Here is a 230686-nt window from a genome sequence, read left to right on the forward strand (position 1 = left end):
GAGTGGCTTGCAGATGGAGAAATGAGAAAGCATACATTTGATGCGAAGCGTGCAATCGTTGCACTGAAATGGAATGGGATAGATATGCAAGGGATTGACTTTGATCTATTAATCGCTGCTTATTTACTTGATCCAGCTGATACGGATAAAGACTTCCGTACTGTAGCGAAAATGAAAGAAACGCATGCTGTGAAATCTGATGAAGAAGTTTACGGAAAAGGTGCGAAGCGTGCTGTTCCAAAGTTAGAGGTAGTAGCGGAGCATGTGGCTCGTAAAGTGCATGTATTATATGATGTAAAGCAAACATTCGTTGAAGAGTTAAAGAAGAATGAGCAATATGAACTGTTTACAGAGTTAGAATTGCCGCTTGCACGTGTATTAGCTGATATGGAAGTAAAGGGTGTAAAAGTTGATACAGAGCGTCTTCGTAATATGGGAGAAGAACTTGCGGGTAGATTAAAGGAAATGGAACAGGAAATTTATAAGCTTGCGGGAACAGAATTTAATATTAATTCACCGAAGCAGCTTGGTGTTATTCTGTTTGAGAACTTAAACTTGCCGGTTATTAAAAAGACGAAAACAGGTTATTCTACGTCAGCTGATGTACTAGATAAGCTTATGAATCACCATGAAATTATTCCAAATATTTTACATTATCGTCAATTAGGGAAACTAAATTCAACTTACATTGAAGGTTTACTGAAAGTTGTACATGAAGATTCATCTAAAATTCATACTCGCTTTAATCAAGTGTTAACGCAAACAGGTCGATTAAGTTCAACGGATCCGAACTTGCAAAATATCCCAATTCGATTAGAAGAAGGAAGAAAGATTCGTCAGGCATTTGTTCCGTCAGAAGAAGGATGGATTATGTATGCGGCTGATTACTCACAAATCGAACTGCGTGTATTAGCTCATATTGCAAATGATAAAGGGCTAGTTGAAGCATTCCAACATGATATGGATATTCATACGAAAACAGCTATGGATGTATTTGGCGTTAAAAAAGATGAAGTAACTTCAAATATGAGACGACAAGCGAAAGCTGTTAACTTCGGAATTGTATATGGTATTAGTGATTATGGTCTTTCACAAAACTTAGGAATTACAAGAAAAGCAGCAGCGGAATTTATTGAAAAGTATTTAGAAAGTTTCCCTGGTGTACAAGAATACATGGAGGACATCGTAAAAGATGCGAAACAAAAAGGATATGTGGCTACATTATTAAATCGTCGCCGTTATATTCCAGAAATTACGAGTCGTAATTTCAATTTACGTAGCTTCGCTGAGCGTACAGCGATGAATACACCAATTCAAGGTACTGCCGCAGATATTATTAAAAAAGCGATGATTATTATGGCGGATCGTTTAGAAGAAGAAGGATTACAAGCACGTCTTCTTCTGCAAGTACACGATGAATTGATATTTGAAGCGCCAAAAGAAGAAATTGAAAAATTAGAGAAGCTTGTACCTGAAGTAATGGAGCATGCAATTGAACTTGCAGTTCCGCTGAAAGTTGATTATTCTTACGGTCCAACTTGGTACGACGCAAAATAAGGAAGTGATGAAATGCCTGAATTACCAGAGGTTGAAAACGTCAGACGGACACTTGAAAATCTTGTAACAGGAAAAACGATTGAAGATGTTATTGTTACTTATCCAAAAATAGTGAAACGACCGGATGATGCAGAAATCTTTAAAGAAATGCTAAAAGGCGAGAAGATTGAAAATATAAAGCGAAGAGGAAAGTTTTTGCTTTTATATGTAACGAATTATGTTATTGTTTCACATTTGCGTATGGAAGGTAAGTTTTTACTACATCAAGAGGATGAGCCGATTGATAAACATACGCACGTCCGTTTCTTATTTACAGATGGAACGGAATTACATTATAAAGATGTGAGAAAGTTTGGTACGATGCATCTCTTTAAGAAAGGTGAAGAAATGAACCAAATGCCTCTTGCGGACTTAGGTCCGGAGCCATTTGATGCTGAAATGACACCGCAGTATTTACAAGAAAGATTACAAAAGACAAATCGTAAAATAAAAGTTGTGCTACTGGATCAGCGTCTTTTAGTAGGGCTTGGAAATATATATGTAGATGAAGTTTTATTCCGTTCTCAAATTCATCCGGAACGAGAAGCTTCGTCTTTAACAGTAGAAGAAATTGAGCGAATTTATGAGGCTACCGTTACAACGCTAGGCGAAGCAGTAAAGCGTGGCGGAAGTACAATTCGGACGTATATCAACTCACAAGGGCAAATTGGTTCGTTCCAAGAACTCCTAAATGTATATGGGAAAAAAGGAGAGCCGTGCGTAACTTGTGGCACGATATTAGAAAAAACAGTTGTTGGCGGGCGAGGAACGCATTACTGCCCAATTTGTCAGCCTAGAATATAGAAAAGAGATAACATCGGATAGGCATTTGTCATATACATACAGCAGAGCTATGTATAAGGGAGGAGCTTACCGATGTACCTTTATTTATCTCTTATTTTATTAGCTTTTACATTAAGCTTGGATAGCTGTAGTGTAGGGCTAACATATGGTTTAAGAAGCGTAAGAATTCCACTAAGATCAATTATAATTATCGGAATGTGTTCAGCGGCTGTTATGCTTGTTTCAATGGGAATTGGACATATGATCGCGAAAGTATTTTCACCTGTTATCGCAACGCGTATCGGTGGGCTTGTTCTTATTGGAATAGGGATTTGGGTATTATATCAATTTTTTCGAAGTGAGAAAAAAGAAGAACCGAAGCAAGAGGAGAAGGTCTGGAAATTAGAGATTGCCTCGCTAGGGCTAGTGATTCAAATTTTACGGAAACCGACTGTAGCAGATTTTGATAAATCAGGAACCATTTCTGCAGGAGAAGCATTGCTTCTTGGTATCGCTCTTTCTGTAGACTCATTTGGTGCCGGAATTGGTGCATCTTTATTAGGGTATGTACCCGCTATGATGGCGATATTAGTTGCAATTATGAGTTCTTTGTTTTTATTTATTGGAATGAAACTTGGAACGGTTTTATCGAATATGAAGTGGTTACAAAAATTTACATTCCTGCCTGGAGTATTACTCATTATTATTGGAATTTGGAAAATGTAAGTATGGGCGTGGAACATTAGTTTCGCGCCTTTTATTATGAGGAGGATTATGATGACAGTAGTAATTGGATTAACAGGAGGCATTGCAAGTGGAAAAAGTACAGTGTCTCAAATGTTTCGTGAACTGAGCATACCAGTTATTGATGCAGATATTATTGCACGAGAAGTTGTAGAGCGAGGAAAACCAGCATATAACAAAATAGTAGAAGTATTTGGAACGGAAGTGTTACAAGAAGATGGAGAACTAGATCGTCCAAAACTAGGAAGTGTCGTTTTCTATAATGAAGAAAAACGATTGGAGTTAAATAAAATTGTTCATCCTGCAGTGCGTGAGGAAATGAATAGGCAAAAGGAAATGTACATAAAAGAAGGTATGCAAGCGGTTGTGTTAGATATTCCTCTCTTATTTGAAAGCAAATTAACAAGTCTCGTTGACCGAATTTTAGTTGTAGCGGTTAAGCCGCATACGCAATTAGAACGTTTAATGAAACGAAATAACTTTTCAGAAGAAGAAGCAACAGCTCGTATTCAATCTCAAATGCCGTTAGAAGAAAAAGTGAAAAATGCAGATGAAGTGATAAATAATGATGGCACAATTATGGGAACGAAAACACAATTGCAGGTAATTTTAAAGAAGTGGAACATTATTGACTAAAAAATTGTGAAATTAATGAAAATGCTTAGTGACATATCCCCTTTTTGTGTTATACTATTATTGGGATTGGAGATAAATAGTATAACGCATTCAAGGGGGATAACATATTATGACTCGTGTGGCAATTAATGGATTTGGACGTATTGGGAGAATGGTATTTCGTCAAGCAATAAAAGAAAGCGCATTCGAAATTGTAGCAATCAATGCAAGCTATCCATCTGAAACGTTAGCACACTTAATTAAATATGATACAGTTCATGGCAAGTTTGACGGAACAGTAGAAGCATTTGAAGATCACTTATTAGTTGATGGGAAAATGATTCGCCTTTTAAACAACCGCGATCCAAAGGAATTGCCTTGGACAGATTTAGGTGTTGAAGTTGTAATTGAAGCAACTGGTAAATTTAATTCAAAAGAAAAAGCAATTCTTCACGTTGAAGCTGGAGCGAAAAAAGTAATTTTAACAGCGCCTGGTAAAAATGAAGATGTAACAATTGTAGTTGGTGTGAACGAAGACCAATTAGATATTACAAAACATACTGTTATTTCAAATGCATCTTGTACAACAAACTGTTTAGCGCCTGTTGTGAAGGTGTTAGATGAGCAGTTTGGAATTGAAAACGGTTTAATGACGACAGTTCACGCTTATACAAATGACCAAAAAAATATTGATAACCCACATAAAGATTTAAGAAGAGCACGTGCTTGCGGACAATCAATCATTCCGACAACGACAGGTGCTGCGAAAGCGCTAGCAAAAGTTCTTCCACATTTAAACGGAAAACTTCATGGTATGGCACTTCGTGTACCAACACCAAACGTGTCTCTTGTTGATTTAGTAGTAGATGTAAAACGCGATGTGACAGTTGAAGCCATTAACGATGCATTCAAAACTGTTGCAAACGGTGCGTTAAAAGGTATTGTAGAATTCAGCGAAGAGCCTTTAGTATCTATCGACTTTAATACAAATACACACTCAGCTATTATTGATGGTTTATCTACAATGGTAATGGGTGATCGTAAAGTGAAAGTACTTGCTTGGTATGATAACGAGTGGGGCTACTCTCGTCGTGTTGTAGATCTTGTAACGTTAGTTGTTGAAGAGTTAGCGAAACAAGAAAATGTGCAACACATTTAAGTGAATAAGGGAGGAGAGGGCAAGGCAACATTTGCCCTCTTTTTTTAATTTTTTCTGAAAAGGAAAAAAATTATATAAGTATATTTAAAAAAGTGGACATACCACGAAGCGTTGTGATTACTGCATTTGTGAATCGTTTATTTTTTTTAGGGAAAAGTAAAGAGGAAAATATGACAGAAAATCGAAAAAACTGTTGTTGCAAAATGAAAATAAACAAAGTATACTAACACTCGTAAACTTAAGAGCTGAGGTACGTAGTCACTACTTAAAGGGTTAGGACCTCTCTGGACTAACTTTCCCCCGTGGTAGTGGAGCAAGCCAAATTGCAAATTAGTTTTCAATTCGAACAGTTAGAATAAATTTACAAGGGGGAACTGTAGAATGGATACTATGGATACGATGGGTCGTCACGTGATTGCTGAACTTTGGGATTGCGATTTCGACAAACTGAATGACATGCCGTATATTGAACAATTATTTGTGGATGCAGCACTAAAAGCTGGTGCTGAAGTGCGTGAGGTTGCTTTCCATAAATTTGCACCACAAGGTGTAAGTGGAGTAGTAATTATCTCGGAATCACATTTAACAATTCATAGCTTTCCGGAGCACGGTTACGCAAGTATTGATGTTTATACTTGTGGGGATCGTATTGATCCAAATGTTGCTGCAGAATATATTGCAGAAGGTTTAAACGCGAAAACGCGTGAGAGCATCGAGCTTCCTCGAGGAACTGGTAGCTTCGAAATTAAGCAGAGAGAAACAAAAGCTCTTTAAAAAAGAACATAATTGATTTAAAATGTAAAGAGGTGTATAATGCACCTCTTTTTTAGTTTATAAAAAAGGAAAAATATAACGTACTCGTTAGTTGAATAAATTGGATTCTTGCAAATGAGGTAGTGCTCTATATACCATCTTATTTTTAAGGATGAGATGATAAAGTGATGCGCTGAAACTTAAAGTGGTAAGAGAGTTAGAATGAGTTATATAATATTGTATATATATTTTAGGTGAAGTGAGTAGAGAAAAATAAAGAGTATAGTGTAAAGGAGTGAATGTATTGCGTTGTCCATCCTGTTCTCATAATGGTACAAGAGTGTTAGATTCGCGTCCGGTAGACGAGGGGCGCTCTATTCGAAGAAGGAGAGAGTGTGAAAGCTGCTTAAGTCGCTTTACGACCTTTGAAAGGGTAGAAGAGTCACCTCTTATCGTTGTAAAAAAAGAAGGCACACGAGAAGAGTTTAATAAAGAAAAGATTTTACGTGGTTTAATTAAAGCGTGTGAAAAAAGACCAGTATCTTTAAGACAATTAGAAGAAGTAACACAAAGCGTGGAACGTGAACTGCGTAATTTAGGTATATCAGAAGTGAAAAGTGATATGATTGGTGAAATTGTCATGGAAGAACTTCGCGATATTGATGATGTTGCTTACGTACGTTTTGCTTCTGTATATCGTCAATTTAAAGATTTAAATGTATTTATTGAAGAATTAAAAGATATACTGCAAAAAGAAAGAGAGTAGAAGTTGTATTTTATTCTCTTTACATACCGTAAGTAATAGGATAAGAGAGCTAGAAGCGCAAGCTAATAGCTCTTTTTCACTAAGAATTTATATAATGAAGATAGAACGAATGAAGTAGAGGATAGATTGGATGAGAGAAAGGAAAAGCAAGAATGGAAAAACAGTCATGGATGGAGCTATTGCCGATTGATCGTTATAAAGTAAGTGCGAAAGGGCTACTGCACAATTACGACCGAAAAGTGTTAACGATGTTGTATCAGCCGTTAATAGGTAGTAGAGCTTTTAGCTTATACATGACACTATGGGGAGAGCTAGAGCAAGATCGTGTATTTGGAAAAGAGAATACGCATCATTCCCTTATGGTGACTATGCAAATGCAACTTCCTGAAATATATGAGGAACGAGTAAAGTTAGAGGCAATTGGGCTATTGAGGGTATATATTAAGAAAGAAAAAGATATTCGAATGTTCATATATGAGTTGCAACCACCTTTATCTCCGAAGCAGTTTTTTGATGATATTGTTTTAAGTATCTTTTTATACAATCGATTGAGCCGGACAAAATATAATCAAGTAAAGCAATATTTCTTAGAAGAAGAATTTGATTTTGCTTCTTATGAAAATGTTACGCGTTCTTTCAATGATGTGTTTGGTTCGTTTAATCCAGGACAGCTTGAGCATGCGCAAGAAGACCTTCGTATTCCAAAAACGACAACTATGCCAAGTAACGAGAAGGGAGACGCTCCGAAAGTTTGGAATGATTTCTTTGATTTCTCTTTATTTGTAGATGGATTGTCCGCTCTTGTTCCTAAAAAGGCGATTACAGATCAAGTGAGAGACTGCGTTATAACACTTGCTTACGTGTATGGTGTAGATGTGTTATCGATGCAAAATATCGTTCTTGGTGCAGTGACAGAGATGCAAACAATTGATACGGAAAGGCTTAGAAAAGGAGCGCGCGATTGGTATCAATTTGAAAATGGTCAAGCATTACCGGTATTAAGTGAAAGAGTACAGCCTCATGCTGCACGTACGATGAAAGAGAAAGAGCCTTCATCGCAAGAGGAGATGTTAATAAAGCAGCTAGAGGAAATCTCGCCAAAACAACTATTGAAAGAGATTTCTGGTGGTGCAGAGGCAACGAAAGCGGACTTGCAGATCGTTGAAGATGTCATGATTAATCAAAAATTGACACCAGGAGTTGTGAATGTACTTATTTATTACGTTATGCTACGCTCAGATATGAAACTTGCGAAAACGTATGTCGAGAAGATTGCTGGGCATTGGGCACGTAAAAAGGTCGGTACAGTAGCGGACGCGATGGCGTTAGCGAAAGAAGAGAACCGTCAATATCAAGAGTGGGCTGAGACGAAGAAAAAAGGCCGTACGGCGAAGAAAACGGTGCGGAAAGAAATGGTGCCAGATTGGCTTAAGGAAGAAGAGCCGAAAGAACAAGAGAAAGAAACAGAGAAGAAAGATACAAGTGTAGAAAAAGATGCAAGTACGCTAGAAGATGAAAGAAAACGACTAGAAGAAGTGTTAAAAAAATATAAGCGTGATTAATAGAAGAGAATGAACGCTCTTTGAGGTGAGAAAATGGAGCATATTCAAAATTCATTTGCAAAATTAATGGAAAATGAAAACTTTAAAAATAGATATGAAGTACTAAAGGCAGAAGTAATGGCGCATCCGCGGGTGAAAGAATTTATAGACGAACATAAGGGTGAAGTAACGACTTCTATGATTGAGCGCAGTCTTGTGAAGTTATATGAATATATTGGACAAAGTGTAGGTTGCGTGGATTGTCCGGATTTAGGTTCATGTAAAAATATGCTACAAGGTTATGAGCCAAAGCTTGTTATTCAAGGGAAGATGATTGATATTCAATACGATCGCTGCGTTAGAAAAGTAGCGCATGACGAGAGAAAGAAATATGAAAAACTCGTTCAAAGTGTATATATGCCAACGGATATTTTGCAGGCAACTATGGAAAACTTAGACCCTTCTGATTTAAATGCACGTATCGATGCAATTGGTGCAGCGAATGAATTTTTAAGTACATATGAACCAGGTAAAAAAGCACAAGGTTTATATTTGTACGGTAAATTTGGTGTAGGAAAAACGTACCTTTTAGGAGCAATAGCGAACGAGCTTGCTCGAAAGAAAATAAGTTCGATGCTCGTATACTTCCCGGAATTTTTACGTGAAATTAAAAGTTCAATTCAAGATAATTCGATTGGTGAAAAGATTGATGCGGTTAAACGCGTACAAGTTTTAATGTTAGACGATATCGGGGCAGAAGCGATGTCAAGCTTTGTGCGTGACGATGTGCTTGGTGCAATCTTGCAATTCCGTATGTTAGAAAACTTACCGACGTTCTTTACGTCTAATTTTGATTTTAAACAACTGGAACACCATTTAACGTATACGCAGCGTGGTGAGGCTGAAGAAATGAAAGCAGCACGTATTATGGAAAGAATTAAATATTTAGCGAAACCAGTTCCAATTGGTGGGAAAAACCGTCGTCATAAGTAAAAGAGTAAGCTTCTCAGCTTGCTCTTTTTTTGTATTATAGTGATATTTTCTTTTCGAATATGAGATCGAAATATTCAGGTTGTCCAGAACTGCCAAACGTAGGGGCAACAATCTGTACGAACCTCCAGCCATCTCTAGCATGTTCTTGAATAATTTCTTGGTAGTCTTCAGCTGGTTTTGAGCGAGTGAACCCCCAATGTAATTCGACTTTTACGAATTTATATTCAAACATTCAGATACCCCCTTTTATTGATAAGTAAAGTATACAATAAAAATTCATAGTAGCTTGTATCATTTTTTTCTCCCTCCCTTAATATATATAAAATTAGCAAGCCATATTGAGTGGATTTTCTAACGATAGGAAATGTGATTCTACTAAGAGTGAAATTCACGCGGGACGGACTCTTATAGGATTTGTAACGTATAGATACAGTCCTTTAGAGCGGGGATAAAAGGGGGGACAAAAGTGATTGAAATTTGCTTCGAAGAAAAAAATGATGCTATGCACGTATATAGACAATTGCTGAAAAGAGCGGAAGTGTTATATAAGGAAACGAGTGTGTATTTACAGGAACAAAAAGTGGTGATTCACATACCAGTACGTGAATCGAATTATATTGAAAAAATCTTATTGCCAGTAATGGTGTATTTCATTGTGAATGTGAAACAAAATGAGTGGATTTATACGATTTTAAAAGAAAAGTTTTTTTATGAAGAACAAGAAGAGTGTCATCAAATATTGCACATGGCACATGAGATTTTAAAGGGAAGAAGAAAAGGTGTAGCTCAGGATTTAACGCGTAACGCATTTGAGTCATATATTAAGTCTTCTTTAAATAATTGGCTTTGTGATCCGCTCTCATTCTCGTTTTCATCATATATCCGTTTTCGTCTTCGTACATATAGGGAAATGGTGACTAAACTTGCGGAAGTGGCAATTGATGAATATAAGATGGAGCAAGAATACCAAATGTTCATTGAGACGCTTCGGCAACAAGTAAGTAGCCGTAAATCACGTTTGTCTTGCGTGCATCTTATTTTTGATGAAAGCTTTATCTTTTATGATGATAAAGGTAGACGTTTAAAACAGGAGAAGTTGGTCCAATATATAGATGAGGAATTATTAAAGCAAAATGATGTATATATTGATACGAAAGTAATTGCGCCGCTTCTTTCTATTTCGCCTAAAAAGATTTATTTATATACGAAAGAACAAGACCATAATATGATTATTACTTTGCGAAATGTGTTCCAAGAACGGGTCCAATTACATGGATTACATGATTTTGAGCGCAATGTGAAAAATTTAAAAAATAAAGGTAACGCCCTTGATTTTCTAAGTTTTTGAGCATATAATTACCTACATAAATGAAATATATTGAAATGTCATGATGAGGACATGAGTAGTTTTCTACGATTTTCAGAGAGGGAAGCCTTAGGGTGTGAGCTTCCTAGTACGGGATTATTACTTACCACCTCTAAACTTTAGCAGTGAACGGTTTTTCTAGTAATTGCTAACGGACAACACCGTTATGTTGAACTTGAGCAATTAACAATTATGTTAATTGGAACAAGGGTGGAACCACGAATTCAACACTCGTCCCTTTTTACGGGATGAGTGTTTTTTATTTTGAGAAAAAGAGGAGTGACCAGTGATGGCAGATGTAGTTAAAATTACTTTCCCTGATGGAGCTGTGAAGGAGTTTCCAAAAGGCGTAACAACTGAAGAAATCGCAGCTTCTATTAGCCCAGGCTTAAAGAAAAAAGCTGTAGCTGGAAAATTAAACGATGAGATGATCGATCTTGTTACACCAATCGAAGAAGATGGTGCAGTTTCTATCATTACATTAGATTCTGAAGATGGCCTATATATTTTACGCCATTCAACAGCCCACCTTTTAGCACAAGCGTTAAAACGTTTATATAAAGATGTTAAGGTTGAGCTTGGCATTGGTCCAGTAATTGAAAATGGCTTCTACTACGATATTGATATGGAAGAAGCAATTACAGTTGAAGACTTCAAGAAAATCGAAAAAGAAATGCAAAAAATCGTGAACGAGAACTTAGAAATCGTTCGTCATGAAGTACCACGTGCAGAAGCAATTCGTCGCTTTGAAGAAATCGGCGATGAGTTAAAATTAGATTTAATTAACGATCTTCCAGAAGATGCAGTTATTTCAATCTATGAGCAAGGCGAATTTTTCGACCTTTGTCGTGGTGTTCACCTTCCATCTACAGGGAAAATTAAAGTGTTTAAATTATTAAGCGTTGCAGGTGCTTACTGGCGCGGCGATAGCAATAATAAAATGCTACAACGTATTTACGGTACTGCATTCGTTAAGAAAGCAGAATTAGATGAGCACTTACGTATGCTTGAAGAAGCGAAAGAGCGCGATCACCGTAAATTAGGTAAAGAATTAAAACTATTTACTAATAGCCAAAAAGTAGGACAAGGTTTACCACTTTGGTTACCAAAAGGTGCAACAATCCGCCGCATTATCGAGCGTTACATCGTTGATAAAGAAGCAAGCTTAGGCTATGATCACGTATATACTCCAGTACTAGGGAGCAGAGAGCTTTATGAAACTTCTGGTCACTGGAACCACTACCGTGATGGCATGTTCCCATCAATGGAAATGGATAACGAAGAATTAGTTCTTCGTCCAATGAACTGTCCTCATCATATGATGGTTTATAAAAATGATATTCACAGCTACCGTGAATTACCAATCCGTATTGCAGAACTTGGAACAATGCACCGTTATGAAATGTCAGGTGCGTTATCTGGATTACAACGTGTACGCGGAATGACTTTAAACGATGCGCACATTTTCGTTCGTCCAGATCAAATTAAAGAAGAGTTAAAACGTGTTGTAAACTTAACTCTAGAAGTGTACAAAGATTTCGGTTTAGAGAACTACTCATTCCGTCTATCTTACCGCGACCCAGCAGATACTAAAAAGTATTATGCGGATGATGAGATGTGGGAAAAAGCACAAGGTATGTTAAAAGAAGCTATGGATGAAATGGGTCTTGATTACTATGAAGCTGAAGGTGAAGCGGCATTCTACGGTCCAAAACTTGATGTTCAAGTTCGTACTGCTCTTGGAAAAGACGAAACACTTTCAACTGTACAATTAGACTTCTTACTTCCAGAACGCTTTGAATTATCATACGTTGGTGAAGACGGTAAACAACATCGTCCAGTTGTAATTCACCGTGGTGTTGTATCAACTATGGAACGTTTTGTAGCCTTCTTAATTGAAGAATACAAAGGTGCATTCCCAACATGGTTAGCTCCAGTTCAAGTACAAGTAATTCCAGTTTCTCCGCAAGTACATTTAGACTATGCGAAGAAAGTACAAGACGAATTGCGTCGTGCTGGTATCCGTGTTGAATTAGACACTCGTGAAGAGAAGATCGGTTACAAAATCCGTGAAGCACAAATGCAAAAAATTCCGTACATGCTTGTAGTAGGTGACAATGAAGTAACTGAAAACGGCGTAAACGTACGTAAATATGGTGAACAAAAATCAGAAACAATCGCATTAGATGCTTTTGTTGACATGATTAAAGTAGAAGGAAAACGATAAGAAAAAGCCGCGGTATACCGCGGCTTTTTTATGTAATATACTCGAGAGAAATTAGAAAAAATAACCATGTGACACTTATCATAAAAAAGTATTGCAAGTATGTTAGTTGTTTGTTACAATATTTCTTGTTGTTAGTAAAACACATCGCGTCTTCTTGACAGACGTCATGTCCTATGATAAACTCATCAAGGATAATAGAATATTGTTTTGTGGAACAAGTAGAAGCACCCGCTTCTCACCTGATGGACGCATTCGCAGTTAACAGGTAAATGTATTTCTTACTTAAGATTTTACAAGTGTGGGTGTCGTATGCCCGCACTTTTTTTGTTCGGGTTCTATGACTACAAAATATGTTCTGAGAAAACCTTGGAGGTGGCTTACTATTAGCAAGGATATGATGATTAACGAGCAAATTCGTGCACGTGAAGTACGTTTAGTTGGCGCAAATGGCGATCAACTTGGAATCAAGTCTCGTAATGACGCTTTAGACTTAGCTGCAAATCTTAATCTTGATTTAGTATTAGTTGCTCCAAATGCGAAACCGCCAGTATGCCGCATTATGGACTACGGTAAATTCCGCTTTGAGCAACAGAAGAAAGAAAAAGAGCAGCGCAAAAATCAAAAAGTAATTAGCATGAAAGAAGTTCGTTTAAGTCCAACAATTGATGAACACGACTTTAACACAAAACTTCGTAATGCTATCAAGTTTTTAGAGAAAGGCGACAAGGTTAAAGCGTCAATTCGCTTTAAAGGACGTGCCATTACTCATAAAGAAATCGGTCAACGTGTTTTAGATCGCTTCTCAGAAGCTTGTGCTGAAGTTAGTACAGTTGAATCTAAGCCTAAAATGGAAGGACGCAGTATGTTCTTAGTTTTAGCACCGAAAAACGATAAGTAATAGATAGAGGAGGAAATACCTATGCCTAAACAAAAAACTCATCGCGGCGCTGCAAAGCGTTTCAAAAAGACTGGATCAGGTAAACTGAAACGTTCTCACGCTTACACAAGCCATTTATTCGCTAACAAATCTACAAAAGCTAAACGTAAACTACGTAAAGCTGGTGTAGTAAGCGCTGGTGACTTCAAACGCATTCGTCAAATGCTTGACAACTTAAAATAAGTTCGGCTGATATATAGAACAATTAGGAGGTAATATTATGCCAAGAGTAAAAGGTGGTACAGTTACTCGTCAACGTCGTAAAAAAGTAATTAAATTAGCAAAAGGTTACTACGGTTCAAAAAATACATTATTCAAGGTTGCTAACCAACAGGTTATGAAATCTCTAATGTATGCATTCCGTGACCGCCGTCAAAAGAAACGTGACTTCCGTAAATTATGGATTACACGTATCAACGCAGCAGCTCGTATGAATGGTCTTTCTTACAGCCGCTTAATGCACGGTCTTAAAAATGCTGGCATCGAAGTTAACCGCAAGATGCTTGCTGACTTAGCTGTTCATGACGAAAAAGCTTTCGCTGAATTAGCAACAGTTGCAAAAAACAACATTAACTAATTAATTAGTTGAAACCTTAGAAGAATTTTCTTCTAAGGTTTTTTATTTGTATTCAAATAGAAGTTAGAAGTGAAAGAAATTCTAAAGATTAACGACTATGTCGTTATCAATATGACAAAATCAATATAAAAGTTATAGCAGTATAGAAGAATATACATATGAAGTCAGGAGAATACTCCTGGCTTTTTTCAATTCTGCTCGTTTGGAAAGAAGAGTATCTTTCCTAGCCGAAACGACACTGCTATAATGGAAAGATGATATGGAACTTTCATCAGATGAACAATTTAAGAGCGATGACTGAAACGTATTTGTAAATTAAGGACAAGCTATTTTATAAAGAGTTAGATAGCTGACTTATTCATAAGAACTGAAACATAATAATGAACTTTGAGATGAAACAACATTGTTGCGTAAAATGCGATGTTGGAGGAGGACAATAGAATGGACTTACTACAACTATTTAAATTACAAAAAGAATTAGATGACCGTATTGCAAAAGAACATGACTTACAACCGAAAAAATTGTTAAAAGAAAAAATGTTAGCTCTTCTTGTAGAAATTGGAGAACTTGCAAATGAAACACGTTGTTTTAAATATTGGAGCAACAAACCAGCTTCGGAACGTGAAGTAATATTAGAAGAGTACGTAGATGGTTTGCATTTTATTTTATCAATCGGAATTGATTTAGGTATTGATAAAAACTTCCTATTCTATAAATGTGCACAAACGAATAAAACACAAGTGGAAATTTTCTTAGACACATATGCGAAAGTAATTCGTTTTACAGATCAACCATCTATTACAAACTATATTGAATTATTTACGAGCTATCTTCGACTTGGACAAGCACTTGAATTTGAGCAAGAAGAGATTGAAAAAGCATATTTAGATAAAAATGAAGTAAATCATCAGCGTCAAACACAAGGATACTAATTTAATTTTTGAATATTTCAATTTAATTATTGTATAATAAATTGACTGAAGAAAAAGGAGGGTGTTGGCAATGACAAAATTAGACGCGACATTGACAATGCTAAAAGAATTAACAGATGCACGTGGTATTGCCGGTAACGAGCGTGAACCACGTGAAGTAATGAAGAAATATATCGAGCCGTTTGCGGACGAACTTTCTACTGATAATTTAGGGAGTTTAGTTGCGAAAAAAGTAGGGGAAGAAAACGGTCCGAAAATTATGGTTGCAGGTCATTTAGATGAAGTTGGATTTATGATTACACAAATCGATGACAAAGGTTTCCTTCGCTTCCAAACGGTTGGTGGCTGGTGGTCACAAGTTATGCTTGCGCAGCGCGTGACGATTGTAACGCGTAAAGGAGATGTAACAGGTGTAATTGGTTCAAAACCACCGCACATTTTACCTCCAGAAGCTCGTAAAAAGCCAGTTGAAATTAAAGACATGTTCATCGATATCGGTGCTTCTAGCCAAGAAGAAGCAATGGAGTGGGGCGTACGACCAGGAGATCAAGTTGTACCTTACTTTGAATTCCAAGTGATGAAGAATGAAAAAATGTTACTTGCAAAAGCATGGGATAACCGAATCGGTTGTGCAATTGCAATTGACGTATTAAAACAATTAAAAGATGAAAAGCATCCAAACGTTGTATACGGCGTTGGAACTGTACAAGAAGAAGTTGGTCTTCGTGGCGCAAAAACATCTGCGAATTATATTAAACCAGATATCGCGTTCGCAGTAGATGTTGGTATCGCTGGAGATACACCGGGTGTAACGTCAAAAGAAGCGCAAAGTAAAATGGGCGATGGACCACAAATCATTTTATATGATGCTTCTGTTATTGGACATACAGGTTTACGTGATTTCGTAGTTGATGTTGCTGATGAATTACAAATCCCGTATCAATATGATTCAGTAGCGGGCGGAGGAACGGATGCGGGTGCGATTCACATTGCTGTAAATGGTATTCCTTCTATGGCAATTACAATTGCAACGCGCTATATCCATTCTCATGCGGCAATGTTACACCGTGATGATTATGAAAATGCAGTAAAGTTAATTGTAGAAGTTATTAAACGTCTTGATAAAGAGGCTGTACATAACATTACATTTAATTAATAGAAAAAGCGAAGGACATTCTCCTTCGCTTTTTTATGTTTTAAAAAGGCCGTTCTAATCCCGCTGCAGTATGAGCACCTAAAATAATTAAACGAGTTAATTGCATCGCCATAAAATGCGGGGTATATATCATCCCTCTTTTTAGCCATGACATAATCATCCCTAGATGGGCACCAGTAACATAACTAATGAGAATATCGCGTGGAACCATTAGTTTTTCATCGTTAGGTTGTGAAATAGAGAGGCTTAATGTTAAATGCGTTTGAATTGCTTTCATCATCTTATACGTATAGTTTCCGGCCGCTTTATCACCAAGCATGACGTTATAGAAGTTAGTGTTTTCTGCAATATGTTCGAACAAGGCCAAAAAACTTGGATGTGGCGAATCAAATGTTAGTTGGAAATCTTCTTTATTTCTATTTCTTGGTTTAATTACTTCAGTTAGCTTTTCTAACATTTCTTCAATGCTTTTGTCTAGTAAGTCATATTTATCGTGGTAATGGCTATAAAATGTAGCGCGGTTTACAGGAGCGCGTTCTGCAATATGTTGAACAGTTACATTTTCAAAACCTTTTTCGCCTACTAAAGCGACAAAAGCATCCTGTATGAGTTGTCTCGTCCGTTTTACACGTGGATCATTTGTATTTTTAATAGACATTTTTATTTCCCCTCGTTTAATTTTCTATACTTAAACAACATATTGGTATTATATTGTTGTTTAACCGACATTTCATACATAAATTGTCGGTTGTAGATTCAAAATAATTATTTATAATTATAAACGATAGTCCTTCAGAAATCAGCACCGCTCGCAGGTAGATAAATTTCGATTTACGCTGCAAATGGTGTGATTTTTTTGTTAAAAGGTTAATATAATTAACAATTAAACAATCTAAACAATAAGGACATAAATAGTTTAGAAAAAAATTATATGCGATATAAGGAGAGGAATGCAATGAATCAGTTTCGAAGAATGGTAATTATCAACATTATCACATTAATTGTACTAGTTGGCGGCGGTATTGGCGGTTATTACTATTACAATCAAACGGAAAATTACTTAAAAACAGACAATGCAAAGATTGATGGAAAGGTAATTCCGGTTGCTTCACCAGTAGCAGGTAAACTAACTGAATGGAAAGCTGAAGTAGGAAAAAATTATAATGAGAACGATAAATTAGGTACTGTTACTGTAGCGGCAGCTAATGGAGAACAAACAGTAGATGTAACAATTCCACAAAATGCAACAGTTGTACAATCAAACGCGACAACAAATGCTTTCGTTGGAGCAGGTAGCCCGATTGCTTATGCATTTGATATGAACAATTTATGGGTAACAGCAAACATTGAAGAAACAGATGTTGATGATGTTCAAAAAGGTCAAAATGTAGATGTGTATGTAGATGCATACCCAGATACAACGTTAACAGGAAAAGTAGAACAAGTTGGCTTAACAACAGCGAATACATTCTCTATGTTGCCATCAAGCAACGCAACAGCGAACTATACGAAAGTAACACAAGTAGTACCAGTTAAAATTTCTTTAGATCATAGCAAATCAGTAAATATTGTTCCTGGCATGAATGTGACAGTTCGTATTCATAAGTAAGGGGGAGATGAGATGTCCTCAATTGTAATTGCAGGATATGCACTATTTTGTATAATCGTCTTCTTCCTTGTAAATCGTCTTTTACGAAAGAAAAAAACGAAAATGGGAGAAGAACAAGTCCCAGCCGTAAGTAAAATAGAAATAAGTAAAGTTGAAACAGAAGAGAAAGAAATTGAACGAAAGCAAGAATCGGAAATTTCTAATGTAGTTGAGTTAGAAACAGGAAAGCAAGAAGAAGTAAAACAAGAAAAAGAAGTGCCGAAAAAACAAATGTCTACGCCTGTAGAGAATGTGAACGTAAAAGCAGTTGTAGCTGTATTAATTCTCGGCATGTTCGTTTCTATTTTAAACCAAACAATCATTAACGTTGCATTACCTCCGTTAATGAATGAATTTAACGTATCAACTTCAACAGCACAATGGTTAATTACAGGCTTCATGCTTGTAAATGGTATTTTAGTACCGATTAGTGCATTTTTAGTTTCACGATTTACGTATCGTAAATTATTCGTAGCAGCAATGTTATTCTTCACGGTAGGATCTATCATTTGTGCTACTTCCGGAAACTTTACGATGATGATGACGGGCCGCGTAATTCAAGCAGTTGGTGCGGGTATTTTAATGCCGGTTGGTATGAATATCTTTATGACATTGTTCCCGCCTCATAAGCGCGGAGCAGCGATGGGGTTACTAGGTGTAGCGATGATTTTAGCTCCAGCTATCGGACCGACTGTAACAGGTTGGGTAATTGAAAATTACAGCTGGAACTTAATGTTCTATGCGATGTTTATTATCGGTTTAATTATTACGTTCCTATCTTTAAAATTCTTTACACTAGCTCAGCCAGTGTCTAAAACAAAATTAGATGTATTTGGTGTTGTTAGTTCAAGTATTGGGCTAGGAAGCTTGCTGTACGGATTTAGTGAGGCTGGAAATAATAGTTGGACTAGTGCAGAAGTTGTTATTTCACTTATCATTGGTGTAATTGGTTTAGCGTTATTTATTTGGAGAGAGTTAACAACGGACAATAAAATGCTTGATTTACAAGTATTTAAATATCCAGTATTTACTTTCACTTTAGTAATTAACGCAATCGTTACGATGGCATTATTCGGAGGTATGTTATTGCTTCCAGTATATCTGCAAAACATTCGTGGCTTTACGCCAATTGAATCTGGTTTACTACTTCTTCCAGGATCATTAATTATGGGGATCATGGGACCAGTAGCGGGTAAATTATTCGATAAATATGGCATTCGTCCATTAGCGATAATTGGATTGGCAATTACGACGTATGCGACATATGAATTTACAAAATTATCGATGGATACACCGTATAGCGTTATTATGACGGATTATATTATACGTTCAATTGGTATGTCATTCATTATGATGCCAATTATGACGGCTGGTATGAACGCGCTGCCGATGAAATTAATTTCTCACGGTACAGCAACGCAAAATACGTCAAGACAAGTAGCGGGTTCAATCGGAACAGCGATTTTAATTACACTTATGACGCAACAAACGACTGCTCACGTAGCAGATTACGGCAACATGTTAACAACATCAAACCCAATTTTAGTTGATAAAATACATGGCATGGGGCAAAGTTTAGCGGCCTTAGCTGGATCAGCTCAAGCAGGAGACGCGATGAGCACACAACTATTATATGGACAAATTTCAAAGCTATCTGCAATTAACGGTATTAACGATGCCTTCTTAATCGCAACGATACTAGCAGGTATCGCTTGGGTGTTATCGTTCTTCTTACCATCAGGCAATAAACCAAATAGAAAAGCAGGGAATTAATTTCCCTGCTTTTTTTGTCTTTTTAAAGAGTAAGATATAAAAGGTAATAACCACTTACAGAGCATAATCCTGTTATAAATAAAATCGTCCCCATAGAACGAATACTCGATATGTGTCTTCCGTTTACTATAGCTAATAGTCCAGCTAAAGAGAAGAGACCCCAATATAAAGTTCCTGAAATTGGAATCATCCCCTCTAAGTCTATTCCATAACCTATACAAATGATAGGAACAACGATAAGAGATATGCTAATTAAACCAGCTATAATAGTAAATGATTTACGACATTTCATACCAGCAATAATTAAAAAAATGCCGACGATGAATTCGCATAACATTAAAGTAAAAGCTAAAATCATCCAAATTAATATTCCGAACATTTCTGTATTACCTCCGATTTGTGGGTTTCGAAAAAAGTTATATAGAATCAATCACCTACAGACATGAGTACCCAGAAGATAACCCCTAATATTCCAATGGTAAAAATAATGAACCCCATATTACGTATACTTTTAATTTTTGCTTGGAATCCACTTATCCCTGCTAATAATCCAGTTAAAGAAAATAGGGTCCAGTAAAGAGCAGTTGGAATGGGGAATATTGTATCCATATTAATTCCTATACTTAAAAAAACAAAAGGTAGTGTGACAAAGGATAGGCTAAGTAGCCCCATTAAACCAACGAGTAATTTCCGATATTTAATTCCTGTTACTATTAAAAAAATACCACCAGCAATCCCGCATAGTAAGAGAAGTGGCGTGAAAAGCATCCAAATAACACTAAACATATGTAAACTCCTTTATATGAATTAAGTTATATTTTACTACATGAAGTTTATTTTGGATAATATTAATAAATATGTATAAATTGATGGAAATGAGAAGTGATTATACGAATTAATAAAAGAGGTATCGTGAGGATACCTCTTTCTAATTCAAGAATGCCAACATATTATTCATAATATGAAATAACATAGCTGGAATAATGGATTTTGTTTTTTTACATAAAATAGCCATTAATAATCCCATGAAGAAAGTAATGACCATTACGCCAAGTGAGTATGTATGAGCGATACCGAAGAAGAAGCTTGTTATAATCGCTGCAATCCAAAATGGAAAGCGTTCTGAGAAAAAGCGAAGTATAAAGCCACGGAAAATAAGCTCTTCAAAAATTGGTGTGAGTATTGCAAAGCCGAGAAGTAATAATATTTGATACTGCTTAAAGACATCTAAGTTTAGTGCGGAAGATTGCTGCTTTGTAGCGTCTTGGAACACATAATTTAACAAGATGTAATTGAGTAAAATGTTTATAGCGAAGAAAAGAAGTAAGTATACGTATGTACGCCATTCTTTCAGTGCTTTAAAGTTAAATGATTGTAGTAGTAATTTTTTTGCGGGTTCGAATTTAAAAATGAAGAATAACAACACGGCTAGCTGTAATACAATACTTGCAGTATTTACGATAGATTCATACAGGGCAATTTGTTTTTTATCTGTAAGACTGGCTGTATAAATTGTTAAGGGCATTGCGAGGAACACAGTAATAAGTCCGGTTCCGAAAAAAGCGAATACAACGGAGCTAATAAATTGTCCCCATGACATAGAGTATTTCTGTTCATTAGAAAGTTGTGTAGCGGGTTGCATATGTAGAATCACCTCTTTATATTTGTATATTTAATTATAAGGCATTTTGTTTTCAGGCGTAATATTTAAATATTACATATAAAGGTGTATTTTCCATAAAATAATAAAAGAGGTATCACCCTGTAGTGATGCCTCTTTCTCATTGATAACTATGTTCTGTCTTGTTATTCAATTTTGCTTGCTCTATTTGCAATTCACGCTCTACCAATCGATCTAATTGCTGAATTGCTTTAAGTGCTTTTTCATAAGAAATTGTTCGATAATGATGCGCTCCGCCCGGTTCTTCATCTGCTTCGTCTGCCCATTTAATAATATTTTGAAGAGATGTTCTTTCAATTTCTTGTTCCACTAAGAAAGAATCTGTATGAAGAAGAATTGCAATAGAAATTTCTTTTGCTAGTTTTGGATGTTCTCCTAATCTAATAAGTAATTTATGTGCTCTTTCAGCGCCTTTAATTGCGTGTATATCATTCTTTTTATATAAGTCATAATCCCATTCACCGCCTGTGTACCACGTATGATGTCCGATATCATGAAGGAAGCCAGCTTTTGTGGCAGCATCGACTGAGGCGTGATGCTTTTTGGCTAGGTGAAACGCATGGTAAGCGACAGCGATCGCGTGGACCATTCCAGAACGGTTTACGTATTTTTGTGTAATGTGGTGTTTAAAAATTTGTTCAAGCGTAATACGGTGCATAAAACATTCACTCCTTTTATCTTATGGTGTATATGAAGAAAAATCGATCGGTTTAAATGTATTTTGAACATTGTACTCCATCATAGTTCGTTAGTAAAGTAGAAATGTTTAGGAGAAGAAAAAATTTTTCTGCAAAAAAATCACCTTAGCTTATGCAAAGGTGATTTTCAAATTGCTTATTTTTTTAATCCTTGCTCTAGTGTTTCTAACATTTCGTGCTTTTCATTTTCATCAGCGTTTTTCCAAATGACTTCAAATAAAACGCCAAGACCTGGAAGCATTTTTTCTTCACCGCTTTGAATTGCATCGACGATTGTTTCTTGTAATTGATCTTGTGAATTTCCAGATACATTCGCTAATACAGCACCGCGTAAATTAAAACTCATTGCTTTCACCTCTTCTTCAGAATTGAAACTGACGTTAGTTTTTGTTCTTTTTTATGTAAATATGTATGAAAAATAGGCTATAATGATAAGACAAGAAGAGAGGGAAATACATATTATGAAAAACATTGATTCAGTACAAAATCCGCGTGTAAAGCAGTGGAAAAAGCTGCAAACGAAAAAAGAACGCGATAAAAAAGGTTTATTTTTTGTAGAAGGATTCCACTTAGTCGAGGAAGCTTTGAAGGCAGGAATTGTAACAGAACTTATCGTTTCAGATCAGACAGACCTTCCGAAAGATTGGACAGTTAATGATGTGGAAATGTATATCGTACCTGAGGCGATTGTCAAAATACTTCGTGAAACAGAAACGACACAAGGTGTATTTGCTGTTTGTGAGAAGCATGAGAAAGAAGTAGCTCTTACTGATGGGAAATTCCTTTTATTAGATGGCCTGCAAGACCCAGGTAATTTAGGAACAATTATTCGTACAGCTGATGCAGCTGGTATTCACGCCGTTGTGCTTGGAGAAGGTTGTGTTGATGTTTACAATAGTAAAGTACTCCGCTCTACACAAGGCTCTATTTTCCACTTACCAATTGTAAAAGGGAACTTAGAAGAATGGGTAGACAAGTTAAAAGAAAACAACGTTCCTGTATATGGGACAGCTCTTGAAAATGGAGTTCCGTATGGTGAAGTAACGCCGGCTGGCAGTTTTGCATTAATTGTAGGAAATGAAGGAAATGGCGTACGCCAAGAAATTCTTGCAAAAACGGATCAAAACTTGTATATTCCGATTTACGGCGGGGCAGAATCATTAAATGTTGCGGTTGCAGCAGGGATTTTAACGTATTATTTGCAAAGCCCGGTTGCGAACAAATAAAAAACTTCTTATAATAAGTTGAAGTACATTATATTAAAAGTTAAATAACGAAAAACGTTGATAGAGAAGAGTAACTTACAAAATCGCCATATAGGGAGAGAGTGCCGTAGACTGAAAGCATTCTTATGGTAGACGGAAGTGAATTCACCTCTGGAGTTGACGCCAGGACCATGTATATGTAAAGGCGTTCCGGTCAGAATTGATCGTTATAACTAATGAGTGGGCAGACTTGTTCTGTCAATTTAGGGTGGTACCGCGAATTTACCTCGTCCCTTTTTGGGAGCGAGGTTTTTTTATTTTTAAAATTAGGAGGGTTCCAAAATGGAAGCACGTTTAAAAGAGCTAAAGCAAAAAGCGTTAGAGCTTATTGAAGAAGCGAAAGAGCTAAAGGGCTTAAACGACGTACGCGTAGCGTATTTAGGAAAAAAAGGCCCAATTACAGAAGTATTACGCGGCATGGGAAAATTGTCAGCAGAAGAGCGTCCACGTATGGGAGCATTAGTAAATGAAGTGCGTGAAGCGATTCAAACGCGTTTAGATGACAAAATTAGTAACTTAGAAAAAGCAGTAATCGAAGCGAAATTAGCTACTGAAACAATCGATGTTACACTGCCAGGTCGTCCTGTTGAAACAGGTTGTCACCATCCGTTAACAGCTGTTGTTGAGCAAATTGAAGATGTATTCATCGGTATGGGTTATGAAGTAGCTGAAGGAACAGAAGTAGAAAAAGACTACTACAACTTCGAAGCACTAAACTTACCGAAAGATCACCCAGCGCGTGATATGCAAGATACATTCTACATTACAGAAGAAACGTTACTACGTACACATACATCTTCTGTGCAAGCACGTACGATGGAAAATAATAAAGAAAAAGGCCCAATCAAAATTATTTGTCCTGGTAAAGTGTATCGCCGTGATGACGACGATGCGACGCATTCGCATCAGTTCATGCAAATTGAAGGTCTTGTAATTGATAAAAACATTCGTATGAGTGACTTAAAAGGTACACTGCAAGTATTCGTGAAAAAGATGTTCGGTGAAGATCGTGAAATCCGTCTTCGTCCAAGTTTCTTCCCATTCACAGAGCCATCTGTAGAGATGGATATTTCTTGTATGATGTGTCATGGCAAAGGTTGCGGCACTTGTAAAGGAACTGGCTGGATTGAAATTCTAGGCGCAGGTATGGTTCACCCGAACGTACTTGAAATGGCTGGTTATGATTCAAAAGAATATCAAGGTTTCGCATTCGGTATGGGCGCAGAGCGTATCGCAATGTTGAAATACGGAGTAGATGACATTCGTCATTTCTATACAAATGATGTACGTTTCTTACAACAATTCAAACGAGCGTAAGGGAAGGAGAGGATAAATATGTTCGTATCATATCGTTGGTTACAAGAGTATGTAGATATTAAAGATGTAACAGCACAAGAACTAGCAGACAAAATCACGAAAAGTGGTATTGAAGTAGAAGGCGTTGAAGTATTAAATAAAGGTGTAAAAGGTGTTGTAGTTGGTCACGTATTAGAATGTGAAAAACACCCAGAAGCTGATAAATTAAGCAAATGCTTAATCGATATCGGTGAAGAAGAGCCAGTTCAAATTATTTGTGGAGCTGCTAACATTGCAAAAGGTTTAAAAGTACCAGTTGCAAAAGTTGGAGCTGTACTTCCTGGTAACTTCAAAATCAAAAAAGCAAAACTACGTGGTGAAGCTTCTCACGGTATGGTTTGTGCTCTTCAAGAGCTTGGTATTGATGGAAAGTTAGTTTCAAAAGAATACGCAGATGGTATCTTCATCTTCCCAAGTGACGCTGAAGTTGGTGCAGATGCACTTGAAATTTTAAACTTACACGATGAAGTACTTGAGCTTGGCTTAACACCAAACCGTGCAGATTGCCTAAACATGTTAGGTGTTGCATATGAAGTAGCTGCTATTTATGGCCGCGAAGTAAAACTTCCAGCTATCGACTTACAAGAAACAGCAGAAAAAACTTCTGATTATATTTCTGTAAGTGTAGAAGCGAAAGAAGAAAACCCGTTATACATTGCAAAAATGGTTAAAAACGTAAAGATTGGTCCATCACCAATGTGGATGCAAACTCGTCTTATGGCAGCTGGCATTCGTCCAATTAGCAACGTAGTTGATATTACAAACTACATTTTAATGGAATACGGTCAACCGTTACATGCATTCGATTACGATAAATTAGGTTCAAAAGAAATCGTTGTTCGTCTTGCAAAAGAAGGCGAAAAAATTGAAACGTTAGATGATCAAGAGCGTACATTACAAAGCCACCATCTTGTAATTACAAACGGCACGAAAGCTTTAGCTGTTGCTGGTGTAATGGGCGGGGCGGATTCTGAAGTTACAAATGAGACAGTAAACGTTCTAATTGAGTCTGCATACTTTGCAGGTCAAACAGTACGTCGTACATCAAAAGACTTAGGTCTTCGTAGTGAATCAAGTGCACGTTTCGAAAAAGGAATCGATCCAACACGTACATTTGAAGCAATTCAACACGCAGCTGCTTTAATGGCGAAATATGCTGGCGGTGAAGCACTTGAAGGTGTAGTAGAAGCTGACAACTTACAAGTACAAGAGCGTACAGTATCTGTTACTGCTGAAAAAGTAAACCGTGTATTAGGTACAAATATTTCTGCGAGTGAAATGGGTACAATGTTCACAAACTTGAAATTCCCATTTACAGAAGTAGAAGGAACATTCCATGTAAATATACCAGCACGTCGTCCTGATATTACAATTTCAGAAGACTTAGTAGAAGAAGTGGGCCGTCTATACGGTTATGACCACATTCCAGTTACATTACCTTCTGGAACGATGACTCGTGGTAAATTAACATCAGCACAAACGAAACGTCGTAAAGTACGCCGCTTCTTAGAGGGTGCTGGTTTATATGAAGCAATTACGTATTCATTAACAAGCGCTGACAAAGCGAAACAATATATGGTTGAGCCAAACGAAAAGGCGCCTGTAGGTCTTGCACTTCCAATGAGTGAAGAACGTAGCCAACTTCGTTTAAGCTTAGTACCGCAATTACTAGAAGCAGTTTCATACAATGTCGCTCGTAAAAACGACAGCGTTGCTTTATACGAAGTAGGTTCTATCTTCTTACCGACAGAAGAAGGAGAACTTCCGAAAGAAGAACAACATCTTGCAGGTGTTATGACAGGTCTTGCTCTTCACCATGCATGGCAAGGTGAGAAGAAAGTAGTAGACTTCTTCGTTGTGAAAGGTGTACTAGAAGGACTATTCGACGTGCTTGGCGTTTCAAATCAAATCACATATGCACCGGCAAAACGTGAAGGTATGCACCCAGGCCGTACAGCTGACATCGTATTAGATGGCGAAGTAATTGGTTTCATCGGTCAATTGCACCCAGAAGCAGAAAAACAATTAGATGTGAAAAATACATTCGTATTTGAATTATCTCTTGTAAAAGTATTCGGTGCAGACGCTGAGGAAACTTACTACTCAGCAATTCCACGTTTCCCATCTATGACACGTGACATGGCTGTTGTAGTAACAAAAGAAACAAAAGCTGGTGAAATGAAGCAAGTCATTGCTGAAGCTGGCGGAGAACTTCTGAAAGACGTAACACTATTCGACTTATACGAAGGTGAAAAAATGGAAGAAGGCAAGAAATCACTTGCATTCTCTATGACTTACTTCGATGCAGAACGTACATTAACAGACGAAGAAGTAACAGAAGCACATAACCGTGTACTAACAACGGTAGAAGAGAAATTCGGTGCGGAGTTACGTAAGTAATTAGAAAATTGCCGGATTCATTCCGGCAATTTTTTTATTGGATTGGTTGTCGGACACTGTCGGTAAGTCGATATATTACAAAAATCGCTCATATATTTTCCGACACCTTGCATCTTTCTCTCGAATGTAGTACATTAATTTTAGTTTAACAAAATGAAAGACGATGATAAGGAAAAGTAGTATATACTATAATCCAAAGCGAGTCAGGGACGGTGAGAGCCTGATGAGGCGGTATATGTGAAGAACACCTTGGAGTTGCTAACCGAAATTGAATTTTGTATTCAAGAGTAGACTTAGACGGGAATCCGGCCTGTTACAAACCGGGAAGTATGTATTACATACGAGTTAAAGTTGGTCTTTATGACAAATTGGGTGGTACCGCGAAGTTTAACCTTTCGTCCCTTTATGGATGAAAGGTTTTTTTGTATTTAAATATATGAGCAAAGGAGAATTTCACTATGGAAAACACATTAGTAAAAAGTCTGTATAGAGATACAGAAAAGTATGCAGATCAAACAGTACAAGTATCAGGGTGGATTCGTAACTTACGTGATTCAAAAGCATTTGGTTTCATCGAATTAAACGACGGTAGCTTCTTTAAAAGCGTTCAAATCGTTTTCGATACAGAATTAGAGAACTTCAAAGAAATTGCAAAACTTCCACTTAGCTCTTCAGTTAAAGTAGAAGGTAAAGTAATTGCAACGCCGGGAGCGAAGCAACCATTTGAAATTAAAGCAGAAAAAATTGATATCGAGGGTTTATCAGATTCTGATTACCCACTTCAAAAGAAACGTCATACGTTTGAATACTTACGTACAATCGCTCACTTACGTCCAAGAACAAATGCATTCTCTGCAACGTTCCGCGTACGTTCTATCGCAGCATTTGCGATTCACCAATTCTTCCAAGAGCGTGGATTCGTACATGTTCACACACCAATCATCACTGGTAGTGATACAGAAGGTGCTGGCGAAATGTTCCGCGTAACAACGCAAGATTTAAATAACCTACCAAAAGGTGAAGACGGAAAAGTTGATGAGTCAAAAGACTTCTTCGGTAAAGAAACAAACTTAACAGTAAGTGGACAGCTGAACGCTGAAGCTTATGCATTAGCATTCCGTGACGTATACACATTCGGACCTACATTCCGTGCAGAAAACTCAAACACAACTCGCCACGCTGCTGAGTTCTGGATGGTTGAGCCTGAGATTGCATTCGCTGAACTAGGGGACGTAATGAACCTTACAGAAGATATGCTGAAATATGCAATGAAATACGTATTAGAGCATGCACCAGAAGAAATGGAATTCTTCAACAGCTTCGTTGATAAAACAGTTCTTGAGCGCATGAACAACGTAATTAACTCTGACTTCGGTCGCATCACTTATACAGAAGCAATTAAAGTGCTTCAAGAATCAGGTGCTGACTTCAAATACCCAGTAGAATGGGGAATTGACTTACAAACAGAGCACGAAAGATACTTATCAGAAGAAATCTTCAAACGCCCTGTATTCGTAACTGACTATCCGAAAGACATTAAAGCATTCTACATGCGTTTAAATGAAGACGGTAAAACAGTAGCTGCTACTGACCTTCTAGTTCCTGGCATCGGCGAATTAATCGGCGGAAGCCAACGTGAAGAAAGAATGGACGTTTTAGTAGACAGAATTAAAGAATTAGGTATGAACGAAGAGGACTACTGGTGGTACTTAGAACTTAGAAAATACGGCGGTACAAAACACGCTGGATTCGGTCTAGGTTTCGAGCGCTTCCTAATGTACATCACTGGTATGGCTAACATCCGTGACGTAATTCCATTCCCAAGAACTCCAGGTTCTTCTGAATTCTAAAATATGAAAAAAGGCGAGAGGATTTCCTCTCGCTTTTTATTTTACATATTGTATAGTTTATTCCCTCGTAGCAAAAAGTAACGCGAAGGGGTGAATATAAATGAGTAAAAAAGTGAAAAAAGATCATTCAAGATCGGGCCTAGGTTCTCCAGAAGTTGAAGGACAAGGAACGACGACACATGAAACAGGTTCTCATAAAGTATCTTCATCAAATAAGAAGCAGAAACGAAGCTAACATAACAAAGGAGAGTCTTAAGGGCTCTCCTTTGTTATGTGTTACATCTTATTATCGTTAATTTCTTTTGTAATCTTATTTATGTCTTTGTCTAATCGATCTAAATAGAAAAACCACAGTAAACTCATGAACACGTAATAGATGGCCATCACGCCAAGATTATCATATATATTTTCGAATGTGGATTTAGTAGTGAAAAAAGCTCCCCAAATGATAGAAATAGTGAGGTAAGAAAGTGGACCTACGAGGTGTACGAAAGCATATCGTACCTTTTTAACTTTTACAGCGTTCATATGAAAAACCTCCTTTTTCTAATCATACATTCAAGTTCTTCACAGAAGTGTTGTAGTTTTGCTGGATTATGTATTAACAAGCGTGCATCGTGTTTCCCGATAAATCTTCGAATCCGAAAGTTTAATAAGAAAGATCGACCATAACGTTCTATTAAATCGTTGAACGCTGGTTGTTCACTTAGTAGCTGAATGTTTTCTCTAATTTCGAACTGTCTTTCGTGTGGATCGCCTAGTAAAATATTTAGAATCATTTGTAGAAGTAGCAATGTAGATCTCCTCCTATGTTAGAATAATCTGTATATTATAATTATAACAAAACTATAAGGACAATAGTAGGATGAAACAAAAAACAGGAGTTTGTAGGCTCCTGTTTTTGTCGATACTATTTTAATAAGCGAAGCGCCTTCTCCGTATTAGCGAAATGCAGTTTCACAAACTCGGGTAATCGTTCTTTACCAAGCTTTTGAATTAATTTAGCAGCAGCGATATCAACTTGTTTACCAGCACCTTTCGGAAGTGGCATACCAGCTTTTTTACTTAGTTCGTCAAACTGTTTTACGAATGAGTAGCGAGCTAAAATAGAAGCAGCGGCTACTGCTAAATGGACGCTTTCACCTTTCGTAGCAAAATAAACATTTTCACGCTGTACCTGTTTTTGTTTTGCTAAATATTTGTAGTATGTATCAGGTTGTGTGAATTGGTCGATTAAGACGCCTTCAGGTTTTGTAGGTGCCATTTTCGCTAATAAGTTTGTAATAGCTTTATTATGTAGCAAGGCTTTTAACTTACCTTGGTTGTTTCCTTTATCAAATAGCTCGTTATATTTTTCATTATGAAGGACAAGAGAGCTATAAGGAACAACGTGTAGAAGTTGTTTCGCAATGGCAGTAATTTGATCGTCATTTAAGTTTTTAGAGTCTTTTACACCAAGTTCTTTTAGTAGTGGAATTTGCTTCGCCTCCACATATACAGCAACGACTGTCATCGGTCCAAAGAAATCTCCCGTACCAACTTCATCAGACCCTACAATAGACATTGTACTGATGGAAGTAGGCGGCGCATAACGATGGGAATCGACAGATTTTTTTACAGCTGTTTTCGGCGCGTGAGAGACAGTTTGCCAACGAGAAGCTTCTGCTTCAGCGCGGCCTCCTTGGAACATTACTTTTCCAGATTTATACGCTGTAATCGTGCAAGATGGCACCTTAGCCATAAAGATACCGCCTTGCGGAATTTTCGGGCTAAGTGAATGTTTATATTGTTGTTTCATGTCTTCAATTACTGTAGAATTTGTTTGAATTACGATAGAATTTGACATAATGGTCGCCCCTTTTTTTATATTGTTATTTTTATCATATCGGATTGTTCTTTCTGTTTCCATATTATGAAGGTTCATGGTATGATAAACTTTAGGATTCTGTACGTGATTGGAGGCCGGTGAGTTGTCACAACAAAAGGGAAAGAAAAGTCGAATTAATGTAGAAATCTATGGTCAGCAATATTCAGTTGTTGGCGATGAAAGTACAAGTCATATCCGCATGGTAGCAGCGATTGTGGATGATAAAATGCGCGAACTCAATGCCAAGAATCCTTCGCTTGACACGAGTAGACTAGCGGTATTGACGGCGGTAAACGTCATACACGATTACATAAAATTAAAAGAAGAACATGAGAAATTGAAAGAAAGTATGACAAAAAAAGGAATGGAATAACATGATTGATATTATTATCATTTTACTGCTTGTTATGGGATTTTTCCTCGGCTTACGCAGAGGGTTTATTCTGCAACTTGTAAAGTTAACAAGCTTTATTATCGCATACCTTGTTGCATACTGGTACTGTAAAGATTTAGCGCCAGCACTTGCGAAATTTATTCCGTATCCATTTGATAAAAACGTATCTGTTCCAGAATGGATTGATGCAAATAATATTGAGACAGTATTTTATCAAGCGCTTGCGTTTATCATATTGTTTATTATTACAAAAATAGCACTTTCATTACTTGGTAATTTGTTAAATATGTTTGCAGAAATACCGGTTTTAAAGCAAGTAAATGCGTTTGCGGGGGCAATCCTCGGATTTTTAGAAGTATATATTGTTTTGTTTGTCTTAATTATCATTGGAAACATTCTTCCGATTGAACAAGTACAAACACCATTACAAAAATCATCAATTAGCAAAATAATTGTAGACGATACACCGATTCTATCTGAAAAGGTGAAGGAACTATGGCAGACAGGTAGCAGAGTATAACTTCTCTTTTTTCGGAAAGAGAAGTTTTTTTCTATGAAAGAAAGGCGGGGTAATGATGAAAGTAAATAAAAAACAAGTTATCAAATTATTAGAGACAATCGGGCTTTTTATGGAACTAAAGGGTGCGAATCCATTTAAAATATCTGCATTTCGTAAAGCGGCAGCAGCATTAGAAAGTGACGATCGTAGTCTTTCTGAGATTGAAGATTTCACAAAGATTCCGGGCATCGGAAAAGGAACAGCAGCCGTTATTCAAGAATATATAGAATCGGGAACATCTGAAGTATTACAAGAACTTGAAAAAGAAGTACCGAGTAGCTTATTGCCGTTATTAAAACTACCAGGTCTTGGTGGTAAAAAGGTGGCTAAGTTATATAAAGAGCTAGGCGTTATTGATATGGAGACGTTAAAAGCTGCTTGTGAGGAAAATAAAGTACAAGCTTTAGCTGGTTTCGGTAAGAAGACAGAAGAGAAAATATTAGAAGCAATCGATCAAGTAGGCTCTCGTCCAGAGCGTTTACCAATTGCGATGGTATTGCCTATTGCCGGGGAAATAGAGGAGAAATTGTCGAATATTGCTGAAGTAATTCGTTTCTCTCGTGCTGGTAGTTTGCGCCGTGTTCGTGAAACAGTGAAAGATTTAGATTTTATCATTGCAACGACAGAACCAGCAACGGTACGTGAGCATTTACTACAATTCGATAATATGATTGAGGTAATCGCAAGTGGGGATACGAAAGTTTCTGTTCGTCTTCAATATGAATATGATATTTCAATCGATTTCCGCTTAGTAAAACCAGAAGAGTTTATTACAACACTTCACCATTTCACAGGATCAAAAGACCATAACGTAAAAATGCGTCAAATCGCAAAAGATAAAGGCGAGAAAATTAGTGAGTACGGTGTAGAGAACTTAGAAACAGGTGAAGTGAAAACATTTGAGACTGAAGAAGACTTCTTTGCTCATTTCGGTCTACCATTTATTCCGCCAGAAGTGCGTGAAGATGGAAAAGAAATTGAATTAATTAAAGAGTATCCGAACTTAATTCAGTTTTCCGATATACAAGGTGATTTACATATGCATACAACTTGGAGTGACGGTGCTTTTTCTATTGAAGAAATGGTACAAGCGTGCCGTGCTCGTGGATATAAGTTTATGGCGATTACTGATCACTCGCAATACTTAAAAGTAGCGAATGGTTTAACGAAAGAGCGTCTTCGTGAGCAAGCGAAAGAAATTGAACGTATGAATGAAAAGTATCCAGACATTACAATTTTACGCGGAATTGAAATGGACATTTTACCAGATGCCTCGCTTGATTTTGATGATGAAGTATTAGAAGAATTAGACTATGTTATTGGAGCGATTCACTCTAGCTTCTCACAAGACCGTGAAACGATCATGAAGCGTCTGCGTACTGCACTTGAGAATAAACATGTCACAATGATTGCTCATCCGACAGGACGTCTTCTCGGGCGCCGTGAGGGTTATGATGTAGATACAGATTTATTAATTGAACTCGCAAAAGAGACAAATACAGTTTTAGAATTAAATGCGAATCCGAACCGTCTAGATTTAAGCGCTAAATTATTAAAACAAGCACAAGATGCTGGTGTAAAAGTAGCGATTAATACAGATGCTCATACACTTGAAATGTTAGAAGATATGGAAACAGGTGTAGCAGCAGCACGTAAAGGTTGGATTCAAAAAGATAACGTGATTAACACATGGGATATTGAACGTTTATTAGACTATATTAAACGTAATAAGTAACGCAAGGGGGACCTGCAACATGTTAGAAAGAACGTTGCGTGTATTAGAATACAATAAAGTAAAAGAACAATTACTTGAACATACAGCCTCTTCACTTGGCCGTGACAAAGTGAAGCATTTAGTGCCGAGCACTGATTTTGAAGAAATTGTAGAAATGCAAGATACAACGGATGAAGCAGCGAAAGTTATTCGTTTAAAAGGTAGTGCACCATTAGGTGGTATTACGGATATTCGCTCAAATGTGAAGCGTGCAAAAATTGGGAGTATGTTAAGTCCAAATGAATTACTTGATATTGCGAATACGATGTATGGTAGTCGTAATATGAAACGTTTCATTGAAGATATGGCTGATAACGGTGTCGAGCTTCCGATTTTAGAAACTCACGTCGCTCAAATTGTATCTTTATATGATTTAGAAAAGAAAATTACAAATTGTATCGGTGACGGCGGTGAAGTAGTCGATAGCGCAAGTGATAAACTGCGTGGTATTCGTACTCAAATTCGTACTGCGGAAAGCCGTATTCGTGAAAAATTAGAAAATATGACGCGCTCTTCAAATGCGCAAAAGATGCTGTCTGACTCGATTGTAACGATTCGTAACGAACGTTACGTAATCCCAGTAAAACAAGAATACCGCGGCGTATATGGTGGTATTGTTCACGATCAATCAGCTTCTGGACAAACGTTATTTATTGAACCGCAAGTCATTGTAGAATTAAATAACGCACTGCAAGAAGCTCGTGTGAAAGAGAAACAAGAAATCGAACGCATCTTATTGATGTTAACAGAAGAAGTGGCAGTAGAAGCCGATATCGTTTTATCAAACGTAGAAGTAGTTGCGAATCTTGATTTCATTTTTGCGAAAGCTTTTTATGCAAAGCGAATTAAAGCAACGAAACCAATCGTAAATAACGAGCGTTATATGGATTTAAGACAAGCTCGCCATCCGCTAATCGATCCAGAAATTATTGTGCCAAATAACATTATGTTAGGTAAAGATTTCACGACAATTGTTATTACAGGACCGAATACAGGTGGTAAAACAGTTACGCTGAAAACAGTTGGTATTTGTGTTTTAATGGCGCAATCTGGTCTTCACATTCCAGTAATGGATGAGTCAGAGATTTGTGTGTTTAAAAATATATTTGCTGATATCGGTGATGAGCAATCGATTGAACAAAGTTTAAGTACGTTCTCCTCACATATGGTGAACATCGTTGATATTTTAGAAAAAGCTGATTTTGAAAGCTTAGTTTTATTCGATGAATTAGGTGCTGGAACAGACCCACAAGAAGGGGCTGCACTAGCAATTTCGATTTTAGATGAAGTATGTAATCGCGGTGCTCGCGTTGTTGCAACGACGCATTATCCAGAATTAAAAGCATACGGATATAACCGTGAGCAAGTTATTAATGCGAGTGTTGAGTTTGATGTAAATACATTAAGTCCAACTTATAAATTATTAATCGGTGTACCAGGCCGTAGTAATGCCTTTGAAATTTCGAAACGTCTTGGATTATCTGATCGCGTTATTGACCAAGCACGCAACCACATTAGTACAGATACGAATAAAATTGAAAATATGATTGCGAAGTTAGAAGAAAGCCAGAAGAACGCAGAGCGTGACTGGAACGAAGCAGAAGCACTTCGCAAACAATCTGAAAAACTTCATCGTGAATTACAACGTCAAATTATTGAATTTAACGAAGATCGCGATGAACGATTATTAAAAGCGCAAAAAGAAGGGGAAGAAAAAGTCGAAGCTGCAAAGAAAGAAGCAGAAGGCATTATTCAAGAACTTCGTCAATTGCGTAAAGCACAGCTTGCAAACGTGAAAGACCACGAGTTAATTGAAGCGAAGAGCCGTCTAGAAGGCGCAGCACCAGAGCTTGTTAAGAAACAAAAAGTAAACGTGAAAAACACTGCGCCGAAACAACAGTTACGTGCAGGTGATGAAGTAAAAGTATTAACGTTCGGTCAAAAAGGTCAATTACTTGAAAAAGTAAGCGATACTGAGTGGAGCGTACAAATCGGTATTCTGAAGATGAAAGTAAAAGAATCTAACATGGAATACATTAACACACCGAAGCAAACAGAGAAAAAAGCAGTTGCAACGGTAAAAGGTAGAGACTATCACGTTTCATTAGAACTTGACCTTCGTGGTGAGCGATTTGAAAATGCAATGGCGCGCGTTGAGAAATACTTAGACGATGCCCAGCTTGCAAGCTATCCTCGCGTATCAATTATTCACGGTAAAGGAACAGGAGCACTTCGCCAAGGTGTACAAGATTACTTGAAGAAGCATCGCGGTGTAAAAACCTTCCGTTACGGTGACATGGGCGAGGGAGGCCTAGGCGTAACAGTTGTCGAATTAAAATAGAAAACAACGAAACAAAGGGGAAACCATTATATGTTTATGGACAAACTTGCAAAAGTATTGTTAGCTTGTTGCGGAATATTTTTGGTGATTGGGGTTATTTATTTAGTTGTTTTTGCGAAGTGAAAAAGCGTCAATCGTGGCAGAATGATATTGCCATAGATTGACGCTTTTAATATATGTGAAAAGGAATAGAACATGAAAATCAACCAATACATAAGCGAAGCAAAATCATGCTCCAGACGTGAAACAGATCGCCTCATTAAAGCTGGACGCGTGGCTATTAATGGTGAAATATGTACGCACGGTGAACTTGTGAGCGATGGTGATGTTGTAACGATTGATGGGCAAGTTATTGTAAAAGAAGAGAAAGAAAAGGTGTACATAGCCTTTCATAAACCAGTCGGAATTACTTGTACAGCAGCTGATCATATTGAAGATAATATTATTGATTATATCAATTATCCAGAGCGAATCTTTCCAGTTGGACGATTAGATAAAGTATCGGAAGGACTTATTTTATTAACGAATGACGGCGGGATTGCGAATCAAATTTTACATGGTGATCATGAGCACGAGAAGGAATATGTTGTCACAGTCGATAAACCTTTTACGGACTGGTTTATTAATGAGATGTCCAGCGGTGTAAAGATTAAAGATGGAATGACGAAGCCGTGCAAAGTGACAAGAGTCGATCAATCAACATTTCGTATCGTTTTAACGCAAGGAATGAACAGGCAAATTCGTAGAATGAGTCGTGCTTTCGGATTTACTGTAATAAAGCTAAAGCGAGTACGCATTATGAATATAGAGCTAAATGAGCTTGAAGTTGGAAAGTGGCGGAGCGTTACAGCTGAAGAGTTAGAAATTTTAATAGGGCAGTTATAGGGAGGGAAAATTTTCTCCCTATATTTTTTTGTCAGAAAAAATAAAACTATTGATTTTTTAAAAAATAGCCCATATAATAAAAAACAACAAGTTTCGACAAGATATTTTATAAAAGTAATGATGAGGACATGAGTTGTATTTTACGATTCTCAGAGAGGGAAGCCTTAGGCTGTGAGCTTCCTAATACGAAAAGACAAGCTTACCACCTCTAAACTTCAAGAGTGAACTGCATACATGATGCATTGTAATTCTTGGCGGATAAAACCGTTATCAATTTACACGAGCTATAAAATGAGCTTATTTCGTTATGAATTCATTTTATTAGAATAAGGGTGGAACCACGATTTCAACACTCGTCCCTTTGTTAGGGACGGGTGTTTTTTGCGTTCTTTTACGGGGAAGTATGCTTGAAAGAGGATATGTGACGGATTTTAATTCAGAATATTTTGTTAATTAATTATTTTAGGAGGTTAGTAGGAATGAAATCATCTTTAAAGTTTTCGGAGATGTTTGCAATAAGTTTAATGTTATTTGCACTGTTTTTTGGTGCAGGTAATATGATTTTTCCACCAGCGTTAGGGCAAGGTGCTGGAACGGACGTATGGATCGCGCTGTTTGGTTTTATCGTAACAGGCGTTGGACTACCTTTATTAGGAGTAATTGTTATAGCTTTAAAGGGAGATATTAATGAGCTAGCAGGACGTGTACATCCTATATTCGCACTTGTTTTTATCACTGCAATTTATTTATGTTTAGGCGTATTCGTAAGTGTACCGCGTACAGGAACAGTAGCTTATGAGATGAGTGTTGCACCGTTTTTACCAAGTGAGATAGCTGGTCAGTCATATCCACTTGTTATCTTTACACTTATTTTCTTTGCAGTCACTTTCTATTTAGCTTTAAATCCTTCGAAATTAGTGGGTCGTATTGGTAAGGTGCTAACTCCAATATTATTAGCTGTTATTGCAATTATCGTAGGTAAAGCACTTATTACACCAATTGGAGAATTTGGTGCACCGACAGAAGCGTATAGTGCTCCTCTCTTTAAAGGATTTATTGATGGATATTTAACTTTAGATGGACTTGCAGCACTGGTATTCGGAAATGTTGTAATTCATGCGTTAAAAGAAAAAGGAATTACAAATAAAAACAGTATTGCAAAAGTAACAATCTTTGCAGGATTTATTGCAGCACTTGGTCTACTACTTGTGTATTTAGCACTTGCTTATCTTGGAGCTTCTAGTGTGTCACTTGGAATGGGCGCAAACGGAGGAATTATTTTAACAAATGTCGTGAATCATTTATTTGGTAGCTACGGAACTTTATTACTAGGGATCGCAATTACAGCAGCATGTTTAACAACTTCTGTAGGTATTGTTGCAGCTTGTGGTGATTACTTCTCTTCCTTATTACCAAAGCTTTCTTATCAAAAAGTCGTTTTCATTTTCTGTGTATTAGCATTTATGGTAGCAAACCTTGGGTTAACTCAGTTAAATGCATTAGCATTACCAATCTTAATCGCAATTTATCCAATTGGAATCGTACTTATCGTATTATCACTTGTTGAAAACTACGTTCGTCTTCCATTAGCGATGTATGTGGGCGGGATTGTAGGAGCATTTGCAATAAGTTTCTTTGATGGATTACACAATGCAAACCTTCAAATTGCAGCGCTAGCACCTATTTTAGATAAGATTCCATTATATAGTGTAGGAATTGGTTGGTTAGTTCCAGGCATAATCGGTATAGGATTTGGTTATATAGTTTCTAAGTTTCAAAAGTAGGAAATTGCTGTAGAAAAATAGAGAAAAGAGGCTTTCTATTATAGAAAGTCTCTTTTTTTGTAAAAAAAGCCGTATATAGAGAAATTCAGATATTAAAAATTTTATACGTAATATAGTTGACAAAAAATTTATGAGTAGGCTAAGATTGACTTAGTTGTGGAAATATTGGAAGGGAAGTGAGGGAAAAGGGGTTTCTATAACTATAGTGTTGTTGTGGGAAGAGGTGAAAGAAGAGGAGAAGAGATAGTTTATTTTTTTTGATTTACATTGAGAATGATAATCAATAAATGCGTTTTATCATTTTTTCTCAGTTTCTATGCCTTCGTATAAGGAATAGGGTGAGATATTATTTTTAATATTCAATGAGAATGATAATCAATAATACTTATGTTACATAAAAGAATGCTAATTAAATAATAGGTAGAAGAGATTATTTTTTTTCTTATAAATTGAGAATAATTATCATTTTCAAAAAGTGAAATGAAAGATAACCAAGGAGGAAACAAGAAAAATGAAAAAGGTTTCTGTATTACCCGCTTTTATTATAACGTTCGTATGTATGCTAGCTTTTCTTGTAATGCCATACGGGAATGCTTCAGCAAAACTAGCTGATGGTACTTACGATATTAATTACGTAATTCAAAAAGCGGAAAATGATTCAGCTTCAATGGCAAATGACTATTTTGAAAAGCCGGCAAAATTAATAGTGAAAAACGGTGAGATGAGAGTACAAGTTCCGATGAATCATAGTGCTTGGATTACAGAATTTAAAGCACCAGAAAATGGGGATTTTGTTGATGCGAAAGTTGTTAGTAAAGATGAATCGGCAGATAAAAGAACAGTAGAGTTTAAAGTAGATGATTTATCCAAACCGGCAGCTGTAAAAATTCATGTTGTTGTACCAAATGCAAACTATGACCACCACTACACAATTCGTTTTGCTTTTGATGCAAATGTAAAAGCTGTAGGTGGCGATAACGGCGTAGCTGCTACAACAAAAAATAATGATCAAGCGAAAACAGATACACAAGTAAAAGAAGAGAAAACAAAAGTAGAGAGTAAGGAAACAGCTAAAGAAGTGAACAAAGAAACAAAAAATGAAAATGGAAAAGCTGAAAAAACAGATAACCCAAAAACAGGCGATGAAGCACGTATTGGATTGTTTGTAGCGTTAATTCTTATTTCAGGTGCTTTCTTAATTCGTAAAGTGAAGTTGAGTAAATAAATCTTTTGAAGGGGGATGAATATATGTTTAAACAATTTAAAATGATTATTGCTGTATTTGCTGTTTTATTTACGTTTATCGCAACACTAGGTTTACAAGATGCAAAGGCTGCTACAAAACTAGCTGATGGAAAATATAATATTGCTTTTACTGTATGGAAAGGCGATAAAGATGAATCGTCTAGAATGAATAGTTATTTTGAAAGCCCAGCAACATTAACAGTTAAAAATGGAAAACAATATGTTTCATTTAAAGTGAAAGATAGTGCTTCTATTAAAAGTTTCCAAGTAGAAAAAGATGGTCAATTTGTAGAAACAAACGTGTTAAGTGAAAACAAAAAAGATAATACTAGAGTAGTAGAATTTGAAGTTGCTGACTTGTCAAAAAAACTAAATGGAAAGGTGAAAATTAATATTCCAATTATTAATTATAATGCTTCATATGATATTCGCTTTGTATTTGATGGGAGCAGTATTAAATAATTTTCAAAAGGGAGAGTCGTTCCATTGAACAGGTATACAAAAATAATTGTTGCTATGTTTTTAATGATATTTACATTCGTATCAACATTACAACCACTTGCAGTTCAAGCAGCTACCAAGTTGGCTGACGGTGAATATTCAATTGGGTTCAAAGTTTTAAAAGATACATCAGATGAAGAATCAATGATGAATCAATATTCAGTAAGTCCGGGAACTTTAAAAGTGAAGGATGGGAAAAAGAAAGTATCCTTTACATTAACGAATAGTTCATGGATTACGAAGTTTGAAACAGAAAAAGCAGGTAAGCTAGTTGCGACAAATGTAATTAGTGAAGATAAAGAAAAAGATACAAGAGTAGTAGAATTTGATGTAGAAGATATAGAGAAGGTATTAAATGCAAAAGTAAAAGTAGATATTGATTTTTTAAATTATCATCATGAGTACGACGTTCGTATTGCATTTGATCAAAATAGCATTACACCAATTCATGTAGAAAAACCAAATGAAAAAGAGGACCCAGCTAATAAGCCAGATCCAAATGAAACTACCGATCCAGGTCAGAAGCCCGACCAAAAGCCTGACCCAGATCAACAACCAAATTCTAACACAATTACAGATGGTACGTACAGCATTCCATTTAAAGTATTAAAAGATCAAACAGATGAAGAATCTAAGATGAATACTTACATGGTAAATCCAGGAGTATTAAAAGTAGAAAACGGTAAGAAAAAAGCAATTGTAACACTAAAAAGTAGCTCATTAATTAAAAATTTCCAAACGGAAAAAGATGGCGCATTTGTTGATGCAAAAGTAGTGAGTGAGGATAAGGAAAAAGATACAAGAGTAGTAGAGTTTGAAGTAAACGATTTATCTAAAAAACTAAATACAAAAGTATTTATCGAAATGGCATCAAGAAATTATAAGCAAACGCATGATGTACAACTTTTATTTGAACAAGATAAACTTGAACAAATTAAAAATGAAGAGAAACAACCAGAAGTAGAAAAACCAGAAGCAGAAAAACCAGAAGCAGAAAAACCGGAAGCAGAAAAACCGGAAGTAGAAAAACCGGAAGTAGAAAAACCGGAAGCAGAAAAACCAGAAGTAGAAAAACCGGAAGCAGAAAAACCGGAAGCAGAAAAAACAGATGAAAATAAAAAACCAGATGAAAATAAAAAACCAGATGCTGAAACAATTAAAGATGGTGAATACAGCATCAATTTCAAAGCATTAAAAGATCAAACAGACGAAATTTCAATGATGAACACATATACAAAAAGTCCAGGTGTGCTAAAAGTAAAAGATGGTAAGAAGTATGTATCATTTACGTTAACGAACAGTTCTTGGATTACAAAATTTAAATTTGAGAAAAATGGTTCGTTTGTTGATACAAATGTAATAAGTGAAGATAAAAAAGCTGATACACGCGTAGTGGAAGTAGAAGTACCAGATTTATCAAAAAAGTTAAATGCAAAAGTAAAAGTAGATATCGATTCAATGAATTATCACCATTTTTACGATATTCAATTTGCATTTGATAAAGGTAGCATTAAGCCGTTAGATAGCCAAGGCGGAAACGACAACCAAGGCGGAAACGACAACCAAGGCGGAAACGACAACCAAGGCGGAAACGACAACCAAGGCGGAAACGACAACCAAGGCGGAAACGACAACCAAGGTGGAAACAACAACCAAGATGAAAATAATAAACCGAGAGTAATAGTTGATCCGGAAAATTTAGTAGATGGCCAATATGATATTACATTTAAAGTATTAAAAGATAAAACAGATGAGATTTCAAAGATGAATGACTATGTTGTAAATCCAGCGAAATTAATCGTAAAAGATGGTAAAAAATATATTGAGATGACGCTGAAAAATAGTGCGTGGATTACGAAATTCCAAACGGAAAACAAGGAACTATTCGCTGATGCGAAAGTAGTAAGCGAAGATAAAAATGCAAATACGCGAGTAGTACAGTTTGAAGTAGAAGATCTATTTAAAAAATTAAACGCAAAAGTAAAGGTAGACATCGATGAGATGAACTACCATCATTTCTACGATGTACAAATTCAATTTGATACAAATAATATCGGCGCGTTAGGAACTATTAAAGAGGAACCGAAAAATGAACCGAAAAATCCAGTGACTACACCGAAAGTAGATAATGTAAAAACAGTAGGTACTCCTGATTTTAACCGAAATGCAGATGGTCAGAAGAAAAAAGAAGATACAAAAAATGATTCAAAAAAAGAGAAAAACTCAAAAACTGCAGATACAGCACAACTTGGTTTATACATGGTGTTACTGCTAGGTTCACTTGCTTTACTAGTTCGTAAATATAGAGCAGGTAGATTGTAATTTTTGGAGTCTTGATGCATGTTCGCGTGCATCAAGACTTGTTTCATATTGTATGGAAAGGAGTGGTGATTGAGAGTGAAGAAAATTGCAAGTGTACTAATGGCTATCATTTTGTTAATGAGTATAGCCGGGTGCTCATCACCAAAAAAAGAATCAGCAAAGCAGGTAAAGAGTGAAAGTAAAGAGCACGTCGTTGCAACAACAGTGGCTGTTACTGAAATTATGGATGCGTTAGAAGTAGATTTAGTCGGCGTTCCAACAAGTTCTAAAACTTTACCGAAGCGATATAAAGGTTTACCTGAAGTTGGGAATCCAATGAGTCCAGATATGGAAAAGGTAAAGTCATTAAAGCCTTCAGAAGTGTTATCTGTGACAACACTTGAATATGAATTAAAGCCAGTTTTTGATGGTGTGGGTATGAAAGCAAACTTTTTAGATTTAACGAGTTTGAAAAATATGCAAAGTTCTATTAGCGATTTAGGTAAGAAATATGGGCGTGAAAAACAGGCCGAAGCAGTAGTAACTAAATTAGATAAAAAGGTTGCTAGCATTCAAAAAGAAGTAAAAGGAAAGAAAGAACCGACAGTGCTTATTTTATTAGGTGTGCCGGGAAGTTATTTAGTAGCAACAGAGCATTCTTATATTGGAGATTTAGTGAAACAACTAGGTGGTAAAAATATTGTGCAAGGTGAACAAGTAGAATATTTAGCTTCTAATACAGAGTATTTAAAGAAAGCTGATCCAGATATTATTTTACGAGCAGCTCATGGTATGCCTGATGAAGTTGTAAAAATGTTTGATAAAGAATTTAAAACAAATGATATTTGGAAACACTTTGCTGCGGTTAAAAATAACCGTGTTTACGATTTAGAAGAGCGTTTATTTGGAACGACAGGTAATTTAGCAGCAATTGAAGCATTAGATGAATTGAAAAAAATGATGTATCCGTGATGCATTTTAATATAAAGGAAGAGTAGAATGAATAAAAAAACTTGGAGTTTCCTCATTGTTACTGCATTGCTTATTGTTATGACATCATTGTCAGCGATGAAAGGTAGTTTAGAAGTAGGTATTGTTGAACTTGTACAAGGGATATTTACAGGTGGAAATGAAGATGTTGAAGTCATTAAAGATTTACGTTTTCCGCGTATTATTATTGCGTTGTTCACTGGAGCGGCTCTCGCTGTTTCAGGTGTGCTTTTTCAAGCTGTTATGAAAAATCCACTCGCTGATGCTGGGGTAATCGGTATATCTTCAGGAGCAAGTTTTATGACACTCGTTATTATTACGTTGTTCCCGCAATTCTTTTTCTGGACACCCGTATTCGCCTTTTTAGGTGGTGCGCTTGCATGTTATCTCGTTTATTCGTTTTCATGGAAATCAGGATTAAGCCCGCTTCGCATTATTTTAATTGGTATTGCCATTAATGCAATGTTTACTGGGTTAAATGAATCATTCGTTACGATTTGTGGGTATTTTATTAAGAGTATTAAGCAAACGACGACTTCTAACATAACAATGAAGACGTGGGGCGATGTAGAAATAATGGTGACTTATGGAACGATTGGTCTCATTCTTGCTCTGTTCGTAGGAGCTTGGTGTAACTTATTATCGCTACAAGATAAGACTGCGAAAAACTTAGGCTTGCACGTGACGAGGGTTCGTCTTATTATTTCTGCCATTGCAGTACTCTTAGCGGCAGTATCAACAGCGATTGCAGGTGTTATTGCTTTTGTAGGATTACTAGTTCCGCATATTTCAAGACAATTAGTCGGTTCAGACCATAAAGTATTAATTCCATTTTCTGCTCTTGCAGGGGCGTTATTAATTTTGACGGCAGATACAATTGGAAGGTTAATTGTGCCACCTAACGAAATTCCAGCAGCAACAATTATGGCGGTTATTGGTGGTCCATTCTTAATATTCTTGCTTAGAAAGAGTGATAAAGTTTATGGAAATTAAAAATGTAACCTTTTCATACGATAACGTAACAAATCGATTAAAGTCTGTTAGTAGTGAAATAGAAATTGGGAAAATTACAACAATCATTGGACCGAATGGATGTGGGAAATCAACATTACTTAGTGTCATGTCTAGAAACCACGCTCCTAGCAGTGGAGAAGTAATACTTGATGGGAAAGCGATTAGTGAATATAAACCGAAAGAGTTTGCTAGAAAACTAGCGGTTGTCCATCAACAAAATGAGGCTCCAGCAGATATTACAGTGGAAAAGCTAATAAGCTTCGGGCGTATGCCATATAAAAATATATTCTCTCCGCAAACAGATGAAGATAGAGAAGCGATTGAGCGTGCGCTAGTATGTACGAATTTACAAAGTAAGCGTGATAAGCCAATTTATGCTTTATCTGGTGGAGAGAGGCAGCGAGTTTGGATCGCAATGACATTAGCTCAAAATACACCAATGCTCTTCTTAGATGAGCCGACCACATATTTAGATATTTACTATCAGCTAGAAATATTAGAGTTAGTGAAAGAGTTAAATGAAGTGCATGGACTAACGATTGTAATGGTATTACATGATATTAATCAAGCCATTCGTTATAGCGACCATATTATCGTTATGAAAGATGGAGAAATCATTACGAAAGGTAATCCTAATGATGTAATAACAGAAGAAATGGTTAAAGCAATATATGGTGTAGATGTCATTGTAAAGCAGGATGAAGATACCGGATTGTACATGGTACCTATGGGAATCTAAAGGATGAGCATAATCCGTTTTGAGGTGATAATTTGAATAGTAAGAAAGGACGGAAAAAGAATTCTTTTTTTCAACGCATACTTACAATTGTGTTTTTAGGAATCTTTTTCTATTCAATGTATGAGTTGGGCGGGATTTTCATGGATTATTATGAAAATCGTAAAGTAATGGCTGAGGCACAACATATTTATAAAAGAAGTCCAATGGAAGAAAAATCAGAAGATGGAGAGGTACGTAAACAGTTTCAGGATCTCCAGAAAATTAATCCAGAGATAGTCGGATGGATTACAATGGATGATACACAAATTAATTATCCAATCGTTCAAGCAAAAGATAATGATTACTATTTATTTCGTAATTATAAAGGTGAAGATATGAGAGCGGGAAGCATTTTTATGGACCATCGTAATGATGTGAAATCTCAAAATCGAAATATGATTTTATATGGCCATCGTATGAAAGACGGTTCTATGTTTGGTAGTTTAAAAAAGATGTTGGATGAAGACTTTTTTATGTCTCATCGTAAATTATATTACGATACATTATTTGAAGGATACGACGTGGAAGTTTTTTCAGTATACACGACAACAACGGACTTTTATTACATTGAAACGGATTTTGAAAATGATGCAGCATATACATCGTTCTTAAAGGAAATTCAAGAAAAATCACTGTACAAAACGGATACGGAATTGACGGCTAATGATGAAATCGTAACACTTTCTACTTGTGATTATGCGCTTGATCCAGAGGCTGGAAGGCTAGTTGTACACGCAAAATTAGTAAAAAGAAATTAAAGAAAAAAGTATAGAATATGAGAAGTGATAGATAACGCTTCTCATATTCTATACTTTAAAAAAGGACTGTTTTTACTGTGCTGCAGCCATTGGCATACGTACAACTTTTACATCATAGTAAGCAATTTTATTATCAAGAATATATTCTGGCATTCCGCCTTGATGTGAGTGAGCATCTTTAAATGCAGCGCTCTTTGTCCAACCTTGGAAATCTTCTTTTGCATTCCAGCGAGTGCTAATTGTTACTTCATCATAATCAACTGTATTTTGCGTTAAAAGAACTTCTAGACCTAAAAAGCCTGGCATCGTTTCAACTTTACCTACTTTATTAAAACGCTCAATTAATTTATGTCCATTTCCCTTTGTAATTTTAGCTGTATTTGTAACAATAATCATGTTTATTCCTCCTATAAATGTAGCTATATTTTCAAGAACTCATATACATTAAATGATAATGAAAATCATTATCATTGTCAATGATAAATGTGAAATATATAAGTTTTTTTCTATTATTTTGGACAGTGAGATTTTCATTTCAAAACGTAGTAAATATGTGGCGGTTAAGTGCGAGAATGAGCTAGTTGTACTAGCAAAGCAATAATATGGTATAGTGAAACGAGGCTGTTTTTTCAGTCTCGTTTTTTAAATGCTTCCTGTAGAGAAAGCATGCAAATGGAAAGGAAGTTATTATATGCGATCAGAAGTAACTGTAAAAATAAAACCGAAATTTATAAAAGAAATTAAAAGTGGATATCCGCTTATTTTAAAAGATGCGATTCAAAATTTAAATGATGTTCGTGAAGAAGGAACAATCATTAAAGTAGTAGATGAGAAGAACCAATTTATCGGAAAAGGCTATTATGGAAAACAAAATAAAGGATACGGCTGGATTTTAACGAGAAAAGAGAGTGAACAAATTAATCAATCTTTCTTTGAAAGTAAAATCAAATCTGCCTTACATAAACGAAAGCAATTTTACAAATCAAGTGATACGACAGCATTCCGTGTGGTGAATGGTGAAGGTGATGGTCTTGGAGGACTAATTATCGATTATTATGATGGCTACTACGTAGTAAGTTGGTATAGTGAAGGGATTTACACTTTCAGAGGCGAGATTATAGCCGCTCTTCAAAAAGTAGCAAACTTTAAAGGTATTTATGAGAAAAAGCGTTTTGATACGAAAGGGAAATATATTGAGGGTGATGATTTCGTAGCAGGAGAGCGCGGCGAGTTCCCACTTATCGTAAAAGAGAACGGTGTAAACTTTGCGGTTTATTTAAATGATGGGGCAATGGTTGGGGTATTTTTAGATCAACGTAACGTTCGAAAACAAATTCGTGATAAATATGCAAAAGGAAGAACAGTGTTAAATATGTTCTCTTATACAGGTGCTTTCTCTGTATTTGCAGCTCTTGGCGGAGCGAGTAAAACGACGAGTGTTGACCTTGCAAATCGTAGTTTAAGTAAAACGATTGAGCAGTTTAGTGTAAATGAAGTTGATTATGAAGCGCAAGATATTATTGTAGAAGATGTATTTCTTTACTTCAAATATGCAGCGAAGAAAAAAATGAAATTTGATATGGTCGTACTTGATCCTCCAAGCTTTGCACGCTCAAAAAAATATACATTTAGTGCAGCAAAAGATTATAAAAATTTATTAAAAGAAACAATTGCTATTACAGAAAATAACGGTATTATCGTTGCTTCTACAAATTGTAGCGCATTCGATATGAAAAAGTTTAAAGGCTTTATCGATACAGCCTTTAAAGAAATGAATGGCAAATATAAAATATTAGAAGAACATTCTTTACCAGAAGATTTCCGTACCATTGATCAATTTAAAGAAGGAGACTACTTAAAAGTAGTTTTCATCGAGAAAATTAAAGGTTAATAAAGAAAAGGAGCTCGAGTTTACTTGAGCTCCTTTTCTTATTGAACGATATTTTGTACTCTGCCGACTTGCCCGTCCTGCAATCGCACTTTAATGCCATGCGGATGGGAAGGGGAGTTTGTTAAAATATCTTTTACAATTCCACGTGTTAATTTGCCTGTTCGTTGATCTTGTTTTAATACAATATCAACTTCAAGACCGGGGGCGATATTAGAACGTTTTTGTCCGTTCATTTATACACCTGTACGTCTACGTTGGTTGTTTGTTTTCTTTGTTTGTTGGTTTTGTAATTTTTTTGTTTCTTGGCTTTGATTTTTTGCATTTTGACCATTTCCATTTCCTTGCTTTTTCTTAGCAAGTTGTTCACGCATTAAATCAGCTAAGCTTACTTTTTTGTTTTCTGACATGATAAGTCTCCTTTATATAAAGTTAATTATGAACAATCGTAGTGAATTTCATCATATCATTGTTAAGGAAGGAAGGGAAGTTGGTTTGAAAATTCATATAATTGTTTCCAGTCTGTAGTAGTTACGATACAATTGGATTGTTAACGTTTGTAAAAAGGGGATAGACATATGTCACATCATATTTTATTAGTTGAAGATGATATCTCAATTCAAGAGATGGTGGAAAAGTATTTAATAAAGGAAGGCTTTCAAGTTACGATTGCGTCTGATGGAGAAGAAGGCGTGAACACATATTTAAAAGGTTCATTTGATTTGATTATCCTTGACATTATGATGCCAAAGCTAGATGGCTTAGAGGTTGTACGAATCATTCGAGAAAAAAGTGCAGTTCCGATTTTAATGATGTCGGCAAAAGATACAGATGTTGATAAAGCTGTTGGATTAGGACTTGGAGCAGATGATTATATTTGTAAGCCGTTTTCTATGATTGAATTGGCTGCACGTGTAAAAGCAGGTATTCGGAGGTCTACGAAATACTCGGCTACAGAAACAATAGAAAAAATGATTCAAATTGGTGATTTAACAATTGATCCAATTAATTTTACTGTAGAAAAAAACGGGAAGCCTCTCAAACTTACTTTAAAAGAATTTGAGATTTTAAAGCTATTCGTAAAGAACCAAAATCGTGTATTTACGAAAGCGCAAATATATACGTTAGTTTGGAATGAAGAGTATTACGGTGACGATAACGTTATTAATGTTCATATGAGAAGATTGCGTGAGAAAATCGAAAGTGATCCATCTAATCCAGAATATATTAAAACGCTATGGGGCATCGGCTATAAGCTGGAAGTGATGTAATATGATCAATTTGTTAATAGGTATTATTTTTATATTGTTATGTGTTATTTATATGCAATATAAAATGAGAAAAAATAGTAGTAAAAATTTACGATACACATATGAAAAGTTAGAAAGTATTGTAAATGAAAAAACAGGTGAGACGTTACTCGTTATGACAGATGATCTAGAATTGCAAAAATTATTAGTGGCGATTAATCAATTATTAGATGCAAAACAGAAAACGAATGCAGATCATGCAAAAGTAGAAATTTCGATGAGAAAAATGCTTTCAAATATTTCGCATGACTTGAAAACACCACTAACAGTTATTCTTGGATATACAGAAATGTTAAATAAGGATAAAACGATAAATAAAGAAGAACAACAAATATTACTTGAGAAAGTGCATACGAAAACACTAGAAGTGATGGAATTAATTCATAAGTTTTTTGATTTAGCGAAATTAGAATCTGGTGACAAAGCAATTGAAATGACAAAAGTAAATATGAATGAAGTTTGCCGTGAGAAGATTTTATCATTTTATGATTTAGTGACGACGAAAGGTTTTCAGGTTCATATTGATATACCAGAAAGAAATATATATGCACTTGGAAATGTAGAAGTATTAGGTAGGGTATTGAATAATTTAATATCAAATGCAATTACATATGGAGACGATGGAAAGGCACTCGGTATGACGTTAAGAGATGATGACACGGGCGTGTATATAGATGTATGGGATAAAGGAAAAGGGATTGATGAATCTCATATTGATAAAGTGTTTGAGCGTATGTACACACTTGAAGATTCAAGAAATAGATTGTACCAAGGAAGCGGTCTAGGATTAACGATTACGAAACGGCTTGTGGAAGCGATGGACGGAAAAATTCATCTTTCTAGTAAACCGTATGAAAAAACAATTTTTACAATTGCATTAACAAAGATACAGTTTTAGCTTGTAGAGCAGTAGATTCTACAAGCTTTTTTTCAGCGTAAGGAATTTGTAAGAAACGGGTAAGAAAAAAGAGATTTCCGTTGTCTATTATAGAAATATAGAGTATTGCGAAAGGGGAAAGTAACATGACATATATATTAAAAACAAACCAGTTAACGAAAGTGTTTAAAGGGAAAGAAGTTATTTCCGGTGTTAACATGCATGTGAAAAAAGGAGAAATTTACGGTTTTTTAGGACCAAACGGTGCTGGTAAAACAACGATTATGAAAATGATTACAAATTTAATAAAACCGACGAGTGGTGATATTGAAATCTTCGGTGAGAAATTAACAGATACATCTTATGAAGTATTAAAAAGAATGGGGACAATTATTGAATACCCAATCTTTTATGATAAATTAACGGCGAAAGAAAACTTAGACCTACATTGTGAATACATGGGCTACTACGATAAAAATGCAATTGACCATGCTTTACATTTAGTGAAACTACAAGGGGTAGATAATAAAAAAGTAAAAGATTTTTCATTAGGAATGAAACAACGACTCGGTATTGCAAGAGCAATCGTGACAAAGCCAGAATTGCTCATTTTAGATGAACCAATTAACGGTTTAGATCCAATTGGTATTAAAGAGTTACGAGACTTATTTAAAATGCTCTGCAAAGAATATGGCATTACATTATTAGTTTCTAGTCATATTTTAGGTGAAATGGAACTAATGGCCGATACAATTGGTGTGATTCAAAATGGAAAACTAATAAAAGAAGTTTCAATGAAGAGTATTAACGGAAAACAAACAGAGTACATTGAAATCACTGTTCCTGATGTGAAACGTGCAGCTTATATTTTAGAAGATAAACTTGGTATAAAAAATCACAAAATAATGAGTGGAACCATGATTCGTGTGTATGATACGTTAGCGTCTCAGCAGGCCATTTCAAAAGCACTTATTATGAACGATGTGGAAATTGAAAGTATTAATAAGAAACATAGTTCCTTAGAAGAATATTTCTTAAATGTAATGGATGGAGAGGGCATTCATGCTTAATGGATTGTTAGTGAATCTACTAAGTGGATTGATCGTAATGTTCATAAGTGGGATTTTATATTATAGAAAACCTGAGCGGAAATGGTTGTTAATTCTAATAGTAATAGGAATGTTAAGCTTCGTTACTGCTGGAATTAGAATGTTAGCAGCATAAAGACAGTTATATAAAGAATGGAGGAGTGGCTTGTATGCTTAGATTAATGAAGCTCGAATGGAAGAAACATAAATTATCTAGTTACTTTAAAGGGGTAGCAATTTGTATTATAGCAATTTTCGCTGCAGTAAGCCTTATGGCGTTGGGAATGAAAGCCGAGGGAGACGTGCTCTTCTTTGACTTCACGCAACAAATGGTTTTAATAAACACTTTTATTAGGATAACATTCATTATTTTTAGTTCGGTCATTTTATCACGTTTAGTAATTGATGAGTATAAGAACAAAACAATGCAACTACTATTTATGTACCCATTGCAACGAAAAATGCTAATGAGAGCGAAATTAACAATTGTTTTTTGTTTTTGTTTTGTGAGCACGATTATCGCTACTTTCAGTATCAGTTTGCTTGTATATTTTGTGAGTCCAATGATGGGACTGATTGAAACACCAGCTACGATAGGTGAAATAATATCTATCGTTCCAACTACTTTTATAAGTGCATTTATGATATCTGGTATAAGTTTAATTCCTTTATTTTTTGGGATGAGAAAGAAATCGACACCCACAACAATTACTTCTGCAGTAATAATTGGAATGCTAATTAGTAGTAACTTTGGTCCTGGAAACGGTCAAGTAAGTCTGTTTAATTTTATAGCTATCCCAATAGTGCTCTGTTTATTAGGAATTTTCATCAGTTATCTTTCATATCGTAAAATCGACAAGATCGATGTGGCGTGAAGCAAGCTTAAAACAAAAACGAACTGGGGTATGAATAGTGAAAAAAATGATAGTAATTGCAATATTATTCATTACAATTGCTAGTGTAGTTTTTGGTATTAAGGTATTTCAGGGGAAAGATTTTAAGAAAGAGAAGTCTTTTGAGATAAATAATATAAAAGAAATAGAAGTAGACAATGAAAACTGGAATCTTGAATTTTAAAATACAGACGCTAATAAAATAGTAATTTCCGCTCAAGGTGAACAAGCAGATAAAGAGATAGATCCCGTCAAAATAGAAAATGATGAAAATAAAATTGTGATTAAGCAAAAACAAAAGATGAACAGATTTTTTAATGGTTTCACGTTTAGGAAGAAAAATAGTATATCTATAGCTATTCCGAAGAAAGAAATAGATAAACTTGTAGTAAATAATAAATCGGGTGATGTGAAAATAACCGATATAGTAGTAAAAAACATCGTGACAAAAGGCAAATATGGAGATGAAATGATTACAGGATTATCGGCAGAGAAGGGTGAATTCACATCCGAAAGTGGAGATTTAATGTTAAAAGATAGTTTATTACAAGAAGTAAATATAACTTCCACTACTGGCGATAATTATGTGAAAAATGTAAAAAACGAAAATATGAACATCACTTCAACATTTGGGGAAGTATTACTGAAAGATATGACAGAAGGAAAATCATTATTTATAGAAACAAAATCAGGGGATATTGGCGTACGGTATAAAGGTGTCCCGGCATCATTGAAGCTTATGGCTAAAAGTAATTCGGCTGACGTAATAGTGGATTTAAAAGGACTTAAGAAAGATAAAAATACAGAGAAAATAAAAGTGGGAACGATTGGTGATGCAAAAAACGAAGTGAAGATTTTAAGTAAAACAGGAGCGATTTATATCGATTAAATTTTAAATGAAAGGAGGACTATCATGCTACGTCTTATGAAGCTAGAACTGAAGAAATTTAAGATTGGATGGTATGTGAGGGGCGCAATTATTGCAAATATTGCTATACTGGCATTACTGATCTTTATGAGCATCGTTTCTCAAATAGAAGGAGATCCAGAAATAAGAGATCCGCAGATGATTTTGTTAATGGCTAGCACAATAGTAAGAGCAACATTTATTATTTTTGGTAGTGTATTAATCGCAAGGTTAATAATTGGCGAATATAAAAATAAGACAATACTACTCATGTTTTCTTATCCCATTAACCGAAAGAAAATGATGGCTAGTAAGTTGGCTATTACAGCGATAGTAACATTTATAACAGTTATTGTATCTAACATTTTAGTAGTAGGAATTTTCTTTGGGATAGATAGTTATTTTTCAATTCTTCCTCATTCATTTACAGTAGATCAATTGATGCAAGAAGGAATAAAACTAGTTCCTTTAGCCATTGCAACTGCGGGGATGAGTGTAATCCCATTATATTTCGGAATGCGTAAACGTTCAGTGCCAACTACAATTGTTTCATCTCTTATCGTTGTCTCAATTGCAATGAATAGCAACCCAGAGTTTCCTACAGCAACTTTACTTCCCCTTCAACTAGTACTCGCAGCAATTGGAGTTGTGATTGCATATTACGGCATTAAAAATATAGAGAGGGAAGATCTAACAGTATGACAAGAATACGTAAAAAAGAGTTGGCGTTACACCAACTCTTTTTTGTATATGTATGCTTCGTTACTACTTTGTAAATTTGGAGTGTTTGCTTAAATATGCTTGTACTCCTGGAGAAATATTAAAGTTATTAGGACTTTTATATTCGATAGTAAACTCTCCGTCTTTATTTGTTTCAAAGGCGATTGCATAGCTATTCATTTTAGCATCGTAAGAAGTATTTTTGACTTCTGCATCTAGATTAAAATATTTTGTAATATACTCTTTTGATTCCGTAATTGCTGCTTGTTTTCCCCAAGGGGTACCATAATAGGTGAAATAAAGAGATACACTAATAAATCCAATAATAGAAGTTAATAAAATAGTTCCCAGAGCTATTTTTTTATTTTTTGTATTCAATTTGGTTACTCCTCTTCGTAATATGTATTCATTTTAACCTATATATTCCATAAAACAACCATTTAAAAAAATAGTTTCACATGAAACAAGTTACAGAAAAAGACAAGATGTGTAAACAACTTGTCTTTTTGTCGTTACATTTTAGGAGCTTCCATTCCAGCCACAGCCCACTCTTCTTTTGCGGGGCCGTACACACCAGGAACTGTTAAGCCAGCTTGGCGCATTAAAACTGTCATTTGTCCGCGGTGGTGATTTTGATGATTAATGAGTGTCATTAAAAATATAGAATTCGGCATAGGGCGGCCAAAGAAGTCATTAATAGTAGCTAAGTCTTTATCAGTCCATTTACTTTGAAGTGTTTCAACAAAAGCCGCGTTCACTTTACGGTATTCATCTGCAATTGTTTTTGCAGAAGTTGGAACAGGATAATCTTTCGTTGCTCCTTCAAACTTTAGCCCTGTGCCAGATAGTATAACAGGAATTGCCGTCACGATATGCCAAGCAACTCTTCCTAAGGTCCAATGTTCAGGTGCAATTTCTTGTGATAAAGATGCATCGGTTAATGAATCAAGCATTTTCTGAGTAGACTCAGCCTCGTATGTCCATGATTGCAAGAAGCCGTCAATTGTTTGGTACATAGTTATCCCTCCTATTTTTGTTCATAGATTAAATTCGTGAGAGATAATATAATCCCTGTTCCACAAGAAATAATTAATTAAGCATTGCTACAATATGAAAACAATATTAGACCGTAAAGGGGGAAGTGAATCTCTTTATATAAAGTATAAAAATAATAAAGAATATATATTGTTAGGAAATGCTGATGATTACAGAGAGCTATTTCAAATAATAGGTGGATTGAAAATAGCAAGCGGAATAGAACTAAGGTTACAGGATAAGAAATTAAAGAGACAGTTAACTTTAAAACGAACTGTGTTCAATATAATCATGTATTCACTTGTTATATATATTATGTACAAAGCTTATATTAATTTTATGCTGTAATAGGAAAAGACGGCTTCACATATATGAAGTCGTCTTTTAATTAACTTTCTTCCCACTTTTCCTCATCAACCATAAGAAATAAGGTGTTCCAAGTATAGCAACTTTTTTCGCCGGTTTATCTAATTTTGTTTCCCCTTCAGTATGTTTAATTGTTATAGTTTGCTTTTTATCTTCTATCGTTGTTACCTTTTTCTCCTCTTTTTTGCTGTCCGCATTCAACAGCGAATAGAAGAACAACCATGAAAATACTAAGAATTTTCTTCATCTTCTTTCCCAAAATAAGTTTTTTATTCGTAATTATATTTTTAAAATTTTGCTGAAAAATAACGAATTATACGGATATCGTTATGTAAGATTAAAATCCATATGTGTATGAAGAATTTAGAAAAGGAATTTCATTTAACTAGAGAGGCGAAAGTACAAGCAAAAGGAGATAGTATCGCATGTAATAATTATTAGAATGTACGGGATAAATCTATATTTATCTCCACTGAATAAAGCTTTCGGTCTGATTTGATAAATGTTTTTTAATTTCTTACTTGTACTTATAAGATTGAATTTGAAGGAAGGAATCAACATGTCTTCATGGCTCAATAATACAAATGGATATTGTAGTTGTAATAATCAAAATGGTGTACATGTTGATTCGTGTTGTTTTAGTTGTGATGGGACAGTCCCTAAGCTTGGTCCAACAGGTCCAACGGGTTCAACAGGTCCAACGGGAGCAACCGGTTCAACAGGATCAACGGGTTCAACAGGTCCAACCGGAGCGACAGGTTCAACAGGTCCGACGGGAGCAACGGGAGCAACAGGATCAACGGGTTCAACAGGAGCAACAGGTCCGACGGGTTCAACAGGTCCGACGGGAGCAACAGGAGCAACGGGTTCAACAGGAGCAACAGGTCCGACGGGTTCAACAGGTCCGACGGGAGCAACAGGAGCAACAGGTCCAACCGGAGCAACGGGAGCAACAGGTTCAACAGGATCAACGGGAGCAACAGGTCCAACGGGAGCGACAGGAATAACGGGAGTAACAGGTCCAACGGGAGCGACAGGAATAACGGGAGTAACAGGTCCAACGGGATCAACGGGAGCAACAGGATCAACAGGTCCAACGGGATCGACGGGAGCAACAGGTCCGACGGGTTCAACAGGTCCGACGGGTTCAACAGGATCAACAGGTTCAACAGGTCCAACGGGTTCAACAGGATCAACAGGTTCAACAGGTCCAACGGGAGCGACAGGAATAACAGGATCAACGGGAGCGACAGGTTCAACAGGTCCAACAGGATCAACGGGAGCAACAGGTTCAACAGGTTCAACAGGCTCAACGGGAGCAACAGGCCCAACGGGAGCGACAGGAATAACAGGAGCAACAGGCCCAACGGGAGCGACAGGAATAACGGGAGTAACAGGTCCAACGGGAGCAACAGGCTCAACGGGAGCAACAGGTCCAACAGGTCCAACGGGAGCGACAGGTTCAACAGGTCCAACGGGAGCGACAGGTTCAACAGGTTCAACAGGTCCAACGGGAGCGACAGGCTCAACGGGAGTAACAGGTCCAACGGGATCAACGGGATCAACAGGAGCAACAGGTCCAACGGGAGCGACGGGATCAACGGGAGCAACAGGTCCGACGGGAGCAACAGGTCCAACGGGAGCAACGGGTTCAACCGGTTCAACCGGTTCAACCGGTCCAACAGGATCAACGGGAGCAACAGGTCCAACGGGTTCAACAGGTCCGACGGGTTCAACAGGTCCAATAGGAGCAACAGGTCCAACGGGTTCAACAGGTCCGACGGGTTCAACAGGTCCAACAGGAGCGACAGGATCAACAGGTCCGACGGGAGCAACAGGTCCAACAGGATCAACGGGAGCAACAGGTTCAACAGGATCGACGGGAGCAACAGGTCCAACGGGAGCGACAGGTTCAACAGGTTCAACAGGTCCAACGGGAGCGACAGGTTCAACGGGAGTAACAGGTCCAACGGGATCAACGGGATCAACAGGAGCAACAGGTCCAACGGGTTCAACAGGCTCAACAGGTCCAACGGGTTCAACAGGCTCAACAGGTCCAACGGGAGCGACGGGATCAACGGGAGCAACAGGTCCGACGGGTTCAACAGGTCCGACGGGAGCAACAGGTCCAACGGGAGCAACGGGTTCAACGGGTTCAACGGGTTCAACCGGTTCAACAGGTCCAACAGGTCCAACGGGAGCAACAGGTCCAACAGGATCAACGGGTTCAACAGGTCCGACGGGAGCAACAGGTCCAACGGGAGCGACAGGATCAACAGGTCCAACAGGATCGACGGGAGCAACAGGTCCAACGGGTTCAACAGGATCAACAGGATCAACAGGTCCGACGGGATCAACAGGTCCAACGGGATCAACGGGTTCAACAGGATCAACAGGTCCGACGGGTTCAACAGGTCCAACGGGATCAACGGGTTCAACAGGTCCAACGGGATCAACGGGTTCAACAGGTCCAACCGGAGCAACAGGTACAAGTATCACGGCGACATATGCATTTGCAAATAATACGTCGGGAACAGCGATATCTGTAGTTCTTGGTGGAACGAATGTCCCGCTTCCAAATAATCAAAACATCGGTCCAGGAATTACTGTTTCTGGTGGAAACACAGTATTTACGGTTGCAAATGCTGGTAATTATTATATTTCATATACAATTAATATAACGGCTTCATTATTAGTCAGTTCACGGATTACAATTAATGGAGGGGCACTTGCTGGGACGATTAATGCTCCTGCGGTAGCAACCACATCATTTAGTGCAACAATCATTACAACTCTTGCAGCAGGAGATGCTATTAGCTTGCAATTATTTGGTTTGTTAGCTGTCGCAACATTATCAACAACTACTCCAGGAGCAGTGTTAACGATAATAAGATTAAGTTAAACTATAACTCTCTTACTCTTTTAAGATTAAGAGAGTTTCTACATATAATAAGAAGTTAATGAAGTAAAGCATAGTTATACAAAAGTCAGAATATTATGATTGTAACGCTATGGTGACTATAATATAATGAAAATAACCATCATGAATGAACATTCATTTATTTTTATGTATTTGAAGGGGGAATGAAGATGGAAAAACCATGGTTGAAAAGTTATCCAGAGGAAATTCCGAGTACGATTTCTTATGATATTCAGCCGCTTCATAGATATGTAGAACAGATGGCTTCTCGCTACCCAGAAAAGAAAGCGCTTCACTTTTTAGGGAAGGATATTACGTTTTCGGACTTCCATGATAAGGTGAAGAGGTTTGCAAATTATCTTCAAAAGCTCGGTGTGGAAAAGGGTGATCGAGTTGCTATTATGTTGCCGAATTGTCCGCAAGCTGTAATTGGTTATTACGGCACATTACTTGCGGGAGGTATCGTAGTACAAACAAATCCACTGTATACAGAGAGAGAATTAGAATATCAGCTTCATGACTCGGGAGCAAAAGTAATTCTTTGTCTCGATTTAGTGTTTCCAAGAGTAACGAATGTTCAATCTGCTACAAAAATTGAGCATATTATCGTAACTCGTATTGCGGACTTTTTACCATTCCCTAAAAATCTATTGTATCCATTTGTGCAGAAAAAACAGTCAAATTTAGTTGTGAAAGTATCAGAGAGTGAAACGATTCATCTTTGGAATTCAGTAGAAAAAGAAGTGAATACGGATGTTGAGGAGCCTTGTGATCCTGAAAATGATCTAGCTCTTTTACAGTACACAGGAGGAACAACCGGATTTCCGAAAGGCGTTATGTTAACGCATAAAAACCTCGTCTCTAACACGTTAATGGGAGTTCAATGGTTATATAATTGCAAAGAAGGAGAAGAAGTCGTTCTTGGGGTTCTTCCATTTTTCCACGTGTACGGCATGACGGCTGTTATGAATTTGAGTGTTATGCAAGGATACAAAATGGTCCTTATTCCAAAGTTTGATATGAAAATGGTTTTTGAAGCGATTAAGAAGCATAAAGTGACACTATTTCCAGGGGCACCAACTATTTATATCGCTCTTTTAAATAGCCCACTTTTAAAAGAATACGATATTTCTTCTATTCGTGCTTGTATTAGTGGATCAGCACCACTGCCAGTAGAAGTACAGGAAAAGTTCGAAACAGTTACAGGTGGTAAACTAGTAGAGGGATATGGTTTAACAGAATCCTCTCCAGTTACACATAGTAATTTTTTATGGGAAAAGCGAGTGCCAGGTAGCATTGGAGTTCCGTGGCCAGATACAGAAGCAATCATTATGTCACTTGAGACTGGTGAGGCATTACCGCCAGGAGAAATAGGGGAAATTGTAGTGAAAGGTCCTCAAATTATGAAAGGATACTGGAATAAGCCAGAGGAAACAGCGGCTGTATTGCAAGATGGCTGGCTCCATACAGGTGATGTTGGCTACATGGATGAAGATGGATTTTTCTATGTAAAAGATCGCAAGAAAGATATGATTGTCGCGAGTGGATTTAATGTGTATCCTCGTGAAGTTGAAGAAGTATTATATGAGCATGAAAAAGTGCAAGAAGTAGTGACAATTGGAGTTCCAGATCCGTACCGAGGAGAGACAGTTAAAGCATTTGTTGTGTTAAAAGAAGGTACGGAGTGCTCTGAGGAAGAATTAAATCAGTTTGCACGTAAATATTTAGCGGCTTATAAAGTGCCGAAAGTATATGAGTTTAGAGATGAATTGCCGAAAACGACAGTAGGGAAAATTTTGCGCCGTGTTCTAATAGATGAAGAGAAGAGAAAGAATGAGGATGAGCAAACGGGCTAAGGCCCTTTCTTTTTGAAAAAATAGGATTGACACTTTTCTAAATAGTCAGTATTATAAGAATATGAATGACTATTCATTCAGTCATCTTCTTGAAGGGGACAGTAAAGTGAAGAAAAATAGACCGAAATACAATCAAATTATTGATGCGGCAGTCATTGTGATTGCGGAGAATGGGTACCACCAAGCGCAAGTTTCTAAAATCGCAAAGCAAGCTGGGGTAGCTGATGGCACGATTTATTTATATTTTAAAAATAAAGAAGATATATTAATATCCTTATTCCAAGAGAAGATGGGAGAATTTGTCGAAACAATTCGTCAAAAAACAGCAGGAATTGAAAGCGCTGTATCGAAGTTATTCATGTTGGTAGAAACGCACTTCTTGCTGTTGTCGCAAAATGATCCTCTTGCTATCGTTACGCAATTAGAGCTGAGGCAGTCCAATCAAGACTTGCGCCTTAAAATAAATGAAGTATTAAAAGGCTACTTACAAGTTATGGATGAGATTTTAGAGACTGGTATAAAACAAGGTGAATTTCAAGCAGATTTAAATGTTCGCGTGGCAAGACAAATGATCTTTGGAACAGTGGATGAAGTTGTGACCAATTGGGTAATGAGCGATCATAAGTATGATCTGGTCGCACTTTCAAAAACGGTACACGGGCTACTTATTGCAGCTTGTGGTTATCGTCAATAATGGGAGGGATCATGTTGAAATTCCTATCTGTAAGAGTTGAAGATCATATCGCGGTGGCGACGTTAAATCACGCACCAGCGAATGCGATGTCTTCACAAGTTATGCATGACGTTACTGAATTAATTGATCAAGTGGAAAAGGATGATAACATTCGTGTTGTTGTTATTCATGGTGAAGGACGTTTCTTCTCAGCGGGAGCAGATATTAAAGAATTTACATCTGTTACTGAAGCGAAGCAAGCAACAGAATTAGCACAGCTTGGACAAGTTACGTTTGAGCGTGTTGAAAAATGTTCAAAACCAGTTATTGCGGCAATTCATGGAGCGGCACTGGGCGGCGGCCTTGAGTTTGCTATGTCTTGCCACATGCGCTTTGCAACTGAAAGTGCAAAACTTGGTTTACCTGAATTAACACTTGGATTAATTCCTGGCTTTGCAGGTACACAGCGCTTACCACGTTATGTTGGGAAAGCGAAAGCTTGTGAAATGATGTTAACAAGCACACCAATTACTGGTGCAGAAGCATTAAAGTGGGGACTTGTTAACGGATTGTTCTCTGAAGAATCTCTTTTAGATGATACGCTTAAAGTTGCAAAACAAATTGCTGGAAAAAGTCCAGCAACAACTCGTGCTGTACTAGAGTTATTGCAAACGACAAAATCGTCTCATTACTATGAAGGTGTACAACGTGAATCACAGATTTTTGGTGAAGTATTTACGAGTGAAGATGGAAGAGAAGGTGTAGCTGCATTTTTAGAAAAGCGTAAACCTTCATTTAGTGGCAGGTAGTTCAATTATTTTTTTAATATAAATTAACAGAAAATTAAAATTGATAGAATCTTTCTGAAAAACAAGGGGGTAAATGGAATGAACATCTACGTACTCATGAAACGAACATTTGATACAGAAGAAAAAATCGTAATTAAAAACGGTGCAATTTACGATGGCGAAGCGGAATTCATCATCAACCCTTACGATGAATATGCAATTGAAGAAGCAATTCAAGTAAGAGACGCACAAGGTGGAGAAGTTACAGTTGTAACAGTCGGTGGCGAAGATAGTGAGAAAGAACTTCGTACTGCATTAGCAATGGGCTGTGATAAAGCTGTATTAATTAATATTGAAGATGACGTAGAAAATGGTGACCAGTTCACGACAGCAAAAGTGCTTGCTGAATATTTAAAAGATAAAGATGCAGATTTAATTTTAGGCGGAAACGTTGCAATTGATGGTGCATCTGGACAAGTAGGACCACGCGTAGCTGAAGCGTTAAATATTCCGTATGTAACGACAATTACAAAACTTGAAATTGACGGTACAAATGTGAAGATTGAGCGTGATGTTGAAGGTGATACAGAAGTGATTGCAACTTTATTACCAGTTTTAGTAACAGCACAGCAAGGTTTAAATGAACCGCGTTACCCATCGCTTCCAGGTATTATGAAAGCGAAGAAAAAGCCGCTAGAAGAATTAGAATTAGATGATTTAGATTTAGAAGAAGATGATGTGGAAGCAAAGACAAAAACAATTGAAATCTATTTGCCTCCTAAGAAAGATGCAGGAAAAGTGTTACAAGGCGAGCTGCAAGATCAAGTAAAAGAACTTGTATCGTTGCTCCATACAGAAGCGAAAGTAATCTAATAAAATACGAAATTATATATGCAGGAGGGAAAATCTATGGCTCGTAAAGTATTAGTAATGGGTGAAGTTCGTGATGGATCGCTACGTAACGTTTCTTTTGAAGCGGTAGCAGCAGCAAAAACAATTGCAGAAGGCGGTGAAGTAGTAGGTCTTCTAATTGGAGACAGCGTTGCCTCTTTTGCAAATGAATTGATTCATTACGGTGCAGATCGCGTTGTGACAGTTGAAAATGATAAATTAAAATCATATACATCTGATGGTTATGCACAAGCGTTTTTAGCTGTACATGCTGAAGAAAATCCAGAAGGTATTGTCTTTGGACATACAGCACTTGGCAAAGATTTATCACCAAAATTAGCAGCGAAGCTTGAAGCTGGTTTAATTTCTGACGTAACTGCTTTAGAGGTTGAAGGTGGAAATGTTATCTTCACTCGTCCAATTTACTCTGGTAAAGCATTCGAGAAGAAGATTGTAACAGACGGCATCTTATTTGCGACAGTGCGTCCAAATAACATTGCAACTCTGGAAAAAGATGAGTCTCGCAGCGGTGACGTATCTTCTATTACAGTTGATGTGAAAGATTTACGTACAATCATTCAAGATGTTGTCCGTAAAACGGCAGAAGGTGTGGATCTTTCTGAAGCGAAAGTTATTATCGCTGGTGGACGCGGTGTGAAGAGTGAAGAAGGCTTTAAACCATTAAAAGAGTTAGCTGACGTACTAGGCGGCGCTGTTGGGGCATCTCGTGGTGCTTGTGACGCGGAATACTGTGATTACTCATTACAAATTGGTCAAACTGGTAAAGTTGTTACCCCAGACTTATACATTGCATGTGGTATTTCTGGTGCGATTCAGCATTTAGCAGGTATGTCTAACTCAAAAATAATCGTTGCGATTAATAAAGATCCAGAAGCAAGTATCTTTAAAGTAGCTGACTACGGTATTGTCGGTGACTTATTCGAAGTTGTACCTCTTTTAACAGAAGAGTTTAAAAAGTTAAAAGTACATTCATGATTTTAGTACCCTTGAGTTCCAAGTGAAGTACCCCTATATATAGAAAAAGGTGAGAGATCCCCTGTCTCTCATCTTTTTAGTATTTAATCCGTATTTTTATATAGTATAAAGGAACATTTTTTTGTTACAATACATAACGATACATATTATTCGCCACGTATATAAGTTAATGATATACTCTTGGTAGAATATACTTGAAGGAGGAAATAAAATGGCAATTGTAAACGCAAATGACCAAAGCTTCGCAGCTGAAACTAGCGAAGGTGTTGTATTATTAGATTTCTGGGCACCTTGGTGTGGACCTTGTAAAATGATCGCTCCTGTATTAGAGGAAATCGATGCAGAACTAGGCGAAAAAGTAAAAGTAGTAAAAGTAGACGTTGATGAAAACCAAGAAACTGCTCGTCAATTCGAAGTAATGAGCATTCCAGCTCTTTTCGTATTAAAAGACGGTAAAGTAGTTGATCAAGCGTTAGGTTACAAACCGAAAGAAGCGTTAGTAGAATTAGTTTCTAAACACTTCTAAAATAAAAAAAGCTACCATTTGGTAGCTTTTTTTATTTTCTTTTTTACAGTCTTTCCGTTACAATAAAAGAACGTATGTTGGGTGTTTGGGCATAGTATGTTTTCAAGGGAAAATAAAAATGCTAAGTATGTAGAAATGGAGGGAGACGAGTGCACGAACATTTGAAAGAGAAGTTGGCTATTTTACCAGATCAACCTGGTTGTTATTTGATGAAAGATAAGCAAGGAACGGTTATATATGTCGGAAAGGCAAAAGTGCTTAAAAATCGTGTGCGCTCGTACTTTACTGGTTCACATGATGGGAAAACACTGCGGCTTGTAGGAGAAATTGTTGATTTTGAATATATTGTAACTTCTTCGAATTTAGAAGCACTTATTTTAGAGTTAAATCTAATTAAAAAATATGATCCGAAATATAATATTCAATTAAAAGATGATAAAACATATCCTTTTATTAAAATTACAGCGGAGAAGCAACCTCGCTTACTCATTACTCGAAACGTAAAAAAAGATAAAGGGAAATATTTTGGTCCTTATCCAAATGCACAATCTGCTCATGAAACGAAAAAACTGCTAGATCGTATGTATCCACTTCGGAAATGCACGAATATGCCAGATAAAGTTTGTTTGTATTATCATATGGGTCAATGTTTAGCGCCTTGTGTGAAAGAAGTGACGGAAGAACAAAATAAAGAAATTGTAGATGAAATTATTAAGTTTTTAAATGGTGGACATAAAGAAGTTCGTTCAGAACTAGAAATAAAAATGTATGAGGCCTCAGAGAAACTAGAGTTTGAACGTGCAAAAGAGTTGCGTGATCAAATTGCTCATATTGATGCGATTATGGAAAAGCAAAAGATGATTATGAGTGACTTAGTGGATCGTGATGTGTTTGGATATGCAGTGGATAAAGGATGGATGTGTGTTCAAGTTTTCTTCGTTCGAAAAGGAAAGCTAATTGAACGTGATGTTTCTATGTTTCCAATTTACGATGAACCAGAAGAGGGTTTTTTAACGTTTATCGGCCAATTTTATGAAAACAGTAGTCATTTTAAGCCGAAGGAAATTGTCGTTCCAGGAAGTATAGACTCGGAATTAGTAGAGCGCTTTTTAGAAGTGGAAGCGACGCAGCCGAAACGTGGTAAGAAAAAAGACCTTGTAGAATTGGCAAATAAAAATGCGAAGATTGCTCTTGAAGAGAAGTTTTACTTAATTGAACGTGATGAAGAACGAACGATTAAAGCGGTAGATCATTTAGGGAAGCAGCTTGGGATTGAAACGCCATATCGTATTGAAGCGTTTGATAACTCAAATATTCAAGGAACAAATCCCGTTTCTGCAATGATTGCTTTTATCGATGGGAAACCGGCGAAGAAAGAGTATCGAAAATATAAAATTAAAACGGTTCAAGGACCAGATGATTATGAGTCTATGAGAGAAGTTGTGAGGCGCCGTTATACAAGGGCGCTTAAAGAAAATTCACCTTTACCTGATTTGATTATTATTGATGGAGGAAAAGGTCATCTAGCGGCTGCAAGTGATATTTTAGAGAATGAGCTCGGATTATATATTCCGATGGCAGGTCTTGTAAAAGATGATAAACATAAAACCTCCCATTTAATTATTGGGGATCCACCGGAACCTGTGATGCTTGAGAGAAATAGCCAAGAATTTTATTTATTGCAGCGTATTCAAGATGAGGTGCATCGATTTGCGATTACATTCCATCGTCAATTACACGGGAAATCTGTCATTCAATCAGCATTGGATGATATTCCAGGAATCGGTGATAAACGGAAAAAGGTATTGTTAAAACATTTTGGTTCATTAAAGAAGATGAAAGAAGCTTCTATAGAGGAATTTGTCGAAGCGGGTATGCCGAAAAATGTCGCGGAGACGATTTATACGTATTTAACAGATAAGAAGACGTTGTAGTTTACAACGTCTTCTGTTTTTTGATATAATTTCTGAAGATTTAAAATAAATGCATCTGAATGAAAATACAAAAAAGTCAACTAAACTGATATGTCTAGTTGACTGTAGGTAATGCTTACACTTCAATGAGATCTTTTATATCCCATTTTACAAGAAATGTAATAGAGTCAGAACGTTTTTTCTTTTCTTCGTATGACTCTGCAACGACGTTCCGTTGCTTTTGGATTTGTTCAGCGATGAATCCGGCTTCTAGTTGATAAGAAGAATGTCGTTTTTGTTTTTGACGTTCTGCGATGAGTGTGCCTTTAAGTTGGAACTGCATTTCACGACGCTTATGTTCAACAATGCTTAAAGTGCCCCAGCCAGCCTTTTCAAAGAACTGAATGACTTCTTCAATTGTTTCTAGCGGATATTTTCTTGCAAGGTTTCTACCAGACCAGTATAAAATACCATCTAAATCGTTGCCGATTAAATCAGGTAGTAATTCTTCACGTAGCAATTCATAAGCGAAGGCGTTCAATGAAACATCTTCTAAAGATGTTGTATCGATTGTATTTTTACTCACAATATTCCCCTCTTTCTATAGGGATTATTATATAACATTTCACATTTATAAAAACAGATTTTTCTTTAGGAAAATCTGAATATATAAGAAGAAAAAAAGAATTGGCAAATTATATGCAAATTATGTATACGTTTTCTTGACGCTTCGACAAAAATAGGAGTAAAATGAACTTGGTATCAAATTATGCTGAAATATTTCGAATAATTTTTTCAGTTTTTCTTATGCCAATAGTGAAAAAACATTATTGTCATAAACTAATCTGAAAACAGCAGTCAAACATTCAAGGGGGGTAATGGGGACATGAAAGGCCGCGAGTATACGTTTCGTAAGTGGCACTCATTAATGGGGGTCATCCCGGTTGGTGTCTTTTTGACGCAACATTTAATTGTAAACAACTTTGCAACACGAGGAGCAGAGGCTTTTAACAAAGCTGCAGGCTTTATGGAGCTCCTTCCATTCCGGTATGCGCTAGAAATTTTCATCATCTTTTTACCGATACTGTACCATGCTATATATGGCTTATATATTGCATTTACAGCTAAGAACAATGCGGTTTCTTACGGTTATTTCCGTAACTGGATGTTCGTTTTCCAAAGAATTTCAGGTATCGTTACGCTGATCTTCATTTCTTGGCACGTCTGGGAAACTCGTATTCAAGCAATGTTAGGTAAAGAGGTAAACTATGATATGATGGCAGATATTTTAAACAATCCAGCTATGTTTGCATTCTACTTAGTTGGTGTTGTTTCAACAATTTTCCACTTTGCAAATGGACTATGGACATTCTGCATCAGCTGGGGAATTACAGTATCTCCACGTTCACAAAGAATCTCTACTTATGTAACATTAGCTATTTTCTTAGGTTTATCTTATGTAGGTGTGAGTGCATTATTAGCGTTCATCGATCCACAGCTAGCAAACCAGTAAGGAGTGGGAGAGCATGAAAGGGAAACTTATAGTAGTCGGCGGTGGCTTGGCTGGCTTAATGGCAACGATTAAAGCGGCAGAAGCAGGAGTAAATGTTGAACTGTTTTCTTTAGTACCAGTAAAACGTTCACATTCTGTATGTGCTCAGGGCGGAATTAACGGTGCCGTAAATACGAAAGGTGAAGGGGATTCTCCATGGATCCACTTTGACGATACAATTTATGGTGGGGACTTCTTAGCGAACCAACCACCAGTTAAAGCAATGTGTGAAGCAGCACCTGGTATCATTCATTTAATGGATCGTATGGGTGTTATGTTCAACCGTACGGAAGAAGGACTTCTTGATTTCCGTCGATTTGGTGGAACGCAACATCACCGTACAGCATTTGCTGGTGCAACAACTGGACAGCAATTACTTTACGCATTAGATGAGCAAGTACGTCGTCACGAAGTAGCAGGACTTGTAACGAAATATGAAGGTTGGGATTTCTTACGAGCTGTTGTTGATGATGAAGGTGTGTGCCGAGGAATCGTTGCACAAGACTTACAAACTATGGAGATTAGAAGTTTCGGAGCAGATGCCGTGATTATGGCAACAGGGGGCCCTGGTATCATTTTCGGAAAATCAACAAACTCCATTATCAATACAGGTACAGCAGCTTCTGCTGTATATCAACAAGGCGCATATTATGCAAACGGTGAGTTCATTCAAATTCACCCAACGGCAATTCCTGGAGACGATAAATTACGTCTTATGAGTGAATCTGCACGTGGTGAAGGTGGACGTGTTTGGACATATAAAGATGGTAAACCATGGTACTTCTTAGAAGAAAAATATCCGGCTTACGGAAACCTTGTACCTCGTGACATCGCAACGCGTGAAATCTTTGATGTTTGCGTAGAGCAAAAACTAGGTATTAACGGTGAAAACATGGTGTACTTAGATCTTTCTCATAAAGATCCAAAAGAACTAGATATTAAACTAGGTGGAATTATTGAAATCTATGAGAAATTTACAGGGGATGATCCTCGTAAACTACCGATGAAAATCTTCCCAGCTGTTCACTATTCAATGGGCGGACTATGGGTTGATTATAAACAGATGACAAATATTCCAGGTTTATTTGCAGCAGGTGAGTGTGATTATTCTATGCACGGTGGTAACCGTCTTGGTGCAAACTCACTATTATCAGCAATTTATGGTGGTATGGTAGCAGGACCAAACGCAATTGAGTATATGAAAGGTCTTTCTAAATCATCTGATGCTGTTTCATCTACTGTATATGAGCAAAATGAATTAATCGAAACAGAGAAATTTAACAATATTTTAACGATGGATGGTAACGAAAATGCGTATGTTCTTCATAAAGAGCTTGGAGAATGGATGACAGATAACGTTACAGTAGTTCGTGAAAATAAAAAATTATTAGAAACAGATGCGAAAATTGAAGAATTAATGGCTCGTTACAAACGTATTAACATTAACGATACAGCAAGATGGAGTAACCAAGGTGCTTCATTTACACGCCAACTTGCAAATATGTTTGAGTTAGCACGTGTTATTACAATTGGCGCATATAACCGTAATGAGAGCCGTGGGGCGCATTACAAACCTGAATTCCCAAATCGTGATGATGCAAACTTCTTAAAAACTACGATGGCAAAATTTGAGGGAGAAGGAAATGCACCAGCATTCCATTACGAGGACGTTGATATTTCGTTAATTAAACCACGTAAACGTGATTATTCTTCAAAACACGATGTAGCTGCTAAGGGTGAAGAGAAGGGGGATAAACAACATGTCTGAGAAAACAATCCGCCTCATCATTACGAGACAAGACGGGCCAGATGCGCAAGCGTTTGACCAAGAGTTTGAAATTCCATATCGTCCGAATATGAATATTATCTCAGCACTTATGGAAATCCGTCGTAATCCTGTTGATTCAAAAGGGAACCAAACAACTCCGATTGCATGGGATATGAACTGCTTAGAGGAAGTATGTGGTGCATGTTCGATGGTGATTAACGGAAAACCACGTCAATCATGTACGGCACTTATCGATCAATTAGAGCAACCAATTCGCTTAAAACCGATGAAGACATTCCCGGTTGTACGTGACTTGCAAGTTGATCGTAGTCGCATGTTTAATGCTCTAAAACGCGTTAAAGCGTGGATTCCAATTGATGGTACGTATGACCTAGGTCCAGGACCAAGAATGCCTGAGAAAAAGCGTCAATGGGCTTATGAGCTTTCAAAATGCATGACATGTGGTGTTTGCTTAGAATCATGTCCAAACGTAAACAGTAAGTCTGACTTTATTGGACCAGCACCGTTATCACAAGCTCGCTTATTCAACTCACATCCAACGGGTGAAATGCATAAAGCAGATCGCTTACGTGCAATTATGGGAGATGGAGGACTAGCAAACTGTGGTAACTCTCAAAACTGTGTGCAATCATGTCCGAAGGGTATTCCTTTAACAACTTCAATTGCGGCATTAAACCGTGATACAACAATTCAATCGTTCAAAGATTTCTTTGGTAGCGATAATAACTATTAATAAATATTGCCTCTTCATATCGAAGAGGCAATATTTATAACTTTATTTTTCTGTTTATTCTGTTTATTTAAAGGTGAAAAGGGGAGATAACAATGAAGAGGATTTCTTATATTGAAGACTTTGAGCAATGGGAAAGTGGTTTTTCGTTTTACAACCCTGTAAAGGTTCGTTTTGGTGAAGTAGATATGTTTGGACATGTAAATAATGTCGTTGCTTTTACTTATTTTGAAGAAGCTCGTATTGCGTTGTTTAAAGAACTTGGATTTATGCAAGAGTGGACACATGCATCATCAGAAACGATGATCGTTGTTGCGGATTTACAATGTAATTTTATTAAGCAAATATATTTTGATGAACAGCTGAAGGTGTATGTAAAGGCAGGATCGGTCGGGAATTCTTCTTTAGATTTACATTATATGGTGAAGAATGCAGCAGGAGAGGTTTGTTTAGTAGGTCGTGGAATGATGGTTCAAGCGTCGAAAAAAACAGGAAGAGGCGAACCATGGCCTGAAGAATGGAAGAAGAAATTACTACAATAATAGAGTGAAAGAAAAATAAGAGAGCAATTTGCTCTCTTATTTTTTGTCTTCCATCGCTTCTTCTAATGTTAAGTGATGTTTATATAGGTATGTAGCGTATGGATTACCAACGTAGCGTAAGTGCCATGGTTCATATGCATATTCTGTTGTATCTGTTTTATCTTCTAAGTAACGAATGACAAAGCCGAATTCATGAGCGTGTTCTGCGACCCATTTTCCTTCTGCTGTCTCTCCGAAGATAGGCTCTAATTGAAATTTAGCTGATTTTGAACTAATATCCATTGCTAAACCCGTTTGGTGTTCACTTGTACCAGGAATTGCGCTTACCGAATTAGCTTCGGCTTTTCCTTGGCGTCTAACGTATGTATCATGCAACGATTTTTGGCGTTTGTATGAACGATAACCAGATACAGCTGTAAGATCAAGCCCTTCTTTTTTCGCAGCTTTAAACATGTTTTCAAGTGCCTCTGCAGCATCTTTTCGCAGCAATGTTTTTTCTTTATCTTTTGGACTAATAAATGGTACATTTGGTCTCGTTAAGTCTTCAGGAATGTATCCATCTGGTAGTTTTCGATGTTTATTAATTAAGACAAGATTAGATTTTGGATTTGTTACAACTGAAAAGTCATTGTCTATTTTCTTTGCATTATGATCAGCTTTTGGAAAAGCAGGAATCTCTTCTTTTTTATGGTTATTATGCTTTTGACTTTCGACAGCTTTTGCTTCATTATGTAGTGGTGTTTTAGAACCAAAGTAAGCGAAAGATGTGATCCCGATTACAATAGTAGTGGCAGAAATAATTATTATCTTTTTCATGATGCCTTGTAATCACAGTCCCTTCTTAATAAAATGTGTAATGTTTTTTTTATTATAAATCTAGTTTGTTGGAAAAGGAATATAAGAGTCATAACGTAATAGAAATGCAAAGAAAATGTCAGAAAATGTGTGAATTTGTAGTATTTTTTTATATAATTCATTTCTTATCTTTCATGAAATGCATTTTTTATGTAATATATATACATAAGAAGATGTAGCGATTATCGAGAATAGAGAACTTCTTGTATAGACTGGGAGTGAATGGGAATGGATTTTGCAACAATTATTGGACTTATTTTAGGATTTGTAGCAGTGGTAGTAGGGATGGTCGTCAAGGGCGCTGACATAACAGCCTTATTAAATCCTGCCGCAGCATTAATTATTTTTATCGGTACATTTGCTGCAGTATGTATTGCATTTCCGATGAATCAACTAAAAAGGGTTCCAAAACTATTTAAAGTTCTTTTTGGTTCAAATAAAAAGGATTTAAGTTATGAACAGTTGCTAGAATTATTTGTTCATTGGACATCTGAAAGTAGAAAATACGGTATTTTGTCTTTAGAGCAACAATTAGACAAAATTCAAGATGAATTTCTTTTGCGCGGTATGAAATTTGTGATTGATGGCGTATCCGCAGAAGATTTGGAGCAGATTTTGGAATCTGAATTAGAGGCAATTGAAGAAAGACATGCAAAGGGAGCTGCTATTTTTTCACAAGCTGGTACGTATGCACCGACATTAGGAGTTTTAGGTGCTGTTATCGGTCTTGTAGCTGCGCTTGGTAACTTAACTGATATTGAAAAGTTAGGTCATGCTATTTCGGGTGCGTTTATTGCAACGATTTTTGGTATTTTTTCAGGTTATGTATTATGGCATCCATTTGCAAATAAGTTAAAGCAAAAATCTTCAGCTGAAATTGAGAAAAAACGTTTAATCATTGATTGTTTATTAATGTTACAAGAAGGTACATATCCGTTTATTATGAAGAACCGCATTTTAGGTGCACTTTCTGCAACTGAGCGTAAAAAGCTAGAAAAAGGAGCAGAAAAAAATGCGGAGTAAGAAAAATAGAAGAGGCAAAAAGAAAAAACATGATGAGCATATCGATGAAACGTGGTTAATCCCATATTCTGATATGTTAACGTTGTTATTTGCATTGTTTATCGTTTTATTCGCAATGAGTAGTATAGATGCTGCGAAGTTTAAACAGATGGCAGTTGCTTTTCGAAGTGAATTAGCTGGGGGAACAGGTAACAAAGAATTTTTAAGTGATCAAAAGCCAAATGATGAAAAAGAATTATCAGCAAGTAGCCTTGAGGCAGAACAAACAAAAAAACAAGAAGAAGCTAGAGCTAAAGAAAAAAAAGAGATGGATGAATTGAAAGCATTACAAAAAAAGATTGATCAATATATTAATGAAAAACAATTATCCTCTTCTTTTCAAACTAAATTAACTGAAAAGGGATTAATGGTGACAATATTAGAAAATATACTGTTTGATTCGGGGAAAGCAGATGTGAAATTAGAATCTTTAGGGATTGCAAAAGAGATGTCTAGCTTACTTGTTTCAGCGTCACCTCGTGAAATTACAGTATCGGGTCATACGGATAATGTCCCTATTGCCAATGCGCAGTTTGCGTCGAATTGGGAATTAAGTACGCAGCGGGCAGTTAATTTTATGCAAGTATTACTGCAAAATAAAGAATTACAACCAGAAAAATTTAGTGCGATTGGATACGGAGAATACCGTTCAATTGCTCCAAACGATACACAAGAAGGAAAGGCAAAGAATAGACGTGTGGAAGTATTTATCTTGCCTTTAACAGAGAAAGTAAAATAAAAGAGGATGGCGAATGCCATCCTCTTTTATTTTACTTCAAATGATTTTAAGTTGTCGCGACGGATTTTATCTTTTTCTGCATCTGATTTTTTGAAATCATAATCATATAAAGCGCCTTCCCAATCGCCATACATTGGATTCGGGAAAATAATGAATTTCTCACCAAATTGTGCTTTTGAATCTGCTACTGTTTGGTTACGATCTTTTACAGATTTTCCATCAAAACCTGTGAAATCAGATAAGTTATCACCGAAGAATAAGACAATATCATGAGTTTGAGAAACGAGTTCACGGCGTTTTTCTTTTCCTTTTTCTTTCGGATCTTGTAGTAATATATGTTCTTTCGTTGCTTGAGGAGCACCTACACGCTCAAGATTTTTAATTGTCGCATCTAGTTGATTCGTTTTACGATTTGAGATGTAGTAAATATCTACACCTTTAGACTCTGTATATTTTAAGAAATCAATTGCGCCTGGAAGGGCTTCAGCCTCAGCTTTATTAATCCAATCATCCCATTTGTAAGGATAGCCTTTGCCTGTTTTTACGCTCATTGCTTGATGAGGACTGTTATCTAAAACAGTTTCGTCTAAATCAAGCACGATAGCAGGTTTTTTCTCTGTCCCTTTTGCAAGAATTGCATCAAGCTTTAATTGACCAATGTTGTACCCTTGGTAGTAAAGTGCTTTCGTTTCACCGGCTGTTTGATACCATAAATCAGCCATTAATTGTTGTTCTGTTAATTTTACTTTCTCTTCTTTTGCCACTGTTTTCTCTGGTGTTCCTGAACATGCTACAAGTGATGTAGATAGAACCGCTACAGATAATAAAGTGGTAATGCCCCTCTTCATCTTCATATGTATCCTCCTTGATGTTAGAAAATCATTTTATATTATATATTAAAATATAATATTTTTATATGAACATTTGCATATTGTCTTTTGTATATATAGTAGTATGTCCTATATTAGAAAGATGAGCAAAATAATAATAGTTGTTTTGACAATTTTTATTGTCGTAATGACAATTATAATTGACAAAAAGAACTTTGTTATTTACAATTTTAACTAAATAGAACAAATGATGGATTAATGACGATGTTTACATATAAGAGGATGAAGCGTGGTGCTATATTTTGTCTTGAATAAACATAGTCTTTGAAAGAGAGTACGAATGATACTAAAGGGGAGGCTTTATACTTGAGTTTACAAATTCAAAACTTAACGAAACAATTTGGGGAATCAAAAGCAGTTAACGGTTTGCAAATTTCGTTACCAAAAGGTGAAGTACTAGGGTTACTTGGACGAAATGGTGCAGGGAAAACAACAACAATCAAAATGCTTCTCGGATTATTAACGCCTAATGAAGGTTCGATTACATGGGATGGAAAAGCATTTGGAAATAGTGGTGTAACAATTGGGTATTTACCAGAAGAAAGAGGTTTATATACAAAAAGTAGAGTAATAGATCAGCTGCGATATTTTGGTAGATTAGAAGGAATGTCGAAGAAAGAAGTGGATCACGCTATTGATCACTGGTTAGAGCGTTTAGCGATACCAGAATATAAATTTAAAACGGCTGGAGAGCTTTCAAAAGGGAATCAGCAAAAAATCCAATTAATTGCTGCTCTTCTTCATAATCCGGAACTTCTCATTTTAGATGAACCATTCAGCGGCCTCGATCCAGTTAATGCTGGGATGTTAGCTAGTATTATTGAAGAACAAGTACAGAGCGGAAAGACGATTATTTTATCAAGTCATCGTATGGAACAAGTAGAGGCTTTTTGCCAACATGTATGTATTTTGAAAAAAGGTGAAGCAGTCGTAAAAGGACAGCTAAGTGATATTAAGAAAGAATACGGTTTCCGTAATTTAACGATTGAAGATACAGTAGAGAATGAAAAGGGATTAGAAGCTATACATGTATCGTATGAAAAACAACAAGGCCTTCTTTATGTGAAAGTACAAGACGATGCGGAAGCTCTCAAGATTTTGCAACAGTTGCAAGAGCATGGTGTTAGCTTACGACAATTCAAAATGTTAGAGCCGACGTTAAACGAAATCTTTGTAGAGAGGGCGAAATAACGATGCGTAAATTTTCTCACGTATTTTCATTTTATTTTAGGGAAGCATTTTTATCTAAAAAATCATTAATTACGAGTGCGATTTTATTTTTAGTTGTGTTTGGGATTTTTACATTTAATCATTTTACTTCAGGCGATGATAAAAATAAGGATAAAGATAAAATTGCAGTTGTAGTAGAGAGTTCCACATATAAAGTACAAAAAGATGAGCTAAATAAGCTATTGCCATCAGCAAAAATAACAATTGGTTCAAAGGATGATTTTGATAAACTGCATAAGCAAGTAGAAGAAGGTGATTTAGATGGTCTATTCCATGTGACGGAAAAGGGTGGGGCTCCATCGATTACATATATGTATAATGGATTTCCAAGCCAAGCAACTTCTGCAATTATGGCAGGATATTTAAAGCAACAATATACGATGGTGACGATTGCCAAAAATAATGTTTCACCAGAAATTGCACAGCAATTACAAACAGAAATTCAAGTAAAGCAAGAAGCGATAAAAGATCGTACATCTTCTTTCGGAATTGCCTATTTCTTTACATTTGCTTTATATATGTTTATTGTAGCGTTCGGAAATACAATCGCAATGAATATTGCATCTGAAAAGGCGTCACGTGTAATGGAAGTAATGCTTCCGAAAGTGAAGCCTCTTACGATGATGTATGCGAAAATTTTAGCGGTTGTTTCAACGGCGTTATTGCAACTTGTCATATTGGCGTGTGGTTATCTTATTCCATATTTGTTAGGTTGGGTCGATTTAGAAAGTGCCTCACTATTTGGTATTCCAATTGACTTTACGAAATTAGATGCAAAGGTTATCAGCATGTTTCTTGTTTATTTCATTACGGGATATTTACTTTATGCGATGATGTATGCTGCTGCTGGAGCTGTCGTGTCTAAGACGGAGGATTTACAAGCTGTATCTTTCCCGGTAATGATTTTAATTATGGCTGCATTCTTTATTAGTATTAAATCATTAAGTGATCCGAATAGTACTATCGTCGTTGTAAGTTCTTACGTTCCCTTTTTTACACCGATGGTTACCTTCTCACGTATTGTAGCTGGTGAAGCAGGTATGCTAGAAATTACGATAACATTAGCAGTCTTATTGGCGACAATTGCGGTATTAAATGCTGTTACAAGCCGCATTTACGTAAACGGCGTAATGAATTACTCAGATAAAGTGAAATTTAAAGATTTAGCGAAATTTATAAAGCGTCAATAATGAGAGAAAAGCATGATTTCCTATTGAAATCATGCTTTTTCTTTATGTATAAATTAAAAATAGTATATAATGATAAGAGTCGTCTTTTAATAGAATGAATAAAAAGGAGGGTGTGCAGATGGGGATTAGTAGTCGTTTTACAGTAGGTGTTCATATGCTGACATTACTTGCGATAGATCGAAACTCTCGCTGTACCTCTGAATGGATTGCCGGTAGTGTGAATACAAATCCAGTTGTGATTCGTCGCATTACAGGAATGTTGAAGAGAGCAGGACTTGTTGATGTACAAGCTGGTAAAGGTGGTACGACACTTGCTCGAGATTTAGAAGAAATTACATTACTTGATGTATATAAAGCAGTGGAAGTTGTAGAAGAAGGACAGCTATTTTCCTTCCATGAAAATCCCAACATTGAATGTCCAGTAGGAGCTAATATTCAATCAGTATTAGAAATTATTTTAATGCAAGCGCAAGAAGCGATGGAAAACGTACTTGCAAATGTAACGGTAGATCAATTAGTTACAAATTTAAAGTCTAAAATGAAAGAATAAAAAAAAGCGAGCTTCCTCATAATGAGGGCTCGCCTTTTTTTATTCAGAAATATTGAAAATTCTATTTTTCAGTATTTAAAATGAATTTACCTACGATAGCTGCGAAGATACCACCAAGAATTGGTGCTACGATGAATACCCATAGTTGAGAAAGTGCTTCTCCACCAACAAATAAAGCTGGTGCGATACTACGAGCTGGGTTAACAGATGTTCCAGTTAACGGAATTCCTAATAAGTGAATTAAAACTAATGTGAAACCAATTACTAGTCCAGCTAAAGAAGAACTTCCTTTTTTACCTGTTACAGCAACGATAACTAAAATAAATACGAAAGTTAAAATGAACTCAACTAAAAATGCTCCAGATAAACCAAGAGTTCCGAAACCATTTTGTCCTAAATTATCTAAAGGTGTTTTAGCAGATTTTAAAATTGTTACTAACGTTGCAGTTCCTAATAAACCACCTAAAATTTGAGCTAATACATAATAACAAAGTTCCATAGCGTTCATTCGTTTGTTGATGAACATAGCTACTGATACTGCTGGGTTAATGTGACATCCAGAAATTGTTCCGATGCTATATGCCATAGCTACAATAGATAGACCGAAAGCCATAGCGATTCCTAATGTTCCAATTCCTTCAATTCCGCCGCCAGTGACGGCTACTCCAGTTCCGAATAATACAAGTACAAATGTACCAATAAATTCAGCGATTGCTTTTTTTAACATAATTTACCTCCTATTAATGCGCATGAAACGTATTATAACATAAGTTTTAGTATAAAGAGCCAATGAAATACTATTCTGATAAGGCGAAATAGGGGGACAATAAAAAAGAGTATGGTTCATCTCTATAGAACCATACTCTTTTTTTATGCTGATTTTTTCTGTTTAACGACTGGAACAGAACGGTTTAAAATACTATTTGCAACCATTCCTAACATGATAATAATCATTCCGATGAGAGAAAGTCCTCCAGGGAGTGAACCATTTAAGAAAATGATTTCACCAAGCACGGTAAAGACCATCGTTCCAGCTTGTGTTGCTTCAACAGCTCCAAGTAGAGAGAGGTTATCTTTTGCTAAGTCAGTAGCAAAGAAAAATGTCATCGTTGCAATAACACCGGAACATAATGCTAACAGAAATCCTTGAAGCATTTGGTTGGATGTTGGAATGCCAGTAGTAGAAAATCCGTATATACCAAGCAAGATTGTTATAGGAAGACTTCCAATTGCCATTCCTAATACACGTTGGAACGTATCAAGGCGTCCACCAACAAGCTCCATCATTTTTCGGTTACCGAACGGATATAAGAAAGCGGCTAATACGACAGGTAAAAAACCTGAAATGAACTGAGTCATTGTAATATGGCCTGCGGCAGTTGCTTGCATACAAATTACACCAAGTAAAATAAATAATGCAACATATAAGCTACGAAGTGGAATTTTTCCACGTACAAGTTTCGTACCTGATTTTGTTTCTATTTTCACGAAAAATAGTGGTGATAGTAGTAAACCAGCTAAAATCGTAACTTGCCAAGTTCCAGCAACGAGCCAAGCTGGAGAAAAGACAGCTGCGAAACTTAATAAAGAATAAAAACCAATCCCGGCAACAGAACCCCATCCGATCCATGCCAATGGATGTTTTTTTAACTCTTCCCATAATCCCCTAAAGTTTTTGCGAAATAAAACGATAAGGAATAAAATAGGAAGAGCAAATAAAAAACGGAAGGAAGCTGTCCAAGCCCAGCTCGTTCCAGATACATTCATTGCTCTATTAATAATAAAGGTTGCAGAAAAAAAGGCCGATGATAAAAGGCCTAATAAAATTGCGCGCATGAAATATAGCACTCCTTTCGAAAATAAATAATTATGTATAGTATGATATACTTTAATTAAATTAAAGTAAACTATTTTATACTTTAAGGTGGTTTTATATATGAAAGAAAATGAAGATATGCAAACGAAAGAAGTCATTCAACAAGTTGGACAGTTATTGAGACAAATTCGAAATGAACAGAAATTAAGTTTAGAAGAATTAGCTCATAAAACAGGAGTTAGTAAATTAACATTAGGAAAGATTGAAAGAGGGGAAACAAATCCGACGCTAGCTGTCATTTGGAAAATAACGAAAGGGTTATCAATTCCTTTATCCAGATTAATGGTTGTTGGAGAACCTGTAGCTGTTGCGCGCTGTGGAGAAGGATTTGCAGTAGATGAAGGGCAAGCGTGGCATTTAGAAACGATGTTCCGTTATACGAAAGAAACAGGGATGGAAATGCACCGTGCTTGTTTACGATCAAATAGTATATATGAACCAGAAGCTCATCATGAAGGTGCGATTGAGCTTGTAACGGTAATGAAAGGGAAAGTGTCTATTCAAGTGGAGAATGATGTATACGAATTAAATGAGTTTGATTCCATTCAATTTGAAGCGAATAAGAAGCATATTTATAAAAATGAAGAAGAAGAAGTGGCAGTATTACATTTAACGATGAAATATTCTTCATGAAAAAATCACCTATAGGATTCTATAGGTGATTTGCTCTTTTTAAGTATGTGAAATGATGCCGTTAGTACGAACGTGGCATAAGTAATAAACAAATGAAATAAACTAAAAATCCTGTCCCAAAACATAAAACAGCAATAACCCAAATGATACGAATAAGAGTAGAGCTAATATCAAAATATTCTCCTAAACCACCACATATACCAAATAGCATTTTATCAGTTTCGGATTTACATAACTTTTTTGACATATTCCAATCAACTCCTTTTTATATCAAACTGCATACTTTTATTCTATATGGAAATTTATGAGAAGACCATGGGGTTGTATTACATTTTTTTGTGAGAAGCGATTGTATTAATTGTCTTAATTTTCGGTGGATATTAAACTTGTAGTTATGAGGTGATTTTTAATAAAGGGTGGGGAAATAGAGATGACAGCATATTGGTTGAATAACGTAATGATTGAATCAGGGTATACATATGAAGAAGAGAGAATTTCAAAAACAGAAACAGAATTATGCAGTTTACTTATTGAAGATGGTCGGATTAAAAAAATTATAAAAGGGATTGTTCAAGAGGAAGATATAGTAACTTTTGATGCTAAGCACTTATTAATGTTGCCAGCTTTCAAAGAGATGCACATTCACATTGATAAAACATACTATAGTGGCCCATGGAAAGCTTGTATGTCAGCAGAAAGTATTTTTACACGTTTTAATGAAGAAGAAAAAATTTTACCAAAGCAATTAGCGACTGCCCAAAATAGAGCGGAAAATATGCTAGAGTTACTACTGCAAAATGGTGCAACGAATATTAGAACGCATTGTAATGTCGATCCGATTATTGGGCTTGGTAATCTGGAGGCGACGTTAGTGGCATTAGAAACATATAAAAATCGAGTGTCTAGTAGAATTGTTGCGTTTCCGCAACATGGATTATTGCGCAGTGATTCTGTGCAACTCGTGAAAGATGCGATGCGTATGGGTGCTCATCTAGTCGGAGGAGTAGATCCAGCTACAGTAGATAATGACATTGAAAAGTCATTACATACAATTATGGATATCGCAGTAGAATTTAATGCGGATGTTGATATTCATTTGCACGATGCGAATAATCTTGGAACGTTTACGATGAAGAGATTGGCAAGTTTAACAGAAGAAGCAGGATGGCAAGGCCGTGTAACGATTAGTCATGCACTTGGACTTGGTGGTGTTACTGATAAAGAGGCTGAAGAAGTGGCAGAAAGACTCGCAAATGTAAATATTGATATTACTTCAACAGTGCCAATTGGTAAACAAGTAATCCCAATTCCGTTATTAGATAAAAAAGGTGTTAAGGTTGCATTAGGCAATGATAGCATTACAGATCATTGGTCACCGTTTGGAACAGGTGATATGCTTCAAAAGGCGAATCGATTAGCAGAGCGTTTTGGGTGGAGTGACGAAAGGTCTTTAGGAAAAGCACTCCGCTTTATTACAGGAGGAAAAGAAACGTTAAATAATGAAGGGAAGCGAGTATGGCCGAATGTAGGGGATGAAGCAAGCTTTGTTTTGACGAATGCGACATGCGCTGCTGAAGCAGTAGCGCGTCAAACAGAAAAACGTTTAGTCGTGTATAAAGGAAATATTGTTGTTGGAAGTTTAAATGAGGTGGAATTAAATAATCTTGTGTAGAAGAATCGTTTAAATATTTTGAGGAGGGTTCTAATGGTGAGTATAGAACTCTTCTTTTTTATTCTTACAATATATTTTTATAGGAAAGCTAGAAGGGATGAAAAAATTGGACAATCAACATAACCAAAATCATATTATGGGAACTTTGCAATGGTTTATATTTTTATTAGCAAATTCAATAGCACTACCAATTGTCGTTGGCGGATTATTTCATCTTACGACGGAAGAAATATTTTATTTAATGCAGCGTACGTTTTTTGTAGTTGGGATATCTTCTTTTTTACAAGGATGGCTTGGGCATAGACTGCCAATTGCGGATGGGCCGGCTGGATCTTGGGTTGGTGTATTTACCGTACTTGCTTATGCAACGGCCGGACAAGATCAATTACATAGTACACTGCAAATTTTAGAATTAGGAATGATAATCTCCGGTGTTATTTTAATAGGATTAGGAGTAACTGGTTTTATAGGACGTATTTTATTTTTATTTACGCCGCTTGTGACAGGGACGTTTTTACTTTTATTATGTTTACAATTAAGTGGTGTATTTTTAAAAGGAATGTTAGGAATTACAGCTACTATTTCTCAAATCGACGGATTTACAGCAATGATCGCGTTTAGTATATTTCTGTTCGTTATTATACTATCTAATTTTGGAAAAGGCTTTGTCAAAAGTTATGCAGTTTTAATAGGATTAATTAGTGGGTGGATTATTTTTCTCATTGCAGGAAAAGTGACAATCCCATCTCAAGTAACTCATTTTGTGCAACTTCCACATATATTTGCTTGGGGACTTCCAAAATGGAATACAGGTATGGCTGTATCAAGTTTCGTTATGGTATGTATTTTAGTTTCGAATACGGTGGCAGCTATTATAGCAATTAATCAAGCAACTATTCATAAAGCGACTATTGAACAAAAACAGTTGAAAGATGGAACATGGGTTGGGGGGATTTCGCATCTCATCTCTTCTGTATTTTCAACTGTAGGTGTCGTTCCGTTACCAGCAACGGCAGGATTTATACGTTTAACAAAACAAAAGTATATACGATCGTTCTTAATGGCATGTGCGTTACTAGTCGTAATGTCTCTTTTTCCAAGTATTATTCGTTACTTAGCATCTTTACCATCAGCTGTTGCATCGGCTGTTTTAATGGCTTCGTTCGTACAGTTAATTGGAATTGGATTTAATAATATAAAACAAGTGCCGATGAGTGAAAGGAATGTAACGATTTTAGGCGTTGCAGTATTATTTGGCAGCGGCGTTATGTTTTTACCGTCTGGAGCACTCCAATCCTTGCCGTCTATTATGCAATATATATTCGGTAATGGTTTATTTGTAGGTACGGTTGTAAGTATATTGCTAGAACAAATATGGCGCGTTGGAAAGTAAGTGGATAAAAAGAGTGTACGCACTGTATAAAAGTCTAAAATAACATAGGAAATAAAGCCCATTTTCATTCACCACCTGCACATTTCGTTCATACAATATCTTGACTAAATAAACACCCAACTTACACATACACAGCTCTGGCTTAAGCAAGGAGGGTTATACCAGTTGAAGGAAAAAGCGTATCAATCTAAACCTTTACTCACAAAGAGAGAGAGAGAAGTATTTGAATTGCTGGTTCAAGATAAAACAACGAAGGAAATTGCAGGTGAACTTTTTATAAGTGAAAAGACAGTTCGCAACCACATCTCAAACGCAATGCAAAAGCTAGGGGTTAAAGGACGTTCACAAGCAGTTGTGGAGCTTCTTCGTATGGGAGAGCTCGAATTATAAGAAAGCAGCCGACTTTTATATAAAAGTCGGCTATTTTTCTGTTTGTTTCATGTGCTATATGAATGATAAAAACGTTTCATACATAAATAGGTAATAAGGAGGGGATATGTTGAAAAGGATACTGTTAGTTTCAACAAGTGCTCATGATATGAATGGACACCCGACTGGTTTGTGGCTGGAAGAGCTCGCAGCTCCTTATCATGTATTTAAAAAGGCTAAGTTTGATGTTGATATTGTGTCAATAAAAGGTGGGAGAGTACCTATAGATAGAGTGTCTATTCCGAATGGTATACCTCGCGAATTCAAGTATGTAGCTTCTTTATTGCAAAATACGAGGCCGATTTCAAAGGTTCATTTTTCGGATTATGATGCGGTTTTATTTGGTGGTGGGCACGGGGCGATTGTAGATTTTCCAGGTAATCCATATGTAGCAAATTTGATTGAGAATATGTATAACAATAACCGGATTGTAGCGGCCGTTTGTCACGGAGTAAGCTCGTTAGTCGGTGTGAAAAATAAGGATGGCTCGTTTTTTGTTGCGGGTAAGCGTATAACAGGTTATACAAACGATGAAGAAAGAGCTGTACATTTAGAAAAGCGCGTTCCGTTTTTGTTAGAAAGTAAGTTGAAAGAAGAAGGAGCTTTGTTTTATGTAGCCCCCAATTTTACGCCGCATGTAGTAGTAGATGGTCATTTAATTACAGGACAAAATCCACAGTCTAGCGTGGAAATAGGTAAGGCGATAAAAAGGGCTGTAAATAAATTATCGTCATTTTAATTTCTGCTCATTTCTTCTTATTAATGGGAATGTCTTTTTTCCGAAAAAAGAAGGAGCAATAAATACGCGCTTTATATAGAAGAAACCGACTTTCATATAGAAGGTCGGTTATTTTTCTGTCTTGCAAATTATGAAAAAAAGGAGCAAAATAAAAAAGTCCTAGTCTATACAGGTACAAATGAAAATTTTCATACAGAAGCAGTTTAAGTGAGCGAACTTAAAGTGTGTAAAATATAATGATAAACATAAAAGATGATGAATGAGAAAACGGGTGATGAAGTTGAATAGAGCAATCGGTGTTATCGATTCAGGAGTTGGCGGTTTAACAGTAGCGAAGGAATTAATTCGTCAGTTGCCGAAAGAGCGTATCATATATTTAGGAGATACAGCACGTTGTCCTTATGGTCCACGTTCTCGAGAAGAAGTACGTCAATTTACGTGGGAAATGACGGAGCATTTACTAGATTTAAATATTAAAATGTTAGTTATTGCGTGTAATACAGCAACTGCAGTTGTATTAGAAGAGATGCAAAAACAATTACCAATTCCAGTAGTAGGAGTTATTCACCCAGGATCACGTACAGCTTTAAAAGTGACAAACACGTATCACGTTGGGATTATTGGAACGATTGGAACGGTGAAAAGTGGTGCATACGAAGAGGCGTTAAAGTCTATTAATAACCGTGTTATGGTAGAAAGTTTAGCTTGTCCACCTTTCGTTGAACTTGTAGAGAGTGGGAATTTCGAAAGTGAAATGGCGTATGAAGTTGTAAGAGAAACGCTGCAACCACTGAAAAGTACCGATATTGATACACTTATATTAGGGTGTACACATTATCCGATTTTAGGACCTGTTATTAAAAAAGTAATGGGAGATAAAGTGCAACTAATTAGTTCTGGTGATGAAACAGCACGTGAAGTAAGTACAATCTTATATCATAGTAAAATGTTGAATGAAGGAGAAGAACAAAGCGATCATCTCTTCTTAACAACAGGAAAAATAGGCTTGTTTAAAGAAATTGCATCAAAATGGTTCGGTCAACCGATTGAAAATGTGAAGCATATTCATTTAGAAAAAGAATAATAGTAGAATTTATATAAGTGAGCTCCTGAGAAATCAGGAGTTTTTGTTTTATCTTGCTATTTGCTGGGTAGTAAGACCCCTGCTGATTAAAGTTTCAATTTATAAGAGGCACAGCTTGTTCTAAAACGTGAAACAGCTCGTATACATAATAGTACAAACTTAGATTTTAGGGGGGAATGGCATGCCTAAATCCACTTTTAAATGGGTTGTTGGTGCTACTGTGAGCGCTGTTTTACTAACAGGGTGTGGCTTTATAAATCAAGAGAAAGCAACTGAACAAATTGATCCGCCAAAACAAGTTACGTATACAGAGGGTGGGAAGAAAGAAGTAGCTAAAAAAGATAAGCAAGGGCAAATGGTAAATAGAGAACTATACCTTGTTGATAAAAATGGTTATGTTGTACCACAAACGTTAGCTATACCTACTCCGAAAGCAAATGAGACTGTGAAGCAAACGTTAGAATACCTTGTGAAAGATGGACCGGTAACGAATTTATTACCAAATGGGTTTCGTGCAGTCATTCCGGCGAATACAACGATGACCTTAGATTTGAAAAAGGACGGAACGGCAGTTATTGATTTCTCTAAAGAAATGAAAAACTATGCGAAAGAAGAAGAGCGTCAAATCGTTGAATCTATAGCTTGGACGTTGACGCAATTTACAGAGATAAAACAAGTGCAGTTCCAAATAAATGGTGAGAAATTGGCAAAAATGCCGGTTGGTGGTACACCGCTTGGTGAAGGAGTGAGCCGTGCAAATGGTATTAACTTCGATGATGAACAAGTAACAGATGTAACAAATACAAAACCAGTCACACTGTATTTTATGGCGCAAAATAATAATAAACAGCAATACTACGTACCAGTCACACGCCGCGTTGCGGAAGGTAAAGAAAATGACTATGCAGCAATTATAGATGAGCTTGTAAAAGGTCCGATCCATCAATCGCTCCTAAATGATTTTAATCCAGGCGTTAAGCTTATTACGAATCCGAAATTACAAGACGGAAACCTTACATTAAACTTTAATGAAAATATATTTGTAAACCCAGATAAAAATATGATTTCAAATTACGTATTGAAGTCGTTAGTTTTATCTTTAACAGAAAAGAAAGGTGTGAAAAATATTTCTATTGAAGTAAATGGAAAAGCAAATCTTATAGATGAAAAGGGCGGAAAGTTAATAAAACCTGTAGATCGTCCAGAAAACGTGAATACAGGTAGTTTTTAATCTTGAATAATTTGATATACTTAAGTAAGAAAGGAGAATTGCTTTTTGGGTTCTCCTTCTTTTATTGTATACATATCATACATTTAAATTTGGCTATACTAACGAGTAGTAATTAAGAGGAGGTTATTTTTATGCGAGTAGATGGTAGAGAGAAAACAGAATTACGCCATATACATATTCATACGAATTATTTAAAACATCCAGAGGGATCTGTATTAATTGAAGTTGGGGATACAAAGGTGATTTGCTCAGCAACAATTGAAGAGCGTGTACCGCCATTTATGCGTGGAGAAGGAAAAGGATGGGTAACAGCTGAATACGCGATGATTCCACGTGCAACAGAACAACGTACAATTAGGGAGTCAAGTAAAGGGAAAGTAACAGGACGTACAATGGAAATCCAGCGCTTAATTGGACGAGCATTACGTGCGGTAGTTGACTTAGAAGCGCTTGGTGAGAGAACGGTTTGGATTGATTGTGATGTTATTCAAGCGGATGGTGGAACGAGAACAGCTTCTATTACAGGTGCATATGTAGCGATGGTATTAGCGTTTGAGAAGTTATTACAAGCAGAAAAAGTATCTAAAATTCCAGTAAAAGATTATTTAGCAGCAACGTCAGTAGGGATTGTTGAAGAACAAGGTGTTGTTTTAGATTTAAACTATGCAGAAGATTCTAAAGCAGACGTTGATATGAACGTGATTATGACTGGAAAAGGCCAGTTTGTTGAAGTGCAAGGAACTGGAGAAGAAGCGACGTTTAGTAGAGCGCAGTTAAATGAACTACTTGATGCAGCAGAACAAGGCATTTTCCAACTGATTGATATGCAAAAAGAAGCTTTAGGTGACATCGTATCTCATATAGAGTAGAGGTGGAAAGTATGAAACAAGTTGTTGTAGCGACAAAAAATATGGGGAAAGTACGTGAGTTTGCTGAGTTATTTGAGCGATTTGATTTAGAAGTGAAATCATTACACGATTTTCCTCATATTGAAGAAGTCGAAGAAACTGGTGAAACATTTGAAGAAAATGCGATCTTAAAAGCGGATAGTTTGAGTAGACAGTTGAATGCAATTGTAATTGCGGATGATTCAGGTCTTATTGTAGATGCGTTAAACGGGAAACCAGGCGTGTATTCAGCTCGTTTTGCTGGAGAGCCGAAAGATGATCAAGCGAATATTGATAAAGTGTTACAAGAATTAAATGAAGTAGCGTTTGAAAAGCGTAAAGCTCGTTTCTATTGTGCATTAGCAGTTGCTTTCCCTGAAGGTGATAAAAAGCCTGTCATTGTAAACGGGACATGTGAAGGATTTATTTTAGAACAACGCCGCGGGGAAAACGGCTTTGGATATGATCCGATTTTTTATGTGGAAGAATATAAAAAAGCGATGGCGGAACTAAGTTCAGATGAGAAAAATGCTATTAGCCATCGTGGCCGTGCTCTTCGTAAATTAGAAGAAAAAATCCCGGAATGGTTTTTAGGAGAATAAGGGAGAGAGAATGATGAAAGCTTTAATCGTAAGTGATAGTCATAGCTCTGTGAAGGAATTACAGCAGTTGAAAGAGAAATATGAAGGGAAAGTAGATATCATGATTCATTGCGGTGATTCAGAGCTAACGCCTGCTCATGAAGAACTGCAAGGTTTCCGTGTTGTAAAAGGAAACTGTGATTATGCTAACTTTCAAGATGAAATTGTAACTGATGTAGATGGAATTCGCTTCTTAGTTGTGCATGGACATCGCCATAATGTGAAAATGACATTACAAACGCTAGCGTACCATGCTGAAGAAGTGGGAGCGCAAGTTGCATGCTTTGGACATTCTCACGTATTAGGTGCGGAATTAATCGAGGGCGTTTTGTTTATTAATCCAGGCAGTATTTTATTACCACGTCAGCGTGTAGAAAAGACATTTGCTTTATTAGAAATGGATGAAAATCAAATGGAAGTTCGTTTTGAAACGTTAGACGGACAACTAGTTGAACAAGCAGTTTTTAAAAGAGGATAAGAAAATTTATCCTCTTTTAAAAAAGGTGTTGACTTTATGTGTGGTTATACATATAATAAATATTGTCGATAGGGCAACGGCGCTAACGAAGAAAAGAAAATAACATATGCGGGTGTAGTTTAGTGGTAAAACAAGAGCCTTCCAAGCTCTGGTCGAGAGTTCGATTCTCTTCACCCGCTCCATGTCCCAGTAGCTCAGCCGGATAGAGCATACGCCTTCTAAGCGTACGGTCGGGAGTTCGAATCTCTCCTGGGACGCTAAAAAAACCTTGTTATCTTTTGATAACAAGGTTTTTTGTTTGTCTAAAATTTAATGTTTGGGTTATAGGTGTAGTTCATTCTTGATATTTGCGACCTTTCCTTTGATATTAAGTAGTTGCATATGTACTTCTTTTTCTTAAATAAAAAGAGCGCCATTTATGCGCCCTATTCCTCTTATTTAATTTAAAGAATCAATAGGTTTATGATGGAACTCAAATCCATATCCAGATTCTCTTAATTGTTTACTTACAATATTATAAAACTCTTTACCATTCTAGTACAATTCAGCAGCAGTTATCGGAACTTATTCCCGGTAGTGTGTTACAATTAATAGAAGCGGAAAACGAGAATCTCCAATTGACTGGACCTGTGATTGGTTAGATGGTTTAAGAAGGTCGTATAAAAAAGGGAGATGGCGCAAAGATGGCGAGATCAAATGAGAATGATTTAACGGAGAAATTGGCGGAAGGTCACCGGAAATATGGTGATGGCAATTTTACAGTACAGAACATCGGTGATGAAACTAACCCGAATTGGACTGTCGTAAAAAATGTGAGGAAAGGATCGGCAGGCATTCGCGAAGGAGAAGATATATTAAGACTGCGATCAAAATATATAAAATAGTACGGAAATGGGCGGAGCGGGAGTTCGAATCTCTCCTGGGACGCTAAGAAAACCTTGTTATCTTTTGATAACAAGGTTTTTTGTTTGTTTTAAATTAGTTGTTAATAAACTTGTCAAAGACAAAACCATAATCTTTCACATTATATTGTTTCTTCGTATCAACAAGCCAGTTAAAGGCGATCTCGTTCATCTCTTTAAATTGCTCTGCTAAGTTTACTTGTGCGTTTGAAATGCGGCTAAAGGCATTAGATGCCATATCTAAACTTTTATGTGCATATTGTAATGTAATATCGTTGTCGTATGAAATTTCTTCGATTTTAAGTAAAGCCTTATATAAATCTTTTAATTCTTCAATATGTTTTTTATGAACATCAATTGAGTAATGCTCATCGCCCATTTGGAACTTAATTTCTACATCTAAATCAATCGTTCCCGCAGTTTCAAGCGCTACGTTTTTAATTTGATATTTACTATAGCTAAAGCGGCGTAGTGTACGTTTTTTACTTGTTGCGCTTGTACCGTCTAAGTGAATTAACCCTTTGTTTGTGAAGCAATATTCATCTGATTTCGATTTGATTAGAAAGTAAATTTTCTCCCCATCTTCATGCATTACATAATCATCGGCATCGACCTTATCATAGTCTTTAGGTGTAATAACAGAACCTACATCGCTTAGTCCTAATACATCTGCGGCCATTTTTTTAAACATATATAATCCCCCTTGTAAATTAAAGTCTTAATTGTACAAAAATATATTAACATGATCTTCATCCTTTGTTTTCTTGTAATACGAAAATATCTGAAGGTAAGTTAAGAAAAGTAATGAATAATTATTTTGATCCTAAATTATTTAGTAAATCTATTAGTTTAAGAGTGGATTCTCCGAAAAATAACCAAGAGAAAAAAGTTAATTTTGCAAGTGATTATAAATAAATTCCGTGAAAGCACCTCAAGCGATATGAGGTGTTTTTCAATCTCTTTTTGAAATCTTACAATTCTGTAAGGTAACTGTAAGGTAGTTCGATGGTAAGAAATTGCTAATCTTTTATAATGAAGATAACAACGATAAAACGAGGAGGCAGAAATGATGAAAGGATTAGTTGTAACGGGCTTGACGGTTGCTTTTGGATTTGTAGCGTATGAGAAATTAACGTATGTAGTTGATGTTGTGAAACATTTGATTGCTTAGAGAAAACAGCCATGAGAGGGAAAGGGAATGAGTGAATGAATGGAATGGTTATTTGGAATTATAGGTACTTGTAGTGTAGTGTTATTGTTCTTTGTCCCAAGTGGTATACTTAGTTCGACAACAAGTTTGTTCTTCTTAAGTTTGTTTGCTTGTACGATGCTTATTATTATGTTTTTAATGAAGCGAAGTAAACCAATCTTCTATTTTAGCATGATTGTTATGGCAATTATTGTTCTCCAAATTATTACCCTTGTAATATACCCCACAATTATAAAAGCTTTCCATTAATGATGAATCCTCTGCGTTTGTTGCTGGGGATTTTTACTTGTACAATTTTAATTTTTAGTAGAGATTTATTTGTATTGGAATGTAAAAATTAAATATTTTCATATTTCAAACAAATAATTTTGGGATGTTGTGTTCTCATTACGCATTTGATATATTTACTTTGAACATAATTAAAATCAAGAAAAAGAGGCGGACGTATGGATAAAAAAGAAAATACGGTCGTATTGTTTCCACAACTATCAGAGCGCTATATTGATGAAGGTTTTTTAGCGCTGAAAGAGCGGAAGTTCGAAGATGCATTGCGCTGCTTTGAAATATTACGTCAGTATAATGCGGAAACGGAACAAACGGAATTAGCTTCAGTTATTTGTTTACTCGAATTAAAACGTATGGAAGAAGCGAAAGACAAATGTGAACAGTTGCTTAAAACAGGAGTTGTCTTATTTGGTGATATTCTTGAAACGTACGTGACTATTTTAGTTCAAACAAATGATTATGAAGGTGTTATTGAAACTGTTGAAAAGGTTTTACAAACGAAAGATATAATGCCTGATCAAAAGGAAAAATTAGCGCAGCTTGCTTTATTTGCAGAAGGTATGCTAAATGAGGGAGACGCATCGCTAGTGGATTCAAATTTTGAGTTGGATGAGTTTACTAAAGAAATTTTTGGAGAAAACTTTGGACAGAAGCTAAGAGCGATTCAGCGACTTTCATTAAAAGACTTAGATCTTGCATTACCTGTTTTAAAGAAATTTTTAATAGACGAAGAGCAACACCCCTATTTGAAAACTTCTATTTTGTATAAAATGATAGAAAGTCAGGTAGAAGAGGAAATAGAGGTAGAAAAGTTTGGGAATACGATTAAGGTAATTCCAGCATTTACAGGTCATAATGAGGAGCAATCCAATAACATTATACATAAATTATCAAGTCGATTAGAGCAAAAATATCCCGATATATTTGAAGCGATGGTTACATATTGGAAAGAATTGCAAATTAGCGTTTTCCCATTCGCTCTATTAATGGATAAAGAAGAGATTTGGTCAGCTGTTTTAGAGAGAATTGGAAGAAAGCGTTTCGGATTGGCTATTGATGAAGAAGAGCTTATGGCAGCATACAATATCGAATTGGAAGAGTTTCATATTGCCTATCAATGGTTATTACGTGTTGAAAGAGAAGGATATTTGCCCGTATAATTATGAAAAAGAATCGTTCAGTTCTTGAAACGAGCATATTCTATGTTATAATGTAAGGGTTGCAAAAGGCAGAAAACTGCCTGTTTGTAAGAGAAGAGAAGTGTAATTCTCTTACTTAATATGTTTCATATTATTCTCGAACAAAATATACCGTAGTTGTCTTCTGGGCAATTAGTAGATTGGAACATTATATCTGAAAGCTTTTGCTAGAGGATTATTTGTGTATTTGTTATTTCAAAAAAGAGATAATGAAGATCTTAATCTATAGAGGTATGTGCATACATTATTATAGTTGGAGGGAAAGAATAAATGTCTACAAAATGGGAAAAATTAGAAGGTAACGTTGGCGTTTTAACAATCGAAGTTGATGCTAAAGAAGTAAACAACTCTATCGACGCTGCGTTCAAAAAAGTAGTAAAAACAATTAACGTACCAGGTTTCCGTAAAGGAAAAATGCCTCGTCCATTATTCGAACAACGCTTTGGTATTGAATCTTTATACCAAGATGCTTTAGATATCATTTTACCAAAAGCATACGGTGAAGCGATTGAAGAAGCTGGTATCTTCCCAGTTGATCATCCTGAAATCGACATCGAGAAGTTCGAAAAAAATGCTAACCTTATCTTCACTGCAAAAGTTACAGTAAAACCTGAAGTTAAATTAGGTGAGTACAAAGGTTTAGCAGTAGAAAAAGTTGAAACAACTGTAACTGACGAAGATGTAGAGAACGAATTAAAATCTTTACAAGAGCGTCAAGCTGAACTAGTTGTTAAAGAAGAAGGAACTGTTGAAAACGGTGATACAGCTGTAATCGACTTCGAAGGTTTCGTTGATGGCGAAGCATTTGAAGGTGGAAAAGGCGAAAACTACTCTCTAGCAATCGGTTCTGGTACATTCATCCCAGGTTTCGAAGAGCAAGTAATCGGTCTTAAATCTGGTGAGTCTAAAGACGTTGAAGTATCATTCCCAGAAGAGTACCATGCTGCTGAATTAGCTGGCAAACCAGCAACATTCAAAGTAACAATTCACGAAATCAAAACAAAAGAACTTCCTGAGTTAAACGACGAGTTCGCTAAAGAAGCAGACGAAGCGGTTGCAACTCTTGATGAATTAAAAGCAAAACTTCGCACAAACTTAGAAGAAGGCAAAAAGCACGAAGCTGAGCACAAAGTACGTGACGAAGTAGTAGAATTAGCTGCTGCTAACGCTGAAATCGAAATTCCAGAAGCTATGATCAACACTGAGTTAGATCGTATGGTTCGTGAATTCGAGCAACGTTTAAGCCAACAAGGTATGAACCTTGAGCTTTACTACCAATTCACAGGTACTGATGCTGACAAATTAAAAGAGCAAATGAAAGAAGATGCACAAAAACGTGTAAGAATCAATCTTGTTCTTGAAGCTATCATTGAAGCTGAAAACATCGAAGTTACTGAAGAAGAAGTAACTGCAGAAGTTGAAAAAATGGCTGAAATGTACGGTATGCCAGTAGACGCTATCAAGCAAGCTCTTGGAAGCGTAGACGCTTTAGCTGAAGATCTTAAAGTGCGTAAAGCTGTAGACTTCTTAGTAGAAAACGCTGCATAATAAAATAACAAGGCACGATTAAAATCGTGCCTTGTTTTATAAATATAGAAATATATTTATAAAACTTTTCGATGGAGAAGGAAAAGTTCCTTTACAAGTCGAATATACATATTTCAAAAGTTTTAAAAATTTTTTATTTGTACATAACTAGTCATATTATTTGTATTTCTCGCCACGTAGTGACATAATATGTATTTACATACGATACATTTATCGTGTACATACGAAGGCAAGAGGTTAGCACTTTGTAAGGGGTGTGAAAATATGTTTAAATTTAATGATGAAAAAGGGCAATTAAAATGTTCTTTCTGTGGTAAAACACAAACGCAAGTTCGAAAGTTAGTGGCAGGTCCAGGTGTTTACATTTGTGACGAGTGTATCGAACTTTGTACTGAAATTGTACAAGAGGAGCTTGCGAAGGACGAAGAAGTAGAATTCAAAGATGTACCGAAACCGGTAGAAATTCGTGAAATCTTAGATGAGTATGTCATCGGGCAAGATAGCGCGAAAAAAGCACTAGCGGTAGCGGTATATAACCATTACAAACGCATTAATTCTAACAGCAAAATTGATGATGTAGAATTAGCGAAGAGTAATATCGCACTTATCGGGCCAACAGGTAGTGGTAAAACATTACTTGCACAAACGTTAGCGCGTATTCTAAATGTTCCATTTGCAATCGCGGACGCAACATCTTTAACAGAAGCTGGATATGTTGGAGAAGATGTAGAAAATATCTTACTAAAATTAATTCAAGCAGCTGATTATGATGTAGAGAAAGCGGAAAAAGGAATCATTTATATTGATGAGATTGATAAAGTGGCACGTAAGTCCGAAAATCCATCAATTACACGTGATGTATCTGGTGAAGGTGTGCAGCAAGCACTTCTGAAAATTTTAGAAGGTACTGTAGCAAGCGTTCCACCTCAAGGTGGTCGTAAGCATCCGCACCAAGAGTTTATTCAAATTGATACAACGAACATCTTATTCATTTGTGGTGGAGCGTTTGATGGCATTGAGCCGATTATTAAACGTCGCCTTGGTGAAAAAGTAATTGGATTTGGTTCTGAGAAGAAAAATGCTGATGTAAATGAGAAGCATGTTTTATCTCACGTATTACCAGAGGATCTTTTAAGATTTGGTTTAATTCCAGAGTTTATCGGTCGTCTTCCAGTTATTGCGAACCTAGAGCCACTTGATGAAGATGCTCTTGTTGATATTTTAACGAAACCGAAAAATGCACTTGTTAAGCAATTCCAAAAACTATTGGAGCTTGACGATGTTGAGTTAGAGTTTGAAGAAGGTGCACTAATCGAAATTGCGAAAAAAGCAATTGAACGTAAAACGGGTGCTCGTGGACTTCGTTCTATTATTGAAGGCTTAATGCTTGATGTAATGTTCGAACTTCCATCTCGTAAAGATATCGAGAAGTGTATTCTTACAAAAGAAACAGTAGCTGATAATGAGCCGCCAAAATTGGTGTTACAAGACGGTACTGTACTTGATACAAAAACATCTGCATAATGCGAAAGGGAAACAGCAATTTTTATAATTGCTGTTTTTCTTTATGTTTAGCTACGTTCCTCCGCGGAAATACTAAGAGATAAAATATTGCGGGAGGAAATAAATAATGAGCTGGACAAATATATTTTTAGTTGTTCAACTTGTTTTTGGTGTAATTGTCGGATTGTATTTCTGGCATTTACTTCGAAATCAACGAACACAAAAAGTTTCAATTGATCGAGAATCGAAAAAAGAATTAGAACAACTTCGTAAAATGCGTGAGATTTCTTTAACAGAGCCGCTAGCAGAAAAGGTGCGTCCTACAACCTTTTTAGATATTGTAGGGCAAGAGGACGGGATTAAGTCGTTAAAAGCGGCTCTTTGTGGTCCGAATCCGCAACATGTAATCATATATGGCCCACCAGGTGTTGGGAAAACAGCGGCAGCACGTCTTGTATTAGAAGAAGCGAAACGAAATCCTAAATCTCCATTTCGTACGAATGCAACATTTATTGAACTTGATGCGACAACAGCTCGGTTTGATGAACGTGGTATCGCAGACCCTTTAATTGGTTCGGTGCATGATCCGATTTATCAAGGTGCTGGGGCGATGGGGCAAGCAGGTATTCCGCAACCGAAAAAAGGTGCTGTAACAGATGCACATGGTGGTATTTTGTTTATTGATGAGATTGGCGAGCTCCATCCGATTCAAATGAACAAAATGTTAAAGGTGTTAGAAGATCGAAAAGTATTTTTAGAAAGTGCGTACTATAGTGAAGAAAATACAATGATCCCAACATATATACATGATATTTTCCAAAAAGGCTTACCGGCAGATTTTCGCTTAGTTGGAGCAACGACACGTTCGCCAGAGGAAATTCCTCCTGCTATTCGGTCACGTTGCTTAGAAGTATTTTTCCGTGAATTAGATACGGAAGAAATTCAAAAAGTAGCGAAAAATGCCGCGGAAAAAGTGGAAATGCAAATAGGTGAAAATGGTATTGAGATGATTGGGATGTATGCAAGGAATGGACGAGAAGCGATTAATCTCGTGCAAATCTCTGCGGGTATGGCGATAAATGAAGAACGTTCTTTCATTAAGGATGAAGATATAGAGTGGGTTGTTCACTCAAGTCAGCTTACACCGAAATATGAAAAGCGCATTTATCCGATTCCAAGGATTGGTCTTGTAAATGGTCTTGCTGTATACGGACCAAATACAGGTGCGTTATTAGAAATTGAAGTAACAGCAATTCCGGCGAAAGATAAAGGATCGGTAAATGTTACCGGAATTGTGGAAGAAGAAAGTATTGGTAGTCAAACGAAATCTATTCGTCGTAAAAGTATGGCGAAAGGCTCTGTTGATAATGTATTAACAGTACTTCGTTCTTTAGATGTGTTGCCAGAAGGATACGATATACATATTAATTTTCCAGGGGGTATCCCAATTGATGGCCCTTCTGCAGGAATCGCTATGGCAACAGGTGTATATTCTGCGGTGCATCGCACGTATGTAAATAATGAAGTAGCGATGACAGGTGAAATAAGTATACACGGAGAAGTAAAGCCTATTGGTGGTGTATACGCAAAAATAAAAGCTGCGAAAAAAGCGGGAGCTAAGAAAGTCATTATTCCTGCTGAAAATATGCAACCATTTTTGTATACGATCAAGGGAATTGAAATTATTCCTGTCCGTAAGTTAAAAGAAGTATTTGAGTTAACGTTTATGCAAGGAAATATGCATAGAGAGCTAGATGTACATACTAACGTAGACGAAACAGATGCACAATCTATGTAAAAATAAACAATAATAAAATTTGCCAGACTTCGTTTAAGTTTGTATGCTTAATCGGAGTCTTTTTCTTTTCGTGAGGTAGAAAAACAAGCTATTTACAATTGCGCGGAATCTCAGCAATTGCATCTAGGTGTATTGTAATATAAAATAGTTGAACAGGAGTTTAATTTATTATGGAGGTGCTATGTCTAGTATGAATACGAACGAAAGAATCGTGCCCCTCCTACCATTAAGAGGCGTTCTCGTATATCCAACGATGGTTTTGCATCTTGATGTAGGACGTGATAAATCGATACAAGCACTAGAGCAGGCGGCAATGGATGAAAATATCATCTTTTTAGCAATGCAAAAAGAAATGAATATCGATGATCCGAAAGAAGATGACATATATAGTGTAGGTACAGTGGCGAAAGTGAAGCAAATGTTAAAATTGCCGAACGGTACGCTTCGTGTCCTTGTGGAAGGTTTACATAGAGCAGAAGTAATAGAGTTTATCGAAGAAGAAAATGTAGTACAAGTGTCTATTAAAACGGTAACTGAAGAAGTAGAAGATGATTTAGAAGAGAAAGCTTTTATGCGTACGTTACTGGAGCATTTCGAACAATATATTAAAGTTTCGAAAAAAGTTTCAAATGAAACTTTTGCAACGGTAGCTGATGTGGAAGAACCAGGGAGATTAGCTGATTTAATTGCTTCTCACTTGCCGATTAAAACGAAGCAGAAACAAGAGATTTTAGAGATTGTATCTGTAAAAGAACGATTACAAACACTTATTTCAATTATTCAAGATGAACAAGAGTTACTTAGCCTAGAAAAGAAAATTGGGCAAAAAGTGAAACGTTCCATGGAGCGCACGCAAAAAGAATATTTCTTACGTGAGCAAATGAAGGCGATTCAAACTGAACTTGGCGACAAAGAAGGCAAGGGCGGAGAAGTAGAAGAACTTCGTGAGAAAATTGAACAGTCAGGAATGCCGGAAGAAACAATGAAGGCTGCCCTGAAAGAATTAGATCGTTATGAAAAGTTACCAGCAAGTTCTGCGGAGAGTGGTGTTATTCGCAATTATATTGATTGGTTATTAGCGCTTCCGTGGACAGAGGCAACAGAAGATATAATTGATCTTGCTCATTCGGAAGAGATTTTAAATAACGATCATTACGGTCTTGAAAAAGTGAAAGAGCGTGTACTTGAATATTTAGCTGTACAGAAGTTAACGAATTCATTAAAAGGACCTATCCTTTGTTTAGTAGGCCCTCCTGGGGTCGGCAAAACTTCGTTAGCGCGTTCAATTGCAACATCATTGAATCGTAACTTCGTCCGTGTATCTCTTGGTGGTGTGCGTGATGAATCTGAAATTCGTGGTCACCGTCGTACATATGTTGGAGCAATGCCAGGACGCATTATTCAAGGTATGAAAAAGGCGAAAACAGTTAATCCAGTCTTCTTATTAGATGAGATTGATAAAATGTCTAACGATTTCCGTGGAGATCCATCAGCGGCATTACTTGAAGTATTAGATCCAGAACAAAACCATAACTTCAGTGATCATTACATTGAAGAACCATATGATCTATCAAAAGTTATGTTTGTAGCAACTGCTAATACACTTTCAAGTATTCCAGGTCCATTACTTGACCGCATGGAAATCATTTCGATTGCTGGCTATACAGAACTTGAAAAAGTACACATTGCTCGTGAGCATTTATTGCCGAAACAATTAAAAGAACATGGCTTACGAAAAGGTAATTTACAAGTGCGTGATGAAGCGCTGCTTGAGATTATTCGTTATTATACACGTGAGGCTGGTGTTCGTACGCTAGAGCGCCAAATTGCAAAAGTTTGCCGTAAAGTAGCGAAGATTATCGTTACAGCAGAACGTAAACGTATCGTTGTGACAGAGAAAAAGATTGTTGATTTACTTGGTAAACACATATTCCGTTATGGGCAAGCTGAAAAAACAGACCAAGTTGGTATGGCAACAGGTCTAGCTTACACAGCAGCAGGCGGCGATACACTTGCCATTGAAGTTTCTGTAGCGCCAGGAAAAGGGAAACTAATTTTAACAGGGAAACTTGGGGATGTTATGAAAGAATCAGCACAAGCTGCGTTTAGTTATATACGTTCTCGTGCAGAAGAGCTTCAGATCGATCCGAATTTCCATGAGAAAAATGATATTCATATTCACGTTCCAGAAGGAGCAGTTCCAAAAGACGGACCGTCAGCAGGTATTACGATGGCAACGGCACTTATTTCTGCGCTAACAGGTATTCCTGTAAGTAAAGAAGTGGGTATGACAGGTGAAATTACACTTCGTGGTCGTGTATTACCAATTGGTGGTTTAAAAGAAAAAACATTAAGTGCTCACCGCGCAGGCTTAACAAAAATTATTTTGCCAGCAGAAAACGAGAAAGATTTAGATGATATTCCAGAGAGCGTAAAAGAAAACCTTACGTTTGTGCTTGCATCTCATTTAGATGAAGTATTGGAGCACGCATTAGTAGGAGTGAAACAATGAAAGTAACAAAAGCAGATATTGTAATTAGTGCTGTTAAACCAGAACAATATCCAGACAGTGATTTACCAGAAATTGCATTAGCAGGTCGTTCAAATGTGGGGAAGTCTTCCTTTATTAATAAAATTTTAAATCGTAAAAAGTTAGTGCGTATTTCTTCTAAACCAGGAAAAACGCAAACGCTGAACTTTTTCTTAATCAATGAGATGATGCACTTTGTTGACGTTCCAGGTTATGGATATGCAAAAGTATCTAAATCAGAGCGCGCTGCATGGGGGAAAATGATTGAAACGTACTTTACAACTCGTGAGCAATTAGACGCAGCTGTATTAGTAGTTGATTTACGTCACCAACCAACAAGTGATGACGTGATGATGTATGATTTCTTAAAGCATTATGAAATCCCAACAATTATTATTGCGACGAAAGCCGATAAAATTCCGAAAGGGAAATGGCAAAAGCATTTAAAAGTTGTAAAAGAAACGCTTGCTGTTGAAATTGGCGATGAAATTGTTCTATTCTCTTCTGAAACAGGACTTGGAAAAGAAGAAGCGTGGAAAGCAATTCATAAATTTACAAAAACAAAAAACGCGTGACGAATGTCGCGCGTTTTTGTTTTGCTAAATTTTTTAGCGTACGTTTAATGTAACTTCAATATTTCCTCGTGTTGCTTTCGAGTAAGGACATACACCGTGAGCCGCTTCTACAAGTTCTTGTGCTTCGCTATGTGAAACGCCAGCCACATGTACATCAAGTACAGCAGATAGACCGAAACCACCATCTGTATCTTTTCCGATAGAAACGTGAGCAGTTACTTCTGTACTTTCTACTTTCACACGTTTTGTACGAATGACAAGTTGTAATGCACTATCGAAACAAGCTGCATAACCAGCTGCAAATAGTTGTTCTGGATTTGTTGCTTCTCCGCCTGCACCACCTAGTGCTTTCGGCATTTTTACATCAAGATTTAATATGCCATCATCTGAAACTACTTTCCCATTTCTTCCACCTGTTGCTGTTACTGAAGCAGTATATAATTTATCCATATTTATTCCCCTTTTCCATCATTAATTGTTTTCATTGTGTCAATTAGTTTATTTAGTTGAATTAATAAAGAGCGATATTCTTGCTCTGTAATTCCTAAGTTTGTAGCCATCGTTGTCGGTAATGAACAAGCCTTTTCCTTTAAATCTTTGCCTTGTTCTGTTAATTCAATACAAACTTTTCGCTCGTCTTCTTTGGAACGAACACGTTTTACAAGTTTTAATGATTCCATGCGTTTTAACATAGGTGTTAAAGTACCAGAATCTAAAAATAGACGTTCTCCAATTTCTTTTACTGTTAGTCCATCTTGCTCCCATAGTACGAGTAAAGTAATGTACTGGGGATACGTAATACCCATTTCTTCTAAATAAGGTCGATAAAAACGAGTAACCTCTCTAGAGCAGGCGTAAATAGAAAAACAAAGTTGGTTATCTAGATGCAAAGAGTCCTCTGTCATAAATAACTCCCTTCTAATTAAGTTGTGTGCAATTTAATTTTGTAAAACCAATATAACGAAAAAGAAATACAATGTCAAATACATTGTATTGAGAAAGTCTTTGTTGCATTTTGGAACAATCATACATATTTTCCTTCATGATGAAAGAAGATAGGGAAGATGATGTTATAATTTATATGGAATAGTTTCCATCACTTGATTATGAGGGCTTTTTTTGGTAACGTACAAATAGAGTTATTAATTTATAATCATTATAAAGTAGAAGTTTTTTTATTAGTGTTACTGAATCTCCTTTATTACATACGGAGAATAATTAAAAAATAATCGGTTGTTCACACGATTGTCAGATTCATAAGAGGAAAGTTGTATTATGATAGTAGATAAAGTGATAAAACGGGTGAAGGGGGACATGCTGCGTGCATATTCTTGTTGTTAGTGTAAATTATCGAACAGCCCCTGTAGAATTTCGTGAGAAACTCACATTTCAGGCAGCAGAACTAGAGCGAGCGATGACTACATTACAAAATCAAAAGAGCGTGTTAGAGAATGTCATTGTATCAACTTGTAATCGCACTGAGATTTATGCTGTTGTCGATCAATTACACACGGGACGGTATTATATTAAGAAGTTTTTAGCTGATTGGTTTCAGCTTGAAATAGAAGAAGTCGCGCCATATTTAACTATTTTTGAACAAGATGGTGCAATAGATCATTTATTCCGCGTAACGTGCGGTTTAGATTCTATGGTAGTCGGAGAAACGCAGATTTTAGGTCAAATAAAAGATAGCTTTTTAGAAGCGCAACAAGTTAAAGCAACAGGCACAATTTTTAATGAATTGTTTAAGCAAGTCATTACATTAGCAAAACGTGCCCACTCAGAAACAACAATCGGGGAAAGTGCGATGTCTGTTAGTTATGCTGCTGTTGAGCTTGGAAAGAAAATATTTGGCGAGTTAACAGATTGTCATGTGCTTATTCTTGGTGCTGGTAAAATGGGCGAACTTGCACTGCAAAACTTATATGGAAGTGGTGCTCGTAAAGTAACAGTTATGAATAGGACGCTTTCGAAAGCAGAAGTAATGGCTGAGAAATATATGGGACATGCAAAATCGTTAAGCGAATTACAATGTGCATTATTAGAAGCAGATATTTTAATTAGTTCAACTGGTGCATCGGAGTATGTCATTACGAAAGAGATGATGAAGAAGGTAGAGAAAATGCGCTCTGGTCGCCCTTTGTTTATGGTTGACATTGCAGTGCCACGTGATATTGATCCAGCGATTGATGAGCTAGAAGGTTCTTTCTTGTATGATATTGATGATTTACAAGGAGTAGTGGAGGCAAACCGTGCTGAGCGTTTGAAAGAAGCAGAGAAAATTCAATTTATGATTGAAGAGGAAATTGTTCTATTTAAAACGTGGTTAAGTACACTTGGTGTTGTTCCATTAATATCAGCTCTTCGTGATAAGGCACTTGCAATCCAAAGTGAAACGATGGTAAGCCTAGAGCGAAAAATACCAAACCTTAGTGATCGTGAGAAAAAAGTCATTAGTAAGCATACGAAAAGTATTATTAATCAATTATTAAAAGACCCAATTTTAGTAGCGAAAGAAATAGCTGCTGAAGAGGGAGCGAGCGAAAAATTAGCGTTATTTGCGAAGATTTTCGATTTAGAAACGGAAGACGTAGAGAGTTGTGCGGAAGAAGTAGAACATAAAAAAGTGTGGACACCATCCGTTCCGTCTTTATAATTTGGAAGGATGATCGGATGAGTTTTTTAAATAACAGTATTATTTATCATATTGCAATTATTTTATATGCTTGTAGCATTAGTTTATATTTTATAGATTATTTCCAAAGTAACCGAAAGGCGAACCGATTTGCTTTTTGGTTACTTGCGATTGTATGGGTCCTGCAGTCTATTTTTATGTTGCTTAGGGCTACAGATTCAGAAACGAATCCTATTTTAACTTTATTATCAGGGATTTATTTTTATGTTTGGTTATTGATTACGATGTCGTTAGTCATTAATCGATTTATGAGAATCGACTTTTTAGTCTTTTTTACAAATGTTGTTGCATTTGGCGTAAGCGCTTTTTCTATTTTTACACCGCTCGGAAAGATGTCGCCAGTACTTGCGGAACAATTAGTTTCAGAACTTGTATACGTGCATGTCGGTATGGCAATTATTTCTTACGCAACGTTTACTGTATCGTTCATTTTTTCTATTATGTACTTATTACAATATCGCCTATTAAAAAAGAAAAAATGGAATGCGAGATTAAGAAGGTTAGGGAATTTACCGAAGCTAGAATCTATGTCTTACGGATTAAATTTATTTTCTGTTCCATTTTTCTTACTAGCAATTTTATTAGGATGTATATGGGGATATACAAAATTGGATAATTTCCATTGGTATGATACGAAAGTAATCGGATCTTTTGTCGTTCTATTTGTGTATTGCACAGGTTTATATTTACGAGCGGCAGATGTGTTGCAAGGTAAGAAAATTGTACAGTGGAATATCGGATCGTTTCTCGTAATGCTAGTAAACATTTTTCTATTAAGCAGTTTATCCAATTTCCACTTTTGGTATTTATAATGAGGAGAGAGAATTATGCGCAAAATTATTGTAGGATCACGAAAGAGTAAACTAGCATTAACGCAAACAAACTGGTTTATTGATCAGTTAAAAGCCCTAGGTCTACCATATGAATTTGAAGTGAAAGAAATTGTCACAAAAGGTGATGTTATTTTAGATGTTACTCTTTCAAAAGTAGGCGGCAAAGGCTTGTTTGTAAAAGAGATTGAACACGCGCTACTTACGAAAGAAATCGATATGGCTGTACATAGTATGAAAGATATGCCAGCCGTACTTCCAGAAGGTTTAATGATTGGCTGTACACCAAAGCGTGTTGACCCTCGTGATGCTTTTATCTCAAAAAATGGAGCATCGTTTAAAGAGTTAGCGGAAGGTGCTATTTTAGGTACGAGTAGTTTAAGACGTAGTGCACAGCTACTCGCTGCGAGACCAGATTTACAAGTTAAGTGGATTCGCGGGAATATCGATACACGTTTACGTAAATTAAAAGAAGAAGATTATGATGCGATTATTTTAGCGACAGCTGGATTACAAAGAATGGGCTGGGATGATGAAGTTATTACAGAACATTTAGATGAAGCGTTATGTGTACCTGCTGTAGGACAAGGTGCATTAGCGATTGAGTGTCGTGAGGATGATAAGGATTTATTGCAATTGTTAGCGCATATTAATGATACGATAACAGAAAGAACAGTGGCAGCGGAGCGAGTATTTCTTCATAAACTTGAAGGTGGATGCCAAGTTCCAATTGCTGGATATGCAACCCTTACAGAAAACGATGCAATCGAATTAACAGCTCTTGTCGGCTCTATGGATGGCTCTGTTTTATTAAAAGAGACAGTAGTGGGTACTAATCCTGAGGAAGTAGGATTAGAGGCCGCGGACCGTTTAATTAAGCAAGGCGCCAAAGAACTCATTCTTGCTGCAAATAAGGAGCAACAATAAATATGAACGCTCTCGCTGGAAAAACGGTATTGATTACACGTGCCCAGCATCAAGCGAAACAAATGAGTGTAGCAGTGAAAGAAAAGAGCGGAATTCCATTGGAAATTCCGCTTTTGCGTATGGAAGGTATGTCTCATAGGCAAATTCAACATATTGAAGAGCAGCTACATTCATACGACTGGGTTATTTTTACGAGCAGAAATGGTGTAGCTTTTTTTCTAGATAGTTTAAAAAAGAAACTACCACTAACCATTAAAATCGCTGCGGTAGGTGTGAAAACAAAATTAGATTTAGAAAAAAGGGGCTATCAAGTTCATTTTGTTCCCACTTCATTTGTTGCAGAAGCATTTGCAGAAGAGTTTCTAAAAGAATTAAGTGGAAATGAACGTATTTTATTTCCGAAAGGGAATTTAGCAAGAGAGGTAATTCCGGTTGCACTTCGGGAAATTGGTATTTCTCTAGATGAGCTAACCGTATACGGTACGAAAGTGAATATAGAAAAAAAGCAAGAGCTTATAGCGGCATTGAAGTTAGGGAAAGTAGACATTATTACATTTACGAGCCCTTCAACTGTTACTAGTTTTGTTCGTTTACTTGAGGGTACAAACTGGAGAGAATGGACAAAAAAATGTACAATTGCTTGTATAGGACCTATTACGGAAAAAGAGGCAAGTCTTTATTTTCCGTCTGTTATTGTGCCGAAAGAGTACACTGTAGAAGCATTACTACAATGTGTTTGTGAATCTATAAAATGAAAGAATGGGGATAGAAATCTATGAACTCTTTACAATTTAATCGTCATCGTCGTTTAAGACAAAGCGGGGGCATGCGTGCGCTTGTGCGTGAAACGTTTTTACATACGGAAGATTTTATTTACCCTATTTTTGTATTAGAAGGTGAAAATGTTCGTAATGAAGTTCCTTCTATGCCAGGCGTATATCAAATGTCTTTAGATTTATTGCAAGCTGAAATGCAAGAAGTTGTTGATTTAGGTATTCGTTCTGTTATTGTATTTGGTTTACCTGCTGAAAAGGATGAAGTTGGATCATCAGCATATTGTGATCATGGAATTGTACAACGTGCTATTCAGCAAATTAAAGGTGATTTCCCTGAGCTAGTAGTAGTTGCAGACACATGTTTATGTCAATTTACAAGCCATGGTCATTGCGGTGTAATTGAAGATGGTATTATTTTAAATGACGAGTCTCTTGCAGTTCTTGCGAAAGCAGCTGTAAGTCAAGCGAAAGCAGGAGCGGACATTATTGCGCCATCAAACATGATGGATGGCTTCGTAACAGCAATTCGCCATGCATTAGACGAAAATGGTTTTGGACACGTGCCAGTTATGTCGTACGCTGTGAAATATTCATCAGCATTTTATGGACCATTCCGCGATGCTGCGCACGGTGCACCGCAATTTGGTGACCGTAAAACATATCAAATGGATCCGGCAAACCGTATGGAAGCATTCCGTGAAGCAGAATCAGATGTAATGGAAGGTGCAGACTTCTTAATCGTAAAACCAGCGCTTTCTTACTTAGATATCGTTCGTGATGTGAAAAATAACTTTAATTTACCAGTTGTCGCTTATAATGTAAGTGGTGAATATTCGATGATTAAAGCGGCAGCGCAAAATGGTTGGATTAATGAAAAAGAAGTTGTTCTTGAAAAATTAATTAGTATGAAACGTGCAGGAGCAGATTTAATTATTACGTATCATGCAAAAGATGCAGCAAGATGGTTACAAGAAGGAGGCGCTAAATAATGAAAAAGTTTGATAAGTCAATTGCAGCGTTTGAAGAGGCGCAAGACTTAATGCCTGGTGGCGTAAATAGCCCGGTTCGTGCCTTTAAGTCTGTTGGGATGAATCCGTTGTTTATGGAGCGTGGAAAAGGCTCTAAAGTATATGATATCGATGGGAATGAATACATCGACTACGTATTATCATGGGGTCCTTTAATTCATGGTCATGCAAATGATCGTGTTGTAGAAGCGTTAAAATCTGTTGCTGAAAGAGGTACAAGCTTCGGTGCACCAACAGAAATTGAAAATAAATTAGCAAAACTTGTTATTGAGCGCGTGCCATCAATTGAGATTGTGCGTATGGTTAACTCTGGAACGGAAGCAACAATGAGTGCACTACGTTTAGCTCGTGGTTATACAGGTCGTAATAAAATCTTGAAATTTATCGGTTGTTACCACGGTCATGGTGATTCGTTATTAATTAAAGCTGGTTCTGGTGTGGCGACTTTAGGTTTACCAGATAGTCCTGGTGTACCAGAAGGTGTAGCGAAAAATACGATTACAGTAGCTTATAACGATTTAGAAAGTGTAAAATACGCGTTTGAACAATTCGGTGATGATATTGCTTGTGTAATTGTAGAACCAGTAGCAGGAAATATGGGGGTTGTTCCTCCGCAGCCTGGATTTTTAGAAGGTCTTCGTGAAGTAACAGAACAAAACGGTGCATTGCTTATTTTTGATGAAGTAATGACAGGGTTCCGAGTAGCTTATAATTGTGGCCAAGGTTATTATGGCGTAACGCCTGATTTAACATGCTTAGGTAAAGTAATCGGTGGTGGTTTACCAGTAGGAGCATACGGTGGTAAAGCGGAAATTATGCGCCAAGTTGCGCCAAGCGGACCGATTTACCAAGCTGGTACTTTATCAGGTAACCCACTTGCAATGGCGGCAGGTTATGAAACGTTAGTACAGTTAACGCCAGAATCATATGTAGAATTTGAGCGTAAAGCTGAAATGTTAGAAGCTGGATTACGTAAAGCAGCTGAAAAACATGGCATTCCTCACCATATTAACCGTGCAGGCTCTATGATTGGTATTTTCTTTACAGATGAACCCGTTATTAATTACGATGCAGCAAAATCTTCAAACTTAGAATTCTTTGCGGCTTACTATCGTGAAATGGTAGAACAAGGTGTATTCTTACCGCCATCTCAATTCGAAGGTTTATTCTTATCGACAGCACATAGTGATGCAGATATTGAAGCGACGATTGCAGCAGCTGAAATTGCAATGTCAAAATTAAAAGCGTAATGTATTAGAGAAAATCGCTCTCCATAAGGGGAGCGATTTTTTTTATTCATAAAGTAAGCTTTCCGCACATAAATCTGTAATGACATATAGTTTGGGAGGGGGAAAAGAAGTGGCTGCAGATCATTCATTACGATTTTCATTAAAAGAATCTGTGTGGTTCCAAAAAGGACAGGAAGTCGAAGAACTTTTGTCAATTTCGTTAGATCCAGACGTTGAGATAGAAGAGCTTGATCATGAAGTAATCGTGAGAGGACAATTAGATTTAACGGGAGAGTATGTTGCACGAAAAGATGATTCAGCGTATTCATTAAGAGAACTATCGCCAGCAAAGTCAATTGATTATGTAGAAACAAGAGAAGATGGGGTTAATGAACTTGTTCATTCCTTTCCACTTGAAATATCAATTCCGAGAAATCGAGTGAAAGTAATTGAAGAGCTATATGTATCAATCGAGGAATTTGATTATGAATTAAAGGAAAATGGTTGCTTACAATTATTAGCGGATATATCTATTACCGGTTTGTGTGATGAAGAGAGAAGCGAGGATGAAGTTGAAGAGGAAGAAACGGTGTATGCTGAGTTAGAAGAAGATTCAGCGCAAGAGGATGAAAATAGACCGGCGCCGCATGTAGAAGAACCAGCATATAAGGAATCAGATGAGTGGGAAGATTACGCATTTGAACCGTTCCAATTAGAGGAAAGAAAAGAGCAGGAATTAGAAGAAGAGAAAATAGAAGAACATGAATTTGTGGAACGTGAAGAGGAGCAAGAAACAACGCCGCAATTTGAACTGTTCGGACGAAAAGATTTCAAGAAAGAAAAAGCAAAAAAGCAGGAAGAACAAGAAGAAGAGTACTCACAGCGAGATGAAAATGCGCTTTATTTAACAAAACTATTTACGAAAGAACCGGAAGAAGAATTTACAAAGTTAAGAATGTATTTCGTGCAAGAAGGGGATACAATTGAATCTATTGCAGACCGTTATGAAACGTCTGTACAAAATTTACACCGTGTCAATCAAACAGAAGATATATTTTTAAATACGGGGCAAATTATTTATATTCCCGTTTCAAGGGTAAAGACGAAATAAGGAAGTGAGTGTTTTCACTCACTTCCTTTCTTAGAGGCTATGTTTTGAATAGAAAGGGTTATTCGTATGGATATTGAGTTGCGAAATCACTATGAACCTATCGTGAGGCAATATAGATTGGATACGCAGCATATGGAAGAGCACGGAAATGTAATGAAAATTTATACGAATCAAGGTCCATATGCACTCAAGAAAATAGAAGGCAGAAAGTTAGAGCGGAATAACTTTCTGCATCATATTCAATATTTGAAGGAGAAAGGTTTTTCAAATTATGTACCTATATATCATGCGACGGATGGAAGTTATATTTTAAGTGACGGGACGTATAATTATTATTTAATGCCTTGGTTAGAACGTGCAGAAGGAAACGGTGATGACAATGATCAATACCATAAAATGTTTCAGACACTTGGAACGTTGCATCAAAAAACTGTGAAGGAAGAAACGTATACGGAAGAAGATTTAGAAAAACATTATACAAGTATATCCGATCGTTGGGAAAATGATGGTGAGATGTTAGAAGAGTTTCTCGTAGAATCTGAATCAAAATGGTATATGTCCCCGTTTGAATTGCAATATTGTACGTACTATCATCATGTAATGAGAGCGCGTGAATTTGCAACGAAGCAATTAAATGAGTGGAACGATGCGATGAAAGAAAAAGAGAAAACGCGTATTACTTTTGTGCATGGTAATGTGTCACTTAATCATTTTTTATTTGACTATGAGCGGAATGGCTATTTTATTAGTTTAGAAAAATCGAAGTTTGCAACGCCTGTGCAAGATATAGTAGGTTTTTATTCACGGTCTTTAAACACATATCCAATCGCAAGAAGTGATCGGTTTGAATGGTTTCAAATGTATCAAAAAAATTTCCCTTTTACGAAAGAAGAGCAACTACTTATGTTTGCGTATATGACGTATCCATCGCAATTTATTCGGCAAATCCAGTCTTATAAGAAAAGAAGAGATAATCGCAACGAGGAAAATGAACTGCGCGGAGTAAAGAGTTTGCAACAATCGCATTGGCTCGTTAGCAATATAGAATATTTCCTGTCGCAATTACAAGCTGCCCAGCAAGGGAACGGATAAAGTAAAGGCATTCTCCGCTGATGATTAGCCTTCACCAATTGGGCGTTTACGGGCAGCAGGGCTCCCATCTAACTTCTTTGCTTCAGCTGAGTTTTGAGGTGGAGGTCTTACTGCCCGCAAATAGCGGGGGAAAGAAGATAAGTAGAGGATTCTACTTATCTTCTTTTTTTTGCACGAAAAGCTGTAGTTTTAAATTTATCTTGACGAATAAGGTTTCGTTTTTTACACTATTGTATATAATAATTAACAATCATATAAATGCCTTGAAGGGGAAGAGTATAACATGAAACGTCTTCAGAGAGGAGAATCATTAGCTGAGAGATTCTCTAGATAGTTATGTTAGAAGGTAGCCCTGGAGCATCTTTTCTGAACGGAATAGTTCTTATTAGGAAAAGACGGATTTGTCCGTTATCAAATTAAGAGTATAAGCAAATTATGAATTTGTTTGTAAATAAAGGTGGTACCGCGATGTCCCTCGTCCTTTTTGGATGAGGGACATTTTTTATTTTAAGGAGGGAAAATAATGTCAAACACGGAAAAGAATTTACCAACTAAATATGATCATATGTCCGTTGAAGAAGGCCTTTATCAATGGTGGCTTGAAGGCAAATATTTTGAAGCAACAGGAGACGAGAAGAAACAACCGTATACAATTGTAATTCCACCTCCGAACGTAACTGGTAAGTTACACCTAGGTCATGCTTGGGATACAACTCTTCAAGATATTTTAACTCGTACGAAGCGTATGCAAGGATACGATGTACTATGGCTTCCAGGAATGGACCATGCTGGTATCGCAACACAAGCGAAAGTAGAAGGAAAACTTCGTGAAGAAGGTATTTCACGTTACGATCTTGGCCGTGAAAAATTCCTTGAAAAAGCTTGGGAGTGGAAAGAAGAGTACGCTTCTCACATTCGTCAACAATGGGGGAAAGTTGGTTTAGGACTAGACTATTCTCGTGAACGATTCACATTAGACAAAGGTTTATCAGATGCGGTTAATAAAGTATTCGTTCAATTATACGAAAAAGGCTTAATTTACCGTGGTGAATATATCATCAACTGGGATCCAGCAACACGTACAGCTCTTTCTGATATTGAAGTAATTCATAAAGAAGTTCAAGGTGCATTCTACCATATGAACTATCCGTTAACAGATGGTTCTGGTCACATTCGTCTTGCGACAACTCGTCCAGAAACGATGCTTGGTGATACAGCAGTAGCAGTTCATCCAGAAGACGATCGTTACAAACATTTAATCGGAAAAACAGTTACACTTCCAATCGTAGGCCGTGAGATTCCGATTATTGCTGATGAGTACGTAGAAAAAGATTTCGGAACGGGCGTTGTAAAAATTACACCAGCTCATGACCCGAATGACTTTGAAGTAGGTAACCGTCATGACTTACCACGCATATTAGTAATGAACGAAGATGGAACAATGAACGAAAAAGCTGGTAAGTATAACGGCATGGATCGTTTCGAATGCCGTAAAGAATTAGTAAAAGACTTACAAGAAGCTGGCGTATTAGTAGAAATCGAGCCACATATGCATTCAGTAGGTCATAGTGAGCGTAGCGGTGCAGTTGTTGAGCCTTATTTATCAACACAGTGGTTCGTAAAAATGGCTCCACTTGCTGAAAAAGCAGTAGCGCTTCAACAAAAAGAAGAAGAAAAAGTAACGTTCGTACCAGAGCGTTTTGAAAACACATATTTACGTTGGATGGAAAATATTCATGACTGGTGTATTTCTCGTCAATTATGGTGGGGACACCGTATTCCAGCTTGGTACCATAAAGAAACTGGTGAAGTATACGTAGGTACAGAAGCACCAGCAGATATTGAAAACTGGAATCAAGATAACGACGTACTTGATACATGGTTCAGTTCAGCGTTATGGCCATTCTCAACACTTGGTTGGCCAAATGAAGATTCAGCAGATTTCAAACGTTACTATTCAACAGATGCACTAGTAACGGGTTATGATATCATCTTCTTCTGGGTATCTCGTATGATTTTCCAAGGTTTAGAGTTTACAGGAGAGCGTCCATTTAAAGATGTATTAATTCACGGTTTAGTTCGTGACGAGCAAGGTCGTAAGATGAGTAAATCTCTTGGTAACGGTATTGACCCAATGGATGTTATCGAGAAGTACGGTGCAGATGCAATGCGTTTCTTCTTATCAACAGGAAGTGCACCAGGTCAAGATTTACGTTTCAGCATGGAAAAAGTAGAATCTACTTGGAACTTCATTAATAAAATTTGGAACGCATCACGTTTCGTATTAATGAACATGGATGATATGAAGTATGAAGAAATCGATTTAACTGGTGAAAAATCAGTAGCAGATAAGTGGATCTTAACGCGCTTAAACGAAACAATCGAAAGCGTAACACGTAACATGGATAAATATGAGTTCGGTGAAGCTGGTCGTTCATTATACAACTTCATTTGGGACGATTTCTGTGATTGGTATATTGAAATGGCGAAACTTCCACTATACGGTGAAGATGAAGCAGCTAAGAAAACAACTCGTTCTATTTTAGCTTACGTATTAGATCAAACAATGCGTCTATTACACCCATTCATGCCATTCGTAACAGAGAAAATTTGGCAACATTTACCGCATGAAGGCGAGTCTATTACGGTAGCTGCGTGGCCAACAGTTCGCGAAGATTTACAAGATACGGAAGCTGCGGCAGAAATGCACCTTCTAGTTGATATCATTCGCTCTGTTCGTAACATCCGTGCAGAAGTAAATACGCCAATGAGCAAAAAAGTTCAAATGCAAATTAAAGCAAAAGATGAGGCTGTACTTGCTCAACTTACGAAAAACAGCTCTTACATTGAGCGTTTCTGTAACCCAAGCGAATTAACAATTCAAACAGACTTACAAGCGCCAGAAAAGGCAATGACTGCAATCGTATCAGGTGCAGAGTTATTCTTACCGTTAGCTGATCTTATCAATCTTGATGAAGAGAGAGCTCGTCTTGAGAAAGAACTTGAGAAGTTCGATAAAGAAGTAGAACGTGTACAGAAGAAACTTTCTAACCAAGGTTTCGTAGCGAAAGCTCCTGCAGCGGTTATTGAAGGAGAGCGTGCGAAAGAGCAAGATTACCTAGAAAAACGCGAAGCAGTTCGTCAACGTCTAGCAGATCTTGAAAAGTAAAAATGTTTTTAGAGACTCACTATATTGGTGAGTCTCTTTTCTTTGCGTATAATAGAACTATGAAAGTTGTCTATTGAAAGGGGAAAAACATACGTGATACATACATACGAAGAAGCGATAGGGTGGATCCATAGCCGATTGAAATTTGGAATTAAACCAGGATTAGAAAGAATGAGATGGATGTTAGAAGAACTTGGAAATCCAGAGCGTCATATAAAATGTGTTCATCTTGCTGGTACAAATGGAAAAGGTTCAACGTTAACATATATGCGTTACATGTTAGAAGGCGCGAAATATAAGGTAGGAACGTTTACCTCTCCTTACATCGAATCATTTAATGAACGCATTAGTGTGAATGGAACACCAATTGCAGACGAAGAGATTACTGAACTTGTAAAGATGGTAAAACCAGTCGTTGAAAAACTAGATGAAACGGATTTAGGGGAAGCGACAGAGTTTGAAATTATTACTGTTATGGCGATTTGCTATTTCGGTAAAGTCAATTTCTGTGATGTTGTTTTATTTGAAACAGGGCTTGGTGGACGTTTTGACTCTACCAATGTTATACACCCTGTCCTCACGATTATTACGAATATCGGTCACGATCATATGCATATTTTAGGAAATACACTAGGGGAAATTGCATATGAAAAGGCGGGGATTATTAAGTCTGGCGTGCCGGTAATTACTGGTGTACAAGATGAAGAAGCTTTGCAAGTCATTCAAAATGTTGCAAAGGAAAACCATGCAAACTTATACGAACTTAGCAAGCATTTTACAGCGTTACATAAACAGTCTAATGAAGATGGGGAACAGTTTGATTTTACTTGTCCTTTTTCCGCATTTGAAGATTTGCAAATCTCAATGAAAGGCATTCATCAAGTAGGAAATGCAGCGTTAGCACTTATGGCAGTAATGTATGTAAAAACATATTTATCATTTTTAATTGAAGAAGAGGAAATAAGAACGGGATTACTGGAAGCATATTGGATTGGGCGCTTTGAAAAGTTGCAAAGTAACCCGGATATTATTATAGATGGTGCTCATAATCCAGAAGGTATCGAAAGCCTTGTGAAAACAGTAGAAGCGCATTACAAAGATAAAAATGTAATAGTGTTATTTACTGCTCTTGGTGATAAACAATTACATAACATGGTAGGCCAATTAGAAACCATTGCAGATGAAATTATTTTTACAACATTCGCCTTTGATCGTGCTATTTCTGCTGATAAGCTTGCATCATATTCACAGAAAGAATCAAAATTAGTTTTTGAAAATTGGAAAGAGGCAATTGATACAAAAGTTGAAATGATAGCAGAAAATGATGTTTTTATCATAACGGGTTCTCTTTATTTCATTTCTGAAGTACGAAAATATATTCGCGAGAAAAACTAGATAGTCTTTGCTATCTAGTTTTTTTGTTCTACAAATGAAGTCAAATGCATACATATAAGATAAATATATAGGGTTATTTGGCGAATTCCTCTGACAAATATCTCGTTTTTTTATGAAATGAATATGATATGATGCGGACAACGATAAGAGGTGAGGTGTGAGTGTATGGACAAGCAATCACGAACGATCTCAGTGAAAGTGAATGGAACAGAAGCGAAGTATGAGGAAAAAAAGAAAGATGAATTTGAATGGATGGTAGTAGAAAGTGAACGACCGAAAAATGTTGTTCCGTTTCAAAAAGCGAAATCAATGTCTGTGGAAAAATACCGAAAGAAGTGGAGTAATACATTAATTGTAATCGTTGCAACTGCAATCATTATCGGTACGGCGTTTGGAATGGGGATGCTTCATTTACTTACTGGACAAGGAACGACAGGAGGAAGTGAAGTGACAGCTTCAAGGCCGACTGGAAATGGAGAATCAAGGGTGGGTGGAACGGCAGAACAAACACCAGCACCGAAAGAAGAAAAACAAAAAGCACAGGCAGGAACGTCATTGGATCCGATGAAATTATTTTTTGTTCAAGGGGGGCTTTATTCTTCTGAAGAAAAGGGACAGGCAGCTCTTGAAGAATGGAAAGGCAATGGGGGCATTGGTGCTTTGAGACCGAGCGGTGATAAGTATGCAATAGTTGTTGGTATTGCTAGCGATGAACAGTCTATAAATCAATTAATGACTAAGTATAAAAATGATGGTGTCTCCGTTTTAAAAAAGAGCTGGGATATAACAGATAAAGCATTGCTGAAAGATGATAAAGAAGTAGGGACATTTTTAACAAAAGTGCAGCCATTATACACTCATTTAGCAAAATATGCTTCTAGCGTACAAGTTGGTGGAAAAAGCAGCCCAAAAGATATAGAAGCAATTGAAAAAGAATGGAAAAAGGTTGAAAAAGAAGGGGAAAGTATGAAACGAGAAGAAGCAAAGAAACTGTATATGTATACGTCGGTAGCTGTACAAACAGTAAAAGATGGGAAGATGGATAAGGAATCTTTGGCGAAATTAAATCAAGTTATTATTGATGGTTTACTCTCGTATGAAAAAATTGTTTCGTAGAAAGTGAAATGATAGGATAATAAAATGAGTAAGAAAGAAGTACATGTACTTCTTTCTTTTCTTTTGAATTTAGAGCAAAGTGCTTTCTCTATGATGGGAATATAATCGTATGCAATAAAGAAGTGTTATTTTAGTTAGAGAAATTAATATTTCTTTCATTTGTGGGCAAACTATTCCTTTGATACGATTAATATAAATTGTTCTGCTTCATGTGAGAAAGGAAGGAGAAAATATGAGAAAAATAATTTTAGCTTCAGGATCACCTCGGAGGAAGGAATTGCTTGAGTTAGCTAGTGTGCCATTTGAAATCGTTGTAAGTGAAGTAGAGGAAACAATTGGTGCATATTCATCGCCTTCTGATATTGTAATGTCGCTTGCCTTGCAAAAAGCATCAGCGGTGGCAGAAAATAATAGTGATCACATTGTGTTAGGTGCAGATACAATTGTTACATATGAGTCGCGTATTCTTGGTAAGCCTTCTAATGAGGATGAGGCGAAAGAGATGTTACAATTACTATCAGGGAAAACACATGAAGTGTATACAGGTGTTGCGATTATAGCAAAAGAAAAAACGGTTACTTTTTATGAGCGTACAGAAGTTACATTTTGGGAGTTAACAGAAGAGGAAATTGATACATACGTCGCGTCGAAAGAACCTCTTGATAAAGCCGGTAGTTATGGGATTCAAGGTAAAGGATCTATTTTCGTTCAAAATATTCAAGGGGACTACTATAGTGTAGTTGGCTTACCAATCGCACGCCTCGTTCGGGAATTAAAACAATTTGATATTGATGTAACCCATGCGTAAAATTGCATGGGGTTTTCTTTGAGAGAACAAATAAAGGGGTGGAGAGATGAACGGTATTCGTGATGTTGTAAGAGAAGAACAGCCACGGGAGCGTTTATTGTTAGAAGGTGCTGGAAGTTTATCAAATCGAGAGCTTCTCGCAGTGTTACTCAGAACAGGTTCTAAAGAAGAAACAGTTTTAAAGTTGTCAGATAAAATTTTACACCAATTTGATGGCTTACGTATGTTGAAAGATGCAACATTAGAGGAGCTAATTAGTATACATGGTATTGGGATTTCAAAGGCATCGCAACTTATGGCAGCCTTTGAACTAGGCAGAAGAATGGTACGTTTAGAATATCAAAATAGATATAGTATTCGAAGTCCAGAAGATTGTGCGAAATACATGATGGAAGAAATGCGTTTTTTACAACAAGAGCATTTTGTTTGTTTATATTTAAATACAAAAAATCAAGTTATACATAGGCAAACGATCTTTATTGGAAGTTTAAACACGTCAATTGTACACCCGAGGGAGGTTTTTAAAGAAGCCTTCCGTCGTGCAGCAGCCTCTATCATATGTCTTCATAACCATCCCTCAGGAGATCCCACGCCGAGCCGTGAAGATATTGAAGTAACAAAACGCTTAGTAGAATGCGGCCAGATTATCGGAATTGAAGTGCTTGATCATATTATAATAGGTGACCATAAATTCGTGAGTTTAAAGGAAAAAGGTCATATTTAAGACTATGCTTTTTACTTATTTTGTTTTATAATGTGATTTATGAGTTTTTTGTAGAAATTTATCTACAAAAAGGATAAAGATATAAAAAACGTACTGTTTTTATAATATAAATTAAGAAAAAATGAGTCCGTGAAAACAAGAAAGGAAGATAAATAATATGTTTGGATTTGGTGGATTTACTCGCGATCTTGGAATAGACTTAGGAACTGCGAACACGCTTGTATATGTAAAAGGAAAAGGTGTAGTTTTACGTGAACCTTCAGTAGTGGCGTTACAAACTGATACGAAACAAATCGTTGCTGTAGGTAGCGACGCAAAACAAATGATTGGTCGTACACCAGGGAACGTTGTGGCACTTCGCCCGATGAAAGACGGTGTAATTGCTGATTACGAAACAACTGCAACAATGATGAAATATTACATTCAACAAGCTCAAAAATCAAACGGTTTCTTCTCACGTAAGCCGTATGTAATGGTATGTGTACCATCTGGTATTACAGCTGTAGAAAGACGTGCAGTAATCGATGCGACTCGTCAAGCGGGTGCTCGTGATGCTTATCCTATCGAAGAGCCATTTGCAGCAGCGATTGGTGCAAACTTACCTGTTTGGGAACCAACTGGTAGTATGGTTGTTGATATCGGTGGTGGTACAACAGAAGTTGCAATTATTTCTCTAGGTGGTATTGTAACAAGCCAGTCAGTCCGTGTTGCTGGTGATGATATGGACGATTCAATCATTCAGTACATTAAGAAAAGCTATAACTTAATGATCGGTGAAAGAACAGCTGAAGCATTAAAATTAGAAATTGGTTCTGCAGGCGAGCCAGAAGGTATCGAGCCTATGGAAATTCGCGGTCGTGATTTAGTAAGTGGTTTACCAAAAACAGTACTAATTCAGCCAGAAGAAATTGCAGATGCATTAAAAGATACAGTAGATGCGATTGTAGAATCAGTTAAAAATACGTTAGAAAAAACTCCACCTGAATTAGCGGCTGATATTATGGACCGCGGTATCGTATTAACAGGTGGCGGGGCATTACTACGTAATTTAGATAAAGTAATTAGTGAAGAAACGAAAATGCCAGTTCTTGTTGCAGAAGATCCATTAGATTGCGTAGCAATTGGAACAGGTAAAGCATTAGACAATATCGATCTTTTCAAAACTGCTGCTCGATAATATTGCAAAATAAAAATCAGTGAAATTAAGAGGGTGTGAACGTGCCACAGTTTTTCTTAAACAAAAGATTAATTGTTTTGTTGGTTAGTATTATTCTTCTCGTGGCATTGATTGGAATCTCATTGAAAGAACGGAACAGTTTAACATGGCCAGAGCAGTTTGTTAAAGATACTGTCGGTGTTGTAGAACGTGTATTCCAAAAGCCAGCGAAATACGTAGCTGGATTCTTCGAAAATGTAGAGGATGTAAAGCGCACGTATGAAGAGAATAAAGAATTAAAAGCAAAATTAGATAATTATGCAGGTCTATCAGGGAAAGTAAAACAATTAGAAGATGATAACAAGAAGCTACAAGAGCTAACTGGTAAAAAAGAGTTAAATAGCGGGTATACTGAAATTCCAGCTACTGTTGTTTCTCGTAATCCAGATAAATGGTACGATTTAATTGGAATTGATAAAGGGGCACAGCAAGGAATTAAAAAAGATATGGCTGTAGTAACTTCACAAGGGTTAGTTGGAAGAGTGAAAAGTGTATCTCAGTTTACATCATCAGTAGAATTACTAAGTTCTATGAGCCGAACAAATCGTGTTTCTGCTATTGTACAAGGGCAAGAGAAAATCTTTGGATTGATTGAAGGTTATGACAAAGAAAAGCAATTACTTCTTTTCACAAAGATTGGCTCTGATGCACCGGTAGTGAAAGATCAACTAGTTGTAACATCTGGACTGGGTGATATTTTCCCGAAAGGTCTTGTAATTGGAAAAATCGTTGAAGTTCAGCCAGATGCATATGGCTTAACAAAAACAGCTTATGTAAAACCTGCCGCTGATTTAAATGACGTAGAGCATATTACGGTTGCTAAACGTGCAACACCTTCAGCGCCATTAGAATAGGAGGAGAAGAAGAGATGATGAAGATATTAAAAAGAGCAGCTCTTCCTCTTTTGCTCCTTTTTGTGTTTCTATTTGAAAATATGTTTGCTACTGTTGTTCCAACGGATGTGTTTTGGAAAGACAGCATAGCAGCACCGCATTTCTTTATAATCGTCTTATGTTTTATTACAGTGTATTATAGTCCGGTCCAAGGGATTTATTACGGACTATTATTTGGCTTCTTATTTGATACCGTATACACAGAACTTGTCGGGATATATATTTTTGCTTATCCGATTTTAGCTTATTTAGTATATAGTGTGATGAAAGTACTACAATTGAATTTATTTATTGTTGTTTCTATCATATTAGCTAGCGTTGTAGCACTAGAGTATTATGTGTATGGATTCTTAACTTTATTAGGACGTACTCATATGCCAGCGTATGTCTTTTTCACAGATCGTCTCCTTTCTACTTTATTGTTAAATGCTATTTTCTTATTGATAGTTTGTTTCCCACTGAGACGATATATAGTGCGTCTTTCAAAAGCGATGGAAGAAAAAGAAAAAAGGATTTTCTAATTTTATGTCGAATTGAATCGGTGGGGTGAACTTTAGTGGAAGAAAAAAAGCAACAAAATGTAACGATAAAAGGGACAAAAGATGGGATAACGCTTCATTTAGATGATTGTTGTTCATTCTCAGAATTATTGGTGGAATTAGACGAAAAACTTTCTACACATTACTACGATGGTGATGGGCGCTCTTTAATTGAAGTGCATGTGAAAGTAGGAAATCGTTATTTAACAGAAGTCCAACAAGAAGAGATTCGTACGTTAATTCGTAATAAAAAGAATCTTGTTGTGGATTCAATTGAAAGTGATGTTATCACTAAAGCAGAAGCAATAGCTTGGAAAGAAGAAACAGAAATTGTCCCTATTTCCAAAATTGTTCGCTCTGGACAAGTTTTACATGTAAAAGGAAATTTGTTGTTAATTGGAGATGTTAATCCAGGCGGAACGGTTATCGCTGGGGGGAATATTTTTGTCGTAGGATCATTAAGAGGAATTGCACATGCTGGGTATTATGGGGATTCGGATGCTGTAATCGCTGCATCTGTTATGAACCCGATGCAACTTCGAATTAGTGATGTGGCAATGCGGGCTCCGGAAGAGAAAGAAGACGGAGCGGAGGCGGCAGAATGTGCGTATATTAATGAGAACAATCACATTGTTGTCGATCGCCTGCAACTTCTCACTCATCTTAGACCTAATTTAACAAAGTTAGAAAGGGGAATTGTATAGCTGTGGGAGAGGCAATAGTAATTACATCTGGAAAAGGCGGAGTAGGTAAAACTACTACATCTGCGAACATTGGTACGGCCCTAGCGTTATCTGGAAAGAAAGTGTGCTTAATTGACACAGATATCGGTCTTCGAAATTTAGACGTAGTAATGGGGCTGGAAAATCGTATTGTATTTGATCTTGTTGATGTCGTTGAAGGGCGTTGCCGTTTACCTCAGGCTCTTATTAAAGACAAACGTTTTGATGATCTTTATTTATTACCTGCAGCACAAACGAGTGATAAATCAGCGGTAACACCTGAACAAATGGATGAATTAATACAAGTATTACGTCAAGATTATGATTACATATTAATCGATTGTCCTGCGGGGATTGAGCAGGGATTTAAAAATGCGGTAGCTGGTGCGGATAAAGCAATCGTTGTTACGACTCCAGAAGTATCCTCAATGCGCGATGCGGATCGTATTATTGGGCTTTTAGAAAAAGAGGATATTGAACCACCGAAACTTGTTATTAACCGTGTACGTAGTCATATGCTTCATGAACAGGATATGTTAGATGTTGATGAAATTGTACGTACATTGTCAATCGAGCTTCTTGGTGTTGTCGAAGATGACGATGAAGTTATTCGAGCTACAAATACAGGTGAACCTGTGGCGTTGCAACCAAGCGGAAAAGCAGCGTTGGCTTATCGTAATATTGCAAGACGCTTGTTAGGTGAGAATGTACCATTACAAGCATTTGAACAAGAAAAGGTATCGGTATTTGCAAAGGTGAAAAACTTCTTTGGAATCCGTTAAGAGCACTTCGCACATATGCGAGGTGCTTTCTTTTTTCTTCACACGAATATCTTTCTTTCTTAGCTCATACATATGTACAAACTGTATACAACTGTTTCTAATGAAATTAGCTTAACGAAAGAAAGGAGACAGTATGAAGAATAGACGCGTAGAAGAAATTAAAAAGCGGATTGCAAAAAGGAAGGCCGAGCAAGAAAGGATGGAGGAAGAGCAGTATTTTAACGGAGGGAATTTCGATAGTGAAGCGGTATTTATTGAAGATGGAGAAAAGGAAATGCATCCTTTATTTCGAAAGGAAGTCTTTTTCTTCAAAGTTTTATTATCAGCAATATTAGTTCTTTCGGTTGCTATTTTATATAAGAATGCTCCTTCTTCATTCAATGGAGCTAAAGCTGTTACAGAAAAAGTGATGAAAGAGGAATTTCAGTTTGCTACTGTAGCGAAATGGTATGAAAAGCAATTTGGAAAACCGCTCGTATTCTATTCGCCGAACGAGAAAAAAGAAGGAAGTATTCAGCAAAAGGATTATGCAATTCCTGCTTCTGGAAAGGTAATGCAAGGGTTTCAAAAAAATGGCCAAGGTGTATTTGTCCAAACAGCTACAAATGCAAAAGTGGAGTCAGTAAATGAAGGGTTAGTTGTTTTTGCAGGCAAGAAAGAGGAACTTGGAAATACAGTTCAAATTCAACATGCAGATGGTACGGAGTCATGGTATGCAAACTTAAACGATATGTCAGTGAAATTATATGATTACGTTTCAAAGAAACAAAAAATTGGAACGGTGAGTAATGATACAAATGATAAAAATGGAAAGTTTTATTTCGCGATAAAAAAGAATGAAAAATTTATTGATCCGATCCAGGTGATATCATTTGATTAAATATAGGGACGTTTTAACGAAAATTTCCGTGCATCCATTATTTTGGGTTATTATTGTCATTGGTATTTTTACTGCGCGTTTTAAAGAGTTACTACTGTTATTTTGTATTGTTCTTATTCATGAACTTGGGCATGCTTTTGCAGCAGCACACTATAATTGGCGTATAAAAAGAATTCAACTTTTGCCGTTTGGTGGCGTGGCCGAGCTTGAGGAACATGGTAATAAGTCATTGAAAGAGGAACTTGTTGTCGTAATTGCAGGACCGATTCAACATGTTTGGATGATGCTGGTAGGTTATATGTTGTTCGAAGTCGGTTGGCTGAATACAGATTTATATTATTTCTTTATGTGGAATAATATAATTATTTTAGCATTTAATTTACTCCCTATTTGGCCGTTAGATGGCGGGAAAGTATTGTTTAATGTATTATCATATCGTTTCCCTTATTTACAAGCACATGAAAAGATGATGCAATTGTCATGTGTTTTTTTTGGTGTAATATTAGGATGGCAGTTACTCTGGAATAGTAACAATATTATGATGTGGATACTACTCATATTTTTAGCAGTGTCATTATATCAAGAGTGGAAACAAAGACGGTATGCATTTATGCGTTTTTTATTAGAACGTTATTATGGAAACAAAAGAGGAATCGAAAAGATTGCACCTATTGAAGTGCAAACGGAAGATCGTTTATATACGATCTTTACAAAATTTCGTAGAGGATATAAGCATTCTATTATCGTCCGTGGAAAATATAAAGAGCATTACACATTGGATGAAAATGAATTGCTCTATGCATATTTTACTGAAAAACGAACAACTTCATCAGTTGAAGAATTAATCGGTTAGTGTTGACGATAGCACTAACCTTTTATTATTGTAAAAGCAAAGAAGATTATAAAGTGAGGAAATAATTTTGAAAACGTTATATGTGAATTACGCTGGTTCGGAAAAGCGCGTTGCAATTGAAGAGAAGAAAAAAATTGTTGAGTTTTTATGGAAACGTAATGAAGAGCAAGAGATTGTTGGGCATATTTATGTTGGACGTGTCGTAAGAACAATTGCTGGAATGAATGCAGCTTTTGTAAACATCGGTTTAGAAAAACATGCTTACCTTTCATACGATGATGTACCATCTTCTTATCGTATACATGAAGGGCAAGCGATACTCGTACAAGTTGTGAAAGAGGCAATTGATACGAAAGGGCCTAAATTGACAGCGAATATAGAATTTACCGGGAAATATGTCGTTTATATGCCGTTTGATGAGATGCGCGCTGTTTCTCGAAAAATAAAAAATAATAAAAGAAGACAACAGTTACTCCAAATTGAAATAGAGGGAACGGGGGGATACATTTTCCGCTCTGCTTCTGAAAAAGGAGCAATTGAAGAAATACAAGCTGAAATGCAAGGGTTACAACAGTTGTATGAAGAGTTAAAAAGAAAAGAGGGCCAAGGAAAGGCGCCGTTATTACTTCATCGACCGGCGACCTTTTTAGATCGTGTATTTCAAGAGAATCCAATTGAAACCATTGAAAAAGTAGTTGTAGATACAAGAAGTATAGTAAAAGAATTAGAAGACAAAGTTGGAAAAGAAAAAGTATCTTTTTATAATGAAAAGTCTTCGATGTTTAACCATTTTGGAATAGAGCGTGAAATTGAGAAAGCACTCCAAAAAATTGTGTGGCTTCCAAATGGTGCTTATTTAATTGTAGAACAAATGGAGACGATGACTGTAATTGATGTGAATACGGGCAAGTTTACGGGAAAACAAAATTTACAAGATACAGTACTTCGCACAAATGAGATGGCAGCTGAAGAAATTGCACGCCAATTAAGACTTCGTGATATTGGTGGTATGATATTAATTGATTTTATTAATATGAAAAAAAGAGAAGATAAAGAAAAGGTAAGAGAATGTCTTATAGCTGCTATGCAAGATGACCGCACATATACAAGGGTGCTCGGCTTTACGGAGCTAGGGATTTTGGAAATGACACGTAAACGTAAAAAGCATTCTTTACGGGACGTATTATTAAAAGAGTGTGTACCTTGCAAAGCGACGGGTTATGTGATGTCGCATGAAACAATTGCGTATGAGTTAGAGAGAGAACTAATCACATATGGCAATATAGAAGATGAAGCGGTATTAATCGCTGCGCCTAAAGAACTGCAAAAACAGTTTTTGCAAAAAGAATTACAAAAAAATATTCCATTTGAAATTTATTTCAAAGATGATAATATCGAAAAGTATGCTATCGTTCGTTTTGGAAGTAAAAAAGAAATTGTAGAGCGGAAAAAATAGTTAGCAGAACATTTATTGACAACCGTCTATGATTCATGATAACATCTTTATGTTATAGTTTATAGCACCTAAACGGCTATATGCTACAACCGCACAAGACAGGTTCCCTAAAGGCATTTATGTCTACCTCGTTTTTGGCGAGTCTTAGTAATTAAGAGGAGGTGCAAGTATGTACGCAATTATCGAAACAGGTGGAAAACAAATTAAAGTTGAAGCTGGTCAAGCAATCTACATTGAAAAATTAGATGTTGAAGCTGGTGAAACTGTTACTTTTGACAAAGTTCTTTTCGTTGGTGGCGAAAACGTTAAAGTTGGTAGCCCAGTTGTAGAAGGTGCAACAGTTACTGCGAAAGTTGAAAAACAAGGTCGCGCTAAGAAAATTATCGTTTTCAAATACAAAGCGAAAAAGAACAATCGTAAGAAACAAGGTCATCGTCAACCTTACACTAAGCTAGTTGTTGAAGCTATCAACGCTTAATTCTGGTTAACATGATTAAAATTACGATAAGTCGCACGAAATTAGGAAGTATCCAATCATTTAAAATGACTGGACATGCCGATTCTGCGCCACATGGACAAGACCTTGTCTGTGCTGGAACTACAGCGGTTGTGTTTGGTTCTATAAATGCAGTGGAAGAACTTTGTAATGTGCAAGCAACTATTGAACTCGGAAGTGATGGCGGATTCTTAACGTATGAATTGCCTAATGATTTAGACGTTCATACAGCAGAAAAAGCACAAACGCTTTTAGAAGGATTAGTTGTTTCGCTTAAGACGATCGAACTTGATTACGGAAAGTATATCCGTTTAATAGAAAAAGTGCAGGAGGTGTAACGTATGTTAAGATTAGATCTTCAGTTTTTCGCATCTAAGAAAGGTGTAGGTAGTACAAAGAACGGTCGTGACTCTCAGTCAAAACGTCTTGGTGCTAAACGCGCAGATGGTCAAACGGTTACAGGTGGTTCAATTCTTTACCGTCAACGCGGTACAAAAATTTATCCAGGTGTTAACGTTGGTCGTGGTGGCGATGACACTTTATACGCGAAAGTTGACGGCGTAGTACGCTTTGAGCGTCTTGGTCGTGACCGCAAACAAGTGAGCGTATATCCTGTTGCTCAAGAAGCATAAGAACTCACGGAAAACTCTAACCTGAGTGCAGGTTAGAGTTTTTCTATATTAAGGGGTATCTAAATGAATGAAAAATGGACAATTATAGATGCATTGCGCCATTCAAGACATGATTGGCTCAATCGTATGCAGATGGTGAAAGGAAACCTTTCCCTTGGAAAAGTGGAAGAAATTCATAGTCTCATCGATCGTTTTGTCCAAGAAGCGAGACAAGAATCCAATCTGATGGGGCTATCAATGCCTTTATTTTCAGAGTGGATTTTAACATATAATTGGAAACAGCAGCCGTGCTTATTGGAGTACGAAGTATTAGGGAAATTACATAACTTATCTCACTTAGATGAGACTGTATGTACATGGACGAATCAATTTTTCTCGATGCTTCAGCATAGTTTAGACGTATATGTTGAAAATTATGTTTGTATCACAATTGAATGTGACGCGGATAATGCTCGTTTCTTTTTTGATTTTCGTGGTAAGCTAACGAGTGTAGAAGAACTACAGAATTGGCTTGCGACCCAAAACAATAAATGGTATTCCATTTCTTATACAGTGCGAGACGAAGAAGTCTCAGTTATATTACAACCAATTGAAAAAAGTGTGGTGAAATAATGTTTGTAGATCAGGTCAAGATATATGTAAAAGGCGGCGACGGTGGTAACGGTATGGTTGCGTATCGTCGTGAGAAGTATGTACCAAAAGGTGGCCCAGCAGGTGGCGACGGCGGTAAAGGTGCAGATGTTGTTTTCGTAGTTGAGGAAGGCTTACGTACATTAATGGACTTCCGCTACCAACGTCATTTCAAAGCTGATCGCGGTCAGCACGGAATGAGTAAAGGTCAGCACGGACGTAAATCTGAAGATTTACTTGTAAAGGTTCCACCAGGAACAGTAGTAAAAGATGAAAAAACTGGTCAAATTCTTGCCGATTTAGTAACGCATGGACAAACTGCTGTAATTGCAAAAGGTGGCCGCGGTGGCCGTGGTAACTCACGTTTTGCAACAGCTACGAACCCAGCGCCAGAAATCGCTGAGAACGGGGAACCAGGTCAAGAGCGTGATGTTATTCTAGAACTTAAAGTACTAGCAGACGTTGGACTTGTTGGATTCCCAAGTGTAGGTAAATCTACATTATTATCTGTTGTATCATCAGCGCGTCCGAAAATTGCAGAGTATCACTTCACAACAATCGTTCCAAATCTTGGTGTTGTTGAAACTGGTGATAACCGCAGCTTCGTTATGGCTGACCTTCCAGGACTAATTGAAGGCGCACATGCTGGCGTCGGACTTGGACACCAATTCTTACGTCATATTGAGCGTACACGTGTAATCGTGCATGTTATTGATATGTCTGGTTTAGAAGGCCGTGATCCATATGAAGATTACGTAACGATTAATAATGAATTAAAAGAATACAATCTTCGCTTAACTGAGCGTCCACAAGTTGTTGTTGCAAACAAAATGGATATGCCAGATGCAGAAGAAAACTTACAAGCATTTAAAGAGAAAGTGGGAGACGAAGTAAAAATCTTCCCAATCTCAGCTGTAACAAGACAAGGTGTTCGTGACTTGTTGTTTGAAGTAGCGAACTTAATAGAAACAACACCAGAATTCCCAATACATGAAGTTGCGGATGAGTCTGATACAAGTGTAATGTACAAATTTGATACTGAAGGTGTTAAATTTGAAATTACACGTGAAAGTGATGGCACGTTTGTTATCTCTGGTTACGATATTGAGAAAACATTCAAGATGACAGACTTCTCACGTGATGAATCTGTACGTCGTTTCGCTCGTCAAATGCGCGGAATGGGTATTGATGAAGCGCTTCGTGCACGTGGTGCAAAAGACGGAGATATTGTAAAAATTCTTGAATATGAATTTGAATTTATCGATTAAGACTGCCGAAATACGGCAGTCTTTTTTTATATCGTAAAAATCGGATTTATATAGGAAAAAATCCCCACTAATTAAATTTTCAATTTATAATAAAAAGGGGAGTGGTTTTAGAAGAATTTTTTTATGGGGAGAAAACGAACATGTATAAAATATTAATTGTAGAAGATGATGAGAAAATCGCGGGAATATTAGAAGAGCATTTAGAAAGGTATGGCTATCAATCATTTAGAGCAAGTGATTTACGTCAAATAAAAGATGAGTTTGTAAAAGTGAATCCTCATCTCGTGTTACTTGATATTAATTTACCGTACTTTGACGGTTTTTATTGGTGTCGTCAAATTCGTACTGTATCGAATGCACCAATTATTTTTGTTTCTGCAAGAACAGGAGAAATGGATCAAGTAATGGCGATTGAAAATGGCGGCGATGATTATATTACGAAGCCATTCCATTTAGATATCGTAATGGCAAAGGTGAAGAGTGCACTTCGCCGTGGTTACGGAGAGTATGCTTCTGCCGCTGAGAGTGATTGTTTAGGTGTAAATGGACTGTTGTTATTCCCGTCTCAGCATATTGTTGAGTGGCAAGGACAACAAACTGAACTGACAAAAAATGAGTTTTACTTATTAGAGTGTTTAATGAAACAGGTGAATCAATATGTAACGCGCGAAGAACTGTTAGAAGCTCTATGGGATGAAGTAGCATTTGTGGATGATAATACATTAACCGTAAATGTAAAACGTGTAAGGAAGAAACTAGAGGAGTTAGGCATTAAAAATGCAATTGTAACGAAACGTGGATATGGTTATGCGCTTTTTACGGAGTGGGGCGAAGGGCATGAAGGTTAAAAATTACCTTATGGGCCGCTTTTCTTTAATTCTTTCTTATATTGTTAGCCTTTGTTTATTTGGGCTCGTTTTACAGCTGCAAAGTCTTTTAGAAAAGAAATCCATTGATTGGAGTACGTGGTTATATGGACTTTTATTAGGAACAGTTGTGTTTACTGTATACCTCATTTACGATTACCGAAAACGGAGTGTGTTTTTAAAGAGGATCGAAAAGTATGTTACTGATGGAAATACATTACATGACTCTTTACTTATTGATGAATCTTATACATCAGAGCAAGAAATGGTCGTTGAATCTTTTACGTTATTAAGACAGCAATATATGAATGAAGTTCATAAACAGCATGCGAAAGAGCAACAGCAAATGATATTTATGAACCAATGGATTCACCAAATGAAAACACCAGTATCTGTTATTGAATTATTGCTGCAAAAGTTTGGCAAAGAGCATCGTGAGGCAAGAGCAACAGTTGAAAGTATTCGTGAAGAAAATAACCGTATACTAAATGGTTTAGATTTAGCGTTACATATGGCAAGACTAGAGCAGTTTGCGAAAGATTATAAGATAGAAGTAGTAAATGTTATAGATGTCGTGCGAGGTATTATTAATGAAAATCGGAAATCCTTTATTCAATCGTCTGTATTTCCGAAAGTGATGTTTGAAGAAGATACTTGTATGGTTGCATCTGATAGAAAATGGCTGAGTATTGCTATAGGTCAAATTGTTGTAAACGCAATCAAGTATACAAAAATTTCAGCGGCAGAGAAAAAAGAAATTCAATTTCAAATTGAAGAGAAAAATCAAAAGGTGTTATTACATATTAAGGACAATGGAATTGGTATTCCAGAGCAAGACGTAAAGCGCATATTTGATCCATTTTTTACGGGAATAAATGGACGTAAAACGAGAGAAGCGACTGGGATGGGCTTATATATTACGAAGGAAATTTGCGATAATTTACATCATGGAATGTATGTCCAATCGGCTGAAGGAGAAGGGACAACATTCACGTTCCAATTTGCAAAAGATGAAGAATATCATACATTGATGAGAAAAATGACAAAACTGTAAGATAACAAAACGTTTTGTAAGGGAAATCACTCGTTTCTTTTTCTTATTTTTCTTATAGTAAATGTAAGAAGAAAACACGTAGGGGGATTAGAAATGAGTGTTCTTGAAGTAAAAGGATTAACGAAGGTGTACCAATCAAAAGGTTCAGTAGCGACGACTGCTTTAAACGATATAAATTTTAAAATAGAAGAAGGCGAATTTGTAGGGATTATGGGTCCTTCAGGAAGTGGGAAAACGACGCTTTTAAATTTATTAGCAACAATTGATAAGCAAACTTCAGGTCATGTGCTTGTAAATGGTGAAGAAATTAATCAAATGCGTGCTGCAAAATTAGCGGAGTTTCGCCGTACACATTTAGGGTTCATCTTCCAAGATTTTAATTTACTTGATACGTTATCCATTAAAGAAAACATTATTTTACCACTTGTAATGGCGAAGAAATCTGTAAATGAAATCGATGCGAAAGTACTAGAAATTGCGAAGTTTTTAAACATCGAAGAAATTTTAAATAAAAAAGTATACGAAGTATCTGGGGGACAACAACAACGTGCAGCAGCAGCGAGAGCAATCATTCATGAACCGACGTTAATTTTAGCAGATGAGCCAACTGGAAACTTAGACTCGAAGTCAGCAAAATCGCTAATGGGCGCTCTGCAAGATTTACACGAGCAAAAGAAAGTAACGATTGCAATGGTTACGCACGATCCAGTAGCGGCTAGTTATTGTGAACGTATCCTTTTCATACGCGATGGAGAAATTTTCTCGGAAATACATAAAGGAAGAACGAAACAAGCCTTTTTCCAAGAAATCCTGGACGTACTTGCGATGCTAGGAGGAGAATATCATGAACTTTCGCCAGCTCGCGCTTAATAACGTAAAAGGAAATTGGCGTAACTATAAAGCGTTTCTTATAAGTAGTTGTTTATCGATTGTCGTATTTTTCATGTATGCTTCTTTTATTTATCATCCAGATGTCGTAAGCGGTAATATTAGTATGAGAAAGATGATCACAAAAGGATTAGAATCGATGAATTATATTGTGGTCATCTTCTCGGCACTCTTTATTTTATATGCAAATTCAACGTTTTTACGAGCAAGAAAAAAAGAGTTTGGTCTACTAACATTAATAGGCGGAACGAAATCGCAGCTCGGCCGAATGATTATATTAGAGCAACTGATGTTAGGTAGTATTGCAATTGTAGTTGGTATTGGGGTTGGGATGCTTTGTTCAAAATTATTTTTCCAAGCGTTAAGCGTATTATTAAAAATAGATAAGACACTTCCACTTGTTTGGAATAGTAAAGCAGTTCTTATTACAGCTGGTGTATACTTTATTCTATTTTTAATCCTATCATTGTTTAGTGTTTGGACAGTAGGACGCTTGCAAATTATTGATTTATTAAGAGAGGCAAGAAAGCAAAAAGTAGAGCCGTTTGCATTTACATGGTTATGTGTAGTTGGTATAGGATGTATTATTGTTGCATATGTACTTAGCTTCCAAGTAACGTTTCTGAATTTCCTCATCCTTTTTTTACCGGTGGTGGGACTGACAATTGGCGGAACGTATTTACTATTTACACAAGGTAGTACAGTTGTATTAAAAGCATTACAAAAAAGAAAGCAATCTTTTTATACGTACCCAAATATGTTCGTCCTTAGCAACCTTATTTATAAAATGAAAGATAATGCTCGTTTTCTATTTGTAATTTCTATCATTACGGCGGTAGTATCTTCAGCGGTGGGTACACTGTACGTATATTTTGAAAATATGAGTGCGAAAACGGTAGAACTTACACCACATGCTATTTCATATGAGGAAAAGGGGTTAAATACGCATAACCTTATTAATGAAGAAAAGGTACAGGAGCTTGTGAAGAGACACGGGTTTGAAGATGCGCGAAAAGTAACATACGTTAAACTACCGGCAACACAGAAAATAACGTTGTTTAATAGTGAACATGAAGTACCGATGACGATTATTTCAGAAAAAGAATATAATGCAGAAGTGCGCAAACAAAAGAGAGAGCAACCTACAGAAGTTCATAATGCACCAGGTAGTGCAACGATGGTTATGGTTGATATGTCAAATGAACTGATGAAGATAGATCGTACGAAATCGTATGAATTTACAATTAATGGACAAAAGCAGTCTGTTCAATTAAATAATCCAACGCAGTATTCTGTTTTTAATGATAGTGAATATCTCATTGTAAATGATCAAGATTTTGAGAAATATGCAACACTCGTACCAGATGAAGAAAAGACAAAATATTACGGTTATTATATTGAGGATTGGAAAAGTACAGAAAACCTTGTATTAGATTTGAAAAATGAAATTGTACCAGAAAAGCAAGGGGAATTGAGAAATTCAGTGTTTGCGTATAAGGATATAAGAGAAGGTGGAGCAATTACAATGTTCATCGGTTTCTTCGTAGCGGTACTGTTCTTCTTCTTCGCTTGTAGTATGACATACTTTAAATGGTTTAACGATAAAGAACAAGATCGTATTCAATTTAAATCGTTAAAGAGAATTGGTATGACAGATAAAGAAATTCACAAAATTGCGATTCGACAAATGGGAGTTATCTTCTTTATCCCAATTTTAATCGGTTCCATTCATAGTGGATTTGCTCTTCATACGTTAGGAAAAATGCTTTATATTAATTTGTGGAAATCAGGTGCGCTTGTAATTGGAGCATACATTTTAGCTTCTGCCATTTACTTTATGATCGCGCAAAGAGGATATTTAAAACACGTAAAAAGCTAGGGGAACCTCTAGCTTTTTGCCTATGTAGTAAGTTACAGGAGGACGATAGATGAACATTCGGCAACTAGCGCTGCAAAATATAAAAGGAAATTGGCGTAATTATAAAGTGTTTTTCTTAAGTAGTTGTTTTGCAATATTTGCTTCTTACGCATATATGTCTGTCATTGTGCATCCATATATGCAAGAGACGATGTGGTATCAAAACGTACGCTGGGGACTTATCATATGTAATGTTATAATCATTTCTTTTTTCGTCATATTTATTTTGTACTCTACTTCTATTTTCATAGAAGCACGTAAGAAAGAATTAGGGTTATATATGTTAATGGGAGCAACGAAGTCTAACGTAATAGGAGTGATTATGACCGAGCAAATTTTAATCGGGGTCTTCGCGAATATTTTCGGTATTGGGCTTGGTATGATATTTTTAAAGCTCTTTTTTATGGTATTTAGTATGTTACTGGGGCTTCCGAAAGAACTCCCTGTCATATTTGACGTAAGGGCGATTGGTGTAACATTTATTACATATATGGTCGTTTTTATTTTGTTATCTTTTATAAGTGCTTTACGTATATGGAATATAAAAATCATTCGGTTATTGAAAGAATTTCGAACAGATAAAAAAGAGAAGAAAACATCAAAGTGGCTCTGTTTATTCGGTTTTGCTTGTTTAGTGGGCGGGTATGCATTGGCGCTACAAGTGACGATGGCTACGATAGCGATATACTTTTTCCCTGTGTCTATACTTGTCTTTTTTGGAACGTACTTTTCTTTTACACATGGAGCTACCCAAATGTTAGAAATAATAAAGAGAAATAAAAAGATTATGTATACATATCCTTATTTATTTATAGTGAATCAATTGTCACATCGAATGAAGGAAAATGGTCGCTTTTTCTTTCTGATGTCTATGGCAACGACGTTTGTAGTTACAGCAACAGGTACGGTGTTCTTATATTTTTCTAGCATGCAAGATATGTGGCGAACTGGAGGGGTACACTCGTTTTCGTACATAGAAAAAGGTATTTCTACTCATGAAGTCTTTGAGGAAGGTGCGGTTGAAAAATTACTGCATCAATATGGGTATGACGATTTTCAATATATGAGTTTTGTTGGAGTGTATGCATCCTTTCAGTCTAGTAAAGGAGAAACAACAATAGTACCACTTATAAAAGAAAGTGAATATAACCAAGAAGCAAGGGAACAAAAACAGAAAACGTATCGTCCTAAAAAAGGTACAGTGACACTCGTTTATTATAATAAATACAATAATTCGAATGTATATAATCAAAAAGAGATTCAATTGCAAGTAATGAATCAACCATATCAATTCGTATTTAACGGTCAGAAAGAAGGGGTTCAATTTAACCATCACCCTTCGTACATTAATGGTCTGTTCTTCGTTATGAATGATGAAGATTTTGATAGTATAGCAAATCAGGTTCCTGATTCTGAAAAAATGATATATAGAGGCTACACATTACCAAATATCGAAAAGACGAAGAAATTAAATGAAGATTTACGGAAACATATGAAACAAGATAATAATAATGCATTTCGAAGCAATATGGAGTTGTATGTAAATATGAAAGAAGGCGGCGATATTACTCTATTTGTAGGCTCATTTATTAGTATATTATTCTTTCTTACTTCATGTAGTATCGTTTATTTTAAATGGTTCCATAATATTGCATCGGACCGAAAGCAGTATGGTGCACTCTCTAAACTTGGAATGACGAAGGAAGAAGTATGGAAAATTTCTCGTTGGCAATTATGTATGCTATTTTTTGCGCCAATTATAGTAGGGAGTATGCATAGTGCAGTTGCTTTATATACGTTTCATAATACGCTTTTTATGGATGGATCATTAAGAAAAGTAGGTTTGTTCATTCTGTTTTATATCGCAGCATGTATCATTTATTTCTTCTTCGCTCAAAGAGAATATAAGAAACATTTAGACTAGCGAACGCTAGTCTTTTTTTTAATATTCGAAATTTATATAGAAGAATATAAAAAAGTATGGTATAACAGTAAGAAAACGAAAAAGAGGGGAAAAGACGATGATTCGAGTAGGATATTTAGGACCAGAAGCAACATTTACAAATATGGCGGTGAGTCGTTTTTTTCCGGAAGCAGAGCATGTACCATATCGAACAATTCCAGATTGTATAGATGCAGCTGCAAATGAAAATGTAGACTTCGCAGTTGTACCGTTAGAAAATGCAATAGAAGGTTCAGTGAATATAACGGTTGATTACCTTGTACATGAGCAGCCGCTTTCCATTGTAGGAGAAATTACAGTACCAATTCAGCAGCATTTACTTGTACATCCGCAGTATGCAGAAGTGTGGGATGAAGTATATGCAGTGCATTCTCATCCGCATGCCATTGCACAGTGCCATAAATTTTTAAATGAAGAATTAAAAGGAGTAACTGTTCGAGATATGACATCTACAAGTGCTGCTGCGCAATATGTGAAAGAACATCCTGAAGAGAAAATTGCCGCTATTGCAAATGAAGCGGCTGCAGAAAAATACGGATTAACAATTGTGAGACGTAGTATTCATACGCATAAAAATAATCACACACGTTTCTTGGTACTCCATAAGAAAAAGAAAGCAGTACTCCCGAATAACGGAGAGAATCGCGGAGAGAAAACGACGCTTATGATAACGTTACCTGCAGATTATGCAGGTGCCCTATATCAAGTGTTATCAGCTTTCGCATGGAGAAAATTAAACTTATCAAAAATCGAATCGCGTCCGATGAAAACAGGTCTTGGAAATTACTTTTTCTTAATTGATGTTGATAAAGCATACGATGACGTATTATTGCCAGGCGTAACGATGGAACTTGAAGCACTCGGTTTTTCTGTTACTGTGCTGGGGAGTTATTCTTCTTATTGGTTGTAAGATGTAGATGGAATGTTGGTATTTGTCTAATCGTCAATATCATTTCATTGCCTAATATATTTTTTAATAGATTAATAAAATCCCACCTGCAGAAGGTGGGATTCTTTATTTTAACTTCGCAAGACGATCTTCTAACTGACCACGCCAAATATCAGCTAGTTCTGGAACGGCAAGAATTTTTTCAATACCATCTTTATCTTTTCTATTATGAAAATAAATTTCGTTAGAGAACAAGACAGAAACATTGCTCGGTTGACGTTCTAGTAATGTAATTTTAGAATCTTTACGTACAGTACCTTCTTGAAGAACGCGGCATAGGTAGCCTGTAAATCCAGTTGCTACAATGCGTGGCAGTATGCCAGGGATGCCAAGACGTTTTGAAATTGTGCTACAAGGTACTCTTGCTTGTGTCACTTGAATGATTGTTTCACCTAGTTGATATGTATCTCCGATGCAAACATCACGCTCTAACATATTTGTTACGGTAATGTTTTCGCCAAATGTGGAAGCTGGAAGCGTAGTTTGAAATTCCTCTTCCCATAGTGCGTAATGCTCGTGTGGGTACACACAAACAGCACGATCAGGACCGCCGTGATGTTTTAAATCCGCTACGTCATCACCACGAAATCCGTCTTTTGAGAGAAAGGCCTCTTCTGTAGGGTCTTTACATATACCTGTTATCATTTCTTTATCTTCGCCATATTTCATTTGTTTCGGTTTGCCAATGCTAAAGTGAACGAGTTCAATTCCCATGTTTGATCTCCTTTACGATTGATTACAATATTATAGCATTAAAAAAGCACAGAGGATGATAAAAAACTCTGTGCTTTACATTAATAAACGAGAAATCCTGCTTTATCTAACGCCTCACAAGCAGCATCTAACTTTTCTTTAGAATCTGCTTCAATTGTATGTAAGTGAATACCGTCTGTTAGTTGCGATAGATAGGAAGCATTTGTGTTTTCGATTTTTTGTAAATATTGCTCTACATCAAATCGATTACTTACCATAATTGATGCTGTTAAGTCGCCGTATACAGGATGCTCAACTTTTACATCTTTAATCGTAACGCCATGGTCAACAAGCATTGTAAGTTCTTGACGTACTTCTGCTGGTTTGTGCTGGCATACGATTACGCGTTCAAAAGCTTGTTGTTTCTCTTGTGGTTTTAAATATAAATAGCCTTGGGCAGTCGCAATAATTGGTTCGTTTCGTGCTTTAAGCAAGGAAATATCTTGCACGATAACTTGTCTACTTACGTTTGTCTTCTTCGATAGTTCATTCCCAGATAACGGCTCATTTGCAGCGAGAAGCCACTGAAGGATAAGCTGTCGTCTTTCTTCGCCTAAAATCTTTTTTTGGTCATTTTGTTTCATTATGATTTAACACCTCTATAAAATTGATTTCCAATTGTGTGTAGTGCATGAATAGTAGTATCAATTTGATCTTTCGTTGTTTGTTGTCCGAAAGAGAAGCGGACATATTGTTTGGCCTCTTCATACGTTTTTCCAATTGCAAGCATAGTTTTCGAAGGTTCTTGTTTACCGACTTGGCAAGCACTTCCGGTGGAAATGGCGATACCATGGCGATTACATTCTAACATAGTATATTGACCTTCTATTCCTTTTATTGTAACCCCAACAATATGTGGTAAACAAGAAGTAGAATGACCTTCTACTTCAATTTCTAGCGGAAGTGTTTGTATTTGCCCTAAAAAGTAGGAGCGTAACTCTTTAAAACGTAAACTTTCTTCCCATTGAGTTTTTAATATATTTTCAGCAGCTGTTAAAAAAGATGCGATGCCGGGAACGTTCACTGTACCTGGGCGAAATCCCTTTTCGTGAGAAGTTCCCGGAAATACTTGCTCCCAGCGCGATTGCGGATTTATGTAGCAAGCGCCGACACCTTTTGGTCCGTATATTTTATGTGCTGAAACAGAAAGACTATCAATCCCCATCTCAAAAACATGGATAGGCAGTTTACCAAACGTTTGCACACAATCCGTATGAAATAAAACATTATATTTTTTTAAAAGTGCCCCGATTTCTGTAATGTTTTGAACGGTTCCGATTTCAGAGTTTCCATGCTGTATACTTGCTAGCACAGTATCTTCTGTAATAGCTGCCTCTAAATCTACTAAACAAATGAGTCCATTTTTATCAACAGGAATTTCAGTGATCGTATAGCCTTTTGATTTTAGAGATTGAAAATAACTTCGAATGGATGCATGTTCCATAGGTGTCGTAATAATATGCTTCTTAGTTCGGGGATTTAGAAGTGATTGGATCGCAAGATAGTTTGATTCCGATCCGCCACTTGTGAAAAATACTCCTTGTTCTTTTCCTCCAATCATTTCCGCAAATGTTTTTCGGCAAACTTGTAATAAAGAAGCAGCTGTTCCTCCAATATCATGTAAACTTTGTTCATTTCCGAAGTATTGCGACGCTGCTTTCATATATGTTTGTAATGCTTCCTCGCTCATAGGTGTAGTAGCTGCATAGTCAAGATATATCATCATGTAAGTTCCTCTCTCTAGTAAGAGTTACAGTTCTTTTACTTTTTTAATGGTAGTGAAAATAAGAATTATAAAAAAACTCTTGTCATTATTTTAAAACTATGTAAATATAGGTGTCAAGACAGTTGAAAAGTGTAAAGTAGGAGGCAATAATTATGCCAAGTGCAGATGTCTTAATTATTGGAAGTGGTGTTGCGGCACTTCGTGTTGCAAAAGAGATTTGTCACGAAAAGAATGTGATTATTATCACAAAGGAGACGAAACATAATAATAATACACATTTAGCTCAAGGTGGAATTGCCGCAGCGGTAGCTACCTATGACAATCCTAATGATCATTTTGAAGATACATTAGTAGCAGGTTGTCATTATAACAATGAAGAAGTGGTCCGTTATTTAGTCGAGGAGGGACCGAAAGAAATTAATAACCTTATTGAAAGAGGAATGAAATTTGATGGGGATGAAACAGGTCCTCATCTTGGAAAAGAAGGAGCGCATCGAAAACGTCGTATTTTACATGCAGGTGGCGATGCAACAGGAAAGAATTTATTAGAGCATCTTATTCAAGAAGTAGCTCCATACGTTACGGTAGTGGAACAGGAAATGGTGCTCGATTTTATTATAGAAAAAGATAAATGTGTTGGGGCTTTAACTCGCAACAATAAAGGAGAATTGAAACGTTACAATGCAGATTATACGGTGTTAGCTTCAGGCGGTATTGGCGGTTTATACGCCTTTACTTCTAATGATGAGACGATTACAGGCGATGGACTTGCAATGGTGTACCGTGCAGGCGGAGAGCTTGTAGATTTAGAGTTTATACAATTTCATCCGACGATGTTATACGCGGGTGGGCGTTGTTCCGGCCTCGTGTCCGAAGCTGTTCGCGGAGAAGGAGCTGTCCTTATAAATGGAAAAGGGCAGCGTTTTATGATGGATATACATTCCGAACAGGATCTAGCACCTCGTGATGTAGTCGCACGGGCTATTCATGAACAGCTACTTGCGGGTGAAAAAGTGTACTTAAACATCGAAATGATTCAAAACTTTGAACAACGCTTTCCGACCGTGTCATCGATATGTAAAACAAATGGAGTCGATATAAATAAAAAACTTATTCCAGTCGTGCCTGGTACTCATTTTCACATGGGCGGCGTGAAAACGAACTGTGATGGAGAGACGTCTATTCCGAACTTATACGCAGTCGGTGAAGTAGCTTGTAACGGAGTTCATGGTGCAAATAGATTAGCGAGTAATTCATTATTAGAAGGTCTTGTGTTTGGAAAAAGAATCGGACGACACATTTTATCTAGAGAGACAAAAGAAAAGGTGAACATGCTAGCTGAAAAGGAAGCAAAGTTCATCGTTCTGAATCATTTACCGACGAAAGAAGAAATACAAAAATGCATGATGAAATATGTTGGGATTGTGCGAACAGAGCAAAGTTTATCTTATGCGAAGAGATGGTTTAGTAAGTATGGTGTTCGAAATATGATATTACAACATGATGTTCTTACGAATGAAGAGATAACACTTATTAATATGTTAACGGTTTGTGAGCTTATAGTTGTGTCAGCCTTGCAAAGAGAAGAAAGTATTGGCGGGCATTACCGGAGTGATTATCCAGATAGAAATATAGGAAAGAAAGAGATTGTTCGAGTAAAGAGAAAATTACAACTTGTGTGATGAGGGGAAGAGGGGCTTTATGAACACGATAAAAGTTAAAGAAGCATTAAACCGATTTTTTTTAGAAGATATAGGAGAAAGAGATGTAACATCTCAGCTTATTTTTCCAGATAACTTGCTTTCGAAAGGAACGTTTCTTGCGAAGGATACAGGGGTCTTTGCAGGATGTTTAGTAATTGAATCAGGATTTAAATTAATTGATGAGAGAATTGAAATAGAGCTTCATAAAAAAGATGGGGATCTTGTAGAAAAAGGAGAAATTATTGCAACAGTGCAAGGTCCAATCGCATCGTTATTAACAGCAGAGCGCGTTATATTAAACGTTATTCAGCGTATGAGTGGAATAGCGACGATGACGCGTAAAGCGGTTCTTGCTTTAGATAGTAGCTATACTCGCATTTGTGATACGCGAAAAACGATGCCAGGACTGCGTATGTTTGATAAGTATGCAGTCGTGTGCGGCGGTGGATTTAATCATCGCTTCGGTTTATATGATGGTGTCATGATTAAAGACAATCATATTGCTTTTGCTGGTTCTATTACAAAAGCTGTTACATCAGTGAAAGAAAAGTTAGGACATATGGTGAAAGTAGAAGTGGAAACAGAAACTGAGGAACAGGTGAGAGAGGCTGTCGCTGCTGGTGCGGATATTATTATGTTCGATAATCGTACGCCAGATGAAATCCGGGAGTTTTCAAAGATTGTACCAAGTGCCATCGTTACGGAAGCTTCAGGAGGCATCACAATTGAAGATTTATCGAAATACGGAAAAACAGGGGTAGATTATGTTTCACTTGGAGCGTTAACACATTCAGTGAAAGCACTTGATATTAGTTTCAATATTAAAGAGTAAGGAAAGTGGCTTAGAGGGGGAGAAACGTATATGAGTATTTTAGAAAAAGTACAGCCAATTGAAACGATGTTACCAGAGCGTTATTACACAATGTCAACGGAAGATATGGAAAAGCGTGTTCGTGAAATTAAAGAGAAAATGGGGAAAATGTTATTCATTCCAGGGCATCATTATCAAAAAGATGAAGTGGTACAATTTTCAGATGCAGCAGGGGATTCACTTCAGCTTGCGCAAGTTGCAGCGAGCAATAAAGATGCAAAATATATTGTGTTTTGCGGGGTGCACTTTATGGCGGAAACAGCAGATATGTTAACTACAGATGATCAAGTTGTCATCTTACCAGATATGCGTGCAGGTTGTTCGATGGCGGATATGGCAGATATTGAACAAACAGAAAGAGCATGGAAAGAGCTCACGAAATTATTTGGAGATACGTTGATTCCGTTAACATATGTGAACTCTACAGCTGCAATTAAAGCGTTTTGTGGTCGTAACGGAGGAGCAACAGTAACTTCTTCTAATGCAAAGCAAATGGTATCTTGGGCGTTTACTCAAAAAGAACGTCTCGTCTTTTTACCAGACCAACATTTAGGGAGAAATACAGCGCACGATTTAGGTATCCCGTTAGATAAAATGGCAGTATGGGACCCACACACAGATTCATTAGATTACGATGGGGATATAGAAGAAATTCAAGTGATTTTATGGAAAGGACATTGTTCTGTTCATCAAAATTTTACAGTGAAGAATATTGAGAGTGTACGAAAAAATCATTCTAATATGAATATTATTGTACATCCAGAATGTTGCTATGAAGTTGTAGCTGCTTCAGATTATGCAGGCTCAACGAAATATATTATTGATATGATTGAATCAGCGCCATCTGGTAGCAAATGGGCGATTGGTACAGAAATGAATTTAGTAAATCGAATTATTCAGCAACATCCAGATAAAGAAATTGTTTCGCTTAATCCATTTATGTGTCCGTGCTTAACGATGAATCGAATTGATCTGCCTCACTTATTATGGACACTTGAAACGATAGAAAGAGGAGAAGAAATTAACGTTATTAGCGTAGACAAACAAGTAACGGCAGAAGCAGTTCTTGCATTAAATCGTATGTTAGAGCGTGTGTAAAGCAACGGTATTCCCGTTGCTTTTTTTCATACATATAATCATAACGAGAACGAAATGGGCATACATTGTTTTGAAGAAATCATTGTGGTTCTTTATGCTTATTCCACTTCGAATGATATTGAAAATCGAAGAAGTGATAAAAGTGAAAAGAAGTTAATGTTATTTAGAAAGAGTTACTTTAAGAGATTTGTTACTTATAGATAAGTTATACAGGAGGGGGAAAATTTGAAAATTCATATCGTGCAAAAAGGGGATACCCTTTGGAAAATTGCGAAAAAGTACGGAGTGGATTTTGACACGTTGAAAAAAACAAATACACAACTTAGTAATCCAGATTTAATCATGCCAGGTATGAAAATTAAAGTGCCATCAAAGAGTGTTCACATGAAACAACAGGCTGGAGCAGGTTCAGCGCCTCCAAAGCAATACGTAAAAGAAGTGCAGCAAAAAGAATTTGCAGCAACACCAACTCCGCTTGGAATAGAAGATGAGGAAGAAGTTACGTATCAATCAGCACCAATTACACAGCAGCCAGCTATGCAACAAACACAAAAAGAAGTGCAAGTAAAACCGCAGAAAGAGATGCAAGTAAAGCCACAAAAAGAAGTACAGGTGAAACCACAGAAGGAGATGCAGGTAAAGCCGCAAAAAGAAGTACAGGTGAAACCGCAAAAAGAGGTGCAAAAAGAACAGCCAATTCAAAAAGAAAAACCGTCTGTTATTCAAAAACCACCTGTGATAGAAAAACAAAAACCGGCGGAAAAAGAAAACACGAAGTTTTCGGTAAATGTATTACCGCAGCCGCCACAACCACCAATAAAACCGAAAAAAGAATATAAAATTTCAGATGTAATAAAAAAAGGAAGCGAGTTAATTGCTCCTCAAATTAGTAAAATGAAACCTAACAATATCATTTCTCCGCAAACGAAAAAAAATAATATAATATCGCCGCAAGTGAAAAAAGAAAATGTAGGGAATATAGTGTCGCCGCAAGTGAAAAAAGAAAATGTAGGGAATATAGTGTCGCCGCAAGTGAAAAAAGAAAATGTAGGGAATATAGTGTCACCACAAGTGAAAAAAGAAAATGTAGGGAATATAGTGTCGCCGCAAGTGAAAAAAGAAAATGTAGGAAATATAGTATCGCCGCAAGTGAAAAAAGAAAATGTAGGGAATATAGTGTCACCACAAGTGAAGAAAGAGAATGTAGGAAATATAGTGTCACCACAAGTGAAGAAAGAGAATGTAGGAAATATAGTGTCACCACAAGTGAAGAAAGAGAATGTAGGAAATATAGTGTCACCACAAGTGAAGAAAGAGAATGTAGGAAATATAGTATCGCCAAATGTATCGAAAGAAAATGTAGTTATTCCACAAGTCATACCGCCAAATATTCAAATGCCAAATATAATGCCGATCATGGATAACAACCAACCACCGAATATAATGCCAATTATGGATAACAATCAAATGCCGAATATGATGCCAATTATGGATAACAATCAACCACCGAATATGATGCCAATCATGGATAACAATCAAATGCCGAATATGATGCCAATTATGGATAACAATCAAATGCCGAATATAATGCCAATTATGGATAATAACCAAATGCCGAATATGATGCCAATTATGGATAACAATCAAATGCCGAATATGATGCCAATTATGGATAACAATCAAATGCCGAATATGATGCCAATTATGGATAACAATCAAATGCCGAATATGATGCCAATCATGGATAACAATCAAATGCCGAATATAATGCCAATTATGGATAACAATCAAATGCCGAATATGATGCCGAGTATGGATAACAATCAACCACCAAATATGATGCCCTATCAAATGCCCATGATGCCGCCGAATCCGTATTATCAACAACCAAATCCATATCAAATGCCATATCAGCAAGGAGCGCCGTTTGGACCGCAACATACGTCTATGCCAAACCCGAATATGATGCCAATGGATAATAACATGCCGCCGCTTGTGCAGGGTGAGGAAGATTGTGGATGCGGAGGAGAAAGTAGACTATATAGTCCACAACCAGGCGGTCCGCAATATGCGAATCCTTTATATTATCAACCAACTCAGTCTGCATATGCACCACAGCCAGGAACGATGTATTATCAACCAGATCCACCAAATGTATTTGGAGAGCCCGTTTCAGAAGAAGAGGACGAAGAAGAAGTTTAAAAAGGCGGGAGTATTCCCGCCTTTTTTGCATTCCTGTTAATTAAGAAAAGGCAGTTTTTTTATGAAGTGCTAGAAAATTCCCAGTGAAATATTAACAGTGTAAAAACCTTCTCTGTTACTCATCATAAGAGGGAGCTTTTCAGTAGAGAAGCTCATTCTAACAGAGGGGGTTTTTGTATTGAATACGAAAGTAAAAGTGATTGCTGCTTCTTTGTTAGTTACTAGTGCATTAGCTGCATGTGGTACACCAAAAAACAATGCAATGGATGGACGTAACTACAATTACGAGCGTACATCTTATAATGATACACACCAGTATCGTGATAATGTGACGCGTAATGATCGTTATACAGATTATGTAACATATAGAAATGGTCGTAACGATACAGGATACAATTATTACCGTGATGTAAATTACAATGGACAAATTGCTAATCCGCATCCAACTCGTAATATTACAATGAACAATTCATACATTAACAATGATGGTAAAACAGCTGAAAGAATAACAAATCGTGTGAAACGTATGAATAACGTAGACCGTGTGTCTACAGTTGTATATGGAAACGATGTAGCGATTGCGGTAAAACCACGTAACACAGTGACAAATGAAACGGCGATGGCGAACGAAATTCGTCAAGCTGTTGCAAATGAAGTTGGAAACAGAAACGTATATGTTTCTGTAAGAAATGATATGTTTACTCGTGTCGATGCAATGAGTACGCGTCTACGTAACGGTACAGTTACAAACGATTTTAATCGTGATATAGGAAATATGTTCAGAGACATTCGTTACGGTTTAACTGGTACAGTGCGATAGCAAAACAAAAGAGGAAGGGGGAGCCCTTCCTCTTTATTCATTTTCGTCTTGTAAACGACGTTTTTTAATAAAATAACTAACGGAATAAGAACCTAAAAAGCATATGAAGAGAATACCACCTGTTAAAATAGCTTCAAATAGGGGGCTTTCTGGACTGAAAATGATATAAATAATAGCCATAACGATTCCTACAATAAGAGAGCGTAAAACAATTTTGTAATAAGGAGTTAATTTTATCTCCTTTTCACTTTCTTCTACATCAATTGAAACACTTAACTGTAAATAACTAAGGATTATACTCGTAAGAATAAATACTAGCCATAATGGAGATTTCGTAATTTGATCTATTCCTTCAGTGAATCCGATATAGCCTAAAATACCGATTATACCAAGTGATTGAAAAAGAAAAGCAATACGCACGTTTTTTAACGTTTGCAGAATGAGACGTTCATCCTTTATTTTTTTCACACTACCCATCTCCTGTTTATTATGATTTCGCTGTTACATTAATTGTAACATATACATTACATTTATCAATTTATAATTTACATATAATTTGTTTAGATGAAAGAGGAAATAAAATATTTTTATAAACATGTTGCACTTATACTTTATTAATGTTATATTAGCAAAGCGATGAGCTAATTTACGTAAGACGAGAGATATGCTTAAGTGCTAAACACGCGAATGTGGTCGCCTGGTCTCTCGCCGTAAACGCATCAAGACGCCTGCTTTGCAGGCGTCTTTCATTTTATATAAAAGTAAATGATACATGCAGATGAGGTGAATCCTTATCTGCATTTTTTATATTTTCGAAAGAAATGTAATATGGATAAAACCCCCATTTCCGGAAAAACTACTAATGAAAGTATGATCTTGCCTAAAAGAGGTGAACGGAAATGAAATGGATACTGATTGCGATGCAAGCTTTCGTTATGATGTTTTGTTTCGTTTATGAAACGAATGTGAAGGCGGAAGGGCCAGTACCAGAAGTAACGAAAAAAGAACCTGAGGTTACAATTTTATTAGAGCGTATGTATGTTGATGGCGAAGTAAGCGAAGAAATACTTACAGAAAAAGTGACGGATTTAGAAAAGTTTTTACAGCAGTATAAAGAATGGCAGCTCGTTGATCGTGATGATGTACAAATTGTATTGCAAAAGAAAGTTGATGATATTTCTCCGTTATTGAAAACGAGCGGGTATTTTGGTGTTTCAGAGGAAGGGATATTACAAATTTTCAAAGGGGTGCCAAAAAATGATAATGCGATCCATTCTTTCTTTCAAATTGATATGAAAAAGCTTGAGAGCTATGAACGTGCGAAATTGAAACGTGGCATTCGTATTAAATCAAAAGAAGGTTTTGTGAAGACGATTGAAAAAATGAAGCAATACGCAGTTCAAAGTAAGAAAAAAAGCAGCTCATGGTGAGCTGCTTTTTTTCTTATTTATTTTTAGCTAAAATTTCTTTTGCGATTTCATCAATTAGCATATCTTTTCCGATTGGATTGAATGCTTTCGTATTGAAGACTTCATTTGATACTTCATATACGTGATTGTTCTTAACTGCTTTATTGTCTTTCCAAACAGCACTGTTTTTGTAGTCTTCGTAAACTTTATCAGCTTCGCCGCCGAAGTTTACAATAAACATTTGGTCAGGCTGAAATGCAACTAGACCTTCTAGTGATACTTGCGCCATCGTTTGTTTTAAATCCGTACCTTTTGTTGCTGGAAGTTTTAAGTCATTAAAGATGATGTCACCGTATCCGAAGCTACCGTATACACGGAAGTTTTGTGGTGTAACTGCAACGAACATAAAGTTCTCATCTTTTGTTTTCTCTTTAATTTTTTTAGATAAAGAGTCTGCTTTCTTATCGTAGTCTGCAATCCATTTGTCTGCTTTCTTCTCTTCGTCAAATAGCTTACCTACTTCTTTAAACTTACCACGCCAGTCTTCTAAGTTTGTTTCTAGAACAACTGTAGGTGCAACCTTTTCTAGTTGATCATAAATTTTTAATTGACGGTTGTTTAAAATAATTAAGTCTGGTTTTAAAGCAGTAACAGCTTCTAAATCAACTTTAGGTGCCCAGTACCAACCTACTGCTTTTACTCCATCTAACTTGTCTGTTAAGTGATTTTGGATTTTATCTTTATATGTATTTGCTGTACCAACAGGTTTGTGTCCAAGAAGTAATAGTTCTTCTGTTGATCCAGATAAGTCAACAATTCTCTTTGGATTTACTGGAATTGTAGCTTCACCTTTAGCATGTTTTACAACTTTTGTTTTCGGTTGTTCTTTTGCTTTCGATTCTTCTTTTTGAGAAGAACAGCCAACGATAGAAAGAACAACAAGCATAATAGTAAATAAAATAAATAGCTTACGTTTCATCCTGATGTAACCCCTTTAATTAGTATTGATAATCATTATCGACTTCTGTATATTAAGGTGCTTTAACCTTTCTGTCAATGGAAAATAACAGAAGTTTCAAGTGGAGAACATTTGTTGGGGCAGTCTCGCTTTTCTATCATTAAATATGTTAAAATGGAATACATGATTTAAGAGGGAGAGATCGTATTTTGTTTGAATATGTTACAGGTTACGTGGAGTATGTAGGGCCGGAATATGTCGTAATTGATCATAATGGAATTGGTTATCAAATTTTCACACCAAATCCGTATGTATTTCAAAGAAGTAAGCAAGAAATCCGTGTCTATACATATCATTATGTGAGAGAAGATATTATGGCACTTTACGGTTTTAAAACACGTGAAGAGCGTTTATTATTTACAAAGTTGTTAGGTGTGTCTGGCATTGGGCCAAAAGGCGCTCTTGCAATTTTAGCTTCTGGTCAAACAGGACAGGTCGTTCAAGCGATTGAGCATGAAGATGAGAAGTTTTTAGTGAAATTCCCAGGCGTCGGAAAGAAAACAGCACGCCAAATGATTTTAGATTTAAAAGGAAAACTAGCAGATGTCGTACCAGATGCATTCGTTGATTTATTCTCAGACGCAGAACGTTTTGATGAGAAGAAAGGTTCATCAGCTGAGCTTGATGAGGCACTGGAAGCTCTGCGCGCACTTGGATACGCAGAACGCGAAGTTTCTCGTGTTGTACCAGAGTTATTAAAAGAAGCATTAACGACGGATCAGTATATTAAAAAGGCACTTAGTCTTTTACTAAATGGTAAGAGGTGAGTATAATGGACGAACGTCTCCTTTCAGGGGAATCTGCATATGAAGATGCGGATTTAGAATATTCATTACGGCCACAGACGCTCCGTCAGTATATTGGCCAAGATAAAGCGAAACATAATTTAGAAGTATTTATTGAAGCGGCGAAAATGCGTGAAGAAACGTTAGATCACGTGCTTTTATATGGACCACCAGGTCTTGGTAAAACGACGCTTGCGAATATTATTGCCAATGAGATGGGCGTTAATGTTAGAACAACTTCAGGTCCCGCAATTGAAAGACCAGGGGATTTAGCTGCTGTATTAACAGCGCTTCAGCCAGGTGATGTATTATTTATTGATGAAATTCATCGTTTGCATAGATCAATTGAAGAAGTATTGTATCCTGCGATGGAAGACTTTTGCCTTGATATTGTAATTGGAAAAGGGCCTTCAGCACGTTCTGTACGCCTAGATTTACCGCCATTTACATTAGTTGGAGCAACAACACGTGCTGGAGCATTATCGGCACCGCTTCGTGACCGCTTCGGTGTACTTTCAAGGTTAGAGTACTACACAGTAGATCAGCTTTCTGCGATTGTTGAACGTACAGCAGAAGTATTTGAAGTTGAAATCGATTCGTTAGCTGCATTAGAAATTGCAAGACGTGCTCGTGGTACACCTCGTATTGCGAATCGTCTTTTAAGACGTGTACGTGATTTCGCACAAGTTCGTGGTAATGGAACGGTTACGATGGAAATTACACAAATGGCATTAGAGCTACTGCAAGTAGATAAATTAGGTCTAGATCATATTGATCATAAATTACTGCTTGGTATTATTGAGAAATTCCGTGGCGGTCCAGTTGGATTAGAAACGGTTTCAGCAACAATTGGAGAAGAATCTCATACGATTGAAGATGTGTATGAGCCGTATTTATTACAAATTGGCTTTTTACAACGAACGCCGAGGGGCCGAATTGTAACGCCGCTTGCGTATGAACATTTCGGAATGGAGATACCAAAAGTATGACGGAGATGCCAAAGCTGCTTATTACAGCCGGGATCTTACTCATCGTTGTTGGATTAGCTTGGAAGTTCATTGGAAGGCTTCCAGGCGATATTTTTGTGAAAAAAGGAAACGTTACCTTTTATTTTCCTATCATTACATGTATTGTGTTAAGTATTGTATTATCTTTTATTATGTATATAATAAATCGATTTAAATAAGAAATAGGTGGATATAGCTATGGATATAAATCTGTTTGATTTTCATTTACCAGAAGAACTTATTGCACAAGTCCCGTTAGAAGAGCGTGAAACATCAAGATTAATGGTGTTAGACCGTGAAACAGGTGATATTGAGCATAAACATTTTACGGATATTCTTTCTTACTTACATGAGGGGGATTGCTTAGTTTTAAATGAAACGAAAGTTATGCCTGCTCGTTTGCACGGTGTGAAAGAAGATACAGGCGCGCACATTGAAGTACTTCTTTTAAAACAAGAAGAAGGTGATAAGTGGGAAACGCTTGTAAAGCCAGCGAAACGTGTAAAAGAAGGAACTGTTATCTCTTTTGGCGAAGGGAAATTAAAAGCAACTTGCACAGGAACTGCAGATCAAGGTGGACGTCAGCTTGAATTTTCATATGACGGCATCTTCTATGAAATTTTAGATGAACTTGGGGAAATGCCACTTCCTCCATATATTAAAGAGACGCTAGAAGATCGCGATCGCTATCAAACAGTATATGCGAAAGAAATCGGTTCAGCAGCAGCGCCGACTGCGGGACTTCACTTTACAGAAGAGTTACTTGAGAAGTTAAAGCAAAAAGGCGTTCAGTTAGCATTCATTACACTTCACGTAGGACTTGGAACATTTAGACCAGTTTCTGCAGACACGATTGAAGAACACCATATGCACGCAGAATATTATCATATGTCTGAAGAGACAGCGGCATTATTAAATCGTGTGAAAGAGAATGGTGGACGTATTATTACTGTAGGTACGACATCAACTCGTACGTTAGAAACAATTGCAACAGATCATGAAGGTAAGCTTTGCGCCGCTTCTGGATGGACAGATATTTTCATGTATCCGGGATATGAATTTAAAGCAATTGATGGTTTAATTACAAACTTCCATTTACCGAAATCAACATTAATTATGCTTGTAAGTGCATTTGCAAATAGAGATAATGTACTTCATGCTTATAATGAAGCAGTAAAAGAAAAATATCGTTTCTTTAGCTTCGGTGATGCAATGTTCGTTGCATCTCACGCTAAAATGAGAAACAAATAAAAGGAGTAAGTTATGACAGCAATTCGTTATGAATTTATTAAGACATGTAAACAAACGGGTGCCCGTTTAGGTCGTGTGCATACGCCGCACGGTTCATTTGATACACCAACATTTATGCCAGTTGGTACACTTGCAACAGTTAAGACAATGTCACCAGAAGAATTAAAAGCAATGGATTCTGGCATTATTTTAAGTAATACGTATCATTTATGGCTACGTCCAGGTCATGAAATTATTCGTGAAGCAGGCGGTTTGCATAAATTTATGAACTGGGATCGTGCAATCTTAACAGATTCTGGTGGTTTCCAAGTATTCAGTTTAAGTGACTTCCGTCGTATTGAAGAGGAAGGCGTTCACTTCCGTAATCACTTAAATGGAGATAAATTATTCTTATCACCAGAAAAAGCGATGGAAATCCAAAATGCATTAGGTTCAGATATTATGATGGCATTTGATGAGTGTCCACCATTCCCAGCTACTTTTGAATATATGAAGAAATCTGTAGAGCGTACGAGCCGCTGGGCAGAACGTTGCTTAAAAGCGCATGAACGTCCGCAAGATCAAGGTTTATTCGGTATTGTACAGGGGGGAGAGTACGAAGAGCTTCGTCGTCAAAGTGCGAAAGATCTTGTTTCAATGGACTTCCCTGGTTACGCTGTAGGTGGTTTATCTGTAGGTGAACCGAAAGATATTATGAACCGTGTACTTGAGTTTACAACACCACTTCTTCCAGATAATAAGCCTCGTTACTTAATGGGGGTAGGTTCTCCTGACTCGTTAATCGATGGCGCAATTCGTGGTATTGATATGTTTGACTGCGTACTTCCAACTCGTATCGCTCGAAATGGTACATGTATGACAAGTGAAGGTCGCCTCGTTGTAAAAAATGCGAAATTCGCAAGAGACTTCGGTCCGCTTGATCCAAACTGTGATTGCTACACATGTAAAAACTACTCTCGTGCGTACATTCGTCACTTAATGAAATGTGATGAAACGTTCGGAATTCGTTTAACGTCTTATCACAACCTTCATTTTCTGTTAAACTTAATGGAGCAGGTGAGACAAGCTATTCGTGAAGACCGTCTTGGCGATTTCCGCGAAGAGTTCTTTGAACAGTATGGCTTTAATAAACCGAATGCTAAAAACTTCTAATACATAATTTAAAAGGAGGAACAAAAGATGAATGCAGGTATGATGAATATCGTTATGATCGTTGCGATGTTTGCGATTTTCTATTTCTTATTAATTCGCCCGCAACAAAAACGTCAAAAAGCAGTTGCTCAAATGCAAAGTGAGTTAGCAAAAGGTGATGCTATCGTAACAATCGGTGGTTTACACGGTACAATCGAATCAGTAGATGAGACGAAAATTGTTATTAAATCTGGTGGTTCACACTTAACGTTCGATCGCAATGCGATTCGTGAAGTTGTGAAAAACTAATTTGGAAGGCCCTGCATGAAATATGCAGGGCCTTTTTTAGTTACTTTGCTTTGACATATTTACACCGAAAATACCACCGAGTGTACTCGCCCCCATTAATGCTAATTGATAAAGTAATTGTGAGTTCGATAAAGTTTGAGAAAAGCCTAAATAGTTAACTAGAAAAACGAGTATAGTGAACGTGAGACCTGTTGTGAGACCTACTAGCCAACCTTTTCCTTGAGCCTTTTTGCCGGCAGTAAATCCAGACATAAGCATAGATAAAAGAGCGAGTATAAAAATAGTAACGGTTAATGTCCCTTCGTTTATATTCGTAAACTTTAATAAAAGAGCCATAATCATGCTAGTAATAGATGCGAGAATTAGTAGTGTAATAATACCGAAGCAAATTGCAGTTGATAATTTTTTCGTTCTATCCATTTGTGCATTCCCCCTTTTTAATACAAGCATATTTTCCTTTTGTCTAAGTTAGACTAGTTTCTTTTTTATAGGGGAGTCTATACGTAAAAAAGGAGATGTAGAAATGGAATGGATATCAATAATTGGACGGACAATGCTTTTGTATATCATCATCTTAATTATTTTTCGTCTTATGGGTAAACGTGAGATAGGAGAGCTAAGTGTATTAGATTTAGTCGTATTTATTATGCTTGGAGAAATGGCTGTAGTGGCAATTGAAAATACCGATAAATCACTTTGGCATCAATTAGTTCCGATGACTTTTCTTATGTGCATCCAAATTATTTTGTCAGTCATTTCCCTAAAGTATCAACGCTTTCGGCATTTAATAGAAGGTGAGCCGGCTATTCTTGTAAACGCGGGAAAGATTGATGAAAAGAAGATGAGAAAGCAACGTTATAATATAGATGATTTAATGATGCAATTAAGGGAACAAGGAGTTGGAGATATTCGGGATGTAGAATATGCTATTTTGGAACCGTCTGGGAAGTTATCTGTCTTTCAAAAACAAAAAAATAAACAAGATACATTGCAGTTTACGCTTCCTCTTATTATTGATGGAGAAATTCAATCTAGTCATTTACAAATGATTGAACATACAGATGCATGGCTTATTGAGAAATTAAAAAACTTAGGTTATAACGATGTAACACAAATTTTATACTGTAGTTTTCAAAACGGAAAATTTTTTGTTGATGTAAAAGAAGATTAGAGATTTATCCTTTGAAAGAGTAAGAATGATTAGTTTAACTAATAATCAGTGGAGATTACCCCACTGATTAAAGTTTCAACTTATTTCAAAAATGAAAGTTTACGAATGATAGGGAGACGACTTAACTCTTCTTTTCGAATGAGTTTGAAAGTGAAGAGAAGTACGATATAAACAATTGTTGTTAAAGTGATTTCCCATAATGTTTGTATGCCAAGGGCATGAGAGAAAATAATATATTTATGAAGATAAAAACCGAAGGCGCCCGCGATACCGATGGCGAGTCCACCGAAAATATAGTCTTTTGCGTAAATGGTAAATGTAATCTTTTTTAAAACAGTAGCGTAGTGAAGAAATGTTACTGTTACAATATTTGCAGCAATAGCGAGAGCAACCCCCATCATTTGAAATTCTGGCCTTGATGCTAGTACAAAAATAACGATTAATTTCACGATGGCACCAATAAATGTATTCATCATTGCAGCTCTTGCTAAGTTTAAAGCTTGCAAAACAGAGGTAAGTGGACTTTGGAAATAATGAAATAAAAAGCAAGGCGCAAGAAGTTGAATGAATGCTGTTGCACTGTCTGACCCATACATAAGAGTTAAAACAGGAGAAGCGAATACGTATAATATAACGACAGACCATCCGCCGGTAATTAATGAAATTCGAAGTGCTTGTTGTAAACGGTGCTCCACTAATTTATGTTGTCTTTTTGCCATTGCTTCACTAATAGAAGGGACGAGCGCTGTAGAGAGAGCGTATGTAATAAAGGCGGGTAGTGATAGAAGCGGGAATGCATAACCGTTTAATATACCGTATTGCTGAGTTGCAACAGAAGCAGCGACACCAGCAATTGCTAAGCTTTGCATAACGACAATAGGTTCAAAAAAATATGAAACGGAGCCGATTAAACGACTTCCTGTAGTTGGAAGGGCAATATCCATCAGAGAATAAAATGTCCCTTTGCTTTCCTTTACAGTAGTGAAAAATCCAGAGCGTATTGATAAATGTTTTTCTCGCTGAAATAACGTGAGTAAAAATAATAACGATGCAACTTCACCGAGAACAGCTGATAACATAGCGCCGGCTGCAGCGTATTCTATGCCGTAAGGTAAAAATAATTGAATGCATATAGCGATAATGGTAATGCGGACGACTTGTTCTAGAACTTGCGCATAAGCGCTAGGTTTCATGTTTTGTTTCCCTTGAAAATAACCACGCAAAACAGAAGAAACAGCAATAACAGGAACAACGGGCAAAATGGCCATTAATGGATAGTACGTTCTTTCGTCGGTTAATAATGTTTTTGCTAAAATAGGTGTGAGGAACATAATTCCGATTGTTAAAATGATACTAATAACGGATGTAACAGCTAGTGATACGGTTAATATTTTTTTAACTCTTTGTTTATCGTTCACAGCTTCCGCTTCTGCTACAAATTTTGCGATTGCGACAGGAAGACCAATTTGTGTCAATGTAATTGCTAAAATGAATGTAGGAACGGCCATCATATAAAGACCAACGCCTTCTTCTCCCAAAATACGTGCCATTACTATGCGGTTGATAAAGCCGAGTATTTTTGTAATAAAGCCGGCTATCATTAAAATAAATGCGCCTTTTAAAAAGCTTTGTCTCGTCATGTTCTTCTCCTACCTTCTCAAAATCAATGGAATGATTTACAATAATTTATATGCACGTACGAGACAAGAATGACAAGCATTTAAGAGAGTGAAATATGATAGTGCTCTTGAAAGTAGTTATTGCTGTCCATTAGAGCGGGAATAAAAGCGACTTTTCGTGCGAAATAAGAAGGAGATGTTATAGATGTTAGATAGAGAGGCTTTGGTAGAATCATACCGCGGACAGTTACAAGTCGTTTTAGAAAGTAAAGTAGAAGAGTTTCAAATGTTCGGCTACGACAGAGTGACAGATGATGACATTTGGAAGTTTCTTAAAGTGAAAAAGTGGAAGAAGATAGACAGCGATGTTAGATTGTATGAATTAGTTAATGACGTATTAACAGTAAGTGCTAATGAATATATGACATATTTAACTGTTGAAGCATATCAAGCGCCACTTTGGTCATTTGATGAATATGAAAATAAATAACCGACTGCAATTGGTTTGTTCTTCCTTTTGCAGTATAATGATAGGTATTGATAATCAGGAAATAATTATGTCTAAGATCATATATAAAGGAGGTAGTGAAGAGAGAAAACAAATAATGAAAGTGCAGGTATCGTGAAAACGTACCGGCACAGCTAGTGATGAGCTAGCAAAATTATAGAAAGGAAGTCTACTAACTAGACGTATGCACACGTGTAAAAGTGAATCGTAAGAGATTTATTTAAAGTGTTAGTAGCGGAAAGAGGGTACATATGGCAAAGCGTGGTACGAGAATTGCCGCCTTTTTCCTCATCGTTTTATTAATCGGTGGAGTAATTGGTGCGGCAGGAAAAGACATAGCAAAAGGAATTAGTCTAGGACTAGACCTTCGCGGTGGTTTTGAAATTCTGTATGAAGTAAAACCAGCCAAAAAAGGGGACAAAATCGATCGAGACGTACTTGTAAGTACAGTAGGTGCTCTTGAGAATCGTGTCAATGTTCTCGGTGTAAGTGAGCCGAACATTCAAATCGAAGGGCAAGATCGAATTCGTGTACAGCTTGCTGGTGTACAAGATCAGCAAAAAGCACGTGAAATGTTATCAACACAAGCGAAATTAACATTCCGTGATGTAGATGATAATCTTCTTATGGACGGAACGGATTTAAAAGGCGGCGGAGCGAAGCAAACATTTGATGAGCAAGGCCGTGCGAGCGTAGGTCTTACACTAAAGAGCGCTGAAAAATTCCGTGAAGTAACTGAAAAAATTTCAAAAATGCCACCACCAACGAATTTAATGGTAATTTGGCTTGATTTTGAAGAAGGAAAAGATTCGTACAAAGCAGAATCTGCAAAACCGAATCCGAAGTTCTTATCAGCAGCAACAGTAAACCAAGTATTTAACCAAGCTGAAGTATCTATCGTAGGTGGAAACTTCACAGTTGAAAGTGCGAAACAACTTTCATCTTTATTAAATGCAGGTGCACTTCCTGTTGATTTAAAAGAAATGTATTCAACATCTGTTGGAGCGAAGTTTGGTCAACAAGCGTTAGAGCAAACGATTTTCGCTAGTGCGATTGGTATCGCTCTTATTTTCTTATTTATGCTTGTATTCTACCGTTTACCAGGACTTGTAGCGGTTATTATGTTAGGTTTATACATTTTCGTTACATTACTTGTCTTTAACTGGATGCATGCAGTTCTTACGTTGCCAGGTATTGCGGCGTTAGTGCTCGGAGTAGGTATCGCAGTTGATGCGAATATTATTACGTACGAGAGACTGAAAGAAGAGTTGAAAATTGGTAAGTCCATGATGTCGGCATTCCGCGCTGGTAACCATCGTTCATTAGCAACAATTCTAGATGCAAACGTTACAACTCTTGCGGCAGCTGGTGTGTTATTCGTTTATGGTAATAGCTCTGTAAAAGGATTCGCAACAAGTTTAATCGTAAGTATTTTAGTTGGTTTTATTACGAACGTATTCGGTACTCGTTTCTTACTAGGTTTACTTGTAAAGAGCCGTTACTTTGATAAAAAACCAGGATATTTTGGTGTGAAACAAAAGGATATTATTCCATTAACAAAAGGTGTAGTACATCCGCCAACGAGATTTGATCGTATTAACTTCGTAAATATCGGTCATAAATTCCTTATCTTCTCGATTGTAGTTGTAATTGCGGGTGCAATTATCTTACCAATTTTCAAATTGAATCTTGGTATTGACTTTGCGAGTGGTACACGTATTGACTTGCAATCAAAACAAGCTGTTACGGTGTCTGATGTTCATAAAGATTTTAAAGAATTGAACATTGATGTGAAGGAAGAAAATATTGTACCGACTGGAGATGACAATAAAGGTTTCGCAGTTCGTACATTAGGTGTTTTATCAAAAGATGAAATTGCGAAAACAAAAACATTCTTCCACGATAAATATGGTACAGATCCAAACATCAGTACAGTTTCACCGACAATCGGTAAAGAAATTGCACGAAATGCATTTATCGCTGTACTGATTGCTTCTGCGGTTATCATTTTATACGTAAGTATTCGATTCCGATTTACGTATGCGTTATCTGCAGTGCTTGCATTATTACATGACGCTTTCGTTATGGTTGTTATGTTTAGTATTTTCCAATTAGAGGTAGACTTAACGTTTATCGCTGCAGTGTTAACAATCATCGGTTATTCTATTAATGACTCGATTGTTACATTTGATAGAAACCGTGAATTATACAAACAGAAAAAACGAGTGCGCGATATAAAAGATCTAGAAGAAATCGTAAATGCAAGTATTCGCCAAACGCTTGGTCGCTCGATTAACACCGTATTAACAGTGTTATTCCCAGTAATTGCACTGCTTATCTTCGGTAGTGAGTCACTACGTAACTTCTCGTTTGCGTTACTTGTTGGATTAATTGTAGGTACGTACTCTTCTGTTTTCGTTGCCTCTCAAATTTGGTTAATGCTTGAAAACCGTCGTTTGAAAAAGGGAAAAAACAAGAAGAAGGTTGAGAAAGTAGAATCTGAACCGCAAGTATAGAAAAGATGATGTCTCTTTATGAGGCATCTCTTTTTTCGTTTGTGGATACAATAAGATAGCAACTTTTTAACAGAAAGAAGATGGAAGAAAGTGGTGGTGTTATCGCTGTTTTTGTTAAAATAAAAAGATAGGTTAAGAAAAGAAGGGATTTTAATTATGGAAAAAGATGAACGTTTTAAACAGGCCGAGTTTGGTGCTATTGTCGGGATCGTTGGTAATATTATATTAGCGATTGTAAAGGCGGTAATTGGTTATATTGGGAACAGTAAAGCGTTATTAGCGGATGCCGTGCATTCTGCATCAGATGTAATAGGTTCGCTAGCTGTACTTTTTGGACTGCGAGCGGCAAAGCAGCCACCTGATGAGGATCATCCGTATGGTCATGGTAAAGCGGAATCGATTTCAGCGATTATTGTTGCGGTATTATTATTTATTGTGGGACTTGAAATCGCGATTTCGTCTATAAAAGCTTTTTCGCAAGAACTAGAACCGCCGAAAGGAATTACGATATTTGCTGTTGTTCTTTCAATCGTCGTGAAAGAAGGAATGTTTCAATATAAATTCCGATTAGGGAAAAGAGTAAACAGTGATGCAATTATTGCAAATGCATATGAGCACCGTTCGGATGTATTTTCTTCAATTGCAGCTTTAATCGGTATTTGTGCAGCTATAATCGGTGGTAAGTTTGGTATAGACTGGCTCGTATATGCTGATCCGATTGCAGGATTAGTTGTTTCACTTCTTGTTGTAAAAATGGCATGGAGCATTGGAGCGGAAGCAATTCATGCAACGCTTGACCATGTTCTTCATGAGGAGGATGTTATTCCGCTTAGAGAGGCCGTTCTTCAAGTAGATGGTGTGAAAAAAATTGGTTCTTTATATGCACGGGAGCATGGTCATTATGTTATTGTCGATATTAAAGTGTCTGTAGATCCATACATTACCGTAGAAGAAGGACACCGTATTGGAAAACATGTGAAAGAAATACTTATGAAACAAGATAATGTACAAAATGTATTCGTACATATAAATCCGTATTCTCCAAATTAAACATCATTAACATTTTAGTATATAGATATTGCATCGTAGTTTGCATTATATTGTCACCCCTTAATCTGTCTTGTATAATGAACAGGTTAAGGGGTGATTTCGTGTTACAACCGAAGACGCGTTGGAAAGAAAAAGAATATAATGACGAGCGAGTGAGTGAATTAGCAAGTAAATTACAGTTATCGCAACTTGTCGTTTCATTATTCCTCGGTAGAGGACTAGATACAGAAGATAAGATTTTAGATTTTTTAAATACAGAAAATCAAGAATTTCATGATCCATTTTTATTAGAAGGAATGGATAGAACGGTAGAACGTGTAAATAAGGCGATTCAAAATGGAGAGCAAATATTAATATTTGGTGATTATGATGCGGACGGAGTAAGTAGTACGACGGTTTTATATCTTGCTCTTCAAGAATTAGGTGCAGAAGTAGAATTTTACATTCCAAATCGTTTTACAGAAGGGTATGGACCGAACGAAGAAGCATTTCGTTGGGCGCATAGTGCAGGTTTCTCACTGATTATTACTGTCGACACTGGCATCGCAGCAGTACATGAAGCGAATGTAGCGAAAGAGCTTGGAATAGATCTAATTATTACAGATCACCATGAGCCACCGCCAGAATTGCCAGAAGCGCTTGCGATTATACATCCGAAATTAGAAGGTGGCGTATATCCGTTTCACTATTTAGCTGGTGTAGGTGTTGCGTTTAAAGTTGCGCATGCACTATTAGGCCGTGTACCAGAACATTTATTAGAGATTGCAGTAATCGGTACAGTAGCCGATTTAGTATCACTTCATGGTGAAAATAGGTTGCTAGTGAAACGCGGTTTAAAACATATGCGTATGACGAGAAATATTGGTTTGAAGGCATTGTTTAAAGTTGCTAACGTTTCGCAAAGTGAAATTACAGAAGAGAGTATTGGCTTCTCAATTGCACCTCGTATTAATGCGGTTGGGCGTTTAGAAGATGCTGCGCCGGCTGTACACCTTTTATTATCAGATGATCCAGAGGAAGCGAAAGAGTTGGCCGAAGAAATTGATGAGCTGAACAAACTGCGAAAAGATATTGTAAAGCAAATTACAGAAGAAGCTATCGCTGAAGTTGAAAATAACTTCCCGCCAGAAGAAAACAAAGTATTAGTACTTGCAAAAGAAGGCTGGAACCCAGGGGTAATTGGAATTGTTGCTTCTAAATTAGTTGAACGTTTTTATCGTCCGACGATTGTATTAAGCATCGATCCTATAAAAGAAACAGCAAAAGGCTCAGCACGTAGTATTGCAGGATTTGATTTGTTTGCAAACTTATCAGATTGTAGAGAGTTATTGCCACACTTCGGAGGGCATCCGATGGCAGCGGGAATGACGCTACATATGAATGATGTAGATGAATTACGTCGCCGATTAAATGAACAAGCAGATGCGATTTTAACAGAAGAAGATTTTATTCCAATTACAGCAGTTGATGTTTTTTGCAAAGTAGAGGATGTAACGCTAGCGGCAATTGAAGATATGCAAAAACTAGCCCCGTTTGGTATTGGAAATCCGAAACCACGTATTGCAGTAAAAGATGCAGAGTTAGAAAGCATTCGCGCAATCGGATCAGATGGTTCTCATTTAAAAATGGCTCTTCGTGATGGACAAGCAACACTGGATACAATTGGATTTGGTTTTGGTGCATATGCGAAAGAAATCTCTCCAGTTGCAAAAGTATCTGTAATAGGAGAAGCATCCATCAATGAATGGAATAATTTTAAGAAGCCACAACTAATGGTACAAGATATTGCTGTAGAGGCGTGGCAATTATTTGATTGGCGTAGTATGCGTAATGCAGAAGCAAATTTAGCAGAACTTCCGAAAGAAAAAATAACAATGGTGTATTTTTCTGAAGAGGTATTGAATAAATTTTCTTTAGAGAGCTATAAAGAAAAGCTCATGCATGCTTCAGAAGTAACGCATTTAGATGATCAATATATCGTGTTACTTGATTTACCAAAAGGAACAGATGAATTACGTGAGCTATTTAAGGCAGGATTCCCAGCGCGAATTTATACGCTATTTTATCAAGAGAATAACCACTTATTTAGTACAGTTCCGACGAGAGAACACTTTAAATGGTACTATTCTTTCTTAAGCCAAAAAACACCATTTTCTTTAAGACAATATGGAGAACAACTATGTCGTCATAAAGGTTGGTCAAAAGATACAGTAAATTTTATGACACAGGTGTTTTTTGAGTTAGAATTTGTTACAATAAAAGATGGCGTCATTTTTATGGCAGACAAAAAACAAAAGCGTGATTTAATTGAATCGAACACATATCGTGAGAAAATGAACCACTTACAATTAGAAAAAGAATTGGTTTATAGCACATATCAGCAACTATATACATGGTTTGAAACGATTCGTAATCATAAAGAAGTAGAACAGTTAGGGTAAAGGATTTGTATTTACAAACCTTTTAGATCTGAGGAGGATTCAGAAATATGGATTTCAAGCAACATATCGCAATTGTACCGGATTATCCGAAAGAAGGTATTGTGTTTAAAGACATTACACCTTTAATGAATGACGGTAAAGCATACAAAGCAGCAACAGATGCAATCGTTGAATACGCAAAAGAAAGAGATATCGATGTTGTAGTAGGACCAGAAGCTCGTGGTTTCATTATCGGTTGTCCAGTTTCTTATGCGTTAGAAGTAGGATTTGCGCCAGTTCGTAAATTAGGAAAATTACCACGTGAAGTAATTACAGTTGACTACGGTAAAGAATATGGTAAAGATGTTTTAACAATCCATAAAGATGCAATTAAGCCAGGTCAACGCGTATTAATTACAGATGACCTATTAGCTACAGGTGGAACTATCGAAGCGACAATTAAGCTAGTTGAAGAACTTGGCGGAGTTGTAGCAGGGATTGCATTCTTAGTAGAGCTTACTTACTTAGATGGTCGTAAAATGTTAGATGGTTACGATGTATTAGTATTAGAAAAATACTAATCACTATATAGGTAAAACTACGGTGATAAAAAGTACCCGTGAATCTCTTGGAGAGGAGCGGGTACTTTTGTATAATTGAACAAAAAATCATGGTGAAATGTCAGTAAAATCTTTTCCTTTTCACAATTCACAATCATTGGGTTATAATGATAGAATATAATTTATTCTATTAAATAAAGATAAAGTCAATTTTCAATAAAAGGTGATTCGATGGCAAATGAGCAGGTACTAACAGCTGAACAGGTACTCGAGAAAGCAAGTCAATATTTAGTGGATGAAGATATTGAGCTAGTAGCACGTGCCTATGAATATGCACGCGATGCGCATAGCGAACAATACAGAAAATCGGGTGAACCGTATATTATTCATCCAATTCAAGTTGCAGGTATTTTAGTTGATTTACACATGGATCCAGCTACGGTATCAGCAGGTTTCTTACATGATGTAGTGGAAGATACAGAGATTACGTTAGAAGATATTGAACGGGAATTTAACAAAGAAATTGCTATGCTTGTTGATGGTGTTACGAAGCTTGGGAAGATCAAATATAAATCTCACGAACAACAACAAGCAGAAAACCATCGCAAAATGTTTATTGCAATGGCTCAAGATATTCGAGTTATTTTAATTAAACTAGCTGATCGTCTTCATAACATGCGTACATTGAAACATTTGCCTCAAGAGAAGCAGCGTCGCATAGCGAATGAAACGCTAGAAATCTTTGCACCTTTAGCACATAGACTCGGAATTAGTACTATTAAATGGGAGCTAGAGGATACGTCACTTCGCTATTTAAATCCACAACAATATTATCGTATTGTAAATTTAATGAAGCGTAAACGTGCAGAACGTGAAGAATACTTAGACGAAGTAATGACTGGTATTCGTGAGAAATTAAAAGAAGTTGCAATTCAACCTGAGATCTCTGGAAGACCGAAACATATTTACAGTATTTATCGTAAAATGGCACTGCAAAATAAACAGTTCAATGAAATTTACGATTTATTAGCTGTACGTGTCGTTGTAAATAGTATTAAAGATTGTTATGCAGTGCTTGGAATTATTCATACGTGTTGGAAGCCGATGCCAGGTCGTTTTAAAGATTATATTGCAATGCCAAAAGCAAATCTATATCAATCTCTTCATACGACTGTAATTGGACCGAAAGGTGATCCACTTGAAGTGCAAATTCGTACGAAAGAAATGCACGAAATTGCAGAATTCGGGATCGCGGCACACTGGGCATACAAAGAAGGAAAAACAGCAGAAACAACAGGTACATTAGAGAAGAAACTCACGTGGTTCCGTCAAATATTAGAATGGCAAAATGAAGCTTCTAATGCAGAAGAATTTATGGAGTCATTAAAAATTGATTTATTCTCTGACATGGTATTCGTCTTTACACCGAAAGGCGATGTAATGGAATTACCACTTGGATCGGTTCCAATTGATTTCGCGTATCGTGTCCATTCGGAAATTGGGAATAAAACAATTGGTGCAAAAGTAAACGGGAAAATGGTGACGCTGGATTATAAATTAAAAACCGGCGATATCATTGAAATTTTAACGTCGAAACATTCATATGGCCCAAGTCAAGATTGGGTAAAACTTGCTCAAACATCTCATGCGAAAAATAAAATTCGTCAATTCTTTAAGAAACAACGTAGAGACGAAAATATTGAAAAAGGCCGTGAACTTGTTGAAAAGGAAGTACGTGGTCTAGAGTATGAGATGAAAGAAGTATTAGCGCCTGATAACTTAAAACGCGTCGCTGAGAAATTTAACTTTGCAAATGAAGAAGATATGTTTGCAGCAGTTGGATATAGCGGAATTACAGCTTCGCAAATTGTTACGCGACTAACGGACAAGTTCCGCAAGCAACGCGAAGAAGAAGAAATTGTTGAAGTCAAAGAAGTTCGTAAACCGATGAAAATTCGAAAATGGGATTCTGGTGTAAAGGTAAGCGGTGCTGATAATTTATTAATCCGTTTATCGAAATGCTGTAACCCAGTTCCGGGTGATGATATCGTTGGGTATATTACGAAAGGCCGAGGTGTATCGATTCACCGCCGTGATTGTGTAAATGTTCATACAGAAGAAGCGATAGAACGTTTATTAGAAGTTGAGTGGGAAGGTAGCCCTGAAAAAGAAATAGAGTATAACGTTGATATTGAAATTTCAGGTTACGATCGCCGCGGTTTATTAAATGAAGTACTGCAAGCTGTTACAGAGACGAAAACATACATTTCAGCTGTTTCTGGTAGAAGTGACCGTAATAAGATGGCAACAATTAATATGTCAATCTCGATTCGTAACTTACAACACTTGAAAAAAGTAGTAGAACGCATTAAACGCGTTCCAGAAATTTATGCAGTACGACGCATGATGCATTAATAGGGAGTGTAGAAAGATGAGAGTTGTTTTACAACGATCAAAGAAAGCGTCTGTCACAGTAGACGGTGAGATCGTAGGACAAATTCCGTTCGGTTTAACATTACTAGTTGGCATTACGCACGAAGATACAGAAAAAGATGCAACTTACATTGCGGAAAAAATTGCAAACTTACGTATTTTTGAAGATGAGAGCGGAAAGATGAATCATTCTGTACTTGATGTAGAAGGACAAGTTCTATCTATTTCGCAATTCACATTATACGGAGATTGCCGCAAGGGAAGACGTCCAAACTTTATGGATGCTGCGAAACCTGATTATGCAGAGCGTTTATACGATTTCTTTAATGAAGAAGTTCGTAAACAAGGATTACATGTGGAAACAGGGAAGTTCGGAGCAATGATGGATGTTTCTTTAATCAATGATGGTCCGGTGACCTTAATTGTAGAAAGTAAATAGTGTTGATAAAAAAGAGAGGGTTATATAATCCTCTCTTTTTTATACATTGTTGTATGTTTTGTTCATTTATTTGGAATTAATAGCAGTTTCGGTTATGTATAACTCTTTCATCAATATGGAACAATAAAAAGTAAAACATCCATATTGAATGTGAGGGATATACGTATGCGTATGAATGAAAAAGGGCATTCTGTTACAAATGGTGCAAATCAACTATTTAACGTGAATTTTCATGATTTTATTTCAAAAGAGCAAAACAATACTTCAATGGAGCTTGCTTCCGAGTTTGGGATTTCTCTTCAAGATGTAAAGCGTTTAAAGAAGCAGATCGAACGTTCTTAGAGCACTTGACAATCCTACTTAACAAACGTATAGTAATTTTATATTTACATATGAATATAACCGTTGATAGAGAAGAGTAAATGAGACACACATGGAAAGAGAAGAAATGTCTTAGGCTGAAAACATTTCTACATGATGACTGATTGAATGACACTCTAGAGGTTTCAACTTGAACGGCATATACGCTTAGTAGGGATGAACGCACATTTAAGCGTTATTAAAAAAGTGGAAGCATACGTGCTTCAATTAGGGTGGCACCACGGGTATAATACTCTCGTCCCTACTGTTTAAACAGTAGAGGCGGGAGTTTTTTTATTTTTATTAAGATTAAAACAATTTGAGGAGGAACTGAATATGTCTATTCAAATCCCACGCGGAACGCAAGATATTCTTCCAGGCACTGTTGAGTTATGGCAGTATATCGAAGGGCAAGCACGCGAAATTTGCCGTCGTTACAATTATAAAGAAATTCGTACACCAATTTTTGAGCACACTGAGCTATTTTTACGCGGTGTTGGTGATACGACAGATATCGTACAAAAAGAAATGTACTCATTCCAAGATCGTGGAGAGCGTAGCTTAACATTACGTCCAGAAGGTACTGCACCTGTTGTACGTTCTTACGTTGAAAATAAAATGTTTGGTGATGCAACACAACCAACGAAATTATACTATATCGGTCAAATGTTCCGTTATGAAAGACCACAAGCAGGTCGCTATCGTCAATTCGTACAATTCGGTATCGAAGCAATCGGCAGTAATGACCCTGCAATTGATGCAGAAGTAATTGCACTTGCTGTTGAATTTTACCGCGGCATGGGCTTAAAAAATATTAAAGTTGTATTAAACAGTTTAGGTGACGCAGCGAGCCGTCAAGCACACCGTGATGCATTAATCGCACACTTTGAGCCACGTATCGGCGAATTCTGTTCTGACTGTCAATCTCGCTTAGAAAAGAATCCACTTCGAATTTTAGACTGTAAGAAGGACCGTAACCATGAATTAATGGGAACAGCACCATCTATTACAGAATACTTAAACGAAGATTCAGCAATATACTACGACAAAGTTCAAGAACTATTAACGATGATGGATGTTCCGTTTGAAAAAGATCCGAACTTAGTGCGTGGTTTAGACTACTACCAACACACTGTTTTTGAAATTATGAGTGAGGCAGAAGGTTTCGGTGCGATCACTACATTAAGCGGTGGTGGCCGTTATAACGGACTTGTACAAGAAATCGGTGGACCAGAAATGCCAGGTATCGGTTTTGCAATGAGTATTGAACGTTTAATTATGGCGCTAAAAGCTGAAAACATTGAATTACCACTTGAACATAGCATTGATTGTTACGTTGTGGCGCTTGGCGAAAAAGCGAAAGACCATGCTGCAAAAGTTGCGTTCGATCTTCGTAAAGCTGGATTGTCAGTTGAAAAAGATTATTTAGATCGCAAAATGAAAGCACAATTTAAATCAGCAGATCGTCTAAAGGCGAAATTTGTAGCTGTATTAGGAGAAGATGAGCTAGATAAAGGCATCATTAACTTAAAAGATATGGCAACAGGTGAACAAGAAGAAGTAGCGTTAGATGTATTTGCTTCATACGTAGCAGAGAAATTAATATAGGGGGAACTTACAGTGGCTGAAAGAACACATGCATGTGGAAAAGTAACAGTAGAAGCTGTTGGACAAACAGTTCAATTAAAAGGTTGGGTACAAAAACGCCGTGACTTAGGTGGATTAATCTTTATCGATTTACGTGACCGTACAGGTATCGTGCAAGTTGTATTTAACCCAGAAACATCAAAAGAAGCGTTAGAAGTAGCAGAAACAATTCGTAGCGAATACGTATTACACGTAGAAGGTACAGTTGTTGAACGTGGTGAAGGCGCAATTAATGACAATATGGCAACTGGTCGTATTGAAGTACAAGCAACAAAAGTAAATGTACTAAATGCAGCGAAAACAACGCCAATCATCATTGCTGATGATACAGATGCATCAGAAGATGTGCGTTTAAAATATCGTTATTTAGACTTACGTCGTCCAGTAATGTTTAACACATTCAAAATGCGTCATGACGTAACGAAAACAATTCGTAACTTCTTAGACACAGAAGAGTTCTTAGAAGTAGAAACACCAATTTTAACGAAAAGCACGCCAGAAGGAGCTCGTGACTATTTAGTACCAAGTCGTGTGCATGATGGTGAATTCTATGCACTACCACAGTCACCACAGTTATTTAAACAGCTTCTTATGGTCGGCGGATTTGAGCGTTACTATCAAGTAGCACGTTGTTTCCGTGATGAAGATTTACGTGCGGATCGTCAACCGGAATTCACGCAAATCGATATCGAAGCTTCATTCTTAACACAAGATGAAATTTTAGATATGATGGAGCGTATGATGACGAAAGTTATGAAGGATGCAAAAGGTGTAGAAGTTAGTGCACCATTCCCTCGTATGAAATATGCTGATGCAATGGCTCGCTACGGTTCTGATAAGCCAGATACACGCTTTGAAATGGAACTAACAGACTTATCTGAGTTTGCAGCAGGTTGTGGCTTTAAAGTGTTTACAAGTGCTGTAGAAAGCGGCGGACAAGTAAAAGCAATCAATGCAAAAGGTGCTGCAAGTAAATATTCTCGTAAAGACATCGATGCATTAACTGAATTCGTGAAAGTATACGGTGCAAAAGGTTTAGCTTGGCTTAAAGTTGAAGAAGACGGTTTAAAAGGACCGATTGCAAAATTCTTCGGTGAAGAAGATGCAAATGTGTTAATGAGCACATTAGAGGCTACTGCTGGCGACTTATTACTATTCGTAGCAGATAAGAAGAGCATTGTTGCAGATAGCTTAGGCGCACTTCGTTTACGTCTAGGTAAAGAGCTTGAGTTAATTGATGAAAGTAAATTTAACTTCCTATGGGTAACGGATTGGCCACTTCTTGAGTACGATGAAGATGCAGATCGTTACTTCGCAGCTCACCACCCATTCACAATGCCATTCCGTGAAGACGTTGAGTTACTAGAAACAGCACCAGAAAAAGCACGTGCACAAGCATATGACCTTGTATTAAACGGTTATGAGCTTGGTGGTGGATCACTTCGTATTTACGAGCGTGACGTACAAGAAAAAATGTTCAAAGCACTTGGATTCTCACAAGAAGAAGCGCAAGAGCAATTCGGATTCTTATTAGAAGCATTCGAATACGGTACACCACCACACGGCGGTATTGCATTAGGTTTAGATCGTCTTGTTATGCTGCTTGCAGGCCGTACGAACCTTCGTGATACAATTGCATTCCCGAAAACAGCAAGCGCAAGCTGCTTATTAACAGAAGCTCCAAGCCCAGTTGCAGAAGCACAGCTTGAAGAGTTAAACTTAAAATTAAGCTTAAAAGAAGAGAAGTAAGAATAGGGTCTAGATGGTTATACTATAACCGTCTAGACTTTTTTTGAGGGGTTGTTTAAAAAGTCCGGTTTAGATAACTGTCGCATCTCATCGTTGCTTCGCCAGTCCGGTGCTCGAGTAGTATTTTTCTACACTGCGCTCCTCCTGGCTTCAGCGCCTCGATCTGCTCGGTTCTCTAAATCCTCCTTTTTAAACGTGTATTGAAAGGAAGTTTAAAAAGTCCGGTTTAGATAACTGTCGCATCTCATCGTTGCTTCGCCAGTCCGGTGCTCGAGTAGTATTTCTACACTGCGCTCCTCCTGGCTTCAGCGCCTCGATCTGCTCGGTTCTCTAAATCCTCCTTTTTAAACGTGTATTTAGGAAGAAATGAAATTCTGGTCTATGTTTTCATTTTCGAAATATGTATTTTTAGGAATTCTATAACTTTTTCTATACAAATAGTCGGAAAAACGCTAGAATACATGGTAGACCATTTTTGTAATAGGAGTGTAGAGCTGAATGTTACATCAATTTTCACGTAATGAATTAGCCTTCGGTAAAGAAGGACTTGAAATATTAAAAAATAGTACAGTCGGTATTTTAGGAATTGGCGGCGTAGGCTCTTTTGCAGCTGAAGCGTTAGCACGTTCTGGCGTTGGACGTCTTGTATTAGTTGATAAAGACGTTGTAGATATTACAAACGTAAACCGTCAAATTCACGCTTTAGTATCTACTGTAGGACGTTCAAAAGTAGAATTAATGAAAGAGCGTATCGCAGACATTAATCCGGAATGTGAAGTAATTGGACTTGAAATGTTTTATACAGATGAAACATATGAAGAGTTCTTTAAGCACGGTTTGGATTTCGTAGTGGATGCATCTGATACGATTACGTTCAAAATTCATTTAATTAAACAATGTTTACGTCGTAAAATTAAAATTATCTCCAGTATGGGTGCAGCAAATAAAATGGACCCAACTCGTTTCCGTATTGCGGACATCTCTAAAACACATACAGATCCAATTGCGAAAGTCATTCGTACGAAGCTTCGTAAAGAGGGGATTAAAAAAGGTGTAAAAGTTGTCTTCTCTGACGAAAACCCAATCGTAATTCGTGAAGAGGTACGTAAAGAAATTGTACCAGACGAAAATGCAAAAATTCGTAAGGCGAAATTACCGCCTTCATCAAATGCATTCGTACCATCTGTGGCAGGCTTAATTATGGCAAGTCACGTTGTACGTGAACGTATTAAAAATGTAGAAGTGAAACGTGTAGGGCAAGAATAAAAGAAAAGCATATATCCATTTTGGATATATGCTTTTTTATCTCTTTCGGCAAGAAAACTCCATCTGATTTGTGTTACGGGTGAAAATCAACAATTCAGGTGGAGATGAGTTGCCGTAAGAAGGTAGACCAAACACCTTTGTTTCGTTCATAACAATTTCTTGAGGGCGAATATTTGTTTCTTTTTGTCTTATGATATAATCTGCCCTTAGATAAGGAGGGAATATATCGTAAGATAACGAAATTGGATAACCGAAAACAAACAAGGATGTCACTCAGTTAAAAAAGTGACATCCCTGTTTTTAATTCTCAGCAGAATAAATAATATCTAAATTCCCGTTTTGATCGGTTTTGAAAATCGGGGCAATTTGCTCTTCTTGCTCTTCGACTGAAACAAGTTTTCGAGCACGATCCATAATTCGAACAAGCATCGCGTAATCTTCTTCGATTGCTTGTTGTTTTTTTGTGAGTACCGCTAATTTCGTTTCAAGTTCATGATTCGTTTTTTGCAGAGAAGTGAGCTGAGCTTGTAATACATCATTTTCAGTTTGCAACTTTGCGAGTGAAGGGTTATTATGCTCCAAGTTTTGCAAAAATGAGATGACATTTTGCATCGTAAGTTCTTGTTTACTTGGCGTAATATCTTCAGAAAACTCAGCATCGATTACGAGTTGTTTCGTTTTCGTGAACTGATTTTTTTCTATTTTAGCTTCAGAGCGCTTTAATTCTTTACGTTGTTTCTTCGCAAGCTGCACAGCATCTTCGTAATTCGGTCTTACTTCAGCATTCCATCTAAAGCCGCAAGCTGCTGAAGTCCGGTTCAACGTATCGCCGACTTCATCAAATGCTTTTATTTGTGTACTTCCACTGCGAATATGTCGTAAAACAGTTTCTGCTAAAAGGAGATCATCTTCTTTTGTCCATGCATCTTGACGTGTTTTCATAAGCGAAGCCTCCATAATGGTGACGTTTTCGTTTATGTTACCCTTTATTTTTCGTTTTATTCGAAGTTTGTAATCTTTCATAAACAGTAGAAAGTGCTTGCTCAAATTTCCCTGTCGTTTTCGGTTTATAATATTGCTTGTTTTTTATTTTATCAGGTAAGTATTGTTGCCTTACCCAGCCGTTTGGATGGTCGTGTGGATATAAATATCCAATGCCTCTTCCAAGTGATTCTGCGCCTTTGTAATGACTATCTTTTAAATGGCTTGGAATGTCACCTGTTTGACCGTTGCGTAAATCGTGTAATGCAGCATCAAGTGCTTTATAAGCTGAATTTGATTTTGGTGATAAGCATAGCTCGATAACGGCATTTGCAAGTGGGATGCGTGCTTCTGGGAATCCAACTCGTTCAGCTGATTCAATTGCAGCTAGTGTACGTGGTCCAGCTTGTGGGCTAGCAAGTCCAATATCTTCATAAGCCATAATAAGAAGGCGTCTGCCAATACTTTGTAAATCACCTGCTTCAATAAGGCGTGCTAAATAATGGAGCGCTGCATTTACATCACTTCCGCGCACTGATTTTTGAAATGCTGATAATACGTCATAATGAGCATCGCCGCCTTTGTCGTGAACGAAGCTCTTCTTTTGTAAGCATTCTTCCGCAATCTCGAGTGTGATTTCAGCCGCTTGATCGTCTGTAGTAAAGCTAGATAATACAGCAAGCTCAAGTGCGTTATAAGCGGAACGCATATCACCACCAGAGGCGTTTGCAAAGTGATGTAGTGCTTCATCTGTTACCGTTACAGCATATTCTCCAAGGCCTTTTTCTTTATCTTCTAAAGCTCTTTTTAACCCAATTAAAATATCATCTTCTGTTAGTGCGTGTAATTCGAAAATTTGACACCTGCTTCGAATAGCGGAGTTTATTGCATGGAATGGATTACTTGTCGTTGCACCAATTAAAGTAAGAAGTCCGCTTTCTAAGTGAGGTAATAGAAAGTCTTGCTTTGCTTTATCTAGACGGTGAACTTCATCTAAAATTAAAACGAGGTGTCGATGCATCTTCGCTTCTTGTACGACAACTTCCATATCTTTTTTATTGTGAGTAACAGCATTCAATAGACGAAACGGGGTACCGGTACTTCCAGCAATTGCACTGGCAATGGATGTTTTTCCTGTACCTGGAGGACCGTATAAAATCATAGATTGAAAATGATTGGCTTGGACCATTCGCCATAAAATCTTTCCTTCACCAACTAAATGTTGTTGCCCAATAATTTCTTGAATATTTGTAGGGCGCATTCGATGTGCGAGTGGTTGTTTCATTTGGACCGTCTCCCTTAATATATAATCTCGTTCTATCGTATCATTTTTTTCTACGAAATTTGAAATAGGATGCTGTTTTATGGGAAAAATAAATGATAATATTTTCATTTTTCTTTCAATTGTAATAATTCCCGAGTTTTTCAATGTGATTTTATGTTATCATTTTGATACACAAGTTGAAATTTCTTATAATACTATATTATGCTATAATTTCATAGGATTTTAAATTGTGTTCTTTTTATAAATAAGATATAACCAATAGAAGTGAAAATTTGAAAAGAGGTGCAAAATAGATGAAAATTTCAACGAAAGGCCGCTATGGCTTAACAATTATGATTGATCTTGCAAAAAAGTTTGGTGAAGGTCCGATTTCATTAAAATCAATTGCGCAGGCACATGACTTATCGGAACATTACTTAGAGCAATTAATTTCACCACTTCGTAACGCGCGTCTAGTAAAGAGTACGCGGGGAGCATATGGCGGATATGTACTATCAGATCAGCCGGCTAACATTACAGCTGGAGATGTAATCCGTGTATTAGAGGGTCCGATTAGTGTTGTAGAAATGATAGAAGAAGAAGAACCAGCACAACGCCAATTATGGATGCGTGTTCGTGATGCGGTGCAAGAAGTGTTAGATAGTACAACGTTAGAAGATTTAGTACGTTATGAGGAAGAAAATCACGGGGGCTATATGTTTTACATTTAATTCCTTGTGAAACGATTTGGAAAGAAGGAGATTTAATGGAACGCATTTACTTAGATCATGCTGCGACATCTCCGACTCACCCAGAAGTGGTCGAAAAGATGATTCCATATATGACAGAAATATTCGGGAACCCGTCTAGTATTCACTTTTATGGACGTCAAACTCGTCACACAGTAGATGAGGCGAGAAGAGTGTGTGCACGCAGCATTCATGCGAATCCGAATGAAATTATATTTACGAGCGGTGGTACAGAAGCTGATAATTTAGCGCTTATCGGTGTAGCACGTGCGAACCGTCATAAAGGTAACCACATTATAACGACGCAAATTGAACATCATGCGATTTTGCATACGTGCGAATTGTTAGAGCGTGAAGGGTTTGAAGTGACATATTTACCTGTCGATGAAACAGGGCGCATTCAAGTTTCTGACATACAAAAGGCATTAACAGAAGAGACGATTCTTGTATCTGTTATGTTTGGGAATAATGAAGTAGGGACGATGCAACCGATTGTGGAAATAGGAAAGCTGTTAAAAGAGCATCAAGCGTATTTCCATACAGATGCGGTACAAGCTTACGGTTTAGTAGAAATTAATGTGAAAGAGTTTGGTATTGATTTATTATCAATTTCAGCTCATAAAATTAACGGGCCAAAAGGTGTAGGTTTCTTATACGCTGGTGCAAATGTGAAATTTGAACCGTTATTAATAGGCGGAGAGCAAGAAAGAAAACGCCGTGCTGGTACGGAAAATGTGCCTAGTATTGCTGGGCTTCAGCATGCAATTCTTATAGCTGAAAAAACTCGTGAGCAAAAAAATGCCCAATATGAAGAGTTTAAAGATATAATGGTATCTGTCTTCAAAAATGAAGGCATTACTTTCGAGGTAAACGGAAACTTAGAACATCGCTTACCGCATGTACTTAATGTAAGTTTTACAGGAATGAACATTGAACCGTTTCTTGTGAACTTAGACTTAGCTGGTATTGCAGTATCAAGTGGTTCTGCTTGTACAGCTGGTTCGATTGATCCATCACATGTATTAGTAGCGATGTTTGGAAAAGACTCCGATCAAATACGTTCATCCGTACGCTTTAGTTTTGGACTTGGAAATACGAAAGAGCAAATTGAAAAAGCGGCGTACGAAACAGTGAAAATCGTGAAGCGATTAACACAAAATTAGTATGGGAGGTGACATGATGAACAAACTACCTCACGAAACACGCGTTGTCATCGGAATGTCCGGTGGCGTCGATTCATCTGTAGCAGCACTTTTATTAAAAGAGCAAGGTTATGATGTAATCGGAATTTTTATGAAAAACTGGGATGATACAGATGAGAATGGTGTCTGCACAGCAACAGAAGATTACAATGATGTAATTGAAGTGTGTAACCAAATTGGTATTCCGTATTATGCAGTAAACTTTGAAAAACAATACTGGGATAAAGTATTTACGTACTTCTTAGATGAGTACCGAGCTGGTCGCACACCAAACCCAGATGTAATGTGTAATAAAGAAATTAAATTTAAAGCATTTTTAGAGCATGCAATTGCGCTTGGTGCGGATTATGTGGCAACAGGCCATTATGCACGCGTTGCTTATATGGACGGCGAATATAAAATGCTTCGCGGTGTTGATGACAATAAAGATCAAACATATTTCTTAAATCAATTAAGCCAAGAGCAATTATCAAAAACAATGTTCCCGTTAGGTGAATTAAAGAAACCGCAAATTCGTGAAATGGCGAAAGAAGCTGGCTTAGCGACAGCGGCGAAAAAAGATAGTACAGGTATTTGCTTCATTGGTGAGCGTAACTTTAAAGATTTCTTAAGTAACTACTTACCGGCACAACCAGGTGTAATGCAAACATTATCTGGTGAAGTGAAAGGGAAGCATGACGGTTTAATGTATTATACAATTGGACAACGTCATGGCCTTGGAATTGGTGGTAATGGTGATCCATGGTTTGCTGTTGGGAAAAATCTAAAAGAAAACATTTTATATGTTGATCAAGGATTCCATAACGAACTTCTATATGGTGATGAAGTTATTGCTACGAATGTAGGATGGGTAAGTAACAAAGAAAAAGAAACAGAATTTAAGTGCACGGCGAAATTCCGTTATCGTCAAGAAGACAATAAAGTAACGGTTCAAATCGTTGATGAAAATACAGTTCGTATTCTTTGTGATGAGCCAATTCGTGCAATTACACCAGGACAAGCAGTCGTTTTCTATGATGGAGATGAGTGCTTAGGCGGTGCTACAATTGATGAAGTATACCGTAGTGGTAAGAAATTGGATTATTTAGGATAAATGAGAAGCCTCTGCCGATTAGCGGTTAGAGGTTTCTTTTACATAAAGCGAATTTTCGTTCGCTTGGAAAATACATTCTTTGTTATAATTTGTTGTAGAGGTGAAGGACATGTCAAACAAACTTGAAACAGGTATTCAATATATGCAAGAAGGAAACTGGGAAGAAGCAGCTAAAAATTTTACAGAAGCAATCGAAGAAAATCCGAAAGATGCGCTTGGGTACATTAATTTTGCAAATTTATTAGACGTATTAGGTGATAGCGAGCGAGCGATTTTATTTTATAAACGTGCACTAGAGTTAGATGATAAATCTGCAGCAGCCTATTATGGTTTAGGAAATGTATATTATGGCCAAGAGCAATTTACTGAAGCGAAAGCTGTATTTGAACAAGCAATGCAAGCTGGATTACAATCAGCTGATGTAACATTTATGTTAGGTATCACACATGTACAGCTTGGAAATGATCGTCTTGCACTACCATTCTTACAAAGAGCAACAGAATTAGATGAAAACGATGTAGAAGCTGTATTCCAGTGCGGACTTTGCTTCGCGCGATTAGAACACGTTCAAGAGGCGAAACCTTATTTTGAAAAGGTATTAGAAATGGATGAGGAGCATGCAGATGCGTATTACAATTTAGGTGTTGCGTACGTATTTGAGGAAAATAATGAGAAGGCTCTCGCTTTATTTAAGAAAGCAACTGAAATTCAGCCAGATCACTTTTTAGCGGGTAATGGCGTTCGTTTATTAGAGCAAGAAGCTGAATAAGATAAAAATATAGTTTAATGGGTAGTTATCCCTCATCTAAAAAGGTGGGGGATGTACTGCTCATTAAAGTGAAAATACCGGAAAGGAGAGGAAAAATGGGAAATCAACATGCAATGGATTTGTTTGAGGAAGAGAAAAAGTTTATAAAAGCGCAAGTTCTTCATACCATTTTCCACAACGAAGAAAACCTCTATTCCGTTGTCAGTATGAAAGTCATTGAAACGAATGAAACGTATGACGAAAAGAAAGTAATGATAAACGGTCATTTTCCCCGCATGCATGAAGATGAAGTGTTTACATTGACAGGTCATTTTAAGGACCATCCAAAGTATGGAAAACAATATATGGTTGAAACATTTAAAAAAGAATTGCCGCAAACAAAAGCAGGTATGGTGCAATATTTAGCGAGTGATTTATTTAAAGGGATAGGAAAGCGTACAGCTGAAAAAATTGTGGACCATCTCGGAGAACATGCTATTTCTAAAATTATGGATGACCCTGAGGCATTAAATGGTGTTGTTAATAAACAAAAGGCTCAGGAAATATATGAGACAATTGTTGAACATCAAGGGCTAGAGAAAGTAATGAGCTTTTTAAATGGCTACGGTTTTGGAACGAAACTTTCTATTAAGATTTACCAGCAATATAAAGAGATGACATTAGAAGTGATTCGTAATAATCCGTATCAACTTATCGAAGAAGTGGACGGGATTGGTTTTGGAAGAGCGGATGATATAGGGCGTGCGTTAGGGATATCGGGTAATCATGACGACCGTGTACGCGCAGGATGTTTTTACACATTAGAGAATGTCTCATTACAACTTGGTCACGTTTATATGAGGAAAGATCAACTTGTAAGAGAAACGATGTCACTTTTAAACAATCAAGAAGGAAGAGTGACTGAGGAAGATATTATAGGTTGTATTGAAACGATGCAAAGTGAAGGGAAAGTCATCATAGAAGAAGAACGAGTGTATTTAGCAACGTTATTCTACTCTGAGAAAGGTGTTGTAAAGTCTATTCGCAGGCTTATGAATCAAGAAGAAACACCTTCATTTCCAGAAGCAGAAGTGTTAAAAACGTTAGGTGAAATTGAAGAACAACTGAACGTACAATATGCACCGTTTCAGCAAGAAGCAATTCAAACGGCACTTCATAAATCGATGATGTTATTGACAGGTGGACCAGGAACAGGGAAAACAACAGTTATTAAAGGGATTGTTGAAATGTATGCATCACTACACGGGTTATCGTTAAATCCGAATGAATACAGTGATGATAATCCATTTCCAATACTATTAACAGCTCCAACAGGAAGAGCAGCGAAGCGAATGAGTGAATCGACAGGACTTCCAGCTTGCACAATTCACCGTTTACTTGGTTGGACGCCAGAAGGATCTTTCCAGCGTAATGAAACGGATCCTGTCCAAGGTAAGCTCCTTATTATCGATGAATTTTCAATGGTTGATATTTGGCTTGCGAATCAGCTATTTAAGTCGTTGCCGACGAACATTCAAGTTATCGTTGTAGGTGACGAAGATCAGTTGCCATCTGTAGGACCTGGACAAGTATTAAAAGATTTATTAAATGCAGGCGCAGTTCCGACAGTGAAGCTTACTGAAATTTATCGTCAAGCGGAAGGCTCATCAGTGATTCAACTTGCCCATGCGATAAAAAATGGAACTCTACCACCAGATTTAGCACAAAATCAAAAAGATCGTTCATTTATCGGCTGTACAGGAGCTCAAATTGTTGAGGTTGTGAAAAAAGTTTGTGAAAATGCTAAAACAAAAGGCTTTAGCGCAAGAGATGTACAAGTATTAGCACCGATGTACCGCGGGCCTGCTGGTATTAATGTATTAAACGAAGCGCTGCAACAAGTATTTAATCCGAAGAGGGAAAAGAGTAAAGAAATTGCTTACGGTGATGTTGTGTACCGAAGAGGCGATAAAGTACTGCAACTCGTGAATCAGCCGGAGAGCCAAGTGTTTAATGGTGATATTGGGGAAATTGTTTCGGTGTTTTATGCGAAAGAAAACGTTGAGCAACAAGATATGATTATCGTTTCATTTGACGGAATTGAGGTAACGTATACGAAGCCCGATTTAAATCAAATTACGCATGCATATTGTTGTTCCATTCATAAATCACAAGGTAGTGAATTTCCGATTGTTATTATGCCAATCGTGAAAAGTTACAACCGTATGTTACGTCGTAATTTAATTTACACGGGCATTACAAGAAGTAAGAAGTTCCTTATTATTTGCGGAGAGGAAGCAGCTTTCCAATCTGGTGTAAATCGCCTTGATGATGCAATGCGTCAAACAACCTTAGCTAGTCGCTTGCAAGAAGCACAAGGAGAAGTACAGATGGTCACAGTTAATGGCGAGGAAATGGACGTGGAAAACATTTCACCGTATGATTTCATGTAACAAGGTGAAATTATATAGTGAAACTTTCAAACGCATAGCGTTGAAAGGCTCCAGTAAAATGTATAAATGAATGCAGTTTGGACATAATGGCGAATAGAATCTGGGAGACTGTAAGGAGATGAAAGCCATATGTTTATTTGTCCAAATTGCAAAGGGAAAGACATTGGAAAAATAGGTGTCAACCAATTTTATTGCTGGAATTGTTATATCGAATTATCGGTTTCAAAGGGGAAAATCCATACGCATCAAGTTGAGGAAGATGGTTCACTAAGCTCTCTTGATGATTTATTTGATGAGAATGAAAGAACGATCGGATAACGAAAAGGGGGATTTACTTTGAATCTACGCAATTCATTAATCGCATTAGGTGTTGGAGCTGCAGCATATCAATATGCTCGTAAGCAAGATGTATTTTCAAAACGCAATATGAAAAAAGCACGTAAGATGATTAAGTCTTACTTATAATCATTTCGATAAAGTGAAAAACTCCCTTGTAGACAAGGGAGTTTTTTTATGCACCCATATGTAAATAAAAAAGTCCGATCTCTGAGAAAAGATAAGATAGACCGTAGCAGCCAACGCCAAGTATTCCATACTGCCATAATTGCTTCGCTTTTTCTTTACGTGAGGAATGAATAAAGAACCCCTTCCAAATACCGAACCCGATACAAATCCATTCAAGAATCATAAAAAGTGCTGATAATCCAAGCATAAACAAAACCATAATTAGCCCTCCTGATTATATTAATTCATGCTGTATTCTCAGGGGTGGTTGTCCTTGTTATGTTATTTATATGTACGTCTTTAAAAAACAGTATGGTCCGTATGAAAAGATTTTAAAAGTTTCGCACATAACCTACCCCATTTATTTTCAAAATAAAGGTGGAGGAGGTTTTTCATGTGAAGAATCTTAAAATCATTTGGATATATCGTTTAGGATTATTGTTACTTGTTTTTCTTTGTCTGCTCGTCTTTTTAAAAATTAAGCCGCTATGGGCACCGATTATTTTTGTATTTAAAGTAGCAATCACGCCGTTTCTTATCGCGTGTTTTATTGCGTATTTATTGCACCCTTTAATTGAAAAAATTCATAAGGAAGGGATGCCCCGTACACTTGCCATTTTGCTCATTTATATCCTTTTCTTTGGCGGAATTGGTTATGGGATTTATAAAGGAACACCAGTCGTTATTAAACAGTTACAAGAGATTAATGAACAATTTCCGCAGTTTACAAAAATGTACGATTCGTGGATGGATGGCGTTACAGAACAAACGGCGAATTTCCCTTCGTTCATTCATGAAAAGGTGAAACAACTTTTTGTGGGTGTGGAAACGAAGATTCAAGCGCTTTTAAATAAAGTGATGAGTACAGCTCGTGGTGTACTCGATTCATTGCTCATTATTTTCTTAATACCGTTCATTGTATTTTACATATTAAAAGATTATGGTGAGTTTTATCATATCTTTTGGAAACTAGTCCCAAGTAAATGGCGAGGTACGGGGCAAATGCTTGCGAAAGAAATTGATAAATCACTTGGAAGTTATATTCGAGGACAGTTATTTGTTTGTTTAGTATTAGGGGGAGTATCAGCTCTTTCTTTTTGGTTTATTGGTATGAAATATCCATTATTGCTTGGCATTATTATTGGGGTAACGGATATAATCCCGTACTTCGGTCCTATTTTAGGAGCAATCCCGACGTTAATGATTGCAGCAACAGTATCAACGAGTTTACTTATTAAGGCGGGGATCACAATTGCGATTTTGCAATTTGTGGAGAGTAACATTTTATCGCCTTACATCGTTGGTAAGTCACTTCGTATGCATCCCGTTATTATTATGCTTGCCTTACTAGTTGGGGGAGAGGTAGCTGGGATTGTAGGGTTGCTAATATCGGTTCCGATTTTAGCAGTTATTCGCACTGTCATTGTTCATGTGAGACCGCTCTTGAAAAAAGAAGATGTGTAAGTATAGAAGCCCTCTATGTAAGAAATAGAGGGCTAATCATATATTTATTTAGAAAGCTGCTCGTGTATCTTTTGAACGAGGGAGCTCACATCATTTGTTTGAATATGTTTTATTTTTTTCCATTCGTTATCATACATAAATACAATTTGATTGTTGAAAAGACGCTTTTGTTCTTTTAGATTAGAAATTTTTGCGAAAGAGTACTCTTCAAATATTGGATTCTTACTTACATCTGGCCCATAAAAGAATAGCCTTTTGTTCGTTAAAATTAGCAATCCTGGCCTTGCGACGGAACGATAAATAAATATGTCTAATGAACATGCTGCGTAAAATAATATCGTTTCGTCAGTCGCTAATATGTTTTTAGCTTTGCTAAGTAAGGTTGTCATTGTGATCGCTCCTTTATTTTATTAACAATAATTTAATTATAACAAAAAAAGTAATATTTAGAAATTTTTATAAATTATTCTTATAAGGAGATTCCGATTTATTAATAAATGCATACTATATGAAAAGGCTGTTAAGAATGAATAGTAGAATACTTATGATTAATAAGTAATTAATCCAATATAAATGATTATCTACATTGACAAACTTAAGAGAATTCTATTATATTTAGTCATATAATACATTAAATCAATGACGGAACAAGTACGTTACAGTCCATTTATAGAGAGAAGCTTCCATATGGCTGAAAGAAGCTTTAAATGAAGGGTAACAGAAAGCTAATCCTGAGAGCAGCTAATCACTGCCGTCTTGCCACGTTACGGCACCATGAGGTGATGAATTGATTGTTATTGTAATCAATTCATAATTAGGGTGGTATCGCGAGTTAACTCTCGTCCCTTTTATAGGGACGGGAGTTTTTTATATTTAAGGAGGAAAATACAATGAAACAACTAACAGGCGCACAAATTCGTCAAATGTTTTTAGACTTTTTCCAAGAAAAAGGACATGCAGTAGAACCTAGTGCATCACTAGTTCCGCATGAAGATCCATCTCTTCTATGGATTAATAGTGGTGTAGCTACATTAAAAAAATATTTTGATGGACGTGTAATCCCACAAAATCCACGTATTACAAATGCTCAAAAATCAATTCGTACAAACGATATTGAAAACGTAGGGAAAACAGCTCGTCACCATACATTCTTTGAAATGTTAGGAAATTTCTCAATTGGTGATTACTTCAAAGAAGAAGCAATTACATGGGCTTGGGAATTCTTAACGAGCGACAAATGGATCGGATTCGATAAAGAATTACTATCAGTTACAATCCATCCAGAAGATGAAGAAGCATTCACAATTTGGAATGAGAAAATGGGCGTTCCAAAAGAGCGTATTATTCGCTTAGAAGAAAACTTCTGGGATATCGGTGAAGGACCAAGTGGACCGAATACAGAGATTTTCTATGACCGCGGAGAAGCTTACGGTAATGACTTTAGTGACCCAGAATTATATCCAGGCGGAGAAAACGAGCGTTACTTAGAAGTATGGAACCTTGTATTCTCTCAATTTAACCATAATCCAGACGGTTCATATACACCACTTCCTAAGAAAAACATTGATACAGGGATGGGTCTAGAGCGTATGACATCTATCGTTCAAGATGTGCCTACAAACTTCGATACAGACCTATTCATGCCGATGATTGATGCAACAGAAACAATTTCTGGTGAAAAATATCGTAATGGCGATTTAGAAAAAGATATGGCATTCAAAGTAATTGCTGACCATATCCGTACAGTAACATTCGCTGTTGGTGACGGTGCTCTTCCATCTAACGAAGGCCGTGGTTATGTATTACGTCGTTTATTACGCCGCGCTGTTCGTTATTCGAAGAAATTAAACATCAATCGTCCATTTATGTTTGAATTAGTACCGGTTGTTGGAGAAGTAATGAAAGACTTCTATCCAGAAGTACTTGAAAAGAAAGATTTCATTGCGAAAGTTGTGAAGAACGAAGAAGAGCGTTTCCATGAAACACTTCATGATGGTGAAGCGATTTTAGCTGAAGTAATTGCAAAAGCAAAAGAAGAAAAAACAACTGTTATTTCTGGAGTAGATGCGTTCCGTCTATATGACACATACGGTTTCCCAATTGAATTAACAGAAGAATATGCAGAAGAAGCTGGCATGACAGTTGATCATGAAGGCTTTGAAAATGAAATGGAAAAACAACGTGAGCGTGCACGTGCTGCTCGTCAAGACGTTGATTCTATGCAAGTTCAAGGTGGTGTCCTTGGAGAAATTAAAGTAGCGAGCGAATTCGTTGGTTACGGTACAGTTGCAACAGAAAGTAACGTTGTTGCACTTGTGAAAAATGGCGAATACACAGACAGCTTACAAGCTGGTGAAGAAGGACAGTTAATTCTTGATGTAACACCATTCTATGCTGAGAGCGGTGGACAAATTGCAGACCGTGGTTACCTTCTTGCTGATGGCGTGAAAGTTCTTGTAAAAGACGTACAAAAAGCACCAAACGGCCAAAACTTGCATAAAGTTGTTGTTGAAGAAGGAACATTAACGAAAGATGCGGCTGTAAAAGCTATTATCGATACGAAAAATCGTAGTAGCGTTGTAAAAAATCATACAGCAACTCATTTACTACACCAAGCATTAAAAGACGTACTTGGAACACACGTTAACCAAGCAGGTTCTCTTGTAACTTCTGAACGTCTACGCTTTGACTTCTCTCACTTCGGTCAAGTACAAGCTGACGAATTAGAAAAAATTGAGCGTATGGTAAACGAGAAAATTTGGGAAAGTATTGATGTTGAGATTTCTCAAAAAGCAATCGAAGAAGCGAAAGAAATGGGGGCAATGGCATTATTCGGTGAAAAATACGGTGATGTTGTACGCGTTGTACAAGTTGGCGATTACAGCTTAGAGCTTTGCGGCGGTTGTCACGTTGATAACACAGCTTCTATCGGTATTTTCAAAATCGTTGCTGAGTCTGGTATCGGTGCAGGAACTCGTCGTATTGAAGCAGTAACTGGTAAGTCTGCATACGAATTAATGAATGATCAAGTAGGTTTATTAAAAGAAGCAGCAGGAAAAATGAAAACAAATCCGAAAGATATTTTAACAAGAGTTGATGGTCTATTTGCTGAAGTGAAACAACTGCAAAAAGAAAATGAATCTCTTGCTGCGAAATTAAGCAATATCGAAGCTGGAAACTTAACTGATTCTGTAATGACAGTTGATGGTGTGAATGTATTAGCAGCGAAAGTAAATGTTGCAGATATGAATAACTTACGTACGATGATGGATGATCTGAAAAATAAATTAGAGTCAGCAGTTGTTGTATTAGCGTCTGTTAATGACGATAAAGTAAACATCCTAGCAGGTGTAACGAAAGACTTAATTAGCCAAGGTTACCATGCTGGTAAACTTGTGAAAGAAGTAGCTTCTCGTTGCGGCGGTGGCGGTGGCGGCCGTCCTGATATGGCACAAGCAGGCGGTAAAAACCCAGCTCAAGTCGAAGAAGCTTTAGCATTTGTACAAGAGTACGTTAAATCTGTTTCAAAATAAAGAGATAGTAGTGTACAATGGTAGGGAGAGGAGAAGTTCTTCTCCCTATACTTACTATATAAGTGAGGTGCTTGAAATGGACGGTTTTGATAAAACAATGAAGTTTAGCATTCAAGATGAAAAACAGAGTGTCCATGTAAATGATGTACTTTTAACTGTGTATGATGCACTTCAAGAAAAAGGCTATAATCCGATTAACCAAATCGTCGGTTATTTATTAAGTGGAGACCCAGCATACATACCTCGCCATAAAGATGCACGTAGCATCATTCGCAAGCTTGAACGTGATGAGTTAATTGAAGAGCTTGTGAAGTCTTACTTGAAACATCATCGTGAGGAGTAGTTTATGCGGATATTAGGTTTAGATGTAGGTACAAAAACAGTCGGAGTTGCAATTAGCGACGAAATGGGCTGGACAGCACAAGGATTAGAAACAATTAAGATTAACGAAGAACGAGGTCACTTTGGTTTTGATCGTATTTCTGAGTTAGTAAAGCAGTACAATGTGGACAAGATAGTAGTAGGTTTACCTAAAAATATGAATGGTACAATTGGCCCGCGTGGTGAAGCGTGCCAACAATTTGCAGAAAACCTACGAGAGCTGTTACAATTAGACGTTGTAATGTGGGACGAGCGTTTGTCAACAATGGCAGCGGAACGTCTGCTCATTTCAGCCGATGTAAGCCGTAAGAAGCGAAAGCAAGTAATTGATAAGATGGCTGCAGTCGTAATCTTACAAGGATTTTTAGATAGTAAATAAGAGGTGACCAAAATGGAAGAAAATCAAATTACAATTGTAGACGAAAAAGGTAACGAACATTTATGTGAAATTATTTTCACTTTTGACGCTGAAAAATTTGGGAAAAAATCATACGTAGTCTTCTCTCCAATCGGTGAAGTAGACGAAGATGGAGACCAAATTTATGATGCAATGGCTTATGAGCAAAATGAAGAAGAGGGCGGAACTTTACTTCCAATCGAATCTGAAGAAGAGTGGGAAATGGTACAAGAAATGTTCAACACTCTAGCTGATGAGCAAGAAGCTGAATAATAAGTACTGAAAAGATGGACGACATACAGTCCATCTTTTTTTGTATTTATATGTAAAATGAAAGATTTTTTGTCGAAACTGTGTAAGTCTTTGTAGTATAATGAGACGGATTGTAGAAAAATAAAGTGTCAATTAAAAAAGATAAGTGAATTTTTTGCGTTTTTACATCGTGTTGTATAGAAAGGTGTACATACGGTCTACAATTAAGTAAGGAGGAAATGTTTTGATAGAGAATCAAGTGAAAAAGAAGCGTAGACGTATCTTTTTATTTTCGATTATTGCACTGCTTTTAGTTTGTGGTTCAGTCTATGCGTATATTTCATCCGCATTAGGACCAGTTGATAGCGGGAATAAAAAAGAGATTGAAGTAGAAATTCCGAAAGGATCATCTACAAGTAAAATTGGAGAAATTTTAGAAGAAAAAGGCGCTGTAAAAAACGGTACAGTTTTTAGTTTTTATACAAAGGCTAAATCGAAAAGTTTACAAGCAGGTACATATTTATTAAATCCTTCAATGAATGCTGAAGATGTGATTGAACAAATGTCATCTGGCAACGTGCATCGTCCAGCTCTTTATAAAGTGACGATTAAAGAAGGGGCGCAAGTAACTGAAATTGCAGAAACGATTGCGACAGAACTAAAGTGGAATAAAGATGATGTTACGCGTCAATTAAACGATAAAGCATTTATTCAAAAAATGCAGCAAAAGTATCCGAAGTTATTAACGGATAAAATCTTTGATAGCAATATTAAATACCCATTAGAAGGTTATTTATATCCTGCAACGTATTCGTTTTATAAGAAAGATACGACGTTAGAAGAAATTGTAATTCCAATGCTTGAGAAAACAAATGCAATCATTGTTCAAAATGAGGCGAAAATGAAAGCGAAGAATTGGGATGTTCATCAGCTTTTAACATTATCTTCACTTATTGAAGAAGAGGCAACTGGTTTTACAGATCGTCAAAAGATCTCTAGTGTCTTTTATAATCGTTTAGCAAAAGGTATGCCGCTTCAAACGGATCCAACGGTATTATATGCACTTGGAAAGCATAAACAACGTGTATTATACGAAGATTTAAAGGTCAACTCACCGTACAATACGTATGTTGTAAAAGGATTACCGGTAGGGCCGATCGCAAACTCTGGTAAACATTCAGTAGAAGCTGCGTTAGAACCTGCGCAAACAGATTATTATTATTTCTTAGCTGCACCAAGTGGTGAAGTGTACTATGCGAAAACATTAGAAGAGCATAATGCATTAAAGCAAAAATACATTACGAAAAAATAGTGAAATGGGGAGGGATAGCGAAAAAAGTCGCACATCCCTCTTTTTTGTGGTAAAATATATCGGGTTAAAAACTGGCAGAAGAATCGTTTTTAATATCAAAACGGGACGTACAAGCTAAGGATAAAGCTGGCTTGTATTTTTATTGCATTCTATGTGTGAAAAGACGTCATAGAGGCACTTCTCCATGTAAATAAGGAGGACCATTTATGGAGGATGCAGTTAACGAGTACCTATTATCATTTATTGATCCGAAAGATAAATTAATTCTTGAAATGGAAGAATATGCAACAGAAAATCATGTGCCGATTATGGATCGACTTGGAATGGAATTTATGCTGCAATTTTTACGTTTAATTGGACCGAAAAGCATTTTAGAACTTGGAACAGCAATCGGTTATTCTAGTATTCGTATGATGCAAGCTATTCCAAATTCACGTATTGTGACAGTTGAGCGCAATCGTGAGCGATATGAAAAAGCACTTGAATATATAGAACGTTCCCCAGTAACAGATCGTATTTCAGTTATTTACGGTGATGCGTTAGAGACAGGTGAACAAGTAAAAGAACACGGGACATTTGACGTTATTTTTATTGATGCAGCAAAAGGACAGTATCGTCGCTTTTTTGACTTATATGAACCGTTATTAAATCCTGGTGGCGTAATTATTTCAGATAATGTTATGTACCACGGTCTTGTAACGACAAAAGAGAAAATTGAAAACAGACGTACACGTGGTTTAATCCGTCGTATTAAGACGTACAATGAGTGGCTTATGAACCATGAAGGATATGATACAACGATTTTCCCAATTGGTGATGGAGTAGCTGTTAGTAAAAAGAGAGGGTGACCAAGGTATGAAGAAACCTGAATTGTTAGTAACGCCAAGAGCGGTGGCGGATATCGAACAACTTGCGAAAGCAGGAGCAGATGCGGTAATGATCGGTGAGCAAAAGTTTGGTTTACGTTTAGCAGGGGAGTTTTCACGTGAAGATGTAAAACAAACTGTAAAGATTGCACATGAAAATGGTGTGAAAGTATACGTAGCCATGAACGCTATGTTCCACAACGATAAAGTAGAAGAATTAACAGATTACGTTTCATTTTTAAACGAAGTAAATGTAGATGCAATTGTTTTCGGAGATCCAGCGGTATTAATGGCTGTTCGTGAAGTAGCACCAAATATGCAGTTGCACTGGAATACAGAAACGACAGCAACAAACTGGTTCACTTGTAATTACTGGGGACAAAGAGGATCAAAGCGTGCTGTATTAGCTCGTGAGCTTAGCTTAGATGAAATTGTTGATTTAAAAGAAAATGCTGAAGTGGAACTGGAAGTACAAATTCACGGTATGACTTGTATGTTCCAATCGAAGCGTTCATTAGTAGGAAACTACTTTGAGTATCAAGGACGTAATCTTGACATTGAAAAGAAAAAATATGAAGAGAATATGTTCTTATATGACCCAGAGCGTAACAATAAATATCCAATTTATGAAGATGAAAATGGTACTCACATTATGAGTCCGAACGACATTTGTTTCATCGATGAATTAGAGGAACTAATCGATGCTGAAGTTGATAGCTTAAAAATCGACGGTGTACTAAAAAGCTCTGAATACATTATTGAAGTAACGAAGAAATATCGTCAAGCGATTGATTTATGCGTAGAAGATCGTGATGCATATTATGACGTGAAAGATGATCTATATAAAGAAATAGAAGAAATGCAACCAGTAAATCGTCCGTTAGATACAGGATTCTTCTTTAAAGAAACGGTTTACTAAACGAGGAGGGTGTAGGAAATGACTGTACAAGAAATTTCACGAGTGATCGATGGCAAACGTGTTATTGTGAAGAAACCTGAACTGTTAATCCCTGCGGGTAACTTAGAAAAATTAAAAGTAGCTATCCATTACGGGGCAGATGCTGTATATTTAGGTGGACAAGAATTTGGTCTTCGTTCGAATGCAGGTAACTTTACGCTAGAAGAAATGGCAGAAGGCGTTGAGTTTGCAAAGAAGTATGGAGCAAAAATATACGTAACAACAAATATCTTTGCACATAATGAAAATATGGACGGGCTAGAGGAATATTTAAAAGGGATTGAAAAAGCTGGCGTAACGGGAATTATCGTTGCTGATCCGCTTATCATTGAGACTTGTAAACGCGTAGCGCCTTCTGTTGAGGTGCATTTAAGCACACAGCAATCACTATCCAACTGGAAAGCAGCACAGTATTGGAAAGAAGAAGGTTTACATCGTCTTGTATTAGCTCGTGAAGCAAGCTATGAAGAAATGAAAGAAATTAAAGAAAAAGTGGATATTGAAATTGAAGCGTTCGTCCATGGTGCAATGTGTATCGCATATTCAGGAAGATGTACATTAAGTAACCATATGACAGCGCGTGATTCTAATCGTGGTGGTTGTTGCCAATCTTGCCGCTGGGATTATGATTTAGTTCAAACAGTATCACAACATAAAGATGCAAAAGAGCTTCCTCTATTCCAAGAAGGAGATGCTCACTTTGCGATGAGTCCAAAAGATTTAAATTTAATTTTATCAATTCCAAAAATGATTGAAATCGGAATCGATAGCTTAAAGGTAGAAGGACGTATGAAATCAATCCATTACGTAGCGACTGTAGCAACTGTATATCGTAAAGTAATTGATGCGTATTGTGCGGATCCAGATAACTTTGAGTTTAAACAAGAATGGTTAGATGAGCTTGATAAATGTGCAAATCGTGATACAGCTCCTGCATTCTTTGAAGGGGTTCCAGGACATCAAGAGCAAATGTTTGGAAATCATAGTAAGAAAACAACGTATGATTTTGCTGGTTTAGTGTTAGATTATAATGAAGAAACGGGCATCGTAACGATTGAGCAACGTAATCATTTCAAACCAGGACATGAAGTGGAGTTCTTTGGACCAGAAATAGAAAACTTTACGCAAACGGTGGAGAAAATTTGGGATGAGGATGGAAACGAATTAGATGCAGCGAGACATCCGTTGCAAATCGTGAAATTCAAAGTGGATCAACGAGTGTATGTGAATAATATGATGCGCAAAAGCATACTTCAATAAGAAAGAGTGATAGTCGAATGGGGACGAATAAGCCTGTTGTAATTGGAATTGCTGGTGGTTCGGGATCAGGTAAAACGAGTGTAACGAAAGCGATTTTTGACCATTTTAAAGGTCATTCTATTTTAATCTTAGAGCAAGATTATTATTACAAAGATCAAAGCCATTTACCAATGGAAGAGCGTTTAAAAACAAATTATGATCATCCGCTTGCGTTTGATAATGATCTGTTAATTGAACATTTGCAGCAGTTGCTTGCATATGAGCAAATTGATAAGCCTGTATATGACTATACATTGCATACGCGTTCAGAAGAAATTATTCCGGTTGAGCCGAAAGATGTAATTATTTTAGAAGGAATTCTTATTTTAGAAGACCCACGTCTTTGCGAGTTAATGGACATTAAATTATTCGTTGATACGGATGCTGACCTTCGTATTCTGCGCCGCATGCAACGTGATATTAAAGAGCGCGGTCGTACGATGGATTCAGTTATTGATCAGTACGTAAATGTTGTACGTCCAATGCACAATCAATTTATTGAGCCTTCTAAGAAATTTGCGGATATTATTATCCCTGAAGGTGGACAAAACCACGTTGCAATTGATATTATGGTGACAAAAATTGCAACAATTCTTGAACAAAAAGTAAATTTGTAATAGCATAGTAAAAGATATACGGTAGGAAGGGATTTTTTCCCTTCTTATCGAATACAATGAAACATGCAACCTCATCTATATATAGGTGAGGGCATATTTATATCAACTTTCCATACATATCTTCTTTATATAAAGAAGAATTGGAAATACGGGGTTGTATGTGACAACTCCGCTAGTGCAAGGGTACTAGAAACCTCCGCTAACAATGGAAGCGGAGGAGTTTTCATATGGAACTCCTCTTTTTTTTCGGGGGATTGGTATATAAAAGGAGTGGAAAATATGTCAACAGAAAAAACATACCCTATGACGCAAGAGGGTAAGCAAAAACTAGAGAACGAACTTGAGCAATTAAAAACAGTAAGACGTAAAGAAGTAGTAGAACGTATTAAAATCGCACGTAGCTTCGGGGATCTTTCTGAGAACTCTGAGTACGATGCAGCGAAAGATGAGCAAGCGTTCGTAGAAGGACGTATTACACAATTAGAAAATATGATTCGTAACGCAGTTATCATTAAAGATACTGGCGAAGTATCTACTGTTGTTACATTAGGTAAAACAGTAACATTTAAAGAATTACCAAACGGAGATGAAGAAGCGTATACAATCGTAGGTAGCGCGGAAGCTGATCCATTCGAAGGAAGAATTTCTAACGATTCTCCAATCGCAAAAAGCTTATTAGGTAAGCAAATTGGTGAGAAAGTAACAATCCAAACACCAGGCGGAGAAATGCAAGTAGAGATTGTCTCTGTAAAATAAAAAAAAAGATTCTCCTATCGGGAGAATCTTTTTTTTCTGTAGAATGAAAAAAATTGTGTAAACCTTAGAGTGATTCGACAAAAAATGTCAAAAAAACACTTTAAGCTTTGATATCATAATTAGAGACCATAGGTTTTAAAAGGGAAAAGGGGCTAATTATGAAACATAAAATCTTTACAGGATTGGTTTGTAGTATCTCCTTATTAGGACTTGCTGCATGCGGAACGAATGAAGAAACTACATCATCAAAGGGAGAAAAAGTGAAGCAAGAAGAAAAAAAGGATATTAAAGCAACTGAGAGTTCAAAAGCCTTAGAAAATCCACAAGATAAAAAGGAATTTAATGATTTTGATGTAGCGTATCAATTAGCAATTGTCATGAAAATATTTCAAGATGTAACGATTAAGTATGATTACGCAATTGGGAATCCAGATTATTTATTGCGAGATTCGATGGATCAAAAAACAATAGATGATATGAAGAATATGTTACAAGAACAGGCGAAGAATAATGATAAAATTTTAAAAGATGAAGTGAATCAAGCATATACATATTTAAAACAATCGAAAGTAAGTAATAAAGATGATATTCAAAAAATAATAGATGCACAAAATAATTATTTACATATTGTAGATAAGATGATTACTTGTATTGATTCTGTAACAGTTGAGAATGCAAAAGAAAAAAGAAATGAAATGGATAATCTTAGTAAGGATTATTTAAAAATAGCGGCTAATGTAACAACCACTGTAATTGAAGTTGCTAAAAACACTGGAGTGAATGAAACTGAATTTAGATCGCTTCTTATGAAATTTTTAGAGAAGCCAAAGAAACAATAATAGCCTTATATAATATCTGTTTTTGTTTTGGAGATTGTATAAATAAAATAGTACCTCGTCTAAACTACAATAGACGAGGTGTTTTTTATGAAAATAAAACGGAGAATTACAATTGTTTTAATTTGTTTTATGAGCGTTATGTTTGTATTGCTTTGTCGTTTAATCCAAATTCAAATTATAGATACAGAATCATTTACTGATCGCAAAATAAATTTAATTGAAAAAAGTGTTACGCAACGCACACAATCCATTACAGTAGACGATGGACGTGGGCAGTTTATAGATCGTAATGGTAAAAAAATAGGTGAGGAAAAATATCCTGTTTTAATTATTTTTCCATTTTTACAAATAAAAAATGACATGTTAGAGAAAATCGCGCATATCATTGGTGTGTCGAGACAAGAGATTAGAAGACAAATGAAAAATAATAAAAATGCATTTACACTACAAGGAGAAACTGCTCCATTTCGAGTGACACGAGAGCAGATGGAGAAGGTAAATGAATTACATGTATTAGGTATTGTAGCAGCTGAAGTGCGATTAAAACAAACTGGAGAGATAAATCATTTAATTGGTGATGTAGGGGAGAACGAAAGGGAGTTTCAAAAGCGATATGGAGAATTGAAAAGAATCTCAAAACAAACGCCGATAGGTATTTCAGGATTACAGCAATCATTTGATGAATTTCTATTGACTGATGGAGAGGCAAAAGTATTATATCAAGTAGATCGGCAAGGAGAACCAATTTTCGGAAAGCAAGCGAAATACACTTCGCCAGGAAATCCATTTTATCCAGTTAGGATTCAAACTACTTTACATAAAGAGTTGCAGCAAAAAGCAGAAGAAGTGATTGAAGCGAATGAAATAAAGAAGGGGGGACTAGTATTACTTGATGTAAAGACAAATGAAATATTAGCGATGGCTAGTAAGCCGTCTTTACAAGTAAGGGATGAGAATTTATATAAAACTACACTTGAAAATCAAATGTTAACGCCACATTTTCCAGGCTCTGTTTTTAAAACAGTAGTTGCAGCTGCAGTCATTGATCAAAAAGTAAATTTGTTTAATCGGACATTTAACTGTAATAAAGATTTATATGGTGAAAACGACCCGCAAGTTAGGATGGGTACACTTAACTTTAAAGAGAGCTTTGCTAGGAGCTGTAACAGGACATTTTCCGAGTTAGGTAACGAGCTATTACAAAAGGATAAGACGGTGCTAGAAACATACGTAGCAGCTTTAGGAGCAAATGAAAAGGTTGGATGGAAAGGTTCTGTATTTCATACACCTCATTTTGAGCAAATGCCAGAAGAAAAGGGTACTACTATTTGGGGGAATGAAGAAAATAAAAATAGTAAAAAAGCGGTAGAACAAACAGCAATTGGACAGAAAGATGTACGTATATCACCTCTAGCAATTGCAAATATGATGGCGACGATTGCGAGGAATGGAGAAAAGATGGAAGTGAAAGCAGTTGAAAAAATAGTATATAAAAATGGAGCGGATTTTTTTACATTTGAGAGCCATACGTTAAATGGAAAACAGCTTTCGTATGAAACAGTGAAAACATTACAAGAGTTATTAAGAGGCGTTGTAACAAGGGAGAAAGGAACAGGAACGGCATTCCGTTCGTTGCCACTAAGTGTCGCTGGAAAATCCGGGACAGCGCAAACAGGGAAAGGGACGAGGGTGAATCGCTGGTTTGCAGGTTATTTTCCGTATGAGAATCCAAGATATGCTTTAGTTGTTGTTGATCTAGAGACTGATAGCAAAGTGAATAAAGTTACACCTATTTTTAAAGATATGGTAGGAGCAATCTATCAATTGGAGAATGAAAAGTAATCTTGCAATTTATAGTGAAATGTCTTCATTTCATGAAAATATCATTGTAAATGTTCAACCTTTCTAGATTTAATGTTACAATAGCAATTAGGAAAAACTGCATGGAGGTTTGGAGAATGGCAGGAGGATCAAGATTCCAACAGAAACAACAAAAACGTCGTCAAAACGGTGTTTTAAATATTGCAATCGCTATTGTATTACTATTAGTAGCTATTGTAGCATATCAATTGTTCGTTCCTAGTACGAAAGAGCAAGCATCTTCTACTGATAAGAAAGTCTCTCAACAAACAACAAAGAATGAGAAAGCTGGAAAATCAGAAGATAAAGAATCTGCTAAGAAAAAAGAAAAAGAACAAGAGCAAGCAGAAGCTAAGAAAAAAGCTGAAGAAGAGAAGCTAAAGGCTGAAGAAGAACAGAAAAAAGCTGAAGAAGAAGCGAAAGCTAACGAGAAAGTATCAGCTGAGAAAACTGTATCTAAGGCAAAAGAGGCGTATACAAAACCTTCTTGGAAAGCTGTAGGAACAGAACAAGGTTCATCACCAGCGATGACGTTTAAACAGGGTTCATCAGATTGGAATGAGATGCAAAGTGCAATTGCTGCAGGTGTTGAAGTACCGAAAGAGCAATTAGTATTCCATTTTGTTGGAAGAGACAAAACTGGAAAGAGCAAAGCTTATGGTGATGTTCAAGATAAGCAAAGTGGGAAAAGATATTATGTAAATATTGATTGGGTAGACAATGAGGGCTGGAAACCAGTACTTGTTCAAACTCTAAACTAAAAAAGAGAGGCTCCTTAGGAGCTTCTCTTTTTTGTTAACGCAATTTCTTTAATTTAAAATGAACAACCGCGCTATAATACGGTCTTTTGCTTTCAGGATCCATAACCATTTGATGTGAGATGTGATGAACTTCAAGCATAAGTGCTTTATTATTATCAATTTGTTCACTAATTTTTCGTTCTAAAGAAGCTAAGTCTCCCGCTTCAAAAAACTCTACTTTATCTTCTAACATTTCAAAGGTAAATGACATGAAGACGGCCCCTCTCCTATGTAATCAACTATAGTGTAACAAAGAAAAGAAGGAAATACCATGTACATTTCAATTGACATTTTTAGAAAGAGGGAATATCATACTGATAAAACCGATAAGAAAAAGGGGAATTTTTATGGGTACAGAATTTAATGGTTTATTTGATGAGTGGGCTCATACGTACGACTCATTTGTACAAGGCGAAGATATACAATATAAAGAAGTTTTCGCCCATTATGAGGACATTCTAGAGGATGTAGTTAACAAGTCATTTGGTAATGTATTAGAATTTGGTGTCGGTACAGGTAATTTAACAAATAAATTATTACTTGCTGGCCGCACAGTTTACGGTATAGAACCGTCGCGTGAAATGCGCATGATTGCAAAAGAGAAATTGCCAAAAGAATTTTCAATTACAGACGGTGATTTTCTTTCGTTTGAAGTTCCAAATTCAATTGATACCATTGTAAGCACCTATGCATTTCATCATTTAACAGATGATGAAAAAAATGTAGCGATTGCGAAGTATAGTCAATTGCTAAACAAAGGTGGTAAAATAGTGTTTGCTGATACGATATTTGCAGATCAAGATGCATATGATAAAACTGTTGAAACAGCAAAACAAAGAGGTTTCCACCAGTTAGCAAACGATTTGCAAACGGAATACTATACACGTATTCCAGTTATGCAGACTATTTTTGAAAACAATGGCTTCCATGTAACGTTCACGAGATTAAATCATTTCGTTTGGGTAATGGAGGCAACTAAGCAATAGAAAGAGGGATTAGATTGAGAATTGCTGTAATTGGAGCAATGGAAGAAGAAGTACGTATTTTACGTGACAAATTAGAACAAGCAGAGACAGAAACGGTTGCAGGTTGTGAATTTACGAAAGGGCTATTAGCAGGGCATGAAGTAATCTTGTTAAAGTCTGGTATTGGTAAAGTAAACGCAGCGATGTCAACGACAATTTTATTAGAAAAATATAAGCCTGAAAAAGTAATTAATACTGGTTCAGCTGGTGGATTCCATCATTCTCTAAACGTTGGTGATGTAGTTATTTCCACTGAAGTTCGTCACCATGACGTAGATGTAACAGCATTTAACTATGAATATGGTCAAGTACCAGGAATGCCGCCTGGATTTAAAGCTGATGAGGCGTTAGTTGCATTAGCTGAGAAATGTATGCAGGCTGAAGAAAATATTCAAGTTGTAAAAGGTATGATTGCAACAGGTGATTCATTTATGAGTGATTCGAACCGCGTTGCAGCCATCCGTGATAAATTTGAAAATCTTTATGCGGTAGAAATGGAAGCAGCAGCTGTTGCACAAGTATGCCACCAATATGAAATTCCGTTTGTTATCATTCGCGCACTTTCTGATATTGCTGGTAAAGAATCAAATGTTTCATTTGATCAGTTTTTAGATCAAGCAGCTCTTCATTCTACAAACTTTATCGTAAAAGTGTTAGAAGAGTTAAAGTAATGTAACAAAAAGGCAACTGTCTCATATAAAGAAAATACATACAGTTGCCTTTTCTTTATTGGCAAACAAGGGGGAGAACACGATGAATGTATATCGTGGAGTTCATGAGTTAATTGGTCATACACCAATTGTAGAAATTACTCGTTTTTCACTTCCGAAAGGAGTCCGTTTATTTGCAAAGCTTGAATTTTATAACCCAGGCGGAAGCGTTAAGGATCGTTTAGGAAGAGAATTAATCGAAGATGCGCTAGAAAAAGGGCTTGTGACCCAGGGTGGAACAATTATTGAACCGACTGCTGGGAATACTGGTATTGGACTGGCACTTGCAGCATTAGAACATGATTTACGTGTTATTGTTTGTGTACCAGAGAAATTTAGTATTGAAAAACAAGAATTAATGAAAGCACTAGGTGCAACGGTCGTGCATACACCGACTGAGCAAGGAATGACCGGTGCAATTGCTAAAGCAAAAGAGTTAGTAAATGAACTACCGAATTCATACTCTCCAAGTCAGTTCGCAAATGAGGCAAATCCTCGTGCATATTTTAAAACACTAGGACCTGAACTGTGGGACGCATTGAATGGAGAGATTAACATATTTGTTGCTGGAGCAGGAACTGGCGGTACGTTTATGGGGACTGCATCTTATTTGAAAGAAAAAAATATAGATATTAAAACAGTTATCGTAGAGCCAGAAGGATCTATTTTAAATGGTGGTAAGGCTGGTTCACATGAGACCGAAGGAATTGGACTGGAATTTATCCCGCCATTTTTGAAGACATCTTATTTTGATGAAATTCATACGATTTCTGATCGAAATGCATTTTTACGAGTGAAAGAATTAGCGAAAAAAGAAGGACTTCTCGTTGGGAGCTCTTCAGGAGCAGCATTTCATGCGAGCTTACTTGAGGCCGAGAAGGCAGCACCAGGTACAAATATTGTAACGATTTTTCCTGATAGCAGTGAGCGCTATTTAAGTAAAGACATATACAAAGGATGGGAATAAAAAATGAGAGCAAAGACAAAGTTAATTCATGGTATTCGCATAGGAGAACCTTCAACTGGATCTGTAAACGTACCGATTTATCAAACAAGTACGTACAAACAAGAAGCAGTTGGTAAGCATCAAGGATATGAATATTCACGTACAGGTAACCCAACACGTGCAGCTTTAGAAGAAATGATTGCTGTATTAGAAAATGGGCATGCTGGATTTGCATTTGGTTCAGGAATGGCTGCTATTACAGCGACAATTATGTTGTTCTCAAAAGGTGACCACGTTATTTTAACAGATGATGTTTATGGCGGAACATACCGCGTTATTACGAAAGTATTAAACCGTTTCGGTATTGAGCATACATTTGTAGATACAACAAACTTAGAGGAAGTTGAAGAAGCGATTCGTCCAAATACGAAAGCAATTTATGTGGAAACACCAACGAACCCACTACTAAAAATTACTGATATTAAGAAAATATCTACTCTTGCTAAAGAGAAAGACCTATTAACAATTATTGATAACACATTCATGACGCCATATTGGCAGTCGCCGATTTCTTTAGGAGCAGATATTGTGCTTCATAGTGCAACGAAATATTTAGGAGGTCATAGTGATGTAGTTGCAGGTTTAGTAGTTGTAAATAGCCCACAACTAGCAGAAGATCTTCACTTTGTACAAAACTCAACAGGAGGTATTCTTGGGCCACAAGATAGCTTCTTACTACTTCGCGGTTTAAAAACATTAGGAATTCGTATGGAAGAACATGAAACGAATTCACGTGCTATTGCTGAGTTCTTAAATAATCATCCAAAAGTAAATAAAGTATATTACCCAGGTCTTGAATCACATCAAAATCACGAATTAGCAACAGAACAAGCAAACGGGTTTGGTGCTATTATCTCATTTGATGTAGATAGTGAAGAAACATTAAATAAAGTACTTGAGAAACTACAATACTTTACACTTGCTGAAAGCTTAGGAGCGGTAGAAAGTTTAATTTCTATTCCATCTCAAATGACACATGCATCAATCCCGGCTGATCGCCGCAAAGAATTAGGAATTACAGATACATTAATTCGTATTTCTGTCGGTATTGAAGATGGTGAAGATTTAATTGAAGATTTAGCACAAGCGCTAGCATAATAAAAAATGCACTGCTCTATATTAGCAGTGCGTTTTTTTATTACGTCTTTTTGTGAAATATTTCACAAAATAGACATACACAAACGAAATGATTTCATGTATATTGAATTCAGGAAACGTTACTCACGAACAAACTTGTGAAACTTTTCACAAACAATGAAATTCATGTAGGAAAGCATCTCTATTTTTTTGTGTTAATTGGGACTTATTTTGACCTACAGGGACATATAAGGACCGTAATAGTAGAATAGGAGGAAATTCACATGGTAGTCAAAGAGAAAGTTGTAAATGAAATGCAGGAAGTAAAAAAGATGATTGATACGCTAGTAAATAATGGTCAACAAGCTTTACAAGCATTAGAAAGTTTTACACAAGAGGAAATTGACAACATTGTTCATGAAATGGCATTAGCAGGTGTTGATCAACATATGCCGCTAGCGAAATTGGCAGTTGAAGAAACTGGCCGTGGTGTATATGAAGACAAATGCATTAAAAATATTTTTGCCACTGAATATATTTGGCATAGTATAAAGCAAGATAAAACGGTAGGGATTATTCACGAAGATCCTCATGAAGAAATAATAGAAATCGCGGAACCTGTCGGTGTAGTAGCTGGAGTAACACCAGTAACGAATCCAACGTCGACAACAATGTTTAAAGCGTTAATTGCGATAAAAACAAGAAATCCAATTATTTTCGCATTTCATCCTTCCGCACAAAAATGTTCTGTGGCAGCAGCGAAAACCGTATATGATGCAGCGATGAAAGCTGGTGCACCAAAACACTGTATTCAATGGATTGAAAGACCGTCTGTTGAAGCGACGAAACAATTGATGAACCATGATGGTGTAGCACTCGTTCTAGCAACTGGAGGCGCTGGTATGGTGAAATCAGCTTACTCTACTGGAAAACCAGCGTTAGGCGTTGGTCCTGGTAATGTACCGTGTTATATAGAAAAATCAGCACATGTAAAACGAGCTGTTAATGATTTAATTTTATCAAAAACATTTGATAACGGTATGATTTGTGCATCGGAACAAGCAATCATTGTCGATAAAGAAATTTATGATGATGTTAAAACAGAAATGATTGAAAACAGTTGTTACTTTGTAACAGAAGAAGAAAGAAAAAAATTAGAAAAGCTCGTTATAAATGAAAATACATGTGCAGTAAATAGTGATATTGTAGGGAAATCAGCACAGTATATTGCCGATTTAGTTGGGATCACTGTTCCTGGACATACAAAAATGCTTGTAGCTGAAATTCAAGGTATCGGAGCAGCATATCCGTTATCCCGTGAGAAACTGAGTCCAGTATTAGCTTGTGTGAAGGCAAATTCATTAGAAGAAGGATTTACATATTGCGAAGAAATGTTGAACCTCGGTGGTTTAGGACATTCAGCAGTTATCCATTCTACAAATAAAGATGTGCAAAAGCAATTTGGGTTACGTATGAAAGCTTGCCGTCTCATTGTAAATGCACCTTCATCACAAGGTGGAATAGGGGATATATATAATGGATTTATTCCATCACTTACACTTGGTTGTGGTTCATACGGAAAGAATTCAGTTTCCCAAAATGTAACAGCGACTCATTTATTAAATATAAAAAGGCTGGCAAATAGAAAAAAGAATATGCAGTGGTTCAAACTGCCACCAAAAATTTATTTTGAAAAACATGCTACAGCTTATTTAGCAAATATGCCTAACATTTCACGTGCATTTATTGTAACGGACTCCGGAATGGTTGAACATGGCTATGTCGATACAGTCGCGCACTATTTAAACAAGAATGCAAATGATGTGAAAGTTGAAGTTTTCTTTGAGGTCGAACCAGATCCATCAGATGAAACTGTTTTCAAAGGTGCGGAAATGATGAAAAGCTTTAAGCCAGATGTAATTATCGCACTTGGTGGTGGTTCAGCTATGGATGCAGCAAAAGGAATGTGGTTATTCTATGAGCATCCAGAAACGACATTCTATGGTATTAAACAGAAATTTTTAGATATAAGAAAACGTACATGTAAATATCCGGAATTAGGAAATAAGGCGCAGTTTGTTGCGATTCCAACGACATCAGGAACGGGATCAGAAGTGACACCATTTGCGGTTATTACAGATAAGAAAAATAATATAAAGTATCCGCTCGCAGATTATGAATTAACACCAGATGTAGCAATTGTTGATCCACAATTTGTAATGACAGTACCACCACATGTAACAGCAGATACTGGTATGGATGTTTTAACACATGCAATTGAGGCGTATGTGTCTGTTATGGCAAATGACTATACAGATGGATTAGCATTAAAAGCTATTGATCTCGTATTCAAATATTTACCGAGAGCATATAAAGATGGAAATGATGAAGAAGCAAGAGAAAAAATGCATAACGCTTCTGCAATTGCAGGGATGGCATTTGCAAATGCTTTCCTCGGTATTAATCACAGCTTAGCACATAAGATTGGACCAGAATTCCATATTCCGCACGGACGCGCAAATGCCATTCTAATGCCGCACGTAGTCCGCTATAATGCTATTAAGCCAAGAAAACACGCATTGTTCCCAAAATATGAGCACTTTGTGGCAGATGAAAGATATGCACATATAGCGAGAATGCTCGGGCTTCCAGCAAGTTCGGCAGCAGAAGGGGTGGAATCACTCGTCCGAGCAATTATTGAGCTTGGAAAAAGCTTAAATATTAATATGAGTATTGCGGGACAAGGAGTCGATAAAGAGCAATTTGAAGAGGTTGTTGGAGTATTAGCAGAAAGAGCTTTTGAAGATCAATGTACAACTGCTAATCCAAAGTTACCGCTTATTTCAGAGCTGAAAGAAATTTATATGGAAGCATATAAAGGTGAATAATGATAAAAAAAGAGCCGCAGTAAAAGCGGCTCTTTTTTTATTGGAAAACATCTCCCAGAATGGCTGTATTTACTGGTCTTTCAGTTTCATAGAATATGATACAGTGAAATGGAGGAGTGAGAATATAATGAAAGAATTAAAAGGAAAAATAGAAGATTATACTCGGTTTGGACAAATGCTTCTCGCTGTAAGTACATTGTTAATGGTTGGCTTATTGATTCCGAGTGGAGCAAAAGAGACAATCCAATTTTTTGTTATGATGGGGAGCATCGTTATATTTTTAAGCTTATCGTTCTTTTTCTTTCAGCGTGTGAAAGTGATGCGTGACCAGCTAGAGGAAAATGAATGTGAATAATATTGTTAACTAGAGCGCAGCGAAAAGAAAAAATCTTTTTGTCGCGCTTTTTGTTTTTTGTAGGAAAATATATGTGTTTCGTGTTGACAATGATAATCCTTATCAATTAAAGTATAATAGTAGTTAATGATTATCATTATCAATTAGAGGTGAAGAAATGAAGAAATCTATTACGCTATTTACAGCGATTTTATCTATTTTTTTCTTGTTAATAGGTTGCAGTGCCAAAGGGGACGAAAAAGCGTCTGCAACCAAAACAGAAAAAGGAAAAGAGAAAATCGAAATTACCGACCTATCAGGAAGAAAGGTAACATTCGATAAAGTGCCAGAAAGTTTTGCAACATTAAGTATGGGGGACATGGATATTATTCATGCTTTAGGTGGAAAAATAGTAGGTCGCCCGGATACGAAATTAACTCTTCCAGAGGAGTTAAAGAAAGCACAAGTAATTGGGAATGCACATCAACCGAATTTTGAGCAAATTGCTAGTTTGAAGCCCGATGTACTTGTTGCTAACAATGGATTCCAAAAGAATGTGCCAACGGTTGAAGGACAAGGAACGCAAGTTATCATTTCTTCTGCGAATTCTGTACAAGATATTCAAAAGAATATTGAATTATATGGAACGGTAATGAAGAAAGAAGATAAAGCAAAAGAAATTAATCAAAAAATGAATGATCAAATGAAGAAATATGAGAAAAAAAGCGATGTGAAAGCATTGCTAGTGTATGGCGCACCAGGAACTTATTTAGCGGCATTACCAACATCTTTATCAGGTGATATTTTAGAAAAAACAGGCGGAAAAAATATTGCTTCTGATTTTCCAGAAACGAAAGAATATCCGCAATATGCACAGCTAAGTGTAGAACGTATTATTGAGGCGAATCCAGATGTCATTTATTTAATTACACACGGAGATCCAAAAAGTGTGAAAAAAGCATTTGAAGGCGAAATGATGAAAAATGAAGCGTGGAAAAATTTAGAGGCAGTAAAACAAAACCGCGTAGTTATTTTGCCACCTGATTTATTTGGATCTAATCCTGGTACAAAAGTTACAGAAGCAATGGACTTTATGTATAAAAGTATACAAGATGTAAGGAAATGATACGTATGGAAAGTAGTGAAGTAGTAAGAGAAAAGGAACATCCTTTTGCGAAAAAAAGATGGATAATAGCAGTTACTTTAGTTGTATTAACAATCCTAGGTCTCTTTTACGGTCTCTTCGCAGGAAGTTTATCCTTTTCTGTACGAGATATTTTAACAGGTATACAAGAGGAAGGTTCGACAGTTCATCGAATTGTATGGGATCTTCGCATACCGAGAGTGCTCATTGGGTTTATAGTAGGAACATGTTTAGCTGCATCTGGTACACTGCTACAAGGGGTTATGAGAAACCCTCTTGCAGATCCTGGTATTATCGGAGTTTCATCTGGGGCAGGCCTTGTAGCAATTGTCATCATGATTTTATTCCCACAGCATCTAGCTTTTTTACCACTAGGGGCGTTTTTAGGAGCTTTCATAACAGCAATGGTTATTTATGCTTTATCATGGCAAAAAGGGGCACCACCTTCAAGAATCGTCTTAGTAGGGGTGTCGATCAATGCATTAATTGGTGCAGCAACGTCAGCATTAATGTTATTACATAGTGACAAAGTACAATCGGTGTTACCGTGGCTAGCGGGCGGTATTGGTGGTGTAAGTTGGGCACATTTAAACATGATTATTTATTATGCAATATTCGCCATTATATTAGCTTTCTTTGGTATTAAGCATATTCGAGTGTTAATGCTTGGAGATGAAATGGCAAAGTTATTAGGACATAACGTGGAAAAAAGTCGGTTTTATTTAATCGTAGTAAGTACATTATTAGCTGGAATTGCAGTAAGTGTGTCTGGTCTTATTGGATTTGTCGGTCTTGTCGTACCACATATGCTACGTTTATTAGTTGGAAATGATTATAGATATTTGCTACCTTTATCATGCCTTGGCGGCGGGGTATTACTTGTTTTTGCGGATGCAATAGCTCGAAGTTGGTTTGACCCAATCGAATTGCCTGTTGGTATTTTACTGTCCTTCTTAGGTGGTCCGTTCTTCTTATATTTAATTCATAGAGGAGGAAAACAAAGTGATTTCCGTTAACAAAGTGTTTTACGCACACTCTGAAAGATTTCAAATGCAAAATATGAATGTACATATTAAGGTTGGAGAAATCGTTAGTTTAATTGGTCCGAATGGATCGGGAAAATCTACTTTGCTTCGTTTAATAGCAAGGCTACTGAAACAAAGCGAAGGGGACATCATTTTAGATGGGAAAAATATTCATATGATGAAGAGTGCTGATGTAGCGAAGCAATTAGCAATGTTACCACAAATGCATGATCATCAATTAGATTTAACAGTGAAAGAACTAATTGAGTTCGGAAGAGGTCCACATAAATCATGGAGTAGCCACTTAAATAAAGAAGATGAAGAAATTGTTGATTGGGCATTGTCTGTTACAAATCTTGAAGGGTATGAATATCGTCTTTTACATTCTTTATCAGGAGGGGAACGGCAACGTGCTTGGATTGCGATGACGCTAGCGCAACGTACAAATGTCTTATTATTGGATGAACCAACAACCTTTTTAGATATCGTTCACCAGTTGGAAGTAATGGAACTTGTTAAACGATTAAATGAGGAGTTTGGAATGACAATTATAATGGTTTTGCATGACATTAACCAAGCTGCTCAATATAGCGATCGTTTACTTGTATTAAAGCGAGGAAAAATTCAGTATGATGGTATACCAGAAGAAGTACTATGCCATGAAATGTTTCAACATGTGTTTGGCATAGATGTAGATATTTTTCAGGGAAGTGACAAGCCTTTTTTTACACCGAAACGAATTTCTAAAAGGGGAGAAGAGCGATGCAAGCAGAAGAGCGTATTACCATTGAATTAGTAAGAGAATTTGTTATGGCAGCTCACGGGGATTTAGAGAAAGTACAAGAGCTATTGGTTGAATCACCAAGCTTACTTCACGCCTCTTATAATTGGGGTGGATCAGATTGGGAAAGTGCGTTAGGCGCATCGGCACATGTAGGTCGTAAAGATATTGCTCTTTATTTACTAGAAAAGGGTGCTCGGATGGATATTTTTGCAGCAGCTATGCTTGGTGAATTAGAAGTTGTACAAGCTATTTTAGTAGCTCAACCAGAAGCATTGCGTGCATCTGGTCCTCATGGTATTTCTCTTCTTCAACATGCACGAATGGGTGGAGAGAAATCTAAGCGTGTATATGATTATTTAGCAATACTATCTTAATGAACGGAAGAAGTTCTTATGTGCGGTAAACTTTTCACTTGAAACAATTGGAAAGTTTACCGCCCGTTAGAACGGGATAAGTATCTAGTATATTTGAAAATCCTACACCCCCCTCAATTGTAGTTTTCTTTATGCTAGTTATGATATGGATGCAGTGGACAATATTTGTCTACTGCTTTTTTTGTTTCTATAAGATTGAATATTCTGTGTTATGTAGTTGATTCATTTATAATAAATGGTAACATTTATTGTGCATACAAAATATGATCGTGAAATTAAGAATAAATTAGTGGAAAGGAGTGAAGGAATGTTTCATACAGACCGTTTACAAATTCGTAAATATACAATGGATGATTTACAGTTCTACGCTTCACTATGGGGAAACGAAAAAGTAATGCGCTATATTGGAAACGGGAAGTTAAAAACATATATGCAATGTAAAAAAAGTTTGGAGGAGTGGGTAATTCCTAGCTATAAAAACGGCCTCGGTTTATTTGTATTAATTGAAAAGGAAACGGGAATACGGATTGGTCATGCAGGATTAGTAAAGCAGCAGATAGATGGAAAAGAGGAAATTGAAATTGGTTATTGGCTATTACCTCAGTATTGGGGAAAAGGCTATGCGAAAGAAGCAGCGGCAGCATTTCGAGACTATGGCTTCCAAGCGTTAAGAATGAATAAATTGATTTCTCTTATTAATCCGGATCACCCCGCCTCAATCTTTGTTGCTAGAAAAACGGGGCTTAGTTATGAGAAAACAACTTCATTTCATGGGATGGATGTTCTCGTTTATTCCATTAGGCGCGTTGGATGAAAAAAGGTTAATTGCATTTTTTGAAGAATGGTATATAAAAATAAAGGGGGGATTACATGTACATTTATCATAATGGACTTATTATTCGTGAGGGAACGAATGGTGTACCTGCATATGCAATTAAGACTTTATTTGAAGATGCCGGTTGGAGCAATGATAATATCCCTTCTTGGCAAATTGAAAAATTCACGATAGCATTTGAAAATTCAACATGGGCATTCACAATTTGGGATGAAGAAGAGATGATTGCCATGGTTAGAGTCGTTTCTGATGGAATCATGGTCGCGAACATAGTAAATTTAGTTGTGAAATGTGAATATAGAGGGAAGGGATTAGGTAAGAAACTTGTCGCTCTTTGCTTGCAAAAGCTACCACATGGTGACTGGTTTGCACATACTTCTGCGAACAATTTTGATTTTTATAGAAGCTGTGGATTTGAAGTTAGAGAGCTATCGAGAAATGGAACATGTGCGTATTATGGATATCAAGTCGCGAAAAGAGATGGTCACCGATAAATGAATGAAAAGTAAAAGTTTAGCGAGGTAATTTTGAGGATTTGATAATAGAGAATGGATTGAGGCACATTTTATGATAAAATAAAAGAAAATTCTGTTTATTATTAGGGGGATAAAAATGAGTATAAAAGTTGGGGATGTATTTAAATATGAAAGAAGATTTACTGAGGAAGAGGTGTTTGAATTTGCAAATATTACCGGAGATAAAGGTAGACACCATGTGGAATATGATGAAAATGGAAGATTAATGGTCCATGGTTTATTGACTGCTAGCATTGGAACGAAAGTAGGCGAAGAATTACATTACATAGCAAGAGAATTAGTAAGTGAGTTTATTAGACCAGTTTTCACAGGAGATACGATCACTTGTGAATTAACTTTAACAAATGTTGAGCAAATGGAAGGCTATAAAAAAGTTTCAATCGAGTCAGTTTATCGCAATCAACACGAAAAGACTGTACTAGTGGGGACAAGTTATGGAATTATAAGGGGATAAAAAAGAAGCCTGTTTAGCAGGCTTCTTTTTTATTATTTAGTAAACACGTTTTCGATTTTCCGCATAACTAGAGATGAGTAGTAATGCAGTTTCTTCTCCTATATTACGAACAATATGAGGAACGCATGCATTCCATGAGAAAGAATCACCTTCTTCTACAATTGCAATATCTTCACCGTGCTGAACTTCTAGTTTTCCGCGTAATACAAGGTGACATTCTTCCCCTTCATGGGCATTTGGTGAGTTTTCTTTCGGGAATCCAGTAGGGATTTCTACTAAAGATAGGCGAAGGCCCCCTTGCTCCGCAACATGTTCAATTCTTTGCTCATCTTTGCCGTATACACTGTATTTCCGTTCTTCTTTTTTGACAATTTTTAATCGATCTTTTTGCTCTAACAATAAATAGGGAAGGGGAACGTTTAAAAAATTGGAGATCGTTTCTAAAGTTGAGATAGATGGTGATGTTTTATTATTTTCAACCTGACTCATAAATCCTTTAGAAAGACCTGTTCCCTCACAAATTTGTGCGATTGTTATGCCCCTACGTTGACGAATTTCACGTATTGCAGAACCAATATTCATAAAATCAAGCTCCTTTTTGTAAACAACTATTTGTATCATAGCAAAAAAAATATATTTTTTCCCAGTGAAAATGAATTGACGAATAAAAAAAATTAGTGTATGTTTTGTAATGTAAATAAAAGTTTTGTATAAGAAAACTATAAAGGAGAGAAAGAAATGAATCAACATATTGGTAACTTAATTATTCGTATCGTGTTAGGGGTAACATTCTTCATGCACGGTTTAACAAAATTCCAATCAGGAATTGACAATATTGCAGGGTGGTTTACAAGCATTGGTTTACCAGGAGGACTTGCATACGGTGTAGCAACATTTGAATTAGTTGGAGGCCTATTATTAATTCTAGGTTTAGGTGTAAGATATATTGGATTATTATTTGCACTTGTTATGGTTGGAGCAATCGTAAAAGTGAAATGGTCAGCTGGTTTATTGGGAGATGGAAAAAATCCTGGTTTCGAATTAGAACTTGCATTATTAGCAATGGGTGCATACTTATTTGTTGCAAAAGCTGATGGTTTTGTAGATAATTTCTTAAAAGAAAAAATGTCAAAGAAGAACTAATTTAAATGGGGGGCTAACAAGATGAGTTTTCAACTTCATCCCGATACAACACTGGATGTTGTTCATTTATACGTATCTAATGTAAAGAAATCACTAGAGTTTTATACGGAAGTACTAAGTATGAAGGTGCTAAAAGAAGAAAAAGCAGTCGTTACATTTGGGAATGAAAATGATGAACCACTTCTTATCATTGAAGAAAAGAAAGAAGCTTTTCCGAAGCAAAGAGGAAGAACAGGGTTATATCATTACGCAATTTTATTACCAAGTAGGCAGGATTTAGCGAATGTTCTTCGTCATCTTGTAGAAATGGTATATCCACTACATGGCGGGGCCGATCATTACTTTAGTGAAGCTCTTTATTTAGCTGATCCAGATGGAAACGGGATTGAAATTTATCATGATCGACAAAAAGAAGTTTGGCGTGATGAGAATGGAGAGCTCCCATTTGTTAGTAACCCGTTAGCTGGTGAAGAATTATTGCAGCAAGGAAGTACATGGAGTGGATTTCCAGCTGGTACTGTGATGGGGCATATTCATTTCCATGTAGCTGATTTAGAGGAAGCGAAACGTTTCTATGTTGATGGTCTTGGTTTTGAAGTAACAATCCCAGCTCGTAATGGAGCGTTGTTCGTATCAGCAGGTGGCTATCATCACCATATCGGTTTAAATACATGGCAAGGTGAAGGGGTACCACCGCAAATGCCAGGTTCTGTTGGTTTGAAATATTTCACAATTGTATTAGCGGATGAAAAACAAAAAGAGCAAGTATGTGAAAGCTTAAAAAATATTGGTAAGATTGCTACGTACAAAGATGGAATATTACAAGTCGAGGATCCATTTGGACATTGTATCCATTTCCAAATAAAAGGAGAAGCCTAAAAAGGCTTCTCTTTTTTATTTTCTTATAATTGCATTTTCGTTTTGTAAAAATAGTTCATCAAATTGTTTTGCAAGCTCAAAATCTAGTTTCGTTAAACCTTTTGCATTCCAAGATGACAAAGTAATAATAACTGCTTTATACTGGATAAGGATAAATGGATGGTGATTATGTTCTTCTGATAGTTTGGCGGCTTCAGAGACAAATTCGACTCCTTTTAAGTAGTCGGAAAACATATATTTTCGTTCAATCCATTTCTCATCTTTTACCATCCATTTATCTACCTTCAATAATTCCTCGTGAACTTCTTCTTCAGTTAATCTTAGCATCATTTTTCACATCCTTTATTGGAAGTAACGCAAGACCATTGTTAATAAGGCGTGTTACAGCTTCGTCAGTTGTGAAAGTAGAAAGTTGATGTAGTAATGCTGCAGATGTTTCATGCCCTTTGTTATGCTCTAAAAGTAACTCTAATACTTCAAGGCGCAGCAACCATTCTTTCGCATAAAATTTATTTAATACTTCTTGGATTGCTACTAATTGATCGATATGCGCGTCATGTAAAATCCCCTCACTTCGAATATCTCGAACTGTTTGATACATACGCTCGAGTTCATTCAGTACAAGCGGAGCAGGAATTTCTTGAATTTCTTCATCCATTGGGAAGAATGCTGCAGCATCTGCGGCACCTGGGAATACTGAAGTGATTTGTGAGCCAACAGCCATATCAAATGCGCCCCATGAAGCATTAAATAAAACGCGGGCGTTATAAGTAACTGTGCAATCGATAAAGGAAATAAGAGCAATTTTCTTATCATTTTTCACAATATCTGTTACTGTTCCTTTTACATGAATACCACTTGTAAAAGTAAACTCAGCGATAGTTCCAATTTTAATTCCTAATGATTGTAGTTGTTCGTCTGTACAATTTTCTAATGCAATATTTTCAGTAAGTAATCCAATCGGTGTTCCAAATCCGTCACTGTGTACAGAAGTAGAATGATTCGCTAACTGTTTATTATGAAGCGCTAATGCCGTTGGCGAATTTGTTCGCATGTAAATTAATTCACCTGCATCGTTTTCAATTGTCTCGCTAAATGTACCTGTAATTTGTAATCCACTATTTAGCTCAGCTGTTGCATAGTTCTCAGAGCGAATTGCTTTTTCTAAACCTTCTTTTCCACCTGTTTTAAAGGCCATTGTTTTAGAAAATGTTTCAAGCGCATCTGTTAATTCTTCAAAGGATTCACAAACAAATAGTTGTGGTTGCATTTTTGTTACGTCATAAGTTGTCCCTGTACATGCTTCGATAGAAAATGGAACCTTTTCTACAGCGTCTGTTAAGCAATGTTTGCTTTCGCCAACAGAAGAAAGGAGACCAGCACCATATATCTTTGGATCATCTATATTTCCGATCAATCCATATTCTACTGTCCACCAGAAAAGACGTGAAATTTGTTCTGCTTCTGATAAGCCAGAAACTAACTTTTGTTTTTCAAGTACATTATTTTCAGCAGCTGTAACTTCATCAGGAGTAGAAGTAGGGCTTTCCTTTACAATTGTTAATGTACGAACAGCTTCGAATGCATCATGTTCTTCTTTTGTAGAGAAAGCTTTTGCACCAATTTGTCCAAATCGTTTCACATATTTTGCATATGTAGGATCAAGTAAAATAGGTGCGTGTCCTGCAGCTTCGTGTACAATATCTGGAGCAGGTGTATACTCGATGTTTTCTACTTTGCGAATATCTGTTGCGATTGGTAATAATCCGTGTCCTTGAAAATCGAAGAAGGCTACGCCAGGAATAAGCCCGTCAATCGTTACAGCACCCCAGCCACTTGGTGCCAAACACTCATTCATTTCTTCTACTTTTGGAATTGCATCTATATTAATACCAGATGATTGTAATCCGTTCACATAGGCTGGATGAGCAACGTCTTTTAAGAAGCTATGATTTTGTCTCATAATATAACGCCACACAGCGTGATTCACCGGTGTGTATTGATCATAATGTTGTGTGGATACAAATGGTTTTAAATGCGATGGAATTTCTGTTTTCTTTGTCATTTAGACATCCTCCTTTTTTTTTCAATAAAATTGAATATCGATTTCGTATAGCTTGTATCACCTCCTTTCATTTTTGTAAGCGCTTCTAAAATTTTATCATAAGATTCGGAATTATTTAACATCTGTTTCTGTGAGAAATAGAAAAAGCCCCTATCGGAAAATCCGATAGGGGCGAAAGAATCGCGGTACCACCCTATTTGTAAGTGAAAATATACTTACATCTCAATTAATGATAACGGAAAAATTCCGTCTTTTCCTTCATGCATAAAAGCACTACGAAAAAGAAGCTCCAGAATTGTAATTCATACTTATATATGTGCTAATTTCCACCGACCATTAGCTCTCTGAAACAGGGATATAAGATACTACTGCGATTCTTTCAACGCGTATATATGAAATTGTGTAAGAGGATGGACGCAAAAAAGTCCCTATCGGAAAATCCGATAGGGACGATAAAAATCGCGGTACCACCCTATTTGTAAACAATTAATTGTTTACCACTCACTTTACGATAACGGAAAGATCCGTCTTTCTCTTCATGCATAAAAAGCATTACGGGAAAGAAGCTCCAGAATTGTAATTCACGCTTGTATATGTACTGATTCGCACCAACCATCAGTTCTCTGAGACAGTGATATAAGTCGCTACTAGTATTCCTTCAAAGCCGATATATAATTCCTTCAACTAAACTATGTTTTGTATTATAAAACTATATTTAAAAAATTGTCAACAAAAATTTTTTATCCCGTGTTAATGTGCAGTAAAATTCCTACCTCAAAATTCAGTGGAAGTAAAGAAGTAAGGTGGGAACCTAACTGCTCGTGAACCCCCGATTGGTGAAGGCTAAAAATCAGTGGGGATGAACGAAATATCCATTGATTAACGTTTCACTTTATTTCACTTCTAAATTAATAGTTAAATTAGAGGTATTGCCAGCTGCATCAGTTGCTACAATGTGAATAGTATTTTTTCCTTCTTGTAATTGAGTGCGATTGAAATAAATGTCATAGCTTTTCTCCCAAGGGTTCAGGAATGCCTGTTCCCATACACCATTTCCGTTAATTTCATATTGCATTCTCACTGGAATACCAGGTGCTTTTTTTAGCTCAGCATGATAAGACTGCGCATTACTATTTTGGAAATCTGGAGCATGCTGAATATTACTTTGAGCAGCGAGAGGTGCGTGTTGCAATTCTACAATTACTGATATTTCTTTTGTTGTTTTCGTTTCAACATTTTGAGCAATTTTATGTTCTCCCCACTGTTCAATCGTTGTTTTTAATTGTGGACTAAATTGCTTTTCCTTTTGTAGTGATTCAGCATGAGCGCTTAAAGCTCCAAAACTAGAAAAGACAAGCGCCATGCTTAATAGTGTAGATGTAGTTTTTTTCATTGATACTCCCCCTAATAAAAAGTGCTAATATTCAGAAATAAAATCTTACATTTTAGTTATAACTTATAAATATAAATGTTGGCTAAACTATACTTTTGACATAATTCATACCAATCCTCTATGAATTGAAAATTTCTTGGGAAATTTTTTCTGATTATGTCGAATCGATATTTTTCACATATTGTAGGAAGAAAGTGAGGAATGCTATGAGGGAAATGGAGTGATGGTATGAAAAGGCTAATAGTAAGTGGTAGTGTAGTGTTGTTTATGTTTTTGTGTTCTATCACTATTACTAGCGCAGAAAATAATAGTGTGAAAGTTGCTTTTATTCGTCATCATAATCTTTGGATTAAAGTTGAGGGGAAAGAAAAACAACTTACAAAAGGAGAGAACATAACAGGGCCAAAGTGGTCACATGATGGAGAATGGCTAGCATATGTAAAAGGGAAGAAACAAAATATTCTTGAGTTATATCGGCTGAAAGATGGAAAGAAAGTTACGCCGTTTCACTCAGAAGCATCGAATTATCAATGGTCACCAACAGAAAATATAATTGCATTTATATTTACAGGTACATTAAATACATTTGATGTAGAAAAAAAGAATGCAGATTTTGAAAATGTATCGGCTGGTGTAGGGGATTATGCATGGTACCCCGATGGAAAGAACTTTCTTGTATCCTCTGAAGCGCACTTACTTCCAACAGGATGGACAGGGGCTCAGCTATATGAAGTGCAAAAAGATGCACATATGAATCCTCACAAAATGAAGCATTTGTATGCATTGCCAAATGAACATGATGATTTCCTAGCGCTAGTAGCAAGTGGCTTTAAGTGGTCACCAGATCAAAAGTGGATTTCATTTTTAGCAGTACCGACAGCTTCATGGTCAGCTGATAGTAATACGCTTTGCTTAGTTCGTGCAGATGGCAGTCGGTTTGAAAAAGTAGATCAAATGTTACTAAACGCACAATGGTTTCAATGGGCACCATCAAAAAATATATTAGCTTATATTGAAGGGAGCGGAAGAGTTGCATTAGAAAATAAGCATTTAAAAGTAAAGGAATTGCCAGCACTTCAGCAGAACATATTTACGCCGAAAGGATATGTTGATTGGGATTTTGTATGGAAGAACGATAGAGTAATTATCGTTTCACGAGCAAAGGAGGCAGGGATAGAAACTCCACCAGAAAAAAGGCCACTACCATCTTTGTATGAGGTCGATAGTACAAGTAATGCACAGCATCAAATCACAAAGAAAAAGAACAAGCAAGGGGATTACCACCCGATCTTCATGAAGAAGAGTAATCAATTAATTTGGATACGTTCAGACCGTAAGAAAGCGGATGTATGGCTTGCTCATAAAGATGGGAAACAGGAAAAGAAGTGGATTGAAAATATAGATGTACCAGCGTGGTATTATGAGAAATGGAATTGGGAAAATGTCATCTCGGTGAAATAACAATAAAAAACTGCCTAAAAGATCATTTTAGGCAGTTTTTTATTGTTATTTATGCGTTTTATTTGGCTTTTTTTTCGCTGGGTTTCCGTTCCCTTGGCGCTTTCTATTTTGTTCATCTTTTGCTTGTTTTTCATGTAGTGTATCTAAAAATTCATTCGAGTTACTCATTTTTCTATCGCTCCTTTCATTTCGTCCTAATTACTATAACCATTTAGGAGGATAATCATGAGTTAGAAGTTAGGCACTTAATTTTCTTCGATAATGTAAGTAAAATATTCCATACATAACAAATAGCATGAGTAAAACTTGTAACTCTACATTTTCCTTTAAAATAGCTGCGATAGGGTCTGGTAAGTACGGTGATTTATCGTTTGTGCTTAAACCTAACCATTTATTTAAGAGGCTAATGGTACAAAACATAAAAACACCGGACCAGCTTGCCGTAATTGCTTTTTGTTTAATTTTTGTTTCACGTTCATCATCTGTAATCCAGGGATTAGCAGTTTGATCACTACTAAAGAAGCCGTTTATATATCCCCATACAATCATTCCAATAAAGACAATTATCCATTTCATATATGTAATTCTCCTTTCGATGTAAAAAGTATTTTACATGTAATGTTGTAATATTTTACAAAGATTAGTGTCAAATGTTTTTTACATATCGGTTTTTATACAGCAGGAATAAAGAATGCAATAGGGAAGAAATATGTGTGAGGATTTTATAGTAAGAGGAGGCTGAATATGAAAATCGTTTTTGTTCGGCATGGTGAAGGTGAACATACAACGGATTTACCAGAAAGTTTACAAGTGTTTGACCCACCATTGACGAGAGTAGGAAAGGCTCAAGCTAAATTACTTCAACGTGATATATCATTACAAGAAGCGGATATATTAATTGTTAGTCCTACACTTAGAACTTTGCAAACGGCGACAATATGGAGTGCGAAAGTTGCTTGTCAAAAACTAGTCCATCCATATGTATCCCCACGTATTTTTCCTTATCGAGAAGGAGCGAAAACATTACCGTGCGATTATATAGTAGATCAGGGAATGATAACAAAGTTATTTCCGCATTTTTCGATAGAGAAAAGCTCAAATAATCAGTTATGGAAGGAAGGTATAAACACTATTTCAGAGAATAGTTTTCAGCAAATAGTAGATGAATTTCTTCTTTGGTGTTATGAACTGGGTGCTGAAAGAATTTGCATTGTATCTCACGATGGAACAATTACAGCATATAGGCAATATTTACAGAAAGTCGTTTTAACTAGATCAGATTTTTTGAAAGAAACGGGCATATATGAAATGGATTTATCCCATAAAATTCTGATTGATAAGGGCTGATTATAGGATGGGGGTTGTATGTTGAATATTGCATTAGTAGTTGGTTTTAATTCGGATTTAGAGGCGCAATCAATCCGAGCATCTCTTGAATATTTTGGTGCAAGGGTTGTGACATATTGGATTGGTAGACCGAAAGATTTTGTGGAAGTTCTTTCTGGAAAGAACTTATTTAACAATATTAATTATATTATTTTTTGCTTTCATGGTGAAGAAGGGAAGTTTGTCATGGAAGAGTTAGGCGAAGAAGTATATGAACAAGATGAACCGAGAGGGTATTTTGGTACAGAAGAAATTTATAAATATGCAAAATTGCATAATACACATATTGTAAATAGCGGGTGTACGTTAGGGGAGCAAAATCTAGCAAAATCTTTTTTACATAGTGGTGCGAAATCATATATTGGATCGATTGATTATGTAGATGGAAATGCAGCACTTATGTTTACTATACGCTTATTTTATGGGGTTATTAACCATGGGAAAACGTTAGAAGAAGCGTTTCAAGAAGCGAGTTTAATTGATGAGGAGACACATACATTTCGATTCTATAATTAGTGTGAAACACGTTTATTCTATATTCGAATAAACGTGTTTCACATTTAACTCACATTTTTTTCAATGAAAATGGTTATCACTTGTGGTATGATATGTTCAAGTTTTTACAGGTAATAAAAGTTACTATATAAACGTTAGTTTTTAATGTTTCATACGCATGTCACAGATTATTCATAATTAACGTTTGAAAAATAAGTAACTAATGTTATTATATTATCTGTAACTAACTTAATTACAACTTTAGGAGGAAGATATGGTTATTCAATTTTTAAGAGAAAACAAAGCAGTTTCTTTTGCATTAGCAGTAATTCGAGTATATCTTGGTTACACATGGTTAATGGCTGGAATCGGTAAACTACAAGGAAAAGGATTCGATGCAACAGGTTATTTGCAAGGGGCAATTGAAAAATCTAAAGGTGCACAACCGGCTGTTCAATCTTGGTGGGCATCATTCTTACAAGAATTTGCAATTCCAAATGTAGATTTGTTTAATACACTTGTAACATGGGGAGAAATTTTAGTCGGAATTGGTTTAATTGTAGGCTGTTTAACAAAAACAGCGGTCTTTTTTGGTCTTGTAATGAACTTTTCCTATATGTTTAGTGGGTCAATTGGTGTGAACCCTGAGATGGTTATCTTATCTATGTTTGTTCTTGTTTCCGGTATGAACGCTGGGAAATTTGGAATGGATGGCTTCGTTATCCCGAAAGTATTAGGATCAAAAACTCCAAAACGCCAAAAGCAAGCTGCTTAATATATGAAAACGGGTATCTCATTTTGAGATACCCGTTTATGTTATTTTTCAACTTTAATCGGATTGTTCTTAAAGAAATCTTTTACATACCCGACAAATTCTTGTGGTTCTTGGCGAAATGGTGCATGATAACCTTTTTCAATAATATGTAAAGTGCTATTTTTTAAGAATTGATGATACGTTTCTCCTTCTTTCCAGGAAACGCTACTATCATTTCTGCCCCATATAATTAAAGTTGGCTGTTTTATTTCATTTGCATTAATTTTAAGACGTCTAGGCCATAATTTCATTTTATTATAATGCTCTTCATCATTACGTTTGAATTTCACTTTGCTTTCATCATAATCTGTAATAGAAGAAACGGCATTTAAATCAGTCGACAATTGTGGTTTTGGTGAGCCTTGTTTATTAACGAATGTATGAGGGCCACCTGTAGCATCAGTTAAAATAAGGTGAGTAACTGCTTCAGGATATAAATATGTTAAATTTAGAGAAATTTCTCCCCCCATGGAATGCCCCAGTATTGCGAATGAATCATACCCTAGTTTTTTCATTAATTTATAATACAAATTTGCATGAGTTGGAAAAGAATAATAAAAATCCATTGGCTTAGATGAGCGCCCGAATCCTAAAGCATCTACAGAAATAATTGTATGATCTTTTGCTAAATCGGAGTAAATCTTTTGAAAACCATCTGATGACCCTCCAAAGCCATGAATCATAAGTAAAGGTGGTTTTTCATTACCAATCTTTTTAAAGTAAATGGTTTGACCATCTATTTCTACCATTTTTTCCTCGGTAGCTAGTTTCGCTGTAATTGTATTTTTAACTTGTTTTACTTGTTCTACTGGCTTTTCTGCTGCACTACATCCTACTAATAGTGTAAGAGTAAGACAACCTACCATAAAATAGCTAAATCGCTTCAATTAGGTGTCTCCTTTCTAACATAACGCTGTATCTATCATAGCAAATAGCATATTACGATTTCCAGGAAGTTGGCTACCATTTTTTATCATAAGAGGTGAAAGGAGCGTTTCTTGGAAATTTTCTGTTTGAAGAAATTGACGAAATGTAAATTGTGAGTGTGGAACATCAATTCGTACTATACCATTCCAACATTCACATATCTTTTTTAATAATTGGATAGCATCTTCTTCTTGCTTGGCGATAAGTGGATTGATACATAATATATTGCCCTTTTGTATGCATAATGAAAAAGCTTCTATACAGTTATTTCTTTCAATTTTAAAAGAGTGTACGGCCCTTGGTAATAGCAAAGAGTAAAGTAGAGAACGATTCATACCAGTTGCAATTTGATCCAGAGAAGTAACAGGTATAAGGTCTTCTTCTTGTACTTGTTGTAAGTGAGAAGGGTACGTCTTAATAGTTTGCTTTTCAAAACGATGAATCGTTGTTGCTGTTTGAAATCCGCATGATGTGTATAGAGGTTCGCCAGCTTTTGTCGCAATAAGTGCAATGGGTTGTTTTGGATGAATTTGTTCCAAGCAATGATTTAGCAACATGCGCCCTATTCCGCGTCCTTGAAAATTAGGGTGAACGATTAACATACCAATGGAAGCGAAGTTACTTGTAAAGGGAAATACTCCTCCAGTCGCAATGAGTTTGTTTTCATGAATGTAACCTACAAGTGTGCCGATAGAAAGATACATTTCGAATTGTTTTTTCATAAAAATTTCATCGTGTAACCATCCAACAGATTTGCAAAGATTAAGTAATTCAAAAATAAAAGATTCATTTAGCTTTACTATTTTCATAAAGGCTCACCGCATTTCTATTTATTTTCATAAACATAGAGTCAAAATGTAAAAAAAGAGATTTACGTTAAATGAAATCCAACTTGTTTATATTTAAATTGTAAAGGGCGGAATGATTGATACAAAAAGACAAACTTATACAAATTATAACTGATATTTACATAAGTTAACAAAAAAATTACATACAGCTAATTTTCTCTTAATAGTCTTCCATTAAATTTGATAGTGGGAAATGAATAACCTAATTAGGGGGACAAGACAGTGAAAAAGTTTGTGAAAAAAGCATGGCCATTTGCAGTTGTGGCATCATTAGCAGTTACTTCGGTAGCAACATGGAATTTTACTCGTTCTAGTGAGGTTAATGCAGATGAGAACGGAAGCAATGCAAAGATTAAAAATGTTATCGTATTAATTGGGGATGGTATGGGTCCTTCATATATGACGGCTCACCGTTATATGAAAGATAATCCAAAAACCTTTGAAATGGAATCTACAGAATTTGATAAGCATCTTGTAGGAACACAAAAAACATACCCAGAAGATGAACATGAAAATATTACAGACTCTGCATCGGCAGCAACAGCTATGTCAGCAGGAATTAAAACATATAATGCTGCAATTGCAGTTGATAATGATAAAGCGGAAGTGAAAACAGTTCTTGAGCAAGCGAAAGAAAAAGGGAAATCAACGGGACTCGTTGCAACTTCTGAAATTACACATGCAACACCAGCTGCTTTCGGTGCGCATGACATTAGCCGTAAAAATATGGACGCAATTGCAAATGATTATTTTGATGAGAAAATTAAAGGGAAGCATAAGGTAGATGTTATGCTTGGCGGCGGCGTAAAGAACTTTGTTAGAAAAGATCGTAATCTTACAGAAGAGTTTAAGAAATCTGGTTATAGCTATGTAACGGATCGAGATCAATTGTTAAATGATAAAAATGATCAAATTCTTGGTTTATTTGCACCAGGTGGATTAGATAAAATGATTGACCGCAATGAGAAAACACCTTCATTAGAAGAAATGACTAATGCAGCAATTGAGCGTTTGAACAAAAATAAAAATGGTTTCTTCTTAATGGTGGAAGGAAGTCAAATCGACTGGGCTGGACATGATAATGATATTGTTGGTGCAATGAGTGAAATGGAAGACTTCGAAAAAGCTTTCAAAGCAGCGATTGAGTTTGCGAAAAAAGATAAAAATACGTTAGTTGTTGCAACGGCAGATCACGCTACTGGTGGCTTATCTTTAGGTGCCAATGGCGAGTATAACTTTAAAGTAGATCCAATTAAAGCTGCAAAACGCACACCAGACTTTATGGCAAATGAGATTGCAAAAGGTGCAAATGTAGAAGAAACATTGAAAAAGTATATTGATTTACAATTAACTCCAGAAGAAATTCAAGCTGTAAATGATATAGCTCCGTCAAAAGATGTAACAAAGATTGATAATGCAATTGAAGATATTTTCAATAAGCGCTCGGTTACAGGCTGGACAACAGGTGGACATACAGGGGAAGATGTGAACGTGTATGCATTTGGTCCAGGTAAATACTTGTTCTCTGGCGTTCAAGAGAATACAAATATAGCGAAACGTGTCTTTGATATTGTTGGTGGCGGTGATCCGAATAAAGGAAGACGCTAATTAAGAGCGAAAGTGAGGCGAACTGCCTCGCTTTTCTTTTTAGGAGTTGGAAATATGAAAAAAATATTTGCGAAATTAAGATTCCTTCTAGCATTTGTAGTATTACTAGTTGGATGTCAACAAGAAGAGAATAATGTAGCACAAAAATCTACTACTAAAAAAACTGAGGAAAAGGTACAAATAACAAAAGAAGAAGAGAAATCTATTCAAGATGTTATTCATACATTTGTGCGAACGACCAATGAAAAAAATCTTGCAGAACATATGGAGTTATTTTCAAAGAAGATGCCTAGTGCTGAAGACTTAAAAACACAAAAAGAAGCCGCATTTCAAAAGGGAAATAAGAAAATTGAATTGGAACATATAGATATGAAAGTTAGTAAAGTAGGGTATGTTATTGTTGAAACGAAAGAAAAGGAAGTAGACGACAGTATTACTCTTCAAAAGAAAGTACAGTATGCCCTTGGAAAAGAAGAGGATAAATGGAAGATTGAAGAGGTTCGAACAATAGAGAAAAAATAACGTGAAACTTTAATAAGTGTGGAGTCGTACTTCCCAAAAATGATAGAAAAAAGGTTCTCATTGGCGAGAACCTTTTTTTATAGTGGTAGCATAATTTGATTTGAACATGCCTCAATATCATCAATATCTTGACGAATTGTGGCCATTTTATTATCCAGATCTTCAGCTTTCATTGCTGCATCATGTAGTTCATCTTTTAAATACTCCGGTATTTTCCCTTCATATTTATAATAAAGTTTGTGTTCTAAACTTGCCCAAAAGTCCATTGCCAGTGTACGTAACTGAATTTCTGCAAATACATCTTTTGTACCAGAATTTAGTGATAAAGGGTATTTAATGATCATGTGTAAACTTTTATATCCGTTTCGTTTTGGGTTAGCGATATAATCTTTTACTTCTATGACTTCCATATCTTCGCGTTTTTGAATGACTTCTTTCAAATGATAGATATCTTCTACGAAGCAACATGTAATACGAATACCAATAATATCTTGTAAATGTGTTTGAGCATTTTCAACTGTTGGTAATAAGCTTTTGCGCTCTAGTTTTTTAATAATACTTTCAGGTTGTTTTAGTCTTGTTTTTATATGTTCAAACGGGTTGTAATCCTCTAGAAATTGAGCTTCCCGGTTCATAATTTCAAATTTAGTTTTTAACTCTTCTAAAGCAAATGTATATGGTAATACAAAAGCTTTCCAGTAGTTAACTGTTGATTGATTATATTCCATTTATATACACACCTTTTCCTATTTGCAAGTGAGGTCGTTATTATACTAAATACCAAATCATATAAGCGCAAGCAGCAAATGATGAGATCATAAAGCGATATTTAGTTTTCATACTTTCAACTCCTTTCGAGTAAGATTTTATATAAATAAACGTGATTGTTAATAAGTTCACTATGTACAGTTTCTATAGTAATAGATTCGTGTGAATTTCGTATGAACTAATTGTTTCAGCTTTTTGTCTTTTTTGCTGTTAATCATAATTATTATTCGGATTTAAAGTGTTTTTATTTGATTTATCTATTTGTATAAATTAATGTATATTTAAATTTACAGTTATCGAGGAGGATATATGGTGAACTTTGAAGAATTAGCAATTGCTAGACGTTCTGCAATGAAATTTATACAAGGTATAGAAATCCCTGATGAGGATTTTAAAAAAATATTTGAGTTAACTAAGCTTTCTCCATCTTGCTATAATTTGCAGCACACACATTATGTTGTAATTCGTGATCAAGAGCGAAAAGAAAGATTAAAAGAATTAGCTTTCGGTCAATATAAAGTATCGAGTGCATCAGCGGTAGTGCTCGTTTGTGGTGATAAAAAAGCATACCAAAATGTTGAAAATATTTACTTCGGTATGAAAGTTTTAAAAATGATTGATGAATGTGAATATGAAGATACAATTAGGCAAACGAAAGGTTTATATGAAGGAAAAGGAGAGCGTTTCATGGAGGATGAAGCGATTAGAAATGCTTCGTTAAGCGCGATGACTTTTATGTACGCAGCTAAATATTATGGCTATGATACATGTCCAATGATTGGTTTCGATGAAAAAGCAGTACAAAGTGAATTAAATATGCCGGAGCATATAGTACCTGTTTTAATGATTACGATAGGAAAAAGTGATACGACTAAAACTCGCCCACGAGGATATCGAAAGCCGATTAGTGAGTTTGTTACATACGAATCGTTTTAATAAAGTGAAACTTTTAATCAGTGGGGGTCTTACTGCCCGTTAATGCGGGAGAAAATTTATTTAACTATAAAAACAAGGGGATTCTAAATGGAATCTTCTTGTTTTTGCAATTGACAAATGGAATGAAGTTTTATAATATATAAATCGTAATCATTACGTTTTAGTTGCGATTTTTGAAAGAAAGGAGAATTAAATATGCGTGTAAATATTACATTAGCTTGTACGGAGTGCGGTGATCGTAATTACATTTCTAAAAAAAATAAACGAAACAATCCAGAACGCATCGAATTAAAAAAATATTGTCCACGATTAAAGCGAGTAACGTTACATCGTGAAACGAAGTAGAAGACTAGAGATATCTCTAGTCTTTTTTTATAGTTCTTTGGTTTTGTTTGTTATAATTACCTTAAATTGTAATAAAGGGAGCGGTATGATGAATCAAAAAGATAAAGAAAGAAAAGAGCAAGTGGCTCATATTATTAATATTCCAGATGAATATAGTCTTGTTGTAGATGATCAAGAAGGGGGTGATGACCCGTATCATCTATTATGGTGGGAGCATAAAGAGGATCAGGAGAGAACGATACAAATTACATTGAATAGACATACTGGTAATTTAATTGAATTTAGGATAGATGATGAAAATCCTTTTTCAAGTGGCAAGGAAGCGATAGAGGAGAAGAAGGCAAGAGAGATTGCAAATGCGTTCTTGAAAAAATATACAAAAGAAGGATATGAATTCTATACATATGTAACGGTTAAGGACGACAGGCGCGGTTGGAAAGAAGTAAATTATATGCAAGAAGTGAATAGCTATCCATTGCCGAATACAGGGTGCGTTGTGCGAGTGCACTCTTCAGGTAATGTTGTGCATTTTCATTACAATGGACAAAAAGCTATAGAGAAAAAACCGTTATGGCCAAGTGAAATTGTTGAGGAGAATATCGTTTTAGAAAATTTGAAAGCTAGACAAGATATGAGACTTGTATTTATAGATTTAACATACTCTTCATGTGAGTATGAAAACGGGGAAGAAGTAAAAGGGTACCATCTTGTATATGAACCAGAGCCTAGTCATGCGTTTATTGATACAAGTACAGGTAAAGATTTATTTGGACCAGATCATTATAAATTGCCTTCGGCTGTAGCTGTTGAAAAATCGAAAAAAGGTAACGAACGAGGTGAAGTATTCGAATTATTTGACTGGAATAAAGAAGGTTTTACAAAAGTAGATGAGACAGAAAATGATGATGAAATAAGGATGAAATTTGTTCCGAAAGAGGAATTACAAAAACAGAAAGAAGAAAAGAATCCATATTTAATGAATGAATTCTTTAAAAAGCATTTACCGATGTTGAAATATAATAATTTAGTTAGCGTTACAATTGATAAATTAACCAATGAATTAACTGGTTTTATAAAACTGACAGATGATAAAGAAGTAAAGCAAATACTGTCTAGAGAGGAATGTTTACAAAGAGCACTTCAATTTTTAGAACGAGTTATTCCAGATATCACACAATATCTGCGTCTTTGGGAGGAACGTGAAGAAGCAGAAGATGGGATTGAAAGATTTATCTTTTCTGTATATATAAATGATATTCCGGCAGAGTATAACCAATTTATGATTAACATCAATGCAGAAAATGGTGCTGTTATGCACTACTCGGGGGAGTCTAGCAACTTTATAAAAGAATTGCTCACATATGAAATAACACCAAAAGTAACTAAAGAAAAAGCGTTAGAAATATACAGAGAGGCTATCCGAGTTAAATTAGAATGGTTTTTAGATCATGATGCAGAGGAAACGAAATACAAACTACTTTACAAACAAACGACAGATGAAAAACATAAAGAACCTTTTAATTGTAGGCGGGAAATTCGTTATATTGATGCCCAAGCGGGGAGAAAGATTTGGAGTAAGTAAAATAAAAGAGTTATTTTTCAAAGAAAATAACTCTTTTTATTTTTATACTTTGCCTGTTCGTTTTTCAAAAGTAAATGTGATAGGAAGATTGGAATAAGAACTATCACTTTTAAATATTACTTTCCATTCTTTAGTATGGGCTTTAATTTCAAAATTAAGAAGATTCATCGCTCTACGTTTATCTATTTCTAAAAACATATTATGAATCTCTGGTTCTTGCTGTAAATTAAGAGCCTTTAGTGTGACTGTAAATGTGAAAAAATTCTGTCCTTCATATACTATTTTTGATATTTTTGTTTTTTGTTTATTTAACAGCACATAAAAACGGTCTGATGGAGTTAATTGTACAGAGTCATCAGTAATTTCATTTTCGCTATTATGAAGTTCAACTAAGTAAGATGTACTATGGGAAGAATCTTTTTTGCTTGTAATCTGTAATTCAGTAGGAATCATCGGTATTTCATAAAAATCATTTCTTATTATGTTGTTGTAATCCTCTGAAAATTTACGAACTTCTTTTGGAAAAGAGTCATCTTGTGTACTTAAAAAAGTTTTGTTTTGCTTTGGAATTTTTTTACTAAAATTTAATGTTTCTTTAAAGTAATAATTGGATCCAGTTAAAAATAAACAACTACAGATTAATAAAAAAATTCGATACGGATTTTGAAAGTGAAAGAATAATAGTATACATGTAATAATTCCAATTACATAGAAAATAAAGATAAGTAGTTCTAGTTTTGAGTGAAAGGAGAAACCATAGTTATGAAAAAATTTTATTCCAGTTATAATTTGAGCTCCAAAAAATAAAGAAATTCCAAATTGAAAAAATAATAAATCAGGCCCTCTTTTAATAACAAAAGTAATGAACGAAATGAAAAGTAAAAATACCCCTAAATAAATTGTTACATTTAATAATCGTTCTAATGTAATCATGAATAGTGTCCCCTTTAATAGCATATTCATATATAAATAACAATTTTATTTAATTATAATATAACGATAAAATATTTTAAATGTTAGAAGTGTTGAGTTTTATAAATAAACTGTACAGACACAAACAACCTCACGCCCACATACACATAATAAAGACCACTATTTTGGCGGAGGTGAAAGGTTTGAGTCTATTCGCCGCAATTGGATATATGGTTCGAGAAGTGTTTGTCTTTGTTTCTTATGTGAAGAACAATGCGTTCCCGCAGCCGTTATCATCAGATGATGAGAGAAAGTACTTAGAGTTAATGGAGCAAGGTGATGCTCAAGCGAGAAATCTTTTAATTGAACATAATTTACGGCTTGTAGCTCATATCGTTAAAAAATTTGAGAACACAGGAGAAGATGCAGAAGATTTAATTTCAATTGGTACAATCGGGCTCATTAAAGCGATCGAGAGCTATTCTGCAGGAAAGGGAACGAAGCTTGCGACGTATGCAGCACGCTGTATTGAAAATGAAATTTTGATGCATTTACGTGTACTAAAGAAAACGAAAAAAGATGTTTCACTTCATGATCCGATCGGGCAAGATAAAGAGGGCAATGAAATATCGCTTATTGATATATTAAAATCAGAGTCTGAAGATGTAATTGATATGATTCAGCTTAGTATGGAGTTAGAAAAAATTAAAGAGTATATCGATATTTTAGACGAAAGAGAAAAAGAAGTGATTGTGAAACGTTTTGGACTTGGGCTAGATAAGGAGAAAACACAGCGGGAAATCGCTAAGGCGCTTGGTATTTCTAGAAGCTACGTATCACGGATTGAAAAGCGTGCTTTAATGAAAATGTTCCACGAGTTTGTAAGGGCAGAGAAAGAGAAAAAAGCGAAAGAGTAAAGTGTATTAGAAGCAGCCATATTTAAAATGGGCTGCTTTTTTTATTGTAAATAAGAAAAGAAAACGCGTTATGCTAAGAAGAAATACACGTTCACTGTTGAAAATGACGGATTCTATCTGTAATATTAGAAGGTGCTAAATAATTTAAGAATAATACCATACTTAGTTTTCTGTATATATAATAAGGCTGCTTTATATGATATGTGGGAATAAGAACCAATTTTACATATGATATAGAAAGAAAAGAAGGGAAAACTAAAGTTATAGACTGATTAGGGGGTTTCGCAATTTGCGACGTACATTATATCGACTTATGATAGAACTTACAAATGGTCGCTTTACTTCTTATATATTACGTAAATTTGCACAATCTCGTTTGAGCTCTATCATTATTCCATCGTACGCGAAAGTTTTTCAAATTAATCAAGATGAGATGGAAAAGGGTTTGAAGGAATATAGAACATTGCATGAATTATTTACGCGTAAGCTAAAAGAAGGAAAGCGTAGTATTGATACAGATGCATCGAGTATCGTTAGTCCTGTTGATGGTGTTTTTGCAGATCATGGTCCTATTGAGGATACAAAAACATTTGATATTAAAGGAAAGCGCTATTCAATCGTGGATATGCTAGGTAATGAAGAACGTGCAACGCGATATGCAGGCGGTACATATATGGTAATTTATTTGAGTCCAAGTCATTATCATCGCATTCATAGTCCGCTTTCTGGTTCTGTGACTGAAAGATTTGTACTCGGTAGAAAATCATATCCGGTAAATGCAGCTGGTATGGAATACGGGAAAGAACCACTGTCAAAAAATTATCGTTCTGTTACAGAAGTAAGCAGTGATGGCGAGCATATGGCTCTTGTAAAAGTAGGTGCTATGTTTGTTAATAGTATTGAGCTTTTGCATGAGAGAGACACTGTTCAAAAAGGTGAAGAAATGGCATACTTTACATTTGGTTCAACAGTTGTGTTATTGTTTGAAAAAGATATGATAGAAGTAGTGCAGGAATTAAAGAGTGGACAAGAGCTTCGTCTTGGTGAAAAAATAGCTACTCGCTTAGCTCATAAATAAAGAAAAGCTTTTATAACCGTAAGTAAGAGTTATGGGCAAAGATACTTAATGATGAAATCCCCTAGATGGGAGTACTTGTTTATTCGAGAGCCATCGTAGGATGGCTCTTTTTACAGGGCATCTAATAATTTATCTTTTAACTGTTTGATTGGTAAGGGCTGATTAAACTTTCACTTTATATGTAATCAAGATGATTTGACAAGCTTGTCCTCTAATGAGCGTCTAATGATTTCTTGTTTTATAAGTAAAATGAAGTCGGGATTTAATTTTAGTTCTTTTGCTTTATAATAAGACTCAGTGAGTAACTCAGTGGATAACTGTTCCATATGTTTTGTTTTCAAGGTGAGTCACCTCCTAATAATATAAGGATTGATTCGTTGATGCATTTAATGTACCAAAAAAATATGACAGTCACAAACGAGTGGTTATCCACATACCTAGGTGGATAAAGTGTGTATAGTTTGTTAGTAAATTCCAAATTAACTGCAAAATTAATGTGGAAAATGTGTACAATTTTATCCACAGGTTATATATCGAAAAATGTTGTCGAAAAATTTTATGAAAAATCCTCAAAGAGGTGAAAGAAATTGAAACTATTTTTACCAAATGAATATGTGAAAAATGTATATCATGTTCAACCAGAAGATTTAAAAAAACGTGGGATTAAAGGCGTTATTACTGACTTAGATAACACTTTAATTGAATGGGATCGTCCCAATGCAACGCCGCAACTTGAAAAATGGTTCTTGGAAATGAAAGAGCAAGGCATTCAAGTAACGGTCGTTTCAAATAATAATGAGCAACGTGTGAAAGATTTTGCTGATCCATTAGGTATTCCATTTATTCATAGTGCACGTAAACCATTTGTTCGCGCATTTAAGCGTGCGATACAAGAGATGCGTTTGCAGCCAGATGAAGTTGTAGTAATTGGAGATCAGTTACTGACTGACGTGCTTGGTGGAAACCGAGTAGGCCTTCATACAATTTTAGTTGTACCGGTAGCACAAACGGACGGATTAGTAACGCGCTTTAATCGAAAAATTGAACGAAGAATTATGAAAAATATGAAGAAAAAAGGTTTAATTAACTGGGAGGAATAAAGTTTGACTGAAACAATTAAATGTATTGGTTGCGGTGTAGAAATTCAAACAGAAAATAAAAACGAAGTGGGGTATGCTCCTGCCTCATCTTTAGAGAAAGAACAAGTCATTTGTCAACGTTGTTTTCGCTTGAAGCATTACAATGAAATTCAAGATGTATCGTTAACAGATGATGACTTCCTACGCATTTTAAATGGAATTGGAAAATCAGATGCATTAGTAGTCAAAATTGTAGATATTTTTGATTTTAATGGTAGCTGGTTACCTGGCTTACATCGTTTCGTAGGGAATAATAAAGTATTACTTGTTGGAAATAAAGCTGATTTAATTCCAAAGTCAGTAAAACATGATAAAGTAAAACATTGGATGCGCTATAGTGCAAAGCAGCTAGGATTAAAACCAGAAGATGTCTTTTTAATTAGTGCAGCGAAGGGACAAGGAATTGCTGAACTAGCAGATGCTATTGAGTATTATCGCGGCGGCAAAGATGTTTATGTTGTTGGATGTACGAATGTAGGGAAATCGACATTTATTAATCGTATGATTAAAGAATTTAGTGATGAGACTGAAAATGTAATTACAACATCTCATTTCCCAGGAACAACACTGGATTTAATTGATATTCCATTGGACGAAGAGTCTTCTTTATATGATACGCCAGGTATTATTAACCACCACCAAATGGCTCATTATGTTGGAAAGCAAAGCTTAAAGCTTATTACACCAACAAAAGAAATTAAGCCGATGGTATTCCAATTAAATGAAGAACAAACGTTATTCTTTAGTGGATTGGCACGTTTTGATTATGTAAGTGGTGGTCGTCGTGCATTTACTTGTCACTTCTCGAATCGCTTAACAATCCATCGTACAAAGCTTGAGAAAGCAGATGAATTATATAAAAATCATGCCGGGGATTTACTAAGCCCACCAACGCCAGAAGAATTAGCAAATATGCCTGAGCTAGTGAAATACGAATTTAATATTCGTGAACCTAAAACGGATGTTGTATTCTCTGGATTAGGATGGGTTACTGTGAACGAACCAGGAGCAAAAATTGTTGCACACGTACCAAAAGGAGTAAGTGTTTCACTACGTAAATCTTTAATTTAATATGGAGAGGGATTTATGAAACAATTATATGGTGTAATCGGAAATCCAATTGGACATTCATTATCACCCGTTATGCATAATGATGCATTTGAACACTTGAATATGGATGCCCATTATCATGCGTTCCTTGTTGAAGAGGAATTGCTAGGGGAAGCAGTAAGAGGTTTAAAAGCATTAGGTATTTCAGGATTTAATGTAACAACTCCGCACAAGGTTGCTATTATGGAGTATTTGGATGAGATTGACCCATTGGCAAGGAAAATCGGTGCAGTAAATACAGTGGTTCATAAGGATGGAAGATTAATTGGCTATAACACAGACGGGATTGGTTTTGTTCGAGCGCTGCAGTCAATTAGTAATGAACCACTTCAAGGGAAACGTATTTTGTTACTTGGTTCAGGTGGTGCTAGCCGAGCTATTTATTTTTCTCTTGCTGATGTAGGTGTAAAAGAGATTGATGTAGCCAATCGTACAGTAAATAAGGCGAAGGAACTTATTGCTGCACGTACGGCCGATGTTAATTCTGTTGCTTTGTCGTTAGAAAAAGCGACAGAAGAACAAGGAAATTATGATATTATCATTCAGACGACAACGATAGGTATGCATCCGCACGTAGAATATACGCCATTACAAATTTGTTCGTTAAAAAAAGGAACGATTGTATCAGATATAATTTATAATCCATTTCAAACGAAAATTTTATGTGAGGCAAAAGAGCAAGGTGCAATCATTCAAAATGGTATTGATATGTTTGTTTATCAAGGAGCACTTGCATTTGAAATGTGGACAGGACGCACGCCAAATATCGAGAGAATGAAACAATTAGTTATAGAAAAGCTTGGAGGCTAACATATATGTTAACAGGAAAACAAAAAAGATTTTTACGTGCACAAGCACATCATTTAACACCAATTTTTCAAGTAGGAAAAGGCGGAGTAAATGAAAATATGATTAAACAAATTGCAGATACTTTAGAAGCTCGTGAGTTATTTAAAGTAAGTGTATTACAAAACTGTGAATTTGATCGCCGTGAGGTTGCGGAAGAACTTGCAAAAGGTGCACGTGCTGAAATCGTTCAAGTAATTGGAAGCACAATCGTTTTATACAAAGAATCAAGAGAAAATAAACAAATTAAGCTTCCTCGATAAAAAGATTAGCATGCGCTATTTTTATCGCTGATGCGTAATGATGTAGAGAGCGAAACCAATTGAACTTTTATTAATAGCAACTCTCTTCATTCCTAACCGAGGAGAGTTGCTGTATATAAAAGGAAGGGGCGTTTCTTTTGAGGAAAATTGGCATCATTGGCGGTACATTTGATCCGCCTCACTATGGACATTTGCTAATTGCAAATGAAGTATATCACGCTTTGAACTTGGAAGAAGTATGGTTCTTGCCAAACCAGATTCCGCCACATAAACAAGGGCGGAATATTACAAGTGTAGAAAGTCGTTTACATATGTTAGAGCTCGCGACTGAGGCAGAAGAACACTTTTCTATTTGTTTAGAAGAGCTAAGTAGGAAGGGCCCATCTTATACGTATGACACTATGTTACAATTGACGAAGAAGTATCCGGATGTGCAGTTTCACTTTATTATTGGTGGGGATATGGTTGAATATTTACCGAAGTGGTATAACATTGAAGCTTTACTTAATCTTGTAACGTTTGTTGGAGTTGCAAGACCTGGGTATACATTGCATACACCATATAAGATTACTACAGTGGAAATTCCGGAATTTGCAGTTTCTTCATCCTTATTACGTGAGAGATATAAAGAGAAGAAAACGTGTAAATATTTACTTCCTGAAAAAGTACAGGTATATATCGAGAGGAATGGGTTGTATGAATCGTGAGAATGCACTGCATATTGTCAAACAACAAATGCATGAAAAACGTTATATACACACAATTGGTGTAATGAAGACAGCGATTGAGCTTGCTAAGTTATACGGTGTGGACGAGAAAAAAGCAGAGATGGCAGCTATATTCCATGATTATGCGAAATGTAGAGCAATTTCAGAAATGGAAGAGATTATTAAACGTGAAGATTTGCCGAAAGATTTACTTTGCTATAACAAAGAGTTATGGCATGCACCTGTTGGGGCATACTTAGTAGAAAAAGAAGTAGGCATTACGGATTCTGAAATTTTGCAAGCTATTACATATCATACAAGTGGTCATGAGAATATGACGATGTTAGATAAAGTGATTTATGTAGCTGATTACATTGAACCTGGGCGAAAGTTTCCAGGAGTGGAAGAGGCTCGTAAACTCGCATATACGGATATAAATCAAGCCCTATTATTTGCGTTAAAGAGAACAATTCAATTTTTAATGGAAAAAGATCAGACGATTTATCCATTAACATTCCAAACATACAATGCAGTTATCAAGGAGGAAATGAGTAAATGAACGATAAAGAATTATTAGTATTAGCGGCAAAAGCAGCTGATGATAAGAGAGCAGAAGATATGGTTGTCCTAAATATGCAAGGTATTTCACCAATTGCAGATTATTTCATTATTTGTCACGGAAATTCAGATAAACAAGTGCAAGCAATTGCACGTGAAATTAAATCAAAAGCACATGAGTTCCAAATCGACGTACAACGTATGGAAGGGTTTGACGAAGCGCGTTGGGTATTAGTTGATCTTGGAGATGTAGTTGCTCATGTATTCCATAAAGATGAGCGTAATCACTATAATTTAGAGCGTCTATGGGGCGATGTGCCACGTGAAGATATTACAGAAGAGTTAGGCCAATGAAATACGAACAATTTGCATTGTTGTACGACGAACTAATGAATGATGTCCCTTATGATAAATGGGTGGAATTTACAGAGGAAAGTTTACAGCAGGCAGGTATGAAAGAGGCAAAAATTCTTGATGTAGCATGCGGTACAGGTAATGTAACCCTGCCGCTTGTGCAAAAGGGTTACGATTTAATAGGTGTCGATCTTTCAGAAGAAATGTTAACAGTCGCTCAGCAAAAACTAGGCGGAGAAGGGCATTTTATTCCTTTTTACCAACAAGATATGCGCGAGCTTGATGTTCCGGGTGAGTTTGACTGTGTAACGATTTTTTGTGATTCATTAAATTATGTATTGCAAGAAGATGGAGTACAAGAAACATTTAGAAGAGTATTTCACCATTTACGTCAAGATGGTTTGTTTTTATTTGATGTACACTCTTTATATAAAATACATCATGTATTTCAAAATGAAACGTATACAGTGAATGGAGAAGAAATATCTCTTATTTGGAATTGCTTCCCTGGTGAAGAATCAAATAGTGTAGAGCATGATTTAACATTCTTTGTTCAAGATCCAGAAGAAGATGTGTACCATCGGTTTGACGAATGTCACGTGCAACGTGCATATCAAGTGGAAGAGTTAACGAAATGGCTTGAAGAAGCAGGTTTTACAGTGCTTCGTGTAACAGGTGATTTTGAGCGACTTGAAGTTACAGAACAAACAGAGCGTATTTTCTTCATGGCGAAGAAAAACGGATAAAAACAAAAGCAACCGAGAAGGTTGCTTTTGTTTTATAAAGAAGATGTATTTTTAGTTCTAGCATAATCTAAAGATCGTATGCGTAAAGTGTGGGAATAGTAGTTGAAGTGAAAATGTATTGTAAAAAAGTAAGTATTTATAAAAAGGATTTGGAATGAAAATGACGTATTTATTATGTGTGTTTATTGAATTGCTGATCAACGCATTCTAAATCTTCATCAAATTTTTCATGTGTTCGCTC

At 36.5% G+C, this 230686-nt stretch carries 237 protein-coding genes, 2 tRNA genes, 4 pseudogenes and 11 other annotated features (2 of these 254 cut by a window edge); of the genes and pseudogenes, 193 read left to right on the forward strand and 50 right to left on the reverse strand.

Features of this window, described 5'->3' with window-relative positions:
• The 9 genes from polA to dnaI all read left to right on the forward strand — a co-directional run.
• A protein-coding gene (polA, locus tag B9A45_RS06445) for a DNA polymerase I (protein WP_000412807.1) crosses the window boundary here: on the forward strand, window positions 1-1557 show its 3' portion. The gene continues 1077 nt to the left of window position 1, outside the view; the window shows 1557 of its 2634 coding nt (coding positions 1078-2634); its start codon lies beyond the left edge, outside the window; the stop codon is at window positions 1555-1557.
• A 12-nt stretch (window positions 1558-1569) separates the two neighbouring features.
• Entirely contained in the window at window positions 1570-2400 is an 831-nt protein-coding gene (mutM, locus tag B9A45_RS06450; protein WP_001114478.1) for a DNA-formamidopyrimidine glycosylase, read from the forward strand.
• Window positions 2401-2472: 72 nt separating this feature from the next.
• Window positions 2473-3105: a sporulation membrane protein YtaF gene (gene ytaF / locus B9A45_RS06455; RefSeq protein ID WP_000281745.1), complete on the forward strand. Its 633-nt coding sequence runs from the start codon at window positions 2473-2475 to the stop codon at window positions 3103-3105.
• 51 nt (window positions 3106-3156) lie between these two features.
• Complete coding sequence (gene coaE / locus B9A45_RS06460; RefSeq protein ID WP_000219309.1) at window positions 3157-3759, forward strand: dephospho-CoA kinase; 603 nt, start codon at window positions 3157-3159, stop codon at window positions 3757-3759.
• 109 nt (window positions 3760-3868) lie between these two features.
• Window positions 3869-4897 carry a glyceraldehyde-3-phosphate dehydrogenase gene (locus B9A45_RS06465; RefSeq protein ID WP_000198974.1) on the forward strand — a complete coding sequence of 343 codons (1029 nt, stop codon included), beginning with the start codon at window positions 3869-3871 and terminating at the stop codon, window positions 4895-4897.
• A gap of 390 nt (window positions 4898-5287) precedes the next feature.
• Entirely contained in the window at window positions 5288-5671 is a 384-nt protein-coding gene (gene speD, locus B9A45_RS06475) for an adenosylmethionine decarboxylase (protein WP_098413228.1), read from the forward strand.
• 283 nt (window positions 5672-5954) lie between these two features.
• Window positions 5955-6416, forward strand: coding sequence for a transcriptional regulator NrdR (gene nrdR, locus B9A45_RS06480; RefSeq protein WP_001203687.1), 462 nt, complete (start codon window positions 5955-5957; stop codon window positions 6414-6416).
• Between the two features lie 152 nt (window positions 6417-6568).
• Window positions 6569-7978 (forward strand): replication initiation and membrane attachment family protein, encoded by a 1410-nt coding sequence (locus B9A45_RS06485; protein ID WP_016110776.1) that lies wholly within the window; start codon window positions 6569-6571, stop codon window positions 7976-7978.
• A 33-nt stretch (window positions 7979-8011) separates the two neighbouring features.
• Entirely contained in the window at window positions 8012-8950 is a 939-nt protein-coding gene (gene dnaI / locus B9A45_RS06490) for a primosomal protein DnaI (RefSeq protein WP_000400105.1), read from the forward strand.
• Between the two features lie 34 nt (window positions 8951-8984).
• Here the strand turns inward: dnaI and B9A45_RS06495 are convergent, their stop codons facing one another.
• Window positions 8985-9182, reverse strand: a complete 198-nt coding sequence (locus B9A45_RS06495) for a DUF4177 domain-containing protein (RefSeq protein ID WP_000464456.1) — start codon at window positions 9180-9182, stop codon at window positions 8985-8987.
• 234 nt (window positions 9183-9416) lie between these two features.
• Between B9A45_RS06495 and ytxC the strand changes: the two genes are divergently transcribed.
• The 7 genes from ytxC (at window position 9417) to B9A45_RS06530 (ending at window position 16146) form a co-directional block, all read left to right on the forward strand.
• Entirely contained in the window at window positions 9417-10298 is an 882-nt protein-coding gene (gene ytxC, locus B9A45_RS06500; protein WP_000569630.1) for a putative sporulation protein YtxC, read from the forward strand.
• Between the two features lie 31 nt (window positions 10299-10329).
• Window positions 10330-10558 (forward strand) — a binding site (T-box leader).
• Window positions 10559-10605: 47 nt separating this feature from the next.
• Window positions 10606-12543 carry a threonine--tRNA ligase gene (gene thrS, locus B9A45_RS06505; RefSeq protein WP_000786083.1) on the forward strand — a complete coding sequence of 646 codons (1938 nt, stop codon included), beginning with the start codon at window positions 10606-10608 and terminating at the stop codon, window positions 12541-12543.
• A 210-nt stretch (window positions 12544-12753) separates the two neighbouring features.
• Window positions 12754-12874: a sequence feature (ribosomal protein L20 leader region), on the forward strand.
• Window positions 12875-12937: 63 nt separating this feature from the next.
• Complete coding sequence (gene infC / locus B9A45_RS06510) at window positions 12938-13441, forward strand: translation initiation factor IF-3 (RefSeq protein WP_000973215.1); 504 nt, start codon at window positions 12938-12940, stop codon at window positions 13439-13441.
• A gap of 21 nt (window positions 13442-13462) precedes the next feature.
• The gene (gene rpmI, locus B9A45_RS06515; RefSeq protein ID WP_001125945.1) at window positions 13463-13663 is read left to right on the forward strand and encodes a 50S ribosomal protein L35; all 201 of its coding nucleotides are present in this window, start codon (window positions 13463-13465) and stop codon (window positions 13661-13663) included.
• Window positions 13664-13700: 37 nt separating this feature from the next.
• A complete protein-coding gene (rplT, locus tag B9A45_RS06520; protein WP_001138362.1) occupies window positions 13701-14057 on the forward strand; it encodes a 50S ribosomal protein L20 in 357 nt (118 codons plus the stop codon).
• 441 nt (window positions 14058-14498) lie between these two features.
• Window positions 14499-14990, forward strand: a complete 492-nt coding sequence (locus tag B9A45_RS06525) for a dUTP diphosphatase (protein WP_000365050.1) — start codon at window positions 14499-14501, stop codon at window positions 14988-14990.
• Between the two features lie 70 nt (window positions 14991-15060).
• Window positions 15061-16146: a M42 family metallopeptidase gene (locus B9A45_RS06530; RefSeq protein ID WP_000163555.1), complete on the forward strand. Its 1086-nt coding sequence runs from the start codon at window positions 15061-15063 to the stop codon at window positions 16144-16146.
• Window positions 16147-16186: 40 nt separating this feature from the next.
• Here B9A45_RS06530 and B9A45_RS06535 read toward each other — a convergent pair whose 3' ends face one another.
• The gene (locus B9A45_RS06535; RefSeq protein WP_000023672.1) at window positions 16187-16804 is read right to left on the reverse strand and encodes a TetR/AcrR family transcriptional regulator; all 618 of its coding nucleotides are present in this window, start codon (window positions 16802-16804) and stop codon (window positions 16187-16189) included.
• 297 nt (window positions 16805-17101) lie between these two features.
• Between B9A45_RS06535 and B9A45_RS06540 the strand changes: the two genes are divergently transcribed.
• A complete protein-coding gene (locus tag B9A45_RS06540) occupies window positions 17102-17755 on the forward strand; it encodes an HlyD family secretion protein (protein WP_001071421.1) in 654 nt (217 codons plus the stop codon).
• Between the two features lie 12 nt (window positions 17756-17767).
• The gene (locus B9A45_RS06545) at window positions 17768-19567 is read left to right on the forward strand and encodes a DHA2 family efflux MFS transporter permease subunit (RefSeq protein WP_000095272.1); all 1800 of its coding nucleotides are present in this window, start codon (window positions 17768-17770) and stop codon (window positions 19565-19567) included.
• A 22-nt stretch (window positions 19568-19589) separates the two neighbouring features.
• Here B9A45_RS06545 and B9A45_RS06550 read toward each other — a convergent pair whose 3' ends face one another.
• The 5 genes from B9A45_RS06550 to sspI all read right to left on the reverse strand — a co-directional run bounded on the left by B9A45_RS06550 (window position 19590) and on the right by sspI (window position 22292).
• Window positions 19590-19946, reverse strand: coding sequence for a hypothetical protein (locus tag B9A45_RS06550; RefSeq protein ID WP_002062504.1), 357 nt, complete (start codon window positions 19944-19946; stop codon window positions 19590-19592).
• Between the two features lie 47 nt (window positions 19947-19993).
• Window positions 19994-20353 carry a hypothetical protein gene (locus tag B9A45_RS06555; RefSeq protein WP_000493175.1) on the reverse strand — a complete coding sequence of 120 codons (360 nt, stop codon included), beginning with the start codon at window positions 20351-20353 and terminating at the stop codon, window positions 19994-19996.
• A gap of 142 nt (window positions 20354-20495) precedes the next feature.
• Entirely contained in the window at window positions 20496-21209 is a 714-nt protein-coding gene (locus B9A45_RS06560; protein WP_001182126.1) for a CPBP family intramembrane glutamic endopeptidase, read from the reverse strand.
• A gap of 139 nt (window positions 21210-21348) precedes the next feature.
• On the reverse strand, window positions 21349-21906 hold the full coding sequence (locus B9A45_RS06565) for an HD domain-containing protein (protein ID WP_000554786.1): 558 nt from the start codon (window positions 21904-21906) through the stop codon (window positions 21349-21351).
• A gap of 176 nt (window positions 21907-22082) precedes the next feature.
• On the reverse strand, window positions 22083-22292 hold the full coding sequence (gene sspI, locus B9A45_RS06570) for a small acid-soluble spore protein SspI (RefSeq protein WP_000009509.1): 210 nt from the start codon (window positions 22290-22292) through the stop codon (window positions 22083-22085).
• Window positions 22293-22374: 82 nt separating this feature from the next.
• On the opposite strand from sspI, the gene B9A45_RS06575 reads away from it, so the two are divergent.
• The 5 genes from B9A45_RS06575 to B9A45_RS06595 all read left to right on the forward strand — a co-directional run bounded on the left by B9A45_RS06575 (window position 22375) and on the right by B9A45_RS06595 (window position 29052).
• Entirely contained in the window at window positions 22375-23172 is a 798-nt protein-coding gene (locus B9A45_RS06575; protein ID WP_001986644.1) for a TrmH family RNA methyltransferase, read from the forward strand.
• 48 nt (window positions 23173-23220) lie between these two features.
• Window positions 23221-23449: a binding site (T-box leader), on the forward strand.
• 44 nt (window positions 23450-23493) lie between these two features.
• Window positions 23494-24528 carry a phenylalanine--tRNA ligase subunit alpha gene (gene pheS, locus B9A45_RS06580; protein WP_000388219.1) on the forward strand — a complete coding sequence of 345 codons (1035 nt, stop codon included), beginning with the start codon at window positions 23494-23496 and terminating at the stop codon, window positions 24526-24528.
• Between the two features lie 18 nt (window positions 24529-24546).
• Window positions 24547-26967 carry a phenylalanine--tRNA ligase subunit beta gene (gene pheT / locus B9A45_RS06585; RefSeq protein ID WP_016110774.1) on the forward strand — a complete coding sequence of 807 codons (2421 nt, stop codon included), beginning with the start codon at window positions 24547-24549 and terminating at the stop codon, window positions 26965-26967.
• 154 nt (window positions 26968-27121) lie between these two features.
• Window positions 27122-27373, forward strand: a binding site (T-box leader).
• Between the two features lie 52 nt (window positions 27374-27425).
• Window positions 27426-28817 carry an asparagine--tRNA ligase gene (gene asnS, locus B9A45_RS06590; RefSeq protein ID WP_000432177.1) on the forward strand — a complete coding sequence of 464 codons (1392 nt, stop codon included), beginning with the start codon at window positions 27426-27428 and terminating at the stop codon, window positions 28815-28817.
• Between the two features lie 100 nt (window positions 28818-28917).
• Window positions 28918-29052, forward strand: coding sequence for a YuzL family protein (locus B9A45_RS06595; RefSeq protein WP_000039590.1), 135 nt, complete (start codon window positions 28918-28920; stop codon window positions 29050-29052).
• Between the two features lie 41 nt (window positions 29053-29093).
• Here B9A45_RS06595 and B9A45_RS06600 read toward each other — a convergent pair whose 3' ends face one another.
• The 3 genes from B9A45_RS06600 to rnhC all read right to left on the reverse strand — a co-directional run bounded on the left by B9A45_RS06600 (window position 29094) and on the right by rnhC (window position 30663).
• Window positions 29094-29345 (reverse strand): hypothetical protein, encoded by a 252-nt coding sequence (locus tag B9A45_RS06600; RefSeq protein WP_000994764.1) that lies wholly within the window; start codon window positions 29343-29345, stop codon window positions 29094-29096.
• A complete protein-coding gene (locus B9A45_RS06605; RefSeq protein WP_000925537.1) occupies window positions 29342-29611 on the reverse strand; it encodes a hypothetical protein in 270 nt (89 codons plus the stop codon). The genes B9A45_RS06600 and B9A45_RS06605 overlap by 4 nt, the downstream gene beginning before the upstream one ends.
• 116 nt (window positions 29612-29727) lie before the next feature.
• Window positions 29728-30663, reverse strand: coding sequence for a ribonuclease HIII (gene rnhC, locus B9A45_RS06610; protein ID WP_016110773.1), 936 nt, complete (start codon window positions 30661-30663; stop codon window positions 29728-29730).
• Between the two features lie 124 nt (window positions 30664-30787).
• On the opposite strand from rnhC, the gene zapA reads away from it, so the two are divergent.
• From zapA to srtB, 13 genes are all read left to right on the forward strand, one after another.
• Entirely contained in the window at window positions 30788-31057 is a 270-nt protein-coding gene (zapA, locus tag B9A45_RS06615; protein ID WP_000082701.1) for a cell division protein ZapA, read from the forward strand.
• A gap of 1 nt (window position 31058) precedes the next feature.
• The gene (locus B9A45_RS06620; protein ID WP_000565412.1) at window positions 31059-31598 is read left to right on the forward strand and encodes a CvpA family protein; all 540 of its coding nucleotides are present in this window, start codon (window positions 31059-31061) and stop codon (window positions 31596-31598) included.
• Window positions 31599-31653: 55 nt separating this feature from the next.
• Window positions 31654-33372: a DNA polymerase/3'-5' exonuclease PolX gene (gene polX / locus B9A45_RS06625; protein ID WP_000867520.1), complete on the forward strand. Its 1719-nt coding sequence runs from the start codon at window positions 31654-31656 to the stop codon at window positions 33370-33372.
• 19 nt (window positions 33373-33391) lie between these two features.
• Window positions 33392-35752: an endonuclease MutS2 gene (locus B9A45_RS06630; RefSeq protein ID WP_000893713.1), complete on the forward strand. Its 2361-nt coding sequence runs from the start codon at window positions 33392-33394 to the stop codon at window positions 35750-35752.
• Between the two features lie 195 nt (window positions 35753-35947).
• Window positions 35948-36637 carry a 23S rRNA pseudouridine(2604) synthase RluF gene (locus B9A45_RS06640; protein ID WP_016110772.1) on the forward strand — a complete coding sequence of 230 codons (690 nt, stop codon included), beginning with the start codon at window positions 35948-35950 and terminating at the stop codon, window positions 36635-36637.
• A gap of 108 nt (window positions 36638-36745) precedes the next feature.
• Window positions 36746-37001: a binding site (T-box leader), on the forward strand.
• A gap of 115 nt (window positions 37002-37116) precedes the next feature.
• The gene (gene brnQ / locus B9A45_RS06645; RefSeq protein ID WP_084063946.1) at window positions 37117-38421 is read left to right on the forward strand and encodes a branched-chain amino acid transport system II carrier protein BrnQ6; all 1305 of its coding nucleotides are present in this window, start codon (window positions 37117-37119) and stop codon (window positions 38419-38421) included.
• A gap of 511 nt (window positions 38422-38932) precedes the next feature.
• Window positions 38933-39646, forward strand: a complete 714-nt coding sequence (gene isdC / locus B9A45_RS06650; RefSeq protein WP_000757941.1) for a heme uptake protein IsdC — start codon at window positions 38933-38935, stop codon at window positions 39644-39646.
• A 23-nt stretch (window positions 39647-39669) separates the two neighbouring features.
• Window positions 39670-40128, forward strand: coding sequence for an NEAT domain-containing protein (locus tag B9A45_RS06655; protein ID WP_000476163.1), 459 nt, complete (start codon window positions 39670-39672; stop codon window positions 40126-40128).
• A 24-nt stretch (window positions 40129-40152) separates the two neighbouring features.
• On the forward strand, window positions 40153-42489 hold the full coding sequence (locus tag B9A45_RS06660; protein WP_084063947.1) for an NEAT domain-containing protein: 2337 nt from the start codon (window positions 40153-40155) through the stop codon (window positions 42487-42489).
• A gap of 69 nt (window positions 42490-42558) precedes the next feature.
• Entirely contained in the window at window positions 42559-43440 is an 882-nt protein-coding gene (gene isdE, locus B9A45_RS06665) for a heme ABC transporter substrate-binding protein IsdE (RefSeq protein ID WP_016110770.1), read from the forward strand.
• A 27-nt stretch (window positions 43441-43467) separates the two neighbouring features.
• Window positions 43468-44451: a FecCD family ABC transporter permease gene (locus B9A45_RS06670; protein ID WP_016110769.1), complete on the forward strand. Its 984-nt coding sequence runs from the start codon at window positions 43468-43470 to the stop codon at window positions 44449-44451.
• The gene (locus B9A45_RS06675; RefSeq protein WP_000403761.1) at window positions 44441-45211 is read left to right on the forward strand and encodes an ABC transporter ATP-binding protein; all 771 of its coding nucleotides are present in this window, start codon (window positions 44441-44443) and stop codon (window positions 45209-45211) included. The genes B9A45_RS06670 and B9A45_RS06675 overlap by 11 nt, the downstream gene beginning before the upstream one ends.
• A 32-nt stretch (window positions 45212-45243) precedes the next feature.
• Window positions 45244-46008, forward strand: a complete 765-nt coding sequence (gene srtB / locus B9A45_RS06680; RefSeq protein ID WP_084063948.1) for a class B sortase — start codon at window positions 45244-45246, stop codon at window positions 46006-46008.
• A 72-nt stretch (window positions 46009-46080) separates the two neighbouring features.
• Here srtB and isdG read toward each other — a convergent pair whose 3' ends face one another.
• Complete coding sequence (gene isdG / locus B9A45_RS06685; protein WP_000587818.1) at window positions 46081-46404, reverse strand: heme oxygenase; 324 nt, start codon at window positions 46402-46404, stop codon at window positions 46081-46083.
• Between the two features lie 295 nt (window positions 46405-46699).
• On the opposite strand from isdG, the gene B9A45_RS06690 reads away from it, so the two are divergent.
• Window positions 46700-47899, forward strand: coding sequence for a class I SAM-dependent rRNA methyltransferase (locus B9A45_RS06690; RefSeq protein WP_016110767.1), 1200 nt, complete (start codon window positions 46700-46702; stop codon window positions 47897-47899).
• A 38-nt stretch (window positions 47900-47937) separates the two neighbouring features.
• Here B9A45_RS06690 and B9A45_RS06695 read toward each other — a convergent pair whose 3' ends face one another.
• Both B9A45_RS06695 and B9A45_RS32110 read right to left on the reverse strand, forming a co-directional pair.
• Window positions 47938-48132, reverse strand: coding sequence for a YwbE family protein (locus B9A45_RS06695; protein ID WP_001014310.1), 195 nt, complete (start codon window positions 48130-48132; stop codon window positions 47938-47940).
• The gene (locus tag B9A45_RS32110; RefSeq protein ID WP_001293578.1) at window positions 48133-48306 is read right to left on the reverse strand and encodes a hypothetical protein; all 174 of its coding nucleotides are present in this window, start codon (window positions 48304-48306) and stop codon (window positions 48133-48135) included.
• Between the two features lie 168 nt (window positions 48307-48474).
• Between B9A45_RS32110 and B9A45_RS06705 the strand changes: the two genes are divergently transcribed.
• The 7 genes and pseudogenes from B9A45_RS06705 (at window position 48475) to B9A45_RS06735 (ending at window position 53673) form a co-directional block, all read left to right on the forward strand.
• Window positions 48475-49167 (forward strand): response regulator transcription factor, encoded by a 693-nt coding sequence (locus tag B9A45_RS06705; RefSeq protein WP_000018029.1) that lies wholly within the window; start codon window positions 48475-48477, stop codon window positions 49165-49167.
• 1 nt (window position 49168) lies between these two features.
• Window positions 49169-50104, forward strand: coding sequence for a HAMP domain-containing histidine kinase (locus B9A45_RS06710; protein WP_000609141.1), 936 nt, complete (start codon window positions 49169-49171; stop codon window positions 50102-50104).
• A 125-nt stretch (window positions 50105-50229) separates the two neighbouring features.
• Complete coding sequence (locus B9A45_RS06715; protein ID WP_084063949.1) at window positions 50230-51153, forward strand: ABC transporter ATP-binding protein; 924 nt, start codon at window positions 50230-50232, stop codon at window positions 51151-51153.
• Window positions 51146-51307, forward strand: a complete 162-nt coding sequence (locus B9A45_RS32115) for a hypothetical protein (protein WP_000931763.1) — start codon at window positions 51146-51148, stop codon at window positions 51305-51307. Before B9A45_RS06715 ends, B9A45_RS32115 begins: the two co-directional genes overlap by 8 nt.
• Before the next feature lie 34 nt (window positions 51308-51341).
• On the forward strand, window positions 51342-52046 hold the full coding sequence (locus tag B9A45_RS06725; protein WP_000945211.1) for an ABC transporter permease: 705 nt from the start codon (window positions 51342-51344) through the stop codon (window positions 52044-52046).
• Between the two features lie 37 nt (window positions 52047-52083).
• A pseudogene (locus B9A45_RS06730) lies at window positions 52084-52953 on the forward strand (DUF4097 family beta strand repeat-containing protein).
• Window positions 52954-52977: 24 nt separating this feature from the next.
• Complete coding sequence (locus tag B9A45_RS06735) at window positions 52978-53673, forward strand: ABC transporter permease (protein WP_058840183.1); 696 nt, start codon at window positions 52978-52980, stop codon at window positions 53671-53673.
• A 63-nt stretch (window positions 53674-53736) separates the two neighbouring features.
• Here the strand turns inward: B9A45_RS06735 and B9A45_RS06740 are convergent, their stop codons facing one another.
• Window positions 53737-54069, reverse strand: coding sequence for a YfjL-like protein (locus tag B9A45_RS06740; protein WP_053514517.1), 333 nt, complete (start codon window positions 54067-54069; stop codon window positions 53737-53739).
• Between the two features lie 134 nt (window positions 54070-54203).
• Window positions 54204-54707, reverse strand: a complete 504-nt coding sequence (locus B9A45_RS06745) for a DinB family protein (RefSeq protein ID WP_084063950.1) — start codon at window positions 54705-54707, stop codon at window positions 54204-54206.
• A 91-nt stretch (window positions 54708-54798) separates the two neighbouring features.
• Here B9A45_RS06745 and B9A45_RS33185 point away from each other — a divergent pair.
• Window positions 54799-55074 (forward strand): annotated as a pseudogene (locus B9A45_RS33185) (hypothetical protein); the annotation flags it as partial.
• Between the two features lie 90 nt (window positions 55075-55164).
• On the opposite strand, the pseudogene B9A45_RS06755 reads toward B9A45_RS33185, so the two are convergent.
• Both B9A45_RS06755 and B9A45_RS32120 read right to left on the reverse strand, forming a co-directional pair.
• Window positions 55165-55339: pseudogene (locus B9A45_RS06755) on the reverse strand (iron-siderophore ABC transporter substrate-binding protein); the annotation flags it as partial.
• Between the two features lie 359 nt (window positions 55340-55698).
• Window positions 55699-57591, reverse strand: coding sequence for a DUF4573 domain-containing protein (locus tag B9A45_RS32120; RefSeq protein ID WP_256891722.1), 1893 nt, complete (start codon window positions 57589-57591; stop codon window positions 55699-55701).
• A gap of 40 nt (window positions 57592-57631) precedes the next feature.
• Here B9A45_RS32120 and B9A45_RS32590 point away from each other — a divergent pair, with 40 nt between their 5' ends.
• The 8 genes from B9A45_RS32590 to uvrC all read left to right on the forward strand — a co-directional run bounded on the left by B9A45_RS32590 (window position 57632) and on the right by uvrC (window position 65676).
• Window positions 57632-57994, forward strand: a complete 363-nt coding sequence (locus tag B9A45_RS32590) for a BclA C-terminal domain-containing protein (protein WP_229163599.1) — start codon at window positions 57632-57634, stop codon at window positions 57992-57994.
• A gap of 188 nt (window positions 57995-58182) precedes the next feature.
• On the forward strand, window positions 58183-59868 hold the full coding sequence (locus tag B9A45_RS06765; protein WP_000414742.1) for a long-chain-fatty-acid--CoA ligase: 1686 nt from the start codon (window positions 58183-58185) through the stop codon (window positions 59866-59868).
• Between the two features lie 61 nt (window positions 59869-59929).
• Entirely contained in the window at window positions 59930-60562 is a 633-nt protein-coding gene (locus B9A45_RS06770; RefSeq protein ID WP_002001012.1) for a TetR/AcrR family transcriptional regulator, read from the forward strand.
• Between the two features lie 11 nt (window positions 60563-60573).
• Window positions 60574-61350 (forward strand): enoyl-CoA hydratase, encoded by a 777-nt coding sequence (locus tag B9A45_RS06775; RefSeq protein WP_000911292.1) that lies wholly within the window; start codon window positions 60574-60576, stop codon window positions 61348-61350.
• Between the two features lie 78 nt (window positions 61351-61428).
• Complete coding sequence (etfB, locus tag B9A45_RS06780; protein WP_084063953.1) at window positions 61429-62202, forward strand: electron transfer flavoprotein subunit beta; 774 nt, start codon at window positions 61429-61431, stop codon at window positions 62200-62202.
• Between the two features lie 36 nt (window positions 62203-62238).
• Window positions 62239-63216 carry an electron transfer flavoprotein subunit alpha gene (gene etfA / locus B9A45_RS06785; protein WP_000101943.1) on the forward strand — a complete coding sequence of 326 codons (978 nt, stop codon included), beginning with the start codon at window positions 62239-62241 and terminating at the stop codon, window positions 63214-63216.
• Between the two features lie 211 nt (window positions 63217-63427).
• Entirely contained in the window at window positions 63428-63742 is a 315-nt protein-coding gene (gene trxA / locus B9A45_RS06790) for a thioredoxin (RefSeq protein ID WP_001018943.1), read from the forward strand.
• Between the two features lie 149 nt (window positions 63743-63891).
• A complete protein-coding gene (gene uvrC / locus B9A45_RS06795) occupies window positions 63892-65676 on the forward strand; it encodes an excinuclease ABC subunit C (protein WP_000544296.1) in 1785 nt (594 codons plus the stop codon).
• A 115-nt stretch (window positions 65677-65791) separates the two neighbouring features.
• Here the strand turns inward: uvrC and B9A45_RS06800 are convergent, their stop codons facing one another.
• The gene (locus tag B9A45_RS06800; protein WP_000042226.1) at window positions 65792-66241 is read right to left on the reverse strand and encodes a YslB family protein; all 450 of its coding nucleotides are present in this window, start codon (window positions 66239-66241) and stop codon (window positions 65792-65794) included.
• Between the two features lie 300 nt (window positions 66242-66541).
• Here B9A45_RS06800 and sdhC point away from each other — a divergent pair, with 300 nt between their 5' ends.
• The 4 genes from sdhC to B9A45_RS06820 all read left to right on the forward strand — a co-directional run bounded on the left by sdhC (window position 66542) and on the right by B9A45_RS06820 (window position 70268).
• Window positions 66542-67168: a succinate dehydrogenase cytochrome B558 gene (sdhC, locus tag B9A45_RS06805; RefSeq protein WP_000678354.1), complete on the forward strand. Its 627-nt coding sequence runs from the start codon at window positions 66542-66544 to the stop codon at window positions 67166-67168.
• Between the two features lie 13 nt (window positions 67169-67181).
• Entirely contained in the window at window positions 67182-68975 is a 1794-nt protein-coding gene (gene sdhA, locus B9A45_RS06810) for a succinate dehydrogenase flavoprotein subunit (protein WP_000676750.1), read from the forward strand.
• On the forward strand, window positions 68968-69729 hold the full coding sequence (gene sdhB, locus B9A45_RS06815) for a succinate dehydrogenase iron-sulfur subunit (RefSeq protein ID WP_001291827.1): 762 nt from the start codon (window positions 68968-68970) through the stop codon (window positions 69727-69729). The genes sdhA and sdhB overlap by 8 nt, the downstream gene beginning before the upstream one ends.
• A gap of 92 nt (window positions 69730-69821) precedes the next feature.
• Window positions 69822-70268, forward strand: coding sequence for an acyl-CoA thioesterase (locus B9A45_RS06820; RefSeq protein ID WP_000822734.1), 447 nt, complete (start codon window positions 69822-69824; stop codon window positions 70266-70268).
• Window positions 70269-70304: 36 nt separating this feature from the next.
• Here the strand turns inward: B9A45_RS06820 and B9A45_RS06825 are convergent, their stop codons facing one another.
• Window positions 70305-71084, reverse strand: coding sequence for a M15 family metallopeptidase (locus B9A45_RS06825; protein WP_000720201.1), 780 nt, complete (start codon window positions 71082-71084; stop codon window positions 70305-70307).
• Window positions 71085-71351: 267 nt separating this feature from the next.
• Between B9A45_RS06825 and motA the strand changes: the two genes are divergently transcribed.
• Window positions 71352-72146, forward strand: a complete 795-nt coding sequence (motA, locus tag B9A45_RS06830; protein WP_000344853.1) for a flagellar motor stator protein MotA — start codon at window positions 71352-71354, stop codon at window positions 72144-72146.
• A complete protein-coding gene (gene motB, locus B9A45_RS06835; RefSeq protein ID WP_001256735.1) occupies window positions 72136-72924 on the forward strand; it encodes a flagellar motor protein MotB in 789 nt (262 codons plus the stop codon). The genes motA and motB overlap by 11 nt, the downstream gene beginning before the upstream one ends.
• A 26-nt stretch (window positions 72925-72950) precedes the next feature.
• Here the strand turns inward: motB and B9A45_RS06840 are convergent, their stop codons facing one another.
• A complete protein-coding gene (locus B9A45_RS06840) occupies window positions 72951-73778 on the reverse strand; it encodes a 5'-nucleotidase, lipoprotein e(P4) family (protein WP_000782768.1) in 828 nt (275 codons plus the stop codon).
• A gap of 342 nt (window positions 73779-74120) precedes the next feature.
• Between B9A45_RS06840 and B9A45_RS06845 the strand changes: the two genes are divergently transcribed.
• The 3 genes from B9A45_RS06845 (at window position 74121) to B9A45_RS06855 (ending at window position 76784) form a co-directional block, all read left to right on the forward strand.
• A complete protein-coding gene (locus B9A45_RS06845) occupies window positions 74121-75005 on the forward strand; it encodes an ABC transporter ATP-binding protein (protein ID WP_016110757.1) in 885 nt (294 codons plus the stop codon).
• A gap of 2 nt (window positions 75006-75007) precedes the next feature.
• The gene (locus tag B9A45_RS06850) at window positions 75008-76234 is read left to right on the forward strand and encodes an ABC transporter permease (RefSeq protein WP_016110756.1); all 1227 of its coding nucleotides are present in this window, start codon (window positions 75008-75010) and stop codon (window positions 76232-76234) included.
• A 118-nt stretch (window positions 76235-76352) separates the two neighbouring features.
• Window positions 76353-76784 (forward strand): Rrf2 family transcriptional regulator, encoded by a 432-nt coding sequence (locus tag B9A45_RS06855; protein WP_000512998.1) that lies wholly within the window; start codon window positions 76353-76355, stop codon window positions 76782-76784.
• Window positions 76785-76845: 61 nt separating this feature from the next.
• Here the strand turns inward: B9A45_RS06855 and B9A45_RS06860 are convergent, their stop codons facing one another.
• The gene (locus B9A45_RS06860; protein WP_000913213.1) at window positions 76846-77511 is read right to left on the reverse strand and encodes an aquaporin; all 666 of its coding nucleotides are present in this window, start codon (window positions 77509-77511) and stop codon (window positions 76846-76848) included.
• A 143-nt stretch (window positions 77512-77654) separates the two neighbouring features.
• The gene (locus B9A45_RS06865) at window positions 77655-78620 is read right to left on the reverse strand and encodes a DMT family transporter (protein ID WP_053514510.1); all 966 of its coding nucleotides are present in this window, start codon (window positions 78618-78620) and stop codon (window positions 77655-77657) included.
• 100 nt (window positions 78621-78720) lie between these two features.
• Between B9A45_RS06865 and B9A45_RS06870 the strand changes: the two genes are divergently transcribed.
• Entirely contained in the window at window positions 78721-79293 is a 573-nt protein-coding gene (locus tag B9A45_RS06870) for a helix-turn-helix domain-containing protein (RefSeq protein WP_000661924.1), read from the forward strand.
• A gap of 61 nt (window positions 79294-79354) precedes the next feature.
• Here B9A45_RS06870 and B9A45_RS06875 read toward each other — a convergent pair whose 3' ends face one another.
• Window positions 79355-79540, reverse strand: coding sequence for a PspC domain-containing protein (locus B9A45_RS06875; protein WP_000038411.1), 186 nt, complete (start codon window positions 79538-79540; stop codon window positions 79355-79357).
• 183 nt (window positions 79541-79723) lie between these two features.
• Here B9A45_RS06875 and B9A45_RS06880 point away from each other — a divergent pair, with 183 nt between their 5' ends.
• From B9A45_RS06880 to B9A45_RS06940, 12 genes are all read left to right on the forward strand, one after another.
• The gene (locus B9A45_RS06880; RefSeq protein WP_016110753.1) at window positions 79724-80965 is read left to right on the forward strand and encodes an amidohydrolase family protein; all 1242 of its coding nucleotides are present in this window, start codon (window positions 79724-79726) and stop codon (window positions 80963-80965) included.
• 97 nt (window positions 80966-81062) lie between these two features.
• Complete coding sequence (locus B9A45_RS06885; protein ID WP_002062437.1) at window positions 81063-82358, forward strand: purine/pyrimidine permease; 1296 nt, start codon at window positions 81063-81065, stop codon at window positions 82356-82358.
• Between the two features lie 165 nt (window positions 82359-82523).
• Window positions 82524-82748, forward strand: coding sequence for a spore germination transcription factor GerE (gene gerE / locus B9A45_RS06890; RefSeq protein WP_000659484.1), 225 nt, complete (start codon window positions 82524-82526; stop codon window positions 82746-82748).
• Between the two features lie 106 nt (window positions 82749-82854).
• Entirely contained in the window at window positions 82855-83526 is a 672-nt protein-coding gene (locus B9A45_RS06895) for a type 1 glutamine amidotransferase domain-containing protein (protein ID WP_053514508.1), read from the forward strand.
• A 274-nt stretch (window positions 83527-83800) separates the two neighbouring features.
• Window positions 83801-84610, forward strand: coding sequence for a glutamate racemase (racE, locus tag B9A45_RS06900; RefSeq protein ID WP_000774005.1), 810 nt, complete (start codon window positions 83801-83803; stop codon window positions 84608-84610).
• Window positions 84611-84791: 181 nt separating this feature from the next.
• Window positions 84792-85841 (forward strand): spore germination protein GerM, encoded by a 1050-nt coding sequence (gerM, locus tag B9A45_RS06905; RefSeq protein WP_001126749.1) that lies wholly within the window; start codon window positions 84792-84794, stop codon window positions 85839-85841.
• A gap of 131 nt (window positions 85842-85972) precedes the next feature.
• Entirely contained in the window at window positions 85973-86710 is a 738-nt protein-coding gene (gene rph / locus B9A45_RS06910; RefSeq protein WP_001261765.1) for a ribonuclease PH, read from the forward strand.
• 11 nt (window positions 86711-86721) lie between these two features.
• Window positions 86722-87330, forward strand: a complete 609-nt coding sequence (locus tag B9A45_RS06915) for an XTP/dITP diphosphatase (protein WP_000815943.1) — start codon at window positions 86722-86724, stop codon at window positions 87328-87330.
• A gap of 13 nt (window positions 87331-87343) precedes the next feature.
• Window positions 87344-87847 (forward strand): metallophosphoesterase, encoded by a 504-nt coding sequence (locus tag B9A45_RS06920; RefSeq protein ID WP_000645505.1) that lies wholly within the window; start codon window positions 87344-87346, stop codon window positions 87845-87847.
• 108 nt (window positions 87848-87955) lie between these two features.
• Window positions 87956-88029, forward strand: a tRNA-Gly gene (locus B9A45_RS06930).
• Window position 88030: 1 nt separating this feature from the next.
• A tRNA-Arg gene (locus B9A45_RS06935) sits at window positions 88031-88104 on the forward strand.
• 426 nt (window positions 88105-88530) lie between these two features.
• Window positions 88531-88731, forward strand: coding sequence for a hypothetical protein (locus B9A45_RS06940; protein WP_000124460.1), 201 nt, complete (start codon window positions 88531-88533; stop codon window positions 88729-88731).
• A gap of 94 nt (window positions 88732-88825) precedes the next feature.
• On the opposite strand, the gene B9A45_RS06945 is transcribed toward B9A45_RS06940, so the two are convergent.
• Window positions 88826-89440 carry a PH domain-containing protein gene (locus B9A45_RS06945; protein WP_000473868.1) on the reverse strand — a complete coding sequence of 205 codons (615 nt, stop codon included), beginning with the start codon at window positions 89438-89440 and terminating at the stop codon, window positions 88826-88828.
• Window positions 89441-89959: 519 nt separating this feature from the next.
• On the opposite strand from B9A45_RS06945, the gene B9A45_RS06950 reads away from it, so the two are divergent.
• The 7 genes from B9A45_RS06950 (at window position 89960) to ysxC (ending at window position 99397) form a co-directional block, all read left to right on the forward strand.
• Window positions 89960-90208, forward strand: a complete 249-nt coding sequence (locus B9A45_RS06950) for a hypothetical protein (protein WP_001983650.1) — start codon at window positions 89960-89962, stop codon at window positions 90206-90208.
• Between the two features lie 197 nt (window positions 90209-90405).
• The gene (locus B9A45_RS06955) at window positions 90406-91404 is read left to right on the forward strand and encodes a hypothetical protein (RefSeq protein WP_000358271.1); all 999 of its coding nucleotides are present in this window, start codon (window positions 90406-90408) and stop codon (window positions 91402-91404) included.
• A gap of 309 nt (window positions 91405-91713) precedes the next feature.
• Window positions 91714-92991 (forward strand): trigger factor, encoded by a 1278-nt coding sequence (gene tig / locus B9A45_RS06960; RefSeq protein ID WP_000105215.1) that lies wholly within the window; start codon window positions 91714-91716, stop codon window positions 92989-92991.
• Window positions 92992-93255: 264 nt separating this feature from the next.
• Window positions 93256-94515 carry an ATP-dependent protease ATP-binding subunit ClpX gene (clpX, locus tag B9A45_RS06965; RefSeq protein WP_000472289.1) on the forward strand — a complete coding sequence of 420 codons (1260 nt, stop codon included), beginning with the start codon at window positions 93256-93258 and terminating at the stop codon, window positions 94513-94515.
• Window positions 94516-94621: 106 nt separating this feature from the next.
• Window positions 94622-96292 (forward strand): ATP-dependent protease LonB, encoded by a 1671-nt coding sequence (gene lonB / locus B9A45_RS06970; protein ID WP_000119180.1) that lies wholly within the window; start codon window positions 94622-94624, stop codon window positions 96290-96292.
• Between the two features lie 181 nt (window positions 96293-96473).
• Window positions 96474-98804, forward strand: a complete 2331-nt coding sequence (gene lon, locus B9A45_RS06975; RefSeq protein WP_000097285.1) for an endopeptidase La — start codon at window positions 96474-96476, stop codon at window positions 98802-98804.
• Complete coding sequence (ysxC, locus tag B9A45_RS06980; RefSeq protein ID WP_000869116.1) at window positions 98801-99397, forward strand: ribosome biogenesis GTP-binding protein YsxC; 597 nt, start codon at window positions 98801-98803, stop codon at window positions 99395-99397. Before lon ends, ysxC begins: the two co-directional genes overlap by 4 nt.
• Before the next feature lie 33 nt (window positions 99398-99430).
• Here ysxC and B9A45_RS06985 read toward each other — a convergent pair whose 3' ends face one another.
• Together B9A45_RS06985 and B9A45_RS06990 are read right to left on the reverse strand one after the other, a co-directional pair.
• Window positions 99431-99847 (reverse strand): organic hydroperoxide resistance protein, encoded by a 417-nt coding sequence (locus tag B9A45_RS06985; RefSeq protein WP_000359781.1) that lies wholly within the window; start codon window positions 99845-99847, stop codon window positions 99431-99433.
• Window positions 99848-99849: 2 nt separating this feature from the next.
• The gene (locus B9A45_RS06990) at window positions 99850-100302 is read right to left on the reverse strand and encodes a MarR family winged helix-turn-helix transcriptional regulator (RefSeq protein WP_000133916.1); all 453 of its coding nucleotides are present in this window, start codon (window positions 100300-100302) and stop codon (window positions 99850-99852) included.
• A 416-nt stretch (window positions 100303-100718) separates the two neighbouring features.
• On the opposite strand from B9A45_RS06990, the gene hemA reads away from it, so the two are divergent.
• From hemA to pheA, 32 genes are all read left to right on the forward strand, one after another.
• On the forward strand, window positions 100719-102053 hold the full coding sequence (gene hemA, locus B9A45_RS06995) for a glutamyl-tRNA reductase (RefSeq protein ID WP_084063954.1): 1335 nt from the start codon (window positions 100719-100721) through the stop codon (window positions 102051-102053).
• Window positions 102054-102070: 17 nt separating this feature from the next.
• Complete coding sequence (gene ccsA, locus B9A45_RS07000) at window positions 102071-102904, forward strand: cytochrome c biogenesis protein (protein ID WP_000008991.1); 834 nt, start codon at window positions 102071-102073, stop codon at window positions 102902-102904.
• Window positions 102905-102919: 15 nt separating this feature from the next.
• Entirely contained in the window at window positions 102920-103849 is a 930-nt protein-coding gene (hemC, locus tag B9A45_RS07005; RefSeq protein WP_001226396.1) for a hydroxymethylbilane synthase, read from the forward strand.
• A gap of 2 nt (window positions 103850-103851) precedes the next feature.
• The gene (gene hemD, locus B9A45_RS07010) at window positions 103852-104604 is read left to right on the forward strand and encodes a uroporphyrinogen-III synthase (RefSeq protein ID WP_016110748.1); all 753 of its coding nucleotides are present in this window, start codon (window positions 103852-103854) and stop codon (window positions 104602-104604) included.
• Between the two features lie 20 nt (window positions 104605-104624).
• Entirely contained in the window at window positions 104625-105614 is a 990-nt protein-coding gene (hemB, locus tag B9A45_RS07015; RefSeq protein WP_016110747.1) for a porphobilinogen synthase, read from the forward strand.
• The gene (hemL, locus tag B9A45_RS07020; protein ID WP_000712943.1) at window positions 105614-106903 is read left to right on the forward strand and encodes a glutamate-1-semialdehyde 2,1-aminomutase; all 1290 of its coding nucleotides are present in this window, start codon (window positions 105614-105616) and stop codon (window positions 106901-106903) included. The genes hemB and hemL overlap by 1 nt, the downstream gene beginning before the upstream one ends.
• Before the next feature lie 79 nt (window positions 106904-106982).
• Window positions 106983-107993 (forward strand): stage VI sporulation protein D, encoded by a 1011-nt coding sequence (gene spoVID / locus B9A45_RS07025; RefSeq protein ID WP_003285397.1) that lies wholly within the window; start codon window positions 106983-106985, stop codon window positions 107991-107993.
• Window positions 107994-108059: 66 nt separating this feature from the next.
• Window positions 108060-109085, forward strand: coding sequence for a spore coat protein YsxE (gene ysxE / locus B9A45_RS07030; RefSeq protein ID WP_000350653.1), 1026 nt, complete (start codon window positions 108060-108062; stop codon window positions 109083-109085).
• 254 nt (window positions 109086-109339) lie between these two features.
• Window positions 109340-109571: a binding site (T-box leader), on the forward strand.
• A 37-nt stretch (window positions 109572-109608) separates the two neighbouring features.
• On the forward strand, window positions 109609-112254 hold the full coding sequence (locus B9A45_RS07035; protein WP_000072250.1) for a valine--tRNA ligase: 2646 nt from the start codon (window positions 109609-109611) through the stop codon (window positions 112252-112254).
• A 93-nt stretch (window positions 112255-112347) separates the two neighbouring features.
• Window positions 112348-113649 (forward strand): bifunctional folylpolyglutamate synthase/dihydrofolate synthase, encoded by a 1302-nt coding sequence (gene folC / locus B9A45_RS07040; RefSeq protein WP_000582068.1) that lies wholly within the window; start codon window positions 112348-112350, stop codon window positions 113647-113649.
• Between the two features lie 165 nt (window positions 113650-113814).
• On the forward strand, window positions 113815-114765 hold the full coding sequence (locus B9A45_RS07045) for a hypothetical protein (protein ID WP_000361014.1): 951 nt from the start codon (window positions 113815-113817) through the stop codon (window positions 114763-114765).
• A 232-nt stretch (window positions 114766-114997) separates the two neighbouring features.
• Complete coding sequence (locus B9A45_RS07050) at window positions 114998-115573, forward strand: Maf family protein (protein ID WP_001226291.1); 576 nt, start codon at window positions 114998-115000, stop codon at window positions 115571-115573.
• A 46-nt stretch (window positions 115574-115619) separates the two neighbouring features.
• Window positions 115620-116297 (forward strand): DNA repair protein RadC, encoded by a 678-nt coding sequence (gene radC / locus B9A45_RS07055; RefSeq protein WP_001013391.1) that lies wholly within the window; start codon window positions 115620-115622, stop codon window positions 116295-116297.
• Between the two features lie 157 nt (window positions 116298-116454).
• The gene (gene mreB, locus B9A45_RS07060; protein WP_000466736.1) at window positions 116455-117474 is read left to right on the forward strand and encodes a cell shape-determining protein MreB; all 1020 of its coding nucleotides are present in this window, start codon (window positions 116455-116457) and stop codon (window positions 117472-117474) included.
• Between the two features lie 41 nt (window positions 117475-117515).
• On the forward strand, window positions 117516-118367 hold the full coding sequence (gene mreC / locus B9A45_RS07065) for a rod shape-determining protein MreC (RefSeq protein ID WP_001135490.1): 852 nt from the start codon (window positions 117516-117518) through the stop codon (window positions 118365-118367).
• A 14-nt stretch (window positions 118368-118381) separates the two neighbouring features.
• On the forward strand, window positions 118382-118927 hold the full coding sequence (gene mreD, locus B9A45_RS07070) for a rod shape-determining protein MreD (RefSeq protein ID WP_000975766.1): 546 nt from the start codon (window positions 118382-118384) through the stop codon (window positions 118925-118927).
• Between the two features lie 35 nt (window positions 118928-118962).
• Entirely contained in the window at window positions 118963-119649 is a 687-nt protein-coding gene (gene minC / locus B9A45_RS07075; RefSeq protein ID WP_000391525.1) for a septum site-determining protein MinC, read from the forward strand.
• 2 nt (window positions 119650-119651) lie between these two features.
• The gene (gene minD / locus B9A45_RS07080) at window positions 119652-120449 is read left to right on the forward strand and encodes a septum site-determining protein MinD (RefSeq protein WP_000503309.1); all 798 of its coding nucleotides are present in this window, start codon (window positions 119652-119654) and stop codon (window positions 120447-120449) included.
• A gap of 133 nt (window positions 120450-120582) precedes the next feature.
• Window positions 120583-121329, forward strand: a complete 747-nt coding sequence (spoIVFA, locus tag B9A45_RS07085) for a stage IV sporulation protein SpoIVFA (RefSeq protein ID WP_000797471.1) — start codon at window positions 120583-120585, stop codon at window positions 121327-121329.
• Window positions 121322-122182 (forward strand): stage IV sporulation intramembrane metalloprotease SpoIVFB, encoded by an 861-nt coding sequence (spoIVFB, locus tag B9A45_RS07090; protein ID WP_000599055.1) that lies wholly within the window; start codon window positions 121322-121324, stop codon window positions 122180-122182. Before spoIVFA ends, spoIVFB begins: the two co-directional genes overlap by 8 nt.
• Before the next feature lie 67 nt (window positions 122183-122249).
• Window positions 122250-123638, forward strand: coding sequence for an Rne/Rng family ribonuclease (locus B9A45_RS07095; protein ID WP_000855488.1), 1389 nt, complete (start codon window positions 122250-122252; stop codon window positions 123636-123638).
• A 77-nt stretch (window positions 123639-123715) separates the two neighbouring features.
• Window positions 123716-123793, forward strand: a sequence feature (ribosomal protein L21 leader region).
• Window positions 123794-123807: 14 nt separating this feature from the next.
• Complete coding sequence (gene rplU / locus B9A45_RS07100) at window positions 123808-124116, forward strand: 50S ribosomal protein L21 (RefSeq protein ID WP_000270907.1); 309 nt, start codon at window positions 123808-123810, stop codon at window positions 124114-124116.
• 11 nt (window positions 124117-124127) lie between these two features.
• Window positions 124128-124472, forward strand: coding sequence for a ribosomal-processing cysteine protease Prp (locus tag B9A45_RS07105; RefSeq protein ID WP_084063955.1), 345 nt, complete (start codon window positions 124128-124130; stop codon window positions 124470-124472).
• 3 nt (window positions 124473-124475) lie between these two features.
• Window positions 124476-124766, forward strand: a complete 291-nt coding sequence (rpmA, locus tag B9A45_RS07110; RefSeq protein WP_000944958.1) for a 50S ribosomal protein L27 — start codon at window positions 124476-124478, stop codon at window positions 124764-124766.
• A 63-nt stretch (window positions 124767-124829) separates the two neighbouring features.
• A complete protein-coding gene (locus tag B9A45_RS07115) occupies window positions 124830-125378 on the forward strand; it encodes a sporulation initiation phosphotransferase B (RefSeq protein ID WP_001003584.1) in 549 nt (182 codons plus the stop codon).
• A complete protein-coding gene (gene obgE / locus B9A45_RS07120) occupies window positions 125378-126664 on the forward strand; it encodes a GTPase ObgE (RefSeq protein WP_000497128.1) in 1287 nt (428 codons plus the stop codon). Before B9A45_RS07115 ends, obgE begins: the two co-directional genes overlap by 1 nt.
• Window positions 126665-126804: 140 nt before the next feature.
• Window positions 126805-127512 (forward strand): response regulator transcription factor, encoded by a 708-nt coding sequence (locus tag B9A45_RS07125; protein WP_001986640.1) that lies wholly within the window; start codon window positions 126805-126807, stop codon window positions 127510-127512.
• On the forward strand, window positions 127502-128584 hold the full coding sequence (locus tag B9A45_RS07130) for a HAMP domain-containing histidine kinase (protein ID WP_000865415.1): 1083 nt from the start codon (window positions 127502-127504) through the stop codon (window positions 128582-128584). Before B9A45_RS07125 ends, B9A45_RS07130 begins: the two co-directional genes overlap by 11 nt.
• Window positions 128585-128677: 93 nt before the next feature.
• Window positions 128678-129454 (forward strand): ABC transporter ATP-binding protein, encoded by a 777-nt coding sequence (locus tag B9A45_RS07135; RefSeq protein WP_000114529.1) that lies wholly within the window; start codon window positions 128678-128680, stop codon window positions 129452-129454.
• A complete protein-coding gene (locus B9A45_RS07140) occupies window positions 129429-131351 on the forward strand; it encodes an ABC transporter permease (RefSeq protein ID WP_084063956.1) in 1923 nt (640 codons plus the stop codon). Before B9A45_RS07135 ends, B9A45_RS07140 begins: the two co-directional genes overlap by 26 nt.
• A gap of 49 nt (window positions 131352-131400) precedes the next feature.
• Complete coding sequence (locus B9A45_RS07145; RefSeq protein WP_084063957.1) at window positions 131401-133314, forward strand: ABC transporter permease; 1914 nt, start codon at window positions 131401-131403, stop codon at window positions 133312-133314.
• Between the two features lie 97 nt (window positions 133315-133411).
• Window positions 133412-134263: a prephenate dehydratase gene (gene pheA, locus B9A45_RS07150; RefSeq protein ID WP_000621701.1), complete on the forward strand. Its 852-nt coding sequence runs from the start codon at window positions 133412-133414 to the stop codon at window positions 134261-134263.
• 105 nt (window positions 134264-134368) lie between these two features.
• Here the strand turns inward: pheA and B9A45_RS07155 are convergent, their stop codons facing one another.
• From B9A45_RS07155 to B9A45_RS07165, 3 genes are all read right to left on the reverse strand, one after another.
• Window positions 134369-135016: an MOSC domain-containing protein gene (locus tag B9A45_RS07155; protein WP_000510668.1), complete on the reverse strand. Its 648-nt coding sequence runs from the start codon at window positions 135014-135016 to the stop codon at window positions 134369-134371.
• Window positions 135017-135096: 80 nt separating this feature from the next.
• Window positions 135097-135639, reverse strand: a complete 543-nt coding sequence (locus B9A45_RS07160; RefSeq protein WP_000812240.1) for a transcription repressor NadR — start codon at window positions 135637-135639, stop codon at window positions 135097-135099.
• Window positions 135639-136781 carry an IscS subfamily cysteine desulfurase gene (locus B9A45_RS07165; protein ID WP_016111795.1) on the reverse strand — a complete coding sequence of 381 codons (1143 nt, stop codon included), beginning with the start codon at window positions 136779-136781 and terminating at the stop codon, window positions 135639-135641. The genes B9A45_RS07160 and B9A45_RS07165 overlap by 1 nt, the downstream gene beginning before the upstream one ends.
• Window positions 136782-136933: 152 nt before the next feature.
• Between B9A45_RS07165 and nadB the strand changes: the two genes are divergently transcribed.
• From nadB to B9A45_RS07190, 5 genes are all read left to right on the forward strand, one after another.
• The gene (nadB, locus tag B9A45_RS07170) at window positions 136934-138463 is read left to right on the forward strand and encodes an L-aspartate oxidase (RefSeq protein ID WP_084063958.1); all 1530 of its coding nucleotides are present in this window, start codon (window positions 136934-136936) and stop codon (window positions 138461-138463) included.
• Window positions 138464-138482: 19 nt separating this feature from the next.
• Complete coding sequence (nadC, locus tag B9A45_RS07175; protein WP_084063959.1) at window positions 138483-139316, forward strand: carboxylating nicotinate-nucleotide diphosphorylase; 834 nt, start codon at window positions 138483-138485, stop codon at window positions 139314-139316.
• Window positions 139317-139346: 30 nt separating this feature from the next.
• Complete coding sequence (gene nadA, locus B9A45_RS07180) at window positions 139347-140453, forward strand: quinolinate synthase NadA (RefSeq protein ID WP_084063960.1); 1107 nt, start codon at window positions 139347-139349, stop codon at window positions 140451-140453.
• Between the two features lie 225 nt (window positions 140454-140678).
• Window positions 140679-142655 carry a spore coat assembly protein ExsA gene (exsA, locus tag B9A45_RS07185; RefSeq protein WP_084063961.1) on the forward strand — a complete coding sequence of 659 codons (1977 nt, stop codon included), beginning with the start codon at window positions 140679-140681 and terminating at the stop codon, window positions 142653-142655.
• A gap of 178 nt (window positions 142656-142833) precedes the next feature.
• Complete coding sequence (locus B9A45_RS07190) at window positions 142834-143475, forward strand: YhcN/YlaJ family sporulation lipoprotein (protein WP_001093541.1); 642 nt, start codon at window positions 142834-142836, stop codon at window positions 143473-143475.
• A 33-nt stretch (window positions 143476-143508) separates the two neighbouring features.
• Here B9A45_RS07190 and B9A45_RS07195 read toward each other — a convergent pair whose 3' ends face one another.
• Window positions 143509-143943, reverse strand: coding sequence for a hypothetical protein (locus B9A45_RS07195; RefSeq protein ID WP_000721242.1), 435 nt, complete (start codon window positions 143941-143943; stop codon window positions 143509-143511).
• Between the two features lie 431 nt (window positions 143944-144374).
• Here B9A45_RS07195 and B9A45_RS07200 point away from each other — a divergent pair, with 431 nt between their 5' ends.
• Window positions 144375-144905 carry a BofC C-terminal domain-containing protein gene (locus B9A45_RS07200; RefSeq protein WP_000871174.1) on the forward strand — a complete coding sequence of 177 codons (531 nt, stop codon included), beginning with the start codon at window positions 144375-144377 and terminating at the stop codon, window positions 144903-144905.
• Between the two features lie 13 nt (window positions 144906-144918).
• Here the strand turns inward: B9A45_RS07200 and B9A45_RS07205 are convergent, their stop codons facing one another.
• Window positions 144919-145863, reverse strand: coding sequence for an iron-hydroxamate ABC transporter substrate-binding protein (locus tag B9A45_RS07205; protein ID WP_000823606.1), 945 nt, complete (start codon window positions 145861-145863; stop codon window positions 144919-144921).
• A gap of 188 nt (window positions 145864-146051) precedes the next feature.
• Between B9A45_RS07205 and ruvA the strand changes: the two genes are divergently transcribed.
• The 6 genes from ruvA to yajC are packed head-to-tail and all read left to right on the forward strand — an operon-like array spanning window position 146052 to window position 150385.
• Entirely contained in the window at window positions 146052-146669 is a 618-nt protein-coding gene (gene ruvA, locus B9A45_RS07210) for a Holliday junction DNA helicase RuvA (protein ID WP_000464505.1), read from the forward strand.
• Between the two features lie 5 nt (window positions 146670-146674).
• Window positions 146675-147676: a Holliday junction branch migration DNA helicase RuvB gene (gene ruvB / locus B9A45_RS07215; protein WP_000344449.1), complete on the forward strand. Its 1002-nt coding sequence runs from the start codon at window positions 146675-146677 to the stop codon at window positions 147674-147676.
• The gene (locus tag B9A45_RS07220; RefSeq protein ID WP_000138162.1) at window positions 147673-147873 is read left to right on the forward strand and encodes a DUF2905 domain-containing protein; all 201 of its coding nucleotides are present in this window, start codon (window positions 147673-147675) and stop codon (window positions 147871-147873) included. The genes ruvB and B9A45_RS07220 overlap by 4 nt, the downstream gene beginning before the upstream one ends.
• A 19-nt stretch (window positions 147874-147892) precedes the next feature.
• A complete protein-coding gene (queA, locus tag B9A45_RS07225; protein WP_000354034.1) occupies window positions 147893-148945 on the forward strand; it encodes a tRNA preQ1(34) S-adenosylmethionine ribosyltransferase-isomerase QueA in 1053 nt (350 codons plus the stop codon).
• A gap of 12 nt (window positions 148946-148957) precedes the next feature.
• On the forward strand, window positions 148958-150097 hold the full coding sequence (gene tgt / locus B9A45_RS07230; protein WP_000125365.1) for a tRNA guanosine(34) transglycosylase Tgt: 1140 nt from the start codon (window positions 148958-148960) through the stop codon (window positions 150095-150097).
• 27 nt (window positions 150098-150124) lie between these two features.
• Entirely contained in the window at window positions 150125-150385 is a 261-nt protein-coding gene (gene yajC, locus B9A45_RS07235; protein WP_000991115.1) for a preprotein translocase subunit YajC, read from the forward strand.
• Between the two features lie 36 nt (window positions 150386-150421).
• On the opposite strand, the gene B9A45_RS07240 is transcribed toward yajC, so the two are convergent.
• Window positions 150422-150805 carry a TIGR04086 family membrane protein gene (locus B9A45_RS07240; RefSeq protein ID WP_084063962.1) on the reverse strand — a complete coding sequence of 128 codons (384 nt, stop codon included), beginning with the start codon at window positions 150803-150805 and terminating at the stop codon, window positions 150422-150424.
• Window positions 150806-150908: 103 nt separating this feature from the next.
• On the opposite strand from B9A45_RS07240, the gene B9A45_RS07245 reads away from it, so the two are divergent.
• Window positions 150909-151556: a DUF421 domain-containing protein gene (locus B9A45_RS07245; RefSeq protein ID WP_000454817.1), complete on the forward strand. Its 648-nt coding sequence runs from the start codon at window positions 150909-150911 to the stop codon at window positions 151554-151556.
• 80 nt (window positions 151557-151636) lie between these two features.
• On the opposite strand, the gene spoVB is transcribed toward B9A45_RS07245, so the two are convergent.
• Entirely contained in the window at window positions 151637-153196 is a 1560-nt protein-coding gene (gene spoVB / locus B9A45_RS07250; protein ID WP_000198300.1) for a stage V sporulation protein B, read from the reverse strand.
• A gap of 184 nt (window positions 153197-153380) precedes the next feature.
• On the opposite strand from spoVB, the gene B9A45_RS07255 reads away from it, so the two are divergent.
• The 11 genes from B9A45_RS07255 to B9A45_RS07310 all read left to right on the forward strand — a co-directional run bounded on the left by B9A45_RS07255 (window position 153381) and on the right by B9A45_RS07310 (window position 168123).
• Window positions 153381-153665 carry a post-transcriptional regulator gene (locus B9A45_RS07255; RefSeq protein WP_000886978.1) on the forward strand — a complete coding sequence of 95 codons (285 nt, stop codon included), beginning with the start codon at window positions 153381-153383 and terminating at the stop codon, window positions 153663-153665.
• Window positions 153666-153934: 269 nt separating this feature from the next.
• Window positions 153935-156199 (forward strand): protein translocase subunit SecDF, encoded by a 2265-nt coding sequence (gene secDF / locus B9A45_RS07260; RefSeq protein ID WP_001119065.1) that lies wholly within the window; start codon window positions 153935-153937, stop codon window positions 156197-156199.
• A gap of 156 nt (window positions 156200-156355) precedes the next feature.
• Window positions 156356-157249 carry a cation diffusion facilitator family transporter gene (locus B9A45_RS07265; protein WP_000409741.1) on the forward strand — a complete coding sequence of 298 codons (894 nt, stop codon included), beginning with the start codon at window positions 156356-156358 and terminating at the stop codon, window positions 157247-157249.
• A gap of 101 nt (window positions 157250-157350) precedes the next feature.
• Window positions 157351-159690, forward strand: coding sequence for a single-stranded-DNA-specific exonuclease RecJ (gene recJ / locus B9A45_RS07270; protein ID WP_084063963.1), 2340 nt, complete (start codon window positions 157351-157353; stop codon window positions 159688-159690).
• A 47-nt stretch (window positions 159691-159737) separates the two neighbouring features.
• Entirely contained in the window at window positions 159738-160250 is a 513-nt protein-coding gene (locus tag B9A45_RS07275; protein ID WP_000346215.1) for an adenine phosphoribosyltransferase, read from the forward strand.
• Window positions 160251-160460: 210 nt separating this feature from the next.
• On the forward strand, window positions 160461-162644 hold the full coding sequence (gene relA / locus B9A45_RS07280) for a GTP diphosphokinase (RefSeq protein WP_001262811.1): 2184 nt from the start codon (window positions 160461-160463) through the stop codon (window positions 162642-162644).
• Window positions 162645-162660: 16 nt separating this feature from the next.
• Window positions 162661-163101, forward strand: coding sequence for a D-tyrosyl-tRNA(Tyr) deacylase (locus tag B9A45_RS07285; RefSeq protein ID WP_001266965.1), 441 nt, complete (start codon window positions 162661-162663; stop codon window positions 163099-163101).
• Between the two features lie 165 nt (window positions 163102-163266).
• Complete coding sequence (locus tag B9A45_RS32125) at window positions 163267-163443, forward strand: hypothetical protein (RefSeq protein WP_001242605.1); 177 nt, start codon at window positions 163267-163269, stop codon at window positions 163441-163443.
• Between the two features lie 54 nt (window positions 163444-163497).
• Window positions 163498-163728, forward strand: a binding site (T-box leader).
• Between the two features lie 69 nt (window positions 163729-163797).
• Window positions 163798-165069 (forward strand): histidine--tRNA ligase, encoded by a 1272-nt coding sequence (gene hisS / locus B9A45_RS07295; RefSeq protein WP_000027081.1) that lies wholly within the window; start codon window positions 163798-163800, stop codon window positions 165067-165069.
• A gap of 12 nt (window positions 165070-165081) precedes the next feature.
• On the forward strand, window positions 165082-166857 hold the full coding sequence (gene aspS, locus B9A45_RS07300) for an aspartate--tRNA ligase (protein ID WP_084063964.1): 1776 nt from the start codon (window positions 165082-165084) through the stop codon (window positions 166855-166857).
• A gap of 498 nt (window positions 166858-167355) precedes the next feature.
• On the forward strand, window positions 167356-168123 hold the full coding sequence (locus B9A45_RS07310; RefSeq protein ID WP_000903177.1) for a tRNA threonylcarbamoyladenosine dehydratase: 768 nt from the start codon (window positions 167356-167358) through the stop codon (window positions 168121-168123).
• Window positions 168124-168423: 300 nt separating this feature from the next.
• On the opposite strand, the gene B9A45_RS07315 is transcribed toward B9A45_RS07310, so the two are convergent.
• Both B9A45_RS07315 and B9A45_RS07320 read right to left on the reverse strand, forming a co-directional pair.
• The gene (locus B9A45_RS07315) at window positions 168424-169065 is read right to left on the reverse strand and encodes an RsfA family transcriptional regulator (protein ID WP_000857722.1); all 642 of its coding nucleotides are present in this window, start codon (window positions 169063-169065) and stop codon (window positions 168424-168426) included.
• Between the two features lie 37 nt (window positions 169066-169102).
• On the reverse strand, window positions 169103-170389 hold the full coding sequence (locus B9A45_RS07320) for a replication-associated recombination protein A (RefSeq protein ID WP_000812919.1): 1287 nt from the start codon (window positions 170387-170389) through the stop codon (window positions 169103-169105).
• A gap of 293 nt (window positions 170390-170682) precedes the next feature.
• Between B9A45_RS07320 and B9A45_RS07325 the strand changes: the two genes are divergently transcribed.
• The 7 genes from B9A45_RS07325 to B9A45_RS07355 all read left to right on the forward strand — a co-directional run bounded on the left by B9A45_RS07325 (window position 170683) and on the right by B9A45_RS07355 (window position 177078).
• A complete protein-coding gene (locus tag B9A45_RS07325; protein WP_000704116.1) occupies window positions 170683-171099 on the forward strand; it encodes a cysteine metabolism transcriptional regulator CymR in 417 nt (138 codons plus the stop codon).
• A gap of 35 nt (window positions 171100-171134) precedes the next feature.
• Window positions 171135-172280, forward strand: coding sequence for a cysteine desulfurase family protein (locus B9A45_RS07330; RefSeq protein ID WP_000439892.1), 1146 nt, complete (start codon window positions 171135-171137; stop codon window positions 172278-172280).
• A 16-nt stretch (window positions 172281-172296) separates the two neighbouring features.
• On the forward strand, window positions 172297-173412 hold the full coding sequence (gene mnmA / locus B9A45_RS07335) for a tRNA 2-thiouridine(34) synthase MnmA (RefSeq protein WP_001038010.1): 1116 nt from the start codon (window positions 172297-172299) through the stop codon (window positions 173410-173412).
• Between the two features lie 109 nt (window positions 173413-173521).
• On the forward strand, window positions 173522-174181 hold the full coding sequence (locus B9A45_RS07340; RefSeq protein ID WP_000066409.1) for a tetratricopeptide repeat protein: 660 nt from the start codon (window positions 173522-173524) through the stop codon (window positions 174179-174181).
• Window positions 174182-174276: 95 nt separating this feature from the next.
• Complete coding sequence (locus B9A45_RS07345) at window positions 174277-176613, forward strand: SF1B family DNA helicase RecD2 (RefSeq protein ID WP_084063965.1); 2337 nt, start codon at window positions 174277-174279, stop codon at window positions 176611-176613.
• Window positions 176614-176742: 129 nt separating this feature from the next.
• The gene (locus B9A45_RS07350) at window positions 176743-176931 is read left to right on the forward strand and encodes a hypothetical protein (RefSeq protein WP_000469281.1); all 189 of its coding nucleotides are present in this window, start codon (window positions 176743-176745) and stop codon (window positions 176929-176931) included.
• A gap of 18 nt (window positions 176932-176949) precedes the next feature.
• Window positions 176950-177078 (forward strand): YrzQ family protein, encoded by a 129-nt coding sequence (locus tag B9A45_RS07355; protein WP_001053553.1) that lies wholly within the window; start codon window positions 176950-176952, stop codon window positions 177076-177078.
• Between the two features lie 46 nt (window positions 177079-177124).
• Here the strand turns inward: B9A45_RS07355 and B9A45_RS07360 are convergent, their stop codons facing one another.
• Window positions 177125-177337, reverse strand: a complete 213-nt coding sequence (locus B9A45_RS07360; RefSeq protein ID WP_000242535.1) for a hypothetical protein — start codon at window positions 177335-177337, stop codon at window positions 177125-177127.
• Window positions 177338-177513: 176 nt separating this feature from the next.
• Here B9A45_RS07360 and B9A45_RS07365 point away from each other — a divergent pair, with 176 nt between their 5' ends.
• Entirely contained in the window at window positions 177514-178581 is a 1068-nt protein-coding gene (locus tag B9A45_RS07365; RefSeq protein WP_000793128.1) for an AI-2E family transporter, read from the forward strand.
• A 44-nt stretch (window positions 178582-178625) separates the two neighbouring features.
• Here B9A45_RS07365 and B9A45_RS07370 read toward each other — a convergent pair whose 3' ends face one another.
• Complete coding sequence (locus tag B9A45_RS07370) at window positions 178626-178970, reverse strand: PH domain-containing protein (protein ID WP_000209579.1); 345 nt, start codon at window positions 178968-178970, stop codon at window positions 178626-178628.
• Between the two features lie 241 nt (window positions 178971-179211).
• Window positions 179212-179431 (forward strand) — a binding site (T-box leader).
• Window positions 179432-179471: 40 nt separating this feature from the next.
• Here B9A45_RS07370 and alaS point away from each other — a divergent pair.
• From alaS to B9A45_RS07435, 13 genes are all read left to right on the forward strand, one after another.
• Entirely contained in the window at window positions 179472-182114 is a 2643-nt protein-coding gene (gene alaS, locus B9A45_RS07375; RefSeq protein ID WP_000811801.1) for an alanine--tRNA ligase, read from the forward strand.
• A 76-nt stretch (window positions 182115-182190) separates the two neighbouring features.
• A complete protein-coding gene (locus B9A45_RS07380) occupies window positions 182191-182457 on the forward strand; it encodes an IreB family regulatory phosphoprotein (RefSeq protein ID WP_000348590.1) in 267 nt (88 codons plus the stop codon).
• 3 nt (window positions 182458-182460) lie between these two features.
• Window positions 182461-182874 carry a Holliday junction resolvase RuvX gene (gene ruvX / locus B9A45_RS07385; RefSeq protein WP_001221193.1) on the forward strand — a complete coding sequence of 138 codons (414 nt, stop codon included), beginning with the start codon at window positions 182461-182463 and terminating at the stop codon, window positions 182872-182874.
• Window positions 182875-182886: 12 nt separating this feature from the next.
• The gene (locus B9A45_RS07390; protein ID WP_000392247.1) at window positions 182887-183165 is read left to right on the forward strand and encodes a DUF1292 domain-containing protein; all 279 of its coding nucleotides are present in this window, start codon (window positions 182887-182889) and stop codon (window positions 183163-183165) included.
• 223 nt (window positions 183166-183388) lie between these two features.
• The gene (mltG, locus tag B9A45_RS07395; RefSeq protein ID WP_000572137.1) at window positions 183389-184456 is read left to right on the forward strand and encodes an endolytic transglycosylase MltG; all 1068 of its coding nucleotides are present in this window, start codon (window positions 183389-183391) and stop codon (window positions 184454-184456) included.
• 206 nt (window positions 184457-184662) lie between these two features.
• A complete protein-coding gene (locus B9A45_RS07400; RefSeq protein WP_000389102.1) occupies window positions 184663-185304 on the forward strand; it encodes an O-methyltransferase in 642 nt (213 codons plus the stop codon).
• A gap of 7 nt (window positions 185305-185311) precedes the next feature.
• Entirely contained in the window at window positions 185312-186241 is a 930-nt protein-coding gene (locus tag B9A45_RS07405; protein WP_000742811.1) for a peptidase U32 family protein, read from the forward strand.
• An 18-nt stretch (window positions 186242-186259) separates the two neighbouring features.
• Window positions 186260-187540, forward strand: coding sequence for a peptidase U32 family protein (locus B9A45_RS07410; protein WP_000217974.1), 1281 nt, complete (start codon window positions 186260-186262; stop codon window positions 187538-187540).
• A gap of 17 nt (window positions 187541-187557) precedes the next feature.
• The gene (gene udk, locus B9A45_RS07415; RefSeq protein WP_000537078.1) at window positions 187558-188196 is read left to right on the forward strand and encodes a uridine kinase; all 639 of its coding nucleotides are present in this window, start codon (window positions 187558-187560) and stop codon (window positions 188194-188196) included.
• A 279-nt stretch (window positions 188197-188475) separates the two neighbouring features.
• Window positions 188476-188952 (forward strand): transcription elongation factor GreA, encoded by a 477-nt coding sequence (greA, locus tag B9A45_RS07420; RefSeq protein WP_000102591.1) that lies wholly within the window; start codon window positions 188476-188478, stop codon window positions 188950-188952.
• Window positions 188953-189110: 158 nt separating this feature from the next.
• The gene (locus B9A45_RS07425; protein WP_084063966.1) at window positions 189111-189791 is read left to right on the forward strand and encodes a hypothetical protein; all 681 of its coding nucleotides are present in this window, start codon (window positions 189111-189113) and stop codon (window positions 189789-189791) included.
• Window positions 189792-189878: 87 nt separating this feature from the next.
• On the forward strand, window positions 189879-191633 hold the full coding sequence (locus B9A45_RS07430; protein WP_000695155.1) for a peptidoglycan D,D-transpeptidase FtsI family protein: 1755 nt from the start codon (window positions 189879-189881) through the stop codon (window positions 191631-191633).
• Between the two features lie 116 nt (window positions 191634-191749).
• A complete protein-coding gene (locus B9A45_RS07435; protein WP_000897099.1) occupies window positions 191750-192412 on the forward strand; it encodes a YrrS family protein in 663 nt (220 codons plus the stop codon).
• Window positions 192413-192446: 34 nt separating this feature from the next.
• On the opposite strand, the gene B9A45_RS07440 is transcribed toward B9A45_RS07435, so the two are convergent.
• Window positions 192447-192662 carry a YrzA family protein gene (locus tag B9A45_RS07440; protein ID WP_000010984.1) on the reverse strand — a complete coding sequence of 72 codons (216 nt, stop codon included), beginning with the start codon at window positions 192660-192662 and terminating at the stop codon, window positions 192447-192449.
• Between the two features lie 136 nt (window positions 192663-192798).
• Here B9A45_RS07440 and B9A45_RS07445 point away from each other — a divergent pair, with 136 nt between their 5' ends.
• The 13 genes from B9A45_RS07445 (at window position 192799) to B9A45_RS07510 (ending at window position 204643) form a co-directional block, all read left to right on the forward strand.
• Entirely contained in the window at window positions 192799-193437 is a 639-nt protein-coding gene (locus B9A45_RS07445) for a class I SAM-dependent methyltransferase (protein ID WP_000536315.1), read from the forward strand.
• Window positions 193438-193451: 14 nt separating this feature from the next.
• Window positions 193452-194147 carry a 5'-methylthioadenosine/S-adenosylhomocysteine nucleosidase gene (mtnN, locus tag B9A45_RS07450; RefSeq protein WP_021728408.1) on the forward strand — a complete coding sequence of 232 codons (696 nt, stop codon included), beginning with the start codon at window positions 193452-193454 and terminating at the stop codon, window positions 194145-194147.
• An 82-nt stretch (window positions 194148-194229) separates the two neighbouring features.
• Window positions 194230-195153, forward strand: a complete 924-nt coding sequence (locus tag B9A45_RS07455) for an O-acetylserine dependent cystathionine beta-synthase (RefSeq protein WP_001103880.1) — start codon at window positions 194230-194232, stop codon at window positions 195151-195153.
• Window positions 195154-195156: 3 nt separating this feature from the next.
• Window positions 195157-196290, forward strand: a complete 1134-nt coding sequence (locus tag B9A45_RS07460) for a bifunctional cystathionine gamma-lyase/homocysteine desulfhydrase (RefSeq protein ID WP_001201908.1) — start codon at window positions 195157-195159, stop codon at window positions 196288-196290.
• 263 nt (window positions 196291-196553) lie between these two features.
• Window positions 196554-199157 carry a bifunctional acetaldehyde-CoA/alcohol dehydrogenase gene (gene adhE / locus B9A45_RS07465; protein ID WP_000260502.1) on the forward strand — a complete coding sequence of 868 codons (2604 nt, stop codon included), beginning with the start codon at window positions 196554-196556 and terminating at the stop codon, window positions 199155-199157.
• A 127-nt stretch (window positions 199158-199284) separates the two neighbouring features.
• Complete coding sequence (locus B9A45_RS07470) at window positions 199285-199512, forward strand: YrhC family protein (RefSeq protein ID WP_000661265.1); 228 nt, start codon at window positions 199285-199287, stop codon at window positions 199510-199512.
• Between the two features lie 157 nt (window positions 199513-199669).
• A complete protein-coding gene (locus B9A45_RS07480; protein ID WP_000748457.1) occupies window positions 199670-200617 on the forward strand; it encodes an ABC transporter substrate-binding protein in 948 nt (315 codons plus the stop codon).
• Window positions 200618-200622: 5 nt separating this feature from the next.
• A complete protein-coding gene (locus tag B9A45_RS07485; protein ID WP_002101338.1) occupies window positions 200623-201651 on the forward strand; it encodes a FecCD family ABC transporter permease in 1029 nt (342 codons plus the stop codon).
• Window positions 201638-202456 carry an ABC transporter ATP-binding protein gene (locus tag B9A45_RS07490; RefSeq protein ID WP_000626551.1) on the forward strand — a complete coding sequence of 273 codons (819 nt, stop codon included), beginning with the start codon at window positions 201638-201640 and terminating at the stop codon, window positions 202454-202456. Before B9A45_RS07485 ends, B9A45_RS07490 begins: the two co-directional genes overlap by 14 nt.
• Window positions 202423-202818 (forward strand): ankyrin repeat domain-containing protein, encoded by a 396-nt coding sequence (locus B9A45_RS07495; RefSeq protein WP_001147403.1) that lies wholly within the window; start codon window positions 202423-202425, stop codon window positions 202816-202818. The genes B9A45_RS07490 and B9A45_RS07495 overlap by 34 nt, the downstream gene beginning before the upstream one ends.
• 235 nt (window positions 202819-203053) lie before the next feature.
• Complete coding sequence (locus B9A45_RS07500) at window positions 203054-203632, forward strand: GNAT family N-acetyltransferase (protein WP_002132649.1); 579 nt, start codon at window positions 203054-203056, stop codon at window positions 203630-203632.
• 56 nt (window positions 203633-203688) lie between these two features.
• Window positions 203689-204147, forward strand: a complete 459-nt coding sequence (locus tag B9A45_RS07505; RefSeq protein ID WP_000276118.1) for a GNAT family N-acetyltransferase — start codon at window positions 203689-203691, stop codon at window positions 204145-204147.
• Between the two features lie 118 nt (window positions 204148-204265).
• Window positions 204266-204643: a hotdog family protein gene (locus B9A45_RS07510; RefSeq protein WP_000025015.1), complete on the forward strand. Its 378-nt coding sequence runs from the start codon at window positions 204266-204268 to the stop codon at window positions 204641-204643.
• A gap of 36 nt (window positions 204644-204679) precedes the next feature.
• Here the strand turns inward: B9A45_RS07510 and B9A45_RS07515 are convergent, their stop codons facing one another.
• Window positions 204680-205225: a helix-turn-helix domain-containing protein gene (locus B9A45_RS07515; protein WP_001020693.1), complete on the reverse strand. Its 546-nt coding sequence runs from the start codon at window positions 205223-205225 to the stop codon at window positions 204680-204682.
• A 156-nt stretch (window positions 205226-205381) separates the two neighbouring features.
• Here B9A45_RS07515 and B9A45_RS07520 point away from each other — a divergent pair, with 156 nt between their 5' ends.
• Both B9A45_RS07520 and B9A45_RS07525 read left to right on the forward strand, forming a co-directional pair.
• Window positions 205382-205786, forward strand: a complete 405-nt coding sequence (locus tag B9A45_RS07520) for a DoxX family protein (RefSeq protein WP_001071553.1) — start codon at window positions 205382-205384, stop codon at window positions 205784-205786.
• A gap of 21 nt (window positions 205787-205807) precedes the next feature.
• Window positions 205808-206665 carry a VOC family protein gene (locus B9A45_RS07525; RefSeq protein ID WP_000009844.1) on the forward strand — a complete coding sequence of 286 codons (858 nt, stop codon included), beginning with the start codon at window positions 205808-205810 and terminating at the stop codon, window positions 206663-206665.
• A 15-nt stretch (window positions 206666-206680) separates the two neighbouring features.
• On the opposite strand, the gene B9A45_RS07530 is transcribed toward B9A45_RS07525, so the two are convergent.
• From B9A45_RS07530 to B9A45_RS07540, 3 genes and pseudogenes are all read right to left on the reverse strand, one after another.
• Complete coding sequence (locus B9A45_RS07530) at window positions 206681-206995, reverse strand: 4a-hydroxytetrahydrobiopterin dehydratase (RefSeq protein ID WP_000979538.1); 315 nt, start codon at window positions 206993-206995, stop codon at window positions 206681-206683.
• The gene (locus tag B9A45_RS07535; RefSeq protein ID WP_084063967.1) at window positions 206976-208730 is read right to left on the reverse strand and encodes an aromatic amino acid hydroxylase; all 1755 of its coding nucleotides are present in this window, start codon (window positions 208728-208730) and stop codon (window positions 206976-206978) included. The genes B9A45_RS07530 and B9A45_RS07535 overlap by 20 nt, the downstream gene beginning before the upstream one ends.
• Before the next feature lie 164 nt (window positions 208731-208894).
• Window positions 208895-209122: a binding site (T-box leader), on the reverse strand.
• A gap of 50 nt (window positions 209123-209172) precedes the next feature.
• Window positions 209173-209401, reverse strand: a binding site (T-box leader).
• Between the two features lie 314 nt (window positions 209402-209715).
• Window positions 209716-210123: pseudogene (locus tag B9A45_RS07540) on the reverse strand (serine protease); the annotation flags it as partial.
• 228 nt (window positions 210124-210351) lie between these two features.
• Between B9A45_RS07540 and B9A45_RS07545 the strand changes: the two are divergent.
• Complete coding sequence (locus B9A45_RS07545; RefSeq protein WP_000825724.1) at window positions 210352-211584, forward strand: TolB family protein; 1233 nt, start codon at window positions 210352-210354, stop codon at window positions 211582-211584.
• A gap of 45 nt (window positions 211585-211629) precedes the next feature.
• On the opposite strand, the gene B9A45_RS07550 is transcribed toward B9A45_RS07545, so the two are convergent.
• Together B9A45_RS07550 and B9A45_RS07555 are read right to left on the reverse strand one after the other, a co-directional pair.
• Window positions 211630-211752: a DUF4023 domain-containing protein gene (locus B9A45_RS07550; protein ID WP_000071866.1), complete on the reverse strand. Its 123-nt coding sequence runs from the start codon at window positions 211750-211752 to the stop codon at window positions 211630-211632.
• Window positions 211753-211821: 69 nt separating this feature from the next.
• The gene (locus tag B9A45_RS07555) at window positions 211822-212160 is read right to left on the reverse strand and encodes a hypothetical protein (RefSeq protein ID WP_000871153.1); all 339 of its coding nucleotides are present in this window, start codon (window positions 212158-212160) and stop codon (window positions 211822-211824) included.
• Between the two features lie 168 nt (window positions 212161-212328).
• On the opposite strand from B9A45_RS07555, the gene B9A45_RS07560 reads away from it, so the two are divergent.
• The 3 genes from B9A45_RS07560 to B9A45_RS07570 all read left to right on the forward strand — a co-directional run bounded on the left by B9A45_RS07560 (window position 212329) and on the right by B9A45_RS07570 (window position 214240).
• Window positions 212329-212931 carry a histidine phosphatase family protein gene (locus B9A45_RS07560; RefSeq protein ID WP_000706246.1) on the forward strand — a complete coding sequence of 201 codons (603 nt, stop codon included), beginning with the start codon at window positions 212329-212331 and terminating at the stop codon, window positions 212929-212931.
• A gap of 18 nt (window positions 212932-212949) precedes the next feature.
• Window positions 212950-213486 (forward strand): hypothetical protein, encoded by a 537-nt coding sequence (locus tag B9A45_RS07565; protein WP_000931929.1) that lies wholly within the window; start codon window positions 212950-212952, stop codon window positions 213484-213486.
• 253 nt (window positions 213487-213739) lie between these two features.
• Window positions 213740-214240: a DoxX family protein gene (locus B9A45_RS07570; protein WP_000236592.1), complete on the forward strand. Its 501-nt coding sequence runs from the start codon at window positions 213740-213742 to the stop codon at window positions 214238-214240.
• 41 nt (window positions 214241-214281) lie between these two features.
• Here B9A45_RS07570 and B9A45_RS07575 read toward each other — a convergent pair whose 3' ends face one another.
• A complete protein-coding gene (locus B9A45_RS07575; protein WP_000819810.1) occupies window positions 214282-215166 on the reverse strand; it encodes an alpha/beta fold hydrolase in 885 nt (294 codons plus the stop codon).
• A gap of 15 nt (window positions 215167-215181) precedes the next feature.
• Complete coding sequence (locus tag B9A45_RS07580; protein ID WP_000706691.1) at window positions 215182-216015, reverse strand: GNAT family N-acetyltransferase; 834 nt, start codon at window positions 216013-216015, stop codon at window positions 215182-215184.
• Window positions 216016-216276: 261 nt separating this feature from the next.
• Between B9A45_RS07580 and B9A45_RS07585 the strand changes: the two genes are divergently transcribed.
• Window positions 216277-217662: an alkaline phosphatase gene (locus B9A45_RS07585; protein WP_000714912.1), complete on the forward strand. Its 1386-nt coding sequence runs from the start codon at window positions 216277-216279 to the stop codon at window positions 217660-217662.
• 54 nt (window positions 217663-217716) lie between these two features.
• Window positions 217717-218184, forward strand: a complete 468-nt coding sequence (locus tag B9A45_RS07590; RefSeq protein WP_000717905.1) for a hypothetical protein — start codon at window positions 217717-217719, stop codon at window positions 218182-218184.
• Window positions 218185-218261: 77 nt separating this feature from the next.
• On the opposite strand, the gene B9A45_RS07595 is transcribed toward B9A45_RS07590, so the two are convergent.
• Window positions 218262-218912 (reverse strand): GTP pyrophosphokinase, encoded by a 651-nt coding sequence (locus B9A45_RS07595; RefSeq protein ID WP_000456230.1) that lies wholly within the window; start codon window positions 218910-218912, stop codon window positions 218262-218264.
• 349 nt (window positions 218913-219261) lie between these two features.
• Here B9A45_RS07595 and B9A45_RS07600 point away from each other — a divergent pair, with 349 nt between their 5' ends.
• From B9A45_RS07600 to B9A45_RS07610, 3 genes are all read left to right on the forward strand, one after another.
• Window positions 219262-219888, forward strand: coding sequence for a nitroreductase family protein (locus tag B9A45_RS07600; RefSeq protein WP_000245978.1), 627 nt, complete (start codon window positions 219262-219264; stop codon window positions 219886-219888).
• A gap of 195 nt (window positions 219889-220083) precedes the next feature.
• Window positions 220084-220233 (forward strand): 50S ribosomal protein L33, encoded by a 150-nt coding sequence (rpmG, locus tag B9A45_RS07605; RefSeq protein ID WP_001265617.1) that lies wholly within the window; start codon window positions 220084-220086, stop codon window positions 220231-220233.
• 88 nt (window positions 220234-220321) lie between these two features.
• Window positions 220322-221815, forward strand: coding sequence for a YcdB/YcdC domain-containing protein (locus B9A45_RS07610; protein WP_084063969.1), 1494 nt, complete (start codon window positions 220322-220324; stop codon window positions 221813-221815).
• A 42-nt stretch (window positions 221816-221857) separates the two neighbouring features.
• Here B9A45_RS07610 and B9A45_RS07615 read toward each other — a convergent pair whose 3' ends face one another.
• Window positions 221858-222778 (reverse strand): hypothetical protein, encoded by a 921-nt coding sequence (locus B9A45_RS07615; RefSeq protein ID WP_003285365.1) that lies wholly within the window; start codon window positions 222776-222778, stop codon window positions 221858-221860.
• A 152-nt stretch (window positions 222779-222930) separates the two neighbouring features.
• Between B9A45_RS07615 and sigK the strand changes: the two genes are divergently transcribed.
• Both sigK and B9A45_RS07625 read left to right on the forward strand, forming a co-directional pair.
• On the forward strand, window positions 222931-223644 hold the full coding sequence (gene sigK / locus B9A45_RS07620; protein ID WP_000051382.1) for an RNA polymerase sporulation sigma factor SigK: 714 nt from the start codon (window positions 222931-222933) through the stop codon (window positions 223642-223644).
• Window positions 223645-223933: 289 nt separating this feature from the next.
• Entirely contained in the window at window positions 223934-224722 is a 789-nt protein-coding gene (locus B9A45_RS07625) for a phosphatidylserine decarboxylase (protein WP_001255000.1), read from the forward strand.
• Between the two features lie 185 nt (window positions 224723-224907).
• On the opposite strand, the gene B9A45_RS07630 is transcribed toward B9A45_RS07625, so the two are convergent.
• Entirely contained in the window at window positions 224908-225063 is a 156-nt protein-coding gene (locus B9A45_RS07630; protein ID WP_000850094.1) for a sporulation histidine kinase inhibitor Sda, read from the reverse strand.
• Window positions 225064-225309: 246 nt separating this feature from the next.
• Between B9A45_RS07630 and B9A45_RS07635 the strand changes: the two genes are divergently transcribed.
• The 8 genes from B9A45_RS07635 to B9A45_RS07670 all read left to right on the forward strand — a co-directional run bounded on the left by B9A45_RS07635 (window position 225310) and on the right by B9A45_RS07670 (window position 230445).
• Window positions 225310-225822 (forward strand): YqeG family HAD IIIA-type phosphatase, encoded by a 513-nt coding sequence (locus tag B9A45_RS07635; RefSeq protein ID WP_000765314.1) that lies wholly within the window; start codon window positions 225310-225312, stop codon window positions 225820-225822.
• Window positions 225823-225825: 3 nt separating this feature from the next.
• Window positions 225826-226932, forward strand: coding sequence for a ribosome biogenesis GTPase YqeH (yqeH, locus tag B9A45_RS07640; RefSeq protein WP_000140799.1), 1107 nt, complete (start codon window positions 225826-225828; stop codon window positions 226930-226932).
• Window positions 226933-226947: 15 nt separating this feature from the next.
• Window positions 226948-227781, forward strand: a complete 834-nt coding sequence (aroE, locus tag B9A45_RS07645; protein WP_000812078.1) for a shikimate dehydrogenase — start codon at window positions 226948-226950, stop codon at window positions 227779-227781.
• A 5-nt stretch (window positions 227782-227786) separates the two neighbouring features.
• Window positions 227787-228080, forward strand: a complete 294-nt coding sequence (yhbY, locus tag B9A45_RS07650) for a ribosome assembly RNA-binding protein YhbY (protein ID WP_000955224.1) — start codon at window positions 227787-227789, stop codon at window positions 228078-228080.
• A 137-nt stretch (window positions 228081-228217) separates the two neighbouring features.
• A complete protein-coding gene (nadD, locus tag B9A45_RS07655; RefSeq protein WP_001226048.1) occupies window positions 228218-228787 on the forward strand; it encodes a nicotinate-nucleotide adenylyltransferase in 570 nt (189 codons plus the stop codon).
• Window positions 228777-229346 carry a bis(5'-nucleosyl)-tetraphosphatase (symmetrical) YqeK gene (yqeK, locus tag B9A45_RS07660; protein WP_084063970.1) on the forward strand — a complete coding sequence of 190 codons (570 nt, stop codon included), beginning with the start codon at window positions 228777-228779 and terminating at the stop codon, window positions 229344-229346. Before nadD ends, yqeK begins: the two co-directional genes overlap by 11 nt.
• Window positions 229343-229699, forward strand: coding sequence for a ribosome silencing factor (rsfS, locus tag B9A45_RS07665; protein WP_000998193.1), 357 nt, complete (start codon window positions 229343-229345; stop codon window positions 229697-229699). The genes yqeK and rsfS overlap by 4 nt, the downstream gene beginning before the upstream one ends.
• Window positions 229696-230445 (forward strand): class I SAM-dependent methyltransferase, encoded by a 750-nt coding sequence (locus B9A45_RS07670; RefSeq protein WP_000873074.1) that lies wholly within the window; start codon window positions 229696-229698, stop codon window positions 230443-230445. Before rsfS ends, B9A45_RS07670 begins: the two co-directional genes overlap by 4 nt.
• 172 nt (window positions 230446-230617) lie before the next feature.
• Here B9A45_RS07670 and comER read toward each other — a convergent pair whose 3' ends face one another.
• On the reverse strand, window positions 230618-230686 hold the 3' portion of the coding sequence (gene comER / locus B9A45_RS07675; RefSeq protein ID WP_001020560.1) for a late competence protein ComER. 759 nt of this gene lie beyond the right edge of the window; the window shows 69 of its 828 coding nt (coding positions 760-828); the start codon falls outside the window, past its right edge; it ends in the stop codon at window positions 230618-230620.

The sequence above is a fragment of the Bacillus sp. JKS001846 genome (assembly GCF_900176455.1).
Taxonomy (GTDB): Bacteria; Bacillota; Bacilli; order Bacillales; family Bacillaceae_G; genus Bacillus_A; species Bacillus_A cereus.

Coding starts and splice junctions, on each gene's coding strand:
- mutM (WP_001114478.1), top strand. CDS start 1,570: ATGCCTGAATTACCAGAGGTTGAAAACGTCAGACGGACACTTGAAAAT.
- ytaF (WP_000281745.1), top strand. CDS start 2,473: ATGTACCTTTATTTATCTCTTATTTTATTAGCTTTTACATTAAGCTTG.
- coaE (WP_000219309.1), top strand. CDS start 3,157: ATGACAGTAGTAATTGGATTAACAGGAGGCATTGCAAGTGGAAAAAGT.
- B9A45_RS06465 (WP_000198974.1), top strand. CDS start 3,869: ATGACTCGTGTGGCAATTAATGGATTTGGACGTATTGGGAGAATGGTA.
- speD (WP_098413228.1), top strand. CDS start 5,288: ATGGATACGATGGGTCGTCACGTGATTGCTGAACTTTGGGATTGCGAT.
- B9A45_RS06485 (WP_016110776.1), top strand. CDS start 6,569: ATGGAAAAACAGTCATGGATGGAGCTATTGCCGATTGATCGTTATAAA.
- dnaI (WP_000400105.1), top strand. CDS start 8,012: ATGGAGCATATTCAAAATTCATTTGCAAAATTAATGGAAAATGAAAAC.
- B9A45_RS06495 (WP_000464456.1), bottom strand. CDS start 9,182: ATGTTTGAATATAAATTCGTAAAAGTCGAATTACATTGGGGGTTCACT.
- thrS (WP_000786083.1), top strand. CDS start 10,606: ATGGCAGATGTAGTTAAAATTACTTTCCCTGATGGAGCTGTGAAGGAG.
- infC (WP_000973215.1), top strand. CDS start 12,938: ATGATGATTAACGAGCAAATTCGTGCACGTGAAGTACGTTTAGTTGGC.
- rpmI (WP_001125945.1), top strand. CDS start 13,463: ATGCCTAAACAAAAAACTCATCGCGGCGCTGCAAAGCGTTTCAAAAAG.
- rplT (WP_001138362.1), top strand. CDS start 13,701: ATGCCAAGAGTAAAAGGTGGTACAGTTACTCGTCAACGTCGTAAAAAA.
- B9A45_RS06525 (WP_000365050.1), top strand. CDS start 14,499: ATGGACTTACTACAACTATTTAAATTACAAAAAGAATTAGATGACCGT.
- B9A45_RS06530 (WP_000163555.1), top strand. CDS start 15,061: ATGACAAAATTAGACGCGACATTGACAATGCTAAAAGAATTAACAGAT.
- B9A45_RS06535 (WP_000023672.1), bottom strand. CDS start 16,804: ATGTCTATTAAAAATACAAATGATCCACGTGTAAAACGGACGAGACAA.
- B9A45_RS06540 (WP_001071421.1), top strand. CDS start 17,102: ATGAATCAGTTTCGAAGAATGGTAATTATCAACATTATCACATTAATT.
- B9A45_RS06545 (WP_000095272.1), top strand. CDS start 17,768: ATGTCCTCAATTGTAATTGCAGGATATGCACTATTTTGTATAATCGTC.
- B9A45_RS06550 (WP_002062504.1), bottom strand. CDS start 19,946: ATGTTCGGAATATTAATTTGGATGATTTTAGCTTTTACTTTAATGTTA.
- B9A45_RS06555 (WP_000493175.1), bottom strand. CDS start 20,353: ATGTTTAGTGTTATTTGGATGCTTTTCACGCCACTTCTCTTACTATGC.
- B9A45_RS06560 (WP_001182126.1), bottom strand. CDS start 21,209: ATGCAACCCGCTACACAACTTTCTAATGAACAGAAATACTCTATGTCA.
- B9A45_RS06565 (WP_000554786.1), bottom strand. CDS start 21,906: ATGCACCGTATTACGCTTGAACAAATTTTTAAACACCACATTACACAA.
- sspI (WP_000009509.1), bottom strand. CDS start 22,292: ATGAGTTTTAATTTACGCGGTGCTGTATTAGCGAATGTATCTGGAAAT.
- B9A45_RS06575 (WP_001986644.1), top strand. CDS start 22,375: ATGATAAGACAAGAAGAGAGGGAAATACATATTATGAAAAACATTGAT.
- pheS (WP_000388219.1), top strand. CDS start 23,494: ATGGAAGCACGTTTAAAAGAGCTAAAGCAAAAAGCGTTAGAGCTTATT.
- pheT (WP_016110774.1), top strand. CDS start 24,547: ATGTTCGTATCATATCGTTGGTTACAAGAGTATGTAGATATTAAAGAT.
- asnS (WP_000432177.1), top strand. CDS start 27,426: ATGGAAAACACATTAGTAAAAAGTCTGTATAGAGATACAGAAAAGTAT.
- B9A45_RS06595 (WP_000039590.1), top strand. CDS start 28,918: ATGAGTAAAAAAGTGAAAAAAGATCATTCAAGATCGGGCCTAGGTTCT.
- B9A45_RS06600 (WP_000994764.1), bottom strand. CDS start 29,345: ATGAACGCTGTAAAAGTTAAAAAGGTACGATATGCTTTCGTACACCTC.
- rnhC (WP_016110773.1), bottom strand. CDS start 30,663: ATGTCAAATTCTATCGTAATTCAAACAAATTCTACAGTAATTGAAGAC.
- B9A45_RS06620 (WP_000565412.1), top strand. CDS start 31,059: ATGATTGATATTATTATCATTTTACTGCTTGTTATGGGATTTTTCCTC.
- polX (WP_000867520.1), top strand. CDS start 31,654: ATGAAAGTAAATAAAAAACAAGTTATCAAATTATTAGAGACAATCGGG.
- B9A45_RS06630 (WP_000893713.1), top strand. CDS start 33,392: ATGTTAGAAAGAACGTTGCGTGTATTAGAATACAATAAAGTAAAAGAA.
- B9A45_RS06640 (WP_016110772.1), top strand. CDS start 35,948: ATGAAAATCAACCAATACATAAGCGAAGCAAAATCATGCTCCAGACGT.
- brnQ (WP_084063946.1), top strand. CDS start 37,117: ATGAAATCATCTTTAAAGTTTTCGGAGATGTTTGCAATAAGTTTAATG.
- isdC (WP_000757941.1), top strand. CDS start 38,933: ATGAAAAAGGTTTCTGTATTACCCGCTTTTATTATAACGTTCGTATGT.
- B9A45_RS06655 (WP_000476163.1), top strand. CDS start 39,670: ATGTTTAAACAATTTAAAATGATTATTGCTGTATTTGCTGTTTTATTT.
- B9A45_RS06670 (WP_016110769.1), top strand. CDS start 43,468: ATGAATAAAAAAACTTGGAGTTTCCTCATTGTTACTGCATTGCTTATT.
- B9A45_RS06675 (WP_000403761.1), top strand. CDS start 44,441: ATGGAAATTAAAAATGTAACCTTTTCATACGATAACGTAACAAATCGA.
- isdG (WP_000587818.1), bottom strand. CDS start 46,404: ATGATTATTGTTACAAATACAGCTAAAATTACAAAGGGAAATGGACAT.
- B9A45_RS06690 (WP_016110767.1), top strand. CDS start 46,700: ATGCGATCAGAAGTAACTGTAAAAATAAAACCGAAATTTATAAAAGAA.
- B9A45_RS06695 (WP_001014310.1), bottom strand. CDS start 48,132: ATGAACGGACAAAAACGTTCTAATATCGCCCCCGGTCTTGAAGTTGAT.
- B9A45_RS32110 (WP_001293578.1), bottom strand. CDS start 48,306: ATGTCAGAAAACAAAAAAGTAAGCTTAGCTGATTTAATGCGTGAACAA.
- B9A45_RS06705 (WP_000018029.1), top strand. CDS start 48,475: ATGTCACATCATATTTTATTAGTTGAAGATGATATCTCAATTCAAGAG.
- B9A45_RS06710 (WP_000609141.1), top strand. CDS start 49,169: ATGATCAATTTGTTAATAGGTATTATTTTTATATTGTTATGTGTTATT.
- B9A45_RS06715 (WP_084063949.1), top strand. CDS start 50,230: ATGACATATATATTAAAAACAAACCAGTTAACGAAAGTGTTTAAAGGG.
- B9A45_RS32115 (WP_000931763.1), top strand. CDS start 51,146: ATGCTTAATGGATTGTTAGTGAATCTACTAAGTGGATTGATCGTAATG.
- B9A45_RS06725 (WP_000945211.1), top strand. CDS start 51,342: ATGCTTAGATTAATGAAGCTCGAATGGAAGAAACATAAATTATCTAGT.
- B9A45_RS06735 (WP_058840183.1), top strand. CDS start 52,978: ATGCTACGTCTTATGAAGCTAGAACTGAAGAAATTTAAGATTGGATGG.
- B9A45_RS06745 (WP_084063950.1), bottom strand. CDS start 54,707: ATGTACCAAACAATTGACGGCTTCTTGCAATCATGGACATACGAGGCT.
- B9A45_RS06765 (WP_000414742.1), top strand. CDS start 58,183: ATGGAAAAACCATGGTTGAAAAGTTATCCAGAGGAAATTCCGAGTACG.
- B9A45_RS06770 (WP_002001012.1), top strand. CDS start 59,930: ATGAATGACTATTCATTCAGTCATCTTCTTGAAGGGGACAGTAAAGTG.
- B9A45_RS06775 (WP_000911292.1), top strand. CDS start 60,574: ATGTTGAAATTCCTATCTGTAAGAGTTGAAGATCATATCGCGGTGGCG.
- etfB (WP_084063953.1), top strand. CDS start 61,429: ATGAACATCTACGTACTCATGAAACGAACATTTGATACAGAAGAAAAA.
- etfA (WP_000101943.1), top strand. CDS start 62,239: ATGGCTCGTAAAGTATTAGTAATGGGTGAAGTTCGTGATGGATCGCTA.
- trxA (WP_001018943.1), top strand. CDS start 63,428: ATGGCAATTGTAAACGCAAATGACCAAAGCTTCGCAGCTGAAACTAGC.
- sdhC (WP_000678354.1), top strand. CDS start 66,542: ATGAAAGGCCGCGAGTATACGTTTCGTAAGTGGCACTCATTAATGGGG.
- sdhA (WP_000676750.1), top strand. CDS start 67,182: ATGAAAGGGAAACTTATAGTAGTCGGCGGTGGCTTGGCTGGCTTAATG.
- sdhB (WP_001291827.1), top strand. CDS start 68,968: ATGTCTGAGAAAACAATCCGCCTCATCATTACGAGACAAGACGGGCCA.
- B9A45_RS06820 (WP_000822734.1), top strand. CDS start 69,822: ATGAAGAGGATTTCTTATATTGAAGACTTTGAGCAATGGGAAAGTGGT.
- B9A45_RS06825 (WP_000720201.1), bottom strand. CDS start 71,084: ATGAAAAAGATAATAATTATTTCTGCCACTACTATTGTAATCGGGATC.
- motA (WP_000344853.1), top strand. CDS start 71,352: ATGGATTTTGCAACAATTATTGGACTTATTTTAGGATTTGTAGCAGTG.
- motB (WP_001256735.1), top strand. CDS start 72,136: ATGCGGAGTAAGAAAAATAGAAGAGGCAAAAAGAAAAAACATGATGAG.
- B9A45_RS06840 (WP_000782768.1), bottom strand. CDS start 73,778: ATGAAGATGAAGAGGGGCATTACCACTTTATTATCTGTAGCGGTTCTA.
- B9A45_RS06850 (WP_016110756.1), top strand. CDS start 75,008: ATGCGTAAATTTTCTCACGTATTTTCATTTTATTTTAGGGAAGCATTT.
- B9A45_RS06855 (WP_000512998.1), top strand. CDS start 76,353: ATGGGGATTAGTAGTCGTTTTACAGTAGGTGTTCATATGCTGACATTA.
- B9A45_RS06860 (WP_000913213.1), bottom strand. CDS start 77,511: ATGTTAAAAAAAGCAATCGCTGAATTTATTGGTACATTTGTACTTGTA.
- B9A45_RS06865 (WP_053514510.1), bottom strand. CDS start 78,620: ATGCGCGCAATTTTATTAGGCCTTTTATCATCGGCCTTTTTTTCTGCA.
- B9A45_RS06870 (WP_000661924.1), top strand. CDS start 78,721: ATGAAAGAAAATGAAGATATGCAAACGAAAGAAGTCATTCAACAAGTT.
- B9A45_RS06875 (WP_000038411.1), bottom strand. CDS start 79,540: ATGTCAAAAAAGTTATGTAAATCCGAAACTGATAAAATGCTATTTGGT.
- B9A45_RS06880 (WP_016110753.1), top strand. CDS start 79,724: ATGACAGCATATTGGTTGAATAACGTAATGATTGAATCAGGGTATACA.
- B9A45_RS06885 (WP_002062437.1), top strand. CDS start 81,063: ATGAAAAAATTGGACAATCAACATAACCAAAATCATATTATGGGAACT.
- B9A45_RS06895 (WP_053514508.1), top strand. CDS start 82,855: ATGTTGAAAAGGATACTGTTAGTTTCAACAAGTGCTCATGATATGAAT.
- racE (WP_000774005.1), top strand. CDS start 83,801: ATGAAGTTGAATAGAGCAATCGGTGTTATCGATTCAGGAGTTGGCGGT.
- gerM (WP_001126749.1), top strand. CDS start 84,792: ATGCCTAAATCCACTTTTAAATGGGTTGTTGGTGCTACTGTGAGCGCT.
- rph (WP_001261765.1), top strand. CDS start 85,973: ATGCGAGTAGATGGTAGAGAGAAAACAGAATTACGCCATATACATATT.
- B9A45_RS06915 (WP_000815943.1), top strand. CDS start 86,722: ATGAAACAAGTTGTTGTAGCGACAAAAAATATGGGGAAAGTACGTGAG.
- B9A45_RS06920 (WP_000645505.1), top strand. CDS start 87,344: ATGAAAGCTTTAATCGTAAGTGATAGTCATAGCTCTGTGAAGGAATTA.
- B9A45_RS06940 (WP_000124460.1), top strand. CDS start 88,531: ATGGCGAGATCAAATGAGAATGATTTAACGGAGAAATTGGCGGAAGGT.
- B9A45_RS06945 (WP_000473868.1), bottom strand. CDS start 89,440: ATGTTTAAAAAAATGGCCGCAGATGTATTAGGACTAAGCGATGTAGGT.
- B9A45_RS06950 (WP_001983650.1), top strand. CDS start 89,960: ATGGAATGGTTATTTGGAATTATAGGTACTTGTAGTGTAGTGTTATTG.
- B9A45_RS06955 (WP_000358271.1), top strand. CDS start 90,406: ATGGATAAAAAAGAAAATACGGTCGTATTGTTTCCACAACTATCAGAG.
- tig (WP_000105215.1), top strand. CDS start 91,714: ATGTCTACAAAATGGGAAAAATTAGAAGGTAACGTTGGCGTTTTAACA.
- clpX (WP_000472289.1), top strand. CDS start 93,256: ATGTTTAAATTTAATGATGAAAAAGGGCAATTAAAATGTTCTTTCTGT.
- lonB (WP_000119180.1), top strand. CDS start 94,622: ATGAGCTGGACAAATATATTTTTAGTTGTTCAACTTGTTTTTGGTGTA.
- lon (WP_000097285.1), top strand. CDS start 96,474: ATGTCTAGTATGAATACGAACGAAAGAATCGTGCCCCTCCTACCATTA.
- ysxC (WP_000869116.1), top strand. CDS start 98,801: ATGAAAGTAACAAAAGCAGATATTGTAATTAGTGCTGTTAAACCAGAA.
- B9A45_RS06985 (WP_000359781.1), bottom strand. CDS start 99,847: ATGGATAAATTATATACTGCTTCAGTAACAGCAACAGGTGGAAGAAAT.
- B9A45_RS06990 (WP_000133916.1), bottom strand. CDS start 100,302: ATGACAGAGGACTCTTTGCATCTAGATAACCAACTTTGTTTTTCTATT.
- ccsA (WP_000008991.1), top strand. CDS start 102,071: ATGAGTTTTTTAAATAACAGTATTATTTATCATATTGCAATTATTTTA.
- hemC (WP_001226396.1), top strand. CDS start 102,920: ATGCGCAAAATTATTGTAGGATCACGAAAGAGTAAACTAGCATTAACG.
- hemD (WP_016110748.1), top strand. CDS start 103,852: ATGAACGCTCTCGCTGGAAAAACGGTATTGATTACACGTGCCCAGCAT.
- hemB (WP_016110747.1), top strand. CDS start 104,625: ATGAACTCTTTACAATTTAATCGTCATCGTCGTTTAAGACAAAGCGGG.
- hemL (WP_000712943.1), top strand. CDS start 105,614: ATGAAAAAGTTTGATAAGTCAATTGCAGCGTTTGAAGAGGCGCAAGAC.
- spoVID (WP_003285397.1), top strand. CDS start 106,983: ATGACATATAGTTTGGGAGGGGGAAAAGAAGTGGCTGCAGATCATTCA.
- ysxE (WP_000350653.1), top strand. CDS start 108,060: ATGGATATTGAGTTGCGAAATCACTATGAACCTATCGTGAGGCAATAT.
- B9A45_RS07035 (WP_000072250.1), top strand. CDS start 109,609: ATGTCAAACACGGAAAAGAATTTACCAACTAAATATGATCATATGTCC.
- B9A45_RS07045 (WP_000361014.1), top strand. CDS start 113,815: ATGGACAAGCAATCACGAACGATCTCAGTGAAAGTGAATGGAACAGAA.
- B9A45_RS07050 (WP_001226291.1), top strand. CDS start 114,998: ATGAGAAAAATAATTTTAGCTTCAGGATCACCTCGGAGGAAGGAATTG.
- radC (WP_001013391.1), top strand. CDS start 115,620: ATGAACGGTATTCGTGATGTTGTAAGAGAAGAACAGCCACGGGAGCGT.
- mreB (WP_000466736.1), top strand. CDS start 116,455: ATGTTTGGATTTGGTGGATTTACTCGCGATCTTGGAATAGACTTAGGA.
- mreD (WP_000975766.1), top strand. CDS start 118,382: ATGATGAAGATATTAAAAAGAGCAGCTCTTCCTCTTTTGCTCCTTTTT.
- spoIVFA (WP_000797471.1), top strand. CDS start 120,583: ATGAAGAATAGACGCGTAGAAGAAATTAAAAAGCGGATTGCAAAAAGG.
- rplU (WP_000270907.1), top strand. CDS start 123,808: ATGTACGCAATTATCGAAACAGGTGGAAAACAAATTAAAGTTGAAGCT.
- B9A45_RS07105 (WP_084063955.1), top strand. CDS start 124,128: ATGATTAAAATTACGATAAGTCGCACGAAATTAGGAAGTATCCAATCA.
- rpmA (WP_000944958.1), top strand. CDS start 124,476: ATGTTAAGATTAGATCTTCAGTTTTTCGCATCTAAGAAAGGTGTAGGT.
- B9A45_RS07115 (WP_001003584.1), top strand. CDS start 124,830: ATGAATGAAAAATGGACAATTATAGATGCATTGCGCCATTCAAGACAT.
- obgE (WP_000497128.1), top strand. CDS start 125,378: ATGTTTGTAGATCAGGTCAAGATATATGTAAAAGGCGGCGACGGTGGT.
- B9A45_RS07125 (WP_001986640.1), top strand. CDS start 126,805: ATGTATAAAATATTAATTGTAGAAGATGATGAGAAAATCGCGGGAATA.
- B9A45_RS07130 (WP_000865415.1), top strand. CDS start 127,502: ATGAAGGTTAAAAATTACCTTATGGGCCGCTTTTCTTTAATTCTTTCT.
- B9A45_RS07135 (WP_000114529.1), top strand. CDS start 128,678: ATGAGTGTTCTTGAAGTAAAAGGATTAACGAAGGTGTACCAATCAAAA.
- B9A45_RS07140 (WP_084063956.1), top strand. CDS start 129,429: ATGAACTTTCGCCAGCTCGCGCTTAATAACGTAAAAGGAAATTGGCGT.
- B9A45_RS07145 (WP_084063957.1), top strand. CDS start 131,401: ATGAACATTCGGCAACTAGCGCTGCAAAATATAAAAGGAAATTGGCGT.
- pheA (WP_000621701.1), top strand. CDS start 133,412: ATGATTCGAGTAGGATATTTAGGACCAGAAGCAACATTTACAAATATG.
- B9A45_RS07155 (WP_000510668.1), bottom strand. CDS start 135,016: ATGGGAATTGAACTCGTTCACTTTAGCATTGGCAAACCGAAACAAATG.
- B9A45_RS07160 (WP_000812240.1), bottom strand. CDS start 135,639: ATGAAACAAAATGACCAAAAAAAGATTTTAGGCGAAGAAAGACGACAG.
- B9A45_RS07165 (WP_016111795.1), bottom strand. CDS start 136,781: ATGATGATATATCTTGACTATGCAGCTACTACACCTATGAGCGAGGAA.
- nadB (WP_084063958.1), top strand. CDS start 136,934: ATGCCAAGTGCAGATGTCTTAATTATTGGAAGTGGTGTTGCGGCACTT.
- nadC (WP_084063959.1), top strand. CDS start 138,483: ATGAACACGATAAAAGTTAAAGAAGCATTAAACCGATTTTTTTTAGAA.
- nadA (WP_084063960.1), top strand. CDS start 139,347: ATGAGTATTTTAGAAAAAGTACAGCCAATTGAAACGATGTTACCAGAG.
- B9A45_RS07200 (WP_000871174.1), top strand. CDS start 144,375: ATGAAATGGATACTGATTGCGATGCAAGCTTTCGTTATGATGTTTTGT.
- B9A45_RS07205 (WP_000823606.1), bottom strand. CDS start 145,863: ATGAAACGTAAGCTATTTATTTTATTTACTATTATGCTTGTTGTTCTT.
- ruvB (WP_000344449.1), top strand. CDS start 146,675: ATGGACGAACGTCTCCTTTCAGGGGAATCTGCATATGAAGATGCGGAT.
- B9A45_RS07220 (WP_000138162.1), top strand. CDS start 147,673: ATGACGGAGATGCCAAAGCTGCTTATTACAGCCGGGATCTTACTCATC.
- queA (WP_000354034.1), top strand. CDS start 147,893: ATGGATATAAATCTGTTTGATTTTCATTTACCAGAAGAACTTATTGCA.
- tgt (WP_000125365.1), top strand. CDS start 148,958: ATGACAGCAATTCGTTATGAATTTATTAAGACATGTAAACAAACGGGT.
- yajC (WP_000991115.1), top strand. CDS start 150,125: ATGAATGCAGGTATGATGAATATCGTTATGATCGTTGCGATGTTTGCG.
- B9A45_RS07240 (WP_084063962.1), bottom strand. CDS start 150,805: ATGGATAGAACGAAAAAATTATCAACTGCAATTTGCTTCGGTATTATT.
- B9A45_RS07245 (WP_000454817.1), top strand. CDS start 150,909: ATGGAATGGATATCAATAATTGGACGGACAATGCTTTTGTATATCATC.
- spoVB (WP_000198300.1), bottom strand. CDS start 153,196: ATGACGAGACAAAGCTTTTTAAAAGGCGCATTTATTTTAATGATAGCC.
- B9A45_RS07255 (WP_000886978.1), top strand. CDS start 153,381: ATGTTAGATAGAGAGGCTTTGGTAGAATCATACCGCGGACAGTTACAA.
- secDF (WP_001119065.1), top strand. CDS start 153,935: ATGGCAAAGCGTGGTACGAGAATTGCCGCCTTTTTCCTCATCGTTTTA.
- B9A45_RS07265 (WP_000409741.1), top strand. CDS start 156,356: ATGGAAAAAGATGAACGTTTTAAACAGGCCGAGTTTGGTGCTATTGTC.
- B9A45_RS07275 (WP_000346215.1), top strand. CDS start 159,738: ATGGATTTCAAGCAACATATCGCAATTGTACCGGATTATCCGAAAGAA.
- relA (WP_001262811.1), top strand. CDS start 160,461: ATGGCAAATGAGCAGGTACTAACAGCTGAACAGGTACTCGAGAAAGCA.
- B9A45_RS07285 (WP_001266965.1), top strand. CDS start 162,661: ATGAGAGTTGTTTTACAACGATCAAAGAAAGCGTCTGTCACAGTAGAC.
- B9A45_RS32125 (WP_001242605.1), top strand. CDS start 163,267: ATGCGTATGAATGAAAAAGGGCATTCTGTTACAAATGGTGCAAATCAA.
- hisS (WP_000027081.1), top strand. CDS start 163,798: ATGTCTATTCAAATCCCACGCGGAACGCAAGATATTCTTCCAGGCACT.
- B9A45_RS07310 (WP_000903177.1), top strand. CDS start 167,356: ATGTTACATCAATTTTCACGTAATGAATTAGCCTTCGGTAAAGAAGGA.
- B9A45_RS07315 (WP_000857722.1), bottom strand. CDS start 169,065: ATGAAAACACGTCAAGATGCATGGACAAAAGAAGATGATCTCCTTTTA.
- B9A45_RS07320 (WP_000812919.1), bottom strand. CDS start 170,389: ATGAAACAACCACTCGCACATCGAATGCGCCCTACAAATATTCAAGAA.
- B9A45_RS07325 (WP_000704116.1), top strand. CDS start 170,683: ATGAAAATTTCAACGAAAGGCCGCTATGGCTTAACAATTATGATTGAT.
- B9A45_RS07330 (WP_000439892.1), top strand. CDS start 171,135: ATGGAACGCATTTACTTAGATCATGCTGCGACATCTCCGACTCACCCA.
- mnmA (WP_001038010.1), top strand. CDS start 172,297: ATGAACAAACTACCTCACGAAACACGCGTTGTCATCGGAATGTCCGGT.
- B9A45_RS07340 (WP_000066409.1), top strand. CDS start 173,522: ATGTCAAACAAACTTGAAACAGGTATTCAATATATGCAAGAAGGAAAC.
- B9A45_RS07345 (WP_084063965.1), top strand. CDS start 174,277: ATGGGAAATCAACATGCAATGGATTTGTTTGAGGAAGAGAAAAAGTTT.
- B9A45_RS07350 (WP_000469281.1), top strand. CDS start 176,743: ATGTTTATTTGTCCAAATTGCAAAGGGAAAGACATTGGAAAAATAGGT.
- B9A45_RS07360 (WP_000242535.1), bottom strand. CDS start 177,337: ATGGTTTTGTTTATGCTTGGATTATCAGCACTTTTTATGATTCTTGAA.
- B9A45_RS07370 (WP_000209579.1), bottom strand. CDS start 178,970: ATGACAACCTTACTTAGCAAAGCTAAAAACATATTAGCGACTGACGAA.
- alaS (WP_000811801.1), top strand. CDS start 179,472: ATGAAACAACTAACAGGCGCACAAATTCGTCAAATGTTTTTAGACTTT.
- B9A45_RS07380 (WP_000348590.1), top strand. CDS start 182,191: ATGGACGGTTTTGATAAAACAATGAAGTTTAGCATTCAAGATGAAAAA.
- ruvX (WP_001221193.1), top strand. CDS start 182,461: ATGCGGATATTAGGTTTAGATGTAGGTACAAAAACAGTCGGAGTTGCA.
- B9A45_RS07390 (WP_000392247.1), top strand. CDS start 182,887: ATGGAAGAAAATCAAATTACAATTGTAGACGAAAAAGGTAACGAACAT.
- B9A45_RS07400 (WP_000389102.1), top strand. CDS start 184,663: ATGGAGGATGCAGTTAACGAGTACCTATTATCATTTATTGATCCGAAA.
- B9A45_RS07405 (WP_000742811.1), top strand. CDS start 185,312: ATGAAGAAACCTGAATTGTTAGTAACGCCAAGAGCGGTGGCGGATATC.
- B9A45_RS07410 (WP_000217974.1), top strand. CDS start 186,260: ATGACTGTACAAGAAATTTCACGAGTGATCGATGGCAAACGTGTTATT.
- udk (WP_000537078.1), top strand. CDS start 187,558: ATGGGGACGAATAAGCCTGTTGTAATTGGAATTGCTGGTGGTTCGGGA.
- greA (WP_000102591.1), top strand. CDS start 188,476: ATGTCAACAGAAAAAACATACCCTATGACGCAAGAGGGTAAGCAAAAA.
- B9A45_RS07425 (WP_084063966.1), top strand. CDS start 189,111: ATGAAACATAAAATCTTTACAGGATTGGTTTGTAGTATCTCCTTATTA.
- B9A45_RS07430 (WP_000695155.1), top strand. CDS start 189,879: ATGAAAATAAAACGGAGAATTACAATTGTTTTAATTTGTTTTATGAGC.
- B9A45_RS07435 (WP_000897099.1), top strand. CDS start 191,750: ATGGCAGGAGGATCAAGATTCCAACAGAAACAACAAAAACGTCGTCAA.
- B9A45_RS07440 (WP_000010984.1), bottom strand. CDS start 192,662: ATGTCATTTACCTTTGAAATGTTAGAAGATAAAGTAGAGTTTTTTGAA.
- B9A45_RS07445 (WP_000536315.1), top strand. CDS start 192,799: ATGGGTACAGAATTTAATGGTTTATTTGATGAGTGGGCTCATACGTAC.
- B9A45_RS07455 (WP_001103880.1), top strand. CDS start 194,230: ATGAATGTATATCGTGGAGTTCATGAGTTAATTGGTCATACACCAATT.
- B9A45_RS07460 (WP_001201908.1), top strand. CDS start 195,157: ATGAGAGCAAAGACAAAGTTAATTCATGGTATTCGCATAGGAGAACCT.
- adhE (WP_000260502.1), top strand. CDS start 196,554: ATGGTAGTCAAAGAGAAAGTTGTAAATGAAATGCAGGAAGTAAAAAAG.
- B9A45_RS07470 (WP_000661265.1), top strand. CDS start 199,285: ATGAAAGAATTAAAAGGAAAAATAGAAGATTATACTCGGTTTGGACAA.
- B9A45_RS07480 (WP_000748457.1), top strand. CDS start 199,670: ATGAAGAAATCTATTACGCTATTTACAGCGATTTTATCTATTTTTTTC.
- B9A45_RS07485 (WP_002101338.1), top strand. CDS start 200,623: ATGGAAAGTAGTGAAGTAGTAAGAGAAAAGGAACATCCTTTTGCGAAA.
- B9A45_RS07495 (WP_001147403.1), top strand. CDS start 202,423: ATGCAAGCAGAAGAGCGTATTACCATTGAATTAGTAAGAGAATTTGTT.
- B9A45_RS07500 (WP_002132649.1), top strand. CDS start 203,054: ATGGTAACATTTATTGTGCATACAAAATATGATCGTGAAATTAAGAAT.
- B9A45_RS07505 (WP_000276118.1), top strand. CDS start 203,689: ATGTACATTTATCATAATGGACTTATTATTCGTGAGGGAACGAATGGT.
- B9A45_RS07510 (WP_000025015.1), top strand. CDS start 204,266: ATGAGTATAAAAGTTGGGGATGTATTTAAATATGAAAGAAGATTTACT.
- B9A45_RS07515 (WP_001020693.1), bottom strand. CDS start 205,225: ATGAATATTGGTTCTGCAATACGTGAAATTCGTCAACGTAGGGGCATA.
- B9A45_RS07520 (WP_001071553.1), top strand. CDS start 205,382: ATGAATCAACATATTGGTAACTTAATTATTCGTATCGTGTTAGGGGTA.
- B9A45_RS07525 (WP_000009844.1), top strand. CDS start 205,808: ATGAGTTTTCAACTTCATCCCGATACAACACTGGATGTTGTTCATTTA.
- B9A45_RS07530 (WP_000979538.1), bottom strand. CDS start 206,995: ATGATGCTAAGATTAACTGAAGAAGAAGTTCACGAGGAATTATTGAAG.
- B9A45_RS07535 (WP_084063967.1), bottom strand. CDS start 208,730: ATGACAAAGAAAACAGAAATTCCATCGCATTTAAAACCATTTGTATCC.
- B9A45_RS07545 (WP_000825724.1), top strand. CDS start 210,352: ATGAAAAGGCTAATAGTAAGTGGTAGTGTAGTGTTGTTTATGTTTTTG.
- B9A45_RS07550 (WP_000071866.1), bottom strand. CDS start 211,752: ATGAGTAACTCGAATGAATTTTTAGATACACTACATGAAAAACAAGCA.
- B9A45_RS07555 (WP_000871153.1), bottom strand. CDS start 212,160: ATGAAATGGATAATTGTCTTTATTGGAATGATTGTATGGGGATATATA.
- B9A45_RS07560 (WP_000706246.1), top strand. CDS start 212,329: ATGAAAATCGTTTTTGTTCGGCATGGTGAAGGTGAACATACAACGGAT.
- B9A45_RS07565 (WP_000931929.1), top strand. CDS start 212,950: ATGTTGAATATTGCATTAGTAGTTGGTTTTAATTCGGATTTAGAGGCG.
- B9A45_RS07570 (WP_000236592.1), top strand. CDS start 213,740: ATGGTTATTCAATTTTTAAGAGAAAACAAAGCAGTTTCTTTTGCATTA.
- B9A45_RS07580 (WP_000706691.1), bottom strand. CDS start 216,015: ATGAAAATAGTAAAGCTAAATGAATCTTTTATTTTTGAATTACTTAAT.
- B9A45_RS07590 (WP_000717905.1), top strand. CDS start 217,717: ATGAAAAAAATATTTGCGAAATTAAGATTCCTTCTAGCATTTGTAGTA.
- B9A45_RS07595 (WP_000456230.1), bottom strand. CDS start 218,912: ATGGAATATAATCAATCAACAGTTAACTACTGGAAAGCTTTTGTATTA.
- B9A45_RS07600 (WP_000245978.1), top strand. CDS start 219,262: ATGGTGAACTTTGAAGAATTAGCAATTGCTAGACGTTCTGCAATGAAA.
- rpmG (WP_001265617.1), top strand. CDS start 220,084: ATGCGTGTAAATATTACATTAGCTTGTACGGAGTGCGGTGATCGTAAT.
- B9A45_RS07610 (WP_084063969.1), top strand. CDS start 220,322: ATGAATCAAAAAGATAAAGAAAGAAAAGAGCAAGTGGCTCATATTATT.
- B9A45_RS07615 (WP_003285365.1), bottom strand. CDS start 222,778: ATGAATATGCTATTAAAGGGGACACTATTCATGATTACATTAGAACGA.
- aroE (WP_000812078.1), top strand. CDS start 226,948: ATGAAACAATTATATGGTGTAATCGGAAATCCAATTGGACATTCATTA.
- yhbY (WP_000955224.1), top strand. CDS start 227,787: ATGTTAACAGGAAAACAAAAAAGATTTTTACGTGCACAAGCACATCAT.
- yqeK (WP_084063970.1), top strand. CDS start 228,777: ATGAATCGTGAGAATGCACTGCATATTGTCAAACAACAAATGCATGAA.
- rsfS (WP_000998193.1), top strand. CDS start 229,343: ATGAACGATAAAGAATTATTAGTATTAGCGGCAAAAGCAGCTGATGAT.
- B9A45_RS07670 (WP_000873074.1), top strand. CDS start 229,696: ATGAAATACGAACAATTTGCATTGTTGTACGACGAACTAATGAATGAT.